Genomic DNA, 230,686 nt, shown 5'->3' on the forward strand with positions numbered 1-230,686 from the left:
CTCCAATATTGTAATTTTAATGGAAATCTCATCAATGTCATGGTCTTATTTTGGGGGGAAAGGTCATCGGCTGCTCCAATTTTTCAGGCTGGCAATTGATGAAGTCCTTAGCTATTGCCGATAATTTAGGTATTGATCGTTATATTGCTCAACAAGTTTATTATTCGCTGATTGGACGCGATTATGAATATGAATTAATGCCTCTTGCTTTGGATCAAGGTGTTGGTGCTATTATTTGGAGCCCTTTGGGGGGAGCACGATTAACCGGAAAAATACAACGTGGTAAACCAATACCGAAACTTAGCCGACTTCATACTACAAAAGAAATAGGCCCACCAGTTTCCGAAGAGATATTATTTAATGTAGTTGATGCATTAATAGAGCTTTCCGAGGAAACCGGAAAAACTATTCCACAAATTGCACTAAATTGGCTTTTACAAAAACCGACAGTCTGTAGTGTCATAATCGGAGTGAGAACAGAAGAGCAGCTCCAACAAAACTTGGGTGCAGTTGGATGGAGTTTAACCGATAAACAAGTAAAAAAATTAGATGGAATTAGCCAGCAAGTTCTGCCTTATCCATACTGGCATCAGGTTCGTTGGAAGTAAACGTAAAGCTACTCCAAAAAATATACTATTTCCAAATTTCATAGGAATAAAAATCTGAGATAGCTATTATTTATTATTTTAAAGGGGCAATATATGCCAGTTAATTTTCAGCAATTACCTCACTCAGGGATACGCTCTCTAGTATCCTACAGTTCAGCAAAATCTATTGATGAACTGGCGCGTGAAAAAGGAATTAAAAACATCATTAAGATGGCAAGTAATGAAAATCCTTTAGGATGCAGCCCTAAAGCATTAGCTGCCTTACATCAAATGACTTTTAAAATGTTATCTACTTACCCATCACCAAATAACCATCCTTTAAAATCGAAGTTAGCAAAGAAACTAAAAGTAAATGACAATCAACTATTGTTGAGTAATGGTTCAGATCATATATTTTCTCTACTTTTAAAAACGTTTACTTTGCATCTTGGGAAACATATTCTTTTGCATGACTATGCTTTTTGCTCCTATGCTCTTTTAGCTATCGCATTGAACATACCTTTTCATTCTGTGGCAATTAATGTTGACTGGGAAGTCAATATCAATAATCTGATTGAAGCCTGTAATACACAAACTAGTATCATTTTTTTAGCCAATCCTAATAATCCTACTGGGATACTTATAGATCGGGAGAAAATAAAAAAAATACTAGAAAATATTCCTGAAAGCACTTTATTAGTTATTGACGAAGCTTATTTTGAATTTGCAGCATCTCAATATAACTGTAACAGTATTGATTGGCTTGTAGATCACTCAAATTTAGTGATTACCCGTACTTTTTCTAAAATATATGGGTTGGCTGGTTTACGCTTGGGATATGCATTAGCTCATCCATCAATCATTGATATGTTACATCGCATACAACTACCATTTTCTGTTAATCAGGCTGCTTTGATTGCTGCAAATGCAGCTTTAGATGATGAGGAATTTATTAATTTAAGCTTGAAAACAAATGAGGAAGGGATGCAACAAATACGTGAAAGTTTTGAAAGTCTGAACATTAGCTATTTGCCTTCAGCCGCTAATTTTCTTACCTTTGATTGCAAGGGAAATAGCGCACAACTCTATAATCATCTTTTAGACAGAGGGATTATAGTCAGACCATTATATTATTATAAAATGGATAATTACCTTAGAGTAACTATCGGAACAAAAGAACAAAATATGCGTTTTATTAAAGCTTTGAATAGTTATTATCATAAATAATTAAGCTCAAATAGATAAGGACAAAGACTTCTATTTGGAACTTTTAAAAATGGACAAAAAGGCGCATCTATTTCACATTCTATTTAAGATGAGTATTACTTTTAAAAGGATTACATGCCTTTTTTGAAATTGTAAGTGGAATCCTTATACTCTTTATTAGTAGGGTAGAAATTATAAATTGGGTACTTGCGCTTGCTCAGGCAGAATTACTTGAGGATCCGGATTTCATAACATGTATGAGAATTTACAATTGGTAATAGTTTTTTATCCAATAGTATGTTTGCTAGTTGTTTTCCTGAGTAACCCTTATAAAAACATGCGTTTATTGCATTTGTTTCTAATAATACAGTTTCCATTTGTACTTCGAACCATCAATTTGAAGCATATTTTATAGGAAATTTTAATTATTAATAAGTCCGACGAGTTCGGGGGAATGTATATCATCTTCTATGGACATACAATCAAATTTATTATTACACATTCAGTTTGCACCCTGAGCTCACCCTGTAATTTCATTTTAATCTGGGCGAATTCTAACCTATTGATTCTATTGGCGTCCCGGAGAGGATTTGAACCTCCGACCTGCCCCTTAGGAGGGGGCTGCGCTATCCAGCTGTGCCACCGGGACCTTGATTGACGCGGTAAGTCTACCGTTATCCTTGAAAAATAACAACTTCCGAAGTTATGAATGCATCGAAAATGAATTAATTGTGATCATTTTGCATGTTAATTATGGTATAATGAAATGCCTATTTTTTTGAGCATCTGTAATGGACACTTTCGATCTAAAACATCCATTTCATTCAGCCTGGAATTTTTTATGGCAAGTCATTAAACCATATCGCTGGTGGTATGTTTTAATGTTTCAGGCACCGTTGCTCACCGCGTTTTATATTTTTGCGAATAATTATTCTTTTAAACTGCTGGTTGATGCATTTTCTAATGAAACGATCACTTCATACTACCAATTAGTGTTTCCTATTGTGCTGTTTATCACCGCACAAATTGTATTGGATGTTGTTTGGCGCATTAGTGATTTTGCTGAATGGAAGGCAGAGCCATATGCACGGCAAAGATTGTTATCTTCTGCTTACAATTATGTACAGCATCATTCGTATACCTATTTTCAAAATACGCCTAGTGGTACGGTACTTAGTAAACTGAAAGGGTTATTGGATGGATACGATAGTGTGTTCGCCAATCTTCATCATATTGTTGGAAAACATCTTTGTGTCGTTGTTGTTTCTGTTTTTGTCTTGCTGGTTGTCAATTTCAGTGTGTTTTGTTTTATGTTGGCTTGGTGTGTGTTGGTTATGATAATCATGCTGCCCATGGCGCTTAAATTGAATCAACTGTCGAATGATATGGCAGAGAGCAAACACCAGGTCATGGGGTCTTTTTCAGATAATATTACCAATATTTTTTCTCTATTTTATTTCGCAAAACGACGTGCCGAGCATCGACGGGTGAATGAGCTGATGTCAGATGATTTTGTGCCTCGGCAAATTGCCCTTTATCAGTATGATTTTAAATTTAATGTTGTTGGATCCGTACTTTATTGGTTCATGCTGATTGCCATTTTTATATTTATGATTTATCTACGAACACATGGGGTGATCTCTACAGGAGACTTTTTGTTTGTCATGCTCACTGCCATTGCTATTTCTTTTGATTTATGGGCACTTATGAGCAGTCTGTGTACGTTTTTAAAAGAAATAGGGGATTTCAAATCATCTTTTAGTATTTTAGCGATGCCACATGATGAGATTGATGAACACCATGCACAAGCATACTCAATACATCAGGGGAAAATTGAGTTTCGCAAGCTTTCTTTTGCATATGGCGAAGGAACTTCTGTATTTAAGAATCTTAATTTATTAATCAAACCAGGAGAAAAAATTGGCTTGGTTGGTCATTCTGGTGCAGGTAAGTCAACACTGATTTCTTTATTACTCAAGAATTTTAGGCCAACTGAGGGACAAATCTTAATCGATGATAAATCGATTTCTGAGATTACTTCAGATTCTTTGCGCCAGCAAATAGCGCTTATTCCCCAAGATATTATGCTTTTTCACCGTTCTATCGGGGAGAACATTGGTTATGCGAAAGAAAATGCAACACTTGAGGAGATAAAGCGCGCTGCTGCGATGGCGAATATCGATGATTTTATTGAATTATTGCCAGAAAAATATGACACCTTAGTTGGTGAGCGTGGCGTGAAGCTTTCTGGAGGACAGCGTCAACGTATTGCAATTGCACGTGCTTTTTTGAAAAATGCGTCACTTGTGGTTTTAGACGAAGCGACCTCAAGTCTGGATACGCTGTCAGAACAAGAAATTCAACAATCAATTAATGCAATGCTCGAACAAAACAATGCCACGGTCATAGCAATTGCTCATAGATTGTCTACAATTCGACACATGGATCGAATTGTAGTGATGGAGGGTGGGGCGATTATTGAAGAAGGGACTTTTAACGAATTAGTAAATAAGGAGCAGGGCTATTTCAAAAGGCTTTGGGACAGTCAGGTAAATGGAATGGTTTTATAAAGAGCGTAACCGAGAATTATCTCGGCTATGCTTTATATAGAGCTTTAGTGGAGTTTACTCTGAATAACAATATATATTGTTTCCACCTGGAATACCAGCACGGAATATGAGTGCGTTAACACCGACAATGTCTTTTTTCTCTTTTAAACAACGGTAACCAGGGTAAGTATAATAAAACTCACCTTCAGGCAACGCGACTCCTTTTTCAATTGTATAAGTATGAGCCTGTTCATTTACAGTGATAGGAACACTTTGCCAACTTTTGGTTTGTGTGACAATCACACTGTCGTCAGCTAATGCAGCTGTAGTGAATGTTAATAGTAACGTTGTTAGTAAAATTTTCATTTTGAATCCCTCCTACTTTTCATATGTCCATAAGTAGTATTTTTACATAAAATACGATTGGTTAATTATAGCACAAAAAGATGGGTATTTCCTCTTTGTGAGGATAAAATAAAATGTATGTGCCCACGAATATACATTATCTAAAATGTAGAGAAGCTCCAGTTACATTGCTGGGGCCTATGTTTATTTTTTGACAACAACGGGTAGCCTGGGTGAAGGTCCAAAGGACCGAAACCCGGGTTTCACGTTCGTTCCACCCAGGCTACAAGAACATTGATTATTGGGAAATGAACTCATTTAAAAAGGCCTATGAGCGCCATCATGACCATGCGTATGGTTGCCATCATGACCATGTGTATGACTTCCATTGTGGCTATGACTGTGCATGCTATCGTGCACAGGAATAGTACCTTGAGAAGAAGGATGTCCGTGTGAGCGTTCGCTACCGATGTATACGCTACTATTGGCATCGGTATCATAATAAGAAGAATAGCCAGGATCAGTGGAATAAAAACTATAATTTCTGTACCCTCTGTATCCTCCGTAACCTCTATACCCAGGAGTTGTGGTCGTTCTTATCGTAGTCTGCGTGTTGTTGTTACAACCAAATAAAAAGGGCAATACAAATAAGAGTCCAACCGCAATCAATGCAATTGGGGCTACAGGTGTAAAAGCAAAGGGTGATAAAAGCAGGGTTTTCGCAGCGATTGCTGTAGTGGCTGCTGCAGCAGATTTTAGTATTACTGCGGCAATAATTCCTGCTGCAACTAGAGCTGCGGTAGTGAGTGCAGCCATGTATTTGAGTAAAAAGCTATAATTAGTATCATCTTCCTTGTTCTTGGCCATAGGTCACCTCATGTGTTGTGCCAGATTAAATAAACAATTCCATTTGTGCTTGTCGATTTTGTATTCGACTGCTTTAAGATTGTACTATAGGAATATAGTAAAGAAAAATGCCATCTTTTTTACTTGTTGAAGGAGTGAATTTTATTGAGATGTCGTTACTTGAATTACGAGGGGACTATGATCATTTCTACGTACCGCGCATAAAGCACGGTACGTAGACTATCGGTTTAATAAAAGAATTAATCTTCGTCATCCCAGCTTAAAGTACCACCTGCTTGATATTCAATGACGCGAGTTTCAAAGAAATTTTTCTCTTTTTTCAAGTCCATCATTTCACTCATCCAGGGGAATGGGTTTTCAGCACCAGGGTATTGTTCTTGCAATCCAATTTGGTTTAAACGACGGTTCGCAATGAAGTGTATGTATTCTTCAAACATTTCTGCATTCATTCCCAATATGCCTTGAGGCATGGTGTCTTTGGCATATTGATACTCCATTTCCACACCTTGACGGATCAGTTGGATTATTTCTTCTTTGAATTCAGGTGTCCATAAATGTGGGTTCTCAATTTTAATTTGGTTGATGACATCAATACCGAAATTCATATGCATGGATTCATCACGCAAAATATATTGGAACTGCTCTGAAGTTCCTACCATTTTATTGCGACGCCCCATGGAGAGGATTTGTGTGAAACCAACATAGAAGAAGATTCCTTCAAATATTACATAGAAGGCAATTAAATCACGCAATAAGCGCTGGTCATCTTGTATGCTACCGGTATGGAATGTTTCATCACCCAAGCTTTGAGTAAAGGGTAATGCCCAAGCGGCTTTAGTCGCTACGGATGGGATTTCACGATACATATTAAAGACTTCTGCTTCATCAAGTCCCAAACTTTCAATGACGTATTGGTACGCATGCGTATGCAATGCTTCCTCAAATGCCTGACGTAATAAGTATTGTCTGCATTCAGGATTCGTAATATGTCGATAAACGGCGAGTACCAGATTATTCGCAACCAATGAATCTGCTGTTGAGAAAAATCCCAAATTACGTTTGATAATCAAACGCTCGGCTTCTGTAAGTCCATTAGGATCTTTCCAGAGCGCCACGTCAGCGCTCATGTTGATTTCATTGGGCATCCAGTGGTTTGCACAAGCAGTTAAATACTTATCCCAAGCCCATTTATATTTAAAAGGGACGAGTTGGTTTAAGTCAGCCCGGCAGTTGATGATACGTTTATCATCAACGTGAATACGTGCTGCGCCCATTTCAAGAGGTTCATATCCTGTTGCACCAGTATGAATTATATCTTGTTGTTGTATGATATTTTCTGACATTTAAATTCTCCTGATTATTGGCACGCTTCACAGTCTGGATCGAGAATGGAGCATACCTTAGGTTCCTCCGCTATTTTAACCGCATTGAGTGCACCATCAGTCACTGTGGATTTCTCTGCGTTGGATGCACCTAAGCTACGCAAATAATAAGTAGTTTTTAATCCACGTATCCATGCATGCATGTAGAGTTGGTCCAGTTTTTTACCTGATGGTTGAGCCATGTAGATGTTCAATGACTGTGCTTGATCGATCCATTTTTGACGACGAGAAGCCGCATCAACTAACCAAATGGGGTCAATTTCAAAGGAAGTGGCATAACGTTGTTTTAAGTCAGCAGGAATACGGCTGATTGGTTGTACGCTACCATTAAAGTATTTCAAATCATTGACCATTACTTCATCCCAAAGATTCAAGGCTTTCAAATCCGCAACCAAATAAGGATTTACGACAGTGAATTCTCCGGACAAATTGGATTTGACATACAAGTTCTGGTACGTAGGCTCAATGGATTGTGATACGCCACAAATATTAGAAATTGTAGCTGTAGGTGCTATAGCCATCACATTGGAGTTACGCATTCCCTGGGTACGCACTTTAATGCGTAAACTTTCCCAGTCTAAACGTTGTGAACGATCTTGTTCTAAGTATTTGTTACGTGCTTGTTGTAGCAGGTTAATAGAATCAATTGGTAGTATGCCTTTACTCCATAAAGAACCTTCGTAACTGGAATAACTACCTCGTTCTGCAGCCAAATCACAAGAGGCTTCAATTGCATAATAACTGATTAACTCCATGGATGAGTCTGCAAACTCCACAGCTTCTGGGGAAGCATAATCAATTTTTAATTCATACAAAGCATCTTGGAATCCCATTAAGCCTAAACCAATTGGTCTATGCTTCAAGTTGGAGTTACGTGCTTGTGGCACAGAGTAATAGTTAATATCAATGACGTTATCCAGCATACGAATAGCTGTTTTAATGGTGCGCTTTAATTTTTCAGTATCCAGCTTGCCCTTTGTGATGTGCGCAGGAAGATTGACACTGCCCAGATTACATACAGCAATCTCTTCTTCGGAGGTATTTAGCGTAATCTCCGTACACAAATTCGAGCTATGAACGACACCAGCATGTTGTTGTGGTGAACGTAAGTTGCATGGATCTTTAAAGGTCATCCATGGATGGCCAGTTTCAAAAAGCATGGATAACATTTTACGCCACAGCTTGACTGCAGATAATGTTTTTGCATTTTTTATGAGACCTTGACGTGCTTTTTCTTCATACTCACGATAGAGTGCTTCAAAGGCTTTGCCATATTGATCATGCAAAGTAGGTACTTCATCAGGTGAGAATAAAGTCCAATCCCCATTTTCACGTACACGAGCCATAAATAAATCAGGTATCCACAATGCAGTATTCATATCGTGCGTACGACGACGATCATCCCCAGTATTTTTTCTTAACTCAAGGAACTCTTCTACATCTTTATGCCAGCATTCCAGATAAGCACAGACTGCTCCTTTGCGCTTACCACCTTGGTTGACTGCAACTGCGGTTGCGTCAGCAACATTTAAGAAAGGAACTACGCCTTGTGACTTCCCATTGGTGCCTTTAATGTGTGAACCCATTGCACGAACTGGAGTCCAGTCATTACCCAAACCGCCAGCATATTTGGAAAGCAGGGCATTATCTTTAATGGCACTATAAATACCATCCAAATGATCAGGAACAGTAGTCAAGTAGCAACTGGATAATTGAGGTCTAACGGTCCCTGAATTAAACAGAGTCGGTGTTGATGACATGTAATCAAAAGAAGACAGCAATTGATAAAACTCAATGGCTTTATTATCTTTATCTTGTTCACGCATAGCTAATCCCATAGCAACACGCATAAAGAATGCCTGAGGCAATTCATAACGTACGCCATGGTCATGAATGAAGTAACGATCATATAAGGTTTGTAAACTCAAATAACTGAACTTCATATCGCGTTCAGGTAACAGGGCTTTGCCGAGTTTTTCTAAATCAAAGTCGGCCATTTTCGCATCCAGCATTCCTTGTTTGATGCCATGAGCAATATACACTTTGAAATAAGCTGGATAGAGTTTACTCATCTCATCAAAGGTTGCATCTGCTTGGATTTCTAATTTAGCGAGTGCTTCTATACGCAAGCTGTCTAATAACAAGCGGGCACTGACATAGGTATAGTTCGGCTCTTTTTCAACCAATGTGCGTGCTGCCATAATCAAGGCTTTGTGCACATCTTCAAATTTTGCTTGATTGTAAAGGTTGCGCATTGCGTCTTTGATGACAGGCTCTGCTTGAACATGTTCTAAATTACGACATGCTTCATCAACAATCGTGTTCAAGCGCTCAATATCTAATGGCTTTAATTCACCATCAGGCATTGTAATTAAAAGGGATTTATTATCATTAGCTTGCTGTTTTAATTCATTTGCGCGTGCTTTACGATGTTCTTCTCGGTACAACACATAAGCGCGCGCAACTTTGTAATGACCAGTGCGCATGAGTGCTAATTCGACTTGATCCTGAATGTCCTCAATATGAACTGCACCACCACTGGGTAAGCGACGTTTAAACACTTGCGTTATTTGATGGGTAAGTTCTTCAATTTGTTGATGAATACGATCTGAGGTAGAGGCTGTACCACCTTCGTCAGCAATAAATGCCTTAGTGATTGCCACTTTAATTTTCGAATCATCATAATTTACTACTTTACCATTGCGCTTAATGGTTTTTAATATACCAGGGGCATTAGCGGTCAATTCCAGTTGACTCGCTTGCGGTACATCATTTACCGGATCAAGAGTTGCGGACATTTTTCCTCCACGCATTTTTATTGTTATTTTATTATTAACAGGCAACTAAATTTATTCACTATTAATCTGATTATAGCACAACATATTGGGTTGTTCTTGGTGTAAAATAACAAGATAATGTGTTTTTGCTTAATGGTCAAGAGAATAATATGGGAGTATATTGTGGATAAGTTGTGGGTTTATTCACATTGTTCTTTATAAAAGAGATGTATCCTGGATTAGGGTAAACCGTAACTTGAGGAAACTATGAAAGAAAAAATCAGTTACGATTAACGGCTAACCTTAATTACGTTTTTTTACAATAATTGCATCACTGACATTAGAAAAGCCGTGAACATTTAGCAAGAATGAGCCAATGTGAGCATAAAGTTGGCTTGAGCTTCCTCCGTCCAGATTAATCGCATCAATACACGATAAGGGCGGGGATTTAAGTAATTGAGCAAGCTTGTTCGTAGTCATTGCTGTATTAGTTGAAACCAGAATAATGACTCTCCCATCAGCAGTGATTCCAAGCGCAGAACGGTCAGCTATGCCTGGTTTGAGGGAGGGGATTTTTCCTTTAATTAATAATCGTGGTCCACTTTGAATGGCAAAATCAATATCACTGTCATGGCTAAAACGGTTTAAGCTGGAAATATTCGCTGTATTATTTTTTACGTAAAAAATTCCCCACCAACTAATTCGTTTTAAAGGATTGATTAATTTCTTATTATTGATTCTTAGACCAAGTGGGTTAAATTCATGATCAAAAAAACCCCCATTAATACTCAAAAGAGCTTTACTGTGTTCAGCAAATTGATCTGCAGAGGCATTTTTTAAGGATAGTTTTTTGGCGCTGATCAAGGCCAGTTTATTTTTATTGAGATCAATACGAAATGCATAAATATGTGCCCAGGGTGAAAGAATACCACCAGAAAGATCCTGATATTCAATGCCGGCACTTAATTTACGCCAGTATCCTTCAGCATAGGAAGAATGAAGGGGTGTAAAGACGATACAAAGAACAAAGAGTAAACGGAACAAATATGATTTGTTTGCAGGATAAACATTGGTTTGTGAAGACATGTTATTGTATCCTTATGTACATCATTCAATACCACGGAATCTCTTATGCAAATAAAAACGCAACATAACAATAGTGAAGCACATAAGTCAACAACAGATTTAACCCGTTTGATGAATGAGGTGCTTGAACTTGCTAAAAAAGAAGGCGCAACTGACGCTATGGTCGCAGTAAATAATGATAAGGGTTTTTCAGTTGATGTGCGTATGGGAGAGGTTGAAACTGTTGCATTTAGCGAGGATAAAGGTGTTGGTTTGTCGGTTTATATTGGCCAACGTAAAGGTGGGGCAAGTAGTACAGATACGTCACCTGCAGCTTTGGAGGCAATGGTAAAAGCAGCATGTGACATCGCGCGAGTCAGTGCCGAAGATCCATGTTTTGGACTAGCAGATAAAGAATTGATGTCTAAAAATCATCCAGATCTTGATTTATATCATCCTTGGGATATAAATCCACAACAAGCAATTGAAATGGCTTTAAAATGTGAAAAATATGCATTATCACTAGATAAGCGAATAACTAATTCAGATGGTGTGAACGTATCGTCTTATGAATCACATCATGGATTTGCTAATACACATGGTGGATCTGGATTCATCCATAGTACCCGTCATGGGCTAAGTTGCTCCTTAATTGCAAAATCAGGCGAGGAAATGCAACGTGATTATGACTATACAACGGTACGTAATTCACAAGATTTAGTTGACCCTTATATTATTGCAAAAAATGCCGTTGATCGCGCGATAAGTCGTTTAGATGCACGGCAGATTGCAACTCAAGCAACCCCTGTTATTTTTTCGTCACGTATTTCTAGTGGTTTATTTGCAAGTTTTATTAGTGCAATTAGTGGTTCAAATCTTTATAGAAAAAATACGTTCTTGTTGGATTCTATAGGGCAACAAGTATTTCCAGAGTTTATTCGTATTTATGAGCAGCCTCACTTACTAGGTGCTTTGGGTAGTTCCCCATTTGATAGTGAAGGAGTTCCAACACGGCCTAATATTCTGGTTGAAAATGGTCGTGTGATGCAATACACATTAGGTAGTTATTCTGCTCGCAGAATGGGATTAAAAACCACTGCAAATGCCGATGGAGTTCATAATTTAACAATTGATCCTACAGCAGGCGATCTGGCCGATGTATTAAAAATAATGGGCAAAGGGTTATTGGTTACCGAATTGATGGGACAAGGAGTAAATATTGTAACGGGTGATTATTCACGGGGCGCCAGCGGCTATTGGATTGAAAATGGTAAAATCCAATATCCAGTTGATGAAATTACTATTGCAGGGAATTTAAAGGATATATTCAAAGCCATTCTTGCTGTAGGTAACGATATTAATCCAAATATTGCAACACGATGTGGATCCGTATTAATTGAAAAAATGATGATTGCCGGAAAATAAGTTCAGGATTTAATACCTGAGGTATTCTCACTTTTTTATTTCCCCTCATCCTAAGGAGAGAGGCGAGCGAAAATGTGGATACCTCAGGACTTAATGTCCTGTGTATATCCTGCAAGAAAATCTCAAAAAAATTTACACAATGCACTTGGGTGTGCTCATTGATGTAAACGTAAGTGTGCGCTTGACAAAGACAGCACTTATTATAATTTCCTCGGTCTATTTAAATGGCATTGTGTCCTTATTAAAATCATTGTTACTTGCTTTGTTGATTCTTTATTCTACGCTTTAGGTAAGAGGATTGATCGGAGACAACGGCATGCGCAGGGTAATTTTGGCAGCATTGCTGGTAGTGAATACTGCTTTTGCAGGGAGTGAGATTGTTGGTTTTGCAGCCTATGAAAATGGAGATTACACCACTGCTTATCCTTATTTAATGCAATCAGCACGGGATGGAAATCCTGAGGCCATGTATTTAGTTGGCCGCATGTATCAATACGGTGAAGGTATCGCTAAAAACTATACTGAAGCAATAAGTTGGTATCAAAAATCAGCGGATAAAAATAATGCTTTGGCACAACTGAGTCTCGGTTTTATGTACGATCTGGGACAAGGAGTAAAGCAAAATTTTCCAGAGGCATTTAAATGGTATATGAAGTCAGCAAACCAAGGTAATGCGATCGCACAGAGAAACATTGGTCTAATGTATGTAACGGGTGATGGTGTTAAAGAAAATAAAAAAACTGCCTTCGAGTGGTTCGAAAAATCTGCAAAGCAAGGATACAGTAAAGCACAGGTAAATCTTGCCTATGACTACATTTTGGGTGAAGGAACTACAAAAGATATTAATAAGGCTTTATATTGGTATCAGAAAGCTGCAGAGCAGGGTGATGTGCGAGCTGAGTATAGCTTAGGTCTTTTGTATACCGGACAACAACCAGGTGTTGCTCAAGATGATAAACTAGCATTTTATTGGTTTTCCCAGGCAGCCAATCAGGGACATGTCAAAGCAGAAACTTATCTGGCTTATTACTATCTTAAAGGCTATGGCGTTGAGGCAGATCCACAAAAAGCTGCATACTGGTACCAGGCTGCAGCGCTTAGCGGACAATCTGAAGCGCAAGTCGAAATGGGGCAATTACTTCTAACAGGAACTGGAATTGATAAGGATTACGAACAAGCGGCATATTGGTTTACTAAATCTGCTGCTCAAGGAAATCCAGTTGGACAAGCCAAATTAGGTTATATGTACCTTGCTGGATTGGGTGTTGATAAAGATTGGATAAAAGCTTATGCCTTGTTTAAGATTGCGGCACAGAGCAAAAATCAGGAAGCAATAAAAGAGCTGAAGATGTTGAAAAATAAACTATCTGATGCGGACGTTAAAGCAGGGAATGAGTTGGCCAAAGAAATATCTCAAAACAATAACTTTAAGCCACCTAAAAAAGAAAAATAATTGCACTCTTGGAGTGCAACATTCATTTACGCGAGCATATACGTGTCTAGCACATATCCTGGATTGTTAACTTTTTGTAAAAATTGTTAAAGTGCAATAATGATATTCTTTATTACTGTTTAAAATAAATACTATTGTAATTTAAGGGCTCATGATCGAAGAGATCATTTCTATGAGCTGAAGTGGTGTTTTATGCTAGAACGACAGGAGTTAATGAAAGAAATGCTTAATAATGCAAATACTCCTGCATTATCGTTGTCTTGGTGTCAAAAAGGCACACGCAATGCTGTAGCTTATGGAAAGACTGACACCTCAGCACCAAGTACTGTTGATACAAATACTTTATTCCAAGCAGCATCTTTAAGTAAGCCGGTATCATCAGCTATTATTTTAGATTTGGTTCATCAAGGTCAATGGGACTTAGACACCCCTTTGGCACTTATTACTGAATATGGCCCCCCAGAGCTTACAAAAGATCCTCATTATCGAACGCTTACAACTCGTATGGTCATAGGACAATGTTCTGGACTAGCAAACTTTGGCCAACCTGGTGATGATGGAACAAAGTTTATCGAAATACCTAATACTCGATTTACCTATTCAGGAGTAGCACTTGATTTTTTAAAAGAGGTTGTTGAGAAAAAAACGGGAAAAAAATGGGAAGAAATTGCCCAGGATTTTTTTAAAAGAGCTGGTATGAAGAGCTCTACCTTTCAGAGGCAGTTGCCAGATGACTATCTGAATGGTATTCGTCGAGATGTTGCCAAAGCGCACGAAGTGGGTCCATCTCCTGATGATCATTTCACTCCTTTACCACCATTACCAGACAATACACCTGGGATTCCTGCAGGATCTATGCTTACCACCGCCGAGGACTACATCTCCTTTCTGCAGTATTGCTTTAAAAATGATTATCTTAAATCAACACTACTGACAGGTGCTCTATCAGAACTACCCCAAACAACCTCCCCTGAAACCACACAAATTCAATGGGGTTTGGGAATGGGAGTTTATAGTAGCAGAGATCTAGAAAAGACTATTGCATTTCATTGGGGAAATAATAAAGGCTCTGTTGCATTTTGTGCGATGGATATGACGACCGGTGATTGTGCCGCAAGTTTTTCAAACTCAATGAACGGACCGTCTGTGTTTCAGCAGGTAGCAGAATCTATTGTTGGCGATATAAAACCATTATTTCAATGGTTATCTACTTATTGTTGTTTTAAAGATGTAAACGAACCCAAAGCACCAGCCGCAATTGCAGAGACAGTTCACTCAATTCACGCATTAACCGATATAAGTTCTGTGGCGCATGGCATAGAAATAACAAATCACTTCAAACAAGGAGTGAAACAATTACAGAACGGTGCTCTCACTTCCACTATTTCTTCCGATGATGGCAAAACTTTTATAATGTAATGAGTGATGTTTGTATATAGCAAACGTAGATCGGGTCAATTTTTTCGGGTACGCATAGGCGGCACACATATGTTCGCGTTAGTATGGCGTGATAAATTGCCAACAGCCTAATAAACATTGAAACTTTGTCGAATTACATTGACCGAGATTTTTCCATTCTTATCTTTGGTTCTTTTCAACACGGTATATACGGTAAAATTTAGATTATCGCTCGTTGCGTTGGCTACACTGAGGAAGTAACTACTCTCTAGAGTTATTTGATCACTAGCTATATCAAGTTTTTTGAGTAATTCTGAGATTTTTGCTAAGTCTTTAATTCCCTCTTCTTTTCTTACCTTGATTAGTTCATTAAGCTGAGTTTCCTTCATGCCGCTACCTAGTGATTTGAGTACTTTGATGGGGGCTGTATTAATATTAATTGGCGTGGCTTCAGGTAAGGCAGTAATTAACGGCTCTAGTGCTAAATAAAGTGGCGCATTCACGTCTTTGACTAGACGCAATTCAGACTTACTGCTCATGAGCTGATGACTGGGATAATAGGGAGGTTTTTGATTCGTGTAATAGGATAAATAGTTATCTTTACCTCGTGCGAGATCATAAGTGGAGATCCAATCATTAATTGCTAATGCTAACTTTACTTTTTCTGATTCAGCATTTTGTGGCATGGCAGCGCTGATAAGATTTGTAAAACCTAGCATCGATTTTCTATTTCCTAAGTTATTCACATTATATTGGGCCTGTAAATCATAAAGCGCACCTTTCAATGCAACAGTGTTGTAAAAGTTTTCCATAGTAGGCGGATAAATGCTGACAATTCCCTGAGGTGTCGCTTTATTAAATTTATTCTTTTTATCTGCTAATTGGCCCATAGCCCAAAAAGTAACCGCTTGTGAAGCAAGATAGAGCCTATCGTGAGTGACTATCAGTCTTGTACGGTAAATGTCTAATTGCACCTTGGTACTCATTGCGGTGGCGACAATTGCAACTAGAGTCATAATAAACAGGGCAGTGAGGAGGGCACTACCTTTTATTTTAGTTCGTAGCATAAAGCGCACCTGGTAGAATAAAAAGTAAAGTGATTTCGCCCTGGTCTTGCAAAGTCATATTTACCTGTATGGCTTTGGGAAAGGGCTCTTTACTTTGGTTTGAGCCTACAGCTTGTTCTCTCCATTCAGGCAGTATCTGTAAATTTTGATTTAAATAACCGAAATGACAATGAGTAAGGCGAGTCAACAAAGACTTATCTTCATAAATATTTTGATTGATTCTATCAAGCGTGCTCCAGGTTCTGCGAATTAAAGCGCCTTGCTGACAGACATAAGCAACCCGCTTTAGTGTACTACGCTTTTCGATGTTACCAGGGTTTACATCCCCATCACGAGTGAACTCTACGTAGCTTGTTTGCCCTATAAACGCAGATAACAAGCGCATATCATTGCTACGAATAGGACGCTCCACTGTTTGGCTTGTATCTTGTTGAATGAGACTTATCGCAAGTTGCAACTCATTTAAACGTTCACTTTGCTCATTGACTCGGGTGCGTGTTGTAAATGCATTATACAAAACGGAAGAAGTAATTGTTGCCAAAATGGCAAACACAGCAAGCGCGATTAAAATTTCAATGAGAGTAAAACCATGAAGCACTGCTGAATTGATATTCTTTTTCATGATACATACCGGAACGCTTGTAGTTCTTTTCTAAACTGACTTGATTTTTCTTTGCTCACTGATATCACTATTTTTTGAATATTTTTTTGTGGCGTCGAACTTACTTTGGCTCGCCAGTACCAGTGTTCTCCCAACATGGTTGTATCCTGAGTTGTTTCTTGGCTTTGATTAATCTGTAATAAATTGAGCTGAATCATCGCCACACCTTGCATAGCTACCCAATGGCTCACTGTCTTTTCTTTAACGCGACGAGTTGTTTCTACATTTTGTGATATTGCTTTAAGCAGGGCAGTTAATGCAATTGCTATTATAGAAAGTGCTAATAATACCTCTATTAAAGTGAACCCTGACTTATTTGATTGTGTACTCATTTAGTGCGTACCAAATTAAGTTGTAACTCGCCATTACGTTTGCCAATCAATGAGCCTAAATTTTCCTGCTTGATTCCAAAATTCAAAGTGAAAGGGGTCATATCACCACTTGCAGAGATAATAATGGCAGGAGTGCCTATCGAAGTGGCGTTATTGGTTTTCAAAGTAATATGTGTGCCTTGGGGAAAATAAGTCATTTTAAACACCCCTTTTTCGGAAATGGGTTTCCATTGAGCATTATTATTGAGTTGTAAAACCTGATAACTGATATTATCAATTCGCAAACCAAGTGTACCGGTTTCTAAAATGGCCTGCTGTTGTGCTAGACGCAGTGTATTGGCTAATTGTTCCGCAGAAAACAAGACACGTCGACTTTCACCAAAATCACCAAAAGCAATCAAGGCAAAACCAAAGGTGATGCCTATAATCACTAAAACAATCAAGATTTCAATTAGGGTAAAACCTTGATTCGATTTCTTCGGGGCTGTTGCTACCGTGGAGCGCTGCATGGAGCATAGACGCTCACGTACTTGTGTATACACATTGGCCTTGCGCGCTGTTTTTACTTGCACTTCTTTCTCGGTAGCTTCTTGCTGAAGAAATCTATTTTTTCTCATCCCAGTTACCAATTTCGGCATTAATACCCGTACCTCCAGGTTGTCCTTCAGCACCGTAGGTGAATACATCAACATCACCATGTTGACCAGGATTTAAATATAAGTAGTCTCGGCCCCATGGGTCTTTGGGGAGTGACTTAAGATATTGTTTCCAATTATTTGGCGTTGGATTTGACGTGGGTTTTTCAACAAGTGCCATTAAGCCCTGATCAGTAGATGGATAATTACCATTATCAAGCTTATATAAATCCAGAGCATTTTGTATCGCAAGTACGTCTTGCTTGGCTTTTACTTTTCGCGCTTCATCTGGGCGTCCCATAATTTTAGGTACAACTATAGAAGCTAGGATACCTAATATAACAACAACAACCATGATTTCAATTAATGAGAAACCTTTTTGTCTATTCATTTTTACTCCAATTAAACGTAGACTGAATTAAACTTCGAAAAAGCCGTTAAAGCTTTAGCGTGCTCGCCATTGTTTCAACTATTTTCCTAAGTTAAATGATGAGAAACCCGATACTTAACAGGCTACACGTTTTTAACTTTAAGTAATTAATTGTTCCATTGAGAAAATAGGTAATAATGTCGCGAGTACAATAAACAGGACAACCGCTCCCATTATCAAAATCACCAAAGGTTCCAATAATGTTAATGAGGTGTCAATTAACCGCTTAACTTCATTATCCAGATGTACGGCTGCACGCTCCATCATATTGGATAACTGGCCACTTTTCTCACCACTGGCAATTAAATGGATTGCCATAGGACTAATATAACCTGTTTCTTTTAAGGCTTCACTAATCCCACATCCTTCCCTAACTTTAATTGTAGCAGTATCGAACGCCTGCCGCATCACGACATTAGTTACTAGACTTGCTGCAACACGCATGGTTTCTAGAACGCTCACACCCGCTGCGAAAAGTATACCAAAAGTATGTATGTAACGCGAAATATTAACTGTTTTTACTAAGTATGAAACGATAGGTAATTTCAATAATAGGCGATGCCAAAGAGTTTTAATTTTTTCATTGGCAAGGCTTTTCTTAAAGCCAATACATATCAGGATAATGCCAATTAAAGCATATAGGCCATAATTTTTAATGAAATGGCTTATATTAATTAGTATTAGCGTCATTTCAGGAAGGGTTTGTCCTCCGCTGGTGAAAACCTCGATGATTTTAGGAACTACAAAACTCAGCAAAAAACAAATAATAGCAATTGAAACGAGGATCATAATAAGCGGATAAATCAAGGCTTGCTGGACTTTTTGCCGTGTTTGCTGTTGATTTTCAGTGTAATCAGCTAATTTTTCTAAAACTACATCGAGGTGTCCAGTTTGTTCACCTGAGCCTACCGTGGACCGATATAATTCTGGGAATGCATGTGGAAATTGTGCCATAGCTTGTGCTAATCCATAGCCTTCAAGTACTTTTGCGCGAACACCGATAATCAGTTCCCTTACTTTATCTTTTTCTGTTTGCTCACTAACCCCGCGTAACGACTCCTCAACAGGGATGCCAGCGGCAAGCAAGGTAGCTAATTGACGAGTGAATAGCGCAAGGTCAGCTGCAGAAATTTTACCTTTGGCTTGGCTACCTGAACGTTGCTGGGCTAACGCACGAATTTGGGTAGGAATAAGTCCTTGATCACGCAAAAGTTGGCGCGCGTGACGTTCAGAGTCTGCTTCCAATACACCTTTAGTTGCGTTACCGCTTTTTTGAATGGCCTGATATTGATAAGCACCCATAATTTTTATGGTTTATGTTAAAACATAGAGTTTAATCTATTGGGTTTAATAAGTCACTTAAGGTACACTATATACCCAGACTATCCTGGAGAGCAATAATGAGCAAAAATACAGTACTTGAGGCGATTAAGGAACATGATGCCAAATTAATTGATCTGCGATTTACAGATATTCGCGGAAAAGAACAGCATATCACCATTCCAGTTTCATCTGTGGATGACGATTTTGTCGAAAATGGGAAAATGATTGATGGATCATCTTTTGAAGGATGGCAGAAAATACATCAGTCTGATTTGGCTTTAATGCCTGATCTGGAAACAATTAAGCTTGATCCTTTTTTTCAAGACAATACGTTATTTATTCGATGTAATGTAGTTGACCCAAAAACCATGATGGGATACGAACGTTGTCCCAGATCGCTTGCTTTGCGAGCTGAAGCTTATTTGCAATCTACTGGTATTGCAGATACTTGTCTTTTTGGACCTGAGCCAGAGTTTTTTGTTTTTGATAGCGTACAATGGGAAACAACCATCGGTGGCGCTTTTTATAAAATCGACTCAGAAGAAGCTCAATGGTATTCAGGAAAAGCGTTAGAAGGGGGCAATATCGGCCATCGCCCAGCAATAAAAGGTGGTTATTTCCCTGTTCCTCCAGTAGATTCCTCGCATGATCTGCGTTCTGCAATGAGCTTAACTCTTGAATCATTGGGCATGGTAGTCGAAGCACACCATCATGAAGTTGCTACGGCAAACCAATGTGAAATTGCTACTCGATTTAATACGTTGACAAAGAAAGCAGATGAACTGCTTATTTTAAAATATGTAGTGCATAACGTAGCCCATAATTATGGAAAAACAGCTACCTTTATGCCTAAGCCTTTAGTTGGTGATAATGGAAGTGGGATGCATTGCCATCAATCATTAGTTAAAGATGGGGTGAATCTGTTTTCTGGTGATCAATATGCTGGTCTTTCAGAAACAGCACTTTATTATATTGGTGGAATTATCAAGCATGCTCGTGCTTTAAACGCATTTACTAACCCATCAACTAACAGTTACAAACGCTTAGTACCAGGTTTTGAGGCTCCAGTTCTACTGGCTTATTCAGCAAGAAATCGTTCTGCTGCGATTCGTATTCCTCATGTGAACAATCCTAAAGCGCGTCGTATTGAAGTACGTTTCCCTGATCCTACAGCAAACCCATACTTAGCATTTGCTGCTATGATGATGGCAGGATTGGATGGAATCCAACGAAAAATTCATCCAGGCCATGCAATGGATAAAGATCTCTATGATTTACCTCCAGAAGAACTTGTTGATGTACCCACAGTATGTGCTTCTTTGGAACAATCTATGGAAAATCTGGCAATGGATTATGATTTCTTGTTACAAGGTGATGTGTTTACCCAAGATTTCATTAATAACTACATTAGTATGAAGCAAAAGGAAATTAGTAAAATCAGAAGCCTGACTCATCCATACGAGTTTGAGCTTTATTACAGCCTTTAGGGATAAACGGTGATGAATAAATTTTTTGTTTTTCTATCATTGACGATGGTGATTTGCGCATCTTATGCGCAAATTTACAGATGGACGGACAGCCAAGGAAATGTTCATTTCAGCGATACCCCACATCCGGGAGCTGAAGTAATAACGATTCCTGATGCACAAAGTTTTTCATCACCAACCCCTTCAACTGCACCAACAGAACCAGAACATGGGGAGCATGCAGTAAAGTTAAAACATACTTATACTAAATTAGCGATTGCCCAGCCTCAAACAAGTACAACAATTCGTAATAATCAAGGGTTTGTTGCAGTGACTGTAGAAGTAGAACCTGATTTATTCCCAGGGGATAAGTTGCAATTAATATACGATAACGGTGCCCTTGGCGAGCCGCAAAGAAATCCTGTGTTTGAAGTAAACGGTATGTATCGAGGAACTCATACATTAGCAGTACAAATTTTGGATGCAGATGGAAATGTGATTGAAACAAGCGATCCTATAACTATTTATGTTTTTAGACCACGAGTAGGCATGGTTCCTGGTGGAGGAGCACGTTAGGTCTGTAAATAGGCTCTAAGTTTCTAGGGAAAAATAAATTATGCTAATTCTATTATCGCCAGCTAAAAAATTATTAAATACTTCTAAACCGTATACTGAAACTACATCGCAACCTATATTTTTGGATAAAACAAATACTCTTGCTCAATTGATGAAAACAAAATCAGTGACAGAGATAGCTGCTCTGATGGATTTGTCTAAGGATTTAGCTGAATTAAATTATCATCGTTATCAATCTTTTGATTTGGATAAAAAAGTATTGCCACACTCATATCCTGCTTTATTTTTATTTCAGGGAGATGTGTATCAGGGTTTAAACGCGGCAAGCTGGGAACAAAAGACTGTGGCATATTCACAAAATCACCTGCGAATATTATCTGGGCTCTATGGTTTATTGAAACCTCTTGACAGCATTCAGCCTTATAGACTTGAAATGGGGGTACGCTTAGAGAATCCTTCTGGCAAAAATCTATATGATTTTTGGCAAGAAGCAGTGACTCATGCACTGAATCAACAATTGGCTATGCAAAATAATCCTGTGTTGATTAATCTTGCCTCCACGGAATATTTTAAAGCAGTTGATGAAAAAAAATTGAATTATCCAATTGTTACGATTAATTTTTATGAAAAGAAGAATGAGCAAATGAAAATGATTGGCATTCATGCTAAAAAAGCTCGCGGAACAATGGCAAAATTTCTTATGCAAAATCAATTTGATGATTTGACCCAGCTTAAGCAATTTAATGAATTGGGCTATAAGTTTCATAAATCAACTTCAACTGAGCAACATCTTGATTTTGTCAGGGATGCTCATTAATTATTATTTCACATGTAGCTTGGTGTCGCGCAGCGTTTTGTAAATATGATTTCCCGGGTTTCGCTACGCTGCACCCAGGCTACATGTATTATTTATTTTATTCTTATGTGGAATTTATCCAGTCGAGTACATCACTTAAATCATTTTCCTGCTCAGGAGGTGAATTGTTATGTTAAGCGCGATGATGAGTTAGGATGTGGTATTAGTGGGTCAAAATTGCGTAAATATGCCAGTCTTTTCCCTTTTTTAATAAAGCAGGGAATACAGCATTTAATTATTATTGCAGGACCACAATCTAATAATTTACTCGCCGCACTACAGTTGGCCAGAGAGTTTAAGCTAAATGTTACTGTTTTTCTAATTCAGCCCTGGAAATTAGAGCTACAGGGGAACTATAAATTAAGTCGTTTATTTCTCGATGAACGGGAGATTGTGTGGGTTAATCGTGATCAATGGCCACAGGTTAATGAATTGGCATATAACTACTTACACGCACTAAAAGAACCTGGATTTGTTTTAGAGGAAGGCGCAAGTGTTCTAGAAGCAATGAGCGGAGCATTGACCCTCGCTGATGATATTATTTTGAATGAGTACGCTTTAGATTTAAAATTCCAACATATTTTTATGGACGCAGGCACTGGTTTTTCAGCTACAGCTCTGATTAATGGATTGAACCGATTAAATCATTTAGCACAAGTTCATGTACTGCTGCTTGCTGATAACGAATCAATTTTTAGAAATAAATTAGAACAATGGATTGGATTTATCCCTCAAAATTTTCTTTGCTTTTACCCTACTACAGCAAAAGCTTTTGGTTCTGTAAATCAAACCATTAAAAATGAAGTCAAACGCATGGCGCGAGAGGAGGGTATTTTGGCTGATCCCATCTATGCAGCAAAGCTATTTTATGAATCAAGAAAATGCATTGAAAGCCAGAAATTAAAAGGCAATGTCTTAATTATTCACTCCGGCGGTACATTAACGATGCCTGGGTTTAATTACATAGAGAACAAATGATAATTTCATTCTATTTCCCCCTTGAAATTTATTAAATCAAACCCTATATGTAGAACATCATCATAAAATGTGTAACTAGGAGATCAGGTAAATGTCGAGTAAGCAACAAACTATGGGCTTTCAAACAGAAGTAAAGCAAATGTTGCATTTGGTAGTGCATTCGCTTTATAGCAACAAGGAAATATTTTTACGAGAGCTGGTATCTAATGCTTCGGATGCATTAGATAAATTAAGATTTTTGGCTTTATCAAACAGTACACTTTATGAAAATGATTCTGATTTAAAAATTACTATTGATGTGAATGAAAAGTTAAAAACAATCACCATTAAAGATAATGGCATTGGTTTAAGTTGGGATGAAGCGGTTGAAAACTTAGGAACAATTGCAAAATCAGGCACTAGGGAATTTATGAGTCATTTAACAGGTGAAAGTGCAAAAGATTCACAGTTAATAGGGCAATTTGGTGTAGGTTTTTATTCAGCATTCATCGTTGCAGATAAAGTCACTGTAAAAAGTCGACGCGCAGGCATGAAACCTGAAGAGGGAATCGTTTGGGAATCTAATGGTGAAGGCGAATTTACCATTGCCTCTGAAAATAAAACAACACGCGGTACGGAAATTACCTTACATATCAAAGACGATTGTGATGAGTTTCTTAGTGATTGGCGTTTACGAAGTATTATCAGCAAATATTCAGATCATATTTGCTGGCCTATCATGATGAAGAAAGTTGCTGAAGATGATAAAGAGTCAAACGAATATGAAACGGTAAATAAAGCAACTGCTTTATGGACGATGCAAAAATCAGATATTACCGATGAAGAGTATAAACAACTCTATAAACACATTTCACATGACTTTCAGGAGCCTCTCATCTGGTCTCATAACCATGTTGAAGGTAAGAATGATTATGTTTCTTTACTTTATATTCCTGCTCATGCTCCGTTTGATATGTGGCAAAATGAAATGAAGCATGGTTTAAAACTTTATGTGAAACGTGTTTTTATTATGGATGATGCCACCCAATTTTTACCTCGTTATTTACGTTTTGTAAAAGGTATTGTTGATGCGAGTGATTTACCACTTAATGTGTCACGAGAAATTTTACAAGACAACAAACAAGTAGAAAGCATCCGCTCTGCATGTACAAAACGTGTTTTATCAATGCTTGAAAAAATGAGTACTCAGGATAAAGAAACGTATCAAAAGTTTTGGAATGAATTTGGATTGGTTTTAAAAGAAGGCCCCATCGAGGATTTTACTAATAAAGAAGCCATTGCCAAATTACTTCGTTTTGCTACGACTGCGACTAATTCAGAGAAGCAAGAAGTTACATTAGATGAGTACATCAGTCGCATGAAAGAAGGGCAAGATAAGATTTATTACATTACGGCTTCCAGTTACAATGCCGCAAAAAATAGTCCTCATTTGGAAATTTTTAGGAAAAAAGGAATAGAAGTATTATTGCTGAGTGATAAGATCGACGAGTGGTTGGTTGGTTATTTAAGTGAATATGCTGAAAAGAAACTACAGTCTATTTCCAAGGGAAAAGTTGAATTAGATGATGATTCTTCAGAGCAAATTAAAGAACAAGAAAAAACACTCGAGCCTTTATTGAAGCATATTAAGAAGGTTTTAGATTTGCGAGTTAAAGAGGTGCTGGTGACAAATAGGCTAACTGATTCGCCTGCATGTATTGTTGCGGATGAGCAAGATATGGGCTTAGAAATGCAACGCATCCTACAAGCTGCTGGCCAACAAGTGCCTGTGAGCAAACCTGTGTTTGAAATTAATCCTGAACATGCCTTAATTAAACGTTTGGATGATATTCAAGATGATGATTTATTTGAATTATGGGTCACTATGCTATTCGAACAAGCTGTTTTAGCTGAAGGCGGACAATTAGATAATCCTGCCGATTTTGTAAATCGAATCAATAAGTTATTGGTTTCATCTGCAGTGTAACAACAATTCTTCGCAGCCTGGGTTAGGTGTAACCGTAACCCGGGATTGAGAAGCCATTCATCTATTAAAATCCCGGATTACGCTGTGCTAATCCGGGCCATAAATGAACCCGAGGCACAACCAGCTAAAAAGTAAGTGCTTCTTTTTTATCTTCATCTTCCTCTGCCTCCATAAATGGAGCTGATGGTTGAGTTGACGTTTGAAATGTATCTTGAGACGTTTGCTCAATAAAGAGTTGCTGTTGGCTGGGTTTTGTAATGGTTACAAGTTTTGCCGTATTAAGTTGGAGTTCGGCCAGTTGGTGTAATTCATTGATGCGTTTATCAAGTGTACTGAGATTACGTTCAGCGTCACTTATTTCATTGCTTATTGCAGGAATTGTTTCTTTTTCAAGTGAAATTATGTTGCTACTTTGTCGCTCAATTGTGGCGAGATTATCTTTTATTGTTGTTTGGTTTTTACTTAATTGATTGCTGTCCATATTGCTCTTGATTGTATAAACCAATGCCGCAATGAAAAGACTCAACGTGATAACACCAAGCACAGCAGCAGGGGCTAAAAGTAGGGAAGCAATCAATCCTCCTTCAATAACTATCCCTGCTACGGCAGCCCCACTAGTAAAAATAAGAAAAAGTAGTCCTATTTGTAAAAGGCTATTTCTATAGCCATGTTGCACTTCAATGGTTAGTGCTAATTGTTTATTTTGTTCTTCTAATGTTACATTTTGTAATGCGAGTTGTGGGTTTGTTCTTTTAAATTGAACAACAATATTTTCTTTTTGACGCTTTTCCCCAATTAATTTTTCTTTCTTAAGCTCCGCTGCATTATGCTCAAGTATTACCTTTTGTTCTTCTGCTTTAGTTGAAAGATGCTTGCGGATCAAACTAATAATTTGTTTAAGCGAAGAGTTTTCTTGGTAAGAGAGAGGTGTCACTGATTGTAAATAAATTTCAAGTCGGTCCAGATAAGTTTGATAACTGCTTTCAAGTGCTGTCTGCATTAATTGCTGTTGTTTTTTTTGCAGTTCCTTATGTTTTCCTGAAATGGCTTCATTCAATAAATGGAGATTGCTCTGCGAAAGTTGCAATAAATCTGGATCATTAGTTAAACGAGCTCTAGCTCTTGTTTCTCGCTCCAAAGCTCGGTGTTTTCTTTGTGCTATTTTTTCAAGTAGTAATTTTAGTTGAGTTTCATATTCATTATATTTTTTATGCCCTGTTGAGGAGCTATTTTGGAGTGACTCCAGCTTCGCCTCAAGTTTTCTTTTTAGCACCACGAGGTCTGATTCTTGGTGGCCATGATGCGATTTTTCTTGATGAGTATGAGTTGTTTTTAAATGCTGATCAGACTCAGAATGAGCGTGAGTTGTTTTAGCATGCTGTTCAGTGTGTTCTGAATGTTCATGAACTGTTTTGGCATGCTGATCAATGGGTTCGGGATGAGCATGAGTTGTTTTGGCACTCTGCTCGGGATGAGTATGGGTTCCTTGGGAGTGTGTATTTTGATGTTGATTTGATTCCTCATCAATTTTCTTACGGGCTTTTTCTTGCAGTGCAATGCGCGTTTTAATTTCTTCAATTTGAAGACCGAGCTCCCACATCTCTCGATCAACGATTCTAATTTTTTCTTGAGTGGAACTTAGATCAAATAATAACTGCTTCGATGTTGCTGAGTCGTTTTGCTCTTCTATTAGATCATCTTTTTCTTCGTTCAAGTCATGCTGTAGTTGTTTTTTACACGCATCTAATGTTAATTGTAACGAAGCCTCTGGTTGTTCCATTTTAAGGCGCAGCTCAAGCCGTCTTTCAACATTGTTGGTTACAGAAGAAATCGGGGACATGAGAATACATGAATCGCGTAGTTCAGAGTAATTAGCATGGCCAATGAATGAATCTGTAAGTTGCTCGACCAAATCTTTAATATTCAGTTTTGATAGTGACATGCTCGATTATCCTTATAAAAAAATGAAACTGATTCTGGAAAAACATACATTCCAGAATCAGTTTAGGGGAGGGATATTCGATGACTAAGCGTATGGAAGTACCAATACGGTTGTTCCTACATCAATGAAATTCTCATTCAGCCATTTTGCTGCACCGGGTAAAACACGGATACAACCATGACTGCTGTTGTATTTAGGAACTTCATAAGCCGCATGAATTGCATAACCATCATGGAAATGCATGCAATAAGGCATTTTTGCGCCACCAACTACATGTCCATCTCGAGCAATAGGATATTCATTGGATTTACAGTCAGCACCTTTTTTATTGAACACATGGTAGGTTCCTGTAACTGTTCTACATGATTCATGAATATCATCACAGTAATTCATCCCACCCGATGCGCTGCCTGTCATAACTCTGTTTCCTTGCGCATCATAAGCGGCCCATGCATTAGCCTTAGGGTCAAAAACGAAGAGCTTTTTCCCATGTACATCACGCTTTGTAGAGAAAGCTTTGCGCCCTCGTTTATCATCTTTATAAGGGGTTGTGTAATGTAAATTACCCGCATCATCTGTAATAACATCAGGTTTATCGGTCACGCAGGAGGTTAATAGTAAGCTGATTAGAGGGCTTAGATATATTATTTTTTTCATTAAAAATCCTTAAAAACTGTTCATAGACAGCAAAAAAAAGGCTCGAATCTCGAGCCTTTTTAACAGAACTATGGCCTGTAAACAGGTCCTAGTTTCCGAATTAAAATTTATTATTCATCAGTTAGACGAAAATATTTAGTTCCAAAATATCTTTGGAGTTTCTTACGGATGGTGCCACGGCTAATACCCAGCATCTTAGCAGCTTGTAGTTGATTGCCACGACGTTTTTCCATAACTGCTTGCAGTAATGGTGGCTCAACTTCAGATAATATCATGTCGTAAAGGTCATCAATGTTTTTGGTCTTGTTTTCAGCAAGAAAACGAGTAACTAAATTGTAGACTAAATCTTGGAGACCTTGGTCTTGCTTAGTCATGCTTAGAGTAGTATCAGGTGTTTCAATGACAGTCATCTTAACTTCCTTATTATTAATTAAATCACACATTCCAATTGCTAACATTTAAAATGAAAGCAAAATTAATTGTACATGAAGGATAATTGATATTCTATATTTTTAAGAGAAAACTATGCATTATTTTCGAGCAATTCATTCACCACAAGACCAAATAATGAGCGATCAGATTTTTCTGAGGACAATGATTTTTTTACCTTGGATAATTTAGAAATCATCTTTTGAGGTTGTTCTGGATCATTATAAAAACGATCAATATATCGAGTTAATTCATAGGCATTGCAATCGTATTGTAAAAATTCAGGAACAATCATACTGTTCGCTAAAAGATTGCACAGACCAAAAAATTTTACTTTGATGAACTGCATTGCTAGGGCGTAGGAAATAAGTGACGATTTATAAATAATACACATAGGCTTTTCTAATAAAGCACACTCAAGAGAGGCGGTTCCGGATGCAACAATGATAAAATCTGCGGCGGCCATGCAGTTTATTGCCTTACCTTGTACAAAGCTGATAGGCAAATTTGTATTAGAAAAATAATGTTTAATTGTTTCTGGATTAATTGTATCTGCAACGGGAATTACAAAATGCAGGTTAGGGTAGCGTTGTTGCAAAATTTGCGCCGTATCACGCAGTATTGGCATATGATATTTAATTTCGTTAGTACGACTTCCTGGAAGCAGTGCAAAAATATTGGCGTCCTGAGGAAGTCCCAGTGCTGTACGTTGAGATTGACTATCGTCTACCGATATTATTTTTTCTACTAAAGGATGGCCAACGAAGTTTACTGGAACTTGAGCCTTTTCGTATATCGTTTTCTCAAAAGGCAGGATAACTGCCATTTGGTCCACACATTTTTTTATAATATGAATGCGATTTGCTTTCCAAGCCCAAATTTGAGGGCTTATATAATAAAGAATTTTGATACCTAATTTTTGTTTTGCATATTTAGCCAGCCTCAAATTAAAGCCTGGGTAATCTACTAAAATAAGCAAATCTGGTTTTTGTTGCTTTAAATGTTTTTTGATGGCAGTAAATGCTTTACGAATTACATTAAGGTGGCGAATAACCGCTGTAAGTCCTGTAACTCCAAAACGCGCCAAATCAGAAATGATTTGGGCTCCGGCCTCTTGCATATGGTGACCACCAATTCCACTAATCTCTATATCGGGATAGGTAGCTTTTAATTGCCTAATTAAAACTGATGCATGAACATCACCTGATTCTTCACCCGCAATAATGACAACGCGTTTAGATTTTTGCATGACGTTCCATCAAATTATTCTGAATAAGCGCAGTAATTTTCTCTGCGGTTTCGAGCGCAAGACGACCATCTTCACCAGTAACCAATGGTATGCTGTTTTCTTCAATGCATTGGAGGAATGACTTTATTTCTTCAAACAAAGCATCGCCTTTTTCAAATTCTTTTTCATCACGAGTGATATCAGGAATACCAGGAAATAATTCGCCATTTCCTTTTTTAAATACAGCAAATTTTTTGTTTTGATAATCGATTGAAAGATATGAATTAGGCTGAAATATCCTTGTTTTGCGTTCTGTTTTAAAGCTTACTCGACTTGCTGTAATATTGGCAACACACTGATTGGCAAATGTAATATGGGCATTGGCAATATCGATTGCATTAGTAATGACTGGCGTCCCGTGGGCATGAATTGATGCAATAGGGCTTTTTACTATATTTTGTACTAAATCGATGTCATGAATCATAATGTCAAGAATCACGTTAACATCTGCACCTCGTGGGTTAAATGGAGCTAAGCGCTCTGATTGTATAAATAAAGGTGTATCTAAATATTCATCTAAAGCCAAACGCGCAGAGTTAAAGCGTTCAAGATGCCCTACTTGCAATTTCACATGGTTTTTCTTGGCAAGACGAATTAATTCTTCGGCTTGCTCTATGGTTTCAGTAATTGGTTTTTCAATTAACACATGTATGCCATGTTCTAAGCATGCTTTGGCGATATCAAAATGCTTATTAGTCGTTGCGGCAATGCTTACTGCATCAACATTACCAAATAAGTCTCGATAATCATTATAGCCTGGTACCTGTAATTCTTGTGATACGGCCTTTAATGCTTGCTGATTTAGGTCACAAACCCCAACTAACTCGGCATTTGGAAGGAGTTTATATTTTTGTGCATGAAATCTACCCAAATAACCTACACCAATTACTGCGCAACGAATTTTACTCATTAATGTCTATATGCTAATTATTTGTGCGAATGATCGCATTTCCTGGATGATAAATCAATTTTAAAAGAGTATTATTAGTCAACATTAAAGCCATGGCTATACTGAATTTAAAGAACGAGAAGAATATTATGCTTATAGCTGGAGTAGATGAAGTAGGACGTGGTCCTTTGGCAGGTGCAGTGGTTACCGCAGCAGTTATTTTAAAAGAACCTATTGATGGTCTTGCAGACTCAAAAAAATTAAGTGCGAAAAAGCGTGAATTGTTATCTGCTCAAATAAAAGAGCAAGCTATAGCTTATGCATTTGGTAGAGCAGAAGTAGATGAAATTGATACCCTCAATATTCATCATGCTACTTTGTTGGCGATGCAACGCGCAGTTGAAGCGTTACCAATTCAGCCAGATCAAGTTTTGGTTGATGGCATACATCTCCCGAAGTTAAGTATTCCTTGTAGGGCAATTGTGCAAGGTGATAATTTGATTCCTGAAATTAGTGCTGCCTCTATTCTTGCAAAAGTATTTAGGGATGCAGAAATGGCTGAGCTTGATGCGATTTATCCTGGATATGGATTTGCGGCACATAAAGGATATGCGACCGTAGCGCATCAGGAAGCTTTAAACCGACTCGGCCCGTGCATTATTCATCGTCGAAGTTTTGAGCCAATTGCAGCATTGCTTTAGGTTCCTGTCGAACTCAATAACCGTAGGCTGGGCTTCTAAGCCCAGCATGTAACAAGGTCAATGTATGAACATTATCGATAAGTTACTTGTTAATTGAGATAACAGTGATGGACATTATGAGGCGCTCAGCAAATGCTGGGCTTAACAACCCAGCCTACTACAGGGTTTCGCTGCTGCGCCAGGCTATTTTAATTCAGGCGATTAAATAAAATCTTATGTGAACTAATGGACATTAAGATCCCAAAACTCGCCAAAAAGGTAACCATTGCTGTACCGCCATAACTGACTAGAGGCAAGGGAATGCCAACAACAGGAATAATTCCCATAACCATGCCAATATTAACAAATCCGGACATAAAGAATGACATGGCAAGACTTGCGGCTAAGAGACGAGTATAAGTAGTTTGCGCGTGTGACGCGATGTTTAGACTTCTTAGTGAAATTAAAACAATCAGTGCGATAATAGCGAATCCACCTGCGAATCCAAATTCTTCACTTGTTACTGCAAAAATAAAATCTGTAGCATGTTCCGGCAAAAAGTTAAGATGAGATTGGCTTCCTTGCAACCAGCCTTTTCCTGCAAGACCTCCTGAACCGATGGCGATTTTGGACTGAATAATATGATATCCAGCTCCTAATGGATCTTGTTCAGGGTCAAGCAGTGTATAAACACGTTGTTTTTGATAATCATGCATGACATGCCAAACTACGGGGATTGTCGCACCGACTAAGAGCATGAGTAATAAAATAATCTTAAAACGAATTCCAGCTAAAAATACGACGCATACACCAGCAGCAGCGACCATAATTGCGGTCCCCAAATCGGGTTGCTTGGCAATAAGCAGGGCAGGGACACAGATAATGAGCCCTGCGACAACAAGTGATTTAAAACTACTGGGCCGTGCTTGTCGATCAAAATACCAAGCAGCCATCATAGGAACGGCCAATTTCATGATTTCGGAAGGTTGAAAGCGAAACAAACCCAGTTCAAGCCAGCGTTGCGCTCCCTTACCAATTTTTCCCATAAGCATCACCGCGATTAATAAGGTTAGTCCTACACTATAGATCCATGGAGTCCATATTTTATATTTATGAGGCGGAATAAAGCCAAGCACAATCATGATGAGCGATGCAAAAATAAGTCTCATTGATTGTCGTAAAATCATGCCTGCATTGGCATTGGAGGCGCTGTATAATATTAAAAGGCCAAAAGCGCCTAGTACAAGCAATAATCCCAATAAGGGAAAGTCTAGATGAAGTGATTTTGCGGTAAAACGATAAACGGGTTTACTGTGTCTTCTGTTCATGAGTTTTCATCGGATAAAGTTGGTAGTAAGTATCGAGTACTTTGCGTGCGACTGTGGAAGCAGCAACATCATTCTCAACAACAACTGCAAGTGCAATTTCAGGCTCTTCGACTGGAGTAAATGCGATAAACAGTGAGTTATCGCGCAATGCTTCAGGAATGTCCTCATATTTTACTTTTTCATATTGTCTACCGCTAAATACTTGTGCGGTACCGGTTTTTCCTGCAACTGGATAAGGGGGATTACGTCCAAAGCGATATCCCGTACCTTCATTGCTGATTAATACATTATGCATTGCGTCGGCAACAATATCCCAATTTGCTTCATCTTTAAGATAAATGGGATACTCTTCAACAGGCTTATACTGTTTGGTTTCACCGCTATCGCTGTTTACAGTTTTCGTTAATAAATGAGGTCTAAATCGTTGTCCATGCTGACTTAAAGATGCTGTTGCATTAGCCATTTGTAACGGTGTAGCCAACATAAAACCCTGGCCTATAGAAGAGATTAAGGTATCGCCAGGATACCAGGGTACACCTTTAGTCTGTTTTTTCCACCGCAAGCTGGGCACAATACCTGAGGCTTCCTCATAAAGATCAATATGACTTAAATGACCTAAGCCAAATTTGACCAGCATGTCTTCAATATTTGAAATACCCATTTTATTGCCGAGTTGATAAAAATAGGTATCGCAAGACACAGTGATCGCACGTTTAAAATTGATCATTCCATGGCCTGTTTTTTTCCAATCTCTATAAATGTGGCTGGCAGTAGGGAGTTTATATCGGCCTGGATCGTAAATGGTTGTTGCTGTTGTGACAAAGCCTTTATCCAATCCTGCTAATCCCACAAACGGTTTAATTGTTGAAGCGGGCGGGTATACACCTCGTACTGCTCGATTAAACAAAGGCCTTTGTAATGTATTGGAGAGTTTTTTATAATCTTTAGAGCTGACACCGCCTACAAAAATATTAGGATCAAAACTTGGAGAGCTTACCATTGCCAAAACTTCCCCATTCTTAGAATTAATCAGGACAACCGCTCCACGTTTGTCTTTTAGCGCTTCATAAGCTGCTTGCTGTAGTCTAGCATCAATACTTAGGTAGAGTTTTTCTCCTGAGCGCGGATTAATTTTATCAACGACTCTTAGTGTTCGCCCACTGACATCAGTTTCCACCATTTGGTATCCAACTTTGCCATGGAGTACATCTTCATAATATTTTTCTATGCCGGCTTTCCCAATAAAGTTTGTAGCACGATAATTGGTTGGATCGACTGCTTTTAATTCTTCAATATTAATCCTGCCGACATAACCTAAAACATGGGCGGTTATCTCTCCTAAAGGATAATGACGCATCAGGCGCGCTTTAATACTGACGCCAGGAAAATGATATTGATTGATAGCAAAAAGGGCCACCTCTTCTTGAGTTAATTTCAATTTAATTGGTATGGGTACAAAAGATCGGTTTTGTTTTCGAATTCGTTTGAAATTTTTTATATCTTCATCAGAGATTGAGGGAATGAGTTTTTGTAATTCGATTAATGTTTGATCGATATTTTTAACATGCTCAGGAATAATTTCCAGAACATAAACAGGAATATTTTCTGCAAGTAATACGCCATTTCTATCAAGAATTACTCCTCTAGGTGGCGCGATGGGAATAATACTCATCTGGTTTTTTAAAGACAATGTCTGATATTTTTTGAATTCAGATATTTGTAGAAAAGCGAGTCTTAAAACAAGAATTAAGGATAAAATAATAAGGAAAGCAACCAACAAGTTAATTCTAAAAAGTTGGTGCTGAGATTCTGACCGGTAATTTTTAAAAGATTTATTTAGACTCATTGACGCACAGTCAGTTAAGCTGGACCCAAAAAGACGGAATATTAACTTAAAATTTGATTGTTTACTAGCACTGTAGTCTTGGAGTTAGGCTACAACGATTACTTATGATATGGATGATTGTTAATAATAGACCAAGCTCTATATAAAGTTTCTAGCAAAATAATACGTACTAATGGATGAGGAAGAGTGAGTTTTGATAAAGACCAGCGGTCATCACATAATTTTAGAATGTCTTGTGACAGCCCCTCTGGTCCTCCAATTAAAAAGCAGAGATGACTGGTTGTTTGGTTCAACTGCGAGATTTTCAGGGCTAATTCTTCGCTGCTAAATGCTTTACCTTCTATTTCTAAAGCAATAATTCGAGCGTTATTGGGTAAAGCCTCTTTCATTAAAGCAGATTCTTTCTCCATTATCCGTGACAAATCTGATGACTTACTGCGTCGAATTAGAGGTATTTCAATTATTTTTAGTTGAATGCCATCATTGAGTCGTTTGGCATACTCATTTGATCCTTGAGTAACCCAATCAGGCATTTTATTGCCTAAAGTAATAATCGTGATTTTTAGCATAATGGATTATCAGTCTTTTGGAGATTCTTCCCACAGACCTTCCAGATTATAGTATTGCCTGTACTCAGGTTGCATGACATGAACTATAAAGTCGCTAAAATCAATAAGAACCCAATCACCAGTTTCCAAGCCAGTACAATTCATAGCAGGGGAACCAGCAGCTTTCATATCTTCCATTAATTTTTGTGCGATTGCTTTGACATGGCGAGATGCACGTCCTGAAGCAATAATCATATAGTCAGTAATTGTTGTTTGCTTTCGAACGTCAATTACTTTAACGTCAATGGCTTGATTATCATCAAGAAGTTGCAATAGTTTTGTTAATGTTGGATTTTGATCTGGCATAAGTATACGAATTATTTATAAAAAGCGCTGAATGATAGCAGCATTTTCTCTATATAAAAAGAGTTGAAGTGAATCCTATTGTTTGTTTCTACGTAATTTCCTGAATTATAAAAAATATATCTATATAAAAATCAAAGTTGGGTGAAACAAAAAGAGCCTACTGGCTATACTTTATTTCACCCTAAAAGTGCTTATTCTGTTAAGTGAACATGGGTTAATAAGAATTTAATTACTGCAAATAGCACCAAACAGCCTAAAGCAGCAATAAACAGTATTCCTAGCTGCTGAGTAAATGCAGCAGCATAAAGCGTTTTTAATATAGCAATGTTTTTTTCACCTGAAGGAATAGCGGTTAATGAAGCAAGTTTGCCTGATAGAAACCCACCAATCCCCAAAGAAACAAAAAAGATCCCCATTAAGGTACTCACTTTATTCTTATCTGCTAGAAGTGTAATAGCAGATAAACCAACGGGAGATAAAAGAAGCTCTGATAATGAAAACATTAAATAAGCTGGGATGATTAAAAGTGGAGAAAGTAGTGCATTTTTGTCAGTGAAATTACTCACTAAAGCGATCACAGCATAAGCTACAGTAATAATACATATAGCGAGTAGAAATTTTTTCCCAATACTTAACCCACGTTCTATCAGATTAAGCTTAGGATTTTTTCTTGCTAGAAAATAGCCAATAATCAACATCCCAAAACTTTGAATAGTCACGTAATACGGTGGTGGGAATTGAATCCCAAGAAATGTTGGCTCAACAACTCGTGAAATAAACAGAGTTAATGACATAAACATTTGAAAGTAAAAGGACCAGAATACAACAGAAATAATACACAATAAGCCAATGACTAGAGTTTGCCTGGATTGATTTGCATTTTCTTTGCTTACTGAATAAAAAATGTAAGCGGCAGAAAATAAAACAACAAGACCAAAAATAATATTAGCTAATTGGGGCGAATTGAGGATATAAAAAGATAAAGACCACAAAAACACCATGAGTAAAGCAGCAGCAATAATTTTTTTATATTGAAAAACAAAAGGATTGTAATCTTTAATGTTGTATTTTTTGATTCCATAAAAGAATACGAAAAAGGCGATAACCATACCAATCGCCGCACTTATAAATGAGGCTATCCAACCAAAGTGTGTGTTTAAGATACTTGGGACTGTAGTACCTAGAATAATACCGGTGGTAATTCCCATATAAAAAATAGTAAAACCACTTTCACGACGTGCAGAACCTATAAGATACTCGTTACCCAACAGTGAAGAGATATTGGGCTTGAGTAAACCTGTCCCTACGGCAATTGCAGCAAGTGAAGCAGTGAGTACTGTGGTGTTATCCACGAGCGATAAAATACAGTAGCTTATAAAAAGCACAATGGCCCCAAGTAAAACAGCTCTCTTTTGACCTATTAATTTGTCAGCTATCCATCCACCCACTACTGGAGAAAGATAAGTCAATGCAGTAAATGAACCTACTAGAGCATAAATTTGCTTGTCAGGCCATTTAAAGTGTAAGGCTAAATAAAGTGCTAGAAGCGATTGAACGACATAAAAACCGTATCGTTCCCACATTTCAGTAGCAAAGAAAATACGGAGTGACTTGGGATGTTTTTCAGAGTAGGTGTGCACTGTACTTACATGGTTCGTTAACGTAAGCCGGAGTATACCATATAATCTTGTGTAATAATAGACAATGTGTGTTCATAATGGCCACTGAAAATGTAGTGATTTAGGTTGATTATGAAGTAAATGATTACAAAAAATATCCATTGAACTGACACAGATTCATCCTAAATTTCTAATACTCAAATTGTATCTATGCGCTGAAATAGCTCTGGTGTATGATGCTTCTATTTTTAGTTCATTACGGAGCATTCTTAATGGAAGAATACACGACGAATCGAATCATTAAAGCAAATCAGGGCACAGAAAAACAAGCCAAAAGTTGGCTTACTGAGGCGGCACTTCGCATGTTGTGCAATAATCTCGACCCAGATGTGGCAGAAAACCCTGATTCTCTAATTGTTTATGGAGGCTTAGGAAAAGCCGCACGTAACTGGGATTGTTTCAATAGAATTGTAGAAGTGCTCAAAACCTTAAATGATCAGCAAACCTTATTGATTCAATCGGGAAAACCTGTGGGCGTTTTTACAACTCATGAAGATGCTCCCCGAGTACTTATTGCTAATTCCAATTTGGTACCTCGTTGGGCTACCTGGGAACATTTTAATGAATTAGATAAAAAAGGTTTAATGATGTACGGGCAGATGACTGCTGGGAGCTGGATTTACATTGGCTCGCAGGGCATTGTGCAAGGAACGTATGAAACTTTTGTTGCGGCAGCTCGTAAACACTATGCGGGAAATCTCGAAGGACGTTGGATCCTAACCGGTGGGCTAGGTGGTATGGGTGGTGCTCAAACCTTAGCTGGAACTATGGCTGGAGCCAGTATTTTAGCTGTTGAATGTGATCGTTCACGAATAGAAAAACGTATTAAAACCAGATATCTAGATCGTTATACAACGGATTTAGAAGAGGCTTTAAAGTGGATTAATGAATCCTGTCAGAAAAAAAGCCCAATATCTGTTGCTATTTTAGGAAATGCTGCAGAAATTTTTCCTCAGTTAGTAAAACTGGGGGCTGCTCCTGCCTTGGTCACTGATCAAACCAGTGCCCATGATCCTTTAAATGGTTATCTTCCAGCAGGCTGGACCTTGGAACACGCAGAAAAAATGCGAAAAACGGCACCAGATGAAGTGGTTGCCGCAGCGAAAAAATCTATGGCAGAACAAGTACATGCAATGCTTGAATTCCAAAAAAGAGGCATTCCTGTTTTTGATTACGGTAATAATATAAGACAAATGGCTTTTGAGGCTGGTGAAAAGAATGCGTTTCAATTTGAAGGGTTTGTGCCTGCATACATACGTCCTTTATTTTGCGAAGGAATAGGGCCTTTTAGATGGGTTGCATTATCTGGGGACCCGGAAGATATTTATGCTACGGATGAAATGGTTAAAAAACTTATTCCTGATAATAAGCATTTGCATCATTGGTTGGATATGGCGAAAGAAAAAATTGCATTCCAGGGTCTGCCTGCGCGGATCTGTTGGGTTGGATTGAAGGATCGAGCGCGTTTGGCATTAGCTTTTAATGAAATGGTTCGCACCGGCGCTGTAAAAGCACCTATAGTGATAGGTCGTGATCATTTAGATTCAGGCTCTGTTGCCAGTCCTAATCGTGAAACTGAGGGGATGATGGATGGTAGTGATGCAGTATCTGATTGGCCTTTACTCAACGCTTTATTAAACTGCGCGAGTGGTGCAACCTGGGTTAGTATTCATCATGGTGGTGGTGTAGGCATGGGATTTTCTCAGCATGCCGGTGTAGTGATCGTTGCTGATGGGACAGAAAAGGCTGCACAGCGTTTGGCAAGAGTGCTGCATAACGATCCTGCTACTGGGGTTATGCGTCATGCAGATGCAGGTTATGAACTTGCAAAAAAATGTGCTAAAGAAAATGCACTTTGGTTACCTATGGAAGCTTAGTCTAAATTTTCGTTAGGGGTTTTAAGTACAGTAAAATGATTATTAAATTGTGATCTCATGTTGGGTAAGACCCAATCTATTTTAAGGAGGTAGGTAGTGCAAGAGTCTTTTATTCTTCAACCGGGTGAGTTGAGCTTGCATTCAATCAAACAGATTTTTGCAAAGCAATTACATTGTGTTCTTGCTAAAGAGGCATATGAACGGATTGAGGCGTCACATCAAACAGTTAAAAAAATAATTCATAATAAAAAAACGGTGTATGGCATCAATACAGGTTTTGGATCATTAGCGAATCAGACGATTTCAGTAGAAAATTTGAAACAATTACAGCGCAATATTGTTCTTTCTCATGCTTGTGGGACAGGCGAATTGCTCTCAGATGAAATCGTTGGATTAATTGTACTCCTTAAAATAAATAACTTAGCGCAAGGATATTCTGGAGTGCGCTTAGAGCTTATCGAAGCTTTGATTTCCTTATATAACCATAAAGTTTATCCTTGTATTCCTTCTAAAGGTTCTGTAGGTGCTTCTGGTGATTTAGCTCCTTTAGCTCATATGGCTTTACCTTTATTAGGTGTTGGCGATGTGCGCTATCAAGGGGAAATCATTCCTGCCATACTGGGGCTGAAGATTGCAGGTTTAAAACCTATTGAATTGGAAGCAAAAGAAGGACTGGCACTTTTAAATGGTTTGCAAGTGTCAACGGCAATTGCCTTAAATGCTTTGTTTACTTCAGAAAGCTTGTTTGAAACCGCTCTTATTGCAGGGGCTTTATCTGTTGATGCGGCAAATGGGAGTGATGTTCCATTTGATGAACGTATTCAAAAGGCGCGTGGCTATCAGGCTCAGCAAGATGTAGCAACATGCTACCGAAAGCTATTGGCTGGAAGTGAGATTCGTGCAGCTCATCTTGATTGTGCTCGAGTTCAGGATCCATATTCCTTAAGATGCCAACCTCAAATTATGGGTGCAATATTGCATCAAATCCGCTTTGTAAGAGAAACCTTACAGGTAGAAGTTAATGCAGTCTCTGATAACCCACTTGTTTTTAGTGAACAAGAACAGATAATTTCAGGCGGTAATTTCCATGGGGAAATGGTTGCTATGGCCGCAGATAACCTTTCTTTAGCAATTGCTGAAATAGGGGCAGGATCGGAACGGCGTATTGCATTATTAATTGATAAAAGTTTTAGTAGCTTGCCCGCATTTTTGATTAAAGAAAGTGGATTGAATTCAGGATTCATGATTGCTCATGTTACTGCCGCTGCTTGCGCCAGCGAAAATAAAGCCTTTGCACATCCTCATTCTGTTGATAGTCTTCCAACATCTGCAAATCAGGAAGATCATGTGTCTATGGCGACCAGTGCAGCACGTAGATTACATGCTATGAACGATAATACAGCAACTATTTTAGCTATTGAGTTATTGGCTGCGTGCCAGGGACTCGAATTTCATAAGCCTTTAAAATCATCAGCATTATTAGAAGATGCTTACAAACGATTACGTTCTTATGTAGCACCTTATGACACTGACCGCTTTTTTGCACCTGATATTGCCGTAGTCAAACAAAAAATTCTGAATGAAGAGTTTATCACTCCATTTTTCCATTTATGGGATAAAAATTAGGGAATAAAGTGACTATTGAAATTTATACCGATGGTGCATGTAAAGGAAATCCAGGCCCTGGAGGTTGGGGGGTATTGCTTCGCTACAAGGGACAAGAAAAAAAATTATATGGCGGAGAAGCTCATACCACTAATAATCGTATGGAGCTTATGGCAGCTATTAAAGGCCTTGAAGCCTTAACACGTCCTTGTACCGTTAATTTATATACTGATTCCCAATATTTGAGGCAAGGGATGACAGATTGGTTAGCCAATTGGAAAATAAACGGCTGGCGTAACTCAAAAAAGGAACCTGTAAAAAATGCAGATCTATGGAAATTATTAGATGAATTAGCTTCTCGTCATCAAATAAAATGGCACTGGGTCAAAGGGCATTCGGGGCACACAGAAAATGATTTGGTTGATGCTTTGGCAAACCAAGGAATTGAAGAGTTAAGTGAGTAAATAATGCGACAAATTGTTTTGGATACGGAAACTACAGGTATTGGACACGAACATGGACATCGTGTTATCGAAATTGGTTGTGTGGAACTATTTGATAGAAAATTAACAGGGAAGCATTTTCATGTGTACCTTAACCCACAACGTCAGGTTGATGAGGGCGCTTTTCGTGTCCATGGAATTAGTAATGAATTTTTACAGGACAAACCATTATTTGAAGACAAAGCGGAGGAGTTTTGGGAGTTTATTGTTGGTGCAGAGTTAATCATTCACAATGCCCCGTTTGACGTAGGCTTTTTAAATTCCGAACTAAAACTGATTCAATGGAACAAAAAATTAGAAAATTTTTGTACTATTATTGATACTTTAGTTTTAGCCCGCGATAAATATCCTGGACAGCGAAACAGTTTAGATGCCTTATGTAAACGATTTGGAATAGATCATTTCAATCGGGACTTGCATGGCGCTTTGCTTGATGCTGAGATTCTTGCTTATGTTTATTTGGCTATGACCGGTGGTCAAACCAGTTTATTTGCTGAGGTTGAAGAAACATCAATTCATACTAAGACCAAAGTACAAGAGGTGGCAGCACTTAATTTGATAAATCCTATAGTTTTACCGGCAAATACCGAAGAGATTGAATTGCATCAAGATTTTGTGGGATTTCTGAGTAAGAAATCGGGAGTGAATCATTGGGAAGAGAATTGATTTTATTAAGTTAGATTTCACACTCAATTCAAACTCATTTCTTCCCAATACTATTTAGATCTAACTTTTAGGAATTAGGTATTTTATTGCAAAATCTTTACCAATACATTCACCTAGTGATTTTCCCCAAACAGCTGCACTGTCGTCATTGATTTTATCAGGAATACTGCCATACAGTTGTTGTTGGCACTTACTGACACTATCAGGAATTGCTGCGACGCACTGGTCATAGCTCATTTTGATGTCATCAAGTCGTTTTTTTAACTGAGGGTCATTTTCGAATCCTTTACATATAAGATCGGGCAATAATGGTGTCACTGATTTTAGCCAACTATCTTTCGATATTTCCGAGCTTCCAGGTGCAGCACCGGTATTACTAGTACTTTTAGCATTGGGGCTTGTAGTGCTAGTACTAGTTGATTTATCTTCAGCATTTGCAGTGAAAGAAATAAGTGTACATCCTAAAAACACATATAAAGCTGCATGCAATTTTTTAGTCATGATTGAATACCTTTTATAATCACCTCATTGAAATAGTAGAACATATATTGCTAAATTGCTTAAAAATAATTTGTTTTGATTAAAAAATAAACTAAAATGAAAATGACGATGGATAAATATTTAGGAATTATTATGGAAAAACAAAGTTCTATTTTATCACCATTAGTTTATTTTTTATTCGTTCCCTTATTCCTTTTTCTTTTCTGTTCTTCCTCTGCTTTAGCGAATACGTTTGTTTTCAACCCAAATACGCTGACGTGGAAAGCTATTGATTCAAATGGAAAAGTAGTACGTACTGGAAAAGGATCTGGAGGCAGACGATATTGTCCAGACATACATCGAGGATGCAAAACTCCAATTGGCGTTTTTACTGTTTGGAGTAAAGGAGGAGCAGGTTGTAAATCCTCTCGTTATCCTGTAGGTAGGGGGGGCTCGCCAATGCCTTATTGTATGTTTTTTACCAAATATTATGCGGTACATGGTTCTTATGAAGTGCCAAATTATAATGCGAGCCATGGTTGTATACGAGTGCATCCAAGTGATGCTTATTGGTTAAGTAAGAATTTTATCAGAATAGGAACAAAGGTTGTTGTTAAACCTTACTGATTTTAACCACATCATCCCGGGCTATGCTCAGGTTGATGTGGAAGTACAAATTTTAATGAAAATTATTTTAATAATCATCTTCATCATCAATGCTAAATGATGAGCCACATCCACAAGTAGTTTTTGCATTTGGATTACGAATAACAAACTGTTCGCCTTGTATGCCTTGAACATAATCAATTTCAGCATCATGCAGGTATTGATAACTCATTGAATCAACGAGAAGTTTAACTGAGGATACACCATCTGAGCATTGTTGAATCACTACGGTATCATCTTCATTGATTTCTTCATCAAAACTAAATCCATACTGAAATCCTGAGCAGCCTCCGCCTGTAATTGAGACGCGTAGATTTAAATTTAAATTATCTTCTTCTTTTATTAACTCAGCTACTTTGTCTGCTGCGCTTACAGAAAAGCGGATGTCACTGGTAGTAGGGGATATATTAATAGCAGCCATTTTAACTCCGGTTGTTTAATCCTAGAAAAATAAGTAGGTCTTAACTGTTTTTTTCTAGGGTAATACAATTATAACGTAATTATCTAATAATTTGTTCAATAGTAGCGCCACCCAGGCACTGGTTTTTATCATAAAAAACCACGTATTGTCCTGGAGTAACTGCTCTTTGCGGGTTTGAAAACATGACATAATGCTGGTCTTCATTTTGAGGCGAAATCATGCAGCCTTGTTCTGCCTGTCTATATCGTGTTTTAGCATAACAGGTAAGCGGTAATTTATCCTGGCAATCAGCTAACCAATGGATTGGACCACATATCAGGCCTTGTGCATATAGCCTGGGATGTTGGCTGCCTTGAGCAACATACAAAGTATTTGTAGCTACTTCTTTATCGACCACATACCAAGGATCATCTGTCGAATTTTGTAAGCCACCAATTCCCAGTCCTTGTCGTTGGCCTAAGGTATAAAACATTAAGCCATCATGTTTTCCTAGGGTTTTGCCATCCGTGCTTTTTATTTCACCTGGTCGCGCTAAAATAAATTCTTGCAAGAAAGATTTAAACCTTTTTTCACCAATAAAACATATGCCAGTTGAGTCTTTTTTGGCTTGGGTTACTAAACCCAGTTTTTTAGCAAACTCTCTAATTTCTGGTTTCGTGTAATCTCCGATAGGAAACAACGTTTTGGCCAAGGCTTTAGGGGCTACTGCATGCAAAAAATAGGTTTGATCTTTATCACGGTCTTTTGCTTTATATAAAAACCCGATATCACCCTCAATTTTATTTTTAGCATAATGTCCTGTTGCAATGTAATCCGCACCAAGTGTTAACGCATGATTTAAAAAAGCGTTAAATTTGATTTCTTTATTACATAACACATCAGGATTAGGTGTTCGTCCTTTTTCATATTCATTTAAAAAATGCGTGAACACTCTTTGCCAATATTCTTCGGAAAAATTAACTGTATGCAGCGGAATACGCAATTGATTACACACAGCTTGAGCATCAGCAAGATCTTGCGCTGCGGGACAGAATCCATCTTGATCATCTTGTTCCCAGTTCTTCATGAACAAGCCTTCAACTTGATAGCCTGCTTCTTGCAATAACCAGGCTGCAACGGAGGAATCAACACCTCCAGACATTCCAACAATAACTTTAGCTTTCATAAAATTGAGATACCGCTTAAAATTCTAATTTTCAAAAATCGTAGCTTGAATGTAGCAAAGCAAAACTTGGGGAATCCATAAGTCTTGATTAAACCTTAGGTTTTACTTCGATGCATTTAGACTACGACTCTGATAATTTATATAAAAATATAACCCTTTAGGATACGATAATAATGCTGCATTTACAAGAAATGGTTAAACACGGCCAGCAAACTAAGACAGTAATGCTTAGTGAACGTTTGCCAAATTATATTACTACTTCCTGTCCACTTGAGGTGACTTATCATGTTGAAGCAAAAGAAGATTTTTATCTGATTAACCTTCATGTTAAGGGGGATCTACCTCTTCAATGCCAGCGTTGTCTAGACGAATTTAATTTTCCATACGATAATATGACTGTAATTGCTGTATGTCGTAACGATGAGAGGGCAGAGCAGATACTAGAACATTATGAATGTATTGTTTCTGAGAATTTGCAAGTGAGTTTGGAAGACATTTTAATTGATGAGTTACACCTCTACGCGCCACAGTTTCATCCTGAAATTAATGATTGCAGCAGTGAAATAAACCAAATTTTAGCGGGAAAAAATGAATTTTATTGAAATTTTATCTAATTAACACTAATATTCCCGCTTTATGAATGCAATTTGTTTAGGAGTAATACAATGGCCGTACAACAAAATAAAAAATCACGCTCACGTCGTGATATGCGTCGTTCACACGATGCTTTAACAAAGCCGACACTTTCTGTAGATTCTACTACTGGTGAAACACATCGTCGTCATCATATGACTGAAGATGGTTATTACCGTGGTAAAAAAGTTATTGATACTGATACTGTTTACGAAGAAAAAGAGTAATTTTCTTGAAAAATATCACCATTGCCATTGATGCGATGGGTGGGGATCATGGCTTAAGTGTCGTGGTTCCTGCCTGTATTCGCGCAGCAAATAATAATCCTAATTTGAAACTCATTCTTGTTGGAGTTCAGGATAAGATTCATGCTTTTTTAAAAAAGCATGATATGGCTTCTTCAAATCAATTTTCTATAGTGCATGCTTCTGAAGTGGTGGCTATGGATGAATTGCCTTCACATGCTTTGCGCAATAAAAAAAATTCTTCTATGCGTGTAGCCATTAATTTGGTGAAAGAGGGAACGGCACAGGCTTGTGTGAGTGCTGGGAATACTGGCGCTCTTATGGCTACCGCGCGCTATGTTTTAAAAACTTTACCCGGAATTGATAGGCCCGCAATTGTTTCTGAATTGCCAACCATGCGTGGTCGAACATGGGTTATCGATTTGGGGGCTAATGTTGATTCATGTGCAGAACATTTATTTCAGTTTGCAGTTATGGGATCCGCATTAGTGCAAGCAGTAGCAAATAAACCCAAGCCTAAAATTGCCTTATTAAATATTGGCGTGGAAGAAATGAAGGGAAATGATCAGGTAAAACGTACGGCACACATGCTCGCTGAATGCGATGTTATGAACTATGTGGGCTATGTAGAAGGTGATCATTTTTATACTGGAGAAGTAGACTTGGTTGTCTGCGATGGTTTTGTGGGTAATGTTGCTTTAAAGGCGAGTGAAGGCCTTGCAAAGTTTTTTGTGAGTTTACTCATGGAGTCATTTAGCAAGAATTGGTATACCAAACTTTCTGCTTTAATTGCACGTCCAGCATTAAGACACCTTAAGAAACGCTTTGATCCTTCGCGTTATAACGGCGCAAGTATGCTCGGATTAAATGGTATTGTTGTTAAAAGCCATGGTGGTGCTAATGAGTTAGGATTTCAACACGCTATTGAGCAGGCAGCTCTTGAAGCTGAAAATAACGTGGTTGATCTAGTGCGTGCCCAAATAAATGATTTTATAAATCAGGGATTGCTGTTATGAAAAATGCTGTAATAAGTGGTACTGGAAGTTATATTCCTGAAAAACAACTTACAAACCTTGAACTTGAATCAATGCTGGAAACTAGTGATGAGTGGATTGTCTCTAGAACTGGGATCAGCAGTCGTAGTATTGCACAACCTTATGAAACTACTTCATATATGGCTTCCAAAGCAGCTGAACAGGCATTAAATGCTTCAGGTTTGGATGCTGATGAAATTGATTTAATATTAGTTGCCACCTGTACGCCAGATCATTTTTTCCCAGGAGTTGCTTGCTATGTGCAACATGCTTTAAAGATTAAGCGTCCGATACCTGCTTTTGATGTTGGTGCTGCATGCAGTGGTTTTGTATATGTCATGGATATTGCAAAACAGTATATTACATCTGGGGCAGCCAAACATATTCTTGTTATTGGTAGTGAAAGCATGTCCAGAGCCGTAGATTGGACTGACCGTGCAACGTGTGTTCTATTTGGCGATGGTGCAGGGGCAGTGGTTTTGAGTGTTAGCGACAAGCAAGGCATCATGGGTAGTGTGTTACACTCCTCTTACGATGCAGAAAAATTACTAAACCTGAGTAACGCAACATTTGATCATCAACGTGCTACGATTAGTATGCGTGGTAACGAGGTTTTTAAAATTGCTGTTAAAATTATGGGTGATGTTGTTGATGAAGTTTTAGAAGCCAGTCATTTGAAAAAATCAGATATTCAATGGCTGATTCCTCATCAAGCAAATATGCGTATCATTCAAGCAATCGCTAAAAAACTTGACCTTCCTATGTCACAAGTAGTTGTTACTATTGGTAGCCAAGGTAATACTTCGGCTGCGTCTATTCCTTTGGCCCTGGATCATTCTATTCGAACCAATCAGATTAAAAGAGATGAGTTATTATTGATTGAGTCGTTTGGTGGTGGAATGACTTGGGGAGCAATGGTAATTCGCTATTAATTAAATGAGTCATTTTTTTGCATTAAACTTTTAGTTCGGAGCTATTTTTAAGATGGTAAAAGCAGCATTTGTATTTCCTGGGCAAGGTTCACAATCAGTGGGTATGTTAGCTGATTTTGAGTTGCAGTACCCTGTTGTTGTTAAGGCGTTTGCAGAAGCATCTGAAGCAGTAGGTTACGATCTATGGAAGCTTGTGCAACAAGGGCCTGAAGATAAGCTAAATCAAACGGAGCATACACAAGTTGCAATGCTTACGGCTGATGTTGCTGTGTATAGAGTATTGATGCAACATGGTGTTGTTCAACCTATGATTATGGCAGGCCATAGTCTTGGTGAATATGCTGCCCTGGTTTGTGCTGATGCATTATCATTGTTTGATGCTGCATGTTTGGTAGCACGTAGAGGACAAGTAATGCAAAATGCTGTCCCTCTAGGCTTGGGTGCTATGGCGGCAATCGTTGGTTTAACCGATGAGCAAGTAAAAGCTTTATGCGAGCAAGCCAGCCAAGAAAACGAGGTAGTCACTCCAGCAAATTATAATGCGATTGGCCAAGTTGTTGTAGCAGGGCATACTCCGGCGGTTACTCGAATAATTGGCTTGGCTGAAGATGCTGGTGCACGACTTGCTAAAGTGATTCCGGTAAGTGTTCCTTGTCATTGTCCTTTATTGTCTGAGGCTGCGGAGTCTTTTGCTGAGTATCTCGCTAAAATTGAATTCAATACTACAAAAACAGATGTTGTAAGTAACGTAGATTTAAGTATTTATAATTCGGCACAACATATTCGCAAACAATTAAAAGAGCAGCTATACAGCCCTGTGCGTTGGGTCGAAACGATTCAGCTCTTTAAAAACAGTGGTGTTGAGCTTGTTCTAGAGTGTGGGCCAGGAAAAGTACTGAACGGATTAGTTAAAAGAATTGATAGAAGCTTAAATACTCTTAGTGTTTACGATACTATTAGTTTAGAACAGCTTGAAGAGCAATTTGCATAGTCTGAGTGTATTGATTGACGCTTTGATATAGGGCGGGCATAACGCGTATATTCAATCTGAACTGTGCTCAGTCTATAAGAAATAAACATCTTCTATAGAGGAAAATAAATGACAAGTCTAGAAGGAAAAGTTGCCTTAGTAACAGGGGCAAGCCGAGGAATAGGTCAGGCTATAGCTCTTAAATTAGCGCAACAAGGTGCTTTTGTTTTTGGTACAGCTACTACAGAGCAAGGTGCTCAATCAATAAATGCTTATTTTGAGCAAGAAAAATTATCTGGCAAGGGACTTGTTCTGGATGTTACTAATTCAGCGCAAATAGAAAAAGTAATTGGCGAATTAACTCAAGAGAATCAATCTCCTTCAATATTAGTCAATAATGCAGGGATCACATCAGATAATTTACTGCTGCGTATGGATGATGACGAATGGTATAAAGTTATTGAAACAAATTTGAATTCAATATACAAAATGTCTAAAATTTGTATAAAACCCATGTTTAGAGCACGATGGGGACGAATTATTTCTATTGGGTCAGTAGTTGGTTCAAGTGGGAATTCAGGGCAGGTAAACTATACTGCAGCAAAAGCCGGTATTGTTGGTTTTAGTAAGTCCTTGGCGCAAGAAGTTGGAAGCCGGGGGATTACCGTTAATGTTGTTGCACCTGGTTTCATTGATACCGACATGACTGCAGCTTTACCTGATATGGTAAAGGACGAAATGTTAAAAAGAATTCCTATGCGAAAGCTGGGAGAGCCTAGTGATATAGCTGAAGCAGTAGCTTTTTTAGCATCAGAAAGCGCTAAATATATCACTGGTGAAACAATTCATGTCAATGGCGGCATGTATATGGATTAAATGCACTTGCGTTATCTGTATAAATGAATAAACTATACCACTTCCATTTAACTTTGGTTGTTTGGTGTTTGAATTGCTTCTAAGTTAAGTGATTGATTGGGTTGAAAATGATGGCTAAATGGATGTTTATCCGGTTAGCTATTTGAAGCGAATGGAGTGACCTAACTACGGTTAAGCAATCAAAGTTAAGTGGAAGTTGTATGTTAAATAATCTGGAATTTTTTTAAATTTCTATCAACCGAAAGAGGAAAATCAAGTTATGAGTACAGTTGAAGAGCGTGTTCGCAAAATTGTTGTTGAGCAGTTAGGCGTTAAAGAAGAAGAGTTAAAGAACGATGCATCATTTGTTGATGATTTAGGTGCAGATTCTTTAGATACTGTGGAATTAGTTATGGCTCTCGAAGAAGAATTTGAAACAGAAATTCCTGATGAAAAAGCTGAAAAAATCACCACGATTCAAGAAGCGATTGATTATATTGAATCTAATTTAAATAAAGAAGAAGCATAATCATTTGCTTTTGTCTCTTCCTCTCCTGCGTATGCGGGAGATGGATGGGCGTTGTTTTACGAGGAGCCTTCATTGAATAAGCGGCGTGTAGTAATTACTGGCATGGGGATGATTACCCCTGTTGGGCTTAATGTAGAAGAAACTTGGCAGAATATATTAGCTGGTGTAAGTGGTGTTGTTTTGGCAGATGAGTTCGATGCCAATGAATACAGTACTCGAATCTGGGCTAAGGTTAAGAATTTTAATATTGAGAACTATGTCCCGCTTAAAGATGCTCGGAAAATGGATGTGTTTACCCAGTATGGTGTTGCGGCAGCAGATGAAGCAATGCTGGATTCAGGTTTGAAGATTGATGCGAATCTATCAAATCGTATAGGTGTAGCTGTTGGTGCAGGTATCGGCGGCATCCAAACAATTACCAATAATCAAGACAAGCTGGTGGCAGGTGGACCTCGAAAGGTTTCTCCATTTTTTATCCCAGCAGGCATCATTAATATGGTTGCTGGGCAGATTTCAATAAGACATCAGCTCAAAGGGCCTAATATTTCCGTTGTTACTGCGTGTACTACGGGTACGCATAATATTGGGCTTGCTGGGCGAATGATTGCTTATGGTGATGCTGATGTTATGGTATGTGGTGGGGCTGAAATGACCTTAACCCCACTATGTTTAGCAGGATTTTCTGCTGTGCGTTCTTTATCTAAGCGTAACGATGAGCCTGAAAAGGCATCAAGACCTTTTGATAAAGATAGAGATGGTTTTGTTATGGGTGAGGGTGCTGGTATTCTTATTTTAGAAGAGTATGAACACGCTAAAGCCCGTGGCGCGAAAATTTATGCCGAACTTGTAGGTTTTGGCATGTCGGGTGATGCTTTCCATATAACTGCTCCTGATGATGATGCAGATGGTGCTGCTCGTGCGATGGAAGCGGCCATACATGATGCAAGCATTGACCCAGAGCAAGTTGATTATATCAATGCGCATGGTACTTCTACTTATCTTAATGATTTGAATGAAACAAAAGCCATTAAACGTGTGTTTAAACAACATGCTTATGATTTGGCTGTAAGTTCTACAAAATCAATGACAGGTCATTTATTAGGTGCTGCTGGTGCTGTTGAGGCAATATTTAGTGTTTTAGCACTCAGAGATCAAATTGCTCCTCCAACTATTAATTTGGATAATCCTGATGAAGGATGTGATTTGAATTATGTACCATATACACCTCAAAAAAGAGCTATTAATTATGTTCTGAGCAATTCACTTGGTTTTGGTGGAACAAATGGTAGCTTGTTATTTAAGCGGATCTAAATGACATTTCCAAGACATAAAAAACTGATAGTTTATGTACTAATACTGTTTTTTATGTCTTTTGTTCTTTTCTTTTTTAGTACTTATATTCAGTTAGCAAAGCCTCTTATTCCCAAAGAAGGCTCACCAGTGATTATCACACTTGACCGAACTGCTACAGCATCACAATTTGTAAAAACGCTGAAAGAAAAAAATCTAATCCATTCTAGTTCCGCATTGCTCATTATGATTCGTTCTTCTGGTTTGTCATCCCAACTCAAGGCGGGTGTATACCAAATCATGCCGGGTGAAACTGCAATGCAGTTTGTACATCGAGTTGTGGCAGGAGATGTCTTAACTCAAAATTTTACAATTATTGCTGGTACTACCCAACAAAAAATTTCTCAGGATTTGGCAAAAGCGGCATATTTAAATTATCGTCCCGAAGATTGGAGTTCAATTAAGGACAATCATACTAATGCTGAAGGATTATTGCTTGCTGATACTTATCAATATCGTGGTGGAAGTAGCGGCGCGAATTTATTAGAACACGCCCATCGTAATTTAATTGACTATTTGAATCAGAGTTGGACTAATAGAGCGCCCAATTTACCCTATAAAACCCCCTATGAATTACTTACAGCTGCTTCAATTATTGAAAAAGAAACAGCTATTCCACAAGAACGTAAGTTAATTTCTGGTGTAATGGTTAATCGATTGAATAAAAAAATGCCGTTGCAAATGGATCCTACTGTCATTTATGGCTTGGGTTCTGCATATAAAGGAAAGCTATCTCATAATGATATGCTGATTGATTCACCCTATAATTCCTATCATTATAGAGGTTTGCCACCAACGCCTATTGCTATGGTTGGTAAAGAAGCTTTGGATGCTGCAGCCCATCCTCAACTTTCCAACTACCTATATTTCGTTGCGAAAGGAGATGGTACACATCAATTTTCTGAAACGTATCAACAACAAAAACAAGCAATTAATCAATATAAACGCAAGGATCTCTAATGTCATCTTTAGCTGGGAAGTTAATTGTTATTGAAGGATTAGAAGGTGCTGGTAAATCTACTGCAATAAATACAGTGACCGAACTTCTCGAAAAAAGACAAATCCAGACCCTAACCACTCGAGAGCCAGGTGGCACAATAATAGGGGAGATTTTGCGTGATCTGATTAAAAATCCTAAATATCGAGAAGTTTTAGATGACCGCAGTGAATTATTATTGCTTTATACCGCGAGAATTCAGCTTATTGAAGAGGTTATTAAGCCTGCTTTAGCTCAAGGAATTTGGGTTATTGCAGACCGTTTCGAACTTTCAACTATGGCATATCAAGGTGGAGGACGAGGATTGGACCAAGAGATTATCCATCAGTTATCTTCTTTTGCGCTTAGGGGATTTAAACCGAATTTGACTTTATATTTGGATATTAGTCCCGAAGAAGGAATGCTGCGTGTTAAGTCCAGAGGAGAGTTTGATAGGATTGAACAACAATCAATTGATTTTTTTCATCGTGTCCATGAACGCTACATACATCATGTTCAAGCGGATCCAAATGCAGTAACTATTGATGCACGAGGCTCTTTAAATGAAGTGCAACAAGCAATTCAATGTACAATGAACGAATTTATTGGGCATCAATGATGAGCCATTTGAATGACCTATCTAGATGTTCATCATCGGAGCAAGAAAACACATATCAAACACAATGGAATCAGCTACAATCTGCATGGGTCAATAATCGTATTTCACAATCTATGTTATTTGTTGGCTCGTTTGACTCTTCTTTTATGGCCTTGGTAAATAAATTAACTCAGCTGGTTTTCTGTAAAAATGAAGACAATGGGCTTCATTCGAAACCCTGTTTTGCCTGTGCTGATTGCCAAATGGTTGTACGCGGCGAGCATCCAGATGTGACGTGGGTTAAGCCTGAAAAAAGTGGCGGTGCAATTAAGATTGATCAGATACGAGAATTACAAAATGATGCTTATTTAACACCCCAGCGCACTAAATATCGTTTGATTGTTATTGAGTCTGCTGAGCGAATGAATACCTCTGCTGCTAACTCATTATTAAAAATTTTGGAAGAACCTCCACCACAGACAATATTTTTGCTTTTGGCACAGCAACTAAGTACTTTATTGCCTACAGTCTTAAGCCGATGCCAAATAGTACGTTTTGTGTCATACAACGAGACGACGGCGATTAATTATCTGCGATTGGCTGAGTCCTATCCAGAAGAGTCTGAACAAGCAATGATTATAAAACAGTCAGAATTTATTTTAGATGGTTTAATAGCGGTAATAGAGCAAAAAGCGCATCCAAGTAGTATTGCTGGCCAATGGAGCCAGTTTGATTTAGGGACATTACTTTGGTTTCTGTATTTAGTTTATGCACAAATACACATGATGCAAATCAATAAGCCGGCCGATCTTGACTCAATTGTACCGCAGTTGCATTGTTTAATGTCTTTATTAAATCCCATAATGATTTTTTCTCAAATTGATAAAATAAATACATTACGACGAAAATTAAGCCATAATATGAGTGTAAATCAAACTTTGGCACTGGAAGACTTATTGTTAACAATATGCAGTGAATCTAGGGGCTGAGCGCTTTCTCATAATCAAGCGACATGTAGAATGCTTTGGTTTTATGAAGTCCAGAATGTTTAAGGAAAATATATGATGGATACAATACAACAAATCAATTGCTCATTTCTGACTGAGTCAGCTCTTTATGCCGCGTATATGCCTTTTGTCAAAGGAGGAGGCTTGTTTGTCCGCACTAAAACAAATTATCCATTTGGCTCGGATGTTAAACTACTGATCAAATTAATGGATGAAGATGAATTCTATGTTGTCGATGGTAAAGTAATCTGGATTACACCTAATGGCGCACAGGGAAATAAAGTACCAGGAATAGGAGTGCAATTTATCGGTGAAAACAGCCGCTATTTATGTAATAAAATAGAGACCTATTTAGCTGGCATGTTAAAATCCTCCCAAATTACAGATACAATTTAAGAGGCCATCTATGTTAGTTGATTCGCATTGTCATTTAAACTTTCTCGATCTGACTGATTTTAATAACGACATGGCCAATGTTTTGGCACAAGCAAAAGCGAATGATGTGCAGCATTTTTTATGCGTTTGTGTCGAATTAAATGATTACCCCCAATTAGAAAAACTTGCTTTAGAATACTCTAATATTAGTATTTCGGTAGGTATTCATCCTAATACAGAAATGGATGTTCCAATTACGTCAAAAATACTGTGTGAATTGGCAGAGAATCCAGCATGTATTGCAATAGGTGAAACAGGATTGGATTATTATCGAACCCATACCGATGAGGCACGAGAAGTGCAACGTAGTCGATTTAAAGAGCATATAAAAGCGGCGCTAAAGTCTGCAAAACCATTGATTATTCATACACGTCAGGCAGCAGAGGATACAATACGCTTAATGGCAGAAGAGCACGCACAACAAATTGGTGGTGTAATGCATTGCTTTGCTGAAAGTTTAGAGATTGCACATCAGGCCATGGATTTGAATTTTTATATTTCATTTTCGGGAATTGTTACTTTTAAAAATGCAACGGCACTTCAAGATGTAGCCCGGAAAATACCTCTGGATCGAATACTCATTGAAACGGACTCACCTTATTTAGCGCCGGTACCTTATCGTGGCAAACAAAATCATCCCGCGCTAGTAAAACATGTGGCAGAAGCCATAGCTGAACTTCGTGGCATATCCTATGAAGAAATAGCTGAAATTACTACGAATAACTTTTATACTTGTTTCAAATTGTAGGTATATCGATATGTAGCCTGGCTACATCGCGGCCAGTTATCTGTCTTTAATGTTTTCAATTGGGGATCAAAATAATGACTTTGTACATAGGCTTAATGTCTGGGACAAGCATGGATGGTATTGATGCTGCGCTGGTTGATGTGTCAAAAAATACACTGCTTTATGGGATCACTAATAAGTACAGTGATGAAGTGAAAGCACGTATGGATAGGTTGCTTAAGGGGGACGGTGTTAGTTTGGCTTCTATGTGTCAACTTAATACATTAATTGGAAGAGAATTTGCTTATGTAGTAAATGAATTATTGGAGAAAGCAAAATTATCAGCCAGTGATATTTCTGCTATCGGCAGTCATGGTCAAACAGTGTGTCATAATACAAGTTGCGATATTCCATATACGCTACAGCTAGGATGTGCTCATACTATTTCAACATTAACAGGGATTACGGTTGTTGCAGACTTTAGGACGCGTGATCTAGTTCTGGGCGGACAAGGGGCTCCTTTTGCGCCAATTTATCATCGGAAGTTATTTAATGACGGAAATCACCATATAGCTGTAGTGAATGTTGGTGGTATTAGTAATGTTACGTTTATTAATGCAAATGAACCAATTAGAGGTTGGGATATAGGACCTGGAAATTGCTTAATGGATGCCTGGATCATGAAACAGCAGGGCGATGATTATGATGCTGGTGGGGCATGGGCGCAGCAAGGTAAGATTATTGTTCCTCTTCTGGATGCATTACTATCCGATTCGTTTATTACATCCGCAGTGCCCAAAAGCATTGGAAAAGAATATTTCTCTTTATTATGGCTAGAAGACTATCTAAAAGAAGAATATAAAGCGGTAGATGTACAAAAAACACTGCTTGCATTTACTGCCCAAACTATTGCGAATACCATCTTAAACGAACGACAACAGGTTGAAACAATATACTTGTGCGGTGGAGGAACCCATAACCTCGCGCTTTTGCATATGCTTAGGGAATTACTGACCAAAATCAGTGTAAAAAGCATCGCTGAAGTGGGTATTAGTCCTGATTATTTAGAAGCGATGATGTTTGCCTGGCTGGCTGCACAAACGATAAACCAAGTTCCAGTAGATTTAAGTACGATTACTGGATCTCAACAACCCGCAATTTTGGGTGCTATTTATCCAGTGACAAAGATCTAATCCCCTTTCCGAGAGGTTAGGCAGAGAATTCCTTTGTCAAATTAATCTAACACACTGTTCTGTATTAAGATCATATTGACAAAATAAATATGTATAAGCTTAAATGTGGAATTTCAAACGGAGTGAACTTAAGTTGAGCGCAAATTATATTAAAAAAACACCTCAAGAAGTAGGTACGAGCCTCGTGACTGCTTATTTTATATTTTTCCTGGCAGCATCATTTTATTTATATGAATTTATTCTACAAGTGGCCCCTAGTGTTATGGCTGAGCCCATGATGAAAACGTTCGGGGTTACAGGTGAAGGGTTTGGGTTTATCTCCGCTTTTTATTTTTATGCCTATGCACCAACTCAATTGCCCGCAGGAGTATTGTACGATCGCTATGGTCCCCGTAAATTAATGACTTTTGCAATTATCTTATGTGCTCTAGGCTCTGCATTTTTTGCATCAACGGATAGTGTGTTTACTGCGTGTATTGGTAGATTCCTTATTGGAATTGGCTCCGCATTTTCTTTTATTGGAGTATTAGTTCTTTTATCACGATGGTTTCCTCCTCATTATTTCGCTATTTTAGCAGGTGTTGCTCAATTGATGAGCTCAGTAGGTGCTATGTTTGGGGAAATGCCTTTGGCTTTCCTCATCCAAGGTGTTGGCTGGAGGAATGCAAGCTTTATTTTAGCAGTTATCGGCTTTATTTTGGCTGCATTTTTCTGGATGTATATTCGAGATTATCCGCATCAGCAAAATCAAACAGCACCAGAACATTACCTACGTGATGAATGGAAACGACTTGTTGCTGTATGCAAACATGGTTATACCTGGATAATTGGCGGTTATGCTTTTGCGATATGGACACCAATTGCAGTTTTTGCGGCACTTTGGGGTGTGCCTTATTTACAGGAAAAATTCCAGATCAGCGTGGTCGCTGCTTCAGGACTATGCAGTATGATTTGGATTGGAATCGGGGTGGGTAGTCCTTTATTGGGATGGCTTAGTGATAAAATTAAGAGCCGTCGTGTCGCTCTGATTATCAGTGCAGTTTTAGGCTTATGTTCAACCTTAGTTCTATTGTACTGGCCAGGATTAACTTATGGATGGGCACCCTTTACATTGTTTGTATTAGGTTTAGGAGCCGGTGGACAAACAGTTAGCTTTGCAGTGGTTAAAGAAAATAATCCACCCGAGCTCGTTGGTACCGCCTCTGGTTTTAATAATCTTTCTGTATTAATAGGTGGGGCAATATTTCAGCCGTTAGTTGGTTATATATTGCAACATACCAATTCATGGCATTTGGTGAATGGGGTGCACGTATACAGTATTCAAAGCTATCAGATTGCCTTGATGGTAATGCCAATATGCTTTTTAGCCAGTTTGCTGATTGCAAGTTTCCTGTTGAAAGAATCTCATCCGGCACGTCAAAAGGATTAATTCTGTTTTAAAGTTCACCTTTTCAATTGAAGAGGTGAACCTCTCAATCATTCTTCAAATCCAAGCAAAATGACGTAAGCGTTCCGTCATCCTAAGGCATTTACGTTTATGCATCATATTTTATCATTAATGCTCATGGCACATGCTAGTGATTCCTCCTACACTCAGGATGACGTATCTACTTTGTCTTCCTCTGCGATTGTATTTTTTTGAGGTAAAAAAGTTAAAGCTATACATATCAAGAATATTAATTGGATTACGTTACAATAAAGTCCAAAGTGTAGATTACTGTGATTTTTATAGAATAAATTAGCGATCTCTGTTCCTATTGCACCCACAACCATCACGCACAGGCTAACCAACGCAGATGCAGTGCCTTTACTCACAGGGGTTACAAAAAGGCAATATCTATTTAAAGGAGCATTAATCACACTGAGTGCAAAAAAGTAAATGATCATTCCCGGGAGCAAATAATAGTAGGCATTACCATAGAGATAGGGCAGCAAGGAGGTGAGAATTGCTCCCATAACCATAATAATGCAGCCTAGGTAGATGATTTGTTTAATTTTGTACTTATATGTTAATTTGTGTAAAAACCAGTTACCCAAAATGGTTGCCCCAAACACAGGGAGCTGCCAAAGACCATATTGAATCACTGTGAGTTTTGCCTCAACAATCAAAATAATAGGAGCTAAGGCAATCCAAGCAATACATGGGATGCCAACGGTGCCTGCGGCTAATGTCCCAAAACAAAATGCTTTATTAGTAAACAAATCTTTGTAGTTTCGCAATACTTTATTTGCTGAAAATTTTGTTTTTGGTGTGACTTCTCCATTTCTCTTTGTTTGACCAATAGGTTCGGGCATGTATCTCCATAATCCCCATAAGGTAATGAGGGCACCTAGTGCAATGGTCACGAAGATATAACGCCACGAGGTATAATGAATTACTATAGCGCCAGCTAGAGGACCTAATAAAGGAGCAAGAATTGCAACGTTTGCCATAATGGATATCAAACGAATGGCATCCATTTCTTCAAAAATTTCCTGAATTGTGGCATAGCCGATTACGCCAATAAAACATAATCCCATGCCTTGAAAAAAACGTGCGATCAAAAACTGATTCATTGAATTAGAGCTAGCAATAAATAGAGTAAAAATAAAAAATAGAAATGCACCTAGAAGCATCATTGGTCTGCGCCCATAACTGTCAGATATGGGGCCTAAGAAAATTTGTAAACTTGCGCCTCCAAGAATGTAAACACTCAAAGATGTAGCCACTACTGATTCAGGTGCATTAAATGATCGAACTACATGGATCATCCCAGGCATGATCATGTCATTGGCTATATAAGTTAGAAACTCATACATGACAAAAAAACAGGTAAATATCAACGCCTGTTTTTTGGTTATAGGGATCAGGGGTTCGGTCATAGCAAGCCCTTATTGATTAATTTTTTCTTCAAATGTACTGTCTTGTAATGCAGTGACTAAATTTTATATACTCTTTTGATGTTCAATTTTTGCGAAACAATCTTATGAAATGGTATTTTTTTGGTGAAAAAAGCGGCAATCCTAGAGTTAATGAACATTTAATGATCTACATTCTTAGTCTACTCGATCCTAAGTCGCAGTTCAATGCATCACTGGTTAGTCATAAATGGAAAGAGATGACTGAATTAACTCAGAAATATACGAACTTATTACCAACAATTCATCGTATTCCATTGCTTGCAAAAGTCGGATTGGATGTGCTGAGATTAAAATTAATGTCAGGTGGAATGACAAATACTGTTTACAGAGTGCAAATTGAGCCTGATAGGTCTAAATCACTTGTAAAAGTTCCTGGGGTTAATCAAGATCTTATAGAACGTAGTAAACCCAAGCGCTGGGTATTACGAATTCCTGGGGAAGTTTCATCATTTTCGGTATCACGTTTGGATGAAGCAGAAAATGCCCATAAAGCATCGGTTTTGGGACTTAATGTTCCCATCGAATACTTTGCTCCTGATGGATTGCAATTGACTCAATTTATAGAGGGCGTGCAGAGTTTAGATAAAGAAATGTTACAACGAGTCGACATATTAAAAATTCTCGCACAAATGGCAAAAACACTGCATACATCAGAGCGCTTTGACAATGACACGGCTGTTTTCGAACGCAATGAACAGTTATTGGCTCGGCTAAAAGGTAAAAGTTTTGTTTTTCCTGAGAAAACAGGCTTTATAGCAGAGCAGATGCTTGCGTTGAAGAAATTATTTGCCTCTTATCAGGTGGAGGTGAGTCCATGTCATAATGATTCTACACCGTTAAACTATATGATGGCGGTTGTAGGGAAAAAGAAACAGGAAGTGTTCTATCAAATTGATTGGGAGTACTCAAGTAATAATGATTTTATGTGGGACCTTGTTTATTTTGCGATAGAGGGAAAACTGAGTAAAGAGCAAGAGTTGGCTTATTTAACAGAATACTTCGGCAAAGAGCCTACAAATTCGATACTAGCATGGTTTACTGCTTATAAACCGGCTGTTGAGTGGTGGATAACACTTTGGTCATGGACTCAATTGGCAAATGAAGCAAAATCGGTGAGTAAGGAAGCGTACATAAAATTAGGTGCAGAGCGTTATGCAAAAACTTTAGAGCACTTAGAAAGCGAAGAATATCGGGATGCACTTGCTCTTATTGATGCAGATAAGTTGGCGGCATCGTTTGACGGTCATCGACCTTTTACGATCTAGTTGTAGTCAGGGGGCAGCGTAGGTCGGGTCTTGGCCCGACAATCCTAACAAAACAACGAATTGTTTTGGAGAGTAATCTTGATTGTTTCGGCTAAGGCCCGACTTATGCTGCAAGTGTTACAAAATTGCCTTATGCCATATGTCTCAAGAATTCTTGCAGGTGTTTTTTCTCGTGCTCCGTACTTAAATAAGTTTTTAGCAACTCCAATAAACGCAGATATTCATCATGTTGAAGTACACCACGCATAAGCTCAAATCGCAAATAAACACAATAGGTGTTGAGCACATCTGTTTCACAATAATCGCGAATACTTTTTATTTGCCCTAATAAATGCTGTTCCCATACTTTAGAACCACTCATACCCATTTTCCCAGGAAACCCGAGCATACTGGATATTTCATCCAATGGAGCAAATGCTTTGTTTTGATATCCAGCAATCACATCCATGAGATCAAGATGTCGATAATGAAACCTGCTTAGGTAATTGTTCCAACGAAAATTTTGTTGATTTTCTCCTGTTTCCCAATAAGTAGGTGCTGTGATGCCATGCAGTAAAGAGCGATAGTGCAAAACAGGTAAATCAAACCCGCTGCCATTCCAGCTCACCAGGGTAGGGGTATGTTTATCAATTCCAGCAAAAAAACGTGTTATTAATTCCTTTTCATCAGAGGATTCATCACCTAAGGACCAAACCTTTATTTGTGAGCCATGGCTCATAACTAGGGAAATTGCACAGATTTTTTGTAAATAATGGGGCAAAAAGTCATTGCCAACTTTAGCTCGACGCAATGCAAACATTGCTTCTGCAGTGTCTTTATCAGACAAACCGTGTAAATCATATAAAGCACGGCCTGCTTCAATATCAGGGATTGTTTCTATATCGAATACAAGAATGGTCATTGGTTTAGCTTAGTTATCATAAATGAGCTCATATCTTAGCACGGGGGTAAGCGAGGAAATAGTAGGGATTGTTTACAGCTTGCTAGATTGAGCCAAAATGGTTTGCTGTTCTGTTGCGCATACGATGGCAAGATAGTAGAAGTGTAAGCAGCCCCTGATTTTTTAGGATAACAGCATATCTTGAGTTCATCATGACTATAATTCAAGCGTAGATTGTAATTATCAAATTTGGTAAAATGTATATTTTTTAATATTTGGTTGCTCATGGACGCTTTAGTACACATTTTTAAGAAGTTACGAATAGTCTTTTTTTTATTATTTGCTTTATTTCTTACTGCTTGTGTTAGCCATCCTCCTGCGGATGTAAATAATCTTTGTAATATATTTAGACAATACCCCAAATGGTATAAAGATGCCAAGGATGTTGAGCGCCGATGGAGAGTTCCTGTTCCAGTGCAAATGGCAATTATCCATCAAGAATCAAAATTTAATGCGCATGCACGGCCACCACGGCAGAAACTTTTTTGTATTATTCCATGGAAAAGACCTTCATCAGCTTATGGATATACCCAAGCATTGCATGGCACATGGAACCACTATAAACAAAGTTGTGGTGGATGGTTTGCCTCACGCAATGATTTTACTGATGGTGTAGATTTTATTGGTTGGTACGCAAATGAAGCGAATAAAAGAGCAAGAATCCCAAGAACAGATGCTTATTCACTTTATTTGGCTTATCATGAAGGTATAGGTGGTTATCAACGCAAAACTTATTTGAAAAAGGCATGGTTAATACCAGTTGCACGTAAAGTGAAAGCGCGTTCACAATTTTATGCAATGCAACTTAATTCATGTCGGAAAACACTTGAATCAGGATCATGGTTTTAAAGTGTTTTAAAAAAGTATTTTGGTGCAGTATAAATTGGGCTGCATTTGAATTTATGGGGTTTAAAAGTAATAATATACTCAGTAATTAAAACTGATATAGATCACTAAGGAGTTTTTAATGCGATTAATGCTTTTGGGTGGGCCGGGTGCAGGAAAAGGAACCCAGGCTTTGCGTTTGATTGAACGTTATCAAATTCCGCAAATCTCCACAGGTGATATGCTGCGTGCAGCTATTGCGCAAGGAACTCCCTTAGGACTGAGTGCCAAAAAAATTATGGAAACGGGTGGTCTGGTCTCCGATGATATTATTATTGGGTTAGTCAAAGAGCGTTTAAAAAAGAGTGATTGTGCTAATGGTTTTCTATTTGATGGTTTTCCCAGAACAATTGTACAGGCAGATGCTCTAAAGCAAGCAGAAATTTATTTAGATCATGTTATTGAAATTGATGTAGATGATGAAGAAATCATTAAGCGAATTAGTGGACGACGTATTCATCAACCTTCTGGTCGTGTTTATCATATTCAAAATCAACCGCCAAAACGTGATGGGGTAGATGATGTTACAGGTGAAGCTTTAATTCAACGCGAAGATGATAAAGAAGCAACTGTAAGAAAACGTTTGGAAGTTTATCGTAATCAAACAGCGCCTTTAGTTCATTACTATAAATCCTGGGCAGAGAGTGGTGCTCATGGTGCTCCTGAGTTTCATAGCATTAGTGGTGCTGGTGGTGTGGATGATGTATTTAAAAAAATTGTTAACTCTATCGAAGCTAAGGAAAAGATATGACCAGTCTCAATACAACCGGTTCAGAGTTCCAATCTTTAATTGATGATAATCAAATTGTCTTCATTGATTTTTGGGCAGACTGGTGTGCTCCATGTAAACAATTTTCTAAAGTTTATGAGCAAGTGGCTGAGCAGTTTCCAAATATAAAATTTGCAAAAGTAAATATCGAAGCAGAACAACAATTGTCTGATTTTTTTGAAATCCGCTCAATTCCGCATTTGATGGTATTCAAAGAAGGAATTGTTATTTATTCGAATGCTGGCAGTATGCCAGCTTCGACTCTCAAAGAATTGGTTGAACAAGCAGTGGCAGCAGATGTTAGTGCAATAAAAGCGGAGCTTGAGCAGAAGGATAAGAAGTGACCCTTGACAAATAGTTGCTCAACTCTTTCTTACCTGTTTCATCAATGACTAGATCAAGTTTTGTTCTTCGTTTGAGTATGTCATCACAATTTTGTGCCCATTCTTCTAAAATTAGGTAGTCTACTTCCGCCTGATAAAGATTGGTACAGTATTTTTTTCCTAGAGACTCTTTATTCGTGCAGGAGGAAAGGAATAGTTCTATGCGACTTCCATAAGTTTGCAAATAACGATTAAGTAAGTCAGTGTCCAACCATTTATATTTTTCTTTAGCATAATGAACGTACTGCTCAAAATTCATTTGCTCATAAAATGCTCCTGGTAAGGGAGTTGTTGCCGTGTTTGAGGGGCCCATATGTGGAAATATTTTCTGGAGTTGATTTATCACTTCTTCTGCTAATTGTCGATAGGTGGTTATTTTTCCTCCATAAATCGTGACACTTGGTGCTGGTTTAAGATGAGTCTCATATGAATAGTCACGACTTAACGCTTTAGCATCTTTCTTTTCATTAGCGAGCAAAGCTCTGACACCACTCCAAGTATAGATAATATCCTTTTCAGATATTTTACTTTTAAAATAAGCATTAACTAAATCAATCAAATAATGAATTTCTTCATCACTTATGACCGCATTATCTGGGTTACCAGTGAGTGGAATATCAGTTGTACCTATCATACTAAATCCATGATAGGGGATAACAAAAATGACACGTTTGTCCTGATGTTGTAACAAATATGCGTGATTACTCTCATAGATTTTAGGGACAATAATATGACTTCCCTTAATTAAACTGATTTTTTGACGATCTGGTGTGTGAGTGAGTTGCTCCACCGATTTAACCCATGGACCAGCTGCATTGATTACTGATTTGGCAGAGAGCGTATAGCTTGCGCCAACTTTAGGTTGTATCGTTAATTGCCATAAATTATTGACAACGTCAATGTGGGTTACAGTGGAGTGCGTTCTTATGCTGGCACCATGATTTTTTGCTTGGAGTGCATTTGCAATAGTTAGGCGAGCATCATCAGTTACTGCATCATAGAATAGGAAACCTCTATCTAATTTATTTATTAAAGGATCAAAATACTTCTCTTTATTTTTTCTAGAAATTGTTTTGCTCTTGGGGAGACGATTTTTGCTGCTTATATGATCATAAATAAAGAGGCCTAAACGTAAAAACCAAGCAGACCGCATATGCTTTTCATAAGGTAGAACCAACGCTTGAGGATGAACTAAATGTGGCGCTAGGTCTAGAAGCCGCTGTCTTTCGGTGATTGCTTTTTTAACCATTCCAAATTCATAGTTTTCTAAATATCTTAACCCACCATGAATTAGTTTTGTGCTGCTTGAGGAAGTTTTAGAGGCTAAATCATCTTGTTCCACAAGCACTACAGATAATCCTCTTAATGCTGCATCCGCAGCACAACCACAGCCATTGATGCCGCCACCGATAATTGCAACATCAAAAACCGAATTCATATTTTGGTCTCCACAAAAAAAGTATACACTAACAATATACACATAATAGTTGGGACAAGGAACTCTGCAACGATGAATTATTTACTTGCAATAGATCAAGGAACGAGCAGCACACGCGTTATGGTATACACCGTTCATGGTGAGTTAGTAACTTCCAGTCAATACCCATTAACTCAATATTATCCTCAAACAGGTTGGGTCGAGCACGATCCTGAAGAAATATGGGAAAAGACATTAGCGGCTATGCGTGATGTATTGTCACGAGTTCCTGTAGAACAAATAGTGACTTGCGGTCTAACAAATCAAAGGGAAACTACAGTAATCTGGAATAAAAAAACTGGAGCTTGTCTTGCACCAGCCATTGTATGGCAAGATCGCAGAACAGCCGAATATTGCAAGACATTGGTGGTTAATGAATCGATGATTCAAGAAAAAACGGGTTTAGTCCCTGATCCTTATTTTTCAGCAACTAAATTAAAGTGGCTTTTAGAAAATAACTCCGAAGCAAAAGAATTAGCAGATAAAGGGGATTTAGCCTTTGGTACGATTGATAGTTTCTTAATCTGGCGTTTAACTAAAGAACGTTTACATTTAACCGATGTGACTAATGCATCAAGGACCATGCTTTTTAATATTAAGGAGGAGCAATGGGATTTGGATTTATTGGATTATTTTAGAATTCCTGAGTCTGTTTTACCCAAGGTTTGTGCGAGCGATAGCCATTTCGGCCTGATTGACAAACAATGGCTGGGTATTGAGCTCCCGATCACCGGAGTTGCGGGCGATCAGCAGGCGGCCCTAATTGGTCAGGGTTGCTTCAATATTGGAATGGTAAAAGCAACTTTTGGAACAGGTGCGTTTTTACTATTGAATACAGGAAACAAAGCTGTTTTATCACAACATAAACTATTAACAACCATAGCATATAAGATAAAAGGACAAACAGTTTATGGATTGGAGGGCAGTATTTATCATGCTGGCACAACCGTCAAGTGGCTAAGAGATTCAATGAAGCTTATTGCTCATACTGATGAAACGGAAGTTTTAGCAGGCTCGTTAAATGGAAATGAAGGAGTTTATTTTGTTTCATCCTTTACAGGCTTAGGCGCCCCGCATTGGTTATCAGTCCCTGGTGCATCCATGGTTGGTTTAAGCTTATCCAGCAACAAAGCCCATTTTGCCAGAGCGGCATTGGAAGGGGTTTGTTATCAAACGCGTGAAGTATGTCTTTGTATGCGAGAAGACAGCCAATTGGATTTGTCACTTCTGCGTGTTGATGGAGGAATGGCTGTTAATCGATGGTTCTTACAATTTTTGGCAGATCAATGTCAATTACAAATACAAAAACCTAAAGATATCGAGACTACTGCTAAAGGGGCAGCAATATTAGCTGCGTTAGGATGTGGTGTTTATAATTCCTTAGATGAATTGCATGCAATCTGGGATGTGGAACAAACATTTAATCCCCAAAGATCATTAGAGCAAGTAGAAATGGATTATCGTGGTTGGAAGCAGGCGCTGCAGAAAGTAAAGGGGTAGTTCAACCGTTTATATATTAAAAGGCTAGTGTATATTTGTAGTCCGGGTGAAACGCAGCGGCCCCGGGAAACGGTTTGACTATATTCCCGGGGCCGCTGCGTTTCACCCGGGCTAACCTAGCGCCCAGGATCCGTTTTCAGTTTTTAAGGTACATCTCTGGTTTTTTCACCAGTGTATAGCTGGCGTGGTCTACCAATTCTTGATTTGGTAGCAACCATTTCCATCCAATGACTCATCCATCCAACAGTACGAGCTAGAGCAAAAATTACCGTAAACATATTGGTTGGAATTCCTAGAGCACTTAAAGTCAGACCTGAATAGAAATCGACGTTGGGATAAAGTTTTTTCTCAACAAAGTAATCGTCTTCAAGAGCAATGCGTTCAAGCTCCATAGCAAGCTTAAATAATGGCTCATCTTTTGCACCTACTGTTTCTAAAACATCATGGCAGGTTTTGCGCATTACTTTTGCTCGTGGATCATAGCTCTTATAAACACGATGACCAAATCCCATAAGTCGGAAAGGATCATCTTTATCTTTTGCTCGTTTAATGTATTGTTGAATACGATCAACACTACCAATTTCTTTGAGCATGTTAAGGCAAGCTTCATTCGCACCACCATGTGCGGGTCCCCATAGTGCACCGATTCCTGCTGAAATGCATGCAAAAGGATTCGCACCTGTTGAGCCAGCAAGGCGAACAGTAGATGTTGATGCATTTTGCTCATGATCCGCATGTAGAATAAAGATAGTATCCATGGCACGGACTAACACAGGATTAGGTGTAGACTCTTCTGAGGGAACACTAAACATCATGTGCAAGAAGTTTTCAGCATATGACATTTTATTTTGCGGGTAAATATAAGGTAACCCTATAGAGTATTTATAACTCATCGCCGCAAAAGTAGGCATTTTAGCAACCATGCGAATTGCAGAAATAAAACGATCTTCGGCATTATTTAAATCCATGGTGTCATGATAGAAGGCTGATAGAGCGCCAACCATTCCTACCATAATTGCCATTGGATGCGCATCACGACGGAAACCATTTAAGAATTGATACATTTGTTGATGTACCATCGTGTGGTTGTTAATTAGGTTAACGAATTTTTTCTTTTCTTCAGCATTAGGTAATTCGCCGTTGAGTAAAAGATAGCTTACATCAAGAAAATCTTTTTTCTCAGCCAATTGCTCAATAGGGTAACCTCGATAGAGCAATATACCTTTGTCTCCATCTATATAGGTAATTTTAGATTCACAGGAGGCAGTAGATAAAAAACCTTGATCAAAGGTAAAGACACCGCGCGCGCCAAGTTGTGTGATATCAATCACATCATTCCCTAGGGTAGGTGTATATACTGGTAATTCAAGCGGCTCTTGTCCTTCAAGGCTAAGTTTAGCTGTTTTTTTTGTCATTGCTTCTCCTGATAAAGGATTCATATTGATTGTGCGTGGCACTATATACAAAATGAGCACTTACAGTCAATTTTATTATGGTTTAGAATTTTAAAGAATGACAGCAAAAAAATAATAATTTTGTTCTGTCTGTGGGTATGACTTAGGTTTGGCTCACATTTAATTGTTTATCTCTGGAAATTACGGCATTTCAGTGTCTTCCCAGGGCCACATTTTAGGATAGATGATTTAATTAAATCCGTCTCTGTGGTATTCTTTATTATTAAAATTTATCGTCAAGGATACGTCCAAACTATGGTTTATCTAGCTAAAGAAGTCTTGCCTGTTAATATTGAAGATGAATTAAAACAATCCTATCTTGATTATGCGATGAGTGTCATTGTGGGCAGGGCTTTGCCTGATGTGCGTGATGGCCTGAAACCAGTGCATCGACGTGTGCTTTATGCAATGAGTGAATTAGGTAATGACTGGAATAAACCCTATAAAAAATCGGCGCGTGTTGTCGGGGATGTAATCGGTAAATACCATCCTCATGGTGACACGGCAGTTTACGATACTATAGTTCGGATGGCGCAGCCTTTCTCGATGCGTTATCTTTTGGTCGATGGGCAAGGTAACTTTGGTTCCGTAGATGGTGATGCACCTGCTGCAATGCGATATACCGAAGTACGCATGTCTAAGGTGGCTCATGCTTTATTAGCTGATCTGGAAAAAGAAACCGTAGATTTTAGCCCTAACTACGATGAAACCGAATTCGCTCCTGTAGTTTTGCCCTCACGCGTACCTAACCTGCTTGTTAACGGTTCTTCTGGTATTGCTGTGGGTATGGCAACTAATATTCCTCCACATAACCTTACCGAGGTTATTAATGCGTGCATTGCTTTAGTTGATGATCCAGAACTGAGTCTTGATGACATTATGGAGATTATTCCAGGTCCTGATTTTCCAACAGCAGCCATTATTAATGGAAGGGCAGGAATTATTCAAGGTTATCGCACAGGGAAGGGGCGCGTTATTATTCGTGCGCGAACAGAAATTGAAACCGACGAAGATACTGGGCGTCAGGCCATTATTATTAATGAACTTCCTTATCAAGTAAATAAAGCCCGTTTGGTAGAGCGTATCGCTGAATTGGTCCGTGATAAAAAGATTGAAGGGATTTCGGGACTTAGAGATGAGTCAGACAAACAAGGTATGCGCGTTGTTATCGAGTTAAAACGCAATGAAGTGGCTGATGTCATATTAAATAATTTATATGCACACACGCAAATGCAAAATGTGTTTGGAATCAATATGGTTGCTTTAGTTGATGGACAACCACGCACATTGAACTTGAAACAAATTCTTGAATACTTTATTAAACATCGACGTGAAGTAGTCACTCGAAGAACCCTGTTTGAACTGAAAAAAGCACGTAACCGCGCTCATTTATTGGAAGGTTTGGGTATTGCATTAGCTAATATTGATGAAATGATTGCTTTAATTAAACAATCACCAACACCACAAGATGCAAAAGAAGCCTTACTCGCTAAATTATGGGCACCAGGCATGGTTAAGACGATGCTGGACAGAGCAGGCTCTGATGCATCACGTCCTGATGATTTAACTGCTGAGTTTGGTATGGGGGCAAGTGGATATAAATTATCAGAAGCTCAAGCCCAGGCTATTTTAGAATTAAGACTTCATCGTTTAACGGCACTGGAACAAGATAAAATTTTAGGTGAATTCGAAGAGCTATTGCAGCTAATTCGCGGGTTATTGGAAATCTTGGCTTCACCAGAGCGACTTATGCAAGTGATTCGTGATGAACTTCTTGAGATTAAAACTCAGTTTGGTGACGAGCGTCGCACTGAAATTACCGCATCACAAGAAGATTTAACTATTGAAGATTTGATTACTGAAGAGAATGTAGTAGTAACCCTGTCACACCAAGGTTATGTGAAATACCAGCCACTTACTGCATATCAGGCTCAGCGCCGCGGTGGAAAAGGTAAGTCCGCAACAAATGTTAAAGATGAAGACTTTGTTTCACGGCTCGTGATTGCAAGTACTCATGACACGTTACTTTGTTTCTCTAACCATGGAAAACTCTACTGGTTAAAAGCATATCAGCTTCCATTAGCCAGTCGTATTTCCCGAGGTCGTCCAATTATTAATATTTTACCACTTGCTGAAGGCGAAGAAATTAACGCGATGTTGCCAGTTAGAGAATATCAGGAAGGTTATTATGTGTTCATGGCTACTAAAAAGGGAACAGTTAAAAAAGTGCCTTTAAATGCGTTTAGTAGACCCAGATCAAATGGAATTATTGCTGTGGATCTCGATGAAGATGATAGCTTAGTCGGCGTTGATATCACCGATGGTAGTAAAGATATTATGCTATTTACTGATGCCGGCAAGGTAGTCCGTTTTGATGAAAGCAAAGTTCGGCCAATGGGACGTACCGCTCGTGGTGTACGAGGTATTCGTATAGAAGAAGGTCAGGCGGTAATTTCTTTAGTTGTCGCCCATTCAGATGCAACTATACTAACTGCAACAGAAAATGGATACGGTAAACGTACTTCAATAGAAGAGTATCGTGTTTCTGGGCGTGGTGGTCAAGGAGTGATTTCTATTCAGGTAACTGAACGTAATGGTAAAGTAGTTCGCTCAGTACAAGTGACTGATGCTGATGAAGCTATGCTTATAACAGATAAAGGTACATTGGTACGCTTTAGGATAAATGAGCTGTCGGTGATTGGTCGAAATACACAAGGGGTTCGATTAATTAATGTCAGCGCAGGCGAGAAAGTTGTTGGTATGCAAAAAATCGAAGATTTGGGTGAGGATTCCAATGAATCCGATGGCATAACTGAAATTGAAGAAAATGACGATGACAACTCGAGTTTATAATTTTGGTGCGGGTCCTGCAATGCTTCCTGAGGCCATACTTAAGGACGCTCAGGAAGAATTTCTTGATTGGCAAAACCTAGGGGTTTCTGTACTCGAAGTAGGACATCGTAGTCCTGAGTTTTCGACTCTTTTAAATCATGCAGAGCAATCTTTAAGAGAGTTACTCTTTATACCCGAAAATTACCAAGTTCTATTTTTGGGAGGGGCCGCGCGAACTCAGTTTGCTATGATTCCAATGAATTTTTTATATCCAGATGAACAGGCCGGCTATTTAGTTTCTGGAATATGGTCGCATATGGCTCTTGCTGAAGCACAGTATTTAAAAAAGGCATATTGTGTCGCCAGTGGCGAGGAAAGTGGCTATAAAACATTCCCTGCGCCGAAAACTTGGGATATAAAAGAAAACACAACTTATGTTTATTACACTCCGAATGAAACCGTTAATGGAGTTCGGTTCCCTTATGTTCCTAAAACCAAGGGAATTACACTTATTGCGGATATGACTTCTGCTCTGCTTACTGAACCTATAGATGTCAAAAACTTCGGTTTAATTTTTGCAGGAGCCCAGAAAAATATAGCAAATGCTGGGTTAACTATAGTCATTGTTAGAGATGATCTACTAGAGAGAATGCCAGTCCCTAATGTACCGACTATGTTAAATTATAAGATACAAGCAGAACATCATTCACTTTATGCAACCGCGCCAGTTTTTAACTGCTATTTGGCTGATAAAATGTTTGATTGGGTAAAAAAACAAGGTGGTGTTGAAGAGATATATAAGCTTAACTGTCAAAAAGCAGCTAAGTTGTATCAATACTTGGACAGCACAGATTTTTATACTACGAATATAGATCCTGAAGTACGCTCTATTGTTAATATTTGTTTCTCACTTAAAAATGATAAATTAGAGAATGAATTTCTTCGGTTAGCAGAACTACGGGGTCTATATGCTTTAAAAGGACATCGCGCTGTGGGGGGAATGCGCGCCAGTCTTTATAATGCAATGCCAATGGCTGGAGTTGATGCGCTCGTAGAGTTCATGTCTGAATTTGCAAAGGAAAATAGTCGGTGAGAATACACAATTTCATAAGCAAACCCGTCCAGTCAATAAAAGGTGAAATCACAGTACCCGGTGATAAATCAATTTCACATCGTTCTATTATTTTTGGTTCTATAGCTAAAGGAACAACCATTATTAATGGATTTCTTGATGGCGATGACTGTATGGCGACCTTGAAAGCATTTCAAGCTATGGGTGTCACAATAGAAGGGCCTGATGAGCAGCAAGTTGTAATCTATGGTGTTGGAAAGCATGGATTACAGAAGCCGAAAGAGATTATTGATTGTGGAAATTCTGGAACCAGCATGCGCTTATTGGCAGGGTTATTGGCTGCACAATCATTTGATAGTCAATTGACCGGTGATGAGAGCTTATTAAAAAGACCTATGTTACGGATTAGTAAACCATTAACACAAATGGGTGCTGATATCTCTACCGTGGATGGTAAACCGCCTATTTCAATTAGAGGTGGAAAAGAACTGCATGGAATTCATTATGTAATGCCTGAAGCAAGCGCCCAGGTAAAGTCATGCATTTTGTTGGCAGGACTTTATGCTCAAGGAGAGACGCGAATTACTGAAACAGGTGTGAGTCGTGATCATACAGAACTGATGCTCAAATATTTCTCTTATCCGGTGCATCACAAAGACAATACTCTAGTTATTAATGCTGCAAATGAATGTTTGGGGACTGAAATTTTTGTTCCTGGAGATATTTCCTCATCGGCATTTTTCATTGTTGCAGCTACGATTATTCCTGGGTCTGATGTACTCATTCGTAATGTTGGTATTAATCCAACACGTACAGGAATCATTCATATATTGCTGGAAATGGGTGGCAACATAACTCTTTTAAATCAGCGACAACTAGGAGAGGAATGGGTTGCTGATTTACGTGTTAAATATGCGCCGTTGAAGGGAATTAATATAGGTGCGAATATGGTTCCACTTGCAATCGATGAGTTTCCTGCTATTTTTATAGCCGCTGCATGTGCTCAAGGACAAACTACATTACATGGAGCAAGTGAATTACGTTTTAAAGAAAGTGATCGCATTGCTACAATGGTTGATGGTCTAAAAAAATTAGGTATTCGCGCGGAAGCATTAGATGATGGCGCACTGATTGAGGGTGGAGTGATACGTGGAGGTACTGTTGAAAGTAGTGGTGATCATCGTATTGCCATGTCTTTTGCAATTGCTGGAGCTATAGCTAGTGATCCGGTTACGATCAAAAATTGTGCCAATGTAGCCACCTCATTTCCTTTGTTTGTAGATACAGCAAGGGAACTTCAACTTCAAATAGAGGAATTTGTTGATAATGTACGATGACGCTGTACCTGTAATAACCCTAGACGGACCAAGTGGAACTGGTAAAGGAACTATATGTCAATTACTTGCAAAACATCTTAAATGGAATATGCTTGATAGCGGTGCGATTTATCGCGTGCTCGCTTATGCAGCAAGAAAAAATAAGATAGATTTTCATGAAATAGGACAATTAACTGCCCTAGCACGTTCCTTAAATTTACGTTTTGTATCGTCTGATGATTATGGGACACGGACCATTTTGGACGATGAAGACATCAGCTTAGCAATTCGCAGTGAACAATGTGGACAAGATGCATCTCAAATTGCCGCAATTCAAGAAGTAAGACAGGCTTTACTTGAGCGTCAACGTAATTTTGCCCAGGCTCCTGGTCTGGTTACGGATGGTCGAGATATGGGTACGGTGGTTTTTCCAGAGGCTGTTTTGAAGGTTTTTTTATATGCAAGTGAAGAAGAAAGAGCAAATAGACGATATTTACAGTTGAAAGAAAAAGAAATTAATGTTAGCCTCGCGCACGTTGTAGAAGAATTGGCTAAACGTGACGTAAGGGATACTGGTCGTACGCATGCGCCTTTAAGACCTGCAGATGATGCAGTGCAAATTGATACAACCAGCTTATCCATTGTACAAGTGTTCAATATTGTATTAGAATTAGTTAATGAACGTTTGTACAATAAATAAGTGTTTGTTAGGGGAAAGATGAGTGGAACTCATTCTTTCATTTTTTTACTAAAGAGTTTATTAACATGTCTGAAAGTTTCAAAGAATTGTTTGAGCAAAGTATTGCCGGCGCTCAATTTTATCCAGGTGCCATTATTAATGCCAAGGTTATCGGTATCGATAGTGATTTTGTCATTTTAAATGCTGGTCTAAAGTCTGAAGGTATTGTTCCTAAAGAAGAATTTTATGACAAAGATGGCGCATTGGAAGTTAGCCTGGGAGATACTGTTGAAGTAGCGCTGGATTCTGTTGAAGACGGCTACGGCGAGACGCTCCTTTCAAGAGAAAAAGCAAAACGTCAGGAAGCTTGGCGAAAATTATCTAAATCACATGAAAACAATGAAACAGTTACCGGTCTTATTTCTGGAAAAGTTAAAGGCGGATTTACTGTTGAAATTGGTACTATTCGCGCCTTCTTACCTGGTTCATTAGTAGACGTCAGACCTGTAAGAGATCCTTCATATCTTGAAGGAAAAGAGCTTGAATTCAAAGTAATTAAAATGGATTTAAAGCGCAACAATATCGTTGTATCACGTCGTGCAGTTGTTGAAGAAGAAAGTAGTGCAGACAGACAAGCATTACTTGAATCACTGCATGAAGGCCAAGAACTCCATGGTATTGTTAAAAACCTTACCGATTATGGTGCATTTATTGATTTGGGCGGCATAGATGGCTTGCTACACATCACTGATATTTCATGGAAGCGTGTAAAACACCCAAGTGAAGTATTATCAGTTGGTCAAGACGTAAAAGTAAAAGTATTAAGCTTTGATAGCGAAAGAAACCGTGTTTCTTTAGGCATGAAACAATTAGGTAACGATCCTTGGGTGGATCTGGTAGAGCGTTATCCTATAGGCAAGAAATTACAAGGTAAAGTAACCAATATTACTGATTATGGTTGCTTTGTTGAAATAGAAGAAGGCGTTGAAGGTTTGGTTCACATGTCAGAGATGGATTGGACTAACAAAAACGTACATCCAAGTAAAGTAGTTTCTTTGGGTGATGTTGTTGATGTTATGGTTCTTGAAATTGATGAAGAACGACGTCGTATTTCTTTAGGTATGAAGCAATGTGTTGGTAATCCATGGCAACAATTTGCTGCATCTCATAATAAAGGCCAAAAAGTTAGTGGTAAGATTCGTTCAATCACTGATTTCGGAATATTCATTGGCCTTGATGGGGATATTGATGGCTTGGTTCATCTCTCTGATATTTCCTGGACTGTTGCTGGCGAAGAGGCAGTAAAACAGTTTAAGAAAGGACAAGAGTTAGAAGCAGTTATTCTTGCTATTGACCCTGAGCGTGAGCGAATTTCTTTAGGTATCAAACAACTTGAAGGTGATAACTTTACAAGTTTTGTTGATGAGTACACTAAAGGTGCTATCGTTAAAGGTACTGTTGTATCCGTTGATGCTAAAACAGTTACTGTAGCATTGGCAGATGACATTACTGGTACTATTCGTGCAAGCGAACTTTCTGATGAGCGTGTTGATGATGCTACTACTCTGGTCAAAGAAGGCGACGAGATTGAAGCAAAAATCATAAATGTTGACCGTAAAAATCGTTCAATTACTCTTTCAGTAAAAGCGAAAGATGCTCAAGATGAAGCGGATGCTATCAAGAAATACTCTAGAACCGAAGGTGCGTCTACAACAACCTTAGGTGATTTGTTGAAAGAAAAAATGGCAAGTAAAGAAAGTGATTAATCACTTTCTTGTCTAACATAGTAAAAAGCGTAGATTTTTCTACGCTTTTTTGTTTGTATCTATTTTAAATAGCTTGGGTGAGGCGAAGTGAGCCCAGGTTTATGATATGATATCCTTCTGGAAACTCCAGATTTTTTACTTCGCATTATCCAGGCAACAAAAAGGAAAAATTCATGCGCTTATTAATGCTGGTTATTTATATACTTCTCATTATTATTGGCGTTAGTTTTGCTGCACTAAATGCTACTTCGGTAGATGTAAATTTTTATTTTAAAACGATATCTATGCCTATCTCAGTTTTAATGACGATTATGCTGGGCATCGGTATTTTAGTAGGCTTTATACTTTTTGTTGGGCGATATTTGCGCCTAAAAGCGGAATGCCATAAGATTAAAAATCAATTAAAATTAACTGAAAAAGAAATAAAAAACTTGCGATCAATCCCATTACAAGACCAGCATTAATTTTTTTGTTATTATACGGTCTAATATGCACAGAGGAGGGTAATAATGATTGATTTATGGCCATTACTATTGCCTGCTGCTGCTTGGTCAGGTTGGTGGATGGCAAATCGAAGTAAACCCAAAGAAGATCCAACCGTTTATAATCGTTTATCCCGTGAATACGTTGTCGGACTTAATTATCTCTTAAATGAGCAATCAGATAAGGCCGTTGATATTTTTATTAAATTATTAGAAGTTGACAGCGACACGGTAGAAACCCATCTTGCTTTGGGAAGTTTATTCAGACGCCGTGGCGAGGTTGATCGAGCTATCCGAATTCATCAAAATTTAATTGCAAGACCCCAGCTAAGCATTATACAAAGAAAAGAGTCTTTAATGGCACTTGGCCAAGATTATATGAGTGCTGGCTTATTTGATCGGGCAGAACGAATTTTTTTAGAAGTTGTAGAGCTAGGTGGGTCTAAAGAAACGTGTAGTTTGCATGGCCTATTAGCAATTTATCAGCAGGAAAAAGCATGGGAAAAGGCTTTAGATGTAGTTAAAAAATTGGAAATTTCAACTGGAACAAGTTTTCATAATCAAGCAGCCCATTATTATTGTGAAATGGCCAGTCAGGCATTAAAAACTAACGCAATTGATAGAGCCGCATACTGTATTAAACAGGCTATAGCTGTCGATAATGAATCTGTGCGTGCCAGTTTGATGAATGCAAGCCTTGAAATGAAAGAAGGGCGTTATAAACAAGCAATTCGCTCATTAAAACGTATTCCGCAGCAAGATGCAGATTTTTTAACGGAAATTATCGAGCCTTTAGTAATATGTCACAAAGAACTAAATACAATGGATGAGTGTGTTAAGTATCTTGAACAGACTTTAGAAAATAATCCCAGAGCCTCAGTAATTTTTGTTATTGCAGAGTATTTAAGACAGCAAAAAAATATGGATGCGGCTATAGATTTTGTAGCCGATAATTTAGGCAAGCATCCATCAATAAGGGGTTTAAATCAGTTAATTTATTGGCATCTAGAGTCTGCTCACGGGAAAGTTCGTGACAAATTACAAATGCTTCATGATATAACGAGTAAATTTTTAGATAATAAGCCAGTTTATCGATGTAATCATTGTGGTTTTGGTGGCAAGCATCTGCATTGGCATTGTCCCAGTTGTAAAAACTGGGGAAGAATGAAACCTGTCCATGGTTTGGAAGGATATTAACTAATTTTAAGAGATTATGATGCAATTTATCGATTTAAAAAAACAATATTCAATAATAGAAAACGAAATTCTGACAAGCATTAAAAACGTTTTAAATCATGGCCAGTACATTATGGGGCCTGAAATTACCCAGCTTGAAAAGCAATTGGCTGATTTTATAGGGGTAAAGCATGTCATTGTCAATTCGAGTGGAACAGATGCCTTATTAATGGCATTAATGGCTTTGGAAATTCAGCCCGGAGATGAAGTTATTACAACTCCTTTTAGTTTTTTTGCTACCACAGAAGTAATTGGACTTTGCCAGGCTAAACCTGTTTTTGTGGATATTGATCCGCTTACCTATAATATGGATCCGAGTAAACTCGAGGCCGCAATTACCAGTAAAACTAAGGCAATAATGCCTGTTGGATTGTACGGCCAATGTTCTGAGCATGATGAAATTAATGCCATTGCTGCTCATTATGGGATTCCAGTAATTGAAGATGCAGCACAAAGCTTCGGTGCAACTTATAAAGGTAACTATTCGTGTAATTTATCAACAATTGGATGTACTAGCTTTTTCCCATCCAAACCTTTAGGTGGATATGGGGATTCAGGAGCGTGCTTTACCAATGATGATGCTTTAGCGCAAAAACTCATTGAAATAAGAATTCATGGTCAAAATGCGCGTTATTGCCATAATCGCATAGGTATTAATGGACGTATGGATACCATTCAGGCTGCTGTTTTAATTGAAAAGCTGAAACTGTTCCCAGATGAAATCATTATGCGTCAAAGGGTTGCTAAGGCTTATGACCATATGCTTTCGCCATTAGTCAAAACACCTTTTATTCATAGTCATAACACCAGTGTTTATGCTCAATACACCATTGAAGTAAACAATCGAGATGCTTTTCAAAAGGCAATGAGCGAAGCAGGAATTCCAACTGCAGTCCATTATCCAGTACCGTTGCACCAACAAGCGGCCATGGCATATTTAGGTTACACAGTTGGTGATTTTCCTCATGCTGAATATGCAAGTAGTCGGGTGATTAGTTTACCTATGCATCCTTATTTGCAAGAAGCAGAACAAATGAAAATTGTTGCAGCGGTTAAAAACGCTCTAACAGTGCACGAAGAAGAGGCTATAGCATAAATGACACCTAAATTAATTGTTGCGCTTGATTTTGATAGCGAGCATGATGCTTTAAGTCTAATTGATAAGCTTGATCCAAGAAGTTGTGCTTTAAAAGTAGGTAGCGAGCTTTTTACTTTATTTGGCACTCATTTAGTAAAGCAATTGGTGCAGAAACAATTTAAGGTTTTTTTGGATCTGAAATTTCATGACATTCCTAATACCGTTGCAAAAGCTTGTATGGCAGGGGCTGAATTAGGTGTATGGATGATGAATGTTCATGCTTCTGGCGGGATGGCTATGATGCAGGCAGCACGAAAAGCAATTGATGCTTATGGTGCTGCTCGACCAATCTTAATTGCGGTAACTGTTTTAACTAGTTTTAATCAGAACGAATTAACTTCTATTGGGATCAATACACCGATTGTTGACCACGTAAATAAACTGGCAATTTTAACTAAAGAATCAGGTTTAGATGGGGTGGTTTGTTCCGCTCAAGAAGTTAACGTAATAAAAAGAGAGTGTGGTAATCAATTTATTACTGTTACTCCCGGAATTAGGCTTACAAGTGATTCAAAGGATGATCAATCAAGAGTGTTAACCCCCAAACAAGCCATTGCAGAAGGTAGTGATTATTTAGTCATAGGACGTCCCATCACCCAAGCATCAAATCCAGAAGCAGTTGTTGCAGAAATTCTAAAAAGTATTCAATAGTCATCAACTCGTTTTCCTTAACCTCCGGGTCGCATAAGCTGATATCAGGAGGTCTCTTTCACCTTCAATCACGTCAGAAAAGTGTAATTTTTGATTAATTAGTGCTATTTAATTTCTGATAAATTTGTGTTAATTATATTTGTGATGGTTAAAAATAATAAAACAGAGGATTAGCCAACTCAATTAAATACATCGGTACTAAAAAATAAAAACTCGAGTTAAGTAAAAACGAAATTTCAGCAGAGCAGGGAGCCCAATTCGAGAATAGCTAAGGTAAAACTGCTGAAGAGTTAATGGATTATCATAACTTAAGGATAAGTGATGACGCCACAACACGTAATAAGTCAGCTGCTTGACTCTGACTCAGCTCAATATACTCAAAATCTGGATTTATTAAAAAAAATTATTATTACGTCCTACTTAGGTCGTCTGCAGATCAACGGTTTGTCACCAGATAATAAAATTGCTTTGGGTAACTATCTATTTGATAACGAACAGATGATGTTTGATTTCACACGTCTTAGTGATGAGAAAAGAGCATTATTTATGCAATGGTTTTTGGAACCTCATCAACAAGATAAGTCTAAGGTTTTTTTAAGAGGTGTGGCGGTAAATGAATATCGAGGTTTCACCGCTGAGGTTCCTTTAAGTTGGTGGGGTAGAATAGTAAGCTGGTTTCAAGGAAAGTATTTAGAATATTGGAAAACAAGCGACTTAGATTTATCTCTGAAAAAAATATCCAATTATCAACTGACGGGAATTGAGATGTGCCAGGGAAATCATGGGATATTAATTGGTTTCAACCAATTCCTTGTCCCAGGTACTGGAACAAAGTATAAGAGCCCAAATGATGCACAGCAAGAGCCTTTAGGAAATACAAAGAGAGTTTTTATCACAGATAAATTAGTCGATCAGCTTATTTCGCTCAATATAGGAAACATCAAATTTGAATCGGTGTGCAAAAGTCCTCATCCCCAATCTATAGAAGTGTCTGATCTACAAGAACGTCTCGATAAAATGCATGATTATCGAAAAATGCAGCGATTTATGTCGATGAAGCCCTGGTATATGCGAATTTGGAGCTGGTTATTTCCTTGGCTGAGTGATGAAAAAGTTAAAAGCAAATCTATTAAAGAGAAGCAAGTAGTTCCTTTATATGAAACAAAAAAGGTAGAAATATTTCGCTTCTTAAAATCACATGAGATCTTAGTTAGAGAAAGAAAACCTAATGTTAAAAATCTCGTTCTTTGTGGTGGTGGTGCAAAAATTTTTGCACATATTGGTGTTTGGAAGGCGCTGAATGAAGCAAAAATATCTCCTGAAAAATTTGCTGGTAGTTCAGCTGGCGCCATTATGGCTTTAATGTGCTATTTAGGTTATTCAGCATCTGAAATTGAGGAGTTATTTAAACATTTTAAACATGAACATTTAGTACATTTTGACATTAATATTAATGGAATTTCTGAGGCTCATTCGTTAAAGACTGCTCTTGATTATGCAATTGCAAATAAATTAAATCAAATTGTTGCTAAGTATCAAATCCCATATCCAAAAGGGCCAATTACGTTTGCAACCTTAGAAGAAATTAGACAGAAATACCCTGATTGTGGCATAGGAAAAGAGTTAGTGGTTACGACTACGAATAAACGTCAAGGAACAACCCGATATTTCTCATTCTTACGCTCACCAGATTTTGAAGTGAGTGAAGCAGTTAAAACATCTGCAAGTTTTCCTATAGTTTATAGATCAACGGTGATTGATGGAGATGAGCATAATGATGGTGGGGTATTGAATAATTTTCCCACGGAAGCTTTTGTTGATGATCACACTACACTACTGGAATCAGAATATGGCAATAATTTAAAAGTATTAGCGGTCAAGTTTGATGATGGGCCTGAACGAAAGGCAATTGATCGTGTAATGGATAGAGTATATCGGGAAAATATCGTTTTAAACTGGATATATCGTTTGCTAACAGGTGTTAGTGATCCTGCCAGTGGTTGGGAAAAAGACCGTTTGAAATTGAGAAAATATGCATGTCAATCTATTGTGATTAATGTTGATAATGTATCTAGCTCATCGTTTACTGTCGGTGAGGAAACCAGAAAAAAAATGATTGACTCAGGTTATGAAGAGACAAAAAACTACTTAAATTTGCGGTATCACAAAAATGAATCAGATGAATATGAAAATGAGGAGTTTATGTATGAGACATTTAGTTCGCTAGGTGAGTTACTCTCTTATTGTTGTTATAGAGGGGATAAGAAATGGTTTGATAAAGTGTATCAACTTATTGAGGAATCTACTGCTCCTAATCGTATTGAGCTAATAAAGCAGGCCCAAGAATTAAAGGCCCTTTATTTCAACTCAGGCTCTTCTTCATTAAGAGGTTCCTCACATGACGAGCATCCATTAACATTCTTTGGAAATGAAATACCGAATGTCTTATCTTCTAGTAGAACTGATAATCATCAAATTTTGCTAGCAGTATATCCAGTGTTTTTAAAATTATCATCATCATTCCTAAAAGACGGCACAGACAAAAAAATCTTTGATTATGCTCGCCATTCTTTTTTGTTGAAAAATCCTTTTGCATGTTTAGACCATTTTGCAAAAATTCGCAATGAGACGCATATCATCCTACACATTGTTATTAATTTATTAAAAGAGCTTAGAAAAAACCCCAACGAAAAGGTATATGCAGCATTGAGTCAAGTGCTTGAGTTATTGAATGAGGATAAAAACCTTGATAAAGAAGAGTATTTTGCGCGTTGGGATTTGTCCTTGCCTCAATGTTTACGTATGTTACGTTTATTGAATAAGGATGCGCAAATTAATACTCACTTACTTCGAGCCATGAGCAGGAAAAGTGAGCCTATGCAAACAGTAGTTTCAGGTGTTTATCATGAAGAAGATGGTCATAGTGACTCCGAGCCTGATGGGGCATTTTCTTTTAGTATGTAATTTTTTTGAAATACATGCTATTTTGTTTGCACCAACTCGCACCATGAATAGACAAGGAATCTGTTTGTTCCATGAAAATAAAAGGTTTTACACTTCTTGAATTGCTTATTGCGATGACCCTATTTTTAGGGTTATCAATAATAGGAATTGCTTCATACACTTATTTTATCAATAAAAATGAGCAACAAACAATCATTGATGAACTGCGAACGGCAATTCAATATGCCAAGATCCAGGCTATGATTCTTGGCAACCCTGTATACCTTGCTCCTTTAAATAGCTCATCAGATTGGTCAAACGGTGTGGTTTTGAGATTCTTAAATAAGCAAACAAATCAACTGAAACTAATTTATCAATGGCAATGGAGTCATCCTCGTTGGCGTTTGAGTTGGGAGGGGGCTGGTTCAACAAAAAAGATTATATTTGCAACGTCTCTAGGCCAAGGAATGAGCAATGGACATTTTATCCTAGTGAATAAAGTGACTCATGAGCAAGTCACTATGATTTTAAATCGACTAGGAAGAATAAGAGTCAAAGGTCACCCTATCAAGGAATAGGCATAGTTGAGCATAGACAGAACGTCTCCCTGTGGCCTATTATGAATAAGATTCAGCAATAACTTGTCGCTGGTGCGTTAATTTTGTAAGATCTTACTGAAATATATTTTGTTATAAGTAGCTAAGATCCATGCCTATTAATCCCCAATCTATTTTTACAGTAAATGCTCAAAGTTCTGAACATCTTTCAGAATGGCTTAATCACCAAGCGTCATTAACTGACAAATTGTACCAAATAAAAGGTGATGCTCAAATTGAGCTTATTTCCCAATGTTGGGTGAATACTGATTGGTGGGATAAAAATCTTCTACAGATTCAAGATGAAATGGCTTTTCAACGTGAAATCATTATGAAAAGTGGTGGTGTCGCTTATTGGTATGCTCGCAGTATTATTCCCAAAAAATGTTATGATCTTGATCCTGCTTTCTTTGGCCGTCTAAAAGATGAATCAATAAAAAATTTAATTTTTAATGAAGAGAAAGTACATCGTCTTAAATGGTTCAGCTATCCTGCTGATCAGCAATGTTTAGAATACTATTGGGTCAAACGACATGTAAACTCAGTTAATGGAGTACTCTGGGTTCGCCTCGCAGAATTCTCATTTCAACAAAAGGAATCATTTTACTTAGTTGAAATTATGTTACCCGAACTGGAAAGGATTACTCCATGAAATGGGATGCATATTGGCGATTAATGCGCTTTGATAAACCTGTTGGAATTTTGTTGCTTTGGTATCCAACAGCATGGGCATTGTGGCTCGCAAATAAAGGGATGCCTTCACTGAGACTATTCATCCTTTTTTTATGTGGTACTGTCCTGATGCGTGCTGCAGGATGTGTTATCAATGATATTGCAGATCGAAATATCGACAAACATGTTGCTCGCACTAAGTTCAGACCGTTAACTGCTGGTGAAGTCAGCTTAGCGGAAGCCTTTATTTTATTAATAATATTACTTTTAACCGCATTATTTATATTAATTCAGTTACCTCGTAATTGTTTTTATCTGGGATTAATCGCGTTATTTGTGTCCTTTTTATATCCATTTTGCAAACGCTTTCTAGAGGCGCCACAAATGATTCTTGGCTTGGCATTTTCTATGGGTATTCCCATGGCTTATGTCGCCTCAGATTTGGCTTTAAATGCGGAATGTTTCTTATTATTTCTAATGAATTTTTCTTGGATTCTTGTTTATGACACCATGTATGCTATGGCGGATAAAGAGGATGATTTAAGAATTGGTGTCAAATCTACTGCAATATATTTTGCAAGCCATGACCGATTGATTATTGCTTTATTGCAAAGCTTATTTCACAGTTTGTGGTTGTGTTGGGCATTGATGGAGCAGACAAACTTGTGGTTTTATATCTTTTGGTTTGTAGCAGGTATAGTCTTGATTCATCAACAAAAGCTGATTAATAAAAGAGACCCACAAGATTGTTTTAAAGCATTTATTGTGAGCGCCTATTACGGTGCATGGATGTGGTTAGCAGTCGCTCTTGCTCGATAATTACTCCATGAAGAAATTATTGATGAGGGCTATCTCTATCTTCCTTATCAAATTTTTTTTCATCAAGATCTCTCATGCCCTGAACAATGCTTTTCATTTTTTTCTGTAGCATCTCCTGTTGTTCTTCTTGAGGTTGTACAGTGGGGTCTGTTGTGGGAGCTTGTTCTGATTTTTTCGGTTGTTGAACTTCTTCGCGGAGTTTTATGGGTCTTACTTTGGGATCATATTCTATTAAAGTATAGGGTTTGATGCTATCTTCTTCGTGCTCGCATTCCTCTTTATTTTTCGCCATTAAATCGAACTTGGCGCTTTCACCTATAAGAATAATAGGTTTTCCTTCTGGTGACTTATAAACGGCTGCAACACCGTAATTATATGCGGGACCTACATTCTCTGCGGCTTGCACTAAAATTTTTGGTCCTTTCTCCTTAAAATGTTCTTGTAAATTTTTCGCAAAAGTTAATGCTTTTCCAGTATTTAACGCCACTCCTTTTTCGAAAATGAGTATTTCTCCAATCTCAGATGCGGGTATCGCGTCAAATAGAGGCTTTCCACCTAAGACAGTTCCTGTATTCTCTTTGATATTGATAAACGGGGTATTACCATGATAAAGCCCGATATCTCCATTTTTAAACATAAATATAGCTGGAAAACATGAGGCTAATGAATGAGTTAATATAATTCTATTGTCTTTTGCTTTTAGTATTTCTAGAGAGCCAATACCTACATTTATGGCTTTTGCCTGTGCTTCTTCAGCGATTACTAAAGCAGATGCATGATAAGGGCCTGAGGGTAATTCTTTTGTCGTCTTGACCTGGGGTTGACCTTCAGAATCATTAACTATAGTTAAAATAGGCATGGGGTATCTCCAAATAAACTGACCTATATCCATAATAATAGAGTAGATAATTAGAAGTTGTTTTTTTAACCAACTTAATGGAGAGAGTGCGGGCTAATGTATTCTGTTGTTCGCAGCATGGACGAAATTTATATCTTGCATGGAAGTAAGTACACGTGTCCAAACTTAGAAAACAAGCTGATGCTCCGATGCGAGATGATATAAATCCTGAAGAGCATGGTAAGCAATTTAAATCTAATTAGCATTTACATAATCATTAAATAATGGGTATTAAGTGATTTATCTATCAAATCAAGGGACAGCATTGGTGCCTATGTCCCAAGAAAACAAGTCGAGGGACATGGGAATAAGGTTAAGTTCCTGAAATCACCTTTTTTGAAATGAGGAGGAACAAGAAACAGTTCATATTTTAAAACGTCTCACTGCCATTATCTGCAACAACACGGGTGTGTTTTCCATAAATGACAAGAATTTTTTGTTTTGCTTTTAGTTTGAGATCCTCTGCCTGAACTACAGAAATAATTCCGCCAGAGTTTAATCTAATGACGTATTCAACACCACGTGTTTGGCTGTAGCCATTATCAACAAAACTATTATTTGCGCTTTTTGTTGTATTATTCGTGTTGCGATGCAAATTTACAGGGCGTTTAGAAATAACAGTACCTGGAATTACTTTTTTAATCTTGCCAACTTCACTTGTATCATACTCACCGGGAGGTAAGGCTTTATTACAGCTTATTAAAATAAAGCCAAAAAGTAATACTAAAACAGATTTAAATAGGTTGTTTCGATTCATAAGACATAAACTCCAGTTAGGAACATGGCCGAACTAATTGTCCTCAAGATAGGTCACGGAGAAATTATCTTGCAATCATTAGAGAATTATTCGTGTCATGTCATCAATTTATATTGGCCGCACGCAGTATAACCGAGAATTAAATGATTTTTAACAGTTCATCTAATAAACTGCTTGCGCCTATGCGAAACCAGCTTTGGTTAATTTGTTTTTTAATGATTAATTCTGCGAGTATCGCATAATGGTATGCATCCTGGGGCTTTTTAACCCCGCCTGATACCTTAACGCCACATTCTGCTTGTGTATCTCTAATGGCACTTAAAATAGCAAATACTGCGGATAAAGATGCTCCAACAGGTATTTTACCTGTAGATGTTTTAATAAAGTTGCAACCTAACTCAATTAACTCATTACTTACATTGTAAACGGTTTGCATATCAGGAAACGCGCCCGTTTCCAAGATAATTTTTAATGCAAGATTGTGTTGTTTACATAATTTTGAGACAGCATGACATTGGTTTAATGCCTTTTGATGTTGTCCTTGTAGATACATCTGATAGGGGAGGACAAAATCAATTTCAGCCACACCCAACAGCATTGCTTTTTCTATAGATGCAAGTGAAGAATCTAATGAATCATTTCCCTGAGGAAAGTTGATAACTGTAGCTAAGGGAATGGTATTTTGTGAGGAAAATTGTTCTAAGTGCTGCAAGTAAACACATATTGCGGCAACTCGATTCAGATTTGCATTCTGTTTTAGCTGAGATAATGATTCAACGGTTGCTTGCTCATCCAATAAGGTGAGATCTATTGTCTGAATGAGTTGCTCAGCTGTTATGGCTCTATGAGCATAACCCCCAAGCAACAGATGCATGACTTCGTTAAAGTGGTTCGCTAATGTCACTTTAAGCTCGCAATGTATTGTTTTAGGATGCGATTCAACTTTTCCGCTGCTCCTTCTGCCATTGCAACGACTGAGTCATGGCTATGGGCTGTTTTTGAAAGACCAGTAGCGTAATTAGTAATCATGGCAATTACTGCTACATGCATGGAGCAGTGATTGGCTACTAAAACTTCCGGAACTGTAGACATTCCAACTGCATCTGCTCCCCAAAGTTTAAATGCTCTAATTTCTGCGGCTGTTTCATAGTGAGGGCCTAAAACAGAGATATAAACCCCTTCAGTCAGTTTTATTGAGTTTTGTTCTGCAATTGATAATAAATCAAAACGCATTTGTTGATCATATGCGTTATCCAAAGGATAAAATCTTGGGCCAAATTCATCATCATTAGGACCGATTAGAGGATTACTTGGTTGTAAATTAATATGATCTGATATGAGCATTAATTCTCCAGGGCCAACATCTTCTCTTAATGAGCCTGAGGCATTGGTTGCAATAAAATAATTGCATCCTAAAAGTTTCAATGTACGAATATAGGTTTTAACTGTTTCATAGTTTTCTATACCTTCATACGTATGAGCGCGACCTTGCAAACATACTACGCCTACGTTGTTCCAATATCCGAGAATTAAATTGCCACCATGTCCTTGTACGGTAGTTTTAGGGAAGCCAGGTAACTCTTCATAATTAATACGTACTGAATCGTGCAACTCATCGGCAAATTTACCTAATCCTGAACCCAAAACTATGCCAATAGTTGGCTTAAATGAAGGATGTAGTTTCTGGATATATTTTGCTGCTAAATGAGCATAGCTCTGCTTTGTTGCAGTATCTGTCATACAAATGTTCCTATTATGTTAACTTAGGAAAAGCAGTTATCAACTGCTTTTCCTCGGTTTAAGGGTTAAAATCAAACTTAAAAGCCAGGGGCAGGAGCTCATCAATTTTTAAGCTACGCAATATTGAATCTTTATCACATAGATGAATTATTGTATCAGGTGTTGAAAACTCATAAATTCTTTGTCGGCATGCACCACATGGGGAGCACAATGAATTTGCTCCTGAGAGTACAACCATACTTTTAATACACTGCTCACCTGCAGAAACCATAGCGGAGATTGCAGAGGTTTCAGCACAAACTGCCAAACCATAAGAGCTATTTTCCACATTGACGCCCGTATATAAATTATCTTTATCCGTACAAATACAACTGGCTACACTAAATTTAGAGTAGGGTGAGTAAGAGTGGGAAAGTGCTTGATAGGCGTTTGAAATCATTTTCTTAATTTTAGGGTCCATAATCAACTCAATAAAAACAATAGATATTATGTATTCAATTATAAAGAACTATTGGTAGTAAGACTACGTCCAATATCATGTTTCTCATCATCAATTAATTCAGAAGGTTTGGGAGATGGTTTAACTGGCTTATCATTTGTTCTATTAAATAAACCGTTCCAACAACCTGGCTCTGGTGTATCAGAAAGTTCTAAAGCAGGAGATGGACCCAATGTATCACTCATTTGAGCATAACTTTCAGGTGTTGGAGTTGGTTTATGGTCGCCAAATGCAGAGTTCAGCCAGAACTCAAATGCTAATGCACCAAGCCCTACGCAAACGATTAGTGAAAAAATAGTAATTGGTATTGCCAAAGGCGGGAAGAAAAACATAAGCGTGGCAGCGATTGCGGTTACTAAAGTAATTGCACATGTCGTTGCAGCGTAAGACAAATAGGTTTTTTGTTTGGAATAAGAAAAATTGTCATCCTGGGCCGGTGGATTTTTTAATTTATGATATTCTCCAATTGTCCATATGATGTTTCCCAAAAGAAAGAGCCAGGCTGCAGGAGGAAATAATGCAGGTATAAAAACCGCAGCAACGCTGATTACTGTTGCAATTAGTCCTACTAATGAAGAAAGAAGGAACTGCTCTTTAATCTGAGCAAAACCATACCATTTACGATAATGTTCCTCATGATCTGGATGGAGAAGGCATGCCGTAAGCCAAGAAAGATAAGCGAGTAAATAAACCCCAAGAGAAACAAATCTGAAGATGGCAGATACAAGTGGGAACGGTATATACTGAAGCTTGGAAAGCAAAAAGCCAGAGAAGAAAAAAATACCACTTGCTTTATCTAACTTCTGAGCTACGGTCATTATAAAAATAGTCCTGAGGAGCCTATAACCCTGCGAATTGTACCTTAATTAGACAGAAAAAAACAGTTCTGTTTCATGAAATTTAAAGGAATTACTCACTGATAACGTTTTATGTAGTTATAGTTGTGTTTAATTCAGGTTTTTCTATTATAACTAGACTCGTTGAGTTAAGAATAATTCGTACAAGTAACCCTCCGTCAGGGTTATTTAAAGCCATAATTTTACCATGATGCAATTGAACTGCACGAGAGGCAATCGCCAAACCTAAGCCATATCCACCGGTTTTTTTGGTTCTTGATGTATCTACTCTATAGAACGGATTAAAAATTCGCTCGAGCTGATCCTCAGAAACACCAGGCCCTTCATCACTAATATCGATACATACATGTTCTTTTGTTTCATCATATTTTAATGAAACGGTAACGTGCTTGGCCGCAGGCGAGTAATGTAGCGCGTTACGAACTACGTTTTCGACCGCTCTGTGAATTAAACGTTCATCGATCAATAAGTGACAAGGTTCAATTATACCTGCTTGAACTCTAGGTGTATCTTCACCAACTTCATAATTAGCATCTTTAATGATACTGACTAAAAGTGCAGAAAGATCAGTTTCATTTAAATTAAGCTCGGTTGTGGATTTTTCTAAACGAGCAAAGTCCAAAACCTCAGTGATTAAAGCGTTTAATCGTGAGCATTCAAGCTCCATGCGATTAAATTCTGTATCAGCTAAATGTTGCGTTTTATTGCGTCCCAACTCAATGGCAATTTGCAGTCGAGCAAGAGGAGAGCGTAATTCATGAGAAATATCTTGTAGCAGTCTCTCTTTTGAGCTCACTAAAGTTTCTAGTTGCTCTGCCATACGATCAAACTCTTTACTTAATTGAGCAATTTCATCATTATGATGTCCTCTTAAGGGCCCGACACGAGTATTTAATTTTCCAGTCGCAATTGATTTGGCTGCCATACCTAAAGATCGCAAAGGTTGTGTTAAATAACGTGATAATAAGTAACAAATAAGTCCGCTTATAAAGGTGGCTAAGATAAGACGAATAGCAAGTCCTGCCCAGGGAACGCCAACAAAATGATAGATTGGTTTTTCACTAACCGCAGCAAGACGATAAAATTTTCCTGAGGTTGATAAAATTTCGTGACTTACAATAAGTTTCCCTGATTTTAAAATACCTTCACTTAGTTGTTCCTGAAGTAGGTTTTCGGCGACTTCTTTTACATTAGCAGGTGCTGCTTGTGTTCCAATAATTTCACCGGTACTGGATAATAAATAAAGTGACATATGGCGAGATATGCCGATTTTATTCAGCCATTTTAATAAAGCAGCTTGTCTCCCTGACTCATAAGTTGCAACTGCTGCATTCGCATAGCTGTCCATAAATAGTTGCTCTTGTGCAGGTAACGATGATTTTTGCACAATATGACTAATGACCCATGCAGTAGTGAAAATAATAAGAATGGTGGCTAACCAAAATGAAATAAAAATTTTCCAATACAAACTACGCATTAAACATATATCCAAAGCCACGAACCGTCTTAACTATCGGTTCGCCTTGAGGATTATCTCCTAACTTATTTCTTAGATTGCTGATATGCACGTCAATGCTGCGATCATAGGCAGTATATTTTCTACCGAGAGCATATTCAGTGAGTTCTTCTTTTGAAAATGCTTGTCCTGGTGATTTAATAAGCATTTCTAAAATATTAAACTCTGCATTTGTGAGCTCAAGATAATTTCCTGCCATAGTTACATGGCGTTTAGAACAGTCAACAACGATATTGTGTTGTTCAATAATCGGTCTTGATGTGGGGATTTTTTGAGTGCGTCTTAAAATAGCACGTAAACGAGCCACTAGTTCTCGGGGATTACATGGTTTAGGCAAATAATCATCTGCACCGATTTCAAGACCAACGATACGATCAATATCATCCCCTCGAGCGGTTAACATAAGAACAGGGGTCTCCAAATGTTCTCGAATTGCTTTCAATACTTCAAAACCATTTAATTTAGGGAGCATGACATCGAGAATAATTGCGTCAAAAGTCTGATTTAATGCTTTTTTTACGCCACTTTCACCATCATGAACACATACAGCATTAAACCCCTCCGGTACCAGATATTGGGCTAATAAGTCAGTTAGTTCTATGTCATCATCAATTATGAGAATATTACCATTCATAGTTCATTATGCCTTACGTTTATCAATACATTCCATTAACTTAATTCTTCTGGCATCGGCATTAATAATCCTAAATTCAAAAGAATCAATCGTAATGGTTTCCCCTCGTGAAGGTAAATGACCAAAACTATTCATTACAATCCCACCAATTGTATCATAAAATTCATCACTAAAATCCGCGCTTAGTTGTTCATTAAATTCATCAATGGGCATATGAGCTTTTACAATATAGTGTCCATCTTCATGTACTTTAAGGTAGGCATCTTCGTCGATATCAAACTCATCTTCAATATCGCCAATTATTTGTTCAATAATGTCTTCAATGGTTACAAATCCGGAAACTTCGCCATATTCATCTACAACAATAGCCATATGATTTTTGTTGCTGCGAAACTCACTAAGAAGGCTATCCAAACGTCTGCTTTCAGGCACAAAAGCAGTTAATCGACAAATATCTAATAGATCAAAGGTTTCCAAATTAGAGGATTGATAGCGCAGTAAATCTTTTGCATGCAATATTCCAATGATTTCATTAGAATCTGTATCAAGCACTGGAAACCTTGAGTGGCCAGTCTGGGTTACTGTTTTTAGAATATCGCAGAATTCATCATCTTGTTTAATACAAACCATCTGATTCTTAGGCAACATGATATCCCGTACGCGCATCTTGGAGAATGAAATAGCGCCTTCTATCATTGCTAAAGTTTCAGCACTAATAAGAGCGCGAATTTGAGCGTCCCTTAATAAACTAACAAGTTCCTCTTGATTTTGTGGTTCTCCCTGTAAAAATTGTTTCAGGCGAGCAAACCACTTACTATTATCTTCCTCTTTATTCAAGTTCAATATCCTCTGCGGTATAAGGATTAGGAAACCCCAGCTCCGCTAACAATTTAATTTCAATAGCTTGCATTATGGTTGCTTCATCATCCTTAATATGATCATAGCCCAATAAATGCAATATTCCATGAATCAAAATCAACGCCCAATGGGCCTCTAAAGGCTTACTCAATTGATTACTTTCTTCTAATAATACATGCGGACAAATCACTACATCACCTAAAAGCGGACATTCAAGCTGTAGTTCAGGAGGCAATGAACTAGGAAATGCCAGCACATTTGTAGTTTTATTTTGTTTTCTGTAAGTATGATTTAAATAAGTCATTTCTTCAGGTGTAACCAGACGAATTGTTAACTCAGCTTCTTTTTGATAATCCCTCAACGCCAGGTGTGCTAGACGTGTTAATTCGTCTTCACTAACGGGTAGGGATTCATCAGTTGCATTTTGAACATCAATATAATAATTCATTATTTTTTTCCTGTTGAAGCATTATCATAGCAGTCAACAATTTTAGATACTAATGGATGTCGTACTACTTCGCGACTTGTGAACGTGTGAATACTAATTTCCGGTATTTTTTTGAATAATCCTACTGCATGGGCAAGCCCTGAATCAATACCTTTTGGTAAATCTACTTGGGTCATATCTCCAGTTACCACAGCTTTTGAACCAAAACCTATGCGTGTTAAAAACATTTTCATTTGCATAATGGTCGTATTTTGGGCTTCATCAAGAATGATGAATGATTCGTTTAACGTTCGGCCACGCATGAACGCCAAAGGCAACACTTCAATAATATCGGTTTGAATTAATTTTTGTGTTTCTTTGAAACCGATCATTTCATACAGTGCATCATAAATAGGTCTTAAATAAGGCAATACCTTTTCCACCAAATCTCCTGGCAGAAAACCTAATTTTTCACCAGCTTCAACTGCTGGCCTAACAAAAATCAATCGTTGTACTTCACCTTTTTCAAAACATTGTATGGCCTTTGAAACAGCCAAATAAGTTTTTCCAGTTCCAGCAGGGCCTACAGCAAACGTGATGTCAAAGCGATCAATTGAATCGAGAAAATCAGCTTGTTTGTTATTTCGCGCAGCAATCGATTTTCGGCATAATTTAACGTGATGAACATTATGAATCATTATTCTTTGGTTTTCCTTAATGAAGAACTATATATTATCAGTATAGTATTTATTATACTGCAAATTAGAAACACGCAAGAATAGTGCAGAAAGCTCATCTTCTGCAAGATTTATGGTACAATCATTCTTTTTGATATAACGCGCATCCATGATCGATCTTCATTGTCATAGCAATTTTTCTGATGGAATGTTAAGTCCAAAAGAATTAATACACAAAGCACAAAGTCAAAAGATTACGTGTCTGTCACTTACCGATCATGATACTGTTACCGGTTATCCAGAGTTACTTGATGCAGCTGCTGCAACATCCATTAAAATAATTAACGGCATAGAACTTAGTGCTCGCTGGAAAAAACATGAGTTACACATTCTAGGCTATCAAATTAATCACACGGCAAGTCTTCTTGAACTTATCGAGCGGCAAAATCTAAGTCGAATCGAGCGCGCACAGCAAATTGGTACTGCTTTAGATTTATTGGGTATTTCAGATGCATATTTAAAAGCGTGTGATTTGGCAGGTCATAAGCGAGTGGGTAGACCACATTTTGCCCAAGTTCTCGTTAATGAAGGTATGGTTAAGGATCTTGCGGCTGCGTTTAAACGTTTTTTAGGTCGAGGTAAGAGCGCCTATGTGCCGACTCCTTGGGTTAGTATTCAAGAAGCAGTGCAGGGCATTATTGCTGCTGGTGGTCAGGCAGTTATAGCGCATCCACTTAAATACGGATTGACGCGTTCTAAATTGCATGAGTTAATTAATGAATTTAAAGAGGCTGGTGGAGCAGGAATAGAAGTCGTCTCGGGAGAAATGACAGTAACCGAAATAAATGAAATGGCTGCAACATGTCTGCGCTTTCATTTATTAGCTTCTTCAGGTTCCGACTATCATGGGAATATTGCTTCACGAGTTAATCTTGGAAGTCAGAAACAACTACCAATAAACTGTACGCCTATTTGGCATGAATGGAACATCTAACAGGGGACTTTAATGAGTCAGTTTTTTGCATTACATCCTGACAATCCGCAAGCTCGTTTGTTGAGAAAGGCGGTGAATATAATCGAAGAAGGGGGATTAATTGTTTATCCTACAGATTCAGGCTACGCATTAGGTTGTAGTTTAGGGAACAAGGCTGCGCTTGAGCGTATTAGAAGATTACGCCAATTGGATAAAAATCATAACATGACTCTCGTGTGTCGAGATCTATCCCAACTTGGCACTTATGCCCGAGTATCAAATCCAATATTCCGATTATTGAAAGCATTCACACCAGGTTCTTATACTTTTATTCTTAATGCAACGCATGAAGTTCCTCGCCTAATGTTGCATCCAAAAAGGAAAACTTTGGGATTACGTGTTCCTAATAATATGATTACTCTTGCACTGTTGGAGTGTCTTGAGGCGCCGTTAATGAGTACTACATTAATTCTTCCCGGTGCTAAGGCTCCATTAAGTGAACCTGAAGCGATTCGTGATCTACTAGGAAATCAAATTGATTTGGTTATTGATGGTGGTAATTGCGGTCATGAACCTACAACGGTAATTGATTTAACAGGTGATTATCCAGTCATAATAAGGGAGGGGAAAGGTGATCCGGAGCCCTTTAGATAATTAATAAAGAATATATACGTTTCTATAATATTTAAAAAGAGGATATTGATGTCAGCACTATTTAGTTCCAATAAACGAGTTGTTTCTGGAATGCGAGTCAGCGGAAGATTACATCTTGGTCACTACCATGGTGTAATAAAAAATTGGGTCAAACTACAACATCAATATGATTGCTTCTTTTTTGCAGCCGATTGGCATGGCTTAACAACACAATATGATGAACCAGGTTTTATTGAAAAACATCTATGGGATATGATTATTGATTGGCTGGCTTGTGGTGTGAACCCTGGGTTATCACGAATATTTATTCAATCATGGGTACCAGAGCACGCGGAGCTTCATTTACTTTTATCAATGATTACTCCTTTGGGGTGGCTTGAGCGGGTACCGAGCTTTAAAGATCAGCAAGAAAAGATAAAAGAAAAAGATTTATCAACATATGGTTTCTTAGGCTATCCCTTATTACAAAGCGCTGATGTTCTAATTTATCATGCTGATTATGTTCCAGTTGGAGAAGATCAGGTATCTCACATTGAGTTGACCCGAGAAATTGCGCGCAGATTTAATCACATCTATGGCAAGGAACCTAATTTTGAAGAGCTTGCAGCTGAAGCAATTAAAAAAATGGGGAAAAAGAATAGCAAGTATTATAGTGAATTACGCCGGCAATTTCAGGAGCATGGGAATCATGAGGCAATTAAAACGGCACAGGCTCTTTTAGAAGATCAATCTAACTTATCTATTGGAGATAAAGAGCGCTTGTTAGGCTATTTAGAGGGCAGCGGTAAAATTATTCTACCTGAACCCCATCCACTTCTTACTGAGACTGCCAAAATGCCTGGCCTTGATGGACAGAAAATGTCCAAATCTTATCACAATACAATTATGTTAAGAGAAGCACCAGACCAGGTTGAAAAAAAGGTACTGACTATGCCTACTGATCCTGCGCGAGTCAAACGTACAGACCCTGGCGAACCTGAAAAATGTCCAGTTTGGCAATTCCATAAAATTTACTCAAATAATGAAGTGAAAGATTGGGTGCAAAAAGGTTGTCGCTCTGCAGGAATTGGTTGTATTGAATGTAAAAGACCTGTTGTGGACGCGATTAATAAAGAGTTACAACCTATTCAGGAGGCGATTGCTGAATATGAATCTGATTTAAGTTCAGTGAAACGAATCGTTTCTGAAGGAAGTGAGGCAGCACAAGAAGTGGCTAGTAAAAACTTGAGCACAGTCCGAGAGGTCATGGGACTGGATTATTGATACTAAGTTTCATAGAGCTTGTTTCAACAGGCTCTAAGGAAACAATCCTGGGTCACATGTTTCTCCCATTCTATTATTTATTATGCCAATCTTTAAAAGGGCTCTGTAAGAGCCGGTTAAGAATGAGTTGTGAGCATGGGTATTGAAAATATTGAGATATCAAACAATCTGGAAATAAAAGCCATAGTTGATGGTAAGGAGCTTACAGAGCTTCCGGATGATTTATTTATTCCACCTGATGCACTAGAAGTACTGTTGGATTCTTTTAGCGGCCCACTCGATTTACTTTTATATCTTATTCGCAAACAGAATATTGATATTTTGGATATTCCTATTGTAAGTATTACCAAACAATATTTGCATTACATTCAATTGATGGAGTGCAGACGATTGGAGTTGGCCGCTGATTATTTATTGATGGCTGCTATGCTTGCAGAAATAAAGTCACGACTATTGCTACCGGCTCCACCCACGAGTGATGATGAAGAGGAAGAAGATCCCCGAATGGCATTGGTACGAAGACTTCAAGCCTATGAGCAAATAAAAATTGCTGCAGAGCTTCTTGATGCGCTTCCTCGACAAGAACGCGACCATTTTATCATTCAAGTAGCTCCTTCTGAGCTTGAGCGAATAGTTGTGCATCCAGAGGTTCAGCTTGAGGATTTAATTGAAGCAATGAAATCATTGTTGCAAAGAGAAGAACAAATAAGTCATCATCAGGTTTCACGTGAGGCGTTATCTGTTCGTGAACGAATGAGTCATATTTTGTTGCAACTACAGGAGCACAAAGTTTTAGAGTTTAATCAACTATTCTCCGCTAAAGAAGGACGAATTGGGTTGGTTGTTTCTTTGTTAGCGATTTTAGAGTTAGCAAGACAATCACTTATTGTAATAACACAAAATGAAGCATTTTCTCCAATACATTTACAGGCAGCATAAAATGGATGAAAAGGAATTAAAAAATATAATAGAAGCATTACTTTTAAGTGCCAATGAACCCATATCACTAGACAGATTATTAGAAGTTTTTGATGAATGGCAAAGACCTACTAAAGAGCACTTGAGTTTTATTATCAATGACTTAAGAGAAGATTATACAGCCAGGTCTTTTGATCTTATTCAAGTTGCAACAGGTTTTATGATACAAACTAAAAAAGAATATAGTCACTGGATTGCGCGAATGCAAATCGAGAAGCCAACTAAATATTCTCGAGCTTTACTTGAAACTTTAGCTATTATTGCTTATAAGCAACCAGTTACACGAGCCGATATTGAGGAGTTACGTGGAGTTACCGTAAATAGTCAAATAATGAAAACGTTATTGGAAAGAGAATGGATTCGTGTTTCTGGTTATAAAAATGTAGCAGGTAAACCTGCTGTATACACAACAACAAGAGAATTTTTAAATTATTTTAATTTAAAATATTTAAATGAACTTCCAACCTTACCAGAGGTTATGGAAGCATTGACCTTACATAATCCTAATGAAGAGTATATTACCGAATGAGCAGCGAAAGGTTACAAAAAATACTAAGCCAGGCAGGTCTTGGATCGCGACGAGAGATGGAGCGCTGGATAGAAAATGGTTGGGTACAAGTGAATGGAAAGCCTGTAAAATTAGGGGATTCAGCAAGTGCTGAAGATAAAATCACAGTAAAAGGGAAGTTAATCCCTAATCCACTTAAGGTAAGACAAAACATACGTATTCTACTTTATCACAAACCTGTTGGTGAAATTTCAAGTCGTCATGATCCTAAGTTTGAGAAAACAGTTTTTGATCGTTTGCCCCATTTACGACAAGGGCGATGGGTACAAGTAGGGCGTTTGGATTTAAATACGTCTGGATTGCTTATATTTACCAATAATGGTGATTTAGCCAATCAATTAATGCATCCTAAATATGAATTAGAAAGGGAGTATGCTGTTAGAGTTCATGGTCAGGTTAACCCTGATGCATTAAATAAACTGCAAAAAGGCGTTGAGCTTGAAGATGGAATAGCTAAATTTACTCGCTTGGAGTTTCGTGGCGGTGAGGGAACTAACTCTTGGTATCATGTGACCTTAAATGAAGGACGTAATCGAGAGGTTCGACGTCTGTGGGAATCGCAGGGTGTTGAAGTAAGTCGGTTGATACGCATTCGTTATGGTATGTTAACTATGCCAAGATTTTTATCACGTGGACAATGTCATGAGCTATCACCTAAAGAGGTTACAGAGTTTTTATCTTCTTTACCAAAAGAGTAATGCTTGGCGTTGTTTGTAGTTTTGTCGCCTGGGTGGATGGCATAGCCCAACCCGGGGATTCACTTAGCAAGAAACCCGGGTTGCGCTGCACCCAGGTTACCAAACATTGATGCTAGATGGTAGATTTTAAACCGTATAGTTTTTCTTACTAAAGGGTTTTAGTGATTCCGCGATGTTTTTATATAATTCAGGAAGCCATCTGGGTTGAGCAAATGTAGAAGTAGATGCTTTATTTTCACGTAAATCATTTGGCGCAATAATGACTTGAATATTATCGAGACCAACGCGACGTGCCAAAATAAACAGCTGATCTATCGCCAGATTACCAACTGCCAAACAACCTACTGATAAGTCTTTACCATGGATAAAAATATTATTACCTAAATTTCTTCTTCCATCTTGATAGCCTTTTTGCTTATCGAAATTATTAGGGTAATTAATCATCATCGACAAATGCATGCTACTAAATGGGTTAAAATTAACTAGCTTATAAACACCTTCTGGAATTTGCTTGTCATTTTCACGTAATTTAGGTCCTAATCGACCACTAAAGCCAGTTAAAGGGTAGTCGTGGATATGTTTCCAATTTTGATCAGGATTTTTAGCCCAAAGTTCTACTTTTCGTTCTGATTTAAAAGCAAGTAAAGCGATTTCGCGTGGAGGGTAATTTACTTTCGCTTTAGAAAAATACGATTTAAGTCGGGGTTCAACACGTAAGCCATAACGCTTTATTGCCTTATCAACTGCCTGATCCCAATTAAGTTTAGGTGCCATAGCGTGGCAATTAAAACTTAGTATCATTATGACAAGGGCTAATATCCGTTTCATATAAACATTAAAGTGATGAATTGTTGGCATGTTATCAAATATCAAACCAAAGAACAATTTAACCTCCTAGGATCCTGACCAAATGGGGCTTGGTGTCCCCTTATGTAATAATTTATTGTTTTCGTATCAATTACATTAACTCTTATTTTTTTGCTTTAATAACAATTGTTTTTTTACTGGTAATGACAATTGTGTTGTAATGAAATCGGGGCTCGTAGTTAAGTGTCCAATAGAGGGTAATAAACCATAATGATTAGGGCAGAGATAGGTGACTGAACTGTTTTCATCAATCTTGTAAAAAACATATTTATTATTGCAATAATCTGGCTTTTCAAAGAGAGCCACTTGCATTATGGGTGTGCCCTCCATCTTATTCTCTATAAAAAAAGCATTAATCCATAGATTGCAAATTACTATAAATGCTCCTACAACCAAAAATGAACTAACTAGGGGATATATATATTTGATAACTGAGCCATTAATTCTTAAATGAGATATGACCTGGATCAACGCAAGAAGCAATATAAGTAAATTAAAAGAATAAATTCCCGTATTAAAGTAGTTAAAATATGTTCCAAAAATTTGATTTCCAGAAAACTGAAAATGAATCAGTAGCGCAATAAGGCTAAGCCAAAGAGATGAAATGATGTAATAAATAGCGTTTCTTTTAATTCCAATAATAAAGAGTACTAGTGCAATTAATGGAAAAAAGGCTTGGATTAATTTTCCCAGGGTATACATTTGAGTGATACTCTCAAAATTAAATGATATTTACTTTAAAAACTATATAGTTATAACAGTATTTTTTACATATGTATAGATTATGCTAGCCAGAGTTAGGTTTTTAATTAATCAGAACTAAGTAAAGCAATATTTTTTATTTTTGCAATTGATATAAAAAGCGAACCGCAAAGCAGAGATAGTAAATTATATTAAGATCTCCTGTAGTGAATAGTAGGTGATCTAGTTACCGACTCAATAAAAAATCGATCATTTATAAATGTTTTATATGAATGCTAGCTGTCTACTTATTCTTTTCTTTAATCAGGGTTAAGTATGGTTGCGTGGGATACATTGTTGTTTTAATCATCGTATCTGGAAGTTTGATTTGTTTGACTGCAAATGTATTATCTGTTTTAAACAAATACATGAGTGGGTTTATTAAATTTGGGGAATAACCTTGATTGTCCATTTGTTTATTAGCACGATTGGATGGATGAATACTACCTACCCATAATGGTTGGTTTGACTCTAATAAATTATAATTTGACTCCCAAACTCTTAATTCCAGCGTTAACTGAGTTTGTTGATCGATATAAGTCATGATCAGTAACGGCGCTTTATTTTCATATAATTGAGTCAATAATGGGAGCTTAATACCGTTGGGCTGCTTATTCATTCGCATAAGTAAGTTGGTAAAAAAAGAATCTGTATGAGGCACCCAACCATTTTTCTCCAGATTTTTTTGTAACAAATTTAAACTACCTGCGAATTGAAGATTTAACAAACTGATTCGCTTCCCTATTCTACTGAATTGATAAATTGGAAGAATGGGCTTTTCCTGTTCCCACCATGTTTCCTCACTTAACGTGAACTTTTTATAATTAGGAGTGTGGTTATAAGATAGGGCTTTAAAATTAATGTAGGTTGATACGAATGACGCTAAGAAAATGCTGATAAAAAGTGGAGAAATTATTAGCAGTGAATGCGATATTTTCTTTAACGAAATATTAGATTTTCTATAAATTAAACAGTGAATTAAACAAATTGTTGTACCTAAAAAATAGGATGCTAAAACATCTGTGAGCCAATAATCACCTAAATAGAGAGAACCTAAACCACTAAAGCCTAAAATTGTAAATACGATCGATTTCAGTTTATTTGCGAATAGGGTATAGGTTTGGTTGATGTAAAACAAAATAAATCCGTACAAAGCAGTAGCAATCAGAAGATTACTTGCGGGAAAAGAGTAGCCTGGAAGCGTGACCAATAAACCTGTTGGCCTAGGACTATGGATAAGGTATGTAAGTAACAAAGCAACAACACTACTAAAAAGAATCAGGCTGCATAAATAAATAATTGCGGTTCTATTTTTATGGAAAATGAACCAGCAACAACAAATAATAAAGAAGCTAATTATTGTTATTGTAGAAGTTAATTGAGTACAAACGATAAAAAATACTTTTAGAATTAATGTATTAAAACTTTGTAAAAATAAATAAGTAGGTAAATTAATATAAGTTAGGCTTTGTGTCGTAACAGTTAATATTAAAAGGATAATAAAACAGAGTAGAGAAAATACGGTTATTAGCACAAAGGAAGCAGTATGATAGTGATTGGTTTCATTTTTAGGGGTAAATGCATTATATACACCTTCAAACAGCGAATTTTTTTTAAGGTTGAGCCAAAAATCATCTAAATATAATGTAAAAATAGAGTTTAGCAACCGAATGAGCCGTTTGATAACTAGGCTAATTAACCAAAGTCCTGCAAGTATAACAAGTATGAATACAAATAAACGTGTTGCGCTTTCGGTGGATAATTCATGACTTGCTGCACCAATTACAACACCAGGAAGCACGTACAATAGAGACCAGCCAATAGCAGATAGAACATTAGCTACGAAAAAACGCCATTGTTTCATATGTAAAATCCCGGCAATCACTGGAATAATCGAGCGTAAAGGACCAACAAAGCGTCCAATCAATACACTTTTTCCACCATGTGTTTCAAAGAATTCTTTGCCATATTGGATCCATTTGGGATACTTGCTAAACGGCCAAATTTCAGTCAATCGATCGCTGTAATAATATCCAAGCACATAACTTAGACTATCACCGGCAACTGCACCTAAAATAGCAGCCAATAATGTAAGATCAATACGCATAATTCCTGAGCCAGCCAGTATACCTATAGCGGTCATAGTGACGCTTCCGGGTACAATGCTGCCTATAATTGCCAAGGATTCAGTTAGGGAAATAAGGAATGTAATAAATAAAGCCCAATGTGGGTTATGTTGCAACCAGTCTGTAAGTGGCTGTACGTAGTCTACGAACAAGTTCATATTTTTTTCAAGGATAAAATTGTTCTAGAAAATATTGCACAAAATGATGATTGACTTGATCGATTTGAATATCAGGAATGAAAGATCTCATTTGAGTCATTTCCATTTTTGCAAATCCACAAGGATTTATTCCTGAAAAAGGTTTTAAGTCCATATCAACATTAAGTGCAATTCCATGATAAGTACAGCCATTTTTTACTCTTAATCCAATTGATGCTATTTTTTGTTCATTAATGTAAACTCCTGGAGCACCACACCGTATGGAGCCTTCTATTTGGTATTGTGCTAGCACAGAGATTAAAATTTGCTCTAATTTACTTACTAAGGTTCTTATGCCTAAGTTCTTTCTTCTGATATCCATTAAAACATAGGCAACAAGCTGACCAGGACCATGGTAAGTTACCTGCCCACCTCGATCAGATTGCACAATGGGTATGGATGCAGAGTTTAATATGTGCTCAGCTTTTCCTGCTTGTCCTTGAGTATAAACAGGAAAGTGCTCTAAAAGCCAAAGTTCATCGTGTGAGTTTGTCTCTCGTTTTTGGGTAAACTCTTTCATCCGCAGCCAAACATCATTGTAATCTTGAATACCCAGCTGTCGTATTTTCATCATAGAACCATTTTTACTTCTGGATGCTGTGTAATGGCTCTATAAAAGGCATCAAGGATCTCTTGATTTTCTGCATAAACAGTGACTGTTATTGCTAAATAATTAGAGTCCTTGCTCATTTTATGAGTCAATGCATCTTCTTCAATATTAGGAAAATGAGACATAGAAATTTGTCTCATTTCCTCAAGAAAATCGGGCGAATTATTCCCTATTATTTTTATAGGAAAAAAACAGGGAAATTCAATTAAAGTCGTTTTTGTCATCCTTAAGCCCTATAAGTTTTAGGAGCCAAACCAACGTCTGAACGCTAAGCGAATTGAGTCTTTGGTTCGAGTATAAAAGCCACCTGACTCAACATCCTGTAAAGCGTAAAGGGGTTTAGTTGAGACGATATTATTGTCAAATTGAACCACTAAATCACCTATTTTGTCACCCTTTTTTATCGGTGCTTCAAGGTAGGCAGGAATTTTGCTTGAAATATTTAGACGTTGATATTGACCTGTAGGGATAGTGATAAATTGATCTTCATTTAAACCTACAGTAACTTTATCTACTGTCCCTTTGTATAGAGCAAGCTCGGCAATCGATTGGCCTGACTTATAAAGCTGATGAGTTTCAAAAAATCTAAAGCCATAATTTAGTAATTTTTCACTATCATCTGCACGAGAAGAATCACTTGGTTCTCCAAGAACTACTGCTAATAAGCGCATGTTGTCACGCTTTGCAGACGAAACGAGACAGAATCCCGCATCATTCGTATGACCAGTTTTTATCCCATCTACTTGATTATCGCGCCACAATAAACGATTTCTATTCGGCTGACGAATACCATTATAGGTAAACCATTTTTGCTTGTACCAGTCATAATATTGTGGAAAATCGACAACTAATGCTCTACCAAGAATCGCTAAATCCTTCGCTGTAGTGTATAAATTAGGGTCGGGCAGGCCAGTACTGTCAGTAAAATGGCTGTTTTTCATTCCAAGGTTTTGAGCTTGCTGATTCATAAGATCAGTGAATGAGTTTTCAGTGCCTCCTAAATGCTCGGCCATTGCAACACATGCATCATTCCCCGAATCAACAATAATTCCCTTAAGTAAGTCTTCAACAGGGACTTGTTGGCCTTCTTTGATGAACATGCGAGAGCCGCCTATTTTCCAAGCCTCACGACTTACACGTACACTATCAGCGAGATGAATTTGTTCATGATGCAGCGCATTTGAGATAACATATAAAGTCATCATTTTTGTTAGGCTTGCCGGAGGTAAACGCTCTTCACTGTTTTTTTCAGCAATGATTTTGCCACTATTCACATCAATTAAGATATATGCTTTTGCATTAAGAATTGGAGGAGCAGGGGTAACTAGGGGTTTATTATTTACTGTTGGTGAGGGTCTTTCTAAGTCAGTACTAGGTTTTGTAGGTAATGAACCTTCATCAGCTATCGAGTTAGTTGACTGTACAAATAAAGTAATGATAAACAATGTAGTTAAAAGTATAGACGTTGCTCTTGTCATGTTGTTTACTAATCCAAAATACAAAAAAGAGAATATATTATCACAGCCTTTTGAAGGCAACAAAATAGCAAATAAAATAATGATTTTTTTTTCAAATTAAAATAAATCTTCGAAATTAGATGATATTTCTGTATATTAGCCAGAAAACAACAATAAAAAAATGGAAAAAATGCGAAAGATACTTATTGCTGTGACCATTCTATTAACAGGATGCCAAACTACGAATCAGTCTCTGGATTCTGCATCGTCAGGAGCTAAACAGTCCACTCGACAAGCAGCGCGAAATACGAATAATTCCATATATAATCGCTATAAAAATAAAACAAATCGATATACCCAACATCAAGATGGAGCTCCTGCTCAAGCGAGGCAAGTCAGTTTTAAGGAGCCCGTTCCGGCTAAAGAACCATTAAGTCGGTATGGCAATCCCACTGAATATTCTGTTGATGGACGCTCATACAAAGTAATGAGAAGTTCTACTGGTTATAAAACACGTGGGATCGCGTCTTGGTACGGAACAAAATTTCATAAGCAAAGAACATCGAGCGGTGAGCCCTACGATATGTATGTCATGTCCGCTGCACACAAGACCTTGCCATTACCTACGTATGTAAAAGTTAAAAATTTAAATAATGGAAAGGTGGCTGTAGTTAAAGTAAACGATCGTGGTCCTTTTCACTCGGATAGAATTATCGATTTGTCGTATGCTGCCGCTTTAAAATTAGGCGTATTCCCCAGAGGAACAGCACCAGTTGAAATTGAGACTTTAGCGGGACCTGCGGGAAAAGCACATTATTATCTGCAAGCAGGCGCTTTTTCAACCGAGATCCTAGCAAAACGTCTAAAAGAAAAATTAGCTCGCCTTACTCCTTCTCCAGTTTATATTGAGCACTATAAGCAACATTACGTTGTTAGGGTTGGTCCCTTTGGATCAAAAAATATGTCGGATAGTTTAAAGCATAAATTGGCTCTTAATGGAGTCACCGGATCTTTTTCTGTTTTAATTTAATTCATAATAGAATTTTTGATAGCTAATTATCGGATTAATAGATAAAATTATTGCTTCAAATTTTTAGGGCATTAGAATTGCTATAGCAATAGGTTGTATTCTGGGTGGGGCGCCGCGTAGTCTGGGGCTTCGAGCATGAGTTAACTTTTTTATTTTAGGTTACCTGCGCACCTAGGCTATAAATGTCTAATGGCTGATTTTTTAAAATTGAGGTATTCAATCAATGCACGACGGCTCTGTATTTTATACAATTTTCTTAATTTTCGCAGGCGCTGCATTACTATCAACACTGGTGCTCTACACCAAACAGTCTTTGTTGGTAGCATATATTCTTCTTGGCGCAGTGTTTGGACCATGGGGTTTAAAGCTTGTATCCGATGTAAGTATTGTGAGACAGATTGGTGATGTTGGAATTGTTTTTCTATTGTTTTTGCTAGGATTACATTTACAGCCGCAGAATCTTGTACACATGCTCAAGAAAGTTACCTGGATTGCTTTAGTTAGTTCGATTTTTTTTGCTGTAACAGCCTATTGGATTGGCAGGCTTTTTGGTTTAGGTGTGACTGAGTCATGGATTTTAGGCGCATCAATGATGTTTTCAAGTACCATTATTGGCTTGAAATTATTACCAACAACTATCTTGCATCACCAACATACTGGTGAGGTAATGATTAGCGTATTATTAATGCAAGACGTTATTGCAATTATTGTACTGATTTTAATTAATGGTGCACAAAAAACAGGTGGTTTCTCAATCGATGACATCATTTTAGTCGGTATTGATTTACCCGCGTTATGGTTGTTTGCCTTTGCTGTTGAGAAGTATGTTTTGATTCGATTGTTGGCTCGCTTTGATAGAACTCAAGAATATGTATTTTTGTTGTCAATTGGATGGTGTCTTGGTTTGTCTGTTCTTGCACAAAGAATAGGTCTTTCAGAGGATATCGGTGCATTTATTGCTGGCGTAGCCCTCGCAGCAAGTCCTATTTCTCTTTATATTGCAGAGAGTTTAAAACCTTTAAGAGATTTTTTTCTGGTTATGTTTTTCTTTTCAATCGGAGCAACATTTAATTTTGGACTGGCGCACCAAATAATGGTTCCTGCAATTATTTTATCTGCTATAGTTTTACTGTTTAAACCAATACTATTTTATTTGCTTCTTGGTAAATCTGGTGAGAAAAAACAGGTTGCAAAGGAAGTGGGTATCCGATTAGGGCAAGCAAGTGAGTTTTCATTACTGGTTGCGAGTATTGCTTTGAGTACTAGTCTGATTTCGGATAAAGCTTCTAATTTAATTCAAGCAACTACCATTTTAACCTTTATTGTCTCATCATATTTTGTTGTTTTGAAATACCCAACCCCCATAGCATTCTCTGATAAAATGCGTAAGGATTAAATAATGAAATTATTAGTTATATTATTGTGTTTATTGAGTGAACGTTTCTTAATTCACACTATGTCCTATCAGCGATTCTATTGGTTCGCAGATTATTATCAAAGAATAAAAAATTTTGCTGATAAGCATAGCACATTTGCTAATCCCTGGGTGCTGCTCGCCTTAATAGTCCTGCCTATTGTGCTGCTTGTACTGATCATATATTTGTTATTGCATCATATAATTTTTGGTTTGATGGGTTTTCTTTTAAGCTTAATAATTTTCTTTTATTGCCTTGGCCCTCAAAATGTTTTTTATCCAATAACACAATCAGATACTAAAAGTAATCAAGAGCTTTTAGAGGACTATTTTATCCTAGTAAACAGACAGCTATTTTCTCTTGTATTTTGGTATATCATTGCAGGACCTATAGGTGCTTTGACTTATCGTCTGATTACATTATGCCGTGATATTAATTCCATTGGTGAACAAGCCAATGAAATTACCGATTTGCTTGAATGGATTCCTGCACGTTTAACTACATTACTTCTTTTACTCGTGGGAAATTTTCAACGTGGTTTTTCCTTGTTTGCCAGATACTTTTTCGCCAAACCTGAGTTGAATAGTAATATGTTGCGTGAGTGTGGGTTACTTGCGGTCAGAACAAATGAAGCAGAAGAAGTTCCTATGCCTGTTGCTGAGAGTTTAGTCGAATATGCAATTATAGTCATGTTGGTTTTTATTGCTTTATTTACCTTAATTCCTTGGCTTTAGTTTTAATTTATGAATAGAGATGGTGTTGAGCTGATAGCTCAATCTGCATAATTATTTATTCGGATATTATCTATATGAATTCGTTTTTGCGTGTAATGTGTTGCATTATGATCTTAGGACTTAGTGGTTGTCAGGGATTAAAGCAAAATATGCTTAAAGCTCAAGCCGTAGAACGATGCAATATGACATGTATGCAGCACTTTGACTTTTGTAGGCAAAATTGTATTAATAACTGCCCAAATTGTTCTTATAAGACGCAATTAGCAACAGAAAAAAATTTTTCTAAATACGTTCATGAACGAAGAGTAGAAGGTAAAAAGGTGATGCGTGAGTTGAATTCTTACCGCGATCCACTAAAATGCCGCAAAGTAACATGCGATTGCTTATCAGATTTAGCAACGTGTAAGAAAGGTTGTGCTGGCGTAATTCCAAAAAAATTACACGCTGTACCTTATTGTGTTTAATAGATTTCGGGGAACACTTCCATGGCAAATGAAACTAACTTAGATTTGGATCCTATAGAAACGCGTGAATGGCTGGATGCCCTGCAAGCTGTATTAGTCAATGATGGCCCTGAACGAGGCGCTTTTCTTTTAAAACAGCTCCTTAATAAAGCAAATTCAGAAGGGGTGAACTTAACCAGTTCAATTCGTACACCTTACAAAAATACAATTAAGACGTACGAAGAAAAACAAATGCCTCCGGATGAAGGTTTAGGTAAACGAATTAGTGCGTTAATTCGTTGGAATGCAGTAGCAATGGTATTACGTGCAGGTAAATATGCTCCTGAACTTGGGGGACATATTGCTTCTTATGCATCATCATCTACTTTGTATGAAACTGGTTTTAATCACTTTTTTAAAGGACCAAATGGTGACCATGGCGGTGATTTAATCTATATTCAGGGCCATTCTTCTCCGGGAATTTATGCCCGTGCATTTCTTGAAGGACGATTAACAGAAGAGCAATTAAGTAAGTTTAGACAAGAGGTGGAAGTTGATGGTTTGTCTTCATACCCCCATCCTTGGTTGATGAGCGAGTTTTGGCAGTTTCCAACAGTATCAATGGGATTAGGGCCTTTACAAGCTATCTATCAAGCGCGGTTTTTAAAATATTTAGAAAATCGAGGACTTATCGATACTGAGAACCGAAAAGTATGGGCTTTTCTTGGTGATGGTGAGATGGATGAGGTCGAATCAGTAGGGGCTTTAAGTATTGCCGCTCGAGAAAAACTTGATAATCTTATTTTTGTTGTGAATTGCAATTTGCAGCGACTCGATGGTCCTGTACGTGGGAATGGTAAAATTATTCAAGAGCTCGAAGGTTTATTCCGTGGTGCGGGTTGGAATGTAATTAAAGTCATTTGGGGTGGTCGTTGGGATCCATTATTTGAACGTGATAACGAGGGCTGGTTGATCAAACGCATGGAAGAGTGTGTTGATGGTGATTATCAAGCATATAAAGCAAATGATGGGGCCTATGTAAGACAACATTTCTTTAATCAGTATCCTGAATTAAAGAAAATGGTTGAAAATCTTACTGATGATGAAATCTGGAGATTGAATCGAGGTGGCCATGATCCGCAAAAAGTTTATGCGGCTTATGCTAAAGCGGTTGAGCATAAAGGCTCACCAACGGTTATTTTAGCCAAGACAATTAAAGGCTACGGTATGGGAGCTGCTGGCGAAGGACAAAATATCACGCACCAGCAAAAAAAGATGACTGTCGATCAATTGAAAGCGTTTCGAGATCGATTTAGTATTCCTATCAGTGATGAACAAATTGCAGATATCCCATTTTATAAGCCTGCAGATGATAGTCCTGAGATTAAATACATCAAAAAACACCGTGAATCGTTAGGTGGTTATTTGCCATCACGCTCAACAGAAATAGAACCTCTTAAAATTCCACCTTTGGCTGATTTTTCATCAGTTACAAAAGGGTTAGGAGATCGAGAGATTTCAACAACAATGGCTTTTGTACGTATTCTTGCCGTATTGCTAAAAAACAAAGAAATAAGTTCGCGCATTGTTCCAATTGTTCCCGATGAGTGTAGAACATTTGGTATGGAAGGTTTATTTAGACAAATTGGTATTTATTCTCCAGTTGGACAGCTTTATACGCCAGTAGATCATGAACAGGTAATGTTTTATCGTGAAGCTAAAGACGGACAAATTCTAGAAGAGGGAATTAATGAAGCAGGCGCTTTTTGCTCCTGGATTGCTGCAGCAACTTCATACAGTTCCAATAAATTGGCGATGATCCCATTTTATATTTACTATTCCATGTTCGGATTTCAACGTGTTGGTGATTTAGCATGGGCTGCAGGTGATATGCAGGCTAGAGGATTTTTGCTTGGTGGAACTGCTGGGCGAACAACGCTTGCGGGTGAAGGCTTGCAACATCAAGACGGACACAGTCATTTATATGCATCAACAATTCCGAATTGTGTTTCTTATGATCCTACCTATGCTTATGAGCTTGCAGTGATTATTCAAAACGGTTTACATCGTATGTATGAAAAGCAAGAAAATATTTTTTATTACATCTCTGTAATGAATGAAAACTATATGCATCCAGATATGCCCAAAGGAGTTGAGGAAGGTATTATCAGAGGAATGTATTTACTACAAGAATCCAAGAAAAAATCCAAACAGCATGTGCAACTAATGGGAAGTGGAACCATATTGCGCGAAGTGATTGAAGCCGCAAGGATGTTAAAAGAGGATTACTCTGTGACTTCAGATATTTGGAGTGTGACCAGTTTTAATGAGTTAAGGAAAGATGGATTAGCTGTGGAAAGACACAATGCAATGCATCCTGAAGCAAAAAAATTAAAAAGTTATGTCACATCGCAATTAGAAGGAGCTGCTGGTCCGGTAATTGCTGCAACAGATTATATGAGAATTTATGCAGAGCAAATTAGATCTTTTGTACCCAATCATTTTGTAACATTAGGAACAGATGGTTATGGAAGAAGTGATACTCGCGAGCGCTTACGTCATTTCTTTGAAGTGGATGCTAAATTTATAGTTCTGGCAGCATTAAATGCTTTAGTTGCTGAAGGCAATCTTGATAAATCCAAAGTTGTGGATGCAATGAAGCGCTATAACATTAATCCTGATAAATTGAATCCGGTTAATCATTAGAATTGGAATATATAGTAGCCTTAGTAATTCAAGCGAAGATTATCCGGAAAGCAGATGAACTTTTTAAGTCTGCTTCCTTAAAATTGGCTTGAATATATTGGCAACCTTTTGAGGAAAGATATGGCAAACGAAATAGAAGTTAAGATTCCTGATATTGGTGGAGCTACTCAAGTTGATGTGATTGAAATTATGGTTCAAGTTGGAGATCAAATTGAAGTTGATACGCCACTTATTACTTTGGAATCAGATAAAGCCAGTATGGAGATTCCCTCTCCAGTGGCAGGAAAAGTCACAAAACTGAAAATTAAAGTAGGGGATAAGGTTTCTGAAGGAGACGTAATTCTTTTGGCTACAGTTGAAAAATCAGAAGCTGAGGCAAAAAGTGCGCCGCAAGATCCTAAAAGCGAAGAAAAAAAGGAAACAGAAGAGAAGCCTCAAGCAGCTCAGGAAAAAAAATCAAACAGTATTAATGAGGTCAAGATACCCGATATTGGTGGAGCGACCCAAGTCGACGTGATTGAGGTTATGGTCAAAGTTGGCGATCAAATTGAAATTGATGCGCCACTTATTACTTTGGAGTCAGATAAAGCCAGCATGGAAATTCCTTCGCCTGTGGCAGGAAAAGTAACAAAGCTGAGTATTAAAGTTGGTGATAAAGTATCTGAAGGTGATTTGATTCTTTTAGTTGCTGTAGAAAATGGTGCTGAAGCTGAAAAAATTGAACCCACTGCAAGCAAATCAGAGCAAGTAAACGCTCCTAAACCATCAAAAGCAGATGAAGATGAGCATAATAGAAAAGAAGATACTTCATCAAAGTCTGTTGCTCTTACCAGTACAGTTGAGTCGACAAGAGTAGTTGCTGCTGGTCCTGCTGTAAGACGAATGGCCCGAGAGCTTGGAGTAAACTTAGCTGAAGTTGCGGGAACAGGTCGTAAAGAGCGCATTACCAAAGAAGATGTCCAGGCTTTTGTAAAAGCCCGTTTAAGTGAGCAACCTGGATCTGGCTCTTTAGGCATACCACCTAACCCTGTAATTGATTTTAGTCAGTTTGGTGAAATTGAAACGAAGCCATTGAATAAAATTAAAAGGCTTACGGGGGTTAATGTACATCGTTCCTGGATCACAATACCTCATGTAACGCAATTTGATTCAGCAGACATTACCGATGTAGAAGCATTTAGAAAGTCTGAAACAGAACATGCGAAAGAAAAAGGTTATAAACTTACCTTACTTGCATTCGTTTGCGCAGTAGTAAGTAAAGCATTAAAAACATATCCTCAATTTAATGCATCTTTAGATGCTACGGGTACTAATCTTGTTTACAAAAAATATTGCAATATTGGAATTGCTGTAGAAACGCCAAATGGATTGGTAGTTCCAGTAATTAAAAATGTTGACAAATTAAGTGTTGCTGAAATTGCAACTGAAATGACACGATTAAGTACTAAAGCTCGAGATAAAGGTCTAATGCCGGTAGATATGTCTGGGGGTTGTTTTACGATTTCCAGTTTGGGGGGTATTGGTGGTACCTCATTTACACCAATCGTGAATAGTCCTGAGGTGGCGATCCTTGGATTGTCTCGTTCTGAAATCAAGCCTGTATACGAAAATGGTACATTTCAACCAAGATTAATGTTGCCTTTATCGCTATCATATGATCATCGAGTGATTGATGGTGCTGAAGCAGCGCGTTTTACTCGTTTTATTTGTGAGTGCTTAAGTGATATAAGACGAATTTTATTGTAGTTTTTTTATAATATCTAATTAAAAGAGGCTTGTAATGGCTAATAAAATAAAGACAGATGTCGTTGTATTAGGAAGTGGCCCTGGTGGATACACCGCAGCATTTAGAGCAGCTGACTTAGGAAAAAAAGTAGTTTTAGTGGAACGTTATGATTCATTGGGAGGGGTTTGCTTAAACGTGGGCTGTATCCCTTCTAAAGCGTTGCTTCACATTGCAAAAGTGGTTGAAGAAGCTCATGAAATGTCTGAGCAAGGTATTAGCTTTGGTAAACCAAAACTGGATAATAAAAAAATTGTTGCCTGGAAAAACTCAGTTGTTTCTAAATTAACAGGCGGTTTAAAAGCTTTATCCAAACAACGTAAGGTTGAGGTAGTCACCGGCGTAGGTAAGTTTTCAGGTTCACACCAAGTAACAGTTGCAACGAAAGATGGCTCTGTCGAAATTGAATTCGAAAATGCAGTTATTGCTGTAGGCTCTGAATCAATTAATTTACCCTTTATTCCTGAAGACAAACGCATTTTTAGCTCAACAGGGGCATTAGAGCTTGCTGATCTTAAAGGTAGTTTATTGGTATTAGGTGGCGGAATTATTGGTCTGGAAATGGCTACAGTTTATTCAGCTTTAGGTGTGGATGTCACTGTGGTTGAATTTATGGATCAACTGATTCCAGGTGCTGATTTGGATTTGGTTACTGTTTTGCAAAAGCGTATGCAGAAGAAAGGTGTCAAATTCCTTTTGAAAACTAAAGTAACCGCAGTAGAAGCAAAAAAAGATGGAATCTATGTTTCTATGGAAGGAGAACATGCAACAGACAAACCTCTTTGCTTCCAACAAGTTCTTGTTTCAGTTGGTAGAAAACCCAATGGTGGGGCAATTGATGCTGAAAAAGCAGGAATAAAAGTTGATGAGCGCGGTTTTATCAAAGTAGATAATCAACAAAGAACAAATGTGTCACACATTTTTGCCATTGGCGATGTCGTAGGACAACCAATGCTTGCGCATAAAGCAATTCCTGAAGGTAAGGTTGCTGCAGAAGTTATTGCTGGTAAAAAGCATTATTTTGATCCCAAATGTATTGCAAGTGTTGCTTATACAGATCCAGAGATTGCCTGGACGGGTTTAACGGAAAAAGAAGCGAAAGAAAAAAATATTCGTTATGAAAAGGCCACATTTCCATGGGCTGCAAGTGGTCGTGCTCTGAGTATGGGACGTGAAGAAGGGATGACTAAATTGTTATTCTGCCCAGATTCAAATCGTATATTAGGTGCAGGAATTGTGGGGATTAATGCAGGTGATTTAATTGCTGAGACGTCATTAGCTATTGAAATGTGTTGTGATGTTGAGGATATTGCCCTGACAATACATCCACATCCGACACTTTCGGAAACTATTGCTCAAGCTGCAGAGGCATTTGAAGGGACGATAACCGATCTTTATTTGCCTAAAAAGAAAAAAAATGTTGAATAATAAAGATCTAAAGTAATACGTGGCCTGGGTGCAGCGAAGCGGAATCCAGGAATTTAAAGAAAATCACCCGGGTTCCGCTTCGCTGCACCCAGGCTACGTATTTTTAGGAGTAACAAGGATGATATCCAACATTCGGTGCATGACTGAATTAGATATTGATGCCGTTTATGTAATTGAAAAAAATGTTCATATTGCTCCTTGGAGTTGGGAGATTTTAAGAGATTGTGTTCGCGTAGGATATGATTGCCGTCTCTTCGAAATTTATGAAGGAAATCATCCACTGATAGGTGGCTATATTATTTCCAGACACAGTAATAATTTCTGCCATATTTTAAATTTCTGTATTGCAAAAGAGTTTCAATCAAAAGGTTATGGACGTCAATTCTTGCAAGAAGTACTTTCATCTTTAACTGAATTGCAGCATATAGATTATGTCATTCTTGAGGTGAGACCTAGCAATAAAGCGGCTTTACGTCTTTATCATAGTATTGGATTTGTGCAGGTAGAAATTAAACCAGATTACTATGTGGAAGATAATAATATTGAAGATGCAATTGTATTAAAAAAGGAATTACACATTCAAAATTAAAAGATAATAAAAAACTTATAAAAAAATTCTGTCAAGACTGTTTTTTTAGTTTTTCTTTAGGTAATATGTACGACCTACTTTGTAGAACCTCAAGCTTCCCCTCCTGTGGATAACTTTTTTTAAAAAATTTGTACTTCATATTGTTTTTTTTACTATAAATTTAATAAAACCTATATGTGGAGCGCTATCATCATTTTTAAAATAAATGCAGTGATTTAAGTGTTATCCACAAAAACTGTGGATAACATTGTGAATAGGGCAATGAATTACTTGATAAATAAGCGCATTTTAAAGGTGTTCTAAAGTTGCCCATTAAAAAGATCAAAAAATTATTTACGCAGATTTGATACGTAAAACAGAGGCTATATAATATGTATCGATTTCTACTGTACTGTATATCATATCAATGAAATTAATTTGTACACGATGGGTTTTGCCATAACAAATTACCATGACAAATGTAAATTGCATGTGGTACCCTTTAAAATTTTGAAAAAATGCAATTATTCCTATGGCGATTGCAACCGTTTTTCAGATTAATTAAAAGATTTATTTGTTGAGAATATTTTCATGAGAAGAGCAAAAGCCAAACAAAATCCTACCCCACAAACTGCTCAAGTCGATAATTTAAGCCACGATGGAAAAGGTATTGCACGTATTGACGGTAAAGCAACATTTATTCAAGGGGCTTTGCCCAATGAGCTTGTTGAATTCCAATATACAAGAGTTAAAAAAGATTTTGATGAGGGCATTTTGCTTAATGTTCTTGAGCCTTCTCCTATACGGGTAGAACCTAAATGTCCTCACTATTCAATGTGTGGTGGTTGTTCATTACAGCATATGAATGAAGCAGAGCAAATTCATTTTAAACAAGAGCAATTGTTGGATTTGTTATCACGATATGGCCATACCCAACCACAAGCTGTATTGTTACCTTTAGTCGCTGGTCACTGGAACTACAGAAACAAAGCACGATTAAGTGTGCGTTATGTTGAGAAAAAGCAGACCTCGATGGTAGGGTTTAGAGAGCGTAATAATCCTCGATACATTACAGAGATTAATCAATGTCCTGTTTTAAATAAAAAAATTGATGCTGATATTATTCCATTAAGACAACTGATTGATTCACTGCAAGACAGGCATTGTATTGCACAAATTGAAGTTGCAGCGGGAGACGAAGAGGTAGCGCTCATTTTTAGGAATTTAACTTCTTTAAATCAAGAAGATGAGTTAAAAATTCAAAAATTTGCAGAGGGCTACCAGTATAAAATTTTTCTTCAGCCTGGCGGCCCTGATAGTGTTTATTGTTTTTATCCACCAAAATCAAGTGAGTATCTAACATACACATTACCAGATTATCAAATCACTTTTTCATTTCATCCAACCGATTTCACGCAAGTTAATTCTGCTTTAAATCGCTCTATGGTATCACAAGCAATACAACTAATGGACTTAAAAAGTACAGATATAGTGCTAGACTTATTTTGTGGGTTGGGAAATTTTTCACTTCCAATGGCTAAATTGTGTGCCAAAGTACTGGGTGTTGAAGGCAGTAAGACTATGGTTGAACGTGCATATATGAATGCAAAGTTGAACCATATTCAAAATGTAGATTTTTATGCTGCAAATTTGGATGATGTCAATGAAGTAAAAAAACTGGTTCAGCAACCTTGCAATAAAGTATTAATTGACCCGCCGCGCTCAGGTGCGCTTGAAATTGTGAAGCAAATTGATGCGCTAAATCCAGAGCGTATTGTTTATGTATCGTGTAATCCCGTAACATTAGCACGTGATACTGATATATTAGTCAATCAAAAAGGCTATACATTAATAAAAGCAGGAGTAATGGATATGTTTCCTCATACTGCCCATGTTGAGTCGATAGCGTTATTTGAAAAAGGATAAAACTCATGGTTAGAGTAAAAGATACTGTTCCATTGTGCGAAGACGGAAGCATTGATGTTGATCTATGGCTTCATCAGTTAGGTGCAAAAGGTTACTTGGATAGTCTTGAGCTCATTCGTGGTGCATGTACTCTAAGTCAGCTTGCTGGTCAAGATCATGCTACAGAAACAGGTCAATCTTGTTTACAACAAGGATTGATTATGGCTGATTTACTTGCGGATCTTGAGGTCGATCCAGAAACACTAGCAGCCGCTATTATTTTTGAAAATGTGCATTATGCAGATCTGTCCATTGATGATGTTGCAGAGCAATTAGGTCCTAATATTGCGAAATTGGTGAAGGGCATCGAGCGCATGAGTGCCATGCACAGTTTTCAGGGATTAAATAAATACCCGCAAAATAAACAACAAATTGATAACATTCGTAAAATGTTATTGGCTATGGTAGATGATGTTCGAGCTGTACTAATTAAGCTTGCTGAACGTTTGTGTGTTTTAAGATCTGCCATGCATTTGTCGGAAGAATTACGCAAACAACTAGCCACTGAGGCAATGGAAATTTATGCTCCTTTAGCGAATAGATTAGGGATAGGGGCAATTAAATGGGAAATGGAGGACTTGGCTTTTCGCCATTTACATCCTGAAGATTATAAAGCGATTGCCAAAGGACTAAAGGCTAAACGGCTAGAGCGAGATAACTTTGTTAATACGATTGTTGCTCAGCTAAATGAACAAATTAAAGCAAGTGGAATAGATCATTTTGCTGTTTATGGACGTTCAAAACATATCCATAGCATTTATAAAAAAATGACGCGCAAAAATGTATCGCTTGATGAAATTTATGATGCTACAGCGGTACGAGTACTTGTTGATACCAGTCCTCACTGTTATGAGGTTTTAGGTATGGTGCATACGCTTTGGCAGCAAATTCCTGCTGAATTTGATGATTATATTATTAATCCTAAAGCCAATGGCTATCAATCTTTGCACACAGCAGTTGAAGGGCCCGAAGGTAGAGTTTTTGAAGTACAAATAAGAACTTTTCTTATGCATGATTTAGCTGAAATGGGTGTTGCTGCACATTGGAAATACAAAGAAGGTGGGTTTAAACAAAAGCAAAGTCATGAACGTAAAATTGAATGGTTACGTGATGTATTGGCCTGGCATCGCGAGATGGCAAGTAATAAGGGTGTTCCTGAAAGTACAACCACCGAATTTCTTGAGGATCGAGTTTACGTATTTACCCCTGATGGGGATGTTCTTGATTTGCCTCAAGGTGTAACCCCATTGGACTTTGCTTATCATGTACACAGTGATTTAGGACATCGGTGTCGTGGTGCCCGTATCAATGGCCATATCGTACCATTGACTTATCAGCTGAAAACAGGGGATAAGGTAGAGGTTTTGACTGGAAAGGAAATTAAGCCTTCTCGTGATTGGATTAACCCCCACTTAAATTATCTCAAAACATCGCGTGCTAAGGCTAAAGTATTGCATTGGTTTAAAATGCAAGATTATGATCGAAACATTCAAGATGGACGTGAGTTATTAGATAAAGAATTAAAATCGTTAGGTATAAAATCCGATAAACTTAATGAAGTTACGGCCGCGTTGCATTTCAAAAAATTAGATGATCTCTATGCAAATCTTGGCCGTGGTGATATTAAGATAGGACAAATTGTTAGTAAGCTAGCCCCACCAGTTACTTCGGAGCTTAATCTTGAGCGATTTGTTAAACCTCAGGCAAAACCGGAAGTTACTGGAAGTGATCTGCGGATTGAAGGTGTTGGGAAATTATTAACTTTTATGGCGCGATGTTGCCAACCTGTTCCAGGTGATCCGGTGATGGGTTACATCACTATAGGTCGTGGTGTCTCAGTACATCGCCAGGATTGTCCTAATATTATTCATGCAAGTGAACGGCAAAAGCAACGTTTCTTACAAGTCAGCTGGGGTAGTGCCACACGAGAAAACTATGTCGTGGATATTTTAATCAAGGCATTTGATCGCTCCGAGCTTTTAAAAGATGTCACATCATTGCTTGCTAATGAAAAAGCACATGTCTATGCCTTGCAAACTCAAAGTAACAAGCATGAAAACATGGCGTACATTACATTAACTGTAGATGTTGATGGTCTAAATAGCCTATCACGATTGTTAACAAAATTAGAACAAATCCCTAATGTGCTCGAAGCGAGAAGACAACTGTAAGTTGTTGACTGACAGCATGTAGCTTGGGTGCGGCTGTACTCAGGCTACAAATGACTTACTGTCTACTTAAATATAAATCCAGCAATCACTGCACGGTGTTCACTCAATAAAACATTATAAGTACGACATGCTGAACCAACAGACATGCATTCTATACCTATTCCTTGTTGTGTTAGTTGACGCAGAATTGACAGAGGCAGGAGTTTTCCGGTATGTTCATGGCCAATGATGATGATTTCCGGTTTAAATTGTGTTAATAAGTTCATGTAGTGTGCATCAATTTCCTCAATGTTTTTAATTGAAAGATCACTAATGATTTCTGTTTTAGAAACAATTAAACTGCGTTCATAAACAATAGAATTAATCTGAATTTTGTTATCACTATAAGCTTGCACTGCATGTTGTTCTGCTGATTCTAAATTGATGTTCATGGTTTAGAATGTTCAAATGAATTATACATGGATGTAAGTATACTACAGAGGTCAATATTATGAGTCAATTTCCACGTATAAAACGTTTGCCCCCCTATGTTTTTAATACTTTAACCCAATTAAAAGCAGAAGCGCGAGCGCGTGGAGAGGATATTATTGATTTTGGAATGGGAAATCCCGATCAACCAACGCCACCTCATATTGTAAATAAGTTGATTGAAGCGGTACAAAGACCAGACACACACCGATATTCTATGTCCAAAGGAATACCAAGGTTAAGGCGCGCAATGGCTTCTTGGTATCATCGTAACTACGATGTACATCTAAATAGTGAAACACAAATATTAGCGACCATTGGGTCGAAAGAGGGATTAGCGCATTTGGCATTAGCTATAAGTGGCCCTGGAGATACTATATTAGTTCCTGATCCAGCTTATCCTATCCATACATATGGATTTATTATTGCCGGTGCTAACGTAAAGCAAATTCCTCTCATTAATGAAACTCAATTTTTAGCCTCTATTGAGGATACAATTAATCGTAGCCTACCCAAACCTAAAGCATTGGTTATTAATTTTCCGGCTAATCCAAGTACGCATTGTGTGGATTATTCTTTTTTTGAGCAAATAATAGATTTAGCAAAAAGACACGAAATTTGGGTAATTCATGATTTAGCTTATGCTGATATTGTATTTGATGGATATAAAGCGCCTTCAATACTGCAAGTACCCGGTGCTACTGATGTCGCAATTGAAACCTATTCAATGTCTAAGTCGTATAATATGCCAGGTTGGCGTGTTGGCTTTGCTTGCGGAAATGAAGAGTTGGTTGCTGCACTGACGCGAATTAAGTCTTATTTAGATTACGGTACGTTCACACCAATCCAAGTTGCTGCAATTACAGCCTTGGAAGGGCCGAGTGACTGTGTACAAGAGATCAGGGCGCTTTATGAAAAACGTCGTAATATTCTTTGCGATGGTTTAAATGAGATTGGCTGGGAAGTGACTCGCCCAAAAGCAACCATGTTTCTCTGGGCACCTATTCCTGCTCATTATCAGCACATGGGGTCGCTTGAGTTCAGTAAATACTTATTGAAAGAGGCTCAGGTTGCTGTGTCTCCAGGAATAGGTTTTGGCCAGCAAGGTGATGGCTATGTTCGTTTCGGTTTAATTGAAAATAAAGATCGTATGCGACAAGCATTAAGAAACTTAAAATCATTGTTTCGTAGAGATGGATTGATTAAGAGTGTGTAAAATATGTATGTTGTAATTAATTCAGAATGTCATTCTATCCCTGAGCAGGCGAGACAACTCAAGTCAGAAGGGAATGCTTTGCTTAATTTTTTATTGAACCTTGGTTATGTCTCTGAGAATCCACCCCTTGCTGATTTATTAAAACAGTATCACACTTTAGATGGCGAATGGCTCGTGTTGACTCCAGTTCGTTGGGAGGCAACACATAATGATGCAATGATTGTCGCTTTGGGGCGAGATGTCTCGTTTGGCGAGAGTGAGTCGCGAGCATGGTTCGATTTGTTCTCGCAATATCTGGCTGAAGAAGACATCATACTTTATTATCATGATGCAGAAACATGGCTGCTTTGTAACAATAAAAAATACCCTTTAAATGCAAAACCACCGCATCACTTATTGCATCAATCCTTACTACCCGAATTAAGGCAACTTGATACAGCGATGCATTGGCAAAAATTTATAACTGAAAGCCAAATGCTGTTTGCCTCCAGACCCAACCAGACTTTAATTAATGGATTGTGGGTTTGGGGAAACTCAAAACTTAAGGAGAAGGAACCAATCAACATTTGTGTTGATGCGCATTTTCTTTCATTAGCCCAATTATGTAGTCGCCACGTTTCTTTATATCACGAAGGAGTAGCACTCAAAGATTATCAAATTTTACTGTTCTCTGAGTTATCTAGTCTGAGTAAACAACATCAAGAAGAATTAAAAAAGATGCCTATTCATTGGTATTGGAATAATACTGCCTACTCGATGAACACGGGCAGTTGGTATGCTCGTTTATGGAGAAAACTTATACATGCTTATTAAACAACGTCCCAAACCATCACACATACTCGAGTTACCTAATATGCCTGATGTACTCAGGCGAATACTCGCAAATCGAGGAATCAAAGAACCGCAGCAGCTGGACAAGCAACTCCAAACATTATTGCCTTTTGACAGTTTTAAAGGAATAAAAGAAGCATGCATCCGTTTAGAAAACGCTCTACGCGAACAGCATAGGATTTTGATTATCGGTGATTTTGATGCAGATGGCGCAACATCAACAGCACTTGCTGTTACTGCGCTACAGGCAATGGGGGCACAATTTGTTGATTATTTAGTCCCAAATCGGTTTGAATTTGGCTATGGTTTGACGCCACAAATAGTTGAAGTTGCCAGCAAATGGAAGCCGGCATTAATTATCACAGTAGACAACGGTATTGCGAGCATTGATGGTGTGGAAAAAGCAAACCAACTTGGTATCGATGTTTTAATTACTGATCATCATTTGCCAGCAGATACTCTTCCAAATGCTTGTGCTATTGTGAATCCAAATCAGCGGGATTGTAAATTTCCCAGTAAATCGATTGCTGGTGTTGGCGTTATCTTTTATGTCATGTTGGCTCTGCGCCGGCATTTGGTAAATGCTAATTGGTTTCATGAGATGAATATTAGTGAACCCAATATGGCAGGCTTTTTGGATTTGGTTGCTTTAGGTACCGTTGCTGATGTAGTGGGGTTGGATCAGAATAATCGTATTATGGTCAATCAAGGTCTGGCTCGAATACGTCAAGGACAGTGTCGTGCAGGCATTAAGGCTTTAATTGAAGTATCTGGTCGTGAATATGCTCGACTAAGAGAGTCCGATTTAGGTTTTGCTATTGCTCCGAGACTCAATGCTGCTGGACGCTTAGATGATATGGCTTTGGGTATAGAATGTTTAATTACGACCGATCAGCAACAAGCTAGAAATTATTGTCAACAACTTGATGAGCTCAATGAAGAAAGAAAGTTAATTGAGACAGAAATGAAAGAGCAAGCAATGCTCGCATTGGAAAAACTTACTCTAAGTACAGAATACACGAGCAATCATTTGCCTATTGCATTGTGTCTTTTTGATAAAACCTGGCATCAAGGTGTCATTGGAATTTTAGCCGGACGAGTGAAGGAACGTTACCATCGGCCAGTGATAGCTTTTGCAGAAGTTAGCGAGAATGAATTAAAAGGCTCAGCGCGTTCTGTTTCTGATTTAAATATTCGAGACGTATTGGCCGCAATCGATAAGGATCATCCAGATCTTATCAGTAAATTTGGTGGTCATGCTATGGCTGCGGGTTTGAGTATTCATCCAAAATCTCTGAAAGCATTTAATGATGCATTAGTTTCCGAAGTGAGCAAGCATATTGATTTATCTCAATGCGAAGGAGAAGTGCTTACTGACGGGCCATTATTGCCCGAAGAGTTTAGTATTGAAATTGCTCAATTAATCCAGCAAGCGGGCCCATGGGGACAGCAATTTACTGAGCCTGTTTTTGATAATGTTTTTGAAGTGCTTGACCAACGATTGGTGGGTAAAAATCATTTGAAAATGACTTTGGCGACTACAAAAGGTGATCAACAAGTCGATGCGATTGCATTTAATATCGATTTAAAATCTTGGCCAAACCACAGAGTTAAATTCATCCATGCAGCTTATAAGCTGGATATTAATTTTTATCAGGGACGGACACGTTTGCAATTACTTATCCAAGCGATGAATGTGGTGAATAAAGAGCCATAGCCTAGATTAACGCAGAGTAATCTCGGAGACTATATCCCGTCATCCCTCGCTACCTTAGGGATGACGTGTTCTTCTAAGTTCCATCCAGGTTATATTTTTGCACAAAATTTTTAGTTTCGGTTATAATCAACATTTTTTAACCGAATAACAATAGTGACAAATATCCTGTTTTCGCCTTTGGCTATTGCTCCGATGATTGATTGGACCTACAGCCACTTCCGAGTTTTTATGCGTATTTTAGCTCCTCATGCACTTTTGTATACGGAAATGCAAACTACTGGAGCGATACAAAATAATCCTCTACGCTCTTTGCAATTTCATGTAAAAGAGCACCCAATAGCACTTCAGCTAGGTGGTTCAGAGCCAGAAACATTAGCACAATGTGCCCAACGTGCGGAGCAAGAAGGGTATGATGAAGTAAATATCAATCTTGGCTGTCCTAGTGATAAAGTTCAAGCAGGGCGTTTTGGGGCTTGTTTGATGAAAGAAGCAAAACAAGTTGCTGCTTGCATCCATGCCATGCGGCAAGCAGTGACGATCCCTATTACAGCCAAAACCAGAATCGGCATCGATCATCAAGACAGCTATGAGTTTTTTAGTGATTTTGTACATCAATTGGTTGAGGCCGGAGCACAAAAGATTATTGTGCATGCACGAAAGGCTTGGTTAAATGGTTTAAATCCAAAACAAAATCGAACAATTCCACCTGTTAACTACGATTATGTTTATCGTTTAAAAAAAGAAATTCCTGAAGTTCCTGTAGTGATCAATGGTAATATATTGAATATTAAAGAAATTAATGAGCATCTCCACCATGTCGAAGGGGTGATGCTTGGACGTTTGGCATGTGATAATCCTTTTCAAATAGCAATGATCCATCACGCACTTTATCTTAAGAGTCAAAAGAGCACTCGGAGCCAAGTATTTAATTACTATTTGGATTATTTACTTGAAGAATACAGCAAAGGTGTTTCTCTTAGTTTATTGGTAAAACCTATATTTAATCTTGCTTTTGGTTTACCCGGTGCCAGCCAATGGAAAAAAAAGTTGATGCTTATTTTGCAGGAAAAAAATCTCTCGCTGTTTCATGAGTTAGGTGAGTATTTACAGAATATTGAGGCGCACACAGAGACTTTATAAGTTAAGTTTTATTATGTTAATGCAATTTTGCGGCAAGTTGTATACTGATTTGTGCATCACTTAGCTAGTAAAATATTGTATACTATGAGCGGAAGTTGCGGAAAATTATGTTTTAGTTACCTGTTTGTCAGAAAACTGCTCTTTTTACTCAGTTTAAACCATGAAGGTTCACTTAAATTATAAGGTATTCATAGTATTTTTCCCCAAATTTTAGTACATTAACCAATTTGTTATTTGAAATCTCCAGAGGATTATTTAGGCCATGCTGAATACGTTGATTAAGAAAATGTTTGGAAGCCGAAATGAGCGTACATTGCGGCGGATGGAAAAGGCAGTAATGGCAATCAATGCGTTTGAACCACAAATGCAAGCACTAACTGATGCTGAGTTAGCTGCAAAAACCGAGCATTTTAAAGCACGTTTAGCAGAGGGCGAAAGCCTTGATGAAATGTTAGCAGAAGCTTTTGCTACAGTAAGAGAAGCATCTGTGCGTACTCTAGGCCTGCGCCATTTTGATGTACAATTAATTGGTGGAATGGTATTGCATGAAGGTAATATTGCTGAAATGCGCACTGGGGAAGGTAAAACATTGGTGGCAACCTTGCCTGCATACTTAAACGCAATTACTGGTCGTGGTGTACATGTTGTTACTGTGAATGATTATCTTGCTAAGCGTGACAGCCAATGGATGAAGCCTATATTTGAGTTTTTAGGTTTAACTGTGGGTGTTATTTTCCCTGATATGCCCCATCCTGCAAAACAAGAAGCCTATCGCTGTGATATCGTTTACGGAACGAATAACGAGTATGGATTTGATTATTTGCGCGATAATATGGCCTTTAGTCTTGAAGACAAAGTACAAAGAGATTTAAATTTTGCCATAGTGGACGAAGTGGATTCTATTCTCATCGATGAAGCACGTACGCCGTTGATTATTTCTGGTGCAGCTGAAGACAGCTCTGAACTTTATATCAAAATTAATAAATTGATTCCTCATTTGAAGAAACAAGAAGAAGAGGGTGGTGAAGGGGATTATACTGTTGATGAAAAACAAAAGCAGGCGCATCTTACTGACGCAGGCCATCAACATATTGAAGAATTATTACTTAATGCAAAACTTCTGGATCATGGTGAGAGCCTATATCATGCCAGTAATATTATGCTAATGCACCATGTCAATGCCGCATTAAAAGCCCATGCTATGTTCCATCTTGATGTGGATTATATCGTTAAAGACGGTCAAGTAGTTATTGTTGATGAGCATACTGGTCGTACCATGCCTGGTCGCCGATGGTCAGAAGGATTACATCAAGCTGTTGAAGCGAAAGAAGGTGTTTCTATTCAAAATGAAAATCAAACTCTTGCTTCAATTACATTCCAGAATTTTTTCCGTATGTATAATAAATTATCCGGAATGACTGGAACAGCAGATACAGAAGCATATGAATTGCAGCAAATCTACAATCTTGATGTTGTTGTTATTCCAACAAATAAACCTATGGTTCGCAAAGATGAACCTGACTTGGTTTATTTAACTCAAAAAGATAAATTCGAAGCAGTCATCACTGATATTCGTAAGTGTGCCGAACTGAAACAACCTGTACTTGTAGGTACTGTTTCAATTGAAGCATCTGAATTTTTAAGTCAACTTCTTAAAAAAGAAAATATTAAGCATCAAGTACTTAATGCTAAGTTTCATGAAAAAGAAGCACAAATCATTGCCGAAGCTGGTCGGCCTGGGGCAGTAACTATTGCTACCAATATGGCGGGTCGAGGAACAGATATTGTGCTTGGCGGAAGTTTAGCTGCTGATTTGGCGCAATTACCTGAAACGGCAAGTGCCGAAGAAATTGAAGCTGTAAAACAAGTGTGGCAAAAACGACATGATGAAGTACTTGCAGCCGGCGGACTAAGAATTATAGGTTCGGAGCGTCATGAGTCACGACGTATTGATAATCAGTTACGTGGACGTTCAGGTCGTCAAGGCGATGTGGGAAGCAGTCGTTTTTATTTGTCGCTTGAGGACAATTTGATGAGGATATTTGCTTCAGAGCGTGTTGCATCGATGATGCGTCGCTTGGGAATGCAGCCTGGTGAACCTATTGAGCATAGTTTGGTAACCAAAGCAATCGAGAATGCGCAGCGTAAGTTGGAAGGACATCATTTTGATGTCAGAAAGCAGCTTTTAGATTATGACAATGTGGCGAATGATCAAAGACAGGTCATTTATACTCAACGTGCCTCAATCATGGATATGGTGGATACTGAGGAAATGATAAATACGATGCGAGATGATGTTATATCAAATCTGGTTGAGACTTATATTCCTCTACAAAGCTTAGAAGATCAATGGGATCCAAAAGCTTTAAGTGATGTCCTGATGGATGAATTCAAACTCAAAGCACCAGTGCTTGAGTGGATTGAAGAGGATCATCATATTCAGCCAGAACAAATTAGAGAAAAAATTCTTGATCTTGCTGCACGGAAGTACAATGAAAAAGTAGCTCAAGCCGGAAGAGCCACGATGTCACAGTTTGAAAAGTCTGTGATTTTACAAACATTGGATAATCAATGGCGTGAACATTTGGCTGTAATGGACCAATTGCGTCAGGGGATTCATTTACGTGGTTATGCACAAAAGGATCCAAAACAAGAGTATAAAAAGGAAGCATTCACTCTGTTTACTACAATGCTCGATAATTTAAAATATGATGCAATTCGTTTAATTTCTTCTGTTGAAATTCAAACTGAAGAAGACGTTAACGCAGTCGAAGAGCAACGCCGTGCTGAGCAGGTGAGCAAGATGAACTTGCAACACGGTAATTATGCTGATGAGAATGAAGATGATACTCAGCCGCAAACATACAGACGACAAGAAAAGAAAGTTGGTCGAAATGATCCTTGTCCATGTGGCTCGGGTAAAAAATATAAAGCTTGCCATGGAAATCTAGTGTGAGCATCTCTGTTGCCGTAGCGGTCATTATTGATGAGCAACAACGAATCTTAATTACTCAACGTCCTCTCCATGTACCTCATGGAGGATGTTGGGAATTTCCTGGTGGAAAGTTGGAAGCGGATGAGTCCTCATCGTCTGCATTAATTCGAGAAGTGAAAGAAGAGCTTGGCTTAGAGGTTCTCCGATATCAATTATTAGGCGAAGTAAACCATCAGTATTCTGACAGAGTAGTAAAATTAATTATTTTTCTTGTTGACCAGTTTTCTGGAGTGCCTTTCTGCTTGGAAGGTCAATTGGCTATGAAATGGGTTGACCATCAAGAATTAAATACGGAATATTTCCCCGAAGCAAATCACGAAATAATTGCAATGTTGAAAAGTTATTTGATAGGCAGCTTGGGAGCTGCTTAGCGAAAACCAGGTTTAAATCCTCAAGTTTTCCGAATTTGGCTGTGCCGCACTCAGGCTACAAAGCCACATTTTTAATTAAAATCAAGATACAATGGGGCATGATCCGAAACTTCATCATCCATTACAATAAATTGATTTACAACAATGTCTTGTGAGGTCAGTATATAATCTGCATATTTCTCATTTTTTTTATAATAACGGGTTCTTGTTGAGCTAATGTTGTTCACTGTAATCAAGTTATTCATTCCTTGCTCAATAATGTGCATGCTTTCTGTATCAGGTCTTAAGTTAAAATCACCACACAATATTTTGGGTGTATTGATAGTATCCATAAAATGGCGAATACGATGTGATTGATTGATTCGTTCTGGGCTATCTTTCTTGCCTTGCCCGGTCCATAGGCCATGTACATTAAGAATGGAGTAAATTTTTTTGTTGATTTCACATTCAACCCATTGCAAGTTTCTGGGATGATTTAATCCTACTCCAGGGTAATGTTGTTTTTGATGAATGTTTATCTCTCCTTCACCTAAGATATCAATATTATTTTTCAATAACATCGCAATTCCATAAACATTTTCTACAGCTGGTTTAAAAATAGCAAAATGATTTGGAAGGAGTTGTTGTAAATCTGCAAAAATATTTAAGCTAAGTTCTCTATCTTCTTCAGTTACTGTTCGGTGGGCGTTGTAATACACTTCTTGTAGGCAAAATATATCAATATCACGATGCTCACTGATAAATTTTAATAGAGGATTTCTTAGATGACCTCCCCATAAATTTAAAGTAATTAATTTCATTTATCACTGAGTTCCTTATGTTCGCTATACACCATATTACTTACAACACTTAAACGAGCTTTGCTTTTCAACTGATTGTGATTCATAGGGTAAAATATTCATCACTTATTTTTTTGCCTCGTGTAGATATAAAATATGTAAATCGATTACCTTTTTTGCTAACTGCTCAATCTCCATATCATTAACTATCATATCATCTGCATTTTCTAAACGTTTTATGATATCCGGCTGGGTTGATAAAATAGCATGAGCTTGTTCTTTGCTGGATTGATCACGCTGCATTAGCCTTGATATTTGTGTTTCTTTTGGTGCGCATACAAGTAAAGTTCGATTAATATAAGGATAAGCTTGTTTTGTAATAAGCAGTGGTATTTCTATGACGCAATAAGGTGTGATGCAGGTATCAACCCGTTGTTTAATCTCTTGGCGTATCAGAGGATGTAAGAGTTGTTCAAGCCACTGACGCTCTTTATGGTTAGAAAATATGATTTCTCTTAATTTACTACGATCCAATTCATCATCTTCTTTAAGTACCTTATGACCATAATGCTCAATGATCTTTCTGTATGCGTTTTTGTTCTTTTGGGTTAATTCCCTTGATATTTTATCAGCATGAATTACTTCAACTCCCAATTTGGAAAAGAGTTCAGCAACCGTAGTTTTCCCACTTGCGATATCGCCTGTTAATCCAACACAATAAACCATATTTTTAGATCTCGTTTTTATTCATGCATGTTACTACATTAATATAACAGGTATAAGGAACAGAGCTTTTTTGCCTGCAATATGCGTTAGCAGCCAATGCAGCATCATCGCGAGTTGGATAAAGATTACTTCGCCATGCGGATGCTTCTCGATCAAAGGCCGTACATTGCCACATGGGCATTACGTTGACACCATTAATAAACTGTATACATCCAGCTTTAGCTGTTCTGCATGTGGCTGGTGCTTTACTGCCTTTTTTACAGGCAGCATAAGAAAGATTTAACGCCATTTTTTGGTAAATGTTTTCTGAAGTCCATTGAGTTTGGGTGGCATCATGAGCTGAACATTGCCAATAACTACCGGCTATTGGTTCCGCAAAACTTGAAACTGAGACACCTAGAATAAGAAAAAAACAGCTTCCTCTGTGCTTATTCATTTTTTTCTCCCTGAAGCAGTTCAATTAATTGTTCAACATGCAAGGCTTTTGAAAAATACCAGCCTTGAAGAAATCGAACCTTATTGTATAATAAATAGTCTAGCTGTTCTTTTGTTTCTACACCTTCTGCAATAATATTTAAATTAATTTTTTTTGCCAGTTGAATTATTGCATCATTTAGTGTTTCTGTAATGGCTTTAGTTCCTATGGAGTGGATAAATAATTTGTCGATTTTCAGATAATTAAAAGGATAGTGTTGTAGATAGCTGATGCTTGAATGTCCTGTCCCATAATCGTCTATTGCCAATGAATACCCTGCTTTTCTAAGTTCTTGCATTCTGTTGATGTAAATTTGATTATTCATATCAAGCAAATAACGTTCCGTTATTTCTAATAATATTTGTTGGGGCGAAATAGAATGGTGTTGCACCAGTTTATAGAATCGGGGGAAAAAATAATTATCAGTAAAATGTAACGCACAAATATTAAATGATAAATAAAAAGTAGGTTGGGTTGTTAAGATATTTTTAGACTCTTCAAATGCTATCTCAATAAGTTGCAGTGTTATTGGAACAATTAAGCCTGTATTTTCAGCTTCGTCTATAAAAAGATCTGGCATTATAATTTCATCGTAATTGTCCTGCCATCTTAATAGAACTTCAGCACCTGAATAGACCTTGTGTTTTGCATCAAATAATGGCTGATATACAGGATAAAATTGTTCACGACGAAGAGCCTGCTTTATTGCACCATGTAGTGAATAATGCTTATTGAGGATGTTTCTAATTATAAAATATAAAAAAAGTGACAGGACTAAAATATCGAGACTAAGTAAGATTTGGTTATACCATAGATTATTAATTACTATTTGATTGGGTTCAGTAACTGTAAGTATAACTCCATCAAGACTAGATAATTTTGTTGTGGCGAATATCTTTTCAGATGTAAAAGATGAGTCAAATGATACTTTATTTATCCAGGAGTCATCTTTTATTTCTCCTACTCGGATAATTTCCTGCTTCTTATTTGTATCGTAGAGCGTAACTGTACGTGAACCACTGTTGGGAATATGCAATGTACCTTCCAATATTGGGGACATAATTACTATTTCTACCTGATAAGCACCAATTTTTTTTTGTATTGCATAAATCGGATGATTAAACATTGGCGAATCGAATGGCCCAATGATTGTCTGTTGTAGATTCTTATTTAAGAGGAACGTCTTATTATTAGGTAATGTAGAACATACAATTTGATGTTCGGGATCACGAATTGCTAATTCAGAGATTTGTGGGTGATTTCTGAGGATGTGTTGTAAATAAGGAATAAAATCGCCAGCACAGGTGAGATTATTCCGTTTGTATGTAGGAATTAGATACGAACTTTGAAAAATATCATTTATAAAGTGGTCAACCTTAAATGCCAGTTTATTGCTTGCTTCTGTAACTAAAGTAAACGAGTTAGTGACGTTGTTATGCCAGTTGATATAAGAAAAAACCACAAGTAAAAAAATGGTGAAAGATATCCAGAGTAATTTGAATTGTTTATAAACAAAAAATGTCAGATTTCTGAATGTTTTTCGCATAGTTTAAGGTGTTGCATAAGCTTCCTTTATAGAGTGTAGTGTGATTTCTGCTAATTTCCCAATTACTTCATGGCTTGTATTTAAAGGAGGAAGCCAATAGAGTGTATTTCCTATTGGTCTTATTAATGCGCCTTGATTTAATGCATTCTGATACACTTTATTACCTATTCGATAATGTCCTGTGTCTTCAAGGTCCGCTGCGACGACTGCACCAATTCCGCGAATATTGCTTAATCTACCTGAAACTTCTGCTATTTCAGATAAAGTAGTTAGCATGTATTCACCTAGATTTTTAGCCTGATCAACTATTTTTTCTTCGTGCATCGTGTGAATAGTTGCTAAGGCTGCACTAATGGCGAGTGGGTTGCCACTATAGGTGTGTGAATGCAAAAAGGATTTACCACTGCTGTAGTCTGCATAAAAAAGATCAAAAATAGAACTATCAATCATGATACAACTTAATGGAATGGAGCCAGAAGTTAATCCTTTAGACAAACAAATCAGATCCGGTTCTACATCAGCATGTTCTGAAGCGAGCCATTTGCCAGTACGTCCCACTCCAGTCATTATTTCATCTGCGATAAGATAAATATCTTTACTTTTGGCCCAGGTCGATAGTCTTTTAAGAAAATCGGGGCTATAGCACAACATTCCACCAGCACCTTGTATTAGTGGTTCAACAATAATCGCACAGACTTTATCACTAACTGCTTCTAACTCTTTTTCTACTACAGACCAATATGCATCACAATTATTCCAGAGCGGATCTTCTTTTCCAGAGATATAAGGAATATTTTGAACAAAATGGCAGGTTAGACCAAATGATGTATATGGGGCTTTATAAAGTCCCAAATCACTGATACTCATTGCCCCCAGAGTTTCTCCGTGATACCCATTTTTGAGTGCAATAAATTGATTTCTATCTGTAAAACCCTTGATTTGGCTTGCATGGATCGCTAATTTCATTGCTATTTCAACAGCGCTGGAGCCATCGCTGGCAAAGAAAACATGTTGTTTTTGGGTAATTTTAGCAAGCTCTTCTGCTAACTCAATAAGTTGAGGGTGTGTTGTATTAGCCGTAATAACATGTTCAAAGCGATTAAGTTGTGCCGTTATTGCTGATATCACGCGAGGATGGCCATGACCTAAAGATTTACACCACCAACTGGAAATTGCATCAATCAATGGACCTTTATCAGTATAAAGATAACTGCCTTCTGCTTTTTCAATTAGCAGAGGGGGACAGGTTTCAAAATCTTTCATTTGTGTGCACGGGTGCCAAAAATGTTTTAAGTCTCTATTAATTAATTCGGATACGTTAACCATTTTTAAAATTTTGGTTGACAAGATTGAGCGGCACTTTATCATGTTACGCTACGTAAATAAAATCAAAAATATAGAATATAGCGAGGTTGTGCTTCGTTTGCTAAAGATATAGGAGCATAATTTTTTATCTGAAACCAGGGTTATGGTTTATGCCTTCACCCTGGTTACACTGTTTTAATATCCTTGATAGGAGGAACTGTTGTGACTCAAGCTAAGAAGCACTGGTCTGTTTCTGAAATTACAGCGCTTTATGAGCAACCATTTAATGATTTGTTGCACCAGGCGCATGCCGTACATAGAGAATATCATCAACCTAATTCATTACAATTTGCTACTTTACTAAGTATTAAAACGGGGGCTTGTCCTGAAGATTGTGGGTACTGTTCTCAAAGTGGTCATCATAAAACCCATGTTGAAAAAGAAAAGTTAATGTCAGTTGATGAGGTATTAAAAGCAGCGCAGGACGCCAAAGATGGTGGTGCTAAACGCTTTTGTATGGGGGCTGCATGGCGTTGTCCACCCGATAAAGTGATGACTGAGTTACAAGAAATGATTAAAGGCGTGAAGTCTTTAGGTTTGGAAACGTGCATGACTTTAGGCATGCTAAATCCAGAACAGGCTGCTAATTTAAAAGAGGCTGGTTTGGATTATTACAATCATAATATCGATACATCACCTTCTTATTATGAAAAAGTAGTGACCACACGTAAATTCAGCGATCGCTTAGATACATTAAATAATGTGCGAGAAGCAGGGATTAATGTGTGTTGTGGTGGGATCTTAGGCTTGGGTGAGACACGTGAAGACCGCATCGAATTTTTATTAACCTTAGCAAATATGGAAAGTCCTCCTGAGAGTGTTCCCATTAACCGCTTAATACCTGTAGAAGGAACTCCTCTTGCAAAAGCTCAGCCAGTAGAGGGTATTGAGTTAGTGCGGACAATTGCAACGGCTAGAATATCAATGCCTAAAAGTGTTATTCGATTGACTGCAGGACGAACTGAAATGAGCGATGAACTACAAGCGCTTTGTTTTTTTGCGGGTGCAAATTCAGTATTTATTGGTGATAAATTATTAACTGAAGAAAATCCTCAACGAGCCAAGGATAAAACCCTTTTTAGTAAGCTAGGTTTAACTGAGATGGTATAAATGCCTATAAGTCATAAGATTAAGGATTATACAAATCAGTTAGCTCATGAAGGACTATTAAGAAATAGATTCATCAATGCAGATGATGCGTCATTAGTTCATTTTGACAGCAATGACTATTTATCGCTAAGCAAAGACAAATGTATTTCAGAGGGATACCAGCGTGGGTATTCGTTGTATCCTTCTGGTAGTGGTGCTTCAATGTTGCTCAGTGGTTATCACCCAAATCATCGAGCAGTTGAAGAGGCATTTGCTAATTTATTGGCAGTAGATGAGTGCATTTTATTTTCCTCCGGATATGCAGCAAATCTTGCCGTTACAGCGTTACTTGGTAAATTAAAAGTACATTGTTTTATTGATAAAGAAATACATGCATCGATTTATGATGGTTTCGCTTTATCAAAGGTGAACTACTCACGCTATTTGCATAATAATTTAGATGACTTAGAACGTAAAATAACTTCTGCTAAGGGCTCAGCCTTAATTACTGAGGGTGTGTTTAGTATGAGCGGCCAATTGGCTCCTTTAGCAAAACTCTCATCTCTTTGTAATACAAATCAATGTGCTGTCTTAGTTGATGAGGCGCATTCCTTTGGAATCTTAGGTTCCCAGGGAAAGGGTGCTGTAGCGCTTCATGGTTTAACTCAAAATGAAGTTCCATTAAGGGTTATTCCCCTTGGGAAGGCTTATGCTGCTCAAGGAGCACTTGTTGCTGGCAAAGCAGACTGGATTTACGCGTTATTACAAGCAGGGCGTTCTGTTATTTACTCAACTGCGGTTAGCCCGGCTCTAAGTTATGGTTTATTGCATACATTGGATTTTGTTGTTAATGCAGAAGACAGACGGTCGAAATTAACTCAGCTAATCACAATATTTAGGTCATATATTAAAAAGTCTCCTTTAGTTTGGGCTGATTCGATTAGCCCAATTCAACAATTACAATTAGGCTGTCCCCATCTAGCATTACATTATGATCGTGAATTGAAGAAACATGGCATTAGTTGTTGTGCAATAAGAAAGCCCACCGTAAGTACCAAAGCATCCGGTTTGCGTGTCATTTTGAATTACAATCATACTCCTGAACAAATTCATGAGTTATTTGATAAGTTAAGTGCTATTTATGAATATAAACATCCATAGTTATGGAGAAGGATTCCCACTTGTTTTCCTGCATGGATGGGGATTTGACAGTCGGATCTGGTTGCCATTAATGCCCAAGCTTCTTCTCATGGATTATCAGGTCATATTAATTGATTTGCCAGGATTTGGTCATAGTCCAATTATGGATTGGAATTCATTTAAAGAGTTTTTAGTAAATCAACTGCCAAATAAATTTGCATTAGTCGGTTGGTCTATGGGTGGGTTATATGCCATGCGTTTTGCAGTAGAAGAACCAGATAGAGTAACTCATCTTATTAACGTGACTTCATCCCCACGATTTTTACATGATGATTTATGGCCGGGCGTTTCCCAATATGTTTTTAAAAAATTTTACAAAAATTTATTAGAAGCACCACATGATACGCTAAAAGAATTTATGGAACTTAATGGACTATCTACTGCTGATAGGTTGCAACACCTTCCTGATAAACTTCCATCTCCAGGAGGATTAGCATTAGGCCTGAAAATTCTAGAAACTTGGGATTTACGTGCGGAGCTAAAACAGTTTAATAAACCAACATGTTTTATGTTTGGTCGACTGGATCCTATTGTTCCGATTAAAACGATGAACACCATGCAGCTGAGCTATCCAGAGTTTAATTACATACTGTTCAAACGTGCTGCGCATATGCCATTTTTATCTCAGGTAGATTTATTTATCGAGGAAATCCGAGGACTCATTAAATGAAGCGTTTTTTTATTACTGGTACTGACACTGACTGCGGAAAAACCTATGTCACGGCAAGTCTGTTAAAACACTTTTCATCGGCAGCTGCAATTAAGCCTGTGGCCAGTGGATGTATGGAAATAGAAAATAAGCTAGTGAACAGCGATGCGCTGTATTTACAAGAAAATTGCAAGCACAGTATCAGTTTGGACGTAATAAATCCCTGGCGATTTAAATTGCCCGTTTCACCTCATATTGCTGCACATAATGAAGGAGCTAGTTTACTCATTAATGAAATAGCTGATTATTGCCTGAACTTGCAGTTGGATGGCATTGAAACATTATTTATTGAGGGGGCAGGTGGACTAATGGTTCCCCTAAATGATCATGAGACTTGGATTGATTTTTTACAAATGACGCAGATCCCTGTTATTTTAGTAGTGGGTATGAAATTAGGATGTATTAATCATGCTTTGCTCACAGAGGCTGTTTTACATGCAAACAACATTAAATGCGCGGGATGGATTGCCAATTGTATTGATCCCAATATGCAAGCTTTATCAGCTAATATTGAAACGTTAAATCAAAAACTTACTTCTCCTCTTTTGGCACAAGTACCCTTTGCAGGTAACATTACAATAATTGATTTCTAATCCCTTGTATTCATCCACAATACGATACTACAAAAAAATATTCTCTAAAAACAAGGCTATTACTAGTAAGTGGGTAGGGTTGTTATATTTTGTACCTCCTACTTGTTGTTTTAAAAACACTGTTGTATGTTTATGTTGGACTTATTTAATGAAAGGGACAACAATGTTAATGCGCGATAAATTAATGCAATCAGTAATGACTGCTTTTTTGATGTTAGCTGCAACTGGAAGTACAGCAGCTGAGAGCACCGATGCATCATCTGCAACTGAAAAATGTTATGGAATTGCTAAAAAAGGGATGAATGATTGTGCTACAGCAACTGCTTCATGCGCCTCCTCTGCAACAAAAGACAAACAAAAAGATGCTTTTATTTTATTACCAAAAGGACTTTGTGAACGAATTGTTGGCGGCAACCTCAAACCTGAATAAAAAAATTCAACTCTCATTTAAAATAAGGAAATTAATTATGAAAAAAATTTTAGGAAGCGTGTTCACATCCCTGTTTATTGCATTCGCTTGTTCTGCGCCAATTTATGCTGCACCTGAAACGTTTACTCTAGATAAAAATCATACTTATGTACTCTGGGATGTTGAGCATTTAGGCTTTTCAACTCAATACGGCAAATGGTATGCCACAGGTCAGCTCGTTCTTGATAAAGATAATCCAAGTCAAAGTAAGGTCAATGTAAAGATTGATGTCGCAGATATGATCACAGGTGTCCCTGAGTTGGACAAGCACTTAAAAAGTAAGTTGTTTTTTGATACGGAACATTTCCCTATTGCAACATTTGTCAGCAATAAAGTCACTCCCAAAGGCGATAATAAAGCAACTGTTGATGGCATCTTAACATTGCGTGGTGTGAGTAAGCCAGTGGTATTGGATGTTACTTTAAACAAGCAAGGAATGAATCCAATTAGCAATAAGATGTCAGTTGGTTTTACAGCGACGACGTCTATAAATCGCTCTGATTTTGGGATAAATGCTTTTCTACCTGCAATAAGCGATAAGGTAAACCTTGTAATTGGCACAGAAGCATATCAGGATAAAAAATAGGACCTCTTATGCAAATCAAAAACAGTTCAACTCATTTTGGTCTTGTAGCTATAGTACTTCATTGGGTTATTGCCTTGTTAATCATTGGATTGTTGGTGCTGGGGTTGTACATGATCTCTTTGCCATGGAATCCTCAACGGTTAAAGTTCTATGGATGGCATAAAGAGTATGGTTTATTGGTTCTCTTTTTGGCAATTTTTAGAATTATTTGGCGACTTGGCAATGAACAACCTGAGCTTGCTTTGCCTTGGCTGGAAAAAATTGCCGCACGCAGCATGCACTGGGCATTTTATGTGTTTATGTTTGCCATGCCAATTACGGGTTGGTTAATTACTTCAGCTGCGGGGCTACCTGCATCATTCTTTGGATTATTTACCCTTCCCAACCTTATAGCACCGGATGACAGCAATAGAGTTTTATTTGAATGGATCCATGAATGGTTAGGTTATGCGCTCATTGCAGCAATCTTTATGCACACGGCAGCTGCTTTAAAACATCATTTTATTAATAAGGATGATATATTACGGAGAATGTTCCCATGAAGATGATAAAATATTTTTTATTTCTATTCATTTTGAATAATGCTTACGCGAATACAGTACCTGAATGGACGCTTGTTCCTAATGAAAGTAGCATCAGCTTCACTGCAACGCAAAATAATGCACCGGTTACTGGCTCATTTAAAGAGTTTACTGCAACAATAAATGCTGATCCCGCGCATTATCAAGACAGTAATGTCGATGTGGTGGTGAATATTAGCTCACTTACTGCTTCATACGCAGAAATAACTTCAATATTACTCGGGCCTGATTGGTTTAATGCTAAAGAGTTTCCAAAAGCTGAATTTAAATCAACCAAATTCACTAAAAAGGATGATAAGAATTATGAGGCTGCTGGAACATTAACCATAAAAAATAAATCGCTACCAGTCACACTTACTTTTACAGCGATTGAGTCGCCTAAAGAGCATTTGCTTGTTGAAGGGCATACTACAGTAAAACGGTTAGACTTTGGCATAGGACAAGGTGATTGGTCTAGTACTAGTGAAATTAAAGATGAAGTAACTATAAACTTTAAAGCAGTTGCTGTGCGTAAACAATAGTGATGTTAAGGCTATGATATCTAACATATAGCCCGAATCTGGGATTATGTGCAAAGCCTTCTCCGAGCTACAAACACCTAGATCAAAAAAACTATTTAACTCTCTCCCTAGCCCTCTCCCGTAAGTGGGAGAGGGGATATTTGTTAATTGCGTTTATACTTTAACCTTTTTGATATATGAGATTTTGAAAAAAGAAATGGGATTGTTTCTTATCCCCTTGCCTATTGGGGCGAGTGGGTAAATACAAAATTCACAGAATTATATTGGAAAATCTGGTTTGCAAATCCAGACTATCACTGATGGTTTAAAGATAGGTAAAATTCTATTTCAGTATGGAAAATAATAATGCCTGCTTGTTAGAAAGTCAGGCATTGACGTAGAGATTAATCATTACGCTTTAAATACCATTTTTTCTTTAACTCGAGAAATTTAGCTTTTTGTTTTTCATTTAGAAGAGAATACATTTGATGTTGCATCATTATTCTATTTTTTAACATGGATCCTCTGATTTTACTTACTTTATCGACTAAAACATCGAGTTTTGCTTCATCAATTTTATCTGCTTGAATCATAGCGCTAATTTGACCGCGTAATAATCGGAGTTGAACATAGTTTTCTTTGAGTGTACTCCGAGCTTTTTCTTTATATGCTTTAATCTTGGCTTTTTGATCTGCAGTGAGATTCAGTTCTTGGGCTAAGTTATCAAATCGATGATGAGAATTACAATATTTTGAGTCACCAAGACATGCAAAGCTTGGTTGACCTACGGTCAGTACGAATACGATGGTTGATAACCAGAGAAGTTTTTTACTCATTTATCTATTCCTCATAATAATTATACCAACTGTCCTGTTTTGTCCTATGTCATCAGTGATGACTCTATTGGAGTATAGACTATAGAGTGAATAAATACAGCATGTTAGGGACGGTTATAAAGGCTAATCTTAACCTGTGATTTCCTCTGATTTCATTTTGACTTTTAATGAGGAAAGGAGGGGCTAGGGTTTGTTAATATGAAGGATGCGTTAATTTTATTTTTTTATTTTTTGCAAGACTAAAAATTATTGCATCATGGCAAAGCCTCTCAAGCTCTTCGATTAATTTTTGCATGTATTCATCTTGTTTATGCTCATGAATACTATGTAAAATTTTTTTAAATTGGAGAATGTTAAATTCATTATCTTGATTAAAACAGCTTAATATAAGCCCAAGATCTTCTGCTTTTAAATTGTTCTTGTTTCTTGAAAAAGATCGCTCCGAAACTGGTGCTATTTTTTGAATGCATTCTTCCAAATCACTTTTTATCATAGAAAAAGCCGTAGGTAAGCTTAAAGCCAGTTCCTTTTGTCGGGCGGTAAGCAATTTAGTTCGTGTTGTTTGTAGTTTTTTCCCTGAATCTAACCATGAAGAATCATTTAATAATCCCTCATCAACACCAAGAAACTTGAGCATTCCTAAAACATTTTCATGCAAAGGGATAGAGTTTTGTGAACAAAAAGCATTTTGCAAGCCATAATGGTTAAAAGAATGGGGCTGGATCTCTTTGATAAATTTATCAGTATCTACAACATATCCGTCAAATAGAGCATTTGATATCTGTATTGGGCCTGTAGTACATACAACAATTGATTTAAGATAAAGGTCTTGCTCTTTTTTCATCAGATAAGTTAAGAACTTATCATCATTTGTTTCTAAAATTCGTTTGGTTAAAGAGTATTCTTTACTAAAAAAGAGATATTTTATGAAGTTTAGTTGTGATTGAAGTTCTTTTCTTAATCTTTTTATGACTTCCTCATGGCTTTCTTGAGGGCAAATCTTATTAAAGTCTAGGAATTTACTTTTATCTGTCATCACTTCATTAATGTATTTTCGAATTCTTAATGAAGAATTAGATGTATCAGGTGGTGTAATTTCTTTAGATTTCGCAATATAAAGTGATTCAGAGCGATTTTTCATGAACTTTAAGAGATAACGATTTATAAAACTGTCTTCATTTAATTCAGTTTCAGTCCGCTCAATAAAGTCGGTATCATAATAAGATAGTCTGGCAATAAGCCCTCCATGTACTCGCTTGATACTTTTCTCCGCTGCCAGCGCATCTACTATAGCGACAAAATCGTTATTTGCGAGGATAAACTCCTTTCTTCCCATTTTTAAACTACCAATGTTGAGCAATATGGGCGTTTCAGTTGGAATGAGATTAGGGAGTTGTGATGTATCAACTGGAAAGTCAAAGTCGGTATAAGTTCCCTTTTTAAATATTGGCGAAAGCCATCTTAAAATATCACTTGCAACAGCTAAATTTCCGCCTGTTTTTAAATTATAAATTTCATCTTTATAGAAAGAGTATAATTTTTTTTCATCATCTGATTGTAGTGAGGAGTGTATTGTGTTTGCATCAATGTAAAAAATATGATGTTCCCTACAAAACTCACGGAGTGCATTCACTGATGAATGGGTGAGTAAAGTAGATTCATATACTAAATGAATAGTATCATTCGGATTTTTTTCACGCATTTCAATAAGGCGAATTTGATTTTCCAAATTCATGAATACGTTCGGATTATTGCTTAACCAGATTTTTACATGTAATTTTGGGTTATATTGATACATTTTTTTTCTTATTTTTGAGTTCAATAAATTACCGCATATAAAAAACCAGTTCGCGTATGCTGATTACAAGCAAAACGGAGCTATTAATAAAAAGCTTAGCACAAGATAAAAAAAATGATCTGAATGTGAATTTGATTGATGAGTTTCATTGAATATGGTATAAAGGACGCGCTTTAAATACACACACGTTTCGACACATACGATAGGGTCCCTTGAGGGTTTCGTATGGGAAATGTGGAGGAATAACCCTGGAGACAAAAAAATGAATGTAAGTATGCGTGAATTGCTTGAAGCAGGTGCTCATTTTGGACACAGAACTCGTTTCTGGAATCCTGAAATGGGAGAGTATATATTTGGATCCCGTAATAAAATCCACATTATTAATCTTGAAAAAACTATGGTGATGCTTAACGACGTAGTAAACTATGTTGGTAGACTAGCATCAAACAAAGCAAAGATTCTATTTGTTGGCACTAAAAGAGCTGCACAAGACAGTATTCGTGAACATGCGAAACGTTGTGGCATGCCTTACGTTGATCATCGTTGGTTAGGTGGCATGTTGACCAACTATAAAACAGTTCGTCAATCTATCTTTCGTTTGAAAGAATTAAAAGAAATGAAAGAAAAGGGCTTACTGAATGGAATGATTAAAAAAGAAGCATTGATGCTGACACGTGAACTTGAGAAATTAGAAAGAGGTTTAGGTGGTATTGAGCACATGGGTGGCTTGCCTGATGCTCTATTTGTCGTCGATGTTGGTTTCGAGCACATTGCCGTTGAAGAGGCTCATCGTCTAAAAATTCCCGTTATTGGTATTGTTGATACAAACAATAGTCCAAGAAACATTGATTACATTATTCCTGGTAATGATGATTCTATGAGAGCAGTTGATATCTATGTACGCTGTGTTGCTGATGCAATTTTAGATGCTAAAGGTACTAACACAGTTGGAGTAGGTGCATCTGATGCTGAATTTGTTGAAGTGGTTGAACAAGCCAGTGATGCAGAAAAAGCTGGGGAATAATTAAACTTTAAAATATAGGGGGCCGGGTGTCTAAACACCTCAATTTGCCCCCTTTTTGCTATACGGAGAAATGAAAAATGTCAATTAGTGCAAGTTTAGTCATGCAGTTACGTGAACGTACCGGCGCTGGCATGATGGAGTGTAAAAAATTTCTAATAGCAACCAACGGTGATATTGAAGCCGCAATTATTGAAATGCGTAAAGCAGGTCAAGCAAAAGCAGATAAAAAAGCGGATCGCGTTGCTGCTGAAGGTGTGGTGGTTATTGCACGTTCTGCAGATGGACGTCGTGCAATAATGCTTGAAATTAATAGTGAAACAGACTTTGTTGCTCGTGATGAGAACTTTACTCACTTTGCTACTATGGTTGCTGAAACCGCATTAAATAGTTCTGCGACTACGATTGAGGAATTGTCTGCAATTGCACTTCCTGCTGGAAATACTGTAGAGCAAGCTCGTCAAGAATTAGTAGCAAAAATTGGCGAAAACATTAAATTAAGACGTTTGGAACGCATGTCTTGTGATGCAGGAGTTATTGGTTATTACTTACACGGTTCACGAATCGGTGTTATGGCTGCACTTAAAACAGGTGATGAAGAGCTTGCAAAAGACATTGCTATGCATATCGCAGCCAGTAAGCCAATCGTTGTAAGCAGAGATCAAGTATCTGCTGATGCTATTGAAAATGAACGAGAAATTTTTACAGCACAAGCAAAAGAAAGTGGCAAACCACAAGAAATTATCGATAAAATGATTGAAGGTCGAATCAATAAATTTATTGATGAAGTCAGTTTATTAGGCCAACCTTTTGTTAAAAATCCAGACATCAAAGTTGGACAACTGTTAAAAGAAAAATCTACTGAAGTACTTTCCTTTATTCGTTATGAAGTTGGTGAAGGCATAGAGAAAAAAGAAGACAACTTTGTTGAAGAAGTGATGGCTCAGGTTCGTACATGATGAATGAAAGTCACCCAACATTAAAATATAAACGTATTTTACTAAAATACAGTGGCGAAGCCCTTATGGGCAAGTCACAATTCGGTATTGATCCCTCGGTTTTGGATACCTTAGCCAGGGATATCGCTGAATTAATTAAAATGGGCGTTGAAGTTGGTCTCGTATTAGGTGGTGGTAATTTATTTCGAGGTAAGGCACTGTCACAAGCAGGTGTTGGACGTGTAACCGGTGACCATATGGGAATGCTGGCTACTGTAATGAATGCTTTGGCAGTTAGGGATGCTTTAGAACGAATTGATATGCCAGCACGTATTATGTCTGCTATTCCCATGATGGGCGTTGTTGATTCTTATCATCGACGTAAGGCAATTACTCATTTGCGCACTGGACATGTTGTGATTTTTGCAGCTGGAACAGGCAACCCATTCTTTACTACTGATACAGCAGCTTGTTTAAGAGCCATTGAAATCGGTGCTGATGTGGTTTTAAAAGCCACTAAAGTAGATGGTGTTTACTCGGAAGATCCCTTTAAAAATCCTAATGCCAAACGATATGATTATTTAACTTATATTGAAGTATTAACACAAGGCTTAGAAGTAATGGACTCTACTGCAATTTGTCTTTGTCAAGATCAAGGCATGCCATTGCAGGTATTCAATATGGCTGCACCTAATGCATTGCGAAGAATTGTATCTGGAGAGCGCGTAGGAACTATAGTCGGAGCTAATCATGATTAATGAGATTAAGCAAGATTCAGAAAAGCGAATGAAAAAAACGATTGAGGTGTTGCAAACAGACTTAACAAAAATTCGCACAGGAAGAGCGAATGTTGGTTTACTGGATCATGTGCAAGTTGATTATTACGGAACGATGACTCCATTGAGCCAGGTTGCTAATGTTTCTGCTAGTGATTCACGTACAATATTGGTTACCCCTTGGGAAAAAGCCTTGGTACCCGCTATAGAAAAGGCAATTTTGAACTCAGATTTGGGCTTAAATCCTGCTACAGCAGGTACTGCTATTCGCGTTCCTATGCCTCCGTTAACTGAAGAGCGAAGAAAAGAACTTATTAAAGTTGTTCGTAATGAAGGCGAACAAGGAAAAGTTTCTATTCGTAATATCAGAAGGGATGCAAATAATCAATTGAAAGAGCTGGTTAAGGATAAGGCTATTTCTGAAGATGATGAGCGTCGAGCAACGGAAGTCATTCAAAAATTAACCGATAAATATATTCTAGAAGTAGATGCATTATTGGCTGAAAAAGAAAAAGATTTAATGGTAATTTAGATCAAATTGATGCTTGAGGTGAATAACCTCAAGCTGTAATTTTTTTATAGCATTATTCATTCAAAAAGCACCAAGTACTTTAATTTTCCAGCTTAGTCATGATAAAGAGTATCTATTAAGCTTTTTTATCCATTATTACAAATAGCTTAATATATTTTCCTAAAATGCTTCTGAATAGTTTTTTGGAGGTTCTTATGAAGTATAAAGTTGTTGTTTTTGGTAAAAGTGGTAAAACGAAACTCGCTCATAAAGTTGCTCAAAAGAAAATTGATTTTGAAGAAGCATCACCCCCTACCTTAAGCGTTGATTTTTTCTCTCGAGACCTTGACTCCAATAATACTGTGGCCCTATGGGATATATCAGGAGACGAGCGATTTAAACAAATCAATCCATATTATTATAAAGGAGCCGACGTAGGCGTATTTTGCATTGATTTAACAGAAGAAATTGACGAGCAAGAACTGATTAAAAGCATCCAAGAGTTTCGTAAATTTGCTCCTCTTGCCCCAATTATATGTGTTGGCACTAAATCAGATCTTCCTGCCGCAAATCGTGCAAAACTGGAAAAAATTAATTCAAAAGGATTATTTGCCAATTTCATCATTACATCAGCAAAAAATGGAGAGAATGTAGAGGAGCTTTTTAATCTAATCCGCATTCACTGTGAATCTAAGCTTCTACTTTCATGGACTGAAGCTGTTATAAAACTAAAAGAGAGTGTAAACAATCTACCAAAGAAAAAAAATGCATTAATAGATATTGAATTAGGTGGGCTTTCGAAAATTATATTGGCTAATTCTAATTCGTCAAAAGTTACTCCAAAGGATAAGGCTGAGGCTATTAAACGCTTTACAAAAAACTGTGAAATTATTTTAGAAGGTGAGAGCCCTAGCGTACTTAAAGCAGTACTTGCAGTTGCTGCAGCAGCCATTGTATTAACTGTAACAGCATTAATTGGCTTCTCAATTGGGGTGGCTTATAGTTGGTGGACCGGTCCAGGAGCCTTTTTTGCTGGGATATTAAGCGGTTATACTGCTGCAGTAACTGTTGCCTCTTCGAGTGTGGTGTCAGGACTTATTGCTGGTGGACTGACTGCATATGGTTTATTTAAACCCTCTATGGAAATGGAGGCTCTTGAAACGTTTACTGCGGAAGTATCTTCTTGGAATACAGCGGTTATTTTATAGAAAAAGCGTTCAAGACCATTCATTGAACACCAACCATCATGAAAAAATGACTCAATGACCGTAGGCTGGGCTGTTAAGCCCAGCATCTAACAATCGCTTAAGTATTTCTTTCTTACGTGCGCCATGGCGAAGTCGATTTCATTAACATATTGATTACATTAAATACATTCTATTATCCCATTGTTTTTTTACTCCCTTGTTGCTTTAAAACCTGAGAAGTATGATACAAATTGCTATATTTGCTTTTAAAGGCGATTGAAGACGCTATTCGGCATACCAATGTATTTGAGGTTCATGATGACGTATCAAAATACTCATAGCGATTTTTTTCTAAAAAAAGTCATTAATTGGGACCAATGGGTTGGTTTATAATCTCCAACAAAGCCCCATGACTCGACCCAAATAATACGTTTAAAAGCAAACGTTTGCTTTACTTGGTCCATGAATAATTCTTTGCTTTCATTTTGGGAAGCAAAAATTACCATATTTGCACTATTTCGTATGGGAACAACCAGGGTATTATTAAATTGATTTTTTACCAATTGGAAAATTGGGTGTTGTTCTTTTATATTGGCTAAGTTTATAGCCAAAAAGCCATCTTCAGTCATTATTCTTTTACACGAAGCAAAAAAATCAGCATTAGCGCATTCAGGCGGAAAATGGTTTGCGTTATAGAGATCGATGATTAGATGAGTATATTTGGGGGGCTGCTTTTGTATGTAATCCGCCGCATTTTCATGGATAACGTTTAAATTTTTTAAGTGGTCTATCATAAAAAAACGCTTTGCTATGTCAATAACTTCTTCACTATTATCTACGGCAACTAAGGGTATATCCTTTAACATCCATGCAATTCCAGCACCGCCTAATCCTAGCATACACGTCACGCCTGGATATTGGCGAGCCATTAATGTAAGTGCAGGAAGATAATATAAAACAGGCTTATGTGGTTTATAGCGGTTGATTACGGTTTGGAGCGCTGTACTACCTAATGTCAGCCAACGATAGCATAAGTTTTGATATACTTTATAACCTGAAGGGGAGGTATAAATACATCTTCCTAACTTCGTTTTCCACATTTCAGCGTGTCTTCTCTAATTGAAAGGGATAAATTGATCCAAGTTCTAGAATTTGTGTTAGCTCATCCAATGCCAAAAAACATTCATCAAGAAACAAAGGATCAGCTAAGTCTGTTGTGACTAACTCGGTACGATAGTGTTTTAATACCCACCTTTCCAAAACCTTTAACAATTCATCATCGATTAATACGCCTTGATGCATGGCTCGAAGCTCCTCTTCATTTAAGGGAACGCGCAATCTCAGGCAAGCAGGGCCACCGCCATTTTGCATACTTTGCTTCAGATCAAGAAAATGTACTGAATTGATAGGGTTTGATTCATCAGTAAGTATTCTCTCAATACATGCATTAGAACGAGGATTATTTTGACATTCAAAAGGTGCTATGAGCATCATTGTGTTTGAGCTTTTTAAACTAATAAGTTGTGAATTAAAAAGATAGGTTTCAACTGCATCGATAACACTAAGTTCTTTTTGTGAAATTTGAATAATATTTAAAGGAAATGGAGCTTTTTCACTTAACTCTTTAAGAACCGAATCTTGTTGGTGAAACGCATGTTCATGGACTAGAAAAACGGATTCATTCACTACAGAAATAACGTCATTATGAAAAACCCCTTGATCGATAGCAAGAGGATTCTGGCAGGCAAACACAACTTGATTATTTGATAATTGATGTTGGCGTACTATGGCTTCAGATGCTTCGCGAGTCTGGCGTGCCGGATATTTTGTTGGGCCAATATTTGCTTTATTTTTCTCTAACGCTTTCTTCCCATATACAAAAAGATGAACTCCTAGTTGACTGTAGTTTTCACAAAGTCGATTGTGGTTTGCCGCACCTTCATCTCCTGTAATGCTTGACCGTGGCAGAATAGGATGATGATGAAAATAATTGGGGTTAGAGAAAATAAATTCCAGAATTTTTTTTGAAAAATCTGCTTCATGATGTCTATGTAAATTACTTATGAGGTTTGCCGCTGTAAAATGTACTTTATGGTCATGTGTATCAGTGCTTGGAGAGACTGTAGCGGCGTTGGCTGCCCACATACTTGAAGCGGAATAACACGCACTTAGAAGTTCTGGTGCGGTTTTATAAGCTTTGTTAATTTGTTCTGTGGGTGTACCACAAAAACCTAATTGATGGAGTAACTCAAGATTGGGGCGTTGATGCGGTGGAAATAATCCTTGTTTTAAACCCATTTTGTGCAGTAAGCCCATCTTTGCTAAACCTTGCAGGGCAGCTGCTTGAGGATTGGAAATGGCCCGTGCATTGTAAAACGATGCGAGATTACCCGGTGCAATGCCTGCATAATTATGGGTAGGGCCAACCAGGCCGTCCATGTTTAATTCATAAACGTTCATTTTAATCTTCCATTCTAAATTCTAGTCCGGATCATAGAGTTCTTATCGTAGCTTTTGAAGCACTGTAGCCGGAATAGTTTAGCTTATCCCGTCATCTCGAGCGTAACGAGGGCTCTCCTATTATTACACTGTATTACGTGCGGAGAGCCCTCGTTACACTCAGAATAAGGGGATGCTGGGTTACAGTGCTCCAAATCTACCAATACCTGGTAATATCTGTTCAGGCATTGTTAAAAGGGGTTGCTCCATACTGGCTACAGGATAAGCACAATAATCTGCAGCAAAGTAGGCGCTTGGTCTATGATTTCCACTTAATCCAACCCCACCAAAAGGAAGGCTACTGCTAGCACCTGTAGTAGGTCTATTCCAATTAATTAGTCCCGCTCGGACTCGTTGATAAAATTGGTGATAATGCTGCTCATTATCACTTAATAAGCCAGCAACTAAGCCATAACGAGTTTGATTCGCCAGACTAATTGCTTGTTCAAAGTGGGTGTAACGATGTATTTGTACGAAAGGCGCAAAAATTTCCTCGTCGGGTGGGTTTTCAAAATTGGTCATATCAATGATGCCTGGTGATAGTAGACCTGTATCTTCAGCAAGTAATGACATGGACAATAAGGAAGTACCACCTGACACAATCAGTTTCTTTTGGCTGTGAATATGCTTCAATGCTTGTGCATGGCTGATCACTGGCCCCATAAATGGTTCAGGTTTTTGATCAAACGGGCCCACTTTGACAGATGAGCACATTTTGATAAATCGGTTTAAAAACTCATCGCCCTGCGTTGAGTCAGGAATAATAACGCGTCGTGCACAAGTACAGCGTTGGCCAGCAGTAATGATTGTAGAGAGCAATGCATGATAAACAGCAGCGTTTAGATCACTAACTTCATCAATAACTAAAGGATTATTTCCGCCCATTTCAAGAGCTAATATCACTTCCGGTTTGTTAATAAATTGTTGATGAATACTTAACCCTGTTGCATAGCTACCAGTAAAATAGACCCCCTGAATGTCTTGCGAAAGTATGGCTTTCGCACATACTACATCACCTTGTAAGCAGTTTATTACACCAGGAGGTAGTTCACTTTCATGCCAACATTGCATAATGAGCTCTGCTACCGCAGGCGTATGCTCGCTGGGTTTATAAAGAATCGTATTTCCTGCTAGAAGTGCTGGGACTATATGTCCATTACTTAAATGAGCTGGAAAGTTAAATGCGCCAAGAACGACCACGATACCTTGAGGTTTAAACCGTAGGCAGGCATTTGCCTCTGCCGTTTTGGTTACTTTTGCTCCTGTTCTTTCCTGAAACGCTTGAATGGATAAATTAATCTTGCCTATCACCGCATTGACTTCAGTCTGTGCTTCCCATAGTGGCTTTCCAGTCTCTAATGCAATGAGGTGTGCTAATTGATCACGGTTTTTTTCAATTTGTTTGGCAAATCTCTGGGTATAATTTGCGCGTGCTTCAAAATCAAGTGCAGACCAAGGGAAAAGGGCTTGATATGCTGCGTCATATGCAGCAGAAACCTCTTGCTCCGTTGCATTAGTACCTTGCCAACATAAGGTACCATAGCTCGGATTGACTGATTCCAAAGTCGTTCCCTGGCCTTTTAGCCAATGACCATTAATGTATTGTCCTTTCCCATCTAATATGCCTGATTTAATCATGTAACGCTCCATAATCAAATAATACGGGAGCAATGCGTAGTTGATTCCCACATTTAACCTGAAGAAGATTTGCTGTTTTTTTACTAATGATACAGGTATTATTTTCTCTGTTTACTAAAGCACTATTAATGGTTGCACGAAAATCTAATTGCGTATTTGCTAATAAATAGTTAGCGCTACTGACCTCGTCACTAATGTTTTTAATGGTGACAACGCGACTAAGCTCTATGGTTTTGATTTTGGATAATGGCACTTCAAGCGTAGGCCCCCCATCAAAAATATCAATGTAGTTGTTATAGCGAAACCCCTCTCTGAGCAAAATATTCATCGCCGCCTGTGTTGATGGATGAGCTTGGCCTATTACTGCCTGGGCTTCTGCAGAGAGCAATTTAATATATATAGGGTTACGCGGCATTAGATCTGCTATAAATTGCTTATCAGTCGCTAAAGTGAGTCGATCGGCTTCAGCAAAAGACATGTGAAAAAAGTGACTTCCTATATTCTCCCAAAAGGGCGATATACCATTTACATCTGAAATTCCGCGCATTTCGGCGATTACAGTTGAAGCAAAACGTTGTTGATGTTGTGCAATAAACATAAAGCGGCCTTTAGAAAGTAATAAGCCGTTTTTGTTTTTTCTATAATTGGGCTCTAAAAAAAGAGTGCAGATTTCACTTCGTCCCTGATTATCATTTACCAGGCTTAAAACTTCATAATCACTTCGTATTTTTAATGAACGAGAAACTCGAGTGCGCTTAGAAATTTTGTAAGAATAAAAAGGAGCCTCGTGCCCAATGCATGATTCAATACCTGAAACCCCTATTATTTTTTTATTTGTGACGTTTTCTAAAACAAATAAGTAATACTCATTTTGCGGTTTCTCAACATTTTTTTTGAATGAGTCAGTAGACCAGCGAAGTCGTTTTTTTAAGATTTCTTTATCTTTGGAAAGCGTTGTTATTCCTATGCCACTTTCTTCAGCCAAATGATGAATGGCGTCTAAATCTGTATCACGAGCACTACGAAATAGCATCATTTTTTTAGATCCTCTAAACCACTTTGAGCCAGATCAAGCAAGAGTAGGGTGCTGAGCGCGGCGCGTTTCGGATAACTATCGAGTAATATATACTCTTACGCGCTGTGGATATTGCTGCCCTTAACACGAAGAGTGTGTAGAACTAGTAAACCATTGGGCTAAATTATTTCCAACACAACCACCACTATCTTTCAATCTATCGAAAAATCTAGCTCTTGTCCTAAATGTTGAATACGAAAAAACAGACGTTTTGTACCAGAGCATACACGTTTTACTGATCTATCAAAACACCATGCACACTTAAAGAATAATTTTGGCGTTTTAATTGACTAATAACTTATTCAGCTCAGTTGCCTTAGTATTCTTTTCTGATTATTTTTATTATATTTATCAGCCTATTGTATACAGAATAGCCGAAATCAGGGTACTTCACAATGTTAGATCCTCTAAACCACCTTGGGCAAGATCAAGCAAAAGCAGGGTACTGAGCGCAGCGCGTTCGGATAAACTATCAAGTAATATATACTCTTCCGCGCTGTGGATATTACCACCCCGGACACCAAGAGTGTCTAAGACGGGTAAACCATATTGGGCTAAATTATTTCCATCACAACAACCACCGCTATCTTTCCAATCTATAGTCAAACCTAACTCTTGCCCTAAATGTTGGATACGATGAAACAGGCGCTCCGTACCAGAACAAACACGTTTTACTGGTCTACCAAAAACACCATGCACACTTAAAGAATAACCTTGGCGTTTTAATTGACTAATAATTTTATCAAGTTCAGTTCGTACCCAAAACTCATCCTCAGGAAGGCTAATACGTATGTCAAGCTGTGCTACTGCTTTATCAGGAACCACATTGAGGGCCTCACCACCTGCAATTATTCCTACGTTAATTGTCACTCCCTCGCGCTTCCCATTAAGATCATGTACAGCACAAACGGCTTCAGCTAAATAGCAAATTGCATTTCGTCCCTCTGAAAAAGCTCGCCCTGCATGTGCTGCTTTACCCGTAGCAATAAGCGTTAGTTTTCCGCTTCCTTTCCGATTTTTTGCTAAGGTACCATCTGGAGTCATAGCGGGCTCATAGACCAAAGCTGCTTGATAATAGGCCGCTAATTCGTCGAACAATATGCTGGATGCAGGTGAGCCTATTTCTTCATCCGCATTAATCAAAACATCCCAACCAAGTTTTGCAGCGCACTCATCTTGCTCGAAAGCAGATAAAGCATGCAACATCACGATAAGCCCGCCTTTCATATCAGTAACACCTGGGCCATTAATACAATTATCATTAATATATGTTAATTTCTGAAAAGGGTTCTCTGCGGTATAAACGGTATCCATATGTCCGCAGAGTAAAACTCGACGCTTCAAGTGAGGTCTTTTTCTAATAAACAGAGCATCCCCGCAGGTTTGTAATACCGTATTACCGGACATATCCATAACTGATAATGGAGGAAGTTTTTTTATTTGAACTGTGTCGGCTATAGGGGTATAGTTTTTTTGCAAGAGATTAGTCATTTTAGCTAATCCCTCTAAATTGGTTGTTCCAGAATTAATTTCACAAAACTGATGGAGTTGCTTTACCATCGTTTCTTGATTATTTTTTATTATATTTATCAGTTTATTATATGGTTCTATCACGGTTTTTAACTTTAAACTAAAAATACAGAATAGCTGAAATTAGAGTACTTCACAATGTTATAGCCAGAGGGAAATAGATAGAATCCTCCGAGTAGAATTACTCGGAGGATTCTATCTAAGGCGCAGGCGCAGGTGGTAGGGGCGAATTTTGTTTGACAGGTTGAGCTGAACCGATTGGCCATATTTGGGGTAACGCCATAAGACCCAATTTACTCAGCAGTCCATCAGATTTTACTTGGTCATCGCCTTTTGCATTACCTTTTGTATCACCTTTAATAGGATGCTGGCTTGCTTCAACGCGATGATCAAGACCTTGTAAGCGTTTTAGTTGTTGTTCTTGAAGCTCTAATAATTTATTAAATCGTTCTGTACTTGCTTTTAATTCAGATTTAACCACAGAAAGTTCCGATTCCGCTTTGGTAATTCGTTCTGCCACATCATCAAAACTAGCAGTTTTATCGGTTAAGAAGGTATTTAATTTTTCTTGAAATGCCTGTCGTTGGCTGGAATCGTTTATTGCTGTATTAGAGAGAATTTTCACAGTTCCCTTCAAACTGTCTGCAATTCTTTTTGCTTTTTCTAGTTCAATTCCCATAGAGGATCTGACTTCTGACAGCTCAGAGGTCTTCTGGGATAGGAGTATGAGACTTTGTGAATGCTCATCTTTTGCTTTTGCAAGTTCTCTTTGCGTGGCTTGAAACTGCTCACTTTGTTTTTCAATGTCTTGCTTAAAAGATAATGCAGTACTTTCAAGTTTTTCGACAGTCTTACGCAGTAATTTTTCTGTTTCAACATAAACTTCCACCTGAGCACTCAAAGTTTCAACTTCTTCATTCAAACGTGTAATATTTTGCGCAAGTTTCTCATTTTCCTGTTTGAACTTATCTATTTCAGCAGCCAGTTTTTTACGAATTGAATCTAATGCGCCAATAGTCAGTTCAAGGATTTCTGCAACCCCAAAAATTCCTTCTTTTAATTTTTGAGCAATATTTTTGGTATGGTAATGATGGTCATCGAGAACAATACCGCTTGTTGTGTAAGCTAAAGCGCTCACACCACTAATCGTTACGAGAAAACCAATATGTGCTGCAGCGCCAATAATGAGTGTCGGACCTGATAGGGCAACTCCGCCAACAATTCTTTGCCATAGAGGCAGTTCACCCCAAAAAGCAGCTGCGCGCGAAATAAGGCTTGGATTATCTTGTAAACTATCAACTATTGCACCAAGACTTTTTTTGACCTGGGCTAAGTGTTCTTGTGTTAAAGCAATACTTTGCAAACTATCTAAATCAGGTGAAGTAGCTGGATCTAACAATAATTGTTTTGCTGCATCAGAGAAACTCATCTGTGCTAATGCCTTTTCAACGATTGCTTTATTTGAATTAGTATTTGAGTTAGAAGGATTAGAATCTCTTTTAATATGTACTTCAAGCTCTAGTTCTTTAGTAGACATACACCACTCCCTGTGTTTAAGAATCTCCCTTTAAATTCTATTTTTAACCACAAGACATTAATAAAGCAAGTAAAAGTTTTTTGTTTTGGAGTTATTTAAAACAACATGCAGTAAAAGGCTCGCTTGTCTGGATTTGGAAAAATTCGAACCAATTTGGAGTATCTTGGCTGGATAATTTTTCTATAATATGGAAAAAAATTTATAAGTTGCCATAACTGTTTTTATATAATTTTATCTATACTTTAGGCGATTATTTTAGGTTTTAATTGAAGAATGTAGGTTAAGCAGTTACGATTATGCATTGCATTTACCCCAGTTACTTTTTTTGTTTACTCAAGTACTCAGAAGATCTGTGTAAATATACGCCTATTTAAGGAGGCAGAGTGGAAGTGTCACTAGAATTATCTTCACCAAGCATTAAAGTGGAAAATCAATCTATATTAAGTAATTGTCATGCTGATTGGAAAGAAATTGTTGCTAAAGCCCTGGAAACTATGGATCCGAATTATTTGCATCAGTTAATGCATGATGAACATTGGTTGCCCGGAAAGGAACGATTATTCGCCGCTTTTAGTTTACCACTTGCTGAGACTCAATATATTTTATTAGGTGAATCACCTTATCCACGTAAAGACTCAGCAAATGGATATGCTTTTTGGGACAATGCAGTGGGGAACTTATGGAGTGAGGGGGGATTAAGTAAATCGGTTAATAGAGCAACTTCTTTGCGTAACTGGATTAAAATGTTACTTGTTGCACGCGGCGAGTTAAACTCCAATACATCACAAGCCAATATTGCATTACTAAATAAAAGCTCTTTAGTTCAAACAGGACAACAACTGTTTGAAGGAATGATGAGGAAGGGAATTTTATTGCTCAATGCTTGTTTGGTTTATAGTGAGGGCAGGGTTCCTTATCATGCAAGGCAATGGAAGCCTTTTATGCAAAGTCTTTTTAGTCAATTGACAGTAGTTAAGCCCTCTATTCAACTTATTTTATTGGGTAAAATTGCGGAAACTGCTGCACAAGATAAATTGCCTATAGGACTGATTGCAGAACATCCTTATAACGTAAGTTTTATTACCAATCAGCGAGTTATCGATTTTTTTAAACCTCTGGATTTATTACACTATGAGTCACACTGAATCAACCGTTAATCCTCAAGAAATTAGTAAATTTGCTCAGCATGCCAGTTTATGGTGGGATACTGAGGGACCACTGAAAACTTTGCATGACATAAATCAAACACGGCTTGATTTTATAAAGCAGCATGTTGATTTAAATGATCTGACTGTTTTGGATGTAGGGTGTGGCGGTGGCATTCTGTGTGAAGCTATGGCAAGCACTGGAGCACGCGTTACAGGGATAGATGCTGAGCCTGAGGCAATTTCGGTAGCTCAAGAACATGCAAAAAATAGTCATCTACAGATTAGTTATTTATCTACTTCGGTGGAGGCATATAACGATCATCAATTTGATGTCATCACTTGTATGGAAATGTTGGAGCATGTAGAAAATCCCGGATTGGTTTTTGAACATTGCCGACGATTACTCAAACCACAAGGTTTTTTATTTGTATCAACAATTAGTAGAACAATTAAAGCATATGCCACTGCAATTATTGCTGCGGAATATATTTTAAATTTACTGCCTAAACAAACACATGATTACAAAAAATTTATTAAACCAAGTGAGTTATTTGCGATGGCACGGCCTTGGGATTTTAACTTGATTGATTTGAAAGGCATGGACTACAACCCCTTTTTAAGAAGCGCTTCATTAGGCTCTGATATTAGAGTTAATTATTTGATGGCTTTACGCTAATTAATTAATCTACAGCGTAGATAGGTGTGAGAGCAGGAAGGGAAGAACTGGCCTGCAGTGTAGCGGAACCCGGGGGTTTTCCTGGGCTCTACTACGCTTTTCACTCAGGCTACAATTATTTGTTTTCTGAGTTTTGCTTCTTACTATAGCGCTCTACATAGCGTTGATGTGCATATCTCGCTTGTTCTAGAGTTACCACATCCACCTCATTCCCATAAATATCAATACGAGCAGAGTTCTCTTTTTGACAATTCAGATACGCTGGTGATGCACTATAGTAGCTTAAAGCTTCTCTCAAAGATTTTTTACTGAATGGCGGGGAGTCAAGCCGTTCATAGAAGTCGATGATGTCATCAAATATCCCAATTTTTAGTGGCTTGATCTGATTGCCCTTTTTAAAAAAAGCATTTGGAAAATGTTCAATAAGCCAATCAATCACTTGTAATCTATCTTTTTTAACTGCAGTTAACTGTTGTTTATCCATTGTATAGCTCTAAAGCGTTTCTAGATGCAGAATAAACTACCACATCTTTCGACATAATCAAGCACTTGTATGCAAAGATACCCATTATCCTTAGTTATTTTAAGAAGTAGATATTGAAATCAACGAATAGAAATGGTTTTTTTTGCTCGATCTCTTGTAAGATATTTCTCAATCAGGCTGCAGACAACAGCCGTTTTTTTGGACATAAATTACAGCGTGTTTTTTTAACTACTTGTTTTTTAACAAAAAAATAAATCTCTTGTTTGCCTGCTTACCAGAAAGAACTCAAGAAATGAGCCTGAAGCAACCTTGAAGTTATTACTTTCTATTGCTACATTTAAAACATGACTTGTATGGATATGAGTCATACAAATGGAATTGTAATCATATGGATATGATTAATCATGGATGATCATAAGAACTGGAAGTTCTTATACGGATGACTGCGAAAGCCAGGGGTTAACCCTGGCTTTTTTATTTTATGCCACTAAATAGCCTGATTTGGATAAAAACTTTTTATCAGGGAAATAAGCAAAAATTACGGAACCATTTTTAATGGTATTAATGACGGGTTTTGCTAGAGTTTGAGCAATAGCAGGACAGCCCCAAGAAAGTCCGGCTCGACCTGAACGTTTTATGAAATCAGGCTCTACATACCATGCGCCATGAATTACGACGCGTCTACTTAATGCATTATCATTAAAGCCTTTATCCAAACCCTGCAGGTTGAGTGAATAACCTTTATGACCCATATAGGTGTCTTTGGTAATATATGTACCCAAGCTTGATTGTTTACTTGAATGAACATTCGAAAAATGACTTGCTTTATTCACGCCTGAATTTTTGCCGTGTGCAACATAAGTATTGTATAGGAGGCGCTCTCTATTGAGATCAAATACCCACATACGTTGCTTATTTGAAGGTAAAGAGTAATCAATCACAGTAAGCACTGGCTTTTTAACAGCGCCTCTTTTGCTGGCATTTCTATATGCAGTTAATGCAAGCTTTAATACATTTCTATTTAATTTGGGTGCCTTGCTGCTCAAATGCTGTAATTTAGCATTGATATCTGGCTCAGTTTTTGCCGCAAATGTAGGCGCACTGGAAGTTATATTGCTGGTTAAAATTATGGTTGAGATTAGAGTCAATAGGGTGTTCATACTTCTCCTTTCTTCTTGTAAATAGCCTTTATTGTTCTTCAAAAAAATGGTGATTATATTAACAATTCATGTAATTGTAAAATTACTAGGACTTTCTTTGCTCATCAGGGGGGAATATTAGTCAATTCATAGGGTTGTTTGAGGAGGGCAAAAAGGTATTGTTTATAATTAAAACAAATTGAGTCAATACATTCCCATTCTTGACGAAGAATGTTGATCAAACAGTATAAAATTAGTTCTATTATTTTAAATAAAAAACAGATTTTTTGCTTAAAAATAGATATAATTACGGCGTTTACAGCAGATTTATACTGTATTCTATAGCAAAATAATAGCTAGTGCATTCCATTTTATATGGCACTAAATTATACTTGGCTGTTACTTTTTTAAACTCTTTTAAACCCGATATTGCTTGATATTCCTCAAGAGATAATAGGGAGAAGAATAGTTATATATTTGATTTCGGAGAATGCTATGCTGGAAAAGCAGATCATACAATTACCTGAAGGAATACGAGCTGCTATTAATCATGCCTATCGTGTTGATGAGTTATCGTTAATAACGGAGCTTTGTGATAAAGCTGCATTAGGGCAACAGCAATTAATTGATATTAGGAATAGTGCAACAAAGTTGGTTGAGTCAGTGCGTACAGAACGAAAAAAAAGCACGGGTATTGATTCTTTTTTAACTGAGTATGCTTTATCTAGTGATGAAGGTATTGCACTTATGTGCTTGGCTGAAGCATTACTGCGTGTTCCTGATAGCGCTACAATTGATAATTTAATCAAAGATAAGTTGTCTGGCGGTGATTGGAAATCTCATATAGGACAAAGTGATTCTTTTTTTGTAAATGCAACAACATGGGCCCTGATGCTTACAGGTAAAATACTCACCCCAGAAAAAGCTGAAAACACATTAACTAAATCTTTAATGAAACTTGTGAATCGTAGTAGCGAGGCTGTGGTTAGAAAAGCCGTTGATAAAGCGATGCGAATTATGAGTAAACAATTTGTCATGGGCAGAACGATTGATGAAGCTTTGAGTCGAGCAAAAAAGAAAGAAGCTCAAGGTTATCGTTATTCTTATGATATGCTAGGCGAAGCAGCGCTTACTTCGATTGATGCATCACGTTATTTTGAGGCATACAAAGCAGCAATTGAAGCGATTGGCAGGCAGGCTGACAAAAATTCAAATGTATACAAACGTGCAGGAATATCTATAAAACTTTCTGCATTACATCCTCGTTATAATGAAAGCCAACATGAACGAGTTATGGAAGAGTTACCGCCTAAACTATTGGCACTAGCTCGTTTGGCAAAAAATTATGACATTGCTCTAACTGTTGATGCTGAAGAATCTGAGCGCTTGGATTTATCACTTGATGTAATGGAGCGTGTTTTTAATGATTCTAGTTTAGATGGATGGAATGGTTTTGGTTTAGCGGTTCAGTCTTATCAAAAAAGAGCTTTTTATGTATTGGATTGGGTCGCAGCTCTTGCTAGAAAAAAACAACGCCGAATCATGGTGCGCTTGATTAAAGGTGCTTATTGGGATAGCGAAGTCAAGAAAACACAAATGCAGGGACTTAAAGAATATCCTGTGTTTACGCGTAAGGTTTTTACAGACGTTTCTTTTCAGGCATGTGCGAAAAAAATACTGACGATGACGGATGCAATTTACCCTCAATTTGCGACACATAATGCTTATTCTGTGGCAATGATTTTAAATATTACCGGTGATTATCGGGATTTTGAGTTCCAATGTTTGCATGGAATGGGTAATGAATTATATCAACAAATAGTGCCTGCTGAGTGTCATGGTATTCCTTGCCGTATTTATGCTCCTGTAGGCAGTCATGAAGATTTGCTTCCTTATTTAGTACGTCGATTATTAGAAAATGGAGCCAACTCCTCATTCGTAAACCGTATTGTTGATGATAATGCGCCTATTAGTACATTGGTTGAGGATCCTGTTGAAAAGGCCACGGCATTATTGCATAAGATGAATCAAAATATTCCTTTACCTGAGGATCTGTTTCAACCTAACAGAAAAAACTCTAAAGGTTTTGATTTTACAGATCGTAGCGAGTGTGCATTTTTGCAACAAAAAATGGCGCAAATCAAGCTACAGCAATGGACTGCAGAACCTATTATTGCAGGCACAATTACACTTATAGGTGAAAAGCAACGAATAGAATCGCCACAACAAACGGAACATATTATAGGGACAGTCCAAAATGCATCGCTTCAGGATGTAGCGCAGGCTTTGACTAGTGCTGAACAAACTTTCCCGATTTGGTCTAATATGCCTGTTAAAGATCGCGCTGCATGTATTAATCGTTTTGCTGATTTATTGCAAGAAAATCAAGACGAGCTTATGACCATTGCCTGCCTTGAAGCAGGTAAAACAATGAATGACTGTATTGCAGAGGTGCGAGAGGCCATTGATTTTTGTCGCTACTATGCCATGCAAGCACAGCAAATTTTAGCCTCTCCTTTGCGTTTGACAGGTTATACAGGTGAGTTAAACGAGCTTAGTTTACATCCTCGAGGTGTGATACTTTGTATTAGTCCATGGAATTTCCCCTTGGCAATTTTTACGGGTCAGGTTGTTGCTGCTTTAGTCACGGGGAACTGTGTTATTGCAAAACCAGCAGAGCAAACTCCATTAATTGCGGCGTATACGGTTAAATTAATGCATCAAGCAGGGGTTCCAGTAGGTGCTGTACAATTACTTCCTGGCCCTGGTGAGACAATAGGAGCTGCATTGGTTGCTGATAAACGCATTAAAGCCGTCTTATTTACAGGCTCAACAGACACTGCCAATCTTATTAATCAGACCTTGGCGACACGAGGTGGGGAAATTATTCCATTGATTGCTGAAACAGGTGGCCAAAACGCAATGATCGTTGATTCGTCTGCTTTGTTAGAACAGGTTGTTGTGGACGCAATTAACTCAGCCTTTGGTAGTGCTGGACAAAGATGCTCTGCGTTACGCGTATTATTCGTTCAAGAAGAGGTCTATCCAAGAGCGATAGCACTTTTAAAAGGAGCTATGGCAGAGTTAGTTGTAGGAGATCCACGCTGGCTTGTTACAGATATAGGGCCTGTTATTGATAAAGCAGCTTTATCCATATTAAAGAACCATGTTGAGAATATGAAAAAGCGTTTTGAAATCATTTACCAATGCGCTTTGGATGAATCACTTGAGTCTGGATATTTTATGCCCCCAACAGCTATTGCTATCGATCACATCAATGCACTAGAAAAAGAAGTGTTTGGTCCTGTCTTGCATGTGATTCAATTTAAGCAAAAAGATCTGGATCAAGTGATTAAGCAAATTAATGCAACGGGTTATGGTTTAACACTGGGTATTCATAGCCGTATTAATGAAACCGTCGAATACATCAGACAGAATATTCATGCAGGTAACTGTTATGTCAATCGAAATATGATAGGTGCTGTTGTCGGCTTACAACCTTTTGGTGGTGAGGGACTATCAGGAACAGGCCCTAAAGCAGGTGGACCTAACTATTTAGTTCGACTCTGTCATGAACGTACTTATACTGTTGATACAACAGCAGCTGGAGGCAATGCAAGTTTAATGTCTCTGCCTGATTAACAGATACGCTCAATAAAGGGAGTCCTTTGATGGAGAATATTGTACCTCCTCAAAGGAACCCCGGTATTTCCAGAGCAAACTGAAGATACAACGAGCCAATGAATGGAGTAATTAATGAATAGGATATTCTCTGTATTGCACTTTTTTTTAATTTCTATTTTATTTGTTTTTTTTAATCCGCTTTTATTTGCGACAACACTCGCTCTTCCTCATACAAACCAATTTATTTCATATACTGATATTGGGCATGGTAAGCCACTTGTATTAATTCATGCATTTCCTACAGATCAACGATTGTGGCAGGGCCAACAACAGGGTCTTAAAGAACATTTCCGCGTCATTACCCTGGATTTATGGGGATTTGGTCAATCATCCACTGTCGATGGCAAAGCAATTTCTATGTCAGAATATGCGCTTGAAGTAAAAGAATTATTAGATTACTTAAAGATTGATAAAGCAATCATTGCAGGGGAATCAATGGGGGGATACATTGCTCTTGCTTTTTTGGGGAAATACCCAAATCAAACGCTAGGATTAGTTCTTTCTAATACCCAAGCGGTGGCAGATAGCCCTGAAACAAGAGCCACTCGTGAACAAACAGCACTTGATGTTCTTGAACATGGAACAGCCAATCTGATTGATGGGTTTATGACAAAGGCGCTTTCGCCTGATGCATCACCGCAAACAAAAACTTATCTGTATCATATTTTAAATCTGCAAAAACCAACAGCGATAGCATCTGCCTTACGCGGTATGGCACTTCGTGATGCTACTGTATCTTTACTTACAACAACAATGCTACCTATATTAATTATTACCAGTGAGATGGATAAGGTCATTCCACCACAGCAAAGTATTGATATGCATTCACTTGCAAAAAATAGCCAATTAATTATTTTACCGAATGCAGGGCACTTGTCTAATTTAGAAAAACCTGAACAGTGGAATCAAGCGGTAATTGATTTCTTTGCATAAACAATCAGTGTAACTTGGGTGTTGCGCAGCGAACCCCGGGTTACAGCGACGCTTTCACCCAGGCTACGTATTAAAAATATCCTAATGTTTTTTAGCAAGAAACCAGGGAATTAATACAAATAAAATTAATCCGCCGATTAAAAATGATTCAAAAACAAATACATTACCTATTGGTATTTGTGTTGGCGGTACAAAACCAATAACAATTGCTGTAAGACAGCAGAGAGTTCCAACAATGCATAATAACCACATAACTATATTACCACCAGGGACAACGTAGCCACGGTGTAGGTTTGGTTTACTGTATCTTAACTTAATGGCTGCAGCAAACATAAAAACATAAACTAATAAAGCCATTTGTGCACAGAGATCACTCAACATCCAATACGCCGCATTAATTGAATGTAACAAAATAAACGCAGAGCTTAAAACGGTAAAAATAATAGCTTGTGTAAAGAGAATGGTTGTGGGAGCGCCATATTTATTGGTATGAGCAAACTTAGCAGGTAAAGATCCGTCACGTGCTGAGACCATTAATCCTTTTGTTGGCCCAATAATCCATGCAGAAACGCCGCTGAGGCCACCTAAGATAATTAAAACGGCAATGATTGAGGTCATCCAGGGCATATTATACGAGTTGAAAAAAACAGCATATGCATCAATCAGTCCTGAAACAACGCTTAGACTGTCATTTGGGACCACAATCACAATGGCCATTGAGCCAAGAGAAAGTGTAGCAATTACTAAAATAGTTGAATAAAGAAGGGCTTTGGGATAATCCCGTTGGGGATTTTTTACTTCTTCAGCATGGACAGCTGACATCTCCATACCCAGTAGTCCAAATAATACCACTGCAAATAACGATAAATTACCTACAGAGCTGAAATCAGGTAACCACGTCGAGGGATAGCCGACCATCGTGGGCTTTCCTTGAACAGCCCAAAGCACTGCTAATATAATAATAAAAAGCATAGGGAATATAGTGCCTAATGTTGCTCCGATCGTACTGACTATGCTTGATATTTTCATTCCAAAGCAATTAAGTATTGTAAATACCCAAAACAGAACAAGCACAGTACCTAACAAATAATACTTATTATTTCCAAGTTCTGGGGAAATTAAATAGGAGAGGGTGGCTGCGATAAAGGCGAGTATTGTTGGATACCAAACCACGTTATATATCCATTGAAGCCAAATAGTAATAAAAGCTGCACGTTTACCGAATGCTTCACGAACCCATATGTAAATTCCACCTGTTTCAGGATAAGAAGTCGCTAATTCAGCAGCTACTAAAGATACAGGAATAAAAAAAGCAAACGCTGCTACAACATAATACGAGACTAATGTAAGGCCTAGTTTGGCGCTAATAGGCAAAGTACGTAAGCTATCAACAGCAATGACGTTAATCATTACTAAAGAAAAAACGCTTAGAACCTTTTTAGGGTGATTCATGAATTAATCCTTACCAAACGCGGTATAATCAGACCGCAAATAACCTTGGACGTCAGTGTTATTGTTTATGAAATTTTACTAAAAAATAGATTTGGATTTTAACTCAAATAAATGATCATATCGAGCTAACTCAATGATGCTGCAGTTGGGCCAGAGACCCAACTGAGAATATATCATGAGCATATTAAGCACACAGATTTCTGAGAACATATTGTAGAATACCACCATTTTTATAGTATTCTAGTTCGTCCGCAGTATCGATGCGACATAATGCATTAATCTGCTCAACTTTGCCATTGGCTCGTTCAATAGTTACTGGAACCATTGAACCAGGTTTTAAAGAATCAGACACATCAATACTGATGCGCTCATCTCCTTGCAACTCCAATGTTTTACGCGTCATACCATCACAGAACTGTAATGGTAAAACCCCCATGCCAATCAAGTTTGAGCGGTGAATCCGTTCAAAACTTTCAGTGATTACTGCTTTGACCCCAAGTAAATTGGTGCCTTTTGCAGCCCAATCTCTTGATGAGCCTGTACCATATTCTTTACCCGCAATGATTACAAGATCATGGTGATTGTTTTGATAAAGCATTGCTGCATCATAAATAGGCATTACTTCGCCTGAAGGAATATAACGGGTGATACCGCCCTCTTGTCCCGGCGTCATTTCATTGCGAATACGGATATTAGCAAACGTACCTCGCATCATTACTTCATGGTTACCGCGACGAGAACCGTAGGAGTTAAACTCTTTTTCATCAACCCCTTTGGATTTTAAATACAAGCCAGCAGGGGAACTCGCTTTGATCGAGCCGGCTGGAGAGATATGATCCGTTGTAATTGAGTCACCAAATAAAGCAAGGACATATGCTTGTTTAATAGGCTTAATTGGATCAGGCTTAGTTTTTAAGTTGTCAAAAAAGGGTGGGTGCTGGATGTATGTTGAATGCGCATCCCATTCATAGGTTTTTCCACTGCTTGTTTTAATCGTTTGCCAGTGTTCGTCACCAAGGAATACTTCTGCATATTCTTTGCGGAACATACCACCAGTAACCTTAGAAACTTCAGCCGCAATTTCAGCATTTGATGGCCAAATATCTTTTAGGTATACGTCATTGCCTTTATTGTCTTTACCTATGGGCTCTTTGCTGAGATCAATAGTAGTAGTACCGCAAAGGGCATAGGCAACTACTAGTGGTGGTGATGCTAACCAATTTGCTCTGACTTGAGGATGTACACGTCCTTCAAAATTACGGTTTCCTGATAAAACAGCAGAAACAACAAGATCATTGTCACTAACGCTGTGCGAAATAGCATCAGGTAGTGGACCAGAGTTACCAATACACGTTGTACAACCATAACCCACTAAATTAAAACCTAATTGATCTAGATAAGTTTGTAATCCAGCTTGTTTGAGATAATCTGTGACGACTTTTGAGCCGGGGGCTAAAGAAGATTTAACCCAAGGTTTACGCTGTAACCCTTTTTCAATTGCTTTTTTAGCCACTAACCCGGCAGCCATAAGGACACTTGGATTAGATGTATTCGTACAACTGGTTATGGCAGCAATGACTACATTGCCGTGTTTCATTTGAAAATCATGATTTTTCACTGCAAAAGAAGTATTTTTTTCCTGTTCCTTTCCAGCTTCTTTAAGGAATGCATCAAATTCTGTAGGTAAAGTACTTAAAGTGACTTTATCCTGAGGTCGTTTAGGACCTGCCAATGAGGGGACTATAGTACTCAAATCGAGTTCTAAAGTATCAGTGAATACAGGATCTTCACTGTCTTTGTCATACCACATTCCTTGTGCTTTAGCATAAGCTTCAACCAAAGCAACAGTGTGTTTATCACGGCCAGTTAATTCAAGATAGCGAATTGTTTCTTTATCTACAGGGAAAAATCCACATGTAGCGCCATATTCGGGTGCCATATTAGAGATTGTGGCGCGATCAGCAAGAGGTAAATCACTTAAACCGGGTCCATAAAATTCAACAAACTTACCTACAACTCCTTTTTTTCTAAGCATTTGCGTTACTGTAAGCACCAGGTCAGTTGCTGTAATCCCTTCGTTCATTTTTCCATGCAATTTGAAGCCAATCACTTCAGGAATCAACATGGATACAGGTTGCCCTAACATTGCTGCTTCGGCCTCAATACCTCCCACACCCCATCCGAGCACACCTAAGCCATTTATCATGGTTGTATGGGAGTCTGTACCGACTAATGTATCGGGATAAGCATATAAAGCACCATTGTCACTGCTGCTCCATACGGTTTTTCCCAAGTACTCAAGATTTACCTGATGACAAATACCTGTTCCAGGAGGAACAACCTGGAAATTATCAAATGCTTTTTGACCCCAACGCAGAAACTCATAGCGCTCATTATTTCGCTTCATTTCAATTTCAGTATTTACAGCTAATGCGTCAGTGCTGGCAAATTTGTCGACCATAACTGAGTGATCGATCACCAAATCAACGGGTGATAAAGGCGCGATTTTATCAGGATTACCGCCCAATTGAGCGATTGCATTGCGCATGGCCGCTAAATCAACTACAGCAGGAACTCCAGTGAAGTCTTGCATCAATACGCGTGCGGGTCTAAACGCGATTTCATGTTGTGATGTTTTATCATGCAGCCAATCAGCAATAGCCTTAATATCTTTGGTGGTTACTGTGTTATCGTCTTCAAAACGTAATAAATTTTCAAGAAGAACTTTGAGGGAATATGGAAGGCGGCTGATTCCTTTAAATTTTTTTTGTTCGACTTCTTTAAGACTGAAATAATGATAAGTTTTCCCATCTACGTGCAATTGAGATTTTGTCGATAAGCTGTCACGACCTACTTTCATAAGGAACTCCTGAAATCAAAAACTGAATGATAGCTCAATTTTAAGAAAATTCCATGAGTTCTGATTAAATTAGGTCAGAACTTTTTACATTGCCACAAGGGGGAAGGCTCCTTCATTTCTTGGAACTTCATCAAAAGAGACTGCGGGGTCAATTAATTTCGCACCAGACTGAAAGATCATCTTTTCTTCCTGTTGTTTGGCTATCGGATCAAGTGGGCTTGGCGTCATCAAAGAGATCACTCCAGGGGCTAACATCGTAAGACCTATTGGAAATAAGATGGCGCTTAAGATCGGCATGTAAGGAAATGCAATGATTGATGCCAAAACAAGTATCGCTCCCAAAATAGTTGCGCCGAGTGACACATTATGTCGTATAGGCTCTTTGACCCGTTCAGTAATTCCTACTGCATAATAATCTCTGCTGTTAAAATAACTGCTGGTATAAGAATTTGTATAGCGTGGTTGAGATAAACAAGAGACAACTGTTTTAGCAAAACGAGCATATTGTTCTAATATTCTTTGTTTTTCATTAGGATCTGTAATATTTTTGAGCGCATTCTCAAAATCTTCGGTTCGCTGTGCTAAAAGAATAAGAAAAGCATATTTATCGTCCTCTGATATATGAGCCAATAACTGCTTAGCGTTTGCTATTGTTTGTAAAACAGATGCGTGTGTTTTTTTTTTAGTAAAAAAAGTCATGATGATGCTCTTAAAATATAAGTACAAACAAGGTTAGCATCCATTGTAAGTAAGGAAACAGAGGCTCTTGCTTGCCTTTACACTCAAGCAATATTAATTAACATGAACTTAATTGTCTTAGCATAAAGTTATCAATTGGTACGGATATTGCATTCAATAATCAAAAGTATTGGGAGTTAGAATGACCGACTTGAATGCACTATTAAACCTACCAGGGTTTGCTGACTTTTTCTCTAATAATTCGTCATGCGACAATCTCATAGATGGCGATATTTTGACAGGACCAGTAGAAAAAACTCAAAGTGGTATTCAAAATCCTTTACCAACAATCGATCTCAAAGATCCAAATGCGTTCATTTTATTGTTATCCCATGTTGTAGAAAAGATATCTAATTATCAGGAAGCAAATGAAGTTACAGGAGAACTTAATCAGTCTAGCTCAGAAATAGTTAATGCAGAAACAGAAGAGAGCGTGGAGGAATATAGCGAGAAGCAAACTATCCATGAGATGGAAAATAATGTTGCTGTTTCTTGGATTAGCTCTCAATATTATCAGCAGGAAATTGAAAAAAATCGCGCCCCTGAACAGGAATATAATCCAATTGACCTGTTAAAGTGTCCAGAGCAAAATGAAGAAAAGCTGTTACCTACGTCAGTACAAATTAAAGAAAGTCAAATACAAGCTGATGAAACGATCTCAAGAAATGATGCTTTAATCGAAGAAATACAACAAATTGATGTACTTAAAAACATTGAAAAAGATATTCAGGAAAGTGATATACAAGCGTTAGAACAACAACCTGCTGTAGTCGAAGTTAGGAGCAGTTTACTGCAAGATACTGATCTGATTGTAAATTCAGAGTTGCCACAAATTATTACAAATACATTACTAAGCCCAGCAGAACCTATTGAAAACAGTAAAGATTTGAAAAACTCAGTGCCTTACAGTAAAAAAATGGAATTAATGACATCTAATATACACTTAGAATCCAAATTGAGCGATTTGGAAAGTCCTTTAGAGGAAAAAAATACAAATCAAACCATTTCATTTCAATCATTAGTAAATGAAAAGGAAAAAGCAGTGCCTCATCTTACATCTACTACTACGCTATCGTCTTTTGCAATCGAAAATACTGATGGGGCAAAATTACAACTGATGGGGCAAGTAGTAACAAATGAAGCGCGTGTTGATGTGTCTATGGAAGGTCGCACACCTATTTTAGATAATGTATCTCAAACGCTAATGATACCCATAGAAGTCGATAAACCCGAATGGTCGAAACAATTTTCTGATCAGATTATTTGGCTTGGTCAGCAAGACGTTAAAAGTGCCGTAATTAAAATAAATCCTGAGGATTTGGGGCCACTAGAGATCAACATTAAAGTGACAAATGATACTGCTTCAATAAATATAGTAACGCATAACCATCATGTGCGAGACATCATTGACCAATCGTTACCAAGATTACAGGCGATGATGGCTGATCAAGGTTTAAATTTGTCTGAAGTACAGATTGATTCTGATGCCAACCCACGACGGTTTTCTCAGCAAAATGATAGTACACAAGAACAACTCACTCAAACTTTTGAAGATGAAATTGGAGTAACTCCCTTGAAGAATAAAGGGAAAATGAAAGGGTTGGTTGATTATTTTGCTTAAGAGCAGCGACTTTATGTGTGATTTTTGTTCAAATTGGTATGGCAGTACAGCAATGCTGTAGGCGAAGCCGTAACCCGGGTTTCGGTGCGCTGCACCCAGGCTTACAATGCAAAAATGAAATCACTCCTCCTCAGCTATCGACAAATTCTTCTACAACGAATCACATGGCCACTCCAGCGATCAATCAGACAGCTTTTGCGACATCCGTGACCTACATATCTCCATGGTGTCCAAAACACGCTTCGATGATGACGATGATAGTAATATGGTGGTGGTTCATAATAGCCACCAGAATGATATCCAATAAAATAAGCAAGTTGCTGACCCGGTAATTGTGAAGGTGATGTATCTGCTTTAACTATGCTACTGTAGAAAAAACCTATAAGTATTATCAAAGACAAAAAAAGACGCGAGATATTTTTGTAACTTCGGATGCTAACTTTTTCCATGATGCAATCCCTCTTGATGTTGTTACATTAAGAATTATAGATTATAAATAGACTCTAATATTCACGAACAATTTGGAGATTTAATTTATGAAGGAAAAAATAATTTTAATTACAGGTTGTTCTACCGGTATTGGCTTTGATGCAGTTTTTGCTCTGAAGAAAAGAGGACATAGAGTTATTGGGTCTTGTAGAAAACAGGAGGATGTCCAAAAATTATTGGATATGGGCGTAGAGGCAGTTCAACTGGATGTTTCTGATTCTGCTTCAATTCAACGTGCATTTACTGAGGTTATGGCTAAAACAGAAGGTCGTTTAGACGTGCTGATCAATAATGCTGGATATGGTCAGGCAGGAGCTTTAGAAGATATTTCGCGTGATGTATTACGTGCACAATTTGAAACGAACGTTTTTGGGTTAGTCGAGCTAACCAATCTTGCTATTCCAGTCATGAGAAAGCAAGGCGCTGGTCGTCTTATTAATCTTAGTTCGATCTTGGGTATTATCAGTATGCCATTTCGCGGTGCCTATAATGCCTCAAAGTATGCCGTAGAGGGGATAAGTGATACGCTAAGGCTTGAATTGAAATCATCAGGTATTGACGTTATTACTATAGAGCCAGGGCCAATAGAAAGCCGTTTTCGAGATAATTGTGTTGATAACTCATTGAGTATGGTCGATATACAAAATAGCCAGTTCCGCAAACAATATGAACGGATGCTCACAACCTTTAAACAAAAGAAATCTGATTCAGTTTTTACCCGGAAAACTGATGCGGTAATTGATAAATTCATTCATGCAATTGAATCCAAAAGACCAAAGGTCAAATATCCAGTAACTTTTCCTGCCCATCTTATGATTTCTTTAAAATGGCTTTTAAGTGCAAGAATGTTGGATAGGTTTTTTTTATTGGTTTCGAAAAAAGAGCTGTCATAATTTTATATACTAAATTTACTGTCTTACTCGCGATAAAATGTATGAAAATAAAAATTTTTTTAAAAAAAGAAGAAAAACTCCAATTTCTTTGCTAATATCTAATTGGGTTAAAAATCATTAACTATCAAGGAAGTAAAATTATGAAAAAATCAACAATAGCTGTAGCTGCTCTATTAACTGTATTAGCAGCTCCTGTAGTTTCAGTTGCTTATGCAGATGACGCATCTACTACTGCTCCTACAAGTACTTGCAAAGGTTGCAAGGGCTGCAAAGGTTGCGCTGGCTGTAAAGGTTGTAAAGGTTGCAAAGGCTGCAAAGGTTGCTCTGGTGAGTAATCTGTAGTCTTTATTTTTTAAAAGAGGTAGTTTCTACTACCTCTTCTTTTTTCTTCAAGAAGTAAAAAATATGATTACCCATCCAGATTTTACCTTGCCCAAACTAAGTAAGTGGCATAAAGGCATTTATTTGAATTACGCCAAACAAGTTTTAGAATCGCAACAACTAATGACAACAAACAAGGGTAAAAACATTCTTCATTATGCTTTAAAGAAGAAACGTCGTTTTGAACATATGAGCCACTATCCGCCTGGTGATCGCATAGACCACACAACTGGGGCTCAATATTTTTATCACTGCCATAGAGAAAATTACGAAAGCACAGAGCATGGTCATTTTCATTGTTTTTTACGCTATAAATATATACCTAAAAGGATTAAACCCGCACCTTTAGCTGATTGGGATAGGTATATCGATAATCCCATGACTCATCTAATTGCCATTGGCATGAATCAACTAGGACAACCCATACGCCTGTTTACTGTTAATCGTTGGGTAACCTCCGAAATTTGGTACAATGCTGAAGAGAGTGCACGCCTGTTGAAATACTATAAAATAACCTTAATTGATGATCCTTATTGGCAAGTGTTGGATAAATGGGTAGAGGGGGTACTTCAGCTATTTAAACCGCAGATTTTATGGTTGCATCAACAGCGTGATAAAAAAATGCAACAACATCAATCTGTTAGCTCAGTTGACAATCCCTATATGGATTACGAACTTGAAGAGCTCTCCGAAATTTCAATTGATTTAAAAGATCAAATAGAATGGATTATTCGTTAGCTCATCCTTTATTTTGATGTCCAGCCCCACAAAAAGTTGCGAAGTGGGGTTTATGTAAAAATGTTGATTAAACCATTCGCAATGCGTCACAGTTATTTCGATAAAACCCGGAAGGCTATTATCTTTCTTCAAAAAATTTAGCTTCACTTTAACAGTCCTATCGCACTTCGGAAGAAGGGGAACAACATCAAATTGACACAAGAAAGGGGATATAATACTGTGTTATAAAAAATTAGCGCCTATTTTGCTCCCTTAATTGAACACTTACAAGAAAGGTAAGTTGCCTTCAGATAAAAACTCAAAGTTATTGAAAAATACTTCCTCAAGAAACTCTTTCTCAATTAAAAAATCAAAATAATTTAGCTGTACTATAATTTACATGCGAAATGATAAATTATTGGAGTATTTGCATGTCATCCCACGCTAAAAATAGGACTCAAGATGAAATTGATTCTATACATCAATATTATATGGAAATTATCAATTCAATGCCCAATATTGTGTACTGGATAGATACTGAATGTAATCTAAAAGGATGTAATAACAATTTCGTTGAACTGCTCGGCGTCAACACAATCAATGATTTAAAGGGGTCGCCATACCAACAAATGGAGGAATTTGCACACTGGGATAAAGAGCGGATAGAGACGTTAAAATTAGATGATATGAAAGTAATTTTTTCAGGAGTCCCCCAGCATCATGTGGAAGAACAACCAATTAAAGATAATTCTGGAAAGCTTTTCTATTTTCAATCATCGCGAATACCAATGTATGATCGTAATAAACAAATAATTGGATTAATTGTTATTTTAAACAATATTACTTTAAATAAAGAAATTGAAACCCATGCCGATGCGTTACAAGAAAATAAACAAACAACGAAGAGTTTATTAAATGAGGGGTATTTGCCTACTGTGCTCATGGTGGAAGATAATATAATTGCACAAAATGTTGAAAAGGCATTATTAACCGCATTACATTGTCATGTTGATATAGCCGATTCTGCCGACAGTGCAATAAAATTATTTCAACCAGGAAAATACGATTTAGTTTTGATGGATATTGGGCTGGAAGATTCCTCAGGCTATGTCGTTGCAAAGCAGTTGCGTCAAAAAGAAAAAAATACAGATCATCATGTCCCCATTATTGCTTTGACTGGTTTTGAAGCAGATGTAGTCAAATACGATTGCCAACACTATTTTATGGAAGGGGCAATCAGTAAGCCCTTAACCTGTGAACAAGCAGAACAAATTATTAAACATTATGTTTATCATATGGATGTTCCTATACGCGGTTTAAAGACAACTTAATATATTATTGCTATCATAGTATTTTTTTTAAGAACTCCTTTTATGAGTAGCCACTTAGCTGAAAATAATCGTATCTTATCCTTGGATGTTTTTCGCGGTCTAACGATGGCATTAATGGTATTAGTCAATAGCCTGGGAACGCGAGTTTCTTACCCCATATTAACGCATGCTGAGTGGAATGGATGTAGTTTAGCTGACTTGGTGTTCCCTGGATTCCTGTTTATTGTAGGAATCACAACCGTCATCAGTTTGAAAAAACATAAGGACATGGAGAGTAAAGCACAACTTTACAGAAGTATTTTAACACGTACTTTTCTGTTAATTTTCTTTGGATTACTTTTGAATGTTTTTCCAAATAAGCTGAATTTATCAACCATAAGATACTATGGAATTTTACAACGTATTGGTGTGTGCTATTTCATTTGTTCTCTGCTCTATCTTCATACCTCCGTTCGAGCACAAATTCTTACCTTTTTGGGTATTCTTATTGGTTATTGGTTTTTACTAACACAAATTCCAGTCCCTGGTGCTGAAGCTGATCCGTTAAGTATTGCAAAAAACTGGGTGGCCTATATTGATAGTCAAATATTCTCCTCAGGGCATTTATTTAATAAAACATACGACCCAGAAGGTTTTTTAAGTACCATCCCGGCCATTGCTACAACTATTTCTGGGCTTTTGACAGGACATTTTTTATTGACACCAATCAGTAAACAAAAGAAAAGTGCGATTTTAATCGCAATGGGTTTGCTTTTTCTTTTATTGGCTTGGATATGGAGTTATAACTTTCCAATTAATAAGAATTTATGGACAAGTACTTTTGTTTTATGGAGTAGTGGTTTTTCACTTATAGTTTTTGGCTTATGTTTTTTTGTTATTGATGTGTTAGGTTATACAAAATGGTCAATACCATTTAAGATTTTTGGCATGAATGCACTATTTATTTTTATTTTCCATGCTATTTTACTGAAAATACAGTCCATGTTTGTTCTTCCCTTGCCTGATGGATCTCAAGATGTTGTGCGAGTAGCGATTGCAGAATATTTATTTGGAAATTTTAGTCTAGAAAATGCAGGCTTATTTTATTCCATATTGTTTCTTTTGTTTAATTTCTTGGTTGCTGCTTTTTTATACCGACGAAAAATATTTATAAAAATATAGATAACTCAAAGGAATAATCAGCTATGTATGCTCCTTGTTCTTGGACGTACATATTGTTCATCCTTGGGGAATTCGTTATAATATTTGGTTAGATTGAACTATCTGTAGTTAATGGAGTCGTTTCCGATGCCAATTTATGAATACCAATGTACGAGTTGCCATCATCACTTTGACTTAATGCAAAAAATTAGTGATGAGCCTGTTAAACAATGCCCTGTATGCTATAAGGATACAGTGGTCAAACTTATCTCTGCTGCTGGCTTTCAACTTAAAGGCACTGGTTGGTATGCGACTGATTTTAAAAACAAAAGAAGTAAACCTACAGAAACTACTAAAAGTGGCGATGCGGCTGCTGTCGATAAGACAAAAGATACAACTTCATCAAAAACTACCAAAGACGGTGACAATAAATGAAAACAATGTCATTAAGAAGCTATTTACTTACTGGATTGGTGGTATGGTTACCCATACTCATTACCATAGGGGTATTGCGCTTTATTATTGACTTACTTGACAATACATTGGCTTTAATTCCTAAAGCGTACCAACCAGAACAGTTAATCGGGCATTATATTCCAGGTTTAGGCGTTGTTTTATCCCTTATTATTCTACTTGTTACTGGAATCATTGCTACCAATTATTTTGGACAACGATTAGTGGCATGGGGAGAATCCATTCTTTCTAAAATTCCCTTGGTTCGGTCAATTTATAAAACAGTGAAGCAAGTTATTAATGCCTTAATGTCAACAAACAGTGAGGCTTTTAGAAAAGTAGTTTTAATAGAATACCCACGTAAAGGATTATGGACTATCGCTTTTCAGACCGGGACGGCAAATTCAGGAATAAATAATAAAACGAAAGAAGAGTTGATCTCTGTCTTTGTACCAACTACTCCTAACCCCACTTCAGGTTTTCTTATGATGCTTCCTAGAAATGATGTTATTGAGTTAGATATGAGTATTGATGAAGCATTAAAATTTATAATTTCTTTAGGAGTAATGCCACCGATGTCTGAGGTAGCATTAGCAAACAATTTGTAAAAATTTAAATAGGCGGTTTTATATGCGTACACACTACTGTTTGGGCGTCGATGAGTCAAGTTTAGGTAAAGAAGTTATTGTATGTGGTTGGGTACATAATCGTCGAGATCATGGTGGTGTCATATTTCTTGATATACGTGATAGCTCTGGCATCTTACAAGTAGTATATGAACCAGAAGATAAAGCCTCTTTTTCTGACGCAGAAAAATTACGCTCTGAGTTTGTTGTTAAAATCACTGGTGTTGTACGTAAACGACCTGATGGGATGATTAATCCAGCGATGGCTACTGGTACAGTTGAGGTAATTGGTACCGCGCTAGAAATTCTTAATCAATCACCTACACCACCATTTTTACCTGATGATTTCCAAGTTGTGAATGAAGATCTACGTTATAAATATCGCTATATTGATTTGCGTCGCCCATCAATGAAGCACAAACTGACACTAAGACATCAGTTAAATAGCTGTATACGTACTTATCTCAATCAGCAAGACTTTCTTGATATTGAAACACCAATGCTGACCAAAGCAACCCCTGAGGGCGCACGTGATTATTTGGTGCCTTCTCGAGTTCATCCTGGATCATTTTATGCATTGCCTCAATCACCACAACTTTTTAAACAGTTACTTATGGTTGCTGGTTTTGACAAATATTACCAAATTGTTCGTTGTTTTCGTGATGAAGATTTACGCGCCGATAGACAACCTGAATTTACACAGCTTGATATAGAGATGTCTTTCATTGATGAAGAAAGCATACTCAATCTCATCGAAGGCTTATTAAAAACAGTATTCAAACAAATTCTTAATGTGGATTTACCTGAAAAATTACGCAGAATGTCTTATGCTGAAGCCATGCAGCGCTTTGGTAGTGATAAGCCCGATTTACGCAATCCGTTAGAGCTTATTGATGTAGCTGACATCGTTAAAGAATGTGATTTTAAAGTATTTTCTACAGCTGCAAATGATTCAGAATCCAGAGTCATTGCATTACGACTTCCTGGTGGTTGTGACCTGAGCCGAAAAGATTTAGATGATTATGGTCGTTTTGTTGGGATTTATGGTGCGAAGGGGCTAGCTTACATCAAAGTAAATAACCTAGATGAAGGAATGCCCGGTTTGCAATCACCCATTTTAAAGTTTCTCTCTGAAGAGGCCGTGCAGGCAATTTTACAACGCACGGAAGCTAAAACAGGCGATGTTATTTTCTTTGGTGCGGATAGAAACCATATTGTTAATGAAGCAATGGGGGCATTAAGAATAAAGCTTGGTCATGATAGAAAACTACTTAAAGATGGATGGGAATTATTATGGGTTGTTGATTGGCCTATGTTTGAAATGGATTATGAGACCAATAAATTAAATCCGATGCATCATCCATTTACGTCACCCAAAGATTTATCTCCCGAGCACTTACGTGCTAAGCCCACGCAAACATTAGCCAAGGCTTATGATATCGTCATTAACGGCTTTGAAATTGGCGGGGGATCCATACGTATTCATCAATCCGATTTACAAAAAACGGTTTTTGAGTTGCTTGGAATTAATGAGCAAGAAGCTCAGGAAAAGTTTGGCTTTTTATTGGATGCCTTACAATACGGAGCACCCCCGCATGGTGGTATTGCTCTTGGCATCGATCGCCTAGCTATGTTACTTACAGATTCGACGTCAATTAGAGATGTCATAGCTTTTCCTAAAACTCAAACAGCATCGTGCCTATTAACGAACGCGCCATCGCCTACGGGTAACGCGCAATTAACTGAATTAGGAATAAGACTTGCTCCAACTACACAGACTAAATAATGTACTAAGTAGAGGCCTCGCGAACCTCGTAAGAAAATTAATCCCTGCACAGGCAGGGATCTCTCCTCCAGTTGATGTAGAAATTAATTTGGAAGAGGATCTTTGTACGCGCAGAAATAATTTTTTGCTAGGAAAAATAAAATTATTAACTGAAAATCAAAGATATTTGAGTTTTTTCTTTTTCTTATTTTTTTGTTCCTCCATAGTCGTAGCTGCACCGGCAAAGAAATCAGTCACGTTTACTGAATATTTAACCCAAGAAAAAGCTCATTTAACCGCATCAATTCAAGAAACAAAACAGCCAATAATGCTTCAAAGTGAGAAGGAGTTTGACACTAAAATGAAACAAGTGTCGGCAATACTCTCAATGAGCCGTGTGAAGATTGACAGTTTAGAAGGTTTTCTTGAACATCAATATAAAGAGCAAGATAATTTAAATCAACGTTTAAAGCATCTTCAACAGATGCCCATTGCCAAGGAAAATACATCGATTCCTGAGCGCGTAGAAAAAGTAGAAAATCTGCTTAATATCAACAAGCAAACGACTCAACTTATCGTTGAAAACTTAAAACTTGCTAAAGAATTTCAAACATCACTTAATGATGAAATAAAAAATTTGGAATTATGGCATTCGAATTTTGTACTTGAACAAAAACTAGTACAAATTAAATCATTAAAAGAACAACTTAATAAACGTTTAGCCGCGCTTTATGAAAGTAATACCCCCAAACAGCCCAATAAAAGCCATAAATCAGCGAAACCATTATCGTCAGCAGATTATGAGGCAATGCTACTGATTAACAATCAAAATATTGCGGCAATTCAAAATCATTTAAATGCCTTAAATATTCAGAGAACCGTAGTAAAAGCGGATATTATTTATCTTAAAAATCCAGATACCAAAAATCTACAATTGATCACAGATATTTATAAAGATGCATTAAATCAATACTCTAAAATTGAAAAAACAATACAACAAATAAGCATTTTTTTGAATAATGAAACCAAACTTGTTGGTACGCCTGATTTAAAAAAATCAATCCGCTCGTTACAAGATATCTTAACACGTCAACTTAAAGAGACGAACGCCCAAAAACAGTTGCTCACTAAGAATTTGTCTGACTATCAGGCTCAGCTCAAGAAATTAATGTCTGTGCGACAAACGCTTGCTGATTACAGTATCAGCAGCTGGCCGATTATTCTTAATAAGATAGCAGCTATTCCTGGTTTATTTTATAAATATATTAAAACCCTGAGTTTAAAAGTTTACGACAGCTATTTATGGTTAAACGCTTTATCCATGGTGCTCTTATGGGGTGGGTTTGTCTTTATTGCCGGCTTTTTCTTCATGATAAGCCGTTTCCTAAGAACGCTGCGTCAAGATAAAGAACGCTCTCGCTTAACAGGCTACCTATACGATGGTTTTTTGGTTTTAATACAAAGAAACATGCCTTATTTTTGTATCGTTTCGATGCTATGGGCATTGCTTTATGTAACTCATATTTCCTTTGCTAATTATCAGTTACTGTTAAAATTAATTGCAGTGTGGTTTACCTTTAGGATTTTAATTTTAATAGGTCGCCTAGTATTATTAGAGCGAATCACCGATTCATCCGGTAAAGATGTCAAACTTTATTATCGTTTAAAATGGCTGTTACTTTTTGGTGGATGGACAACTGCCTTGATGACTTTAAGTCATTCATTACCATTATCCATACTGCTACAAGACATTTTTAACCGTTTATTTATGCTCTTTATTTTGACTGTATCCTTAGTAATATGGAAAAGTAAGGATGTCATTCCTTACCTTCTTCGTCCTTTATTAAAAAGTCAAAAGAGATATGTTAAAAATGCTATTTCTTTATTAGTTCTTCTAGTACCTATAACGTTATTCACCACTGCTGTAATTGGATTATTTGGATTCATTAATTTAGCATGGAATATGAGTCAGTATCAGGCTTATGCTCTGCTTGTGCTTGTTGGATACATACTAGTAAGAGGTTTGATATTCGATGCTTTAGAGTTGTTTTCTGAACTAATGATTTCTTCATTGCGTAACGGATGGCTATGGATAGAGGTTTTTTTAAAGCCATTGGATAAAATTCTGCGCATCTTATTACTTGTTGCAAGCATATTAGTTCTATTCCAGTTGTTTGGCTGGCATTCTGACTCATTGGTAATGGTTAGCCTAGGTATTTTTGCGCAATATACCATTGTGAATATCCCCGGAATCCATATTACGGTTACAAGTACGATAGGATTTTGTATTCTGCTTGCAACTTTTGTATGGGCATCTAAATGGACGCGCGAATTTTGTTATCGTTGGTTGTATAAAAATGCTAAAGATGCAGGAATAAGAAACAGTCTCTCCGTGTTTAGCCAATATGCGGTTGTTCTTTTAGGTGGTTTTGTTTCTTTACACGTATTGGGATTTGACTTCAGTGGTATGTCAATGATTATCGGGGGACTTGCCGTTGGTATGGGATTTGGTTTGCGTGATTTTGCCAGCAACGTTGTTGGCGGCCTGATGCTACTTGTTGAAAGACCCGTACGAGAGGGGGATTTAGTAACTGTAGGTGAGCATGAAGGGCGTGTTTCCCATATAGGCATTCGGTCTATGAGAGTTTCTTCTTGGGACAATATGGAAGTATTGATTCCTAATGCAGAAACCTTTAATAAACCTTTTACTAACTGGACACATCAGGACGGTATTGTCAGAACAGTGATACCTATAAAAGTCAGTCGCTCTGATGATCCGGCAATGATCCAGCAACTAATACAAGATATTTTAGCTACGACCCCTGAGATTGTTGGTGATCCACCTGCTCAAGTGTTCCTTAAGAAAATTGATGAAGCCTTACTAGAGTTTGAGGTTCGATATTTTATTAACGTTCAGATACACACACGCATTGAAGTACAATCTAAAGTATTGTTTGCGATTATGACTCAATTTAAAGCAGCAAATATTAAACCCCCTATAGAGCCAATTTCCATTGAAATTAAAGAGGGACAAGGTGAACTCATTGCTAAAAAACAGACCACCGAATAGTGAAGCTGAATTACTTGCGCGTTGCTCCGATATTGCTGGTCTTAGTTTTGCGCAACTCGGTTTAAGTTTGAATTTGTCTATTCCTGATATACCTAGCCAGAGGAAAGGGTGGGTGGGGCAGGCAATTGAATTAGCTTTAGGTACTGATGCCCAAAATAAATCATTACCGGACTTTAAAAGCCTGGGTGTTGAACTGAAAACACTGCCACTTAATAAATCTGGTAAACCCACTGAGTCGACGTTCATTACCTCCATCCCATTACTTACAATTCATAAACAAGAATGGAAGACCTCGCAATGTTACATGAAATTAAGTCGAGTTTTATGGATCCCAATAGAAGGTGATACGGACATTCCCTATCCACAAAGAAGAATTGGTCAGGGTTTTATATGGTCACCTGACCAATCACAAGAGCGCATTCTAAAGGCTGATTGGGACTATTTGTCCTTGCAAATTGGTACGGGGCATCTTGAAAGTCTAGATGCAAAAAAAGGAGAATATTTGCAAGTAAGACCGAAAGCCGCAAATGGAAAGTCTTTATGTGATGGATATGATATTCAGGGAAACAAAATCAAAACATTACCGCGCGGGTTCTATCTAAGAAGCAGCTTCACCGCAAAAATCCTATCATCACTAAATGGTTAACGTTAGCCCGAAAAACATCATAGACCTCCGGCCTTGATCCTGGTAAAAAAGGGTCGTGATCAATTTCATAAATCCCATCGAAAATGCACCACACGGGATAAAGTTTCCAAACAAAGCAACATACTGATCAGATGAATTTATAGCTTATAGGAAAAAATTAGACACTTATGGGCTATTATTCGTTTATCTATACGCTTCAGAAATGATTATCACACAAAGAGAAGAAACGCGAGGAGATAGATTAAAAAGCTCCGATCTTCATTGGCAAAAAACTGTTGAATGTCAATCTATTTGTGCTCCTTCCTTTACCACAGAAGAAATAAGTATTAACAAAATTTCCTAAGATATAGTGAAAAAAATGCAAGCTCATATATAGCCATTTTTATTTCGTCAAGATTCAGAATCAGCTCTCCATTAGGCTAAGCAGCTATTTTTAGCAGAATAAAATTTGAACATGACCCTTTTTACCAGGATCATGGCCTAAGGTCTAATAATCCCATGCATCGCGCTATGACTATAAAAATTTAAATAAATTCTTTACGAATCAAGTACTTTTGTTTAGGGTTAATTAGTTTCGTTCTGTATAAACGAATTTTTTAATAACCAATAGCATGGAGCATAATATGTTTTTGAACTATTCAAGACTTATTTATTTACTCACGGTGCTCATTTTTTCGGTTGCTCAGTCTTCCTGGGCTTTTAATACAAAAAATGGGAATATTTATGATACAAATGGTAATCAAATCAATATTGATGGTATTGCCTGGATAGGATTCCAAGACAGTAATTTTCTTGGTGGTTTATGGAATGTACCCTTTAATCCTATCGGTACTCAAAGTGGTGTAATCCAATTACTTACTTCACCATGGACAGTTCCGGGCTCGAATGTAACCAGTGCAGACAATGGCGTATCATTTAAAGCAATTCGTTTGCCCATACAACCTGGAATTTGGCACAATGCGCAAACAGTACAATCATCTCCATTTAATTTCTCTGTGACTGATGTGAATAATCAAGAAGCGGGAAATGGTCCTTTTTGTGATTGGAGTAAGGGCGCAGATGGTAGCGGGCATTGTACCCAAACCAAAACAGCCCCCGATTTATTAACGACAACAATTAATGAATTTAAAAAACAAAATATTCTTGTGATGCTTGATTTCCATCATCGTCCAGGACTTGGAGATAATTTCCGCGATGGTACTGTGGTTGCTGCCGACTATACATTGCAAAATTATCACGATGATATTGCAAATTTTGTCAAAGGTGCACCCTCTAATATATTAGGTATCGACATTTACAATGAGCCGCATCAACTGTTCTGGTACCAAGATAATACGCAAACAACTCCAGTTCAGCCTGCATGGGTTAAGGTCATCGCTGCAGCTGCATCAGCAGTTTATGATTCCAAAGTGGATACTTTATTATTTGTAGAGGGACCAGGGGGTACTGAAGGAAATGACCCATATGATCCAGTCTTTAGTAATACAGCTACGATTTGTTTGCCTTCCTCCACTAAAATTGATGACTCAAATGTGGTTAGCCTTAGCAATGATTCAAGTCGTTGCCCAGCGAATATGTTACGAGTAACCAACATTGGATCAAACTGGGGTGAAAATTTCCGCTCATTGTTAGATACGAAACAATCGATCAATGGCGTGGCACGATTTGATGTCACTACATTTAGAAGCCAATTGGTACAAGCAATTAAAGCCAATAATTTCAGCAGCACTGATCCCAATGCAATTGCAGATTGGTTGCTTGGTGTGAACAATGATGGTAATGGTGGCCATCTCGTTTTTGCACCTCACTTGTATGGATCTCAAGTGGCTGGATGGCAATCTGATGCAAATGACAGTCCTATTCGATTTGATTGGAACTTTGGTTTCACATTGAATTCAGGCTTTCCCTTCGTAGTTGGTGAGTTAGGATATGATGTGCAAATGCCTGCAACAGGTGGGGAAGATTTTTTTGTTAAGTCAGTCGCACCCTATTTAATCAGCAAAAAAATAAACCATAATTTATTTTTCTGGACATTTAATAATGCCGATTATCCAGTAGGGTTACGAGAAAGCGATTCTGATTTCAGTCTTTTCCCATGGAAAGAACAAGATTTGCATAATCTTTTTAATGCAATAACTCCAGTTCAGCAGTTTGGCAAATTGTGTGTCACTGTTCCTACACCGACAGGATATATAGGAACACAACATCCTGTGATTAATGCAACAGCAGGAAATAATCACTATACATTTACTTTAACTGCTTTTGATACATCTACTTGCTTAGATAATGTGGCTACTGGAACTTATTCATTAACAGGTTCAACAATAACCAACAGCGACGGCATAACTTATGTTCCTTCACAAACTAATAGTGCGGTTGTTACTCAAAACACAGAGACCGATGTTACGGTTAAATATGTGCAAGAGTCCACTGGAAACCTAAACATAAGTGTGGCGGGAGATAGTAATTGTCCTATTAGTTCGAGCCAGGTCTTCACAGTAACATATGCTTATGGGTCAAGTAGCAATAGTGTACAGGTTGTAGGAACTACACCTAAAAGTATTCGCTTACCTGTTGGTAACTATACAATCAGTGTTTCTCCTCTTCAGTTACCTTCCAATGCCCAATGTACTGCACGATTTAACAGTACTGTGAGTGTTACTGCAAACGCAACACAGCAAGAAATAATTCAATATAATTTTGTTGCTGCCAACAATTGTTCAGTGAAAGCACAATGCAGTACTTGGGGAACACCTCAAGACCCATGGGCTGGAAGTTCCTGCAACCTCTATATTACCACTAAATCTCCTATGACTAAGCCTGCAGTTTTAAGCATGGTGACGAAAGGGATTACTTCAATCACTGGGGTTTGGAATGCTACAGCAACTTTTACCAATGGTAATTTAACTATGACGCTAACTGATCCGGTATATGTACCTAACATCGGTTTCAATGCCAACGGTATTATTAGCCTGCCTACACAAGCTACTTTAACAACAAATGGACAAACTTATACATGTCCTGTTAATCCTGCATAAATGAAAAAGGGCTCTTTAGAGCCCTTTTTCCTCTTAAAGCACTAAATCCGTAAGCCATAGTTAATATCTAAAAAGGTTCTGATTACTTAATCGCATTTTTAGTGAGTTATTTGGGCTACCTGGGTATCATGGACCATGGTTTTCCATGGCATTTTTAATTTAAAAAAACACTTTGCAACCTACATTTTGCACCTAATTTAGCAGTTTTTTGCAATTAAGTTTTGATAATTACTCCGATAGTTAGTCTTGAGTACGATTCAGTACATGAATTACAGGGTGGCTCAAAGTTAATTTGACGATGCCGTGATAACAATTGACTTTTACTATGGAAAATCCAGGTATATTTGGGTAAGATTATATCCGCGTACTTTAATCTTATTTTTAATTTTAAAATCAATAGGTTAGTTTAAGATAATTCGATTAAAGTGCCCCCCTTAGATGGGGGAGAGCAAATTAATTTTGCAAAAAGAAAAGTTATTTTATTATCAATTTTAATAGGAAATGATACTACCTAAATAAGGACCATAAATAATGATAAAAACAAAAAACTTGCTATTTATCTTGCCATCTATTTTTTCATGTACCTTTGCTTTTTCATCACCATGTTCTTTTGATAAAACCAAATCATGTCAGTTAGTTACTGATATCTTGCAAGATAAGGCGAGCAATGGGCTCAATTATTATGCATCCACTAATTATGATCATCGCATTTCAGGTGAAATTAATGTATATGACACTTCGAAAACCATAAAAAATGCGGATGGTACATTAACGCTTCTCGCAGACTTAGCTAATGGGTTATGGAAAAGCGGAGAAATAATGACTCGAGCTAATCTAAACTCCCCTCCATTTAATTCCCCTGTACCTTCTGAAGTGTGGACAACTAAAGAAACAAAACATGGGTATATGGAAGTCAACATCAATTTACCTGTATGTACTAAAAGTACGGATGGGCTATGCCAGCAAGGTAAAAATCCCAGCAACTACAACCAGGGCTTATGGCCTGCCATTTGGATGATGCCAACCTATGACTCGAATTGGCCGCAAAATGGCGAAATTGATATCATGGAGGCCTATCTCAAAACCACAGCGTTTAATGTGACCACAGCGACACTGCATTTTAATGGAAATGCACCTCAATGTGGCGGAGGTGATTGCCGTGGCATTGGATACCCGCTTGAGTCGCATCAATTTCCTCAATTAGCGTACGCTAATCCACACACATGGGGATTTGAGTGGGAGGCAGATCCAAGCAGTACGAAGGGGGGCTATATTCTTACAGGTTATATCGATAATGTTAAAACCTGGGGACCTTTAAAAACGGATTCACTACCTGCTGATGGTGCTAATGCGTTACAGCGTGGTTTTAATGATCCCAATGGGGGTTATTATCTCATTGTCAATCTTGCCGTAGGGGGGCCTTACGCTGGTGCACCTAATCCCCAAATGCAATCTGCAACAATGCATGTAAATAGTGTGAAATTTTATCAGGTAGGTGGTACTACTCCCACTGATCTGTGTAATCCACCCATTGATTTTTCTTCAACGTATACCCCTGATAAAAAAAATGTAACTTTATTGTGGCATCCTCCCGCAAACAGCACAAATGTAGTCACCTATCAAGTGAAAGATTGGCAAAAAAGAGTACTATGGAAAGACAATAAACTCACTTGGACGGATACCACTCTACCCGGTACTTCAGGGAAATTTACCTATTTTCTGAGTTCGGTGTGTAGCAATGGCGTATCACAAGACGTTGAGTATGACGTCATTATTCCCGATGCCCCTCAGTGCCTTCCTCCAACCAACATCAACGCAAATTACAGTAGCGATAAAAAATCCATTAACCTGGCTTGGACTGCCCCCACACAAAGTATGCCTGTAAGCACCTATCAAGTGCGTGACTGGCTAAAGCGGGTAATTTGGCAAGGTTCATTAACCAACTGGACCGATCACTCTCTGCCCGGAACCTCAGGAAAATTTACCTACTTCCTTAATTCGGTCTGTAACAACCAAGATTCTACGATGGTACAGAAGGATGTTATTATCAATTAGGTTAAATTTTTAATTCCCACGAGACTGTTTCTCTTATTTCTTCCATGAAGCAGTCTCATCAAGACGTTTCATCTATGGAAAATAATTTATGGGATTCATTTCCAAATGACCCTTAAAATATATGGAAAAATTATGAATAAAATCAAAGCTATTTTAAAATTTAATTTTATAGTGCAACTCCTATGTATTTTTGCACTATGTAATTTTTTTAATGTGATTTATGCAAAAAATAAGTCCTCAAAAGTCCAATCACGCGCAATAACTTTTGTTAATAATTGCAGCCAGCCTGTATGGTTTGGATTAATTAGTGGCTCGGTACAAAATACCCATCCCGCTCATCCTGGAGATACTTCATGTAATTCGAATAGTGATTGTTATACTGGATCTGTGTGTACACAAACCGGTGCGATTAAACAATGTTTTTGGCAAGTGCCCATTCCTGCGAATACCAATTATCAATTGGCTGCAAATGGAGGCACCAATACGGTGACTATTCCCATCTATTCAAATCAGCAAAATGTGATATGGAGCGGTGCTATTGCTGGTCGAACTCAGTGTGCTAACGGAGCCTGTCAAACGGCAGATTGCGGCTCAGGTGTGAATGGGTGTAAAGAGGGGGTCGGCTTTCAACAACCCGCAACACAAGCTGAATTTACATTTTTAAAAAATGGCCCTGATTATTATGATGTAGAAATAATCAATGGATTTAATTTACCTGTGTCAATGACCCCTGAGAATACTTCAAGTAATACAAATACAGCGCCATATACTTGTGGTAGTCCAGGAGCCGCGACACAAACCAATTCTTTATTGGGTGCATGCTCTTGGACATTTAATCCCCCTTCGAATGATTATCGTTGGGTTGCAGCAGGCGGCGGGATTTGTAATGTGGATAGTGATTGCCCTTCATCGAGTACCTGTGGTATCAGTTTTAATCCAGGAAAAAATCCTCTATTAAAGAAGAGTTGCGGCACATTATTGGGTTATTGGACTGCTGATCAAATATGTGGATTACAGCCTAATTACGGAGCTCCTTTCAATTGCGCGCAAAAATTACCTGCACCACAAGATAATTTAACCTTATGGAATCTGTATGCCTGTACTAACGTGGGTTCTTGTTATTCTCAAGGAGCCTCAAATAATTGTTGTGGGTGCGTCGATTGGGATAAAACTGGCATTGAAGTTCCACCCGCACCTTACACGAACCAATGCAACAATACCAATATGAACTGGAATAATTATGTCCAGCCCACTTTAAGCTGGCTTAAGGCTGCATGTCCTACTGCTTATGTCTATCCATTTGATGATATGAGTAGTACATTTACCTGTGCAAACATGCAAAATAACGTGAATGTTGAAAATTACACAATTACTTATTGCCCCGGAAGCAGCAACACGCCTCCACCTCCGTCTACATCCTATAACTATAATGTTTATATTGGCTATCCTTTTAAAGCGGTGCTTATCAATAACTCCATCACCTGCCCTGATCCCACAAATAAATCTCCCGTTTGTTTGATACAAAATCAAAAAGCAACGGAGCATATGACGATAAAAGGCTCAAACGCTCATCTTTGTGATCTGACAATCAATAATGATGGAAGCCTGACAGTGAATGCAGGTTCAAATGGCTGTTATATTAATTCAAGCCCTGCTACATCTACCAAACCAGGGACAGTTAATTTACCTTCTAATTTCTAAGCTTTTCAAATTGCCTCCCATCCCGGTCACTTACGGGGATCTTGGGGGGCAGTTAATGCTGGGCTTAACAGCCCAGCCTACGTATTACTGATACTTATTACTCAGACTTCGAGTGTCCTAGAGTAAGTATCGAAGGCAACATGTTTTTTATTTGCTCAACAGGTCGTTGTACTTGGGTAATTAAAAATTCTCTAAAATGAGTATCTGTTGCGAAATAACGCACGGCGTTCTCTACACCTTTATATATACCTACATCAAGTTCTCGACGCTCTACACTTGCTTTTAAATCTTGGAGACGATTGAGATCGACAGTAGGTTTAGGGGCGGTAAAGTAGGAATAGGTATTATAGACACTACCCCAAATGGAGGTTTTAGTTTCTTCTTCTGCAGTAACTTTCTTCCATGCCAACATAAACTTAGTGGGGCAGAGAGGAGCCATTAATTTAATCATCCGCTGAACATCTGGATTTGAAAGGGTTGTAGTATTATCTGTGGAACCATCATATGTGATCTGCTTGTTTTTCAAGCACCAGTTGTAAATTGTCTTCATCTCTTCAAGTTGGCTATGGAAGTCAGAGATGCTGAAGTTTTGGAGAATATACCCCGTTGCCTCAACACAAATAAACATAGTTAGGAGGTAGTGAGCAAATTCGGGGAGCGGTAAGACAAGTCTTGCGAGCCAGGAACCATACCACGTTTTTCTACCAGGATACATTCCTTGGAAAAGGTAGGATAGATTCGCATTATATTCGAAGTCATTAATGTATTTTCTAAATGTAGCTTGTTGTTCGTCATCATTTAGATTAAATGGTTTGGAAATTAGCTTTTTTAAAGCATCTGCACGGTCTTCTTTTGCTTTTTCTACATCGGCCATTCCTTCAACAGTAAGTTTGCCCACAATTCTCTCCTTGAAAAATGTAACAATAAAACTCTATTCATCCTACCTGAAAAAATAGGAATTATGCTATCGCTTTTTTTACAAAAAGTATGATTTAAGAAAAATAGGTATAATTAAGTACTATCAAGTTTTGTGGGTTTAAAGTTTTTTTTATTTAAAATCAATAGGTTATTTGAGTGGTGAACATTAATATCAGTCGTATTAAAATTAACTAAAAACATCTAAATACATCCAAGTTGAAGCAAAAATAATTACACAGTATATTGTGAAGATTATTCATAAAATTAATGATGAATAGTAGGTAAGTTTTATGATAACTATGTGAATCCAGAATAGTTTTATTTGACAAATGAGTGGATAATAACTAATCTTAATTGTGCAATGCAACATAAGGAGATGCTAATGAAAAGCCAATTTTTTGAGCAAAAAATGTTTAACAATTTTGATGCGCCAATGCAAAGACTCATGGAACTCAATGTTAAAATGATGCAGAACTTGTCTTTAATCAAGCCAATGGATTTATTAGATATCAAAAGACCAGAAGAATTTTTTACTAAAAATATGGAATTATTTATCCAAAACAGTCAGATGACTTTGAATTATATGAGGGAAACGTTCAATATTCTTGAGAGTCACTGGTTAAGTGTTTCTCGTAATTTGGATCAAAATGCAAAGAAAATGATGGATGATGTTTCATCTTCAATTTCTAAAAGCACCAAAAAAGCGACTACTACAGTTAAGGCTGCTGCTAAAAAAGCGTCTGCACCTGCTAAAAAAGCGTCTGCACCTGCTAAAAAAGCAGCCTCGTCAGTCAAAAAAGCTGCAGTAACTACTGCTAAAAAAACTTCTTCACCAATGAAAAAAGCTACAGCTGCGCCTGCCGCTAAAAAGACTTCTTCGCTTGCGAAAAAATCTGTAGCGCCTGCTGCTAAAAAAATGGCTTCATCAACAAAAACGGCAAGTGCAAAAAAAAATACTAAAGTAGCCCCAAGTAAAACTACTTCTACTGTAAAAGCACAACCCGCAAAAAAAACTGAGTCCAAACCTGCTGTAATGCAGTCAACTCCATCCATGAGTCATCATACACCCATGAATCAAAATACTGCAAAAACCAATATGGCTGGTGAAAGCAATATGTCAAAAGTTGGGAATATGACTGAAAAAAGTAGTGTTCTTCAAAATATAGGTAAAGGAAATCCTATGCCAAACCAATTTCCTAAGTTTCCTAAATAATAAATAATCTCTTTTAAGAGCCCTTAACATTAGGGCTCTTTATAATATAAGAGAGAGTGATAACCAGTGAGGATACCTCGGCTATTAAGCCGAGCATCTGCTGAATTAATCCTTATGCGCCATCCATCATGAAAACCATCACTATACGCCCAATTAACAAGTACCTATCCATTGTTCTTAAGAATGTACATGCTGGGCTTAGCAACCAAGCCTACGTTTATTTAGATTTTCCAACAAATTCAAAGTCTTTTGATTCTTTTGCAGGGGTTGATTCATTTATCCTGAGTTTAAAGGCATTAATTGATTAAAATCAGGTAACAGGGGTTGTAATTCTTTTGCCAAAGCGTACAACAGCAAGTCATTTCCTTTGGCTGCTCCCATTTGTACTGATATTGGGAGTTGATTATCAAACATTACGGGTAGGGTCATAGCCGGTAAACCAGCCTGATTAAATAGGGATGTAAAAGGTGAAAATTCCATGTTTTTTTGTAAATAAAGATCAAATTCTTCATTAGTGCTTAGTCCACCTATTAATAATGGAAGCTGGGCTAAAGCGGGGGTTAATACTACATCTGTTTGATCTAATAACTGATGCAGGGGTTGAACGAGTTGGAATAAACGAGTTCGCGCAACAATGTATTCATAAGCCGAAAGAGCCTCTCCTCGTTTATAAAACTCCCACGTTATAGGCTCAAGCGCATCAGGTTTTGCTTTTTGGCTTAATTGTGCTTCTTGAAGTTTAATCACCGTATAAGTGTTTGCGGCAATAATTTTAATCACACAATCACCAATTGCATTGAGATCCAGTGCCAAATATTTTCTCTGTATTGTATGGCCTAATTTTTTTAATAACTCTTCAACTTTGTTTACTGCTTCAATACAAGGAGTTGCGACAGGGACTGGTGCAAAAACACCCTCTAAATGAAGTATATTTAATTTTTTATGCGGGTGAAGAGGGCGCACTCGAGATAGCTCGGCTAATTCATTAAATAATGCTTCGGAATCACGAAGAGAACGAGTTAAAACAAAGTTCACCGCCAAACCAGACCATAATTCATCAGTCAAAGGACCTGTTGGGGTGATACCCGTAGTTGGTTTAAAACCAAATAAACCACAACATGCAGCAGGGATTCTAATAGAGCCTCCTCCATCGCTTGCCGTCGAGATGGGCGCAATACCTGCAGCAATTGCAGCCGCTGAACCACCTGAAGAACCACCAGGAGTTCTATTAAGATCATATGGATTGCGACAAGGGCCTAATAAAGTAGGTTCAGTAACATAAGAGAGGCCTAGTTCCGGTGTATTTGTTTTTGCAATGGGGATGAAGCCTAAGGAAATCATTTTATTCACTAAATCACTAGTAATGGGAGAAATATTGTGAGAAAAAAAGCGTGAGCCTTCTGTGCTTCGAACTCCAGCAATCCAGTGCCCCAAATCCTTAATTAATAAAGGAACACCATAAAATGGTTCATCACCGCGAAGACTCGTGAGACATTTTTTGGCAAAATCGGAGCAATCAGTCACGATGGCATTTAGTGTTGTATTGACTTCGTTGATGCGTGACAGAGCACAGTCCATTGCCTCATGAGGGCTTATTTCACGTGTTTTGATGCGTTTTGCTAGTTCAGTTACATCGCAGCGAATATATTCTTTTAATAACATTACTTACCTGCTTATATTAAGGATTCAGGAACAATAATCATATTGTTCCTGAATTAAGATAGATACTTCATTTATTCTTCATGGCAGCTTTTAAATTTATCTGCCATTTTTTCTTCTATTTTTTTCATTTTATTTTGAAGATCTGTTTTTTGTTGGGGGGTTAGTACTGCATAAATTTGATTCTTTGCTGTTATTTTAGCTTTAATCATATCACCAATCAGTTTTGTCTTTTTATCAACTAAACTGTCCACTGCAGATTGGTCCATATTTGCTGATTCAGCTTGTTGATTGAGTTGTTGGCTTAGGTCTTTCATTTGAGCAGCATCATTTTTCATTGTTGATTTAAGCTGCTCTAAAATAGGTTTTATTTTGGATTTTTGACCATCATCCAGTTTTAGTGATTCAACCATATGTTTTAATCCTTCCCCACACTCATGAGCTAATACTACGGGGCTGAGTGCTAATGTAAACGTAAATGCAGCTGCTTGTATAATTTTTTTGTACATGATACGTCCTTCCTTAGTTAAAATGATTAAAATCATAGGTAAGTATAGATGCTCTAAATGATTTTTGTAAAAATATAAAACAAAAAAATTTTGAGTTTAACCTATTTGTTCTTTTTATTTTTTTGGTTTTCCAATTGTATGACACATTCTTCTGCAGTAAGTGGATGGGAGTAATAATAACCTTGGACTCCATCAATGTCTTGTTCTAGCAAGAACTGAAGCTGTTGTTTATTTTCAACACCTTCAGCAACAACCATAATATTTAACTTATGGGCTATTGTTGCAATTGCTTTAACAATCGTTTGATCTAAGTAATCATTATGACAATTACTAATAAAGGCTTTATCAATTTTTATTTTTTTTACGGGTAAATGTTTTAAATAAGATAGGCTGGAATAACCTGTACCAAAATCATCAATCACTAAACTAACACCCATTTCATTTAATAAATTAATTTCTTTATATAATTTATCGCTGTACTCAATAAAAATTGACTCGGTGATTTCCAACTCAATAAATGATGCATCGAGTTGATTTTTAGCAATACATTCGGCAATGATTTTACTTAAAGAGTGTCGAATAAATTGAATTGTGGATATATTAATCGCAATAGGTCCAGGTAGTATTTTTTTATCTTGCCAACTTTTGGCTTGACGACATACATTTTTAATAATCCACTCACTGACAGGCATGATGAGTGGGCTTTTTTCTAAGTTAGGGATAAATTTTGAAGCATCTAAGACACCTTTTTCTGGATGATTCCATCGTAATAAAGCTTCAAGTCCAATTATATTTCCTGTGCTGGTTGCATAAAATGGCTGATACATTAAGAAAAACTCTTGTTTGTCATAAGCTCGTTGTAACTCTTTACCCAACCCGTGAGTTTGTTGGTATTCTTCATAGAGTTCGTTAGAGTAATAATGAAATTGGTTTCTACCTTTCTCTTTTGCTTGATACAGCGCTGTATCAGCCAGTTTAAGTAAGGTTTCAATATTTTTCCCATCGTCAGGATATATACTGATACCCATGCTCGATGCGATTTGAATTAAATGTTCATCTATAGGAACTGGCTTGGAAATCTCTGCGAGCAATCGCTCAACTATTGCCGTAATTTGTTCTTTTGAATTTATATTGAATAAGATTATTGCAAATTCATCGCCGCCAATTCGGGCCGCAATATCGAACTCACGTAGGCTTGAGGTAATTTTTTTTGCCGCATGAATTAGCAACTTATCGCCATTATCATGTCCTAAAGTATCGTTAATTACTTTAAAGTAATCTATATCTAAAAATAGTAAGGCAATCTTTCCTTGAAACTGTGTCGCTTGATTTGTATTTTGTTGAAATATTTCATAAAGTAAATTTCGGTTTGCTAATCCTGTTAAAGGATCATGAGTCGCTTGGTAATAATGTTTGGCATTCTCAAGCGAAATCATTGCTTGGGACGCGAGCATTTGCAAGTTATCTAAATGACTGGGGGTAAAGGTATAACTACTGCTGTTGTTCTCTAAATACAGGACTCGACATAGTTGGCTTTTATAAAATAAGGGCATCATTAAAAGAGATCTAGGATTTTCTTGTTGCACATATTCATCTTGAAAAGTGAGTTCTGATTGAATTGCATCGTTTAAAATAATGGCTTTTTGCGTACGTTGAACGTAATTAAGGATCGATCTAGGGTATGCTGCAACCCCGGCCTTATCCATTGGACTATTGAGATGAATCGTTTGGTGCTCTAAATTTCCTTCTGCTTCAACCACCCACTTCTCATTATCTTGAGTTAAAATAATACCTCGTTGCGCACCTGCATTTTCTAAAACAATAACTAAGAGTTTTTGCAGTAGCTTATCCAAGCGAATTTCACTTGATATCAGTTGATTAAATTTTAAAACAGCCAACATATCTATAGTCGGTGTTTTAACTTGTAGATCAGGATAGTAGTTAATTAATGCGCTAGTCTCAGTGGATTGCTCTAAAAGTTTCACTTTGGTGTGCGCACCCCAATCCTTGAAGTAATGATGGGCATGAGACAGATAAATTTTTGCGATATTGTCTATCTTGATTTTATTGCAAAAATAAGCAGCTCGTTCATTAGCAATGGCTGCAACTAAGACCAAACCACTTGCAAGCGCTGCTTCAATTGCTTGCTCATAAAGTGCTAAAACGCTCTCATTTTGCTTCTTCAAACTCATATACTCAGCATCTATAAGCAAGGAGTATGCTTTAAAGTTTTCTGGGCACCAGGTTTCATACTTTTTAATAAACGCTTTAAGTTGTTTTATTTTTTTCAAATAATGTCGATATTTTGATTTGGGGGCTTGAGATAATATGGCTAATAGCGACAGCGCATAGAAAAATTTACCGTCTAAATGGCTGATCATGCCTTTATTATATTCCGAATAGAGCTCATGATTATTTCCGGATTTGACAGCTTCAGCAAAATTTCCTAATAGAAAGTGCAGTTGTGTCAAAGAACTATAGAAAAAGCTTAATTCGGTTTTATTTTTTCCGTTAATAATATTTTTTTCAAATAACGATAACTGCTTAATTTTTGTAAAACCGGGTCGTTCTAAGCATTGCGTTAAATAATCCCAAAATTTAGCTACATTAACAAAATCAGAGATCTTCATTCGCGACATAAATGATAAAGCAGATTTTACATTTTTTTTAATTTCATCTAAATTTTTACCGGCTGAAAGTGCATGGAATATCAGGAGTATATTACTGTAATTGCTATATACTAAGTCACCCACCTCACAACACAACTTAAATGCATTAATCACTGTGTTATTGCATAAGTTAAGTGATTTTTGATAGGGCTCAATAAAAGAACCGAGTACAAATTGATTTTTACCTTCAAAATTGGATGCACCATATTCCTGTTTTAATCGGTTATAAAGCGCTACAAATGAAATTGCTTCATCGTACCAATTCAGGGAATGCATAATAATGAATGCATAAACAGGGATAGACATTGAAGTGCTTTCAGTATATCCATACTTTAAGCTTAGAAGAATATTTTTACAGGTTAGGATCACAAACAGTTGCTGATTAGTGATAAAAGCACTATTGAGTAATTGAGTAATTAAATTCACTAGTGCAATTTGTTTTACATCGCTCATCAAGGGTAATTTTAGATGTTCAATTTTGGTGTGTCGTAATTGAAACTTTATTTTATAGATAGAGAGCAAAATATGTATTAAGTTGGGTTTCTTTGGTATCTTCATGCCAAAATGACGCAATGCATTTAATCCAATTTGTAGCGCTTCGGTATGATTTCCTAACGTAGAGAGCATCTCAATTTTCAAACGATAAATCTCAATTTTATCTAAGGAGCCGCTCGCGTGTTTTAAAAGCTCGCTAAAGGACTTATCTGCGGTTTTAAAATCCCCAACTAAATACCTGCACACAGCAAATTCTTTAAAAAGTTGGAATGTAAGAGGGTAATTTTTTTTCCAGTTATATGGTTTTAATAGTTGCACACCTAAAGATAGGTGTTCATTAGCAACATCATAAGCGGATGCTAATTTTGCTTTTTGCCCTGCCCATAAGTTATATTGGGCCAACTGCAAACGCTCACTTGATTTATGAATTAATGAAATGCTTTGATTAAAATGTTTTAATACATCAAAGATACGCACATCGTGTGCTACAAGAGGCTTATCCTTTAATAACAATCTTCCTATCTTTAAATGTATATCGGGTCTTTCCTGTTCCTTAATCAGTTGATAAGCTGCTTGCTGAACACGATCATGAACAAAAATATACTGTAGTGAAGTGTTTGTAAGCGAGATGCTTTCATTTAATCCCATCAAACCGGATGTTTTATAGGCTTCCTCAACAGGATAGATTAGATTTGCTTTAATTGCTTGCCATAATTGTTCTGCAATTTGGCTAATGGGTTGGCTGTTGATAATTTGCAGCGTTTTAAAGTTGAACTGATAGCCAAAACATGATCCTAATTTTAAGATTTCTTGTGTAGGTTTTGGAAGTAAATGAATTTTAGCCGTTAAAAGGTCAATGACATTGTCCGTTGCACTTTGTTGTTGAATTTTGATTAAATCCCACTCCCAAGCTCCATGCTCATAAGAGAAAGTTAATAAATTTTGTTGATAAATTAGTTTTAGGAATTCATTAATAAAAAATGGATTGCCATGAGTTTTATCAAAAATACATTTTGCTAAATCTTGGATTTTCTTTTGTGCATTTGATAGTGTATCGGCTAATAACATTTGAATGTTATTTAAGCGTAATGGCTTTAGAATCAAGGTACTGACGTTTGCTTTATTTCTATTTAGGTTGTTAATACTTAACTGTAAGGTGTGATTTTCATTGATTTCATTATCGCGATAAGCACCAATAAGGAGTAAATAATTTGTTTCGCGATCCTGTAATAGATTTTCAATAAAATTAAGTGAAGAGTTATCTGCCCATTGCAAATCATCTAAAAACATAACAAGTGGGTGTTCTGCTTGCGCAAAAATACGTACAAAATTTTGAAATACCAAGTTAAACCGAATTTGTGTTTCAGCAGGGCTTAGTGGAAGCACTGGTGGCTGTTTGCCGATTATGAGTTCAACTTCTGGAATAACATCAATGACAACCTGTCCAATATTACCTAAAGAATGTATCAGTAATTTTTTTAATCTTTCTAATTTGCTTTCGCTTTCTGACAACACTTGTTTCACAAGGTTCTTAAATGCAGCAACTATCGCACTATAAGGAATACTTCGCTGTAACTGATCAAATTTACCCTGAATATAATAACCTCTATGCTGAATAATAGGCTTATGTACTTCTTTTACTAATGAGGTTTTTCCGATACCAGAATAACCTGCAATCAAGATTATTTCCTTGCCACCTAAACTGATTCGATTAAATGCTTTGATAAGTTTATCTACTTGCAGCTCTCGGCCATATAAAGTACGAGAAATACTTAAGTGATCGCGAATATCATTTTGTCCTAGGACAAACTCATTAATTGATTTCTTTTGTTGCCATTGATTTAAGCATTCTTTAAGATCCAATTTTAATCCAATGATGCTGGAATAACGATCTTCAGGCATTTTACACAATAATTTTTCAATAATTGCATCCAACATTTTGGGGATATCTGGCCTAATTTCTAATACTGGCGGTGGTTTTTTGGCAATATGACAATGTACTAATTCAAGAGTATCCACTGTTTGAAAGGGCAATCGATTAGTCAGCATTTCATAAAATGTGATACCTAATGAATAAAAATCAGTGCGATAGTCAACAGGACGGTTAATACGACCTGTTTGTTCTGGTGAAATATAGGCTAAGTCTTTGGCAAATGTTCCCAGTTTTAGATAATCAAATGTTTCTTCAGTAAGCTTGGAAGAGGTGCTTAAGTCAACCAATTTAAGGTTCAATTGTTCTGGATCAATAACAATATTAGATGGTTTAATTTCCTTATGAATAATATTGCGCTGATGTAATTCTCCAACAATATCAACAAGTTGCAATGCTAAAATCAAAAAGCTCTCAATATCCAATTGGTGCATAAGAAGGTATGACGTTAATAATTGTCCTTTTACATCCTCTAGAATTAAAACAGGCATTTGTAAATTTTGTAGAAAATCATAAGCTTTAATAATGGTGGGGGCTTCAATCATATTCAATAAATAATATTCATGTTGCAAAATTGCCAAATTTTCAGAGCTGGAGTGTTGTTTGCTTGGTGTCTTGAGAAGAACTCTGCGACTATCTTTTAATCGCAGGGCATAATAGGTATCAATATTATGGTTATGCCTCATTTTTTCTCGTAATGCATAGCCGGATATAGAAATCATTTATTTCCTCAGCAATTCGTTAGACGAAGGGCACCCCAATACCTACTTTATATTATAGAAGATATTGGGGCTATCTCCCAAATAAGACATAAAGCAGGAATAAGAAAAGGTGTCAACTAGTGGTGCTCTGTTGAACTTGCAATAGGATATAAATACCACAGTCTCCCAGAACACCGCAGTTGCAATAGCTTAATCACCATAAGTGATCTTTTTATATTTTGATTACTAACCAAATTTGGACTATATCGGTTGTTATTGATCGTATTTTGCTTTACTTATCAAGTGGAGTAACTTTTAGCGTGCTGTAGATTGGAGTTGTTTATGCTAATTCAAGCTTGGAGATAAAGAGATTGAAAGGGTGTAAAGATGAATAGTTCAGTAATGAATTTTCTTAAAAAGTATAGTATTGTTTACAGCCCGGATTGCCATTCTTTAAGATATGTTATGTCATCAAGAGTTACGCCTGAGGCAGACAAAAAGTATCAAACCATTCAAAATGTTTCAGAAAGGCGGGCCGGTACTTTAATGTCTCCCTTTCCAAGATTTCTAACAAAATTGGATATGTATTACAATTTTAAATTTAGTAAGTTTTCATTTACTAAAGAAGCTCCTGAAATAAACCAAGCGCGAAACATCAATACAGAGAAAGAAGTGATCAATGGAATACTTTATGCTGAAGATTAATTCAGTATGTCTTATAGCGTCCTTTACTTGCTAAATCGTTTGTTATTCAGAGCACTAAATACCGCGCATGAAGCGCGGTAGGTCTCTTAATACAGCAAATTTATGCTTTTTCGGCACCTACAGTTGCATTACCCATAGTGTAAGAGTGTGCTCCTGTACCAGCTAATTGGCCTTTATCTACAATTAGATAAACATCCCGTATAGGGCGTCCTTCTAACCAACATTCTAAAATTTCACGAGTGCCTGCTGCATAACGTGCTTGTGCAGAGAGTGAAGTTCCTGAAATATGAGGGGTCATGCCATTATAAGGCATGGTTCGCCATGGATGATCTTTAGGAGCTGGTTGAGGGAACCATACATCACCTGCATAGCCCGCAAGTTGCCCGCTCTCACAGGCATGTACAATAGCTTCACGATTGCATATTTTTCCTCGAGCGGTATTAATCAAGTAAGAACCACGCTTCATTTTGTTAATCAATCTCTCATCAAATAAATTTTCCGTCTCGGGTGTCAGAGGGCAATTAATGGTCACTACATCACACGCCTGTACTAGAGATTCAACATGAGGATGAAAAACCAGTCCTAATTCATGTTCAACCTTTTCTGGTAAACGATGGCGATCTGTATAATGCAATTTAACATCAAACGGTTTTAAACGTTTCATAACTGCTAAGCCAATGCGTCCGCACGCAACAGTACCGACGGTCATTCCTTCCAGATCATAGGAACGTACGACACAATCAGCAATATTCCAACCTTTTTGCACAACCCATTGATGAGAGGGCAGATAATTTCGTACTAAAGAAAGGATCATCATAACGACATGTTCGGCAACACTGATGCTATTCGAATAAGTAACTTCTGCTACGGTAATGTTATGTTCTTTGGCGGCTTGCAAGTCTACATGATCAGAGCCAATCCCTGCAGTAATCACCAATTTTAGCTTTTTTGCCTTAGCAATTCGCTCAGAAGTTAAATATGCGGGCCAAAAAGGCTGGGAAATAACTACATCTGCGTCGGGTAATTCTTTTTCAAAAACAGAGTTTGGACCTTCTTTGTCTGAAGTAACTACAAATTGGTGCCCTTGCGATTCAAGAAATTGGCGCAAACCTAATTCACCAGACACAGAGCCAAGTAAAGTACCAGGTTGAAAATCATGTTGCTTAGGAGAGGGCACACTTTGACCATCAGCATAGTGTTCTATCTTTGGAAGCGTATCTCGAGCATAATATTTGGGATATCCATCAATCGGATCTTCATAGAGAACGCAAAGAATTTTAGCCATACATTTGTCCTTAAATAAAATGGTTCAATAGAGTCGAAGCGTTCAATTTTATTTCATCTAGTGTTTGTGATGACAGAACGCTAAATTTAGCAGCAAAGTTTTATTCGATGCCAAGTGACTGGAACAAGATAATGAATTTATTCTGTTAACTTGTAAACTATTATTATTAAATAAATTTTTAAGCTAATGCAGAAGCAATTGATAGAGAGATAGTCATAAAAAAATTGTACCATCATCAAAGATGCTACTTACTATTTGAATGGATAAGCAACAATGATGTTTCTAGGCAAAACCTAGGTGCAACACCAAGTGACTTTATTGTTTATATTCATGTGTTTTGGGTTGATCAAGTTGCTGCTCATTTTGTATTTTTAATCCTGGATATTCCTTTTTAAGCACATCAATTGCATCCTTTGCAAATTCTGGCCTAATCGTTACCTTAAGCCTATCTGAGTGCATACCATGTCCCATAGGTTGAACTTGGAATTGCTGATCTCTCTCGAATGTATTTTTTCGGGCACTTTGATCATTGCAAATGGCTAAAAGTGCATGATAGGCAAAAATCATATCGCCATTGTTAGATAATATCCCATCAGTCATAACAAGGGAGCCATCACGTATAACCTCAACTATTGTCTTGTATGTCATAATTTCCTCACTTTATGGCCTATTTGTATATAATATTAGCATAAAACATGGGCAAAGCCTCAAACCTTCATTTATCAGTAAAAAACTTTATTCCAGAGCAGAAAGGCATTAGGATTATTTTATTTCAAAATCCAGTTAAGAGGGGAGTTTTGAGTGCCACTCATAAAAGCGCGTTTAGATGCTCATTCTAAGATTGAATTTACAAATACCTTACGAGGACTTGCTGCACTATTTGTCGTCATTTCTCATTATTTAAGTGCCTTTTGGTATAAAAGGGACTATGTAGCTCATCTGATTAATGCACCATTATTAACACCAGAGGCTCATGCAACACCAATTTATGTTGCATGGCTTAACTTATTCCCACTTTTTGACTGGGGATCTTATGGGGTGGGTTTATTTTTTATAATCAGCGGATTTGTCATTCCATTTTCACTTCAAAAAACGAATAGCCTAGGCTTTTGTGTTAATCGCTTTTTTCGTATTGTACCCACTTATGCCGTTGGATTTAGCATTACTTTATTGACTCTTTTTTTAGGTGGAAAATATTTTATTACGATATGGCCCTATACCTTACAAGAAGTATTAATTCACTATATTCCTGGAATTCGAGACATACTTGAATCGAGAAATATTGACGTCATTATCTGGACTCTTGAGGTGGAAATGAAATTCTATCTCATTGCTGCGTTGTCAATCGCTTGGTTTCGTAGGTACTCTCTAAAGGTTTTTTTTATACCCGCATTATTTTTTCTTTTAACCTGTTATCTATCGTATAGGGTCCCAGAATGGGCTACAAGTAATTTGCCAGCGTTCATTCGATCAGAAATTTATATGATATCAACACAATATCTTATTTATATGTTTATCGGTGTCGTTTTTCATTATTTATATTGTCAAAAAATTACACCTGATTTGGGATATTTTATTATCGGTATTTTATTGACCATGTTTTGTATTGCTTGGCGTGTAGGACCTTATTCAGGAAGTTTAATCATAGTTTGGAGCTACGCTTTTGCTTTATTAACATTTTTATTTGCCTACATATTTCCTCATTTTTTTAAAGCAAATCCTGTATTTAATTTTCTAGCGGACATTAGCTATCCATTATACATTGTTCATAGTATTGCAGGTTATGTTGTTCTCCGAATGATGTTAGATATGAATTTTGAATTTTGGTTATCTCTACTCATCGTTGTTATTACCTCTCTCTTGTTGTCATGGTTCTTACACGTATTGATTGAACTGCCCTCTCAGACATTGGGTAAAAAACTTGCGAAAAAATTAAGCGCAAACATAGAAATACCCCTATTTATAAAAAAGATGATAAAGTCATTGAGATTGAGAGAATCACACAAATTAACCTAGGAAGTTTATGTCAGCTCATGAAACCATTTTAAGTAAGCAAGAAAGAAAATGGATTTTAGATAGACGTATTACAAGACTCTCTGACAACAAAGAAGTACAAATTTATCCAATGGGAGCCGAACGCTATTTAGCCTCGGCATTATCTGGGAATCAAAACAAACACTATGATGTTCGCACAGAAATTGAGGGAAAAGATGTGTTAGTCATTCCAGGATATGGCAATAGTAGTTTTTTATTTGCCCTAGCGGGTGCAAAAACTATTACTGCCTATGATAAAGATCCAGTTACGATTGCCTGGATGAAGGCTTTTAAAAAATACTACCTTTATCGCGAATATGATGATCGTGGAAAACCACTTCCTTCAATTGGCGAATTATTTGCTGCACTTACCTGTTGGTATCCGCCATTAATTACTTTATCGAGCGGAAAATGTGCTAATTTTCTATTTTGGATATTACATCCAAACTCATTAAGAAGAGCATATATTCACTATATGGTCACACTGGTTCAGCATGCAATTCAATCTAAAAGCCATGATGATTTTGAACTGGATAAAGACATTCAATTCTATGTGGGAACACTAGATAAGGTACTTATGAGTGATAAAAATCAAACTTTTGATACGGCTTTTGTCCCATATTTGTTAGGTGTTAAGAATGGGATAGAAAAAGACAAAGAGATAGTGAGTTTTATGGAGCAATTAATCAAAATTATTCCTAATGGTCGCATTCTAGTCAGCCCATCTAGAGACATTAAAGAATATTATGTTATGGGAAAAAGTTATTTTGTTACAACAGGTTATTCCGATATTCAAGAAATACCTGAGTTAAAAACTTATGTTGTTGGCGAAGACAGATACTGGTTTCGAACTCAAGGACTTGCAATATTTGGATCGCAGAGCAATGAATGAATTATTCAATTTGAGGAAAGGATTATGGAATATAAAACCTTAGGAAATACGGGATTACTTGTTTCTACTCTTTGTTTAGGGACAATGACTTTCGGTGGAAAAGGCTTTTGGGAAACAGTTGGTGCGGTTGACCAAGCAGGTGTAGACAAACTCATCAAAGCCTCTATGGATGCTGGGATTAATTTTTTTGACACTGCTGATATTTATTCTGAAGGAGAAAGTGAACGTATTCTAGGCAAGGCGTTTAAAAACCTGAATATCGCACGCAAAGATGTGGTGATCGCGACCAAAGTATATGGAAGAGTAGGGCCTGGTTATAATGATATAGGAGCCTCACGAGGTCATATTATGGATGCTGTTGATGCGAGTCTTCGCCGTCTGAATACTGATTACATCGATTTATATCAGATCCATGGAAATGATTCGATTACACCAGTAGAAGAAACATTACGAGCACTTGATACATTGGTACAGCAGGGAAAAGTACGCTATATCGGATGTTCTAATTGGCAAGCTTGGAAAATTGCAAAAGCGTTGGGAATTTCTCAATTTAAAAACTTGGCTCGTTTTGATACGTTGCAAGCTTACTATTCGTTGGCAGGACGAGATTTAGAACGAGAAATTATACCGCTGTTAGAGTCTGAAAAAACAGGGCTTCTTGTGTGGAGCCCGCTTGCTGGTGGCTTGCTTTCAGGTAAATTTAGCCGTGAAAATCAAACACCAGAGCACTCTCGTCGCTCCAGCTTTGATTTTCCTATTGTGGATAAGGACAGGGCTTGGAAAATTCTTGATGTACTTAGACCCATCGCAAAAAATCATAATTGCAGTGTGGCACGTGTGGCATTAGCCTGGTTACTCACCAGACCTGCTGTAACTTCTGTCATTATTGGTGCTAAGCGTATCGAGCAATTAGAAGATAATTTAGAGGCTGTGTCATTAAAATTATCTATTGATGAGATAACTCAGTTAGACGCGGTAAGTGCCTTACCACCTGAATATCCAGGATGGATGCTTCCTTTTCAATCTATGGATCGATTAGACCCGACCATACAGAGGTTTTAAAATGTTCACCTTGTAGCCTGGGTGCGCGCCCAGGCCACAAAACGCTAAAAAATTAGTTGCTCATGAGTCTATATTCACTGCTAAACTAAACAGAATCCTAATTTTTAAAACTGAGACACAAATGACAAATCAGCAAATTGATTTATTCTTTCAGTCAAAAGCTTTTGCCGTGATTGGCGCTTCATCCAATCGTGAAAAATATGGAAATAAGGTTTTACGTTGTTATCAACAAAATGATAAAAAAGTTTATCCTGTAAATCCTAAAGAAAAACTCATTGAAGGATTGTCTGTTATCGCCTCGGTAAGTGATTTACCCAGCGAGGTAGATAGCATTTCCATAATAACCCCGCCTGCTGTTACAGAAAAAATTGTTGAGGAAGCAATTCAAAAAGGCATTAAAAATATTTGGATGCAGCCAGGTGCAGAAAGTGATAAAGCCATTCAAAACTGCAAACAGCATAAAATTAATATCATAGCGGGTGGACCTTGTATTTTAGTGATACTGGGTTATAAAGAGCATTAAGATCTTTTTATCATTATCGAAACACTACAATTTATTTTTAGAGAAGAATAATATGCCTTTTGCCATATTATGGACGATTATTTGACCGTGCTTATGAGGGATTTATGTACATGTGGTCTGAACTATTAATTACGCTTGTTCTTATTTTAATATCAGCGCAACTATTCTCTAATGCATTAGAATATTTTGGCGAACGAATAAACATTTCAACTGGTGTAACAGGCTCAATATTCGCTGCGATTTCTACTGCACTTCCAGAAACAACAGTACCACTTTTGGCACTCATTGCAGGAACCTCTAACCGACAAGTTAATGAAGAAATTAGTGTAGGGGCGATTTTAGGTGCTCCATTAATGTTATCAACCTTGTCAACTTTTATTATGGCGTGTTCAGTTATTAAAAAACGTGGCATTAATGGTTACATAGCACCAGAAATTACTGGATTTCAAAGAGATCTGAATTTTTTCTTAGTTGCGTTTACACTGGCTGCATTAGCGATGTTTCTTCCGTTAAAGCCCAACTATCTGCGTATTTTATTTAGTGTTCTGCTTATTACCCTTTATTTTATCTATTTAGTACTGACATTCAACGCATCTAAAGCTTTGGTCGAAAATGGACATGCTGTCATCACCAATGAGCCCTTATTCCTAGCTAGATTAGGCTTAAAAACCAATCTTAAAACCATCCTAATCCAATTAATGTTTGCCTTAATTCTTTTAGTATGCAGTGCGAAAGGATTTATTCAAGGGGTACAAGGAGTGGCTGAAGCACTTGGTGTACCTGTTCTGCTTTTATCGTTACTCATTATCCCTATTGCAACTGAATTGCCAGAAAAAGTAAACAGCGTGATTTGGGTGCGCAAAAATCAAGATACTCTTGGCTTTGGTAATATCACGGGTGCGATGGTTTTTCAGGGGACATTGTTACCCGCATTAGGGATTCTTTTAACACCTTGGCGGCCATCTAGAATAGTATTGACTGGCATCCTAGTTACATATCTTGCTACAGCATGGCTAAGATTTAGCATTTCAACTCATGGAATTAAAATTAGTACTTTGTTTTTAAATGGGATTTTATATGTAGCCTATCTCGTGATCGTGCTTTCATAATACATATGCGCTATGAATCGGTAAGTCATAAAATTCTTATTTAATTTTCACAATGAATAAATTATAAGCTCGTATAACGAGCAATAATAGCAAGCGGAGTGTATGCTTTATGAAATATGATGTCGTTGTACTGGGAGGTGGAGTTGTAGGAGTATCGATCGCAACTCATTTGCAAATGCGGGGACGTTCTGTCGCATTAATCGATTTAAAATCACCAGGCAGCGAGACATCATTTGGTAACGCCGGATTGATTCAACGTGAAGGAGTATATCCATATGCCTTTCCTCGAGATATTGCTTCACTGATTAAGTATGCTTTGAACTATTCTCCAGATGTCCGATATCACCCCAAAGCGATACTCAAACTGGCACCTTTCTTATGGAAATACTGGATGAACTCCCATTCATTTCGCCATGCAAGGATCGCTCGTTCTTATGAAACCTTAATCCAATATTGTGTGAGTGAACATCACGCACTTGCAAATGCCGCACAAGCTCGCCATTTATTGCGCCCAGGAGGGTGGATTAAAGTCTTTAGGACTTCTAAAAAACAAGATGCTGAAATACAATTTGCTGAACAGTGCAAAGCTGAATATGGTGTCCAATTTGAGTTCCTTGATTCATCTTCATTACATCAAATTGAACCTGATCTCGATCAATCATTGTTAAGTGCTCTTCGGTATACAGACTCAGAAACTGTAAGCGACCCTGGTGCGCTGGTAGCAGCCTACACAAAATACTTTGAGCATCTTGGCGGCCAGTTCTTTTTTGGGGATGCATTCACGTTATCTAATCAATGGACCGTTAAAACAGAGCAGGGGCGGATCCAAGCTGATGATGCTGTGATTGCTTTAGGCCCCTGGTCAGATATTTTATGTTCTCGGCTAGGATACCGCTTTCCACTTGCAGTGAAACGGGGATATCACATGCATTATGGTGTAAGGCAAAATGTACATCTTTTTCATCCAATACTTGATATTGAAAACGGTTTTTTACTAGCGCCCATGTCACGTGGAATTCGCCTCACTACAGGAGCTGAGTTTGCAAAGCGAGATTCAAAAAAGACCCCTGTGCAACTTGATTTAGTGGAGCCTATTGCACGTAAGCTTTTTCCGATTACTATGCGACTCGATGAGACTCCTTGGATGGGATGTAGACCATGCACTCCCGATATGCTTCCCATTATTGGTTCCGCTCCTCGTCATAAGAGGCTTTGGTTTGCATTTGGACATGCACACCATGGTTTGACACTAGGACCAATTACAGGCCGTCTGCTTGCTGAAATGATAACAGAAGGGGAGGTAATTGTTGATCCATTACCGTTTAGTGCAAACCGATTTATTGCACCCCAGTCTTAGTTTTGCTAGTAGCTTACCGAGTTAATTCCGTGCTATGTACATGACTTTAATTGACTCATTGACAATTAAGTGTTAAAAATCATGAAGTTAAAGAAAAATATCCCTGCTACTTGCCCAACTTTTAATTATGGATTAATTTATGGTAAAACATTTAAGGAATATAATTACCGTCTCACTGCTAATGATTTGCCACAATGCTTTTTCCGGAAGTGGTTCATTTTTTAATGTTTCTGCAACAGGAACAGCAGCCGCAGTACAGATGTCTCTATGTTTAAATGGAAAAGGGAAAACATCATCATGTCAAACTCATTCTGTTTCAGCCTTAACATTAAACATACTTACGACAATACCTAACCATACCTATACGCATGCTGGGATTAAAATAAATACACCAGGGTATGCTCTTTCTAATTGTAGCTTACAAAAGAATGGATATTGTCTATTCTCTGTAAGCAACACAAAAACAGCAACTATTGTACTGACCCCACAAACTTGCCAAGCAAATGTCATTTCTTTTTCGCCAACCGCTACAAGCGTGAATAATCCTGGTGGAAGCACACCAAGCACAGCACAGAAATTTGAAATCAAAATGACAATGTGTAATTCTCAGGGACAGCCACTGATTCCAAGCAAAAATAATCCAATCCATGTCGATGTTTATGGCGCACCAAAAGGAGTGATCCAGCCAACTTCAACTACTACTAGCACCGGCTCAGTTACTTTTACCTATAATGGGAAGGCGTTTCCCAATAATATTTCGATCAATGCTTGGATTAGTGACAGCAGTAATAACGGTGCGGCCCTTGGCGTTACTCAGGTATTACAACAAAATACACCACCTTGCTCCTATAGAAACACGAGTTATCAGGTACCCTTGGTACAAACTCTCCCATATCCCTTGCAAGTAATGGCGGATGTAGGTTACAACACGTCATCATCAACAGCCACTCTTAATAAATTTACTATTGATACTGGTTCTTTGGGCGTAATTGTCCCTATTCATGAATTGCCAATCTCCAACGTCATAGGTCCTGGAGCACCTGGAGTCAAATATTATGATAGTAGTGGAAATACTTATTCAGGTAATTACTACTTAGCTCCTGTCAGAGTGCAAACAAGCAACGGTATAGTGCAAACTATTCCAATAATAGTTCTTGGGATTGATAAAGCCTATTGCAGTGGCCCGACCACCAGATCTTGTTATTCAAACCCTCCTACACCAGATCTACATTATATGGGAGTTGGATTTAACCGCAACAGCACTGCTACTAATGATTTGTTTAATTCACCCACGGCAAATGCTTTTCTTCATTTAACCAATGCCGAAAATGGGACCAATCTAAGCCCGGGTTACTACCTCACCCCGAACGATACAACGACAGCGACTGGGCTCACACTAGGGATAACGAATAGCAATGGATATAACGTTGTCAACCTATCTCCCAACCCTGCAGTTCCAGGTGACTTTAACGCTCAAGCAGGTTGTTTCAGCTTTCCAAATTCTCCGCAGACTAATCAGTTCTGTGGTACTGCGCTTCTTGATGTGGGTATTGATTCGATGTTCATTGACTTACCCAAAGCCCAATGGCCTGCTGGTACCTACAATTCAAAAGATGAAGTACCTGCAGGAATTAGCATGTCTATTTTAATGGGATCTTTAAGCACACCTGCGATGCAATACAGCTTTAACACCGTTAATGGAACCTTGCCGCCAATGGATAGTCCGACTCCTACTTTAGTTCAATGGATTGACAGCACCGCAACCGGTCAGGTTTTTGTAAATACTGGTCGTCGCCCATTATATTTTTACGACTATTTTTATAATGGCCAATGTGGACAAGTAGGGTTTAAGCCGTTACAGTAGTGCTTAGCCAAGGGATTTACCACATTTTGGCAGGAGATAGAATGAATGATTCAGTTAAAATCATTACTGATTTTAAAGAAAATGATGGTATTTCTAAAATCATTTATGACAATTTAAAAAAATTTAATGAGTCAATTATTGGCACCTATGAAGCAAAACCTTTTATCATCCACGCGCAAAATAATGCATCAGAGGTTCTTGGTGGCATTAAGGGCGATGTATTTGGTACTTTATGCAGAGTGTTTACTGTCTGGATCCATGAGAAATATCGTCGTAAGGGATTAGGACGCGATTTATTTAAACAATTAGATGTGTTTGCAAAAGAAAATAAGTGCACAATGATTCAACTAGATACTGCAGAGTTCCAAGCAAGAGGATTCTATGAAAAACTTGGTTATCAGGTTATCGCCACATTACCCGATAATTTTATGGGCTATACAAGTTATATATTGAGAAAAAACTTGCTTGATTGAGCATATCAATGATGAACGGATTTTGTTATTAGGTGGTATAGAGATAATGGGGCGACCAACCGATTTAAGGATTATCAAGGTTTCTTAATGGTCTTAATTTTCCCAATACAGTCATTTTTTTTTGCATGCTGATAACTCATACATCAACCATTCAGAGCAATGAAATTTTCTGGGAATATTATACTTTGAAACAGACTCCGGTTTTACCAGACTTTCCACTTTTGCTTGGAGATTTCCTGAAAAGATTATAAAAAAATAAGGAAAATTAATGCTTGGTTATTCATTTCTTGATCTATTGCAGGACATATATAGTTTATTTTGGTATCACAAAAACAAGCAATGGGCACGATATTTGTCACCTTTATTGCTATTTTGGGATAAGAATTACTTTTTAGATTTTTCCGACTTACAGGAACTAGCAAAGGAGCGTAATTTAATTATTAGTCAAGGTGATTTTCATCAACTTAAACATCATTTTAATAAAAATGATGGGCAAAATTTTTTAAATAATCAAGATTTAACATCTAGTTTAAATATTAAAAAAATTAAAATACGCATCAAAGGCACGTGGCTATACTTATATATTGATTCTAATAAAAAAGTACACGATTTTTATTTTAGCAATAATGATGATTTTGGTGCTGTTAAAGAGTTTTTCAGAAGTTCTCTAGCATCGAATGGTTTGCCTCATAAAATAAACTCTCATTTAGCCAAGAAAGAAAAAATGATAAGAAATAAATTTGATATTATAAAGAATAACTCTGATCTAGATATTTTTTAAAAGTAAAATTATCTTAATCATCAAAAAATTAAAGGAATAACTTTAATATTGATTCTACCTTTTAATAGATACAAAGGAAAAATGGCATATCTGCTGCGGTTTTTACTCTTCTGATTGTACTCATTGTGATTGCATTGAAAAGTTGTTATCCCTATATGGGAAACAATAGCTGCAAGCTCCGTATTAATTAATGCAACTGTTCAATTATTATTTGATTTTTACCATTTTTTTTTGCTTGATATAGTGCTTTATCCGCAAGGCTAATCGCCGTTTCAATATTAGATGAAGAATCACAATGAATATTAACAACTCCCATACTCAATGTAACTTGCTCTAAAATTAGCCGTTCATTTATATTGAAATGACTATGCGCTAAGTTTTCTTTAAAAAGCCGCTTAATTGTTTTGCACACAGAGATAGCTTCTTCAAGAGGTTGATTGGCAAGAATTGCAGCGAACTCGTCTCCTCCGAGTCGAAAAAGCGTATCATTAGCTCGTCGACAAACCTTGTTGAGCAAATCTCCGACGTCAATTAAAAATTTATCACCATAAGGATGGCCGAAATTATCATTAATTAATTTAAAGTTATCTATATCCATCCAGATAAGATTTAAAGGATATCTATTGCGCTTAGCACGCTCAAACTCATGTGGGAAGATCATTGCAAAATGTCTTCTGTTATATAAGCCAGTTAAAGGATCAGTGATAGACATAATTTGTAACTCATAAATCAATGCTTCTTTTTCTTGAGATAGTTGCAATGTTTTATCTGATAATTTTTTATTTATTTTTGCGAAAATAGTGAGCATCACAACAAATATAAAAAACATGGTCGCCAAAATGGCTCTATCCATATTTAAAAGCATATAATTGTATATGATGACGGGTAAAAACATAGGGAATATATAGGCATAATAGGATGGTAAATAAACAGAAAGCGAGGCAATTGAGGCAGCGCTCATCCCACCAAGTGCTAATATAATAATGAATTCATAAAGCTCTGTTACATAAGGTAAAGATATTAGGTAACAAGAGCCCCATACAATCGCCATGACTAGTGTAAGTAAAAAAAACGTAATTAAAATATATTTTTTTTTTACTTCATATAATTTGTTTTTAATAATGTGGCAACAAAAAAAACATCTAATGAAACTAATTAATAGAATTCCGACATACCACACACTAACTAATAAGAAGGGGACCTGATGGTATATAATAATGGCGAGTAATGTGGCCAAAATAATATTAAAGGGAATCGCCTTTTTAGAGCCCTCCAAAAGTTGCACTGTTCCCTCATTGCTTAATTCAAAGATCATTTTATTTCTCGTCCATAATCCTTATTTCTGTTTTAATATATTATAGCTACTGATGTTTGAGTATCAGCAAATAGTGGTAACTACTTAGAAAATTAGGGATAGTAATTATGTCAAAATATTCTCCAGCGTGGCCTCATGGCGATATTATTAAAGCATTTGAAAATGTCTATGTTGTGCGTGGTTCAAACATAACCTACTTTGCAGATACGCGGATTCAACACAGCAGGAATATGACCATTATCAATTCGAACGGTGATTTAACACTAATTAATACCGTACGTCTTAACGAGGAAGGGCTGCGAGCACTCGATATGTTAGGTTCAGTCAAACATGTTGTTAGCATCGGGGCATTTCATGGAAGGGATGATGCGTTTTATTTAGATAGATATCAATCTGAGTTTTGGACTGTTCATCCTGAAAAAAAAGCTTATATTACAAGATGCTTGCAAGACAATAATGCGTTACCAATAAAAAATAGCCATTTTTTTATGTTCAAAAATTCATCTCCTGCTGAAGGTTTCATATATATGAATAATCAGGAAGGCATAATTATCACCTGTGACAGTATAAAAAACTGGGTTGAAATCGACCAATATTTTAGTGAAGATACGGCAAAAATGGCGATATCCCAAGGAGAAATCACAAAAGCAAGAATCTCGCCTATATGGCTTAATGCCACAGGAGTACATAAGGCTGATTTCGACTATTTGTTACATTTGCAATTCAAGCATCTTATTAGTGCGCATGGAGATGTTTTAAAAAATACAGCCTATGAGGATGTTAAAAATTCTGTGGAACAAATCAATAAATAGCCTACGTACCACGAAACTGTCATGACATGTTGCGGGGAGGGGCGAAGTTGAATTGCTCATTAGCTCATAGAAAAAGCTATTTCAATCACATCATTTGGAGCAAACATAGATTTAAAATATTTTAAACTTTCAAGCCTGGACTGATCATTTTGGTCGCGTGAAAGCAAGTCTTGCCCATACAATGCCATATCTTCGACAATTCGTTCATGCCTGTAATAAGACAAAATTGTTTGATTGATGTTTGTGCTACCATAACCCTCATAAAAATAGGAAATTTCATGGGGTTTATTCCATACATTACCAACACCACCACCAATGAACATCAAATCACGCTCTTTGGGTGCTAATATAGGTTCATCCCAATCAATAATGTAAATAGATTCTTTATCTACCAATACATTACCCGCATGTATATCAGAATGGCATAATACATACGTATCTACATCAGGTTTCATTTTTTTAGATAGTTCTTCTGTAGAATCAACTAATCGGTAAATAGCGTCGATATTTTGTTTAAAAAAAGATTTAAAGTCAGCAGTAATTATATCATCTGCATGATTCAATTTAATTTGACTATAAAAAGACCTGACTATTTCACGCCATTTAGTTGAATACGTTTCTTGTCTTAATTGTTGTTGAATCGAGGCGGGAACTGATGTTTCGTGAATTTTCTTTAATACTTTTCCAAGCTGTGTCCACTGTTTTTCTGTTAAATTTTGAGTGAAACCATTTGGTGCATGGATAAATGGGTACGCAATTATTTTAAAATGATCTTCATACTGGAATAATTTTGCTTCGGATGTCTGGATAGGAAAAATAATTTCTTCTATTCCAGCGTCATGCAAGAGGCTAATAATTGATAAATTAATCTCATTATGATCGCCGAATTTTACTTTGACGAAATATGAATTGGATTCGGAGTCAGCCTTATATCCAAACGCACTCATATCTGCACCACCAAGGATGAGTTGTACTGCATGAATATTTATTCCGTAATGAACGTTTAAAAGTTCGATAAGTTGTTGCTCATGAATGGTCTTTTTTAGCATAAGAGTTAAATTATTATTTGGAATTTAGCGTAATGGTAAAACAAATCATATGGCCAGGATACTTTAATACGCGTATAGATGCTTAATCGCTATCATTTTTAAAATTGCTAACATGAGATCTCCGGCGTTTTAACCATATAGTCTTCAATGTAGCCTTTAAAAAGGCTACGTCATCTTGAACAACGTTGACAAAATAGAGTGATCTGTAATGTCCAGTGTAATATTTCTTCTCAAATTTAAAGATATAGTGCGTTATAATGATTGCGATTATGGCGCAAACAAAACCGCAGGGTAGATCAACAGCATAATGCTGCAGAGTATATAGCGTTGACAGTATATTAAAAATTAACCACGGTATAAAAATAAACCCTAATGGCCACCAAAGTATGATTGCAAAATAAGTAATAATAGTCCCCCAAGCAACATGCATACTGGGATTAGTAAAAATGAGTGGGTATTTTTGATGCGGGTTTGCAATAGCTTCTTCAAGATCATGCAAATAGGTCTGGAGCCTTTTACTGGTGACTGCTTCTTCATATTGCTTTTGTGTTGTTGAAATGGACGATACAGAGAATATATTGTTTCGATACATTTCATTTGGAGATACTGCAGGCAAAGCATACCAAAATGGCATTGCTAAAAATGGCGCGATAAATATAGCGATTAAGAATTTCCGAAAGTATAGCTTGTTGAAACAAAGCAATCCTATAAGCACAATAGCAAGAAATAAGGGCAGTTTAGAGTATGCCTGGATTAACAAGTAATCAAGAATATTGCTCATTGAGAACTTCTGTATCCAGATTTGTGGATAACCACCAAAAATCTTATCATCCATGGACATATATAATTGGCTAGCAGCGATTATACTGGTTCGAGTAGAGGTGGCGGCTACTTGACGTAAAGTGAGAGAGAAGACCACATTATATAATCCTATCGCGAGCATAATATAGGCCACACTTAATAAAAACTGTTTTAGATGAGTTGTAGAGGGAGAGTCATCTTTAGATATTTTTTTTCCTAGCCAGAATCCAACCCAACTAGCCAACTTGAAATAGAAATAAAGAGAGAAAAGAATAAACCCTATTTTAATTAGATAACCACCATAAAAGAAACTCCACAAAATAAAATCTTTTTTGCTTTCCAGTAGGAACAACAAGATGGACTTTTCAAAAAAACAACTAATTAAAATCCAGATGGCCGGTAAAATGATCAAGACATAAGTTTCGACTTGGAAGCTTATTAAAAACTTCTTGAAACCAAATATATATGGCTTAAACCAATAAATTAAACTATCCATAACAACTAGTAGTGAGGGTGATTATTATAATTGTAGTAGTAATAGAGGTTCTAGTACAATAAGCACATTTTCCGCTAATTTTCTGCTATATGTAAATAAGTATTTCCCCTGGTTCATAGTCCAATTCATAAGGCGAGAGGCAATGTACTATAATTTACTATATCGTTCTTTTAAGGACAGTCATGCAGGCAAGATACGAGGATTTGATTCAACAGAACTCCACAGCCAGAAGAAGGTTTAGAGAAGACTAACGTGTCCTCTCCATCAGATTGAATAAATACCCGCTACAAATTACCAATATCTAGCCTAACCTCAGACTGGATCTACCTAATTCCGTATCAAACGTTTCAATTGTTTGTTCTATGATGTCAACACATCGTGTACCGGCTTTACCAGGTACATCATGAAAATAACTTTCCCAGCCACTATTCCAAGCCTCTCTTAATGCATCATACCGGGCCATAGGATCCACGTGGTTTGCTTCAATTTTTGCCAATTTTGCGCTCAACTCTAAGTCTTCTAGTGAGGAGCAGGGAGGCAATGCAGCATATTGTTCTAAAAGAATCTGTTTTAAGCGAGTATAATAATCACTGCCCTTATCATGTACAACTGGGGTAACATCTAAAATACTCAAAGCCTTCCTAATGTAATACTTAGATCTATCATTAGGTCTATCAGCAGATTCATTGATAACAAACATACGATGTGAATCTGTTTCAGCTAATTTATGAGTTTTTGATATTTGTAAATAATGCCCTAGGGCTTCTTTTGTTTGCTTTGAGAACAGAGGGGCAACTTCACGAAGCGCAATTAAATAGGAAGTTTGCACATTTCGTCCAAATGTATTTGGCATGAAGGCGATTTTTAGTAAATAATCATTAAGTTGCTTTGCTTTTTCGTGAGGACTAATATCCTTGTTCTTCTCGAGATTTAGCAGAATGGTCATTACATCATCCTTTGACACTTTTACACTGACTCGATGATGAAGTATATAATCATAAAGAGAAGTTTGCATGTCAGACGTTAATTTGGGCAGCACCTCATTCAAAACATTTAAGTAAACTCCATTTGTATCATGCCCGCGTCTTCTATATTCATTCATCAGCTCAATGATTTCTGCATCTATTTTTCTTGCTCTCTGAGCTAGTGCAGGACTACTTCCTATTTCATTTATTTTTTTTAATGTAGCTAGGAATAGAAAATACAATTCAATTTCATTTTTAATATCCAGAACAGTTTTTTGCTTACCTAAATCAAAGGATCTAGTATCTTTTTTGCCAAGAATTTTAACTTGTTTCGTTTGATGCTCAACCATACACACATTATTCATTAGGTAAGCAGCCACATCCAAATTGATATGTTTCGATTTTGTTCTCACCCCTTCACCAATAGAATGACCACAATAAGTAAGAATTGAATGTATATCACGCCCCGTACCCAGTATATCAACATGTTCTCTTGCCCAGGTGGCGTGGTGTTTCTCTGTATCCGACAACATGAATTGATGATTTCGAATTCTTTCCAGTAAATCTTCATCTGTGATGGGCATATCAGCATGCACTACATTAAATGGATCGGCTCCCTCTACATGAACTATATAGGGTAATGAAGAATAGAAGTCCGCGACTAACTTTAAATCTTTGGGTGAACAATCTAATGCCCAATGGCCACCAATATCCTTATTTAATAAGTGCTTACTTTTGCCATGGTAATAGTCTAGAAAGATACTCTCATGATTTCCACGAATCACTTGAATTTCTGGTAAGCCAGCTTTTTTGCGTTGTCTATTAAACTCTATAATAGTTTTAACGACATCTAAGCTACCTTTGCCTCTGTCCGTGAGATCACCTACAATAATTAGACGGTCATTATCTTCGAGTGATGATATCAAGAGCATTAACATCTCATCATTACCATGAAGATCTCCCACCAGGATATCTTTCCCTAGAACGTTTTCTGGCAAAACAGCAATGTCTTGTTGTGGTAAAGATTTTCTTGTACTGTGAACCACCTTGTCTCTCGCCATAATTACCTTCTACAAAAAAACAATATGTGCAAATTATATACAATAATTATTAATGAAATATTAACTTTGGAAAGCCCAATAAATTAGTATCGGAGAAACTTGCCGATGACACTGAAGGTATTGCGTGATACATGTAAGTTATGAACTGAGTGAAAGATGGAGCATTTTCACTGTCCAGACTTTTAAGTCGCTATTCAAGAATGAGAGCGTGATTGGCATAGTTAAACGCTTTAAAATTATTACAGACTGCTATAGAAACATTTGATTGCTGGAGTTTATAATCTTACGCTTGAAAGAGGTTATACAAGAGGATACGGTTGTGCCTCCAAATAAAATTCGCGATAATAAATAATTCATACTCAATTAATTGGCACCCGATGCTGAACATTCTAAACGATATTGATTTAACCCCCTTAAATACATTGCACTTAAAATCAGCGGCGTCTCATTATGTTGTCTTAAATCAAGTCGAACAATTAGATGAACTGAGAGAAATTATTTCTAAATTCTCCAGGTTTTTTATCTTGGGAGGTGGGAGTAATTTAATTATACCCATCCAATATCAAGGCTTAGTTATTCATAATGAGTTACGTGGCATTACAATTACTAAAGTGGGACAAGAACAAATTGTTACGGCAATGGCAGGTGAGAACTGGGATGCTTTTGTAGCTTATTGTAACACTCATGGTGCTTTTGGGTTGGAAAATTTAAGCTTAATTCCAGGCACAGTGGGGGCAGCGCCAATTCAAAATATTGGAGCGTACGGAGTCGAGGTTAAAGATTTTATCAAAGAGGTTCTGGTATATGATATTCAAACTGCAAAACTGATCAGTTTGAGCAATAGCGAATGTCAATTTAGTTATCGAAACAGTTTTTTAAAAAATAATTCGCGTTTTATAGTTATTAGCGTCAGTTTTACTTTATTAACAGAGCCTAATCTTAATGCTAATTATGGTGATGTTGCACAAAGGCTTTCATCTATAACTAATCCAACACCGTATGACTTACGTAATATAATCATTAGGATTCGTCAAAGTAAATTACCCGACCCCGACGTGCTAGGTAATGCAGGTAGTTTTTTTCATAATCCTATCATACCAAAGAAAATGGCGCAGAAATTAAGTATTCAATACCCTAATTTACCGACGTTCCCCACGCATGATCCCGAGAAAATTAAAGTATCAGCAGGGTGGCTGATTGATAGTTTGGGCCTAAAGGGATTACGACAAGGCAACGTTGGCATTTACCAGGAGCATGCATTGGTTATGGTAAATTATGGCGGTGCTTGTCAAGCAGAATTATTGGAGTTTGCCGATTGGATTCAATCGCAAATTAATGAGTATTATGACGTAGAACTTAACATTGAACCCATTATTTTAGATTGAACTTATCTAAGTTCGCAACCAAAATACTGATTTTGCTCGTGTGTTTGGACTTCACAGCAAAGCCTGCAGCCTGGGTCAACTATACTCACCGACATACCTAGCTTTATTTTTGTACTAGCATAAGTTCAGCTCCAAGGTCCATCAAGGATATGAAAAATGCGTATTTTCAGTATAGATCTTAATCTTATCTTAATAAATGCTCTTTACAATTCCTAGCTTTTTCTAGGGCTATATCAAATTAACCCTTATCTCATCTTGAAATAAGGTCCTGCAATTAATTTAATCCTTTAAGTCCTATAGTTAAAAGAAGTATTGAGGAATCATTATGCAAAATAAGTTTGATCAAATTACTCCATTAATAGGAGAACCAGCGGAATCTCAAGAATTTGTAGTAGGGCAGGTTGTTTCACAATTGCCTCTCTCAACTTTAGAATTGTTTAAAAAGAGATTAGATCACTGGACTCAAACAGATGTATCACCATTTGAAAAAAAATATGACTTAGGATCGTTGTTTAATCAATACTTGACCGTGGCTCATTTAAAAGCAGGTATACGTAGTCTAAAAGATCTTATTTATATACTAAGCCATGCTAAAATGTCTATTGAAAATCGTTATCTCCTACTACATAAGTTAGCTACTGTTTTCCCAAAAGACTACCCTAATACAGTCCTTGCTCCCCACTGCGATGATCAATTTATGGCATTACTGATAAAAAACAAAAATGATTTTGATGCACTTATTAACCTGATAACAGAGTATCCATTGAAGCAACGCGCCATACAATTCCAGATGTGGGCAATATCAACCTCAAGCTATCTTCAAAATCTTATGGTGGGCAATTATGAAATGGCGCCTTCAGCCCCATTTTTTATCGCGCCTAAAACCAATCCCTATCAACCTATGACTCAACCAGTTTATCTACAACCACAAAAGCAATTATCTATACAACCACTCCAGGTACAACAGCCAGTAAACCAACTTCAAGAACCTCTACAAGAAGTTAATACTGTCTTAAATACTTTTATTGATAAGGTGAAACGCGTTGATAGAAGCAAAATGAATGCACATAAACATTTTGAAAGTTTATTATTTGATAAACAACTTACAGTGAGCCAATTAAAATCAGCAATTCATAATTTAAATGATTTGCTCAGGATATTCGACGAATGCAAATTAGCGTCAGCTGCTTGCTATGCCGTAGTTAACTTTCTTATTTCTGAATTCCCTATAGCAAATAATAAAAATGCAAACCATAGGGCCCACCCCTGTGATGAGCACTTTCTGGAAAAAATAATACACAGCAAAGGCGATATAGATAAAATTTGTAGTTATATGGTTCACAATAAACGCGTACCATTTGTAAATCGATTAATTCATTGCTCTAGCCATGGTAAGAAAATATTAGCAGGTCAAGTAACCCCGCCACAAAAAAACAATACTTCTTCATTTGGCTTTTTTGCTTCAAACATTCAATCAAATGTAGTATTACCCCCTAAGCAAACTACTCAAGCTCCATGGCTAATAGGGGAAGATAATCTGAAACCTGTTGAGAGGGAATCACCAAAAGCACGCCAAAGTCCAGAAATTGCAGAGCCTAGAGCAGAAAAAAGAGCTAAAAATAACCTTGGTGAAGCTATTGAGAGAAGAAAAATTGATGATTCGGAACATCCTTTGGGTCGACTATCCATATTTTTTACTCAACAAAACAATGCACCACATCAAATAGAAGAGCCTGCAGGTGGGGAATATGAGTATTTTAGGAATGATTCAGGAAATGTGATGCCCATACTTTAGTAATACTGATTGGTATTTAACGGTTTCTTCTACAAGTTCTATACCATAGATGGGGGCTGAAGCCCAATGGAACGAAAACCTACGCTAAGGTTATTTTTCAAGTTCCGTTGGGTGTTTCAGTGATCTAAGTTGTCTATTCAGACTCGCTCTGCACGTATAAACGAATAGTGTCCAAGTACATTCACATGTTTATGGCTCAGGGGGATAGTCGTGTCTCATCCTCTTCTATCCAGGTGTAATCATGGGAATTTAATTTGATTTTCTGAACTTTCATTATTAACGCGCCAACGTGATGGTCAGGCAAATGTTTTCTACATGTCCTAAAATGAGTACATGTTAAACAAGCATTAGCATGGGGGCATTTTTGCTGTGTTAGGGGTGGGAGCAAAGCTCATTAGGGAGAGTTTGATACATAATATTTTTCTTAGCCACCTAGCATTAATTTGAATATCTGATGATTCAACTTTTCCTTGGGTATTCACGAGTTTTTCTTGATATTCAACAAAAGCAGCTTTCATAGTTTCATTATGAATATAAGCAGAACGAGCGGTCATTTCTGGTGACTCATGACCTAAATAATGTTCACCATTACTTGGGGAGCACCAGAATTAATCATTTAGGTGCTAATAGTATGTCTAAATTGATGAGAACTAAAGCGCCAAACAACGCCATTCCTATCGACAATATTTTTTCGAGAGCTTTATACCGGTCTGGAATGATTTTGACATTTTCAACAATTGTTTTTCTTGCTATTTTAATATAATCAATTGCTTACATTAATTGTTCACCATCGACAATGGAATAACCTTATTAAGGTTAATAAGGCCAAGTAATGCAAATAAGGATAAAATTTAATTTTATTATCTGCATTTAAATAAACGATAAATGCCCGTTTCGTCAAAACGTGGCTGACCGGCTCATAGGAAATTCTCATGGGGAAATTTTTAGACCAGTTTAGCAAAAAAATTGCGGCAACGGATAAGAAATATAAACGTAAACTTTACCAGACCTATCTAACCGCTACAGAGTGGCGCAATGTTGAAATGTCTGAGGAATATGCTGCTTTTCTCCAAAAAGACAAGCCATTTTATCGTTATCCCTTCTTCAAACAAATTTATGTGTTCTGGCAAGTTTTCTTTCAATCTTACTGGGCTGCGCGAAAAAAAACATGGGCATCTGGAGCTCCTATTTTCTGAATACATGCTCATGAATTTATTCATTGGTATTAATTGCACCATAGAGTTTATGGTAAAAGGGAGTATTTCTCTATTCTTATGGCCGTTCTTATCTTCAGAAAATAAAACGGAATTTCAGAGACATATTGCCGCTTTATTTCAAGATTATGCAGAGTTTATTCATCATACGCCTTTTGGTTATCAGCAAGAGAGGGGGGGCTAATTATGAGGCGCGAGAAAAGGGCTCTATTAATCAATTATATCAAGCCTGGCCCCAAACATATTGCAAACGCTTTTCCCTTTTACGCTCCATTTTTGTTAAAGATTTGTATTGTTTACACGGGAGGGTTGGGGCCTATAAAGTTTATGTGACTATCAAACTTCGGATTTTAAATGGCGCAGATAATAGACTCGATGAATAATTATTATCAAACAAATGTACTATGCTCATTATAAAACTTAGTTTGGCAAGCTCTCTTTAGAGCCTGCGGTCAAATATAGGCTACTGCATGCCATGGAGCATGAGTTCGGCTCTTGCTGCTGATTCTATACACTCGATTTCGGCGGAGCCAATTGAAGCACCTTTAAAGAAACCAATGTGAGTTAAAGCCCCCGCCGTAACCACCCCACAACCTCCGCTTAAAAAAAGCAAGTTAGTGGCAGCGGCAGAGCCTGTTGCAATACCTGTTAGCAAGGCAAAAGGGCCTGTCCATGCGCCAGCGGCGCACCCAATGGCAAAACCAATTGAAAATACTAAAAGACTGGTAAGAGCCGCTGTAACAATAGCAGCAAACGCCTCTTTAAGGGGTATGGGTTGTTCATTCAAAATTTTCTTGCATTGCTCGGAGTAAATTTTGATCAACTGCTCTTTATCTTTTCCCCCAAACCTCAGATAGGTAATTAATAAATTGGTTTGATCGCCAAGTTGAACAAATTGCTCATCCGATAAATTAAATTCTTCGGCAGCAGAAATAAAATCATCTATAGCTTTGTAGAGAAGCGACTTAGGATCTAACTTATTCCGGGCTTGTTGTAAAGGATAAGATGGACCTGGGCCAAGCGTCTTCATTCGCTTTGAAAGATTAATTAAGCTTTCGCCTTTATCTTTAGCTGAAAAGGAAATACATTCTGCAAAACCTTTTGTGTTTTCAGGGAGTTCGTTGTTTACTTCATTAAAAATTGTGAGGATACGGTGGTCATCATCAGATTTATCAAGTTTTGTGCCCACTAAAATGAGGGGCGCCTCTGGATTGCGTGCTCTAAATTGAGCAATTTTTTCTTTTGTCTCTGTTGCATTATAGTCTTCTGATAAATCAACACAAAAGAGTGCTATTCTTGCATTTGATAAAATATCAGAAATTTGTTTTCCATGTTTTTGACGAATGTTAATTTTGCTTATATCCCATTCCTTTGAATTGAAAGCACTATAAGTAGAGGTGGATTTTGAAGATAGGTCAACGGGCTTACCAGTCAGCAGTTGGCAAAGTGTAGTTTTACCTGATTTCGAACCACCAAAAACAACAACTTCAACAGCCATAATTTTAATCTCTTAAAGGGAACAAATTGGGCGATTGTAATGCATTTGGAGAGGGTGGCATAGAGGCCTAATGTAGGTGCTATGCGTTTAACTCTGATTATCTCAAGATATCTAATTGAATAAATCTTAATTGTCGCGGCTTCGATTCCCGCAGCCTCTACCATGGCAATAAAATTGAATAAAATTATCTAGTAATGTATAATTTATACACAATAATTGTATTGCCTGCAAATTATGAGTAAAAAAAGAAAGTTGTCTTATATTGTTGACGCTAGTGAGTTGAGGGTTAGATTTACCAAGTTAAAGGATTCAATTGAAGCAATAAATGATCCTGGCTCATTTATCCCAAACAGTCTACATAATTATTTGATCCAGAAAGACATATATGAAGAAACTATTGAAAATTTAAGAACTTCCAGTAAACAGGATTATTTTAAAAGTAAAAAATTGAATAATTATGCCAAGTTCAGCAGCGGTACTGAAAAATTAACCTCCATAGCTTTAAATGAATACAATTATGGGATAAGAGATTATTTTTTGGAATTACCTGAAAAAATTCAGGAACTTAAACAAATTAAACGAGAATTAAAAGCATTGATCCACGCCGCTGATAATCGTGCTCCATCTCTTTTTAAAACTGGGAATGTGAAAGGGGCTATTCGTGATGTGATAGATTTGGAAGAGGTTGGTCAATTATTATCCTTTGCTGAAGAAACACGCGATCTCATGGAAGCCAATCGCGAGCTTTTCTTATCGAGTGATAGTAAATTTTATATTTTAAATTAATTGCGAATTGTTCAAGCCTTGATTATCCGCGTGAATTAACGTTGGTTTACATTTGCGCTTATCCCGTTGCTAAATAATCTGTCCAAATTGCTCTGAGTATTCTTGATAATTTCCCACATGCAATGGGGGTAGAACTTGAATTGTGAAGAAATTGGGGAAGATTTTTGCTTGCATTATTCTAGTGTGAGTAAAATAGTTAAAAAATTATCACTATAGTTTTGAAATTCACAATTCAAGGCCTGACCCCATATACACACAAATAAATTGACAATGTATCTACTGATAGATAGAATACTTATTATGAAAATTACAACAACACAAGAAAAAATATTAACCACTGCAGAAAGTTTAATCCAAACGATGGGTTATAACGCTTTTAGTTATAAAGATATTGCGCAGGTGGTGGGTATTAAAACGTCAAGTATTCATTACTATTATCCTGCTAAAGAAGACTTGGCTGCTGCCGTAATAGACTGGCAATTGAATCGACTGTCATTGTCTTTAAATGAACTGAAATTTAATGCATCTTTATCTTTGCAACAAAAGTTATTGAACTTTGTGGATAAGGTCATTTCTTTAACTGTGCATGATGAGATGAAAATGTGCCTAGGTGGCATGCTGGCCTCAGATGTAATTTCATTAACAGAAAAGGTTAAGGTTAAAGTCCGAACTTTTTTTAATGTTATGGGCAAGTGGATAAAAGAAGTCATCAGCGAAGGAATTTCTGATAAAGAAAAACTAGACATTATTCAACTGGAGGAACTTTCTAGGTATATTTTAGTTCAACTAGAAGGAGGCTTGTTAATGTCGAGATTGTATGAGGATATTTCCTATGTTGAAACAGTGAAACACTATATTAAAAAAACTTTTTAAAATTTTTTATCTAATTAATCTATCTATCGGTAGATAGTTTTTTGGGGCTATGAAATTTAAACTACTATCTATTGGATTTACAACTTCTAACTATGCGAGTAAAACAACCATGCGAACTAGCGCGAATACCATTCATAAAGCTACTTATATCAATATGGAAAGCAAACAAGAATCCATGTCAAATTTTGCAGAATTTCTTAAAAAAGGAGCGCAACTTGTGCGACAAACCGAACCCAATACCGCACTTTGGTTTGCGTTAAAGAAAGATAATCATCTTGCTGTTTTTGATATTTTTTTTGATGAAAAAGGAAGGGAGTTGCATTTTACAGGCCAAGTTGCTAATGCCTTAAAAGAAAATGCTTCGCAATTGGTAGTAGGGGGTTGGGATCAAGGTGTGTTAGCTAATGTATGTAACTATGATGTCATTGCTGCTAATAATTTTAATTTGAATATGGTTTTGACCGCTAAAGAAGCATCTTATATTGTTTTTAAGGCAAACCCAGGTAAAAGCCATGAATTAGAACTCTTATTAAAAGGAGGTTCCCAACTTATTAATACAACAGAGCCAAAAACTTATTTTTGGGTTGCTTTAAAAACTGACAAAGATACTTACGCTATCTTTGATGCTTTCCAAGATAAAGCTGCTCAAAAAATGCATTTCTCGGGCCAGGTTGCTTCGGCGCTACAAAAAAATGCGGAACATTTGATTGCAGGAGGATGGGAAAAAGGTGTTCTAGCTCATATTCATAATTTTCAAATTATAGCTTCATCCTAATTTTGCGCACTTTGGTGCGCCTTACTTTGCCTTATTTTTGTATCGCTTCACCTTTGGTTTGAAGAAGTAGGCTTGGTATATAGCCGCGAATTCAAATGCATCTCTTGGGCTTCATTTAATTTGAGTCGACTTTATTTCCCCAAGGATGTATTCGTATTTTCTTTAAATTCATGAGAATTAATACTTTCCAAATTGGAAGAAATTTTTTTTATTAGCTTTAATAATGAAGATTCTGAAGAGTTACTATGCTCACATTTACTTTGTAACTCATATATTTTATGTTTAAAAAATATTTTCAATTCCTCTGAGTTTTTTGGAGGACTATGTCTTAAAATATCAAGAATATTTTTTGAGTCGTCCAAAATATCCTTTCTAAAAACTGAATGACCAGCTACGTAAGACCTTAGAAAATTCAGCTCTCCATTCCCTTGGGTTTTATATTGGCGTTCAAAAGCCTGATAAAACAAATCAATTTGATTTATTGTACTACAAAGTTGATTGTCGAAAGACGAACTATCTATTTCTATTCGGGTGTTATACATGATAGCGAAGCCTTATAATGTTTTTTTAAAATACTACCACATGTTACAAATATTCCAAGATTGGCTCGCAATCTGCCATATTTTTTCCTGAATCCGCCATCCCTGATTTTTCACTAAGTCTGATTATTTTGATAATCAGACTTAAAGTATAAAGTGTAGGGTGGTTACAAGTCATAAGTGCAAGCGCCTTTTTATAACATAGTGTTCATTTTCATCTTCATTTCATGGTACAGATTTCTTCCGTAAAAACTTCATTTGGTGATGCATAACCAAGGCTTCTGCGTGGTCTATTATTTAATTGGTCTGCGATAAAAGCAAGATATTCATCTGTGATGCAAGTAAAACTTGAACCTTTCTTTAGATATTGCCTGACTAGACCATTGGTATTTTCGTTCAATCCACGTTCCCATGATGAATATGGATGAGCAAAATAAAAATCTGTATTGAGTTCTTTGCTGATATTTTCATGATAAGCGAACTCGGAGCCGTTGTCTGCTGTGATAGTAAATACAGCGTCAGGAAATGCTTTTAACCCCGCTATTGTTGCTTCAGAAACTTTTGCTGCAGTTTTTGTTTCGACTTTTTTAAGAATGGTTTTTTTTGAAACACGTTCAACTATACTAACTACTGCTTGCTTCCGTTGCTTGCCAATGATGGTATCAATTTCCCAATCCCCGATCCTCTTTTTTTCATTAACGATAAAATGAAAAGATTATGCTTCTTTGCATAACCACTAATTTGGTCTGGACTCCAGTTTTGTTGAAGCTTCTCGCGAACAAAATTTTTGGCATAATCAGTAAATTTTATAAATTTATTTTTGTTTTTATGTCGCTGATTAGCGTTGCTTTGAGCATAGTCAGGTTTATATTGCCATGATCCAAGTAAAGGTAATGTTGCGTTTTAATTCACGGCTGATGGTTGATTCGTGTACTCCGATTTCTTTAGCAATGTTGCGTTGCGTATACCCTGCTTTCCAAAAAGCTAAAATCTGACATCTTTGTAAATAATTTAAATGTTTATAACCCATTTCGTACAAATTCCATTTGAAAATTAACCGATAGAATTATATCAACTGGATTGGTTAATTAATAAACAAAACTTGCACTTATAACTTGGATCTAAGTCATAACGTTGATTAAATAATTTATATTTAGCAACCATTGTGGAGCGTTAACATGAAAGTTCAGAAAGTCATTGTCAGTCCTTATGAAGAAAAGTTGGCTCGTATTAGATAATGAATACAAACCTATTAAACACATCACAGAATTCATAAAGTATTTACGTAACGTGGATAAGTCACCATGTACGATCAAAGGTTATGCGCATAGTTTAAAGTTGTATTGGGAATTTTTGGCAGCTCATGAAATCGATTGGACTGTGATTAACATCGGTATACTGGCCAAATTTGTTGGTTGGCTTAGAACCCGCGAGAACGAAATGTAACGCCCAAATTTATAAACGATGACATTATCGCTCAAGAGGATGAAAGCCTAATTTATATTCGATTAAAATTTAATTGGTCCTTTAAAGGCATCATCTATCGGTGGCAAGGATTTTAATGAAATCGCTGGGCTCATTTAGTGAACCAATCACCTATAATAGACTAATTGCTTTGCGAAAATAGAGTAAAGTGATATAGAAAAAAATTGAACCAATAAAGGCAAGCGCTGCTAATTGTGGCCATATGATATCTAAACCTGCACCACGAAATAAAACGGATTGCGCCAGTATGACAAAATGGGTGATGGGTGCGGCAAGCATAATGGTTTGTACTAACTGAGGCATATTTTCTCGGGGTGTCATGCCTCCTGAAAGCATCTCCAAAGGTAAAATAACCAAGATCAACAAAAGTCCAAACTGTGGCATTGAGCGTGCTATGGTTCCCATGAAAATACCCATAGACGTTGTTGCAAATAAATTCATTGCACTTCCTAACACAAATAAAGAGATGGAGCCTTCAATAGGGATAGCCAATAACTGATGTACCACACCAATTAGTGAAAACGTGCTGACTACTAAAACCACCAATCCCATGGCACAAATTTTACTGGTCATGATTTCAAATGGGGTAATAGGCATCACTAATAAATGTTCAATAGTGCCATGTTCGCGCTCACGAAGGAGCGCGGCACCAGTAAGCACAATAGATAACATGGTTACATTATTTATGATTTCCATAACAGCCCCAAACCAGGTTTTGCTTAAGGTCGGATTGAAGCGAACCCTCAATACCAGATCTACAGGAGGTACAGCGACTTCACGATAATGCATTAAAAACTCAGTGATTTCTCCACTAATAATAGTTTGGATATATCCTGAACCAACGAAGGCCTGACTCATACGAGTCGCATCAACATTTAATTGAATAGAGGGCTGGCGTCCAGCCAACAGATCACGCTGAAAATTAGGTGGAATATCCAGGGTGAAAGTATAAGCTCCAGAATTAAGTCCTGAGTCCATATCCGTTAAATTGATGTGTACAGGCCGAGTAAATTGAGGGGGATAAAATGAATCGGTAATTCTTTGTGATAAAGGAGATTGATCTTCATCAACTATGGCAATGGGGGTTTTATTTAGCGTCTCTGGCAGAGCTGTTGCGGCAGCGTAAATGGAAATCGTAAATGCAAAAACAATTAATACCAGCATGATGGGATCACGTAACATGCCACGCAGTTCCTTAAATGCTAAGTAGACTATATTACTTATTGCCATTTATTACTCCTGCTTTTTTATGCACAACAAGCAAAGACCCAATAAGACGGGTACCGTAAATAATAAAGAAATAAAAGCGCCATGTAAGTCATTAAAGCTAAGTCCTTTTGAAAAAATACCGCGGGATATAGTCAGAAAATGAGTCACTGGATAAACATGACCAATCATTGCTCCTAAACCCTCAAGTGACGATACAGGATCTAATATTCCTGAAAATTGTGAAGCAGGGAGAATGGTTAGAATTGCCGTTCCAAAAATCGCTGCAATCTGACTGTGCATAAAAGTAGAAATCAAAAATCCCATAGATGTAGCAATCACTACATATATAAAAGCGGCAATCACAAAAGTTAAAAAACTGCCTGTAATTGGCACTTTGAAAAAGAAAACAGAAAGAGCAATCAACGCTAAGAAATTAAACATGGCAAGACCAATATAAGGCAGTAGTTTCCCTAGCAAAAATTCCATTTTAGTAACTGGGGTTACATATAAATTGATGATGGAACCTAATTCTTTCTCGCGAACAACCGCAAGTGCAGTTAATATCGCAGGAATCAACATTAAAAGTAAAGGAATCATCGCGGGAACCATCGCTGGTAAACTTTTTACATCAGGATTGTAACGGAACCGTGTTTCTATATTGAAGTAATCCTGAGGATTGTTTTGCTTCAATTCAGGTATATTATTCGCCAGCCAATGTTGATGTAGTCCCAGAATATAATTACTTGCTGTTTCGGCGCGCTGAGGCATAACCCCTTCAATCCAAGCCCCTATTTGTACTGTCCTGCCTCGCTTGATGTCGCGGGCAAAGCCACTGGGTATTTCAAGTGCCAAATTCAATTGCCCGGAACGCATTCTTTTATCTAATTGACTGTAATTTATGATAGGTGGGTACTCACTAAAATAACGTGAACCTGCAATATCAAGAACATAATTCTGACTTACAGTACTTTGATCTCTATCCCAAACCGCAAAAGAGAGATTTTCCACATCCAGATTAATACCATAACTCATAATAATCAGGAGAATGACACTGCCTAGAAAAGCTATAATTGCACGTATGGGTTCACGAATCAGCTCTAGTGTTTCTCGTCTGCAGTAACTGTACATTCGTCTTAAATCAAATGCTGATCTGCATTGAGTTTGTTCTTTTGGAAGAAAAGAACTTTCTTTTGTTTTATCTGCTGATGAAGTAATTTGAGTTTTAGGCTTTTCTTTTTGTGCTTCTTCAAGGTAGCAGATAAATGCTTCTTCCAGGTTTTTCGTTTTTTTTATTTTTATGAGACTGGCTGGCTTATCACTAACTAATACTTTTCCTGCATGCATCAGAGAAATACGATCGCAGCGTTCCGCTTCATTCATAAAATGGGTGGAAATAAAAATAGTGACCCGATCCTGTCGAGCCAGGTCAATTATTAATTGCCAAAATAAATCACGAGCTAAGGGATCAACACCCGAGGTAGGCTCGTCCAGAATTAAAATTTCCGGCTTATGAAGCACTGCTACGGCTAATGAAAGTCGTTGTCGATACCCTAAGGGTAAAGAGTTGGGATATTCATTAATGACATCAGTTAAATAAAAGCGATTCACCAGGTGATTAATATGAGTACTCACTTCTTGTTTAGGCAAATGGAATAATCGCGCATGCAGTAATAAATTTTGAAAAACTGTAAGTTCCGCATACAACGAGAAAGATTGTGACATATACCCAATTTGTCTTCGGATATTGAGATCATGAGCATCAACGGTGTTACCAAAAAGCCAAACTTGCCCCGCACTAATTGGCAATAACCCAGTCAGCATCTTCATCACAGTGGTTTTTCCACAGCCATTTGAGCCAAGAAAACCAAAAATTTCACCACGTTCAATACGAAAGTTTACTGAATTTACTGCAGTAAAATGACCAAACTTTTTGGTCAACTCTTTAGCTTCAATAGCAATTTCAGCATGTTCTTGTTGGGATCGTGGCCGAATAACTACTTTTTGATGATGCTTTTGTTGTTCTTGAGGCAATAAAGCAATAAATGCTTCTTCCAAGGAGTGAGTCTGGGTCTGCTCCAACAAATTAGCATGGGTTCCTGTAGCTAAAATGCCACCATCATTCATAGCGATCAACCAATCAAATCGTGCTGCTTCTTCTATATAGGCAGTAGCCACGAGGACACTCATTTGCGGTTTATCCTTGCGTATGGTGCTGATTAACTCCCAGAATTGGCGCCGTGATAAAGGGTCAATCCCCGTAGTAGGTTCATCTAAAATTAACATATCGGGCGAGTGAATCAGGGCACAACATAAGCCGAGTTTTTGTTTCATCCCACCTGATAATTTGCTTACAGGGCGATCCTTGAAAGGCAAAAGTCCTGTACTGGTCAACAATCGCGTAATATAATGTTCGCGTTCTTTTCGTTCATGGCCAAATAAACGGCCAAAAAAATCGATATTTTCAAAAATTGAAAGTGATGAATAGAGATTTTTTCCTAGCCCTTGGGGCATATAGGCAATACGTGTACACACCGCATTACGATGCTGGGCTCTTTTCATATCGCCACCTAAAACCATAACTTTTCCTTGTTGAACCGCACGTGCTCCTGCGATTAAGGAAAGCACACTGGATTTCCCAACTCCATCTGGTCCAATAAATCCGACGATGCGGTTGGCTGGAAGCTTGAGACTGATTTGTTTTAGTGCCTGTGTCTTGCCAAACCAGAGGCTCACATTATCCAACGCTCCAACCAGCTTGGTATCTTCTTCAGTCATTTGGCACAGTCACCTGTATGTTGGCAGGCCATTTACTCTTGGGATTCAGCTGAACATAAGCCATGCCGGGTAGTCCAGTTTTTACTGCATAGATGTATTTTTTTAACAGTTTTGGGGAAATTCGAGCCTTAATGCGAAACATCAGTTTCTGGCGTTCACTCGCCGTTTCAACCGTTTTAGGTGTAAATTGAGCCACATCGGCAACAAAGGTCACTTTTGCTGGGATTACGTATTGAGGAATTGCATCAAGCACAAGATGTACAGGGGCACCGATCTGTACCCTTCCAGCCTGTTCTGTTGGTAGGAAAAAGACCATATACACATTGGTCAAATCCACCATGTTCAATACTTTTCCTCCAGCAGCGAGCACTTCTCCTGGTTGAGCAACACGAAATTGAATACGTCCATCAAGAGGTGCGACCAAGGTACTGTCTTTAATATCTACCTTCAAACGCTCTACAGTGGCATCTGCTGCATCAACGGATAATTCTGCACCACTGACCTGTGCTTCTGCGGTTGCTATCATGGCATCCTTTTCAGCAACTTGGGCATTTGCTGCTTTAAACACTGCTTCTGCACTATAAAAAAGTGCTTTTGCTTCATCCAAACTGTCCACAGAAGCTGCTCCTTTAGCCACCAGCTTTTCAACTCGAAACAATCGATTTTTTGCTAAATTTAACTCAGCTTGACGCTGTGCTACCGTAGCCAGGGCAACTTCTTTTTCATTTTTCCGTTGGATAACCTGATACTTGGCACTAATCACATTACTTTGAGCTTCTTTGTATTTAGCTTTTGCTTCGCGAAGTTGAGCCTCAAGGGAATCGGCATCCATTATGGCGAGTACTTGACCTGCCTTTACAAAATCACCCTCGTCAACCAGGATTTTTTTTATCCTACCTGCAACTTTAGTATCAATATCAACTTCTATCGCTTCAATCCGTCCATTACCACTGGCAAAATCACTACCAAGTTCTCTTGGTTGAAAGTATTTCCAGACGGAGAATAAAAAAATACCTAAAATGATTACAGTAATTCCCAGCAGCAATTTTGATTTCTTGCCTTGTATCATTTTATAAGCCCCTTATAGGCTAATATTTTTCATGTCTATGCCCCTTGCATTGAACGGAGTAATATGCTTTTATTGCAAGCTCACATGAATTTCATTTATATTTCAATAAGTTTAGTTACTTACTAAGATAAATGCCAGCGCTTTATGGTTCTAGCTATAACGGGGCTAGGCTGAGTAGAATGGCCGGAACACCCCGGCTCCGTTTGGAGGTAAATTTCAAATGAGAATCATTTTGAAATCAATAAGGCATCAAAAAGAAATCAAAAAGGTAATACTGATTTAGGTGCTTGCTATAGTCCGAAATGCTTAAGATCACGAGATAGGATGATCGAACCTGCATTATACCGTTTTGGTCAAGTGTATCATCCATTTTTACTTGTTTTGGGTGACGGACTTTATCACAATAACAGAGTCCGTGTGTAATATTTTAAGCTGTTGACAACGGCTTGATAGCGCGGCCGCATAGATACAAATTCTGACTATCATCCACATTAATTTGTGTTGCTATTCGCTCAATGATTTTATAAGGAATTTCAGTCAAATCACTGCAAAAAGTGCCAATAAATCTAGCCGTAGTTAACTGAAGCGCATAACCCAACCTGCTAAATTGACCTCGTTTATTTCCTATCCATTAATTATCTATTGTAATGTTTGCCATATAATAAATAGCTTCTTTTATAGCTTTATCAGAACAATTTTTATGAGGCACATCAGCTTCTTTACATAAACCACCATGAGGCATTAATCCTTTTCCAATACTTGCTTTGTAGAATAAATAATCAATTGCTGTTTTAAATTGGTCTGGGTGGTCTTTCGATTCAATTTCAGCTTTATTAAATCTGATACTCCAGGCTTTTTTATCAAAGGCAGCAGGAGCATGCATCCTTTTAGCAAAGGGAGGAGCATGGCAAGTTTTGCATGTTATTTCATAGGTATTCCTACCTAAATCACTGGCTATTAAGGGCGTAGTAAATGCAATCAGAAGA

General features: G+C 37.5%; 204 protein-coding genes, 1 tRNA gene and 1 pseudogene (1 of these 206 cut by a window edge). 122 read left to right on the forward strand and 84 right to left on the reverse strand.

Annotation, left to right across the window (positions count from 1 at the left end):
• Positions 1-50 precede the first annotated feature (50 nt).
• Positions 51-608 (forward strand): aldo/keto reductase, encoded by a 558-nt coding sequence (locus BGO44_RS07035; RefSeq protein ID WP_273200582.1) that lies wholly within the window; start codon positions 51-53, stop codon positions 606-608.
• A 93-nt stretch (positions 609-701) separates the two neighbouring features.
• Positions 702-1,814 carry a histidinol-phosphate transaminase gene (gene hisC / locus BGO44_RS07040; protein WP_273200584.1) on the forward strand — a complete coding sequence of 371 codons (1,113 nt, stop codon included), beginning with the start codon at positions 702-704 and terminating at the stop codon, positions 1,812-1,814.
• 551 nt (positions 1,815-2,365) lie between these two features.
• On the opposite strand, the gene BGO44_RS07045 is transcribed toward hisC, so the two are convergent.
• A tRNA-Arg gene (locus BGO44_RS07045) sits at positions 2,366-2,442 on the reverse strand.
• Positions 2,443-2,584: 142 nt separating this feature from the next.
• Between BGO44_RS07045 and BGO44_RS07050 the strand changes: the two genes are divergently transcribed.
• Entirely contained in the window at positions 2,585-4,363 is a 1,779-nt protein-coding gene (locus BGO44_RS07050; RefSeq protein ID WP_273200586.1) for an ABC transporter ATP-binding protein, read from the forward strand.
• 54 nt (positions 4,364-4,417) lie between these two features.
• On the opposite strand, the gene BGO44_RS07055 is transcribed toward BGO44_RS07050, so the two are convergent.
• The 5 genes from BGO44_RS07055 to BGO44_RS07075 all read right to left on the reverse strand — a co-directional run bounded on the left by BGO44_RS07055 (position 4,418) and on the right by BGO44_RS07075 (position 10,799).
• A complete protein-coding gene (locus tag BGO44_RS07055) occupies positions 4,418-4,708 on the reverse strand; it encodes a hypothetical protein (RefSeq protein WP_273200589.1) in 291 nt (96 codons plus the stop codon).
• Between the two features lie 297 nt (positions 4,709-5,005).
• The gene (locus BGO44_RS07060; protein ID WP_273200591.1) at positions 5,006-5,554 is read right to left on the reverse strand and encodes a hypothetical protein; all 549 of its coding nucleotides are present in this window, start codon (positions 5,552-5,554) and stop codon (positions 5,006-5,008) included.
• A 239-nt stretch (positions 5,555-5,793) separates the two neighbouring features.
• Complete coding sequence (locus BGO44_RS07065; RefSeq protein ID WP_058510148.1) at positions 5,794-6,897, reverse strand: ribonucleotide-diphosphate reductase subunit beta; 1,104 nt, start codon at positions 6,895-6,897, stop codon at positions 5,794-5,796.
• A 14-nt stretch (positions 6,898-6,911) separates the two neighbouring features.
• Positions 6,912-9,734, reverse strand: a complete 2,823-nt coding sequence (locus BGO44_RS07070; protein WP_273200592.1) for a ribonucleoside-diphosphate reductase subunit alpha — start codon at positions 9,732-9,734, stop codon at positions 6,912-6,914.
• Positions 9,735-10,016: 282 nt separating this feature from the next.
• The gene (locus BGO44_RS07075; protein ID WP_058510150.1) at positions 10,017-10,799 is read right to left on the reverse strand and encodes a phosphodiester glycosidase family protein; all 783 of its coding nucleotides are present in this window, start codon (positions 10,797-10,799) and stop codon (positions 10,017-10,019) included.
• Positions 10,800-10,844: 45 nt separating this feature from the next.
• Between BGO44_RS07075 and pmbA the strand changes: the two genes are divergently transcribed.
• The 3 genes from pmbA to BGO44_RS07090 all read left to right on the forward strand — a co-directional run bounded on the left by pmbA (position 10,845) and on the right by BGO44_RS07090 (position 15,075).
• The gene (pmbA, locus tag BGO44_RS07080; protein WP_058510151.1) at positions 10,845-12,203 is read left to right on the forward strand and encodes a metalloprotease PmbA; all 1,359 of its coding nucleotides are present in this window, start codon (positions 10,845-10,847) and stop codon (positions 12,201-12,203) included.
• 316 nt (positions 12,204-12,519) lie between these two features.
• Positions 12,520-13,656, forward strand: coding sequence for a tetratricopeptide repeat protein (locus BGO44_RS07085; protein WP_273200594.1), 1,137 nt, complete (start codon positions 12,520-12,522; stop codon positions 13,654-13,656).
• 192 nt (positions 13,657-13,848) lie between these two features.
• Positions 13,849-15,075: a serine hydrolase domain-containing protein gene (locus tag BGO44_RS07090; protein WP_273200596.1), complete on the forward strand. Its 1,227-nt coding sequence runs from the start codon at positions 13,849-13,851 to the stop codon at positions 15,073-15,075.
• Positions 15,076-15,182: 107 nt separating this feature from the next.
• Here BGO44_RS07090 and gspK read toward each other — a convergent pair whose 3' ends face one another.
• The 6 genes from gspK to lspF all read right to left on the reverse strand — a co-directional run bounded on the left by gspK (position 15,183) and on the right by lspF (position 19,481).
• Positions 15,183-16,121 (reverse strand): type II secretion system minor pseudopilin GspK, encoded by a 939-nt coding sequence (gspK, locus tag BGO44_RS07095; protein WP_273200597.1) that lies wholly within the window; start codon positions 16,119-16,121, stop codon positions 15,183-15,185.
• On the reverse strand, positions 16,108-16,743 hold the full coding sequence (gene lspJ, locus BGO44_RS07100) for a GspJ family T2SS minor pseudopilin variant LspJ (protein WP_058510156.1): 636 nt from the start codon (positions 16,741-16,743) through the stop codon (positions 16,108-16,110). The genes gspK and lspJ overlap by 14 nt, the downstream gene beginning before the upstream one ends.
• Positions 16,740-17,114 (reverse strand): GspI family T2SS minor pseudopilin variant LspI, encoded by a 375-nt coding sequence (gene lspI, locus BGO44_RS07105; protein ID WP_273200599.1) that lies wholly within the window; start codon positions 17,112-17,114, stop codon positions 16,740-16,742. Before lspI ends, lspJ begins: the two co-directional genes overlap by 4 nt.
• The gene (gene gspH / locus BGO44_RS07110; RefSeq protein ID WP_273200601.1) at positions 17,111-17,731 is read right to left on the reverse strand and encodes a type II secretion system minor pseudopilin GspH; all 621 of its coding nucleotides are present in this window, start codon (positions 17,729-17,731) and stop codon (positions 17,111-17,113) included. Before gspH ends, lspI begins: the two co-directional genes overlap by 4 nt.
• A complete protein-coding gene (gene lspG / locus BGO44_RS07115) occupies positions 17,718-18,140 on the reverse strand; it encodes a GspG family T2SS major pseudopilin variant LspG (RefSeq protein WP_273200603.1) in 423 nt (140 codons plus the stop codon). Before lspG ends, gspH begins: the two co-directional genes overlap by 14 nt.
• Before the next feature lie 138 nt (positions 18,141-18,278).
• The gene (gene lspF, locus BGO44_RS07120) at positions 18,279-19,481 is read right to left on the reverse strand and encodes a GspF family T2SS innner membrane protein variant LspF (protein ID WP_058510159.1); all 1,203 of its coding nucleotides are present in this window, start codon (positions 19,479-19,481) and stop codon (positions 18,279-18,281) included.
• A 98-nt stretch (positions 19,482-19,579) separates the two neighbouring features.
• On the opposite strand from lspF, the gene glnA reads away from it, so the two are divergent.
• The 5 genes from glnA to htpG all read left to right on the forward strand — a co-directional run bounded on the left by glnA (position 19,580) and on the right by htpG (position 25,344).
• Positions 19,580-20,989: a type I glutamate--ammonia ligase gene (gene glnA / locus BGO44_RS07125; RefSeq protein WP_058510160.1), complete on the forward strand. Its 1,410-nt coding sequence runs from the start codon at positions 19,580-19,582 to the stop codon at positions 20,987-20,989.
• A gap of 12 nt (positions 20,990-21,001) precedes the next feature.
• The gene (locus BGO44_RS07130) at positions 21,002-21,544 is read left to right on the forward strand and encodes a DUF4124 domain-containing protein (protein WP_058510161.1); all 543 of its coding nucleotides are present in this window, start codon (positions 21,002-21,004) and stop codon (positions 21,542-21,544) included.
• 40 nt (positions 21,545-21,584) lie between these two features.
• Positions 21,585-22,361, forward strand: a complete 777-nt coding sequence (gene yaaA, locus BGO44_RS07135; RefSeq protein WP_273200605.1) for a peroxide stress protein YaaA — start codon at positions 21,585-21,587, stop codon at positions 22,359-22,361.
• Between the two features lie 105 nt (positions 22,362-22,466).
• Positions 22,467-23,378: a 1-aminocyclopropane-1-carboxylate deaminase gene (locus BGO44_RS07140; protein WP_273200608.1), complete on the forward strand. Its 912-nt coding sequence runs from the start codon at positions 22,467-22,469 to the stop codon at positions 23,376-23,378.
• A 91-nt stretch (positions 23,379-23,469) separates the two neighbouring features.
• Positions 23,470-25,344, forward strand: a complete 1,875-nt coding sequence (gene htpG / locus BGO44_RS07145; protein WP_058510164.1) for a molecular chaperone HtpG — start codon at positions 23,470-23,472, stop codon at positions 25,342-25,344.
• A 124-nt stretch (positions 25,345-25,468) separates the two neighbouring features.
• Here htpG and BGO44_RS07150 read toward each other — a convergent pair whose 3' ends face one another.
• From BGO44_RS07150 to BGO44_RS07170, 5 genes are all read right to left on the reverse strand, one after another.
• Positions 25,469-27,286 (reverse strand): hypothetical protein, encoded by a 1,818-nt coding sequence (locus tag BGO44_RS07150; RefSeq protein ID WP_273200611.1) that lies wholly within the window; start codon positions 27,284-27,286, stop codon positions 25,469-25,471.
• Positions 27,287-27,370: 84 nt separating this feature from the next.
• Positions 27,371-27,943, reverse strand: a complete 573-nt coding sequence (locus BGO44_RS07155; protein ID WP_058510166.1) for a L,D-transpeptidase — start codon at positions 27,941-27,943, stop codon at positions 27,371-27,373.
• Between the two features lie 110 nt (positions 27,944-28,053).
• The gene (locus BGO44_RS07160; protein ID WP_028380363.1) at positions 28,054-28,353 is read right to left on the reverse strand and encodes a helix-turn-helix domain-containing protein; all 300 of its coding nucleotides are present in this window, start codon (positions 28,351-28,353) and stop codon (positions 28,054-28,056) included.
• Positions 28,354-28,466: 113 nt separating this feature from the next.
• Positions 28,467-29,621, reverse strand: coding sequence for a lipid-A-disaccharide synthase (lpxB, locus tag BGO44_RS07165; RefSeq protein ID WP_273200614.1), 1,155 nt, complete (start codon positions 29,619-29,621; stop codon positions 28,467-28,469).
• Complete coding sequence (locus BGO44_RS07170) at positions 29,608-30,570, reverse strand: Gfo/Idh/MocA family protein (RefSeq protein ID WP_273200616.1); 963 nt, start codon at positions 30,568-30,570, stop codon at positions 29,608-29,610. The genes lpxB and BGO44_RS07170 overlap by 14 nt, the downstream gene beginning before the upstream one ends.
• A 128-nt stretch (positions 30,571-30,698) precedes the next feature.
• On the opposite strand from BGO44_RS07170, the gene rnhB reads away from it, so the two are divergent.
• Complete coding sequence (gene rnhB / locus BGO44_RS07175) at positions 30,699-31,250, forward strand: ribonuclease HII (protein ID WP_058510169.1); 552 nt, start codon at positions 30,699-30,701, stop codon at positions 31,248-31,250.
• A gap of 188 nt (positions 31,251-31,438) precedes the next feature.
• Here rnhB and rodA read toward each other — a convergent pair whose 3' ends face one another.
• The 5 genes from rodA to BGO44_RS07200 form a co-directional block, all read right to left on the reverse strand.
• Positions 31,439-32,557, reverse strand: coding sequence for a rod shape-determining protein RodA (gene rodA / locus BGO44_RS07180; protein WP_273200617.1), 1,119 nt, complete (start codon positions 32,555-32,557; stop codon positions 31,439-31,441).
• Positions 32,538-34,403, reverse strand: a complete 1,866-nt coding sequence (gene mrdA, locus BGO44_RS07185; RefSeq protein ID WP_273200619.1) for a penicillin-binding protein 2 — start codon at positions 34,401-34,403, stop codon at positions 32,538-32,540. The genes rodA and mrdA overlap by 20 nt, the downstream gene beginning before the upstream one ends.
• Positions 34,404-34,501: 98 nt before the next feature.
• Complete coding sequence (rlmH, locus tag BGO44_RS07190) at positions 34,502-34,972, reverse strand: 23S rRNA (pseudouridine(1915)-N(3))-methyltransferase RlmH (RefSeq protein ID WP_273200621.1); 471 nt, start codon at positions 34,970-34,972, stop codon at positions 34,502-34,504.
• A 9-nt stretch (positions 34,973-34,981) separates the two neighbouring features.
• Positions 34,982-35,317, reverse strand: a complete 336-nt coding sequence (gene rsfS / locus BGO44_RS07195; RefSeq protein ID WP_273200623.1) for a ribosome silencing factor — start codon at positions 35,315-35,317, stop codon at positions 34,982-34,984.
• 191 nt (positions 35,318-35,508) lie between these two features.
• Positions 35,509-36,957 (reverse strand): peptide MFS transporter, encoded by a 1,449-nt coding sequence (locus BGO44_RS07200; RefSeq protein WP_273200624.1) that lies wholly within the window; start codon positions 36,955-36,957, stop codon positions 35,509-35,511.
• Between the two features lie 251 nt (positions 36,958-37,208).
• On the opposite strand from BGO44_RS07200, the gene hutU reads away from it, so the two are divergent.
• The 4 genes from hutU (at position 37,209) to dnaQ (ending at position 41,647) form a co-directional block, all read left to right on the forward strand.
• On the forward strand, positions 37,209-38,873 hold the full coding sequence (gene hutU / locus BGO44_RS07205; RefSeq protein WP_273200626.1) for a urocanate hydratase: 1,665 nt from the start codon (positions 37,209-37,211) through the stop codon (positions 38,871-38,873).
• A gap of 96 nt (positions 38,874-38,969) precedes the next feature.
• A complete protein-coding gene (hutH, locus tag BGO44_RS07210) occupies positions 38,970-40,499 on the forward strand; it encodes a histidine ammonia-lyase (RefSeq protein WP_273200628.1) in 1,530 nt (509 codons plus the stop codon).
• A gap of 8 nt (positions 40,500-40,507) precedes the next feature.
• Complete coding sequence (gene rnhA / locus BGO44_RS07215; RefSeq protein ID WP_058510177.1) at positions 40,508-40,942, forward strand: ribonuclease HI; 435 nt, start codon at positions 40,508-40,510, stop codon at positions 40,940-40,942.
• A 3-nt stretch (positions 40,943-40,945) separates the two neighbouring features.
• The gene (dnaQ, locus tag BGO44_RS07220) at positions 40,946-41,647 is read left to right on the forward strand and encodes a DNA polymerase III subunit epsilon (protein WP_273200630.1); all 702 of its coding nucleotides are present in this window, start codon (positions 40,946-40,948) and stop codon (positions 41,645-41,647) included.
• Between the two features lie 60 nt (positions 41,648-41,707).
• On the opposite strand, the gene BGO44_RS07225 is transcribed toward dnaQ, so the two are convergent.
• Positions 41,708-42,148: a hypothetical protein gene (locus BGO44_RS07225; protein WP_058510179.1), complete on the reverse strand. Its 441-nt coding sequence runs from the start codon at positions 42,146-42,148 to the stop codon at positions 41,708-41,710.
• A 132-nt stretch (positions 42,149-42,280) separates the two neighbouring features.
• Here BGO44_RS07225 and BGO44_RS07230 point away from each other — a divergent pair, with 132 nt between their 5' ends.
• Positions 42,281-42,754, forward strand: a complete 474-nt coding sequence (locus tag BGO44_RS07230; RefSeq protein WP_058511664.1) for a L,D-transpeptidase — start codon at positions 42,281-42,283, stop codon at positions 42,752-42,754.
• A 67-nt stretch (positions 42,755-42,821) separates the two neighbouring features.
• On the opposite strand, the gene erpA is transcribed toward BGO44_RS07230, so the two are convergent.
• A complete protein-coding gene (gene erpA, locus BGO44_RS07235) occupies positions 42,822-43,214 on the reverse strand; it encodes an iron-sulfur cluster insertion protein ErpA (RefSeq protein WP_058510180.1) in 393 nt (130 codons plus the stop codon).
• 79 nt (positions 43,215-43,293) lie between these two features.
• Positions 43,294-44,379, reverse strand: a complete 1,086-nt coding sequence (gene mnmA / locus BGO44_RS07240; protein ID WP_273200634.1) for a tRNA 2-thiouridine(34) synthase MnmA — start codon at positions 44,377-44,379, stop codon at positions 43,294-43,296.
• Between the two features lie 173 nt (positions 44,380-44,552).
• Here mnmA and BGO44_RS07245 point away from each other — a divergent pair, with 173 nt between their 5' ends.
• The 15 genes from BGO44_RS07245 to BGO44_RS07315 all read left to right on the forward strand — a co-directional run bounded on the left by BGO44_RS07245 (position 44,553) and on the right by BGO44_RS07315 (position 57,292).
• Entirely contained in the window at positions 44,553-44,981 is a 429-nt protein-coding gene (locus BGO44_RS07245) for a YceD family protein (RefSeq protein ID WP_058510182.1), read from the forward strand.
• A gap of 63 nt (positions 44,982-45,044) precedes the next feature.
• On the forward strand, positions 45,045-45,239 hold the full coding sequence (gene rpmF / locus BGO44_RS07250; RefSeq protein WP_058510183.1) for a 50S ribosomal protein L32: 195 nt from the start codon (positions 45,045-45,047) through the stop codon (positions 45,237-45,239).
• Positions 45,240-45,244: 5 nt separating this feature from the next.
• Entirely contained in the window at positions 45,245-46,273 is a 1,029-nt protein-coding gene (gene plsX, locus BGO44_RS07255) for a phosphate acyltransferase PlsX (protein WP_058510184.1), read from the forward strand.
• The gene (locus BGO44_RS07260; protein ID WP_273200636.1) at positions 46,270-47,223 is read left to right on the forward strand and encodes a beta-ketoacyl-ACP synthase III; all 954 of its coding nucleotides are present in this window, start codon (positions 46,270-46,272) and stop codon (positions 47,221-47,223) included. Before plsX ends, BGO44_RS07260 begins: the two co-directional genes overlap by 4 nt.
• A 52-nt stretch (positions 47,224-47,275) precedes the next feature.
• Positions 47,276-48,214, forward strand: a complete 939-nt coding sequence (fabD, locus tag BGO44_RS07265; protein ID WP_273200638.1) for an ACP S-malonyltransferase — start codon at positions 47,276-47,278, stop codon at positions 48,212-48,214.
• A gap of 108 nt (positions 48,215-48,322) precedes the next feature.
• A complete protein-coding gene (fabG, locus tag BGO44_RS07270; RefSeq protein WP_058510187.1) occupies positions 48,323-49,069 on the forward strand; it encodes a 3-oxoacyl-ACP reductase FabG in 747 nt (248 codons plus the stop codon).
• Positions 49,070-49,328: 259 nt separating this feature from the next.
• Positions 49,329-49,577 carry an acyl carrier protein gene (gene acpP, locus BGO44_RS07275; RefSeq protein ID WP_003631752.1) on the forward strand — a complete coding sequence of 83 codons (249 nt, stop codon included), beginning with the start codon at positions 49,329-49,331 and terminating at the stop codon, positions 49,575-49,577.
• Between the two features lie 72 nt (positions 49,578-49,649).
• Positions 49,650-50,888: a beta-ketoacyl-ACP synthase II gene (gene fabF / locus BGO44_RS07280; protein WP_058510188.1), complete on the forward strand. Its 1,239-nt coding sequence runs from the start codon at positions 49,650-49,652 to the stop codon at positions 50,886-50,888.
• A complete protein-coding gene (mltG, locus tag BGO44_RS07285; RefSeq protein ID WP_058510189.1) occupies positions 50,889-51,887 on the forward strand; it encodes an endolytic transglycosylase MltG in 999 nt (332 codons plus the stop codon).
• A complete protein-coding gene (tmk, locus tag BGO44_RS07290) occupies positions 51,887-52,522 on the forward strand; it encodes a dTMP kinase (RefSeq protein WP_273200978.1) in 636 nt (211 codons plus the stop codon). The genes mltG and tmk overlap by 1 nt, the downstream gene beginning before the upstream one ends.
• The gene (locus BGO44_RS07295) at positions 52,489-53,490 is read left to right on the forward strand and encodes a DNA polymerase III subunit delta' (RefSeq protein WP_273200980.1); all 1,002 of its coding nucleotides are present in this window, start codon (positions 52,489-52,491) and stop codon (positions 53,488-53,490) included. Before tmk ends, BGO44_RS07295 begins: the two co-directional genes overlap by 34 nt.
• 75 nt (positions 53,491-53,565) lie before the next feature.
• Complete coding sequence (locus BGO44_RS07300) at positions 53,566-53,904, forward strand: PilZ domain-containing protein (RefSeq protein WP_273200995.1); 339 nt, start codon at positions 53,566-53,568, stop codon at positions 53,902-53,904.
• A 10-nt stretch (positions 53,905-53,914) separates the two neighbouring features.
• Positions 53,915-54,691, forward strand: coding sequence for a TatD family hydrolase (locus BGO44_RS07305; protein WP_058510192.1), 777 nt, complete (start codon positions 53,915-53,917; stop codon positions 54,689-54,691).
• Positions 54,692-54,765: 74 nt separating this feature from the next.
• Entirely contained in the window at positions 54,766-55,863 is a 1,098-nt protein-coding gene (locus BGO44_RS07310; RefSeq protein ID WP_273200983.1) for an anhydro-N-acetylmuramic acid kinase, read from the forward strand.
• A 133-nt stretch (positions 55,864-55,996) separates the two neighbouring features.
• Positions 55,997-57,292 carry an MFS transporter gene (locus BGO44_RS07315; protein WP_058511666.1) on the forward strand — a complete coding sequence of 432 codons (1,296 nt, stop codon included), beginning with the start codon at positions 55,997-55,999 and terminating at the stop codon, positions 57,290-57,292.
• A gap of 164 nt (positions 57,293-57,456) precedes the next feature.
• On the opposite strand, the gene BGO44_RS07320 is transcribed toward BGO44_RS07315, so the two are convergent.
• The gene (locus tag BGO44_RS07320; protein WP_058510194.1) at positions 57,457-58,725 is read right to left on the reverse strand and encodes an MFS transporter; all 1,269 of its coding nucleotides are present in this window, start codon (positions 58,723-58,725) and stop codon (positions 57,457-57,459) included.
• 104 nt (positions 58,726-58,829) lie between these two features.
• On the opposite strand from BGO44_RS07320, the gene BGO44_RS07325 reads away from it, so the two are divergent.
• On the forward strand, positions 58,830-60,029 hold the full coding sequence (locus tag BGO44_RS07325; RefSeq protein ID WP_273200985.1) for a phosphotransferase family protein: 1,200 nt from the start codon (positions 58,830-58,832) through the stop codon (positions 60,027-60,029).
• A gap of 130 nt (positions 60,030-60,159) precedes the next feature.
• On the opposite strand, the gene BGO44_RS07330 is transcribed toward BGO44_RS07325, so the two are convergent.
• Positions 60,160-60,930 (reverse strand): 3'-5' exonuclease, encoded by a 771-nt coding sequence (locus BGO44_RS07330; RefSeq protein ID WP_273200987.1) that lies wholly within the window; start codon positions 60,928-60,930, stop codon positions 60,160-60,162.
• Positions 60,931-61,194: 264 nt separating this feature from the next.
• Here BGO44_RS07330 and BGO44_RS07335 point away from each other — a divergent pair, with 264 nt between their 5' ends.
• The 3 genes from BGO44_RS07335 to BGO44_RS07345 all read left to right on the forward strand — a co-directional run bounded on the left by BGO44_RS07335 (position 61,195) and on the right by BGO44_RS07345 (position 62,967).
• Positions 61,195-61,818: a transglycosylase SLT domain-containing protein gene (locus BGO44_RS07335; protein WP_273200989.1), complete on the forward strand. Its 624-nt coding sequence runs from the start codon at positions 61,195-61,197 to the stop codon at positions 61,816-61,818.
• A 118-nt stretch (positions 61,819-61,936) separates the two neighbouring features.
• Positions 61,937-62,605: an adenylate kinase gene (adk, locus tag BGO44_RS07340; RefSeq protein ID WP_058510197.1), complete on the forward strand. Its 669-nt coding sequence runs from the start codon at positions 61,937-61,939 to the stop codon at positions 62,603-62,605.
• Positions 62,602-62,967: a thioredoxin family protein gene (locus BGO44_RS07345; RefSeq protein ID WP_058510198.1), complete on the forward strand. Its 366-nt coding sequence runs from the start codon at positions 62,602-62,604 to the stop codon at positions 62,965-62,967. Before adk ends, BGO44_RS07345 begins: the two co-directional genes overlap by 4 nt.
• On the opposite strand, the gene glpD is transcribed toward BGO44_RS07345, so the two are convergent.
• Complete coding sequence (gene glpD / locus BGO44_RS07350) at positions 62,924-64,444, reverse strand: glycerol-3-phosphate dehydrogenase (RefSeq protein ID WP_273200993.1); 1,521 nt, start codon at positions 64,442-64,444, stop codon at positions 62,924-62,926. The two genes, BGO44_RS07345 and glpD, sit on opposite strands and share 44 nt — an antisense overlap.
• A gap of 72 nt (positions 64,445-64,516) precedes the next feature.
• On the opposite strand from glpD, the gene glpK reads away from it, so the two are divergent.
• Complete coding sequence (gene glpK / locus BGO44_RS07355) at positions 64,517-65,983, forward strand: glycerol kinase GlpK (RefSeq protein WP_058510200.1); 1,467 nt, start codon at positions 64,517-64,519, stop codon at positions 65,981-65,983.
• 143 nt (positions 65,984-66,126) lie between these two features.
• On the opposite strand, the gene gltA is transcribed toward glpK, so the two are convergent.
• Positions 66,127-67,398, reverse strand: a complete 1,272-nt coding sequence (gene gltA, locus BGO44_RS07360; protein ID WP_286823018.1) for a citrate synthase — start codon at positions 67,396-67,398, stop codon at positions 66,127-66,129.
• A 294-nt stretch (positions 67,399-67,692) separates the two neighbouring features.
• Here gltA and gyrA point away from each other — a divergent pair, with 294 nt between their 5' ends.
• From gyrA to ubiA, 13 genes are all read left to right on the forward strand, one after another.
• Positions 67,693-70,290, forward strand: a complete 2,598-nt coding sequence (gyrA, locus tag BGO44_RS07365) for a DNA gyrase subunit A (protein ID WP_273200104.1) — start codon at positions 67,693-67,695, stop codon at positions 70,288-70,290.
• Entirely contained in the window at positions 70,271-71,362 is a 1,092-nt protein-coding gene (serC, locus tag BGO44_RS07370) for a 3-phosphoserine/phosphohydroxythreonine transaminase (RefSeq protein WP_058510203.1), read from the forward strand. The genes gyrA and serC overlap by 20 nt, the downstream gene beginning before the upstream one ends.
• Positions 71,359-72,678, forward strand: a complete 1,320-nt coding sequence (gene aroA, locus BGO44_RS07375; protein WP_058510204.1) for a 3-phosphoshikimate 1-carboxyvinyltransferase — start codon at positions 71,359-71,361, stop codon at positions 72,676-72,678. The genes serC and aroA overlap by 4 nt, the downstream gene beginning before the upstream one ends.
• A complete protein-coding gene (gene cmk / locus BGO44_RS07380; RefSeq protein ID WP_058510205.1) occupies positions 72,668-73,357 on the forward strand; it encodes a (d)CMP kinase in 690 nt (229 codons plus the stop codon). Before aroA ends, cmk begins: the two co-directional genes overlap by 11 nt.
• Before the next feature lie 65 nt (positions 73,358-73,422).
• On the forward strand, positions 73,423-75,102 hold the full coding sequence (rpsA, locus tag BGO44_RS07385) for a 30S ribosomal protein S1 (protein ID WP_058510206.1): 1,680 nt from the start codon (positions 73,423-73,425) through the stop codon (positions 75,100-75,102).
• A 173-nt stretch (positions 75,103-75,275) separates the two neighbouring features.
• A complete protein-coding gene (locus BGO44_RS07390) occupies positions 75,276-75,566 on the forward strand; it encodes a lipopolysaccharide assembly protein LapA domain-containing protein (RefSeq protein WP_058510207.1) in 291 nt (96 codons plus the stop codon).
• 45 nt (positions 75,567-75,611) lie between these two features.
• Positions 75,612-76,781 (forward strand): lipopolysaccharide assembly protein LapB, encoded by a 1,170-nt coding sequence (lapB, locus tag BGO44_RS07395; RefSeq protein WP_058510208.1) that lies wholly within the window; start codon positions 75,612-75,614, stop codon positions 76,779-76,781.
• Positions 76,782-76,800: 19 nt separating this feature from the next.
• A complete protein-coding gene (locus BGO44_RS07400; protein ID WP_058510209.1) occupies positions 76,801-77,916 on the forward strand; it encodes a DegT/DnrJ/EryC1/StrS family aminotransferase in 1,116 nt (371 codons plus the stop codon).
• A complete protein-coding gene (pyrF, locus tag BGO44_RS07405) occupies positions 77,917-78,609 on the forward strand; it encodes an orotidine-5'-phosphate decarboxylase (RefSeq protein WP_273200100.1) in 693 nt (230 codons plus the stop codon).
• A gap of 321 nt (positions 78,610-78,930) precedes the next feature.
• Positions 78,931-81,573, forward strand: a complete 2,643-nt coding sequence (gene vpdC / locus BGO44_RS07410; protein ID WP_273200098.1) for a Dot/Icm T4SS effector VpdC — start codon at positions 78,931-78,933, stop codon at positions 81,571-81,573.
• A gap of 71 nt (positions 81,574-81,644) precedes the next feature.
• The gene (locus tag BGO44_RS07415) at positions 81,645-82,130 is read left to right on the forward strand and encodes a GspH/FimT family pseudopilin (RefSeq protein ID WP_058510212.1); all 486 of its coding nucleotides are present in this window, start codon (positions 81,645-81,647) and stop codon (positions 82,128-82,130) included.
• A 130-nt stretch (positions 82,131-82,260) separates the two neighbouring features.
• Positions 82,261-82,800 (forward strand): chorismate--pyruvate lyase family protein, encoded by a 540-nt coding sequence (locus BGO44_RS07420; RefSeq protein WP_058510213.1) that lies wholly within the window; start codon positions 82,261-82,263, stop codon positions 82,798-82,800.
• Positions 82,797-83,639, forward strand: a complete 843-nt coding sequence (ubiA, locus tag BGO44_RS07425; protein ID WP_083503920.1) for a 4-hydroxybenzoate octaprenyltransferase — start codon at positions 82,797-82,799, stop codon at positions 83,637-83,639. The genes BGO44_RS07420 and ubiA overlap by 4 nt, the downstream gene beginning before the upstream one ends.
• Positions 83,640-83,655: 16 nt before the next feature.
• Here the strand turns inward: ubiA and BGO44_RS07430 are convergent, their stop codons facing one another.
• The 11 genes from BGO44_RS07430 to BGO44_RS07480 all read right to left on the reverse strand — a co-directional run bounded on the left by BGO44_RS07430 (position 83,656) and on the right by BGO44_RS07480 (position 92,523).
• Positions 83,656-84,498 carry a hypothetical protein gene (locus BGO44_RS07430; RefSeq protein ID WP_273200093.1) on the reverse strand — a complete coding sequence of 281 codons (843 nt, stop codon included), beginning with the start codon at positions 84,496-84,498 and terminating at the stop codon, positions 83,656-83,658.
• Positions 84,499-84,907: 409 nt separating this feature from the next.
• Positions 84,908-85,294: a hypothetical protein gene (locus BGO44_RS07435; RefSeq protein ID WP_273200091.1), complete on the reverse strand. Its 387-nt coding sequence runs from the start codon at positions 85,292-85,294 to the stop codon at positions 84,908-84,910.
• Positions 85,295-85,433: 139 nt separating this feature from the next.
• On the reverse strand, positions 85,434-86,198 hold the full coding sequence (gene deoC, locus BGO44_RS07440; protein ID WP_273200088.1) for a 2-deoxyribose-5-phosphate aldolase: 765 nt from the start codon (positions 86,196-86,198) through the stop codon (positions 85,434-85,436).
• Positions 86,195-87,034: a purine-nucleoside phosphorylase gene (locus tag BGO44_RS07445; RefSeq protein ID WP_058510219.1), complete on the reverse strand. Its 840-nt coding sequence runs from the start codon at positions 87,032-87,034 to the stop codon at positions 86,195-86,197. Before BGO44_RS07445 ends, deoC begins: the two co-directional genes overlap by 4 nt.
• Before the next feature lie 58 nt (positions 87,035-87,092).
• Positions 87,093-87,494 carry a cytidine deaminase gene (gene cdd / locus BGO44_RS07450; RefSeq protein WP_058510220.1) on the reverse strand — a complete coding sequence of 134 codons (402 nt, stop codon included), beginning with the start codon at positions 87,492-87,494 and terminating at the stop codon, positions 87,093-87,095.
• A gap of 38 nt (positions 87,495-87,532) precedes the next feature.
• A complete protein-coding gene (locus BGO44_RS07455) occupies positions 87,533-88,351 on the reverse strand; it encodes a hypothetical protein (RefSeq protein WP_273200085.1) in 819 nt (272 codons plus the stop codon).
• A gap of 109 nt (positions 88,352-88,460) precedes the next feature.
• Complete coding sequence (cpxA, locus tag BGO44_RS07460; RefSeq protein ID WP_058510222.1) at positions 88,461-89,867, reverse strand: two-component system sensor histidine kinase CpxA; 1,407 nt, start codon at positions 89,865-89,867, stop codon at positions 88,461-88,463.
• Positions 89,860-90,540 (reverse strand): two-component system response regulator CpxR, encoded by a 681-nt coding sequence (gene cpxR / locus BGO44_RS07465; RefSeq protein WP_058510223.1) that lies wholly within the window; start codon positions 90,538-90,540, stop codon positions 89,860-89,862. The genes cpxA and cpxR overlap by 8 nt, the downstream gene beginning before the upstream one ends.
• Positions 90,541-90,546: 6 nt before the next feature.
• Entirely contained in the window at positions 90,547-91,383 is an 837-nt protein-coding gene (locus tag BGO44_RS07470) for a CorC family transporter (protein WP_416338554.1), read from the reverse strand.
• A complete protein-coding gene (gene ybeY, locus BGO44_RS07475; protein WP_058510225.1) occupies positions 91,370-91,846 on the reverse strand; it encodes an rRNA maturation RNase YbeY in 477 nt (158 codons plus the stop codon). The genes BGO44_RS07470 and ybeY overlap by 14 nt, the downstream gene beginning before the upstream one ends.
• Complete coding sequence (locus tag BGO44_RS07480) at positions 91,846-92,523, reverse strand: PhoH family protein (protein ID WP_083503921.1); 678 nt, start codon at positions 92,521-92,523, stop codon at positions 91,846-91,848. The genes ybeY and BGO44_RS07480 overlap by 1 nt, the downstream gene beginning before the upstream one ends.
• Before the next feature lie 148 nt (positions 92,524-92,671).
• Here BGO44_RS07480 and BGO44_RS07485 point away from each other — a divergent pair, with 148 nt between their 5' ends.
• The 6 genes from BGO44_RS07485 (at position 92,672) to rluB (ending at position 97,636) form a co-directional block, all read left to right on the forward strand.
• Entirely contained in the window at positions 92,672-93,496 is an 825-nt protein-coding gene (locus BGO44_RS07485; RefSeq protein WP_058510226.1) for a PHP domain-containing protein, read from the forward strand.
• Positions 93,497-93,508: 12 nt separating this feature from the next.
• Complete coding sequence (locus BGO44_RS07490; RefSeq protein ID WP_058510227.1) at positions 93,509-94,129, forward strand: L-threonylcarbamoyladenylate synthase; 621 nt, start codon at positions 93,509-93,511, stop codon at positions 94,127-94,129.
• 48 nt (positions 94,130-94,177) lie between these two features.
• Entirely contained in the window at positions 94,178-95,392 is a 1,215-nt protein-coding gene (locus BGO44_RS07495) for a tryptophan--tRNA ligase (RefSeq protein ID WP_058510228.1), read from the forward strand.
• Between the two features lie 135 nt (positions 95,393-95,527).
• On the forward strand, positions 95,528-96,331 hold the full coding sequence (locus tag BGO44_RS07500; RefSeq protein WP_058510229.1) for a segregation and condensation protein A: 804 nt from the start codon (positions 95,528-95,530) through the stop codon (positions 96,329-96,331).
• 1 nt (position 96,332) lies between these two features.
• Entirely contained in the window at positions 96,333-96,899 is a 567-nt protein-coding gene (scpB, locus tag BGO44_RS07505; protein ID WP_058510230.1) for an SMC-Scp complex subunit ScpB, read from the forward strand.
• Complete coding sequence (rluB, locus tag BGO44_RS07510; protein ID WP_058510231.1) at positions 96,896-97,636, forward strand: 23S rRNA pseudouridine(2605) synthase RluB; 741 nt, start codon at positions 96,896-96,898, stop codon at positions 97,634-97,636. Before scpB ends, rluB begins: the two co-directional genes overlap by 4 nt.
• Before the next feature lie 126 nt (positions 97,637-97,762).
• Here rluB and BGO44_RS07515 read toward each other — a convergent pair whose 3' ends face one another.
• The 6 genes from BGO44_RS07515 to BGO44_RS07540 all read right to left on the reverse strand — a co-directional run bounded on the left by BGO44_RS07515 (position 97,763) and on the right by BGO44_RS07540 (position 103,655).
• Positions 97,763-98,464 carry a L,D-transpeptidase family protein gene (locus BGO44_RS07515; RefSeq protein ID WP_193393417.1) on the reverse strand — a complete coding sequence of 234 codons (702 nt, stop codon included), beginning with the start codon at positions 98,462-98,464 and terminating at the stop codon, positions 97,763-97,765.
• A 135-nt stretch (positions 98,465-98,599) separates the two neighbouring features.
• Complete coding sequence (locus BGO44_RS07520) at positions 98,600-99,205, reverse strand: hypothetical protein (protein WP_058510232.1); 606 nt, start codon at positions 99,203-99,205, stop codon at positions 98,600-98,602.
• Between the two features lie 283 nt (positions 99,206-99,488).
• Positions 99,489-101,528, reverse strand: a complete 2,040-nt coding sequence (locus tag BGO44_RS07525) for a bifunctional DedA family/phosphatase PAP2 family protein (RefSeq protein ID WP_058510233.1) — start codon at positions 101,526-101,528, stop codon at positions 99,489-99,491.
• Between the two features lie 7 nt (positions 101,529-101,535).
• A complete protein-coding gene (gene lipB, locus BGO44_RS07530) occupies positions 101,536-102,138 on the reverse strand; it encodes a lipoyl(octanoyl) transferase LipB (protein ID WP_058510234.1) in 603 nt (200 codons plus the stop codon).
• Entirely contained in the window at positions 102,138-102,401 is a 264-nt protein-coding gene (locus BGO44_RS07535) for an HP0495 family protein (protein WP_058510235.1), read from the reverse strand. Before BGO44_RS07535 ends, lipB begins: the two co-directional genes overlap by 1 nt.
• 18 nt (positions 102,402-102,419) lie before the next feature.
• A complete protein-coding gene (locus tag BGO44_RS07540) occupies positions 102,420-103,655 on the reverse strand; it encodes a D-alanyl-D-alanine carboxypeptidase family protein (RefSeq protein ID WP_273200076.1) in 1,236 nt (411 codons plus the stop codon).
• Between the two features lie 169 nt (positions 103,656-103,824).
• On the opposite strand from BGO44_RS07540, the gene BGO44_RS07545 reads away from it, so the two are divergent.
• The 9 genes from BGO44_RS07545 (at position 103,825) to relA (ending at position 117,877) form a co-directional block, all read left to right on the forward strand.
• Positions 103,825-104,664 carry a septal ring lytic transglycosylase RlpA family protein gene (locus BGO44_RS07545; protein WP_058510237.1) on the forward strand — a complete coding sequence of 280 codons (840 nt, stop codon included), beginning with the start codon at positions 103,825-103,827 and terminating at the stop codon, positions 104,662-104,664.
• Between the two features lie 223 nt (positions 104,665-104,887).
• Positions 104,888-106,060 carry a cation:proton antiporter gene (locus tag BGO44_RS07550; RefSeq protein WP_273200075.1) on the forward strand — a complete coding sequence of 391 codons (1,173 nt, stop codon included), beginning with the start codon at positions 104,888-104,890 and terminating at the stop codon, positions 106,058-106,060.
• Between the two features lie 3 nt (positions 106,061-106,063).
• Positions 106,064-106,813 (forward strand): hypothetical protein, encoded by a 750-nt coding sequence (locus tag BGO44_RS07555; protein ID WP_058510239.1) that lies wholly within the window; start codon positions 106,064-106,066, stop codon positions 106,811-106,813.
• A 485-nt stretch (positions 106,814-107,298) separates the two neighbouring features.
• The gene (gene aceE / locus BGO44_RS07560; RefSeq protein WP_058510241.1) at positions 107,299-109,962 is read left to right on the forward strand and encodes a pyruvate dehydrogenase (acetyl-transferring), homodimeric type; all 2,664 of its coding nucleotides are present in this window, start codon (positions 107,299-107,301) and stop codon (positions 109,960-109,962) included.
• A 120-nt stretch (positions 109,963-110,082) separates the two neighbouring features.
• Positions 110,083-111,708, forward strand: coding sequence for a dihydrolipoyllysine-residue acetyltransferase (gene aceF / locus BGO44_RS07565; RefSeq protein WP_058510242.1), 1,626 nt, complete (start codon positions 110,083-110,085; stop codon positions 111,706-111,708).
• Between the two features lie 34 nt (positions 111,709-111,742).
• A complete protein-coding gene (gene lpdA, locus BGO44_RS07570) occupies positions 111,743-113,173 on the forward strand; it encodes a dihydrolipoyl dehydrogenase (RefSeq protein ID WP_058510243.1) in 1,431 nt (476 codons plus the stop codon).
• Between the two features lie 118 nt (positions 113,174-113,291).
• Positions 113,292-113,762, forward strand: coding sequence for a ribosomal protein S18-alanine N-acetyltransferase (gene rimI, locus BGO44_RS07575; protein WP_273200073.1), 471 nt, complete (start codon positions 113,292-113,294; stop codon positions 113,760-113,762).
• A gap of 570 nt (positions 113,763-114,332) precedes the next feature.
• Positions 114,333-115,667, forward strand: a complete 1,335-nt coding sequence (gene rlmD / locus BGO44_RS07580) for a 23S rRNA (uracil(1939)-C(5))-methyltransferase RlmD (protein WP_273200072.1) — start codon at positions 114,333-114,335, stop codon at positions 115,665-115,667.
• A 5-nt stretch (positions 115,668-115,672) separates the two neighbouring features.
• Positions 115,673-117,877 (forward strand): GTP diphosphokinase, encoded by a 2,205-nt coding sequence (relA, locus tag BGO44_RS07585; protein ID WP_058510246.1) that lies wholly within the window; start codon positions 115,673-115,675, stop codon positions 117,875-117,877.
• A gap of 62 nt (positions 117,878-117,939) precedes the next feature.
• Here relA and BGO44_RS07590 read toward each other — a convergent pair whose 3' ends face one another.
• A complete protein-coding gene (locus BGO44_RS07590) occupies positions 117,940-118,308 on the reverse strand; it encodes an Mth938-like domain-containing protein (RefSeq protein WP_058510247.1) in 369 nt (122 codons plus the stop codon).
• Positions 118,309-118,367: 59 nt separating this feature from the next.
• Here BGO44_RS07590 and alaC point away from each other — a divergent pair, with 59 nt between their 5' ends.
• The 6 genes from alaC to mutT all read left to right on the forward strand — a co-directional run bounded on the left by alaC (position 118,368) and on the right by mutT (position 126,615).
• Positions 118,368-119,561, forward strand: coding sequence for an alanine transaminase (alaC, locus tag BGO44_RS07595; RefSeq protein WP_273200069.1), 1,194 nt, complete (start codon positions 118,368-118,370; stop codon positions 119,559-119,561).
• Positions 119,562-119,564: 3 nt separating this feature from the next.
• Positions 119,565-120,374, forward strand: coding sequence for a hypothetical protein (locus tag BGO44_RS07600; RefSeq protein ID WP_273200067.1), 810 nt, complete (start codon positions 119,565-119,567; stop codon positions 120,372-120,374).
• Entirely contained in the window at positions 120,364-122,109 is a 1,746-nt protein-coding gene (recJ, locus tag BGO44_RS07605) for a single-stranded-DNA-specific exonuclease RecJ (protein ID WP_273200066.1), read from the forward strand. Before BGO44_RS07600 ends, recJ begins: the two co-directional genes overlap by 11 nt.
• A gap of 153 nt (positions 122,110-122,262) precedes the next feature.
• Positions 122,263-123,249, forward strand: coding sequence for a tRNA dihydrouridine(20/20a) synthase DusA (gene dusA / locus BGO44_RS07610; RefSeq protein ID WP_273200065.1), 987 nt, complete (start codon positions 122,263-122,265; stop codon positions 123,247-123,249).
• Positions 123,250-123,511: 262 nt separating this feature from the next.
• Positions 123,512-126,205 (forward strand): preprotein translocase subunit SecA, encoded by a 2,694-nt coding sequence (gene secA / locus BGO44_RS07615; protein ID WP_058510252.1) that lies wholly within the window; start codon positions 123,512-123,514, stop codon positions 126,203-126,205.
• On the forward strand, positions 126,202-126,615 hold the full coding sequence (gene mutT, locus BGO44_RS07620) for an 8-oxo-dGTP diphosphatase MutT (RefSeq protein ID WP_058510253.1): 414 nt from the start codon (positions 126,202-126,204) through the stop codon (positions 126,613-126,615). Before secA ends, mutT begins: the two co-directional genes overlap by 4 nt.
• A gap of 71 nt (positions 126,616-126,686) precedes the next feature.
• Here the strand turns inward: mutT and BGO44_RS07625 are convergent, their stop codons facing one another.
• The 5 genes from BGO44_RS07625 to bioA all read right to left on the reverse strand — a co-directional run bounded on the left by BGO44_RS07625 (position 126,687) and on the right by bioA (position 131,467).
• The gene (locus BGO44_RS07625) at positions 126,687-127,415 is read right to left on the reverse strand and encodes an endonuclease/exonuclease/phosphatase family protein (protein ID WP_058510254.1); all 729 of its coding nucleotides are present in this window, start codon (positions 127,413-127,415) and stop codon (positions 126,687-126,689) included.
• Between the two features lie 105 nt (positions 127,416-127,520).
• Positions 127,521-128,120: a dephospho-CoA kinase gene (coaE, locus tag BGO44_RS07630; RefSeq protein WP_273200063.1), complete on the reverse strand. Its 600-nt coding sequence runs from the start codon at positions 128,118-128,120 to the stop codon at positions 127,521-127,523.
• 4 nt (positions 128,121-128,124) lie between these two features.
• Positions 128,125-128,556, reverse strand: coding sequence for a hypothetical protein (locus BGO44_RS07635; RefSeq protein WP_058510256.1), 432 nt, complete (start codon positions 128,554-128,556; stop codon positions 128,125-128,127).
• Positions 128,549-130,141, reverse strand: coding sequence for an EAL domain-containing protein (locus BGO44_RS07640; RefSeq protein ID WP_273200062.1), 1,593 nt, complete (start codon positions 130,139-130,141; stop codon positions 128,549-128,551). The genes BGO44_RS07635 and BGO44_RS07640 overlap by 8 nt, the downstream gene beginning before the upstream one ends.
• A gap of 3 nt (positions 130,142-130,144) precedes the next feature.
• Positions 130,145-131,467, reverse strand: a complete 1,323-nt coding sequence (gene bioA / locus BGO44_RS07645) for an adenosylmethionine--8-amino-7-oxononanoate transaminase (RefSeq protein WP_273200107.1) — start codon at positions 131,465-131,467, stop codon at positions 130,145-130,147.
• Between the two features lie 201 nt (positions 131,468-131,668).
• Between bioA and bioB the strand changes: the two genes are divergently transcribed.
• The 8 genes from bioB to BGO44_RS07685 all read left to right on the forward strand — a co-directional run bounded on the left by bioB (position 131,669) and on the right by BGO44_RS07685 (position 137,254).
• Positions 131,669-132,616, forward strand: coding sequence for a biotin synthase BioB (bioB, locus tag BGO44_RS07650; RefSeq protein WP_058510258.1), 948 nt, complete (start codon positions 131,669-131,671; stop codon positions 132,614-132,616).
• Positions 132,617-133,756: an aminotransferase class I/II-fold pyridoxal phosphate-dependent enzyme gene (locus BGO44_RS07655; protein ID WP_273200061.1), complete on the forward strand. Its 1,140-nt coding sequence runs from the start codon at positions 132,617-132,619 to the stop codon at positions 133,754-133,756. It abuts the gene before it with no gap.
• Complete coding sequence (locus BGO44_RS07660) at positions 133,737-134,465, forward strand: alpha/beta fold hydrolase (protein WP_273200059.1); 729 nt, start codon at positions 133,737-133,739, stop codon at positions 134,463-134,465. Before BGO44_RS07655 ends, BGO44_RS07660 begins: the two co-directional genes overlap by 20 nt.
• Positions 134,462-135,097 carry a dethiobiotin synthase gene (bioD, locus tag BGO44_RS07665; RefSeq protein ID WP_058510261.1) on the forward strand — a complete coding sequence of 212 codons (636 nt, stop codon included), beginning with the start codon at positions 134,462-134,464 and terminating at the stop codon, positions 135,095-135,097. Before BGO44_RS07660 ends, bioD begins: the two co-directional genes overlap by 4 nt.
• Before the next feature lie 163 nt (positions 135,098-135,260).
• Positions 135,261-135,527, forward strand: a complete 267-nt coding sequence (locus BGO44_RS07670; protein WP_058510262.1) for a BufA1 family periplasmic bufferin-type metallophore — start codon at positions 135,261-135,263, stop codon at positions 135,525-135,527.
• 37 nt (positions 135,528-135,564) lie between these two features.
• Complete coding sequence (locus BGO44_RS07675) at positions 135,565-136,152, forward strand: YceI family protein (protein ID WP_058510263.1); 588 nt, start codon at positions 135,565-135,567, stop codon at positions 136,150-136,152.
• 8 nt (positions 136,153-136,160) lie between these two features.
• Positions 136,161-136,694 carry a cytochrome b gene (locus tag BGO44_RS07680; RefSeq protein ID WP_058510264.1) on the forward strand — a complete coding sequence of 178 codons (534 nt, stop codon included), beginning with the start codon at positions 136,161-136,163 and terminating at the stop codon, positions 136,692-136,694.
• On the forward strand, positions 136,691-137,254 hold the full coding sequence (locus BGO44_RS07685; RefSeq protein WP_058510265.1) for a YceI family protein: 564 nt from the start codon (positions 136,691-136,693) through the stop codon (positions 137,252-137,254). The genes BGO44_RS07680 and BGO44_RS07685 overlap by 4 nt, the downstream gene beginning before the upstream one ends.
• A 383-nt stretch (positions 137,255-137,637) precedes the next feature.
• On the opposite strand, the gene BGO44_RS07690 is transcribed toward BGO44_RS07685, so the two are convergent.
• Complete coding sequence (locus tag BGO44_RS07690; protein ID WP_273200058.1) at positions 137,638-138,069, reverse strand: Spy/CpxP family protein refolding chaperone; 432 nt, start codon at positions 138,067-138,069, stop codon at positions 137,638-137,640.
• A 193-nt stretch (positions 138,070-138,262) separates the two neighbouring features.
• Positions 138,263-139,867 (reverse strand): glycosyltransferase family 88 protein, encoded by a 1,605-nt coding sequence (locus BGO44_RS07695; protein ID WP_273200057.1) that lies wholly within the window; start codon positions 139,865-139,867, stop codon positions 138,263-138,265.
• Between the two features lie 262 nt (positions 139,868-140,129).
• Here BGO44_RS07695 and rpsB point away from each other — a divergent pair, with 262 nt between their 5' ends.
• From rpsB to BGO44_RS07720, 5 genes are all read left to right on the forward strand, one after another.
• Entirely contained in the window at positions 140,130-140,891 is a 762-nt protein-coding gene (gene rpsB / locus BGO44_RS07700) for a 30S ribosomal protein S2 (RefSeq protein WP_058510268.1), read from the forward strand.
• 77 nt (positions 140,892-140,968) lie between these two features.
• A complete protein-coding gene (gene tsf / locus BGO44_RS07705; protein WP_058510269.1) occupies positions 140,969-141,847 on the forward strand; it encodes a translation elongation factor Ts in 879 nt (292 codons plus the stop codon).
• Positions 141,844-142,584, forward strand: coding sequence for a UMP kinase (gene pyrH, locus BGO44_RS07710; protein WP_058510270.1), 741 nt, complete (start codon positions 141,844-141,846; stop codon positions 142,582-142,584). The genes tsf and pyrH overlap by 4 nt, the downstream gene beginning before the upstream one ends.
• The gene (gene frr, locus BGO44_RS07715; RefSeq protein ID WP_058510271.1) at positions 142,577-143,134 is read left to right on the forward strand and encodes a ribosome recycling factor; all 558 of its coding nucleotides are present in this window, start codon (positions 142,577-142,579) and stop codon (positions 143,132-143,134) included. Before pyrH ends, frr begins: the two co-directional genes overlap by 8 nt.
• Before the next feature lie 194 nt (positions 143,135-143,328).
• Entirely contained in the window at positions 143,329-144,321 is a 993-nt protein-coding gene (locus BGO44_RS07720) for a Rab family GTPase (RefSeq protein WP_273200055.1), read from the forward strand.
• Between the two features lie 314 nt (positions 144,322-144,635).
• Here the strand turns inward: BGO44_RS07720 and BGO44_RS07725 are convergent, their stop codons facing one another.
• The 6 genes from BGO44_RS07725 to BGO44_RS07755 all read right to left on the reverse strand — a co-directional run bounded on the left by BGO44_RS07725 (position 144,636) and on the right by BGO44_RS07755 (position 152,579).
• The gene (locus BGO44_RS07725; RefSeq protein ID WP_058510273.1) at positions 144,636-145,400 is read right to left on the reverse strand and encodes a spermidine synthase; all 765 of its coding nucleotides are present in this window, start codon (positions 145,398-145,400) and stop codon (positions 144,636-144,638) included.
• Between the two features lies 1 nt (position 145,401).
• A complete protein-coding gene (gene astB, locus BGO44_RS07730) occupies positions 145,402-146,760 on the reverse strand; it encodes an N-succinylarginine dihydrolase (RefSeq protein WP_058510274.1) in 1,359 nt (452 codons plus the stop codon).
• Between the two features lie 180 nt (positions 146,761-146,940).
• Positions 146,941-148,437 carry a succinylglutamate-semialdehyde dehydrogenase gene (astD, locus tag BGO44_RS07735; protein WP_273200054.1) on the reverse strand — a complete coding sequence of 499 codons (1,497 nt, stop codon included), beginning with the start codon at positions 148,435-148,437 and terminating at the stop codon, positions 146,941-146,943.
• Positions 148,430-149,473 (reverse strand): arginine N-succinyltransferase, encoded by a 1,044-nt coding sequence (locus BGO44_RS07740; protein WP_058510276.1) that lies wholly within the window; start codon positions 149,471-149,473, stop codon positions 148,430-148,432. The genes astD and BGO44_RS07740 overlap by 8 nt, the downstream gene beginning before the upstream one ends.
• 429 nt (positions 149,474-149,902) lie before the next feature.
• Entirely contained in the window at positions 149,903-151,123 is a 1,221-nt protein-coding gene (locus BGO44_RS07750; protein WP_416338557.1) for a hydrolase, read from the reverse strand.
• Positions 151,124-151,241: 118 nt separating this feature from the next.
• Positions 151,242-152,579: a LegC2/C7 family Dot/Icm T4SS effector gene (locus BGO44_RS07755; RefSeq protein ID WP_058510277.1), complete on the reverse strand. Its 1,338-nt coding sequence runs from the start codon at positions 152,577-152,579 to the stop codon at positions 151,242-151,244.
• A gap of 383 nt (positions 152,580-152,962) precedes the next feature.
• Here BGO44_RS07755 and BGO44_RS07760 point away from each other — a divergent pair, with 383 nt between their 5' ends.
• Both BGO44_RS07760 and ubiG read left to right on the forward strand, forming a co-directional pair.
• Positions 152,963-153,724 carry a uracil-DNA glycosylase family protein gene (locus tag BGO44_RS07760; protein WP_058510278.1) on the forward strand — a complete coding sequence of 254 codons (762 nt, stop codon included), beginning with the start codon at positions 152,963-152,965 and terminating at the stop codon, positions 153,722-153,724.
• A complete protein-coding gene (ubiG, locus tag BGO44_RS07765; protein ID WP_058510279.1) occupies positions 153,711-154,403 on the forward strand; it encodes a bifunctional 2-polyprenyl-6-hydroxyphenol methylase/3-demethylubiquinol 3-O-methyltransferase UbiG in 693 nt (230 codons plus the stop codon). The genes BGO44_RS07760 and ubiG overlap by 14 nt, the downstream gene beginning before the upstream one ends.
• A gap of 115 nt (positions 154,404-154,518) precedes the next feature.
• On the opposite strand, the gene BGO44_RS07770 is transcribed toward ubiG, so the two are convergent.
• Entirely contained in the window at positions 154,519-154,887 is a 369-nt protein-coding gene (locus BGO44_RS07770; protein ID WP_058510280.1) for a ProQ/FINO family protein, read from the reverse strand.
• 479 nt (positions 154,888-155,366) lie between these two features.
• Positions 155,367-156,047, reverse strand: a complete 681-nt coding sequence (locus tag BGO44_RS07775) for a murein L,D-transpeptidase catalytic domain family protein (RefSeq protein ID WP_058510281.1) — start codon at positions 156,045-156,047, stop codon at positions 155,367-155,369.
• A 474-nt stretch (positions 156,048-156,521) separates the two neighbouring features.
• Between BGO44_RS07775 and putA the strand changes: the two genes are divergently transcribed.
• Positions 156,522-159,668, forward strand: a complete 3,147-nt coding sequence (putA, locus tag BGO44_RS07780; protein WP_273197852.1) for a bifunctional proline dehydrogenase/L-glutamate gamma-semialdehyde dehydrogenase PutA — start codon at positions 156,522-156,524, stop codon at positions 159,666-159,668.
• 114 nt (positions 159,669-159,782) lie between these two features.
• Positions 159,783-160,643 carry an alpha/beta fold hydrolase gene (locus BGO44_RS07785; RefSeq protein ID WP_058510283.1) on the forward strand — a complete coding sequence of 287 codons (861 nt, stop codon included), beginning with the start codon at positions 159,783-159,785 and terminating at the stop codon, positions 160,641-160,643.
• Positions 160,644-160,724: 81 nt separating this feature from the next.
• On the opposite strand, the gene BGO44_RS07790 is transcribed toward BGO44_RS07785, so the two are convergent.
• The 3 genes from BGO44_RS07790 to BGO44_RS07800 form a co-directional block, all read right to left on the reverse strand.
• A complete protein-coding gene (locus BGO44_RS07790; RefSeq protein ID WP_058510284.1) occupies positions 160,725-162,095 on the reverse strand; it encodes an APC family permease in 1,371 nt (456 codons plus the stop codon).
• A gap of 184 nt (positions 162,096-162,279) precedes the next feature.
• A complete protein-coding gene (gene acnA / locus BGO44_RS07795) occupies positions 162,280-164,955 on the reverse strand; it encodes an aconitate hydratase AcnA (RefSeq protein ID WP_058510285.1) in 2,676 nt (891 codons plus the stop codon).
• Positions 164,956-165,039: 84 nt separating this feature from the next.
• Positions 165,040-165,654, reverse strand: coding sequence for a lpg1689 family Dot/Icm T4SS effector (locus tag BGO44_RS07800; RefSeq protein ID WP_058510286.1), 615 nt, complete (start codon positions 165,652-165,654; stop codon positions 165,040-165,042).
• A gap of 190 nt (positions 165,655-165,844) precedes the next feature.
• On the opposite strand from BGO44_RS07800, the gene BGO44_RS07805 reads away from it, so the two are divergent.
• Entirely contained in the window at positions 165,845-167,314 is a 1,470-nt protein-coding gene (locus BGO44_RS07805; protein ID WP_273197853.1) for a flagellar hook-length control protein FliK, read from the forward strand.
• A 134-nt stretch (positions 167,315-167,448) separates the two neighbouring features.
• Here BGO44_RS07805 and BGO44_RS07810 read toward each other — a convergent pair whose 3' ends face one another.
• Entirely contained in the window at positions 167,449-167,763 is a 315-nt protein-coding gene (locus tag BGO44_RS07810; protein ID WP_083503925.1) for a hypothetical protein, read from the reverse strand.
• Between the two features lie 87 nt (positions 167,764-167,850).
• Here BGO44_RS07810 and BGO44_RS07815 point away from each other — a divergent pair, with 87 nt between their 5' ends.
• The 13 genes from BGO44_RS07815 (at position 167,851) to BGO44_RS07875 (ending at position 185,619) form a co-directional block, all read left to right on the forward strand.
• Positions 167,851-168,696, forward strand: coding sequence for an SDR family NAD(P)-dependent oxidoreductase (locus BGO44_RS07815; RefSeq protein WP_058510288.1), 846 nt, complete (start codon positions 167,851-167,853; stop codon positions 168,694-168,696).
• Between the two features lie 140 nt (positions 168,697-168,836).
• Entirely contained in the window at positions 168,837-169,031 is a 195-nt protein-coding gene (locus BGO44_RS07820) for a hypothetical protein (protein ID WP_058510289.1), read from the forward strand.
• A 70-nt stretch (positions 169,032-169,101) separates the two neighbouring features.
• Complete coding sequence (locus tag BGO44_RS07825; protein WP_058510290.1) at positions 169,102-169,815, forward strand: DUF6969 family protein; 714 nt, start codon at positions 169,102-169,104, stop codon at positions 169,813-169,815.
• Between the two features lie 410 nt (positions 169,816-170,225).
• A complete protein-coding gene (locus BGO44_RS07830) occupies positions 170,226-171,125 on the forward strand; it encodes a response regulator (protein ID WP_058510291.1) in 900 nt (299 codons plus the stop codon).
• A 42-nt stretch (positions 171,126-171,167) separates the two neighbouring features.
• Positions 171,168-172,286, forward strand: a complete 1,119-nt coding sequence (locus BGO44_RS07835) for an acyltransferase family protein (protein ID WP_273197854.1) — start codon at positions 171,168-171,170, stop codon at positions 172,284-172,286.
• 126 nt (positions 172,287-172,412) lie between these two features.
• Complete coding sequence (locus tag BGO44_RS07840) at positions 172,413-172,700, forward strand: FmdB family zinc ribbon protein (RefSeq protein WP_273197856.1); 288 nt, start codon at positions 172,413-172,415, stop codon at positions 172,698-172,700.
• A complete protein-coding gene (locus BGO44_RS07845) occupies positions 172,697-173,326 on the forward strand; it encodes a DUF502 domain-containing protein (RefSeq protein WP_058510294.1) in 630 nt (209 codons plus the stop codon). The genes BGO44_RS07840 and BGO44_RS07845 overlap by 4 nt, the downstream gene beginning before the upstream one ends.
• Positions 173,327-173,348: 22 nt before the next feature.
• Complete coding sequence (aspS, locus tag BGO44_RS07850) at positions 173,349-175,130, forward strand: aspartate--tRNA ligase (RefSeq protein WP_058510295.1); 1,782 nt, start codon at positions 173,349-173,351, stop codon at positions 175,128-175,130.
• Positions 175,105-178,179: a mechanosensitive ion channel domain-containing protein gene (locus BGO44_RS07855; protein WP_273197857.1), complete on the forward strand. Its 3,075-nt coding sequence runs from the start codon at positions 175,105-175,107 to the stop codon at positions 178,177-178,179. The genes aspS and BGO44_RS07855 overlap by 26 nt, the downstream gene beginning before the upstream one ends.
• Complete coding sequence (gene mutH, locus BGO44_RS07860; RefSeq protein WP_058510297.1) at positions 178,145-178,825, forward strand: DNA mismatch repair endonuclease MutH; 681 nt, start codon at positions 178,145-178,147, stop codon at positions 178,823-178,825. The genes BGO44_RS07855 and mutH overlap by 35 nt, the downstream gene beginning before the upstream one ends.
• 623 nt (positions 178,826-179,448) lie before the next feature.
• Positions 179,449-181,863 (forward strand): cellulase family glycosylhydrolase, encoded by a 2,415-nt coding sequence (locus tag BGO44_RS07865; RefSeq protein WP_273197858.1) that lies wholly within the window; start codon positions 179,449-179,451, stop codon positions 181,861-181,863.
• A 531-nt stretch (positions 181,864-182,394) separates the two neighbouring features.
• Positions 182,395-183,918: a glycoside hydrolase family 16 protein gene (locus BGO44_RS07870; protein WP_058510299.1), complete on the forward strand. Its 1,524-nt coding sequence runs from the start codon at positions 182,395-182,397 to the stop codon at positions 183,916-183,918.
• 132 nt (positions 183,919-184,050) lie between these two features.
• Positions 184,051-185,619, forward strand: coding sequence for a thaumatin family protein (locus tag BGO44_RS07875; protein WP_273197859.1), 1,569 nt, complete (start codon positions 184,051-184,053; stop codon positions 185,617-185,619).
• A gap of 97 nt (positions 185,620-185,716) precedes the next feature.
• On the opposite strand, the gene BGO44_RS07880 is transcribed toward BGO44_RS07875, so the two are convergent.
• The gene (locus tag BGO44_RS07880) at positions 185,717-186,517 is read right to left on the reverse strand and encodes a hypothetical protein (protein WP_058510301.1); all 801 of its coding nucleotides are present in this window, start codon (positions 186,515-186,517) and stop codon (positions 185,717-185,719) included.
• 402 nt (positions 186,518-186,919) lie between these two features.
• On the opposite strand from BGO44_RS07880, the gene BGO44_RS07885 reads away from it, so the two are divergent.
• Complete coding sequence (locus BGO44_RS07885) at positions 186,920-187,750, forward strand: hypothetical protein (RefSeq protein WP_273197860.1); 831 nt, start codon at positions 186,920-186,922, stop codon at positions 187,748-187,750.
• 276 nt (positions 187,751-188,026) lie between these two features.
• Here BGO44_RS07885 and BGO44_RS07890 read toward each other — a convergent pair whose 3' ends face one another.
• The 3 genes from BGO44_RS07890 to BGO44_RS07900 all read right to left on the reverse strand — a co-directional run bounded on the left by BGO44_RS07890 (position 188,027) and on the right by BGO44_RS07900 (position 195,734).
• The gene (locus tag BGO44_RS07890) at positions 188,027-189,412 is read right to left on the reverse strand and encodes an amidase (RefSeq protein WP_273197861.1); all 1,386 of its coding nucleotides are present in this window, start codon (positions 189,410-189,412) and stop codon (positions 188,027-188,029) included.
• Positions 189,413-189,483: 71 nt separating this feature from the next.
• Positions 189,484-189,918, reverse strand: a complete 435-nt coding sequence (locus tag BGO44_RS07895; RefSeq protein WP_058510305.1) for a Spy/CpxP family protein refolding chaperone — start codon at positions 189,916-189,918, stop codon at positions 189,484-189,486.
• Positions 189,919-190,019: 101 nt separating this feature from the next.
• Entirely contained in the window at positions 190,020-195,734 is a 5,715-nt protein-coding gene (locus tag BGO44_RS07900) for an EAL domain-containing protein (protein ID WP_058510306.1), read from the reverse strand.
• 366 nt (positions 195,735-196,100) lie between these two features.
• On the opposite strand from BGO44_RS07900, the gene BGO44_RS07905 reads away from it, so the two are divergent.
• Complete coding sequence (locus tag BGO44_RS07905) at positions 196,101-196,418, forward strand: hypothetical protein (protein WP_058510307.1); 318 nt, start codon at positions 196,101-196,103, stop codon at positions 196,416-196,418.
• A 100-nt stretch (positions 196,419-196,518) separates the two neighbouring features.
• Here BGO44_RS07905 and BGO44_RS07910 read toward each other — a convergent pair whose 3' ends face one another.
• A complete protein-coding gene (locus tag BGO44_RS07910) occupies positions 196,519-197,703 on the reverse strand; it encodes an NAD-dependent formate dehydrogenase (protein WP_058510308.1) in 1,185 nt (394 codons plus the stop codon).
• 315 nt (positions 197,704-198,018) lie between these two features.
• Positions 198,019-198,351, reverse strand: a complete 333-nt coding sequence (locus tag BGO44_RS07915) for a hypothetical protein (RefSeq protein ID WP_058510309.1) — start codon at positions 198,349-198,351, stop codon at positions 198,019-198,021.
• Positions 198,352-198,504: 153 nt separating this feature from the next.
• Here BGO44_RS07915 and BGO44_RS07920 point away from each other — a divergent pair, with 153 nt between their 5' ends.
• The 9 genes from BGO44_RS07920 to BGO44_RS07960 all read left to right on the forward strand — a co-directional run bounded on the left by BGO44_RS07920 (position 198,505) and on the right by BGO44_RS07960 (position 207,798).
• Entirely contained in the window at positions 198,505-199,719 is a 1,215-nt protein-coding gene (locus BGO44_RS07920; RefSeq protein ID WP_273197863.1) for an acyltransferase family protein, read from the forward strand.
• 7 nt (positions 199,720-199,726) lie between these two features.
• Positions 199,727-200,629: an ABC transporter permease gene (locus BGO44_RS07925; protein WP_273197864.1), complete on the forward strand. Its 903-nt coding sequence runs from the start codon at positions 199,727-199,729 to the stop codon at positions 200,627-200,629.
• Between the two features lie 24 nt (positions 200,630-200,653).
• Positions 200,654-201,691, forward strand: a complete 1,038-nt coding sequence (locus BGO44_RS07930) for an aldo/keto reductase (protein WP_058510311.1) — start codon at positions 200,654-200,656, stop codon at positions 201,689-201,691.
• A gap of 121 nt (positions 201,692-201,812) precedes the next feature.
• On the forward strand, positions 201,813-202,214 hold the full coding sequence (locus BGO44_RS07935) for a CoA-binding protein (protein ID WP_273197865.1): 402 nt from the start codon (positions 201,813-201,815) through the stop codon (positions 202,212-202,214).
• A gap of 110 nt (positions 202,215-202,324) precedes the next feature.
• Positions 202,325-203,323 (forward strand): sodium:calcium antiporter, encoded by a 999-nt coding sequence (locus BGO44_RS07940; protein ID WP_273197867.1) that lies wholly within the window; start codon positions 202,325-202,327, stop codon positions 203,321-203,323.
• A gap of 109 nt (positions 203,324-203,432) precedes the next feature.
• Positions 203,433-204,680, forward strand: a complete 1,248-nt coding sequence (locus BGO44_RS07945; RefSeq protein WP_273197868.1) for an NAD(P)/FAD-dependent oxidoreductase — start codon at positions 203,433-203,435, stop codon at positions 204,678-204,680.
• Positions 204,681-204,819: 139 nt separating this feature from the next.
• Positions 204,820-206,544, forward strand: coding sequence for a hypothetical protein (locus BGO44_RS07950; RefSeq protein ID WP_273197870.1), 1,725 nt, complete (start codon positions 204,820-204,822; stop codon positions 206,542-206,544).
• A gap of 41 nt (positions 206,545-206,585) precedes the next feature.
• The gene (locus BGO44_RS07955; RefSeq protein ID WP_058510316.1) at positions 206,586-207,017 is read left to right on the forward strand and encodes a GNAT family N-acetyltransferase; all 432 of its coding nucleotides are present in this window, start codon (positions 206,586-206,588) and stop codon (positions 207,015-207,017) included.
• 268 nt (positions 207,018-207,285) lie between these two features.
• A complete protein-coding gene (locus BGO44_RS07960) occupies positions 207,286-207,798 on the forward strand; it encodes a DDE-type integrase/transposase/recombinase (protein WP_058510317.1) in 513 nt (170 codons plus the stop codon).
• Positions 207,799-207,985: 187 nt separating this feature from the next.
• On the opposite strand, the gene BGO44_RS07965 is transcribed toward BGO44_RS07960, so the two are convergent.
• Positions 207,986-209,113 (reverse strand): GGDEF domain-containing protein, encoded by a 1,128-nt coding sequence (locus tag BGO44_RS07965; protein WP_273197871.1) that lies wholly within the window; start codon positions 209,111-209,113, stop codon positions 207,986-207,988.
• Between the two features lie 107 nt (positions 209,114-209,220).
• Here BGO44_RS07965 and BGO44_RS07970 point away from each other — a divergent pair, with 107 nt between their 5' ends.
• Positions 209,221-209,925: a hypothetical protein gene (locus BGO44_RS07970; protein WP_273197872.1), complete on the forward strand. Its 705-nt coding sequence runs from the start codon at positions 209,221-209,223 to the stop codon at positions 209,923-209,925.
• 59 nt (positions 209,926-209,984) lie between these two features.
• Here the strand turns inward: BGO44_RS07970 and BGO44_RS07975 are convergent, their stop codons facing one another.
• The 3 genes from BGO44_RS07975 to BGO44_RS07985 form a co-directional block, all read right to left on the reverse strand.
• A complete protein-coding gene (locus BGO44_RS07975) occupies positions 209,985-210,974 on the reverse strand; it encodes a phosphotransferase (RefSeq protein ID WP_273197873.1) in 990 nt (329 codons plus the stop codon).
• Positions 210,975-211,056: 82 nt separating this feature from the next.
• Positions 211,057-212,094 carry a phosphatase PAP2 family protein gene (locus BGO44_RS07980; RefSeq protein WP_273197874.1) on the reverse strand — a complete coding sequence of 346 codons (1,038 nt, stop codon included), beginning with the start codon at positions 212,092-212,094 and terminating at the stop codon, positions 211,057-211,059.
• 478 nt (positions 212,095-212,572) lie between these two features.
• Positions 212,573-214,297 carry a metallophosphoesterase gene (locus BGO44_RS07985; RefSeq protein WP_273197875.1) on the reverse strand — a complete coding sequence of 575 codons (1,725 nt, stop codon included), beginning with the start codon at positions 214,295-214,297 and terminating at the stop codon, positions 212,573-212,575.
• A 377-nt stretch (positions 214,298-214,674) separates the two neighbouring features.
• Between BGO44_RS07985 and murB the strand changes: the two genes are divergently transcribed.
• The 4 genes from murB to BGO44_RS08005 all read left to right on the forward strand — a co-directional run bounded on the left by murB (position 214,675) and on the right by BGO44_RS08005 (position 218,875).
• Complete coding sequence (gene murB / locus BGO44_RS07990; RefSeq protein WP_273197876.1) at positions 214,675-215,682, forward strand: UDP-N-acetylmuramate dehydrogenase; 1,008 nt, start codon at positions 214,675-214,677, stop codon at positions 215,680-215,682.
• Between the two features lie 325 nt (positions 215,683-216,007).
• Positions 216,008-217,477: a hypothetical protein gene (locus BGO44_RS07995; RefSeq protein WP_273197878.1), complete on the forward strand. Its 1,470-nt coding sequence runs from the start codon at positions 216,008-216,010 to the stop codon at positions 217,475-217,477.
• 932 nt (positions 217,478-218,409) lie between these two features.
• Positions 218,410-218,673, forward strand: coding sequence for a hypothetical protein (locus BGO44_RS08000; RefSeq protein ID WP_273197880.1), 264 nt, complete (start codon positions 218,410-218,412; stop codon positions 218,671-218,673).
• A 10-nt stretch (positions 218,674-218,683) separates the two neighbouring features.
• Positions 218,684-218,875 (forward strand): hypothetical protein, encoded by a 192-nt coding sequence (locus BGO44_RS08005; protein ID WP_273197882.1) that lies wholly within the window; start codon positions 218,684-218,686, stop codon positions 218,873-218,875.
• A 279-nt stretch (positions 218,876-219,154) separates the two neighbouring features.
• Here the strand turns inward: BGO44_RS08005 and BGO44_RS08010 are convergent, their stop codons facing one another.
• Positions 219,155-220,189 (reverse strand): GTPase domain-containing protein, encoded by a 1,035-nt coding sequence (locus BGO44_RS08010; protein ID WP_273197883.1) that lies wholly within the window; start codon positions 220,187-220,189, stop codon positions 219,155-219,157.
• 234 nt (positions 220,190-220,423) lie between these two features.
• On the opposite strand from BGO44_RS08010, the gene BGO44_RS08015 reads away from it, so the two are divergent.
• From BGO44_RS08015 to BGO44_RS08025, 3 genes are all read left to right on the forward strand, one after another.
• Positions 220,424-220,975: a hypothetical protein gene (locus BGO44_RS08015; protein WP_058510330.1), complete on the forward strand. Its 552-nt coding sequence runs from the start codon at positions 220,424-220,426 to the stop codon at positions 220,973-220,975.
• 300 nt (positions 220,976-221,275) lie between these two features.
• On the forward strand, positions 221,276-221,848 hold the full coding sequence (locus BGO44_RS08020; RefSeq protein WP_058510331.1) for a TetR/AcrR family transcriptional regulator: 573 nt from the start codon (positions 221,276-221,278) through the stop codon (positions 221,846-221,848).
• A gap of 49 nt (positions 221,849-221,897) precedes the next feature.
• On the forward strand, positions 221,898-222,623 hold the full coding sequence (locus tag BGO44_RS08025) for a hypothetical protein (protein WP_273197885.1): 726 nt from the start codon (positions 221,898-221,900) through the stop codon (positions 222,621-222,623).
• A gap of 131 nt (positions 222,624-222,754) precedes the next feature.
• Here BGO44_RS08025 and BGO44_RS08030 read toward each other — a convergent pair whose 3' ends face one another.
• Positions 222,755-223,165 carry a hypothetical protein gene (locus BGO44_RS08030; protein WP_273197886.1) on the reverse strand — a complete coding sequence of 137 codons (411 nt, stop codon included), beginning with the start codon at positions 223,163-223,165 and terminating at the stop codon, positions 222,755-222,757.
• Positions 223,166-223,382: 217 nt separating this feature from the next.
• Positions 223,383-224,192 (reverse strand): annotated as a pseudogene (locus tag BGO44_RS18660) (IS30 family transposase).
• Between the two features lie 179 nt (positions 224,193-224,371).
• Between BGO44_RS18660 and BGO44_RS08040 the strand changes: the two are divergent.
• On the forward strand, positions 224,372-224,608 hold the full coding sequence (locus BGO44_RS08040) for a site-specific integrase (protein ID WP_273197887.1): 237 nt from the start codon (positions 224,372-224,374) through the stop codon (positions 224,606-224,608).
• A 150-nt stretch (positions 224,609-224,758) separates the two neighbouring features.
• Here BGO44_RS08040 and BGO44_RS08045 read toward each other — a convergent pair whose 3' ends face one another.
• The 5 genes from BGO44_RS08045 to BGO44_RS08060 all read right to left on the reverse strand — a co-directional run.
• The gene (locus tag BGO44_RS08045) at positions 224,759-225,877 is read right to left on the reverse strand and encodes an ABC transporter permease (RefSeq protein ID WP_273197888.1); all 1,119 of its coding nucleotides are present in this window, start codon (positions 225,875-225,877) and stop codon (positions 224,759-224,761) included.
• A gap of 3 nt (positions 225,878-225,880) precedes the next feature.
• The gene (rbbA, locus tag BGO44_RS08050) at positions 225,881-228,631 is read right to left on the reverse strand and encodes a ribosome-associated ATPase/putative transporter RbbA (RefSeq protein ID WP_273197889.1); all 2,751 of its coding nucleotides are present in this window, start codon (positions 228,629-228,631) and stop codon (positions 225,881-225,883) included.
• Complete coding sequence (locus BGO44_RS08055; protein ID WP_273197890.1) at positions 228,624-229,700, reverse strand: HlyD family secretion protein; 1,077 nt, start codon at positions 229,698-229,700, stop codon at positions 228,624-228,626. The genes rbbA and BGO44_RS08055 overlap by 8 nt, the downstream gene beginning before the upstream one ends.
• 427 nt (positions 229,701-230,127) lie before the next feature.
• Complete coding sequence (locus BGO44_RS18565) at positions 230,128-230,328, reverse strand: DUF4158 domain-containing protein (protein ID WP_083503927.1); 201 nt, start codon at positions 230,326-230,328, stop codon at positions 230,128-230,130.
• A gap of 3 nt (positions 230,329-230,331) precedes the next feature.
• On the reverse strand, positions 230,332-230,686 hold the 3' portion of the coding sequence (locus BGO44_RS08060) for a c-type cytochrome (RefSeq protein ID WP_058510340.1). 20 nt of this gene lie beyond the right edge of the window; the window shows 355 of its 375 coding nt (coding positions 21-375); its start codon lies beyond the right edge, outside the window — the gene reads right to left on this strand; it ends in the stop codon at positions 230,332-230,334.

Source organism: Legionella sp. 39-23, assembly GCF_001897665.1.
Taxonomy (GTDB): domain Bacteria; phylum Pseudomonadota; class Gammaproteobacteria; order Legionellales; family Legionellaceae; genus Legionella; species Legionella steelei.

Coding starts and splice junctions, on each gene's coding strand:
- mrdA (WP_273200619.1), bottom strand. CDS start 34,403: ATGAGTCTAAATAAATCTTTTAAAAATTACCGGTCAGAATCTCAGCAC.
- BGO44_RS08045 (WP_273197888.1), bottom strand. CDS start 225,877: ATGGCAATAAGTAATATAGTCTACTTAGCATTTAAGGAACTGCGTGGC.
- BGO44_RS07390 (WP_058510207.1), top strand. CDS start 75,276: ATGCGCTTATTAATGCTGGTTATTTATATACTTCTCATTATTATTGGC.
- BGO44_RS07785 (WP_058510283.1), top strand. CDS start 159,783: ATGAATAGGATATTCTCTGTATTGCACTTTTTTTTAATTTCTATTTTA.
- BGO44_RS07400 (WP_058510209.1), top strand. CDS start 76,801: ATGCAATTTATCGATTTAAAAAAACAATATTCAATAATAGAAAACGAA.
- ubiG (WP_058510279.1), top strand. CDS start 153,711: ATGAGTCACACTGAATCAACCGTTAATCCTCAAGAAATTAGTAAATTT.
- BGO44_RS07815 (WP_058510288.1), top strand. CDS start 167,851: ATGAAGGAAAAAATAATTTTAATTACAGGTTGTTCTACCGGTATTGGC.
- BGO44_RS08015 (WP_058510330.1), top strand. CDS start 220,424: ATGAGTAAAAAAAGAAAGTTGTCTTATATTGTTGACGCTAGTGAGTTG.
- BGO44_RS07230 (WP_058511664.1), top strand. CDS start 42,281: ATGGAAAAACAAAGTTCTATTTTATCACCATTAGTTTATTTTTTATTC.
- gspK (WP_273200597.1), bottom strand. CDS start 16,121: ATGCTACGAACTAAAATAAAAGGTAGTGCCCTCCTCACTGCCCTGTTT.
- BGO44_RS08055 (WP_273197890.1), bottom strand. CDS start 229,700: ATGATACAAGGCAAGAAATCAAAATTGCTGCTGGGAATTACTGTAATC.
- rbbA (WP_273197889.1), bottom strand. CDS start 228,631: ATGACTGAAGAAGATACCAAGCTGGTTGGAGCGTTGGATAATGTGAGC.
- fabD (WP_273200638.1), top strand. CDS start 47,276: ATGGTAAAAGCAGCATTTGTATTTCCTGGGCAAGGTTCACAATCAGTG.
- BGO44_RS07635 (WP_058510256.1), bottom strand. CDS start 128,556: ATGAATAAGCACAGAGGAAGCTGTTTTTTTCTTATTCTAGGTGTCTCA.
- BGO44_RS07515 (WP_193393417.1), bottom strand. CDS start 98,464: ATGAAACGGATATTAGCCCTTGTCATAATGATACTAAGTTTTAATTGC.
- cpxR (WP_058510223.1), bottom strand. CDS start 90,540: ATGAATGGTAATATTCTCATAATTGATGATGACATAGAACTAACTGAC.
- lspG (WP_273200603.1), bottom strand. CDS start 18,140: ATGAATAGACAAAAAGGTTTCTCATTAATTGAAATCATGGTTGTTGTT.
- lspI (WP_273200599.1), bottom strand. CDS start 17,114: ATGAGTACACAATCAAATAAGTCAGGGTTCACTTTAATAGAGGTATTA.
- BGO44_RS07930 (WP_058510311.1), top strand. CDS start 200,654: ATGGAATATAAAACCTTAGGAAATACGGGATTACTTGTTTCTACTCTT.
- BGO44_RS07535 (WP_058510235.1), bottom strand. CDS start 102,401: ATGACAAAAACGACTTTAATTGAATTTCCCTGTTTTTTTCCTATAAAA.
- BGO44_RS07070 (WP_273200592.1), bottom strand. CDS start 9,734: ATGTCCGCAACTCTTGATCCGGTAAATGATGTACCGCAAGCGAGTCAA.
- BGO44_RS07300 (WP_273200995.1), top strand. CDS start 53,566: ATGGATACAATACAACAAATCAATTGCTCATTTCTGACTGAGTCAGCT.
- BGO44_RS07935 (WP_273197865.1), top strand. CDS start 201,813: ATGACAAATCAGCAAATTGATTTATTCTTTCAGTCAAAAGCTTTTGCC.
- BGO44_RS07725 (WP_058510273.1), bottom strand. CDS start 145,400: ATGTGGAAAACGAAGTTAGGAAGATGTATTTATACCTCCCCTTCAGGT.
- mltG (WP_058510189.1), top strand. CDS start 50,889: ATGACATTTCCAAGACATAAAAAACTGATAGTTTATGTACTAATACTG.
- BGO44_RS07695 (WP_273200057.1), bottom strand. CDS start 139,867: ATGTATCAATATAACCCAAAATTACATGTAAAAATCTGGTTAAGCAAT.
- rluB (WP_058510231.1), top strand. CDS start 96,896: ATGAGCAGCGAAAGGTTACAAAAAATACTAAGCCAGGCAGGTCTTGGA.
- BGO44_RS07660 (WP_273200059.1), top strand. CDS start 133,737: ATGAATATAAACATCCATAGTTATGGAGAAGGATTCCCACTTGTTTTC.
- BGO44_RS07245 (WP_058510182.1), top strand. CDS start 44,553: ATGCTGCATTTACAAGAAATGGTTAAACACGGCCAGCAAACTAAGACA.
- rlmD (WP_273200072.1), top strand. CDS start 114,333: ATGAGAAGAGCAAAAGCCAAACAAAATCCTACCCCACAAACTGCTCAA.
- BGO44_RS07675 (WP_058510263.1), top strand. CDS start 135,565: ATGAAAAAAATTTTAGGAAGCGTGTTCACATCCCTGTTTATTGCATTC.
- BGO44_RS07490 (WP_058510227.1), top strand. CDS start 93,509: ATGAGTCAGTTTTTTGCATTACATCCTGACAATCCGCAAGCTCGTTTG.
- BGO44_RS08000 (WP_273197880.1), top strand. CDS start 218,410: ATGGGGAAATTTTTAGACCAGTTTAGCAAAAAAATTGCGGCAACGGAT.
- glnA (WP_058510160.1), top strand. CDS start 19,580: ATGAGCAAAAATACAGTACTTGAGGCGATTAAGGAACATGATGCCAAA.
- cpxA (WP_058510222.1), bottom strand. CDS start 89,867: ATGCGTAGTTTGTATTGGAAAATTTTTATTTCATTTTGGTTAGCCACC.
- acnA (WP_058510285.1), bottom strand. CDS start 164,955: ATGAAAGTAGGTCGTGACAGCTTATCGACAAAATCTCAATTGCACGTA.
- BGO44_RS07600 (WP_273200067.1), top strand. CDS start 119,565: ATGTATGTTGTAATTAATTCAGAATGTCATTCTATCCCTGAGCAGGCG.
- rimI (WP_273200073.1), top strand. CDS start 113,292: ATGATATCCAACATTCGGTGCATGACTGAATTAGATATTGATGCCGTT.
- alaC (WP_273200069.1), top strand. CDS start 118,368: ATGAGTCAATTTCCACGTATAAAACGTTTGCCCCCCTATGTTTTTAAT.
- BGO44_RS08025 (WP_273197885.1), top strand. CDS start 221,898: ATGAAATTTAAACTACTATCTATTGGATTTACAACTTCTAACTATGCG.
- BGO44_RS07050 (WP_273200586.1), top strand. CDS start 2,585: ATGGACACTTTCGATCTAAAACATCCATTTCATTCAGCCTGGAATTTT.
- rpsB (WP_058510268.1), top strand. CDS start 140,130: ATGAATGTAAGTATGCGTGAATTGCTTGAAGCAGGTGCTCATTTTGGA.
- BGO44_RS07895 (WP_058510305.1), bottom strand. CDS start 189,918: ATGTACAAAAAAATTATACAAGCAGCTGCATTTACGTTTACATTAGCA.
- BGO44_RS08040 (WP_273197887.1), top strand. CDS start 224,372: ATGAAGAAAAGTTGGCTCGTATTAGATAATGAATACAAACCTATTAAA.
- rnhB (WP_058510169.1), top strand. CDS start 30,699: ATGCTTATAGCTGGAGTAGATGAAGTAGGACGTGGTCCTTTGGCAGGT.
- BGO44_RS07060 (WP_273200591.1), bottom strand. CDS start 5,554: ATGGCCAAGAACAAGGAAGATGATACTAATTATAGCTTTTTACTCAAA.
- BGO44_RS07790 (WP_058510284.1), bottom strand. CDS start 162,095: ATGAATCACCCTAAAAAGGTTCTAAGCGTTTTTTCTTTAGTAATGATT.
- BGO44_RS07890 (WP_273197861.1), bottom strand. CDS start 189,412: ATGTTATTAAAAGAATATATTCGCTGCGATGTAACTGAACTAGCAAAA.
- BGO44_RS07225 (WP_058510179.1), bottom strand. CDS start 42,148: ATGACTAAAAAATTGCATGCAGCTTTATATGTGTTTTTAGGATGTACA.
- BGO44_RS07690 (WP_273200058.1), bottom strand. CDS start 138,069: ATGAGTAAAAAACTTCTCTGGTTATCAACCATCGTATTCGTACTGACC.
- fabG (WP_058510187.1), top strand. CDS start 48,323: ATGACAAGTCTAGAAGGAAAAGTTGCCTTAGTAACAGGGGCAAGCCGA.
- BGO44_RS07720 (WP_273200055.1), top strand. CDS start 143,329: ATGAAGTATAAAGTTGTTGTTTTTGGTAAAAGTGGTAAAACGAAACTC.
- BGO44_RS07055 (WP_273200589.1), bottom strand. CDS start 4,708: ATGAAAATTTTACTAACAACGTTACTATTAACATTCACTACAGCTGCA.
- BGO44_RS07685 (WP_058510265.1), top strand. CDS start 136,691: ATGAAGATGATAAAATATTTTTTATTTCTATTCATTTTGAATAATGCT.
- BGO44_RS07670 (WP_058510262.1), top strand. CDS start 135,261: ATGTTAATGCGCGATAAATTAATGCAATCAGTAATGACTGCTTTTTTG.
- BGO44_RS07885 (WP_273197860.1), top strand. CDS start 186,920: ATGAAAAGCCAATTTTTTGAGCAAAAAATGTTTAACAATTTTGATGCG.
- aspS (WP_058510295.1), top strand. CDS start 173,349: ATGCGTACACACTACTGTTTGGGCGTCGATGAGTCAAGTTTAGGTAAA.
- BGO44_RS07845 (WP_058510294.1), top strand. CDS start 172,697: ATGAAAACAATGTCATTAAGAAGCTATTTACTTACTGGATTGGTGGTA.
- aceF (WP_058510242.1), top strand. CDS start 110,083: ATGGCAAACGAAATAGAAGTTAAGATTCCTGATATTGGTGGAGCTACT.
- BGO44_RS07305 (WP_058510192.1), top strand. CDS start 53,915: ATGTTAGTTGATTCGCATTGTCATTTAAACTTTCTCGATCTGACTGAT.
- BGO44_RS07925 (WP_273197864.1), top strand. CDS start 199,727: ATGTCAGCTCATGAAACCATTTTAAGTAAGCAAGAAAGAAAATGGATT.
- BGO44_RS07820 (WP_058510289.1), top strand. CDS start 168,837: ATGAAAAAATCAACAATAGCTGTAGCTGCTCTATTAACTGTATTAGCA.
- tmk (WP_273200978.1), top strand. CDS start 51,887: ATGTCATCTTTAGCTGGGAAGTTAATTGTTATTGAAGGATTAGAAGGT.
- BGO44_RS07150 (WP_273200611.1), bottom strand. CDS start 27,286: ATGTCACTATCAAAACTGAATATTAAAGATTTGGTCGAGCAACTTACA.
- htpG (WP_058510164.1), top strand. CDS start 23,470: ATGTCGAGTAAGCAACAAACTATGGGCTTTCAAACAGAAGTAAAGCAA.
- ybeY (WP_058510225.1), bottom strand. CDS start 91,846: ATGAATTATTATATTGATGTTCAAAATGCAACTGATGAATCCCTACCC.
- recJ (WP_273200066.1), top strand. CDS start 120,364: ATGCTTATTAAACAACGTCCCAAACCATCACACATACTCGAGTTACCT.
- BGO44_RS07335 (WP_273200989.1), top strand. CDS start 61,195: ATGGACGCTTTAGTACACATTTTTAAGAAGTTACGAATAGTCTTTTTT.
- erpA (WP_058510180.1), bottom strand. CDS start 43,214: ATGGCTGCTATTAATATATCCCCTACTACCAGTGACATCCGCTTTTCT.
- BGO44_RS07155 (WP_058510166.1), bottom strand. CDS start 27,943: ATGAAAAAAATAATATATCTAAGCCCTCTAATCAGCTTACTATTAACC.
- BGO44_RS07975 (WP_273197873.1), bottom strand. CDS start 210,974: ATGCTAAAAAAGACCATTCATGAGCAACAACTTATCGAACTTTTAAAC.
- cdd (WP_058510220.1), bottom strand. CDS start 87,494: ATGGACCCTAAAATTAAGAAAATGATTTCAAACGCCTATCAAGCACTT.
- lpxB (WP_273200614.1), bottom strand. CDS start 29,621: ATGCAAAAATCTAAACGCGTTGTCATTATTGCGGGTGAAGAATCAGGT.
- BGO44_RS07435 (WP_273200091.1), bottom strand. CDS start 85,294: ATGAATCGAAACAACCTATTTAAATCTGTTTTAGTATTACTTTTTGGC.
- BGO44_RS08005 (WP_273197882.1), top strand. CDS start 218,684: ATGAATTTATTCATTGGTATTAATTGCACCATAGAGTTTATGGTAAAA.
- BGO44_RS07945 (WP_273197868.1), top strand. CDS start 203,433: ATGAAATATGATGTCGTTGTACTGGGAGGTGGAGTTGTAGGAGTATCG.
- BGO44_RS07545 (WP_058510237.1), top strand. CDS start 103,825: ATGCGAAAGATACTTATTGCTGTGACCATTCTATTAACAGGATGCCAA.
- glpD (WP_273200993.1), bottom strand. CDS start 64,444: ATGAATTCGGTTTTTGATGTTGCAATTATCGGTGGCGGCATCAATGGC.
- BGO44_RS07420 (WP_058510213.1), top strand. CDS start 82,261: ATGCCTATTAATCCCCAATCTATTTTTACAGTAAATGCTCAAAGTTCT.
- astB (WP_058510274.1), bottom strand. CDS start 146,760: ATGAACGTTTATGAATTAAACATGGACGGCCTGGTTGGCCCTACCCAT.
- rsfS (WP_273200623.1), bottom strand. CDS start 35,317: ATGCCAGATCAAAATCCAACATTAACAAAACTATTGCAACTTCTTGAT.
- BGO44_RS07555 (WP_058510239.1), top strand. CDS start 106,064: ATGAAATTATTAGTTATATTATTGTGTTTATTGAGTGAACGTTTCTTA.
- BGO44_RS07540 (WP_273200076.1), bottom strand. CDS start 103,655: ATGACAAGAGCAACGTCTATACTTTTAACTACATTGTTTATCATTACT.
- BGO44_RS07840 (WP_273197856.1), top strand. CDS start 172,413: ATGCCAATTTATGAATACCAATGTACGAGTTGCCATCATCACTTTGAC.
- BGO44_RS07130 (WP_058510161.1), top strand. CDS start 21,002: ATGAATAAATTTTTTGTTTTTCTATCATTGACGATGGTGATTTGCGCA.
- vpdC (WP_273200098.1), top strand. CDS start 78,931: ATGACGCCACAACACGTAATAAGTCAGCTGCTTGACTCTGACTCAGCT.
- BGO44_RS07455 (WP_273200085.1), bottom strand. CDS start 88,351: ATGACCGTAGCTCAGAAGTTAGATAAAGCAAGTGGTATTTTTTTCTTC.
- yaaA (WP_273200605.1), top strand. CDS start 21,585: ATGCTAATTCTATTATCGCCAGCTAAAAAATTATTAAATACTTCTAAA.
- BGO44_RS07830 (WP_058510291.1), top strand. CDS start 170,226: ATGTCATCCCACGCTAAAAATAGGACTCAAGATGAAATTGATTCTATA.
- putA (WP_273197852.1), top strand. CDS start 156,522: ATGCTGGAAAAGCAGATCATACAATTACCTGAAGGAATACGAGCTGCT.
- BGO44_RS07525 (WP_058510233.1), bottom strand. CDS start 101,528: ATGAACTTGTTCGTAGACTACGTACAGCCACTTACAGACTGGTTGCAA.
- lipB (WP_058510234.1), bottom strand. CDS start 102,138: ATGAAAATACGACAGCTGGGTATTCAAGATTACAATGATGTTTGGCTG.
- BGO44_RS07090 (WP_273200596.1), top strand. CDS start 13,849: ATGCTAGAACGACAGGAGTTAATGAAAGAAATGCTTAATAATGCAAAT.
- bioD (WP_058510261.1), top strand. CDS start 134,462: ATGAAGCGTTTTTTTATTACTGGTACTGACACTGACTGCGGAAAAACC.
- BGO44_RS07825 (WP_058510290.1), top strand. CDS start 169,102: ATGATTACCCATCCAGATTTTACCTTGCCCAAACTAAGTAAGTGGCAT.
- scpB (WP_058510230.1), top strand. CDS start 96,333: ATGGATGAAAAGGAATTAAAAAATATAATAGAAGCATTACTTTTAAGT.
- lapB (WP_058510208.1), top strand. CDS start 75,612: ATGATTGATTTATGGCCATTACTATTGCCTGCTGCTGCTTGGTCAGGT.
- glpK (WP_058510200.1), top strand. CDS start 64,517: ATGAATTATTTACTTGCAATAGATCAAGGAACGAGCAGCACACGCGTT.
- adk (WP_058510197.1), top strand. CDS start 61,937: ATGCGATTAATGCTTTTGGGTGGGCCGGGTGCAGGAAAAGGAACCCAG.
- relA (WP_058510246.1), top strand. CDS start 115,673: ATGGTTAGAGTAAAAGATACTGTTCCATTGTGCGAAGACGGAAGCATT.
- BGO44_RS07965 (WP_273197871.1), bottom strand. CDS start 209,113: ATGATCTTTGAATTAAGCAATGAGGGAACAGTGCAACTTTTGGAGGGC.
- lspJ (WP_058510156.1), bottom strand. CDS start 16,743: ATGAAAAAGAATATCAATTCAGCAGTGCTTCATGGTTTTACTCTCATT.
- lpdA (WP_058510243.1), top strand. CDS start 111,743: ATGGCTAATAAAATAAAGACAGATGTCGTTGTATTAGGAAGTGGCCCT.
- rpmF (WP_058510183.1), top strand. CDS start 45,045: ATGGCCGTACAACAAAATAAAAAATCACGCTCACGTCGTGATATGCGT.
- BGO44_RS07310 (WP_273200983.1), top strand. CDS start 54,766: ATGACTTTGTACATAGGCTTAATGTCTGGGACAAGCATGGATGGTATT.
- bioA (WP_273200107.1), bottom strand. CDS start 131,467: ATGGTTAACGTATCCGAATTAATTAATAGAGACTTAAAACATTTTTGG.
- BGO44_RS07325 (WP_273200985.1), top strand. CDS start 58,830: ATGAAATGGTATTTTTTTGGTGAAAAAAGCGGCAATCCTAGAGTTAAT.
- BGO44_RS07740 (WP_058510276.1), bottom strand. CDS start 149,473: ATGATGCTATTTCGTAGTGCTCGTGATACAGATTTAGACGCCATTCAT.
- BGO44_RS07085 (WP_273200594.1), top strand. CDS start 12,520: ATGCGCAGGGTAATTTTGGCAGCATTGCTGGTAGTGAATACTGCTTTT.
- gltA (WP_286823018.1), bottom strand. CDS start 67,398: ATGACAAAAAAAACAGCTAAACTTAGCCTTGAAGGACAAGAGCCGCTT.
- gyrA (WP_273200104.1), top strand. CDS start 67,693: ATGGTTTATCTAGCTAAAGAAGTCTTGCCTGTTAATATTGAAGATGAA.
- BGO44_RS07485 (WP_058510226.1), top strand. CDS start 92,672: ATGATCGATCTTCATTGTCATAGCAATTTTTCTGATGGAATGTTAAGT.
- BGO44_RS07875 (WP_273197859.1), top strand. CDS start 184,051: ATGAATAAAATCAAAGCTATTTTAAAATTTAATTTTATAGTGCAACTC.
- rodA (WP_273200617.1), bottom strand. CDS start 32,557: ATGAACAGAAGACACAGTAAACCCGTTTATCGTTTTACCGCAAAATCA.
- rpsA (WP_058510206.1), top strand. CDS start 73,423: ATGTCTGAAAGTTTCAAAGAATTGTTTGAGCAAAGTATTGCCGGCGCT.
- BGO44_RS07625 (WP_058510254.1), bottom strand. CDS start 127,415: ATGAAATTAATTACTTTAAATTTATGGGGAGGTCATCTAAGAAATCCT.
- BGO44_RS07770 (WP_058510280.1), bottom strand. CDS start 154,887: ATGGATAAACAACAGTTAACTGCAGTTAAAAAAGATAGATTACAAGTG.
- BGO44_RS07320 (WP_058510194.1), bottom strand. CDS start 58,725: ATGACCGAACCCCTGATCCCTATAACCAAAAAACAGGCGTTGATATTT.
- hutU (WP_273200626.1), top strand. CDS start 37,209: ATGGAAGAATACACGACGAATCGAATCATTAAAGCAAATCAGGGCACA.
- BGO44_RS07970 (WP_273197872.1), top strand. CDS start 209,221: ATGTCAAAATATTCTCCAGCGTGGCCTCATGGCGATATTATTAAAGCA.
- BGO44_RS07330 (WP_273200987.1), bottom strand. CDS start 60,930: ATGACCATTCTTGTATTCGATATAGAAACAATCCCTGATATTGAAGCA.
- BGO44_RS07260 (WP_273200636.1), top strand. CDS start 46,270: ATGAAAAATGCTGTAATAAGTGGTACTGGAAGTTATATTCCTGAAAAA.
- hisC (WP_273200584.1), top strand. CDS start 702: ATGCCAGTTAATTTTCAGCAATTACCTCACTCAGGGATACGCTCTCTA.
- BGO44_RS07960 (WP_058510317.1), top strand. CDS start 207,286: ATGCTTGGTTATTCATTTCTTGATCTATTGCAGGACATATATAGTTTA.
- astD (WP_273200054.1), bottom strand. CDS start 148,437: ATGATTAAATCAGGCATATTAGATGGGAAAGGACAATACATTAATGGT.
- BGO44_RS07905 (WP_058510307.1), top strand. CDS start 196,101: ATGAATAGTTCAGTAATGAATTTTCTTAAAAAGTATAGTATTGTTTAC.
- pmbA (WP_058510151.1), top strand. CDS start 10,845: ATGCAAATAAAAACGCAACATAACAATAGTGAAGCACATAAGTCAACA.
- BGO44_RS07495 (WP_058510228.1), top strand. CDS start 94,178: ATGTCAGCACTATTTAGTTCCAATAAACGAGTTGTTTCTGGAATGCGA.
- BGO44_RS07480 (WP_083503921.1), bottom strand. CDS start 92,523: ATGATTCATAATGTTCATCACGTTAAATTATGCCGAAAATCGATTGCT.
- coaE (WP_273200063.1), bottom strand. CDS start 128,120: ATGGTTTATTGTGTTGGATTAACAGGCGATATCGCAAGTGGGAAAACT.
- cmk (WP_058510205.1), top strand. CDS start 72,668: ATGTACGATGACGCTGTACCTGTAATAACCCTAGACGGACCAAGTGGA.
- serC (WP_058510203.1), top strand. CDS start 70,271: ATGACAACTCGAGTTTATAATTTTGGTGCGGGTCCTGCAATGCTTCCT.
- BGO44_RS07870 (WP_058510299.1), top strand. CDS start 182,395: ATGATAAAAACAAAAAACTTGCTATTTATCTTGCCATCTATTTTTTCA.
- BGO44_RS07950 (WP_273197870.1), top strand. CDS start 204,820: ATGGTAAAACATTTAAGGAATATAATTACCGTCTCACTGCTAATGATT.
- dnaQ (WP_273200630.1), top strand. CDS start 40,946: ATGCGACAAATTGTTTTGGATACGGAAACTACAGGTATTGGACACGAA.
- acpP (WP_003631752.1), top strand. CDS start 49,329: ATGAGTACAGTTGAAGAGCGTGTTCGCAAAATTGTTGTTGAGCAGTTA.
- BGO44_RS07590 (WP_058510247.1), bottom strand. CDS start 118,308: ATGAACATCAATTTAGAATCAGCAGAACAACATGCAGTGCAAGCTTAT.
- BGO44_RS07550 (WP_273200075.1), top strand. CDS start 104,888: ATGCACGACGGCTCTGTATTTTATACAATTTTCTTAATTTTCGCAGGC.
- BGO44_RS07445 (WP_058510219.1), bottom strand. CDS start 87,034: ATGACAGATACTGCAACAAAGCAGAGCTATGCTCATTTAGCAGCAAAA.
- rlmH (WP_273200621.1), bottom strand. CDS start 34,972: ATGCTAAAAATCACGATTATTACTTTAGGCAATAAAATGCCTGATTGG.
- pyrF (WP_273200100.1), top strand. CDS start 77,917: ATGACACCTAAATTAATTGTTGCGCTTGATTTTGATAGCGAGCATGAT.
- pyrH (WP_058510270.1), top strand. CDS start 141,844: ATGATGAATGAAAGTCACCCAACATTAAAATATAAACGTATTTTACTA.
- BGO44_RS07170 (WP_273200616.1), bottom strand. CDS start 30,570: ATGAGTAAAATTCGTTGCGCAGTAATTGGTGTAGGTTATTTGGGTAGA.
- ubiA (WP_083503920.1), top strand. CDS start 82,797: ATGAAATGGGATGCATATTGGCGATTAATGCGCTTTGATAAACCTGTT.
- BGO44_RS07640 (WP_273200062.1), bottom strand. CDS start 130,141: ATGCGAAAAACATTCAGAAATCTGACATTTTTTGTTTATAAACAATTC.
- BGO44_RS07415 (WP_058510212.1), top strand. CDS start 81,645: ATGAAAATAAAAGGTTTTACACTTCTTGAATTGCTTATTGCGATGACC.
- frr (WP_058510271.1), top strand. CDS start 142,577: ATGATTAATGAGATTAAGCAAGATTCAGAAAAGCGAATGAAAAAAACG.
- BGO44_RS07800 (WP_058510286.1), bottom strand. CDS start 165,654: ATGACTTTTTTTACTAAAAAAAAAACACACGCATCTGTTTTACAAACA.
- BGO44_RS08010 (WP_273197883.1), bottom strand. CDS start 220,189: ATGGCTGTTGAAGTTGTTGTTTTTGGTGGTTCGAAATCAGGTAAAACT.
- tsf (WP_058510269.1), top strand. CDS start 140,969: ATGTCAATTAGTGCAAGTTTAGTCATGCAGTTACGTGAACGTACCGGC.
- BGO44_RS07655 (WP_273200061.1), top strand. CDS start 132,617: ATGCCTATAAGTCATAAGATTAAGGATTATACAAATCAGTTAGCTCAT.
- BGO44_RS07810 (WP_083503925.1), bottom strand. CDS start 167,763: ATGGAAAAAGTTAGCATCCGAAGTTACAAAAATATCTCGCGTCTTTTT.
- BGO44_RS07520 (WP_058510232.1), bottom strand. CDS start 99,205: ATGTATACCCTGGGAAAATTAATCCAAGCCTTTTTTCCATTAATTGCA.
- BGO44_RS07955 (WP_058510316.1), top strand. CDS start 206,586: ATGAATGATTCAGTTAAAATCATTACTGATTTTAAAGAAAATGATGGT.
- BGO44_RS07755 (WP_058510277.1), bottom strand. CDS start 152,579: ATGTCTACTAAAGAACTAGAGCTTGAAGTACATATTAAAAGAGATTCT.
- BGO44_RS07775 (WP_058510281.1), bottom strand. CDS start 156,047: ATGAACACCCTATTGACTCTAATCTCAACCATAATTTTAACCAGCAAT.
- gspH (WP_273200601.1), bottom strand. CDS start 17,731: ATGAGAAAAAATAGATTTCTTCAGCAAGAAGCTACCGAGAAAGAAGTG.
- lspF (WP_058510159.1), bottom strand. CDS start 19,481: ATGGGTGCTTATCAATATCAGGCCATTCAAAAAAGCGGTAACGCAACT.
- BGO44_RS07915 (WP_058510309.1), bottom strand. CDS start 198,351: ATGACATACAAGACAATAGTTGAGGTTATACGTGATGGCTCCCTTGTT.
- BGO44_RS07865 (WP_273197858.1), top strand. CDS start 179,449: ATGTTTTTGAACTATTCAAGACTTATTTATTTACTCACGGTGCTCATT.
- BGO44_RS07345 (WP_058510198.1), top strand. CDS start 62,602: ATGACCAGTCTCAATACAACCGGTTCAGAGTTCCAATCTTTAATTGAT.
- BGO44_RS07985 (WP_273197875.1), bottom strand. CDS start 214,297: ATGGCGAGAGACAAGGTGGTTCACAGTACAAGAAAATCTTTACCACAA.
- BGO44_RS07500 (WP_058510229.1), top strand. CDS start 95,528: ATGGGTATTGAAAATATTGAGATATCAAACAATCTGGAAATAAAAGCC.
- BGO44_RS07065 (WP_058510148.1), bottom strand. CDS start 6,897: ATGTCAGAAAATATCATACAACAACAAGATATAATTCATACTGGTGCA.
- BGO44_RS07940 (WP_273197867.1), top strand. CDS start 202,325: ATGTGGTCTGAACTATTAATTACGCTTGTTCTTATTTTAATATCAGCG.
- BGO44_RS07680 (WP_058510264.1), top strand. CDS start 136,161: ATGCAAATCAAAAACAGTTCAACTCATTTTGGTCTTGTAGCTATAGTA.
- BGO44_RS07430 (WP_273200093.1), bottom strand. CDS start 84,498: ATGCCTATTTTAACTATAGTTAATGATTCTGAAGGTCAACCCCAGGTC.
- BGO44_RS07900 (WP_058510306.1), bottom strand. CDS start 195,734: ATGATTTCTATATCCGGCTATGCATTACGAGAAAAAATGAGGCATAAC.
- BGO44_RS07075 (WP_058510150.1), bottom strand. CDS start 10,799: ATGTCTTCACAAACCAATGTTTATCCTGCAAACAAATCATATTTGTTC.
- BGO44_RS07910 (WP_058510308.1), bottom strand. CDS start 197,703: ATGGCTAAAATTCTTTGCGTTCTCTATGAAGATCCGATTGATGGATAT.
- BGO44_RS07295 (WP_273200980.1), top strand. CDS start 52,489: ATGTACAATGAACGAATTTATTGGGCATCAATGATGAGCCATTTGAAT.
- BGO44_RS08020 (WP_058510331.1), top strand. CDS start 221,276: ATGAAAATTACAACAACACAAGAAAAAATATTAACCACTGCAGAAAGT.
- BGO44_RS07835 (WP_273197854.1), top strand. CDS start 171,168: ATGAGTAGCCACTTAGCTGAAAATAATCGTATCTTATCCTTGGATGTT.
- mnmA (WP_273200634.1), bottom strand. CDS start 44,379: ATGAAAGCTAAAGTTATTGTTGGAATGTCTGGAGGTGTTGATTCCTCC.
- murB (WP_273197876.1), top strand. CDS start 214,675: ATGCTGAACATTCTAAACGATATTGATTTAACCCCCTTAAATACATTG.
- BGO44_RS07995 (WP_273197878.1), top strand. CDS start 216,008: ATGCAAAATAAGTTTGATCAAATTACTCCATTAATAGGAGAACCAGCG.
- BGO44_RS07140 (WP_273200608.1), top strand. CDS start 22,467: ATGTGGAATTTATCCAGTCGAGTACATCACTTAAATCATTTTCCTGCT.
- BGO44_RS07160 (WP_028380363.1), bottom strand. CDS start 28,353: ATGACTGTCATTGAAACACCTGATACTACTCTAAGCATGACTAAGCAA.
- secA (WP_058510252.1), top strand. CDS start 123,512: ATGCTGAATACGTTGATTAAGAAAATGTTTGGAAGCCGAAATGAGCGT.
- BGO44_RS08030 (WP_273197886.1), bottom strand. CDS start 223,165: ATGTATAACACCCGAATAGAAATAGATAGTTCGTCTTTCGACAATCAA.
- aceE (WP_058510241.1), top strand. CDS start 107,299: ATGGCAAATGAAACTAACTTAGATTTGGATCCTATAGAAACGCGTGAA.